The organism is Citrobacter sp. Cpo103 (genome assembly GCF_030332605.1).
Classification (GTDB): Bacteria; Pseudomonadota; Gammaproteobacteria; order Enterobacterales; family Enterobacteriaceae; genus Citrobacter; species Citrobacter portucalensis.
Genome location: NZ_JAOWHO010000035.1, coordinates 1,147,256 through 1,322,301, shown reverse-complemented (window position 1 = coordinate 1,322,301; position 175,046 = coordinate 1,147,256). Strand labels below are relative to the sequence as shown.

The window sequence follows — 175,046 nt, the reverse complement described above, 5'->3', positions numbered from 1 at the left end:
GCTGTGAGTTCAACGGGTCGATGCAACGCTATCCTTAATCAAGGGGGACGTTGCCATGAAACGAAGAACTCGGATTTACTACACGCCAGAGCAGAAGGCGATTATCTGGGACAGATATAAGCAAGGTGATTCCCTGCATGATATCGCCAGAATGTTCGACAGATATCATTCTTCTATTATGCCCACTATCCACCAGACTGGTGGATACCGTCCTCCTGTGAGAAAGCGGCACCGATTAGCGCTTACGCTTGATGAAAGAGAGGAGATATCCAGAGGATTGGTAGCAAAACTCAGTATCAGGGACATCGCTGCCAAATTATCAAGAGCGCCCTCAACGATTAGCCGCGAGGTCAGGAGGCACGGAGGTGCCAGGCAATACCGTGCAGCAAAAGCCGATACTTCTGCGTGGGAAAATGCTCTGAGACCAAAACCTTGCAAGCTAATTGAAAGCCCCACATTGTGTAAAATCATTGCAGAGAAGATGCATCAGGACTGGTCGCCGGAGCAGATCGCCGGTTGGCTGAAACGCTGTTATCCGGATAATCAGGAAATGCATGTGTCACACGAAACGATTTATAAAACGCTTTTTATACAAACCCGGGGCGCATTAAAAAAAGAGCTGCAACAATGCCTCAGAAGCGGAAGAGCGGTTCGTAGATCCCGAACGTCATCACTTAAAGGGAAAGGATTAGGGAAAATCCCGAATGCGCTATCTATCAGCGAAAGGCCACCGGAAGCCGCAGACAGAGCCATACCTGGTCACTGGGAAGGTGATCTGATCCAGGGCTCGAAAAACTCCTATATCGTCACCCTTGTAGAACGCCATTCCCGCTTTGTTATGTTGGCCAAAATCAGGGACAATAAGACCATAACGGTTATATCTGCACTCATCAGACAAGCCCGGGAATTACCTGTTGAGCTTTATAAAACATTAACCTGGGATCGGGGCGCTGAAATGACCAGCCACACCCGGTTTACTGTAGCAACAGACATCCAGATTTACTTCTGTGATCCTCAATCTCCCTGGCAACGTGGCTCAAATGAAAATACGAACAGATTGCTCAGACAATATTTTCCAAAGGGAACTGACTTATCGGTTCACAGTCAGCAGAGACTAAACAGCGTTGCGAGACAGCTCAACGAAAGACCGAGAAAAACGCTAGACTATGAATCACCCGCAGAACGGTTCAATAAGTGTGTTGCGTCCATCAGTTGAACTCACAGCTCAAAGCGGACCTTGCGACGCTTCACTAGATGCCATGAAACGGGCATTTCAGTAGTAGCTTGGGCTGTGTTCAAACTCACCCACCCCTTTGTGATACGATATTTGCTTTAGATTGTCACATGGGGTCAGATTTTGAATTCATACATTTTCCTTGCCGGGGCCATCGTAGCTGAAGTCATAGGTACAACCCTGATGAAGTTCTCTGACGGATTCACACGCCTATGGCCATCTGTAGCAACTATTGTGTGCTACTGCACAGCCTTTTATCTTCTCTCTCAGACCCTGTCGACTATTCCAACGGGTATTGCGTACGCAATTTGGTCAGGTGCTGGAATCGTATTAATCAGTCTTTTGGGCTGGTTGGTAAGTGGGCAAAAGCTAGATTTTCCGGCGATCGCAGGTATGCTTCTTATTTGTGCTGGGGTTCTGGTTATTAATATTTTTTCAAAATCCTCCCCACATTGATCCTCTTATCTTGATCGAGCAGGAAAAGTGCATATGAAAATACCAATACTCCATACAGAACGCTTGCTGTTAAAACCATTAGAAGCCGAAGATGCCTCGCAGATTCAGGTGCTTTATCCCCGCTGGGAGATAGTTCGCTATATGGTCTCCTCAGTACCCTGGCCCTATCCTGATAACGGTGCGGAGAATTACGTCAACAACGTTGCCCTGCCTGATATGGAAAAAGGGATTGCGTGGATCTGGACTATCAGACTCCGTGAGGCCCCTGACGCTCTCATAGGTTTAATTTGCCTTTATGACGTTGAGGATAATAACCGTGGATTTTGGTTAGCTCCGGAATATCAGGGTCAGGGTTTTATGCGTGAAGCCAGTAATGTCGCTACGGATTACTGGTTTAATACGTTAAATAAGACAGTATTGCGTGCGCCGAAAGCCTCTCTCAATATCCGTTCCATACGTATTTCAGACAGTAGCGGCATGCGGCTTATCAAAACGGAAAAGAAAGAGTATGTCAGCGGTTTGCTGGATTCTGAACTTTGGGAAATCACGCGCGACGAATGGAACGATCGTCAGGTTGGTTAAAATAAATTATGGAATGTCCATAACCGAACCGCAGAGAATTTCTATTTTTGCCCTGCACCAATGGCAAGTTTATTAAAACTGCAGTTGCGATCATAATAAATAGATACGCAGCGAAGCCTGTCACTCGCGGGCAACATGAGTAATGCTATCTTATTTGAGGATTCTGGCATGGCCCCCTTTCATCAACTGACTGCCACTAGTTTGCATGGCCAGCCCATCTGTATGGCCGACTACGCTGGCAAACTGGTTCTGGTGGTTAATACCGCCAGCCATTGTGGTTTCACTCCACAATATGCAGGCCTCGAAGCGCTCTACAAGAAGTACGCCGCGCAGGGTCTGGTGGTGCTTGGTTTTCCCTGCAACCAGTTCGGTAACCAGGAGCCCGGTGGAGCCGACGAAATCGCGCAAACCTGCCACATCAACTACGGTGTGAGCTTCCCGATGTTTGAGAAAGTGGAAGTCAACGGTGCTGCTACGCACCCGGTATTTCGTTACCTGAAAGACGAATTACCCGGCGTGCTGGGTGGGCGGATCAAGTGGAATTTTACTAAGTTCCTGATCGGGCGTGACGGCAAGCCGCTTAAGCGATTTGCACCCTTCACTACCCCAGAGAAAATAGAAACCACCATCCTTACAGTGCTTAAAGTCTGAGCGCCTCTGTAATTCAAACCGACCCTGGTATGATCCAGTTCGCTGTCTGAATAAAAAACACGCTGCAAAATCAACAAAATATAATCAACTTGCTTAATTACTCTGCAATCGCGTGAGATCGGGAAGAAAAATGCTATTTCCCTCTTGCCTCATTCGGTCTGTGCCGCTAATATTCGTCCCCGTTGTCACCTACAACGTTGCGTTCATAGCTCAGTTGGTTAGAGCACCACCTTGACATGGTGGGGGTCGTTGGTTCGAGTCCAATTGAACGCACCATCTTGCGTCCGTAGCTCAGTTGGTTAGAGCACCACCTTGACATGGTGGGGGTCGGTGGTTCGAGTCCACTCGGACGCACCAAATCATATCCCTTTGATTTGGTGCCATTTCACTTCAAAACTATCTTTTTATCTTCAGTTTGTATCCGTCAGTTTTGTCATTTCCCTTGATGATTCAATAGCACTGCGCTAAATCATTCTAAGTTCCATGCTCAACGCGTATCATTCATCTTCTTCGTATAATGTCTTTCGTCAGAGCCAGGATACTATGCCCTCTTCCATCTTCCTGTTAGCCGCAGGCAGTTTGCGCCCTGCATTTACGCCACTGATAAGCCAGTTCACGCGCATGAGTGGAATAGACGTTAAGGTTGAATATGGTCCGGCCGGTTTATTGCGTGAGCGTATTGAAGCGGGAGAACCGTGTGCGCTCTTTGCCTCGGCCAACAGGGACCATCCGCAAAACCTGTTAGCACGTAATAAAGCCGTCTCTACGCACACTTTTTGCTGGAACAAACTGAGCCTTGTCAGCAACCGAACCGGTGTCTGGCTGGATTTACTCCGCGACCCAACGCTGCGACCAGGTACATCAACGCCCGGCTGCGACCCTTCCGGAGACTATACCTGGGCATTTTTCGACAATATGGATGTACTGGAACCAGGACTCGGGCAACAGCTTCGGACGCGCGCAATCCCACTGGTGGGTGGTCGTGATACGGTAAAAATCCCGCAAGGAGAACTGGCGAGTACCTGGATCCTGCGCCAGGGACTGGCCGATCTGTTTATCGGTTACGCGCATTACGCACACGCGCTGCGCGCGATGCCCGACGTACATTACGTGGCTATTCCCGATGAGCACAATATTCGCTGCGAATACCAACTGGCGGTGCTTGATGCTTCCAATGAAGTCATGGCGCTGGTTGAATTCATACTCTCCCGCGCCGGACAGGAATTTCTTAGCGCCTCAGGATTCTTACCGCTTAACGACGAATAGAAAACAACGGTGCGATAAACGGCGTCTGATAGTTCTCCACGCTGAGTTTTCGCAGCGTTAAGCCATAAGCCAGGAATAAATTCTCCTCTGTCACAATGCTGTTCGTGGGCCCAGCCCGCCATTTCCCTTCAGGGAGTAGCAGCAAAGTATGGGAAGCAACCTGTAACGCATGAAGCGGATCGTGGGTCGAAAAGACAATGCTGCATCCCTGTTGATGGGCCAGATCGCTGATTAGCTGCAGCACCACCTGCTGATTGGCGAGATCCAGCGCGGAACACGGTTCATCCAGTAACAACGTTTGACACTCCGTCACCAGAGCCCGGGCAATCATCACCAACTGTTGCTGCCCGCCGGAAAGTGAGCCAAAAGAGCTGGAGGCGAGATGCGCGATATTCAACTGCTCTAACGCCTGCATTGATCTTTTTTGATCCTGCGGACTGGGTTGCGCAAACAGCTTCACGTGCTGTGCTCGCCCCATCAACACCACGTCGCTGACCGCGTACGGAAACGGCAGATGGCTATGCTGTGCCACAATCCCTATCCCACCGTTATTTTCAATACTCCCGCCTATAGCAGGCAGCGTGCCGGTTAACGTATCGAGCAGTGTACTTTTACCCAGGCCGTTGCGTCCCAGCACGGCCCAGATCTCACCTTTCTGGCAACAGAACGTTAGCGGCTCAAATAACGGAGCGCGATACCCATAAGTAAGCTGATGTACACGCAGTGCGGCAGGTATCATGATTTCTCCCGACGTCTGGTACGAATGAGTAAGAAAGCAAACAACGGCGCGCCGAACAATGCGGTAATGATCCCCAACGGTATCTCCGCGTGCATCAGGGTACGGGCAATATCATCCACCACAATCATAAAACCGCCCCCCAACCAGAAGGCGCACGGTAGTAAACGACGATGATCAACCCCCACCAGCAAACGCGCCAGATGAGGAATCACTAATCCAACCCAGGCAATACTGCCGCTGACCGCCACCTGAGCAGCGACTAAAAATGCGCAACATACCAAAACGCTGCGTCGCAGAGGAACCACCGCCACACCCAGTGCTCTGGCATCTTTGTCATTAAGCGACAACAGGTTTATCCGCCAGCGTAGCTGGTACAAAACCGTCGCGGCGATACCGACCGGAACCGCCAACAGCAGCACTTTATGCCAGTTGGCCGTCGCAAAGCTGCCAAGCAACCAGAACACAATATTAGGTAACGTCTCTTCGGTATCAGCCTGATACTGGATCAGGCTCACCAGCGCGGCAAAAAACCCACTCAAAATGATACCCGACAGGATCAATACCAGCGTATTCTCCAGCCCCTGTAACGCAGCAATGGCATACACCAGGATCAACGCTGTCAGACCAAAGAAAAACGTTGATCCCATCATCAGCCAGGGCGAAAGACCGAGCAGGATGGCCAGTGTTCCACCAAAGGCCGCCCCCGACGTCACGCCGATAATATGCGGGTCGACCAGAGGGTTATGAAATACCCCTTGCAGCGTCGCGCCGCATAACCCAAGCGCGCCCCCCGCCAGCAGTGCCATCAGAATACGCGGTAGCCTGACTGTCCAGATAACCTGGCTGCCTATTCCCTCAGCGTCGCTATAGTGCGTCAGGTGATAAAACACTTCGCTTAACGACAGTGGATACTGTCCGAGGCATAGCGAACTGACGCCCAGCAACAGGACCACAACGATTAAGAGCGGTTGCTGGGGCAAAATACGGTTACTTAGCTGCATCAGGCTGCCAGTTCACACGATAAAAACGTTGATAGTAGTCCTGGGCCTGCGCATCAACGTCCACGTTTTTATAGGCATCCGGATACAGTTTTTTGGCCATCCAAAGTTCACCGATCGCCAACGCTTCCGGCATCGGATAGCCCCAGGCTTTGGCATATTCAGGCATCAACCAGACGCGATGATTTTTCACCGCATCAATCCCCTGCCAGTTTGGATCGTTTTGGATCTGAGTTACCACCTGCGGATAGCGATCCTGGACAAAAATCACCTGCGGGTTCCACGCTAATACCTGCTCCAGCGCAACCTGATGGGCACCTTTCACACTGGCAGCCGCCACGTTTAATCCCCCCGCGTGCTGCATCATCAGTCCCGTGTACTTCCCGGAGCCGTAGGTCATCAGGTCGGGGTTAGCCATATAAATACGGACTTTTTGCGTATCCGGGATTGTTGCAACCGACGCATTGAATTTTGCCCGCGCGGCAAAAACGTAGTCAATTAACGTTTCGGCCTGCGGTTTGCGCCCAACCACGTCAGCGATCAGGCGAATACCCTGCTTCAACCCTTCGTTGTAGACCTGCTCTTCATCGGCCATGGTCGGGTTCATTTTATTCTGTTGCCCGGTGGCATCCTTACGTAACGAGATAGCCACGACCGGAATACCGGCGTTCTGAATCTGCTGGATCATCTCCGCGGGCGCATAGTTGGCGACAAAAACCACCTGCGGATGAATCGCCAACAGGCTTTCGATGTTCACGCTGGTGAGATCGCCTGGCGTCGGCAATGTAGTAATCGTCGGCATAAAGCGCGCAAATTCAGGCCCGAGCTGCTTTTTCCAGCTCGACATCACACCAACAATGTCCTGCTGGGCATTGAGCTGAACCAGAATATTCAACGTCTGGTGTTGCAGCACGACCACTTTGTCCACGTGGTCAGGAATCGTGACCTGTCGACCAAGCTGATCGGTGATCGTGCGGTCGGCCTGAGCAGAAAACGCAAACAACATGCTGGCGCAAACCAGCACAAAAGAGCGGAAAGTTAACATGGGATACCATCTGAATAGAGGAGTAAAAACGATATGCATTAAATTATATAACGAGAGGCCTGGCAAACCATTTTCATCATGAGCGCACCAAACCCCACATTTCAGAGGGGAAAAAATGGCGTGCAATCCTTATCACGCCTGTCTTTATACGTGAGCGCTACTCCTGTGGGGGTAACGCGTTTAAAACTCGCATCGCCTGCTCCTGAGTGAGCGAATAATCGAAGAACTGGCGATAAAAATCTCGCGTTACGCTGACCATATCCAGGCCGCTAAACAGCGCAGGATGCAGTTTTGATGCGGCCCACTGCAGCTGCAACGCGCTTTCAGTGCCGTAACGGTCCCAGGGGAACACGCCCGCCGGATTGCGCCAGACGTTACCCTGTTTCACTGCGTTAAGTTCTTTGAACAATGCCGCATATGGCGAACTGGCGATATCACCGCACCCCGCACCGAGAATAATGACCTGTGGTTGCCAGTAAAGCACCCTCTCGGGCGACACCTCTTTCATGTTGCCGTCAACTTCACCTGCCGCATTCCGTCCACCCGCCAGCGTAATCCAGGTATCGATCAACGTGTTCCTGCCGTCGACTTTAAGCGGATTTAGCGATTGAATATGAAGTACCCGAGGGCGCTGATTTTCCGTCAGCTCCGCAGTTTTAGCCTGCACATCCGCGAGCACACGGTTGAGATACTGATTGTAAGCCGTTGCCCGGACGCGAGCCTGCTCGGTACCCAGAACCTCTGCGGTCGTAGTGACCGATTTTTCCATCGAAGCATAGTCAGTAAATGCCATTTCAAGGACCGGAATACCCGCCTGACTGTAGCTTTGAGCATCCCCTTTTCCTTTTGCCACAAACACCACGTCGACGTGCCGGGCCAGCAAATCCTCACTATTAAATGATGTTCCCCGTATCTGTAAGGCTTGCCTCAGAGAAGGATTGATTTTAAACATCCATGGCTGGTTTTCCTCATGGTTGACCGTCGCAACAATGTTACGACCTGCGCCCAGCGTCATCAGCACCGAATGATGTGCAAACCAGCCATCCGCAATACGTTCAACATGCGTGGGAACGGTAACTGTGTGACCAGCATCATCCACAACCTGGCGTGTTGCCAGGGCAGGAAACGCCAGCCACACACAAAGCAGCCATGTGTGGCACGTTTTCATAAGCAACCTCTAAAAATCAACCTGAACAGAAAACTGAGCCTGGCGCGGTGCGCCAAGTTGAGCGCTGGCAGCCCCTGCACCCGTGTAACCAGTCAATGCGCCCGGAACAATATTGGTCCAATAGTGACGGTCGGTGAGATTGGTGATATCAAACCGGAAAGTGGTTGGCGTGTTCCACAGTCTGGTGGCATAACGCGTACCGATGTCCACCGTGGTGTAACTCCCGACCCAGCTGTCGTTGGCATTATCGGTAGCCCGACGTCCGACGTAATGCACGTTCGTGTCGACATCCAGTCCCGGAACCCGTTCGATGGTGTAGATTGCGAGGATATTCGAGGCGAAGCGCGGCAAACCAACTACTTGCTTACCATCCGCATTGCTGGCCGCGGTATTATGAAGTGTTGGATCAAGCCAGGCTCCCCCGCCTAACACGCGCAAATTACGGGTGATATGCCCATCAGCCATCAGTTCCAGCCCACGGTTCTTCTGCGTACCATCCTGAGCAAAATCGCCATTGTCGTTGGTATAGGCAAAGGGGCGTTTGGCTTCAAAAAGCGCAGCGGTAAGCAGCAGATCTTTTACTGGCGCATATTTTGCGCCCACCTCCAGTTGATGGCTACGGTAGGGATCTAACACCTGCCCGGCATTGCGCGCTCCGGCGGGCGCGGTATCGCCCTGCTGCAAACTGTCCGCCCAGGTGGTATACAGCGTGACGTTCTCCACCGGTTTATACATAAGGCTGGTAGAACCGCTCATGCCATTGTCCTGCTGACGGCTGCTTTCATGTCCAGCTTTGTTGTAGTTACTGACGGTAAAGAGGTTCTCACTGCCGGAAAGCAGCAAACTCCACTGCGGGGAAAAATGCAGCGTATCGCTGAGCAAAAATGCATGCTGAGTGGTGGTCGCTGAATGATAGCGATCGTTAAAATCTGGATACGGTGGTCGTGGATAGTCGGGATGTTGATCGAGAGAAGAATGCCCCAGAGTGAAAGTGCCGCCGTTTCTTGGATTATAGTTTTTCCACACAAATCCACGCATTCCGGTAGCAATATCCTGCGTCAGCCAGCCGGTATCAACGCTACCGGTCAGGTTCGCTAAATAACTGTTGATGGTAAAGCGACTGGCCGCCGAATTAGAGGTTGTGGTGGTGTAATCGCCCCGGTTATCCGTCAGGGTGTTGGTCACGGCAGTCGACTCGCGGTCTGCAACCTGGTGCAGCGCCCCCAGGTCCAGCATCCAGTTGCCGTCAAAATCATGCTTAATATGCATATCGACGGTAGTCGTTTCGTCATCATGACCCGCATAAGATTGACCATATTTACTGTCCGTAGGATCAAATGCCGCGGGAAAGTGAACGCCTTTCGCCAGGGCAAAGCTACCCGGCATGCCTTTTTCGTAATAATGGTAATAGCTGAAATTACTCTCCAGCACCGTTTGATCTGTCAGTTGAAAGTCCAGCCCCATGCCAGCGTACTGTCGACGGACATGGCTATCGGTGGTGTAGCTATGGCCCTCATCGTTCAGCAAGTTGAGGCGATATTTCACCCGGTCTCCCGCATCGATTGGGCCGCTGAAATCCATCGATGCCAACGTTCCCGACCCTGTACCTTGCCCTACTGTGACGCGATGCAACGGTGTATCGACAGGTCGTTTAGACACCAAATTAAACATCCCTGCTGGATTAGCAGGGCCATACAGCGATCCAGCGATGCCGCTCAACACCTCAATGTTCTGGAACTGTTCGGTCGAATATTCCGTCGTGGAGACGGCGTTCAGGCCATCAATCATATGGTTTTGTACCACGCTCCCCTGCATGCCGCGGGTTTGTGGGCGGACGCCGTCACCCTGAACGGACGGTAGGTAGCGATAGGCGTCTTTCACATCTTTGATTTGTTGCTGATCCAGCTCTTTTTTCGACAACGTCTGCACCGACCAGGGAACGTCTATCAACTCTCGCTCGCCGAGGCTACCTAACGTTGCTTTTTTTTCGCTCGCCGGAGGTTCATGTTCCGATAACGAGGATTGTGACGTGGCTGGCGCCGAAACGATGACGGTATCTTCAGCATGAGCCGTGACGGCAGTAGAAAAACAGGCAAAGGTTAACAACCCAGAGGCCACTGGGGTAAATTTGTTATTTAACATTCGTTAATTCAATTCGTTAGATAGAAAGACTGGAGGCCGCTAACGCAAGCGCCTTCTCTTGAAGAGTACAGTTATTATATTTGTATGATGAATAGGATAGACCCAATCGATATATATGTAAATATATAACGACGTATTGTTGATAAATCCACGACAACAAAAAAGCCGACGGTGATGACGACCGTCGGCTTTGGGTAAATAACAATTAACGAATTACTTGGTTGCTGCTTTGATAATATCGAGCGCTTTGGCGAACTGATCCTGCGGAATTGTCAGCGGGTAAAGGAAACGAATAACGTTGCCATACTGACCGCAGGTCAGCAGCAGTAATCCTTGCTCAAGGGCTTTCTTCTGCACGCGTTGCGCGGCTGCGGCGTTGGGTTCTCCTGTCGCTGCATCACAGAATTCAGCGGCAATCATAGAGCCTAAACCTCGCACTTCGGCCAGTTCAGGACACCCTGCTTGTGCATCTGTCAGAGCGGCGCGCAGCTGTTCACCGAGAGCCGCCGCACGCTGGCATAGCTGCTCATCACGAATGATATCCAGCACCGCATGGGCCGCTGCGATCGACAGCGGGTTTCCAGCGTAGGTTCCCCCCAGACCACCCGGCGCAGGCGCATCCATAATTTCGGCTTTGCCCACGACGCCTGACAGCGGCATGCCGCCCGCAAGGCTTTTCGCCATGGTCATCAGGTCCGCTTTATCGGCGTAATGATCCATCGCAAACAGCTGACCCGTACGGGCAAACCCGCTTTGTACTTCATCAGCAATCATCACGATGCCATGCTCGTCGCAAATACGGCGGATGGCAGCCACAAACTCTGGCGGTGCCACCACGAAGCCCCCTTCGCCCTGGACGGGTTCGAAGATAATCGCCGCAACCTGGGTTGGATCGATATCGGCTTTAAACAGGCGCTCAATCGCTTTTAGGGAATCCGCCGTGGAAATGCCCTGCAATTCAGAAGGATACGGCGCATGGTAAACAGAGCCTGGGAACGGGCCGAACCCTTTTTTATAGGGTGCCACCTTGCCGGTTAACGCCATCGTCATGTAAGTTCGCCCATGAAAACCACCGCCAAATGCGATAACGCCAGGACGGCCGGTATGCGCGCGCGCAATTTTCACCGCGTTTTCTACTGCTTCAGCCCCGGTAGTGAAGAATGTGGTTTTACGCTTGCCGTCGATTGGCGCAACGGCGTTGATTTTCTCAGCCAAAGACACATAGCTTTCGTACGGGACAATCTGATAAGCCGTATGGGTAAAAGCCTGAAGTTGCGCTTCGACTGCCTGCACCAGGCGAGGATGGCGGTGTCCGGTGTTCAGCACGGCGATCCCGGCGGCAAAATCGATGTACTGATTGCCTTCGATATCGGTAATTGTGCTGTTTTCTGCCGACTGGGCATAAAAATCACACATCACACCCACGCCACGCGGGGTGGCATCCAGACGACGTTGTTGCAGGTTTTTATTGTTCATTCTCTACACCTTGTCCATTAATACATTTCGGTTGAATTACCCTTTAAATTTAGACGCCGTCTGGTACTTTAATCGAGAGCCAAATCGTTTTATTTTAAGGATCCAAATGCGTTCACTTGCCGGAGATGTGATCAAGCATGCATTTAATCAGCAGACTGACGAAAAACTACATCGCCGCCTGTATGCCGCCATTTGTAGTTGCATCCTCGAAGGTAGCCTGAAACCGGCTACCCGAATGCCTCCGTCGCGTGACCTGGCAGGAGAGCTGACGCTATCGCGCAATACCGTCCTGCGGGTGTACGAACAGTTGCAAGCTGAAGGGTATATTTCCGCGCGCACCAGCAGCGGCACATTTGTGACCGACAGCGTGCTGGACAATCTCGACCTGCGTCCTGACAAAGAGCCTGTTGCTGCCGCTCTGGAAGATCACACCCGCTTATCCGCCCGCTGCCTTGAGCTACTGGGTCATGCCAGCGCCAGTCCCCGTCAGTGGGGGGCATTTATTCCAGGCGTACCTGATGTAGAGCATTTCCCGCACCGGGTGCTCAAGAAAATTCAGGACAGGCTGGCAAGACGACTGCGCCCGGAGTATCTCACTTACGATGCCACAGGCGGCGTGAATGAGCTAAAAGAAGCACTGGCAGACTATCTGCGCACCGCTCGCGGCGTACGGTGCTCACCGGAGCAAATTCTGATTACTGAAGGTATTCACCAGGCCCTGGATCTGGTGACCCGGACTTTATGCAACCCCGGCGATCACGCCTGGATTGAGGAACCGGGCTACTGGGGAATCAAAAATATTCTGCGCATCAATGCCGTTAATTTTTCGGCTATCCCGGTTGATGAACAAGGCATGGTCCCGCCGGATGCAGGTGAAACACCGCCAAAACTTATTTTTGTGACACCGTCACATCAATACCCGCTCGGTTCGGTAATGAGTCTGAGCCGCCGCCGGCAACTTCTCTTTCGCGCACGTGAAACGCGAAGTTGGATAGTGGAAGATGATTACGACAGTGAGTTCCGCTTTTCCGGCCAGCCGATTCCCTCTTTGCAGGGGCTGGAAGAAGAGACACCGGTCATTTACATCGGGACATTCAGTAAGACACTCTATCCCGCACTGCGACTCGGGTATGTCGTGCTACCTAAATCGTTAGCCGCTCCGCTGAAAAAGGTTCATAACGACCTCTATCGTGGTGGGCATCTGTTGATTCAGGCCGCACTGGCGGAGTTTATTCGCGAGGGTTATTACGCGGCACACATTCGGAAAATGCGTCAGCTATACAGTCGTCGTCGCCAGATGCTGGTAGAGCTTATCAGCCGCCAACTTGGTGAACATTTTCTTGGTTCTTTCAGCAGCAACGCCGGGCTGCATATGATCTTACAGTTACCCGCCGGGAGTGATGATGCGGTCATTGCCCAACAGGCGAATGCGCAAGGGTTGTTGGTGCGCCCACTGTCACGCTACTACGTGAATGAAGAGAAACGCAGCGGCCTGCTGCTGGGGTTTGCCAGTATTGAAGAGCATGAAATGACGGCGGCGTTTACCCGACTCGTGGATATTATCAGGGTAAACACCGTGTAAGCACTGCCGGATGAAGGTGCAAGCACCTTATCCGGCATACTGTTTAATGTGACGCTTTTTTAACGCCAGCCAGGTCTTCCTGGCTTACTTCGCGATTCCCTTCACCCCAACTTTTACGTACGTAGTTAATCACGTCGCGCATTTCGTTGTCGCTTAACAAGCCACCGTAGGCAGGCATCTTAAAGGAGACGCTGCCACGCGTTGTCGGTGTTTCTGCGCCGTGGGCAATCACTCTGAACAGCGGTGTCGGGTCATCAACCATCACCAGTGGATTGTTAACTAAAGAAGGCGCGTTATCATCCGTACCTTTCCCTTCCAGACCGTGACAAGTTGAACAGTAGCGGTTATAGGTCACTTTGCCCGCCTCAGGTGAATTCGACCAGGATGCTGTAGTCGCCGCAGCACGTACCGTTTCAGGCTTCCCACTTTTCAGGCTCAACAGATATTGGGCGATCGCCGTGGCATCTTCGTCGGTCAGATACTGTGTACTCTGCGTGACGACTTCAGCCATCGAACCTGAAACCGCGGCATGCTTGCTTTTACCGGTCAGCAACAGCGATTTTAACTCCTGCTCAGACATACCGGTGCCGCGCAGCGACGGTGCATACCAGCCGTCAATCATCGCGCCGCTCAGGTATTCGGCATCAGCATTAGTATACGCTTTTTCGTTCATCGCCATGCCTCTCGGGGTATGGCATGAACCGCAGTGTCCGGGGCCTTCCACCAGATAAGCGCCTCGTTTTACCAGGGCAGCATTATCATCCGTTTTCGCGCCCTCTACAGCCGTCACTGGCGCGTCGGTAAACAGCCAGTTCCAGATATGCAGCGGCCAGCGGGCGGAGAGTAGCCACGGAATGGCATTCTCTTTATTGGGCTGTGCTGACGGCGTGACGTCATGCATAAAATAGCTATACAGCGCCTTAACATCCTCGTCAGAAAGTTTTGCATACGAGGGATAAGGCATCGCCGGATAGAGCGGATGACCATCTTTGGCAATCCCCTGCCGTACGGCTTTTTCAAAATCCTCGTAAGAATAATTTCCAATACCCTGCGTTTTGTCTGGGGTAATGTTGGTCGAATAAATATCCCCCACCGGAGTAGGAAACTTTTTGCCCCCCGCCATCGCCGCACCACCTTCAGCGGTGTGACAGGCGACGCAGTCTGAAATTCGCGCGATGTATTCACCGTTAGATTCAGCAGCGCTTACCGAAGCGGTAAATAAACAGGCGGCGAGAATGGTTACGTTACGCATAGATCACCCCATATCCTTGAGTTCATTAACCGCACGCCATGCCTGATCGATTGCCGTATGGGCATAAGCACTCCAGTCAGAATCGGAGTTAGCGATGGCAATGCGACCGACTGGCTGACGCGCCCGCTCGATAATTTCTGGCATCTTATCCATATCATCGAACAGCGAGTTGGCGTAGTACGCATAGCCATGCGCCCAGCGGTTAACCGTAATGGCGGAAATATCGCGTTGATTATCAAAGCCTGTTGAGCCAAACATCTCCTGCAACTGGGAGCGAATCATCTCCTCATGCGCCGCAAAGGTGGTCCCCAGCAAATAGGCTCGTCCCAGACGGAACTGCTCTCTGGCCGACAGGTTACTGCCCGGATAGGTCGGCACATAGACCATATGAATGACCATCGGGTCGTCTGGGGAGGCCGGATGTTGATACCCACCAATACTGACCGGATAGTCGAGCTTAACCCTGCTATAAGGTGCCGCCGGAGAATAAAACTCATGCACGCCAAGCTGTTTGAACGCCTGCCAGTTTTTGACCACCACGTTGGTGTACACCAGCGGTGCCTTCACGTTCAGTTTAAGATCCGCCTGCTGCTGTTCCGGCATTTCAGGCACCAGATACGGGATCATCATGTTATAGCCTGCCATGATGGTGTTCTTACCGCGCACACGGTGCATTTTACCGTCACGCAGATAGGTCACCGCCACGCCATCCTGCACGTTGGCCGCATTAATCACCGTGCTGTTCAGGCGCAGGCGCGTAGTGTTTTCCGGCAGATCCAGCTTTTCGTAATGTAGTCTGGCGAGGACAGAGTCTTCCATCGTGTTGCCCGGTAGCGCATCCGGCAGCATATATCTGACTAACAGGCGGGCTAACCCGGCGTTACCGTCCGGGAAGTGGTAAACATACGGCTCTTCGAGGTCGGCCAGCGACTCTCCGTCCAGCGGCGGTAACCCCATCCCTTCCATGCCGGGTAAGGCGCACGCCCTGGCATCACTACAGGAAATACCTTCAATACCAATAGCAAAGAAGTCGTTGGAACGCTGCTGGAAATAGAGCAGCGCCATTTTGCTCAAACCGACTTTTGTTGCCAAAAATTCACTGTAGCTGTGGGTATCCAGCCATTCCATTTTCTCATCGACCGTCATTCCCGGCAGGTAATCACCGGGCCGGACGTGCAGGTCGATCAGCGCTTTTCTGTCATTCTCACTTAGCGGAAAATCATTGATAAAGTCTTCAATTTTACGCCCATTGAGCCTGTCCGGCGGAATATCATCAGATACCGCGCGGCCCGGATCGCCGCTGACGATTTTTGTTTCGCCAAAATTCTTCTTATCGAAGAAAACGCCGCGACTGAGCTGCCAGTCGGGGTAGAAGTTTACGTCAAAACTCTCTTTCAACCGCGTCACGCTGACGCCCACGGTTTCCATCAACTTTTGTACTTCAGGGCTGAAATTATGCGCAGGGGACTGGAATGCTTCGCTGCCACCATAACCGAGTAATTTCTTACCCGAGCTGGTAAATTCATTGCGTTTGGCGTGTCCACCAAAGTCGTCATGGTTATCGAGGATCAGGATCCGGCTATTTTGCCCGGCAACTTGACGCCAAAAACAACCGGCAGCTAACCCGCTAATACCGCCACCCACAATCACCAGATCGTACTCTTCCTCAACGGGCAGAGCGTTTAAATCAAAATGTTTATGCTCGCGACCTAGCGCATGCGCCATTTCAAACGATCCAGGATGATTGCCCCGCAGCCCCGTCAGCGCAGGAGGATAATAATTTCCATCTATAAATGCGTTTCCCTTTCCTGCCGCCCTGACCCACTCCAGCGGGGTAAGTCCCGCCGCAATAGTCACCGCGACGCCGTTGAGAAAATCACGTCTGGTAATTGCCATTAACTTTTTTCCTTATTGCTACACACTGCCTTTAATACGACACAAATAAGAGAGATACCCCTTCTTATTTATAAAGGGGTACAACCGACTACTTCACTGGCTTTAACTCTTCATCCAGTTTTTTAGAATCATAATAATCACCCTGCCAGGTGATTTTTCCTGCTTTAACATGAATATAGCTGACGCCTTCAAATTTGATCGGATTATTTGTCGGCGGACTCCCTGCCCATTCACCACTATTTTTACCTAAAAATTCCCAACGAAAGGCCACGGTGTCTTCGTCGTAGACGGGCTTGCCGACCATTTTCCAGCTAAGATCTGGAACCGCCTTAATAAAAGCGCCGATAACCTCTTTTTCTGCTTTTTCCCTGCCGTTTATCGGTTCTCCCGCGGCGGCATCATAATAGACCGCATCATCAGCAAGAAATTGAGCGGCTCGCGAAGCATCATGCGCATTCCACGCCGCCATATACTCTTTTACGGTATTCAGCGATGTACTTTCTGCCAGGCTATAGCCCGAGAACATCACTAATGAAAGCACCGCGAGTTTTAATGTTTTCATCGTAATCCTCTCTATTCAGAAATGTCACACATGATATGTTTCACCCGAGTGTATTCCTCGAGCGAATAGGATGAGAGATCTTTGCCATAACCCGATTTTTTGAACCCGCCGTGCGGCATTTCGGCGCACAGAGGAATGTGATTGTTAATCCACACTGTGCCAAAATCGAGGTCAATGCTGAAGCGTTGGGCGCGACCATGATTACTGGTCCAGACGCTGGCGGCAAGACCATACTCCACATCATTCGCTTTGTGTAGTACCTCTTCGTCAGTAGTAAACGACTGAATAGTCATCACTGGGCCAAATACTTCATGCTGAATAGCTTCATCATTTTGATGCACTCCGGAGACGATCGTCGGCTCAAAATAGAAGCCTGGACCAGATCCTGCGCGCCCACCGGTTTCAATTTTTGCATGTGCCGGTAAACGCTCAATAAAGCCTTTCACCTGCTCCAGCTGATTCCGGCTATTCAATGCACCGTACAGTGCATTTTGATCTTCTGGCGGCCCAAATTTGATTCTTTTTGTTTTCTGGATCAGTTTTTCCAGAAACTCAGCGTAGATAGATTGTTCTACCAGAATCCGCGTAGCCGCTGTGCAATCCTGCCCGGCATTGAAAAAGCCTGCCGTGGTGATCGTCGCAATCGCCTTGTCTATATCCGCATCGGCGAACACGATTGCGGGCGCTTTCCCGCCCAATTCCAGGTGTGCTCGGGTCAGGTTTGCCGCCGCCGAAGCCGCAACCTGCAAACCCGCACGGACCGAACCGGTAATAGAAACCAATGAAGCCTTCGGGTTTGAAACCACCAGCGAACCAGTGCTGGCTTTGCCCAACACAACGTTAAATGCCCCTCTCGGGAACAACGGTGCGGCCAGTTCAGCCAACAGCAGCGTACTAACTGGCGTGGTGTCGCTTGGTTTTAACACCACAGTGTTGCCTGCCGCCAGCGCTGGTGCAATCTTCCACACCGCCATCATGAACGGGTAGTTCCACGGCGTCACTTGCCCAACAATACCCAGCGGTTCACGACGAATGGTTGAAGTAAATCCTGCGGAATATTCTCCAGCCGCCTTTCCTTCAAGACAGCGCGCCGCACCAGCAAAAAAGCGGATGGCATCGCAAGATGCCGCGATCTCCTCTTTCTCAATAAAATGGCGAAGCTGACCGGTTTCCTGGCTCTGCGCGGTTACCAGTCGCTCAACGTTACGTTCAATCTCATCGGCCAGCCGCAACAATGCTTTTTGCCGCTGTGCCGGCGTCGATTTTCTCCAGATGCTAAACGCCGCCTCCGCTGCTGAGTAAGCCTGCTCTACCTCCGCCTCGTTAGCGTTGGGAGATATTGCGTACGTTTCACCGTCAACCGGACTCACCAGTTCGAAGCTATCTTCGCTACTGCCTGCTACATAGTGCCCATTAATAAAATGCTTCAGGGTTTTCATGTTTGTCTCCTGCCAATTAATACATAAAGAATCTTATGTAATATATATATTGTAAAATTTTTTCAAATGCGCAACATTGACACTATGATAAGCCTCGCATTTTTAACTTAATTTTTACATTTTCAGGATGAGGCTTTTTATTGCCAGCTGACGCGTTACGCCCAGCTCATCATAAGGTTATCGGGACACACATCCGCTTGTGCAGTGACGTTGCGCCCAGGCATGTAAAATAACTCGGCCATTCTTACCTTTCTTGCCCGACGGGCATGTGTTAAAAATGGTCGTTGTTTCAGGGAATTGAGTACAGAAAAGATTATGATTACTCACGCGGTCATATTTGCGCCTATCGGGCAGGTCAGTCGTTCAGACCAGATAGTCCAACGCCTTTCAAATGCCATTATCACGGGGTTGCTGGAGCCAAAAGAACAGCTCCCCAACGAAACTGATTTGGCAAAGATGATGGGTGTCTCACATATCACTATCAGAGAAGCGCTAAACACGCTTCGGGCTAATAATCTTATCCATACGGTTCGTGGTCGTAATGGCGGGAGTTTCGTTTGCGAAAATATTGATGGCAAAAATAGCGCCCTGCATCCGTTCAAGGCGATCAGTACGGATTATCTGTCTGATCTGGGTGAAATGCATTGCGCCATTATTAGCCATAGCGCGCGGCTGGCTTCCCGACGGATGACCGGTGCGGATATCGCCAAATTTCGCGAGTTTGTCGAGGTGCTCAGAAAGGCAAACTCACCTGAGTTGATGACCCAGGCCGATATGCGTTGTCTGCTGGCGATTGCCGCAAGTTCGCATTCAGCGCGACTGGCCAATCAGGAGCTGCAGGTTCAGGCTGAATGGGCATCGCTGGTGGCGATACTTTATCGCACAGACAGTATTCATGCAGAAATTACCGCGCTTTATTCGGCGCTGGCCGATGCGCTGGCTGCTCACAACGAGGCAGAGTCAGTACAGTTTGCCACGCGGATCATCGACACGTTTACCTACTACCTTATTGAAAAAAAGCTGAAATATAACTCGAACTGACAATCAGTGAAGGCAGGACAGACAATGAGCTCTTCGACATCCCTAAGCGCATTAATTCGTAAAATTGATGACATTACTGTTTCTACCGTAGATTCTACCGTTGCGCTGGCGAGGAGCATCCATGAGGCGATTTCAGGGGTACAAAAGGCCTCAGCCGAGGTCGTTCTCGACCCCTCAGTCAGATCCACCGTTCAACAGCACATCAAGCGCACGCTCAATAACAACCATTACTGCTCAGGGGCGGGATTCGCCAGCCATATTGAGAGCACCGCAACCACAAAAGAGTATTGGTTGCTGGAGTGGTGGTATAAGAAAGATAATGGTTTGAGCCAGGCGCATCTGGATTTGGATCAGGCCACGCAACAACGACTGGACTTCAGAACCTTTGAGTGGTTTAAGCATTCTCCTCCGGCTGGCAAAGCCTATATCCACGGTCCCTACGTCGACTATATTTGCAATATCTCCTATACCCTGACGTCAGCCGTCCCGGTCTACTACAACGATCAGTTTCTCGGTGTTGCCGCGGTCGATCTGCTGGTCAGTCAGATAGAAGCCGAACTGCTTTCCTGTGCCCATCCTGACTATGTGATTCTGACTAATCTGGAAAACAGGATCATTTTCTCCAGTTGGCCACGTTTTCGCGTGGGTGAATTGCTGTCACCTGCAAACAGTACAGTGGTGTATCAGAGCGACTACTTTATCCTTTATCACTATCAAAACTAAGGGCCCGAAGGCCCTGAGTTTTTAGTTATCCTGCCCCATATTGAGCTTATTGGCGTAGGCAATGGCGTCGTTTTCCGGCGCCGCTGAACGACCAAACGGACGGGTCAGGAACATATAAATAAGCCCCGAGCCAACAACAATCGCCAGGCCAAACAGGACCGTCCAACGGTCGATGAAGTCGCTGCTGTCTGCCGGTTGCGCCAGTAACCAGATCCCGCACAATCCGTAAGCTAACGCCAGCACATTCACGATTACGCCCCAACCGCCAATAGTCCACTCCCCCGCCGGTTTCCAGCCTTTCAGACGCTGACGCAGCGCGGCCAGCACAACCATCTGGAACGAGATGTATATCCCGATTACAGCAAACGCGGTGATACGCGACAGGTTATCTGGCTGGAAATAAACCCAAACGCAGATAATCACTGGCAGCAGGCAACTGACGACCATGGCATTATCCGGAACACCATTTTTAGAGATTTTGGCCATCCATTCACTTCCCGGCAGCATTCTGTCGCGGGAGAAAGAAAAGATAAGACGGCTTAACGCAGCCTGCAGAGACAAAATGCACGACAACATGGCGATAATTGCGACGACGATAAAGACAGTTGCGCCAGTTTCGCCCAGAGCTTCATTAAGGATTGCAGGGATAGGATCGGACGTTTTGCCATTCACGATGCTGACCAGATTCGGTGAAGCCAGCAAATAACCCATAACAGAAATAATGGCGGAAATCGCGCCGAATACGATGCTTAAAATCATCGCCACCGGGATCTTTTTACTCGGATTCTGCACCTCTTCCGCAACGTTACCGCAGGCCTCAAAGCCAAAGAACATAAACAGCCCCATCAGCGCAGCGGACATAAATGCAGTGGAGTAGCTGCCGTCATGCGCCAGCACGCCCATCGAGTCAAAAATCACAGAGAACGGCTGCGAACGGTGGAAAATCAGCAGATAAATCCCCAGCGCGATCACGCTGACAATTTCACACCAGAAACCAATTTTTGCCACCCGGGCCAGATTTTTAGTCCCGGACATATTAACGGCCATCATCAACAGCAGCAGCAGGACAGAAGTCACCAACATCGTGGCCGGCGTCTGACCATAGTGGAAGAGTGATTCAACAAACGTTGATGTATATTCCGCGATCGACGTAATGGTGACCACCAGCGCCCACAGGTAGATCCAGGCGGCGATCCACGCATACTTCTTGCCCCACAACCTTCTGGCCCAGGGGTAAAGCCCGCCGGTTATCGGATACTGGGAAGCAACCTCACCAAACACCAATGCCACCAAAAGTTGCCCACATGCGACGATTAAAATCCACCATACTGCGGGCGGCCCCGCCAGCGTTACGGCCAGCGCAAACAGCGAATAGACGGCAGTAAGCGGCGACAGGTAGGTAAAACCCAACGCAAAGTTTGAAATAAGACCTATCGATCTATTGAACTGTTCTTTGCCATCTTTTTGAAAATTATCGTTTTTCTTATCAGGTGTCTGTTCCATATAGCTTTCTCTTTTGTGGAATAGTCGCAAGGTTGAACGATTAATGTATAAAAGATATTAAGTTATATGTATAGTGATTTTGTCGCAGATTTGTTAAAAATGATCGCGCATCACGTTAATGAAAAAGTGGAGATAAAACGGTAGAGAGAGCGAGAATTTTGCGGTATTTACAACCAACGATTCTTTAGCAATTGCGAACCATAGGCTATTTTGGCGGATAAATACGCACAGCGGATTGCGTTCGATGCTAAGTAGCAAGAATCGCTGCTGTTAAGCAACATTTTTGCAATATAATAACGTGATGTTAAACGCTGAACCTGAGCAGGTGAATGATGGAAATTGATCTCGATAATCTGGTCTTTGATGGACTGGAAGAAGCGCAAGAGCGTAACGCTGAACGTCTGGAAGATGCAGACAAGAAAGCGCAGGAAATTATTGCTGATAATGACTGCGGCGACGCCTGCAAAATCTGATTTCCAAACCGGCGTAATGCCGGTTTTTATTGCCTGTTTAAGCCACCCGCTTCAGCCCGTATACCGCAACGCCTCAATCAGTTGCGCAAAAGCGGCGGTATGCTGTTTTCGGCTGGGATAGTACATATAATAGCCAGGAAAAGGTTCACACCAGTCCTCTAACACTTTTTCCAATGCCCCCTCAGCAACAGCCTGTTCGACGGTGTCTTCCGGCACAAAAGCCAGCCCCATTCCCGCCATCGCTGCACTAATTCGCGGAGGTAGATTGTTAAAAATAAGCTGCCCTTCCACCCGTACGCGCAAATCTTGCCCGTCTTTAGCAAACTCCCAGGCGTATAATCCGCCCAACGTCGGCATGCGCATGTTAATACAGCTGTGATTTTGCAGGTCGTGAGGGGTTTGCGGTTTGCCATGACGAGCAAAATACGCCGGTGAACCCACCACTACCATGCGCCAGTCCGGGCCAATTCTTATGGCGACCATGTCTTTTGCCACCTGCTCACCGAGCCGAATACCCGCGTCATAGCGGCCAGTCACAATATCCGTCAGACTATTGTCGATGGTCATTTCCACATTCACATCAGGGTAAGCCTGCAAAAACGGCTCCAGCGCGGGCCAGACGGTAGATTGCAATGCATGTTCGCCCAGCGTCAGGCGAATGTTACCGGCCACGCGCTGACGGACATCGGTTAATGCCAGCAGCTCTGTTTCAATGTCATCAAAACGCGGGCTGATACTGTTGATAAGCCGTTCTCCGGCTTCGGTCGGCGCAACGCTGCGCGTGGTGCGGGTCAGAAGCCGTACATCCAGCCTCTCTTCAAGCCCACGAATCGCATGGCTTAGCGCGGATTGCGAAACCCCAAGTTTTGCCGCTGCCCGGGTAAAACTACGCTCGCGGGCAACGATAATGAGATAATAGAGATCGTTAAAATTATCACGCAGCATGCTTATCCCCACTCCAGACCTGTTGTGACATATGGTACAGGTCCGGAGGGTATTCCAGTAGCATTTCTGGACATTAGCACAACTCAATCTTATTCAAGCGTGCTCTCTCACAAAAACAAAATGCGAATTATTACCAGGCTTATGCACGATTTTACCTTTCACTCATGCATTATTTTCACCCGCTATTAACACATCCTTCACTAATAACATTTTGTATATAGATAAGAATTTTTTCTTATTTTATCCCAACCGTAAGTTATGGGAGCGTAAAAAGCACAAACCAAAAACTACAGGGATTTCATACAATGATGGCAACGAAAACGTACCGCGCTAAAAAAACACTGCTGGCATTGGGCGTGCTGCTGGCCTCAGGACTTACCGTCTCGCAGGTTCAGGCTGACCAACTGGCCGATATCAAAGCCGCAGGCGTCGTAAAAGTCGCGACATTTGACGCGAATCCTCCGTTTGGCTCCGTCGATGCCAAAACCCATAAGATTGTCGGCTACGACGTTGATTTTGCCGAAGCGCTGGCCAAATCCCTTGGTGTAAAACTGGAACTGGTGGCGACCAATCCGGCAAACCGCATTCCGTTATTACAATCCGGTAAAGCTGATTTAATCGTCGCGGATATCACGATTACACCTGAACGGGCGCAGGTAATAAATTTCTCCGTCCCTTATTTTGTTACCGGCCAGCAGTTCCTTGTGCCAGCAAAATCTCCGGATAAGCTCGATGAATACAGCAAGGCACGCATCGGCGCGGTAAAAGGCACTACTGGTGAACAGGCACTGCATCAGCGCTTCCCGCAGTCGCGCGTGGTGGCCTACGACGACATCCCGCTGGCGTTAACCGCGCTACGCAACGGCAATGTTCAGGCCATTACCCAGGACAGTACAATTCTGGCCGGTTTATTAGGCGGTGCGCCGGATAAAGCCGATTTCAAAATTCTGCCGGACCTGCTGAGCAAAGAAGAGATCGGCGTGGGGGTGAAAAAAGGTGAGCCAGCGTTGTTAAAAGCCGTCAACGATGAACTTTTGAAGCTGGAATATACCGGGCAGGCGGCCAAAATTTATGATGTCTGGTTTGGTCCTGAAACCAAAAATCCGCAACCCCGCGCCTTTAAAATAGAAGCCAAGTAATATGCTCTCAGCCCTTTTTCATCGCTCCGCAGCTTCGGCTGCGGATTTTACCCATTTGCGCCAGGCGAGCGTCGAACTGCGCAATGTGATTAAACAGTATGACGCTCATTCTGTCCTTAACGGCGTTAGTTTGGCGGTTGAACCCGGTGAAGTGGTGACCATTCTGGGGCCTTCCGGCTCAGGAAAGTCCACTCTTATACGTCTTATCAACCAGCTTGAGTCGCTCAGCGGTGGCGAAATCTTCATTGATGGTAAACCGATTAGCCAGTTGCGTGGGGCGGCGTTACGCCAGCTACGTAGCCGTATCGGTTTCGTCTTTCAGCAATTCAATCTTTATTCGCACCTGACTGCGCTGCAGAACATCGCGCTGGCGCTGGAATATGTTCACGGCTGGAACAAGACGGAAGCGGAACGTCGGGCACTCGAGTTACTGGAAAAGGTAGGACTGGCGGAAAAAGCCAACGCCTATGCCGCGCAGTTGTCCGGAGGGCAGCAGCAGCGCGTGGCCATCGCCCGCGCACTGGCTTCATCACCGCAAATTATTCTGTTTGATGAGCCCACTTCCGCGCTGGATCCGGAAATGATCGGCGAGGTACTGCAGGTGATGAAAAATTTGGCCCACAGCGGTATCACCATGATCGTCGTGACCCACGAAATGCATTTTGCCCGCGAGATTGCCGATCGGGTGGTTTTCATCGATGGTGGCGATATTCTTGAAGTGGCCCCGCCGGAGGTTTTTTTCGTCCGACCACAGCACCCAAGAACCCAGCGTTTCCTGAAAAAAGTGCTCGACCCGTTACACCAGGAGCCATCATCATAATGCATGCAATGGACTGGCAGGGAGTGCTGAGCGGGCAACCCCTGCAATGGATAATTTCCGGTTTTCTCACCACGCTCTGGGTGACGCTGCCAGGTATCGTGCTCGCCACGCTCATTGCCATCTCACTGCTCGGCCTGCGCCTGACGGGCAATCGTCTCGCTAAAGCGATGGTCGGGGTGTGGGTCTCGGTGTTTCGTAATACACCTTTACTGGTGCAACTGATGTTCTGGTATTTTGCCGCCTGGAACTGGCTACCCCGTGACGTCATTAGCTTTATCAATGCCGATCATCCATGGTCAATTTTGCCGGGTGATGTCTGGTGGTTAACACCGGAGTTTATCTGTTCAGCATGGGGGCTTGGCGTATTTACCTCAGCATTTTTGGTTGAAGAGATCGCCTCTGGTTTACAAGCTGTTTCTGCCGGACAACGCGAGGCTGCCGTGGCGCAGGGGTTTTCATCCTGGGCGATATTTCGTCATATTCTGCTGCCTCAGGGGCTGGCAAACGCCTGGCAACCGATTGTTGGGCAATATCTCAACCTGATGAAGCTTTCCTCGCTTGCCAGCGGTATTGGATTTGCTGAGCTCACCTACCAGGTACGGCAAATTGAGAGCTACAACGCGCACGCGCTGGAAGCCTTTGCCGTTGGCACCGCACTTTATCTGTTTACCGGCATCGTTCTGGGTATGCTGCTTACCCGTCTTGGCCCGCAGTCTGCGTCGGATAAATCGTCAAAGATAAGAATGCGCATCTTCAGCGTCAGGAGCATACTGCATGATCGCTAATGTTTCGGTCATTACCGACAATCTTGACTATCTCCTGTGGGGACGTGTAGCTGAGGGGCAACCCGGCGGCGTCCTGCTCACTTTGCTGATGGCTATCGGTGCGGCTTTGCTGGCGCTGCCTGGCGGGATCGTTCTTGCCTGTTGTGCCTGGCGATTTCCGGGCGCGGTTCGCAACGGATTGTTTATCTGGGCGGAATTTATTCGCGGCATTCCGCTCATCTTTGTGATTTTCTGGATGTGGTATTTGCTACCCATGCTGACCGGAAGCGATCTGCCCGGTGCCGTTACCGTGACACTGGCGCTGGCATGGTTCACCGCCGCCTCGGTGATGCACTCGGTGTATGCTGGAATTAGCGCACTGCCTGGCGGGCAATATGAAGCGGCAGTTGTTCAGGGTTTTCGCCCGGATCAGGCCCTGTGGCTTATCTTGCTGCCGCAGGTGCTGCGTAACGTACTGCCGTCGCTGACAGGGATTTTTATTGGGCTACTGAAGGACACGTCACTGGCGTTTATTGTTAACGTGCCGGAACTCACGACGGTTGCCGGTCAGGTTAACAGCCGGGTGCAGATCTACCCCGCTGCCATTTTTATCTTTACCGGGCTGGTCTATTACCTGCTGTGCTTTAGCCTTGAAAAAATCACCCAGCGCCGATTCGCACTAAAATGACCTCTCGGCTCAACATTCCACGAACTGATGGTCTTCGTTGAGCCGATATTTCACGCCTGCCCGAATGTTATTTTCCCCTTCAACGGCAAGCGCAAAACGCATTCTTTCGCCATCGTGATAAGCCAGCGCCGCACATCCGCCGGGACCAAGAATTATCGAGTCGACAGCACCGGTACTGGCAACAACGGCGTTCTCTCCGCTGGCAATAATGTGGATATTGTCCGCGCAGTTAGCGATTTTCGCCTCTGCGCCAAAACAGGCCAGCTGGGTTAAATCACCGCTACTGGCAATCCGGTTTCGGTCGCCGAGCGAACTGATACGTACGCGCATGCCGGTACTGGCGATACGCGTTCCGTCGCCCACGCTGCTGATACGCGCCGAGTTTCCCGCAATCGCTATTCGCCCGCGATCGCCTGAACTGCCGATATGCGTGTTATAGCCTACACTGCCAATCCGTGCGCTGTAACCGGCACAGGCGATCTGCGCAGCATACCCGGCGCTGGCAATTTTAACGTTGTCACCCGCACTGCTAAACCGGGCATAATCTTCCGCACTCGCCAACGGACGGCTGGTTTCCCCCGCGGCTTGCTCACAGGAAATATTCCCCATTGCGTCAATATCCTGCTGAGCAAAACTCGCCTCTTCCCGCCATTTTGACCAGCCGTATTCCACCAGGCTATTTGCCCAATCGGTATACCCTTCCCGCTGGAGCGCGCGATGAACATCGGCATAGCTTCCTCCTGCGGGAAACGTGCGTAGAAACCAGCGGTACATGACGGGCCCAACACGCCAGGCCCGTAAGTCACTTCGCGAAATCATCATCGCTTAATGCCGGTGGTAGCCATCCACCATACACTTAAAGGTTTCGCCCGGCGTGCGGCCCGTAGTGCAGAGATAAAGATGCCCAAAAATGAAAAACAGACTGACTATTGCCAGCGCAAAGTGCGCCTGAAGTAGCCAGTAACGCACCCCGGGGAACAGATCGCCGACGGCCGTCGGGTAAAGCGATAACAATCCAGTGATCAGTAGCAGTGGCAACAAACCATACATCACGCCAACATAGGCCGCCTGCTGTAACGGATTAAACTTAGAGCGAGGTGAGGCCGGAAATGGGTGTGACTCGCCCTGCATAATGCCAAACAGGTAAAAACGAGTTTGTCTTTGCGCGCGTGCGATCCAGCCCTGACGTTGAATAATATAGTGATGTCCGTTGCCGCCAATCAGGTTGATCAGCACAAAACCAATCCAGCAGGCAAGTAGCAAAAAGCCACAAACCTCATGAACGGTAAGCAGGCTTTTCATTACCGGTGCGCTGACGGCAGAGAAGTGATTGACCAGGCCACTGACCAAAAGTAGCAGAAACAGCAGCGCATTCGACCAGTGCCACAAACGAACAGCCTTCGAATATAAATAGACCTTCTCACCGTGCCCTGCCGACGCTTTATGTGCCGCCCGAAAGCGCAGCATGGCGTGAAGCGCCAGCACCAGCCACATTCCCACCAGCATTAACCCGGCAACGACTAACCACGCAGGCCAGTAGTCCGGTGAAAACAGGGGAACATACTGTGCAAGCTGGGCGTGAAACTGTTCGGCATTCTGCGACGCGTTCATACATTTTCCTTTTTAATCAAATGTTGACCGAACCGACGATACAGATGGGGTTTCCCGGCGCCTGCAAGTTGATATTCGTAATACTTGTTTTCTCGCAACCAGGTCTGAATTTCCGGGCTATCTTCACGACCGAAAATCAGCGCATGTTCCGGGCAAGCGTTAACACAGATCGGAGGGAAACCTTTCGCCAGCCGAGATTCTGCACAGAAGTCGCATTTATCAGCCACTTTGGTTTGCGGGTTTAGATAGCGAACCTGATAAGGACACGCACCAATACAGTAACTGCAGCCAATACAGGAAGACGTATCTACTCGCACAATACCGTTCTCATCTCGCCAGGAGGCACCGGTCGGACACACGTCAATACAAGGCGCATCATCACAATGCTGGCAGGACTGACGGAAGTAGTGATACAACGTTTCGTTGTCGTTGTCCGAGACTGGAATATGCGCTATCGACAAACGGCTGCCCAGGGCAGGAACATGGTTGGTTTTCCTGCAAGCCCGGGCGCAGATATTACATCCGTTACACAGTGATTCATCGTGAATCATGACGTAACGAACGGCTTTAGGGCTCCTGGTACTCGCTAACAGATTTTGACCTGGACCGGTGAAAAAAATCACCGTCCCCATGCCAATGACAAATTTTCGTCGGGTGAAGGACATCGGGTTATCCTCTAATACTGTGACAGTGGTCGTCCACACGTTCCATGACATCAACCTGAATAATTCAGGGGTTCTGATACTGCTCAACCTCAAGCCATTCACACAGGCCGTACGCTTTGCCATAACTCATAAAACGTTCGCTAAACAGATAAGGCTCCGCATTTGACGATTCCACAGTACGTATATCCGCGTAATCGGGATGCGTTTCCATGGCCGTGAGCGCCGCTGTAATCTGTTGAGACTCAAAGCTGTACGGCGGTTGCGTCAACATGGCGACCTTATAGGGGCGAGGATACGTTCGACAGTCGAAGCGTACCGCCTCGGCAACCGCACGGCAGATGTCGTTTTCCACCACCTGCACGCACATGTCGGCGTAGTTTGCCGTCATGGTTTGCGTTGAGTAGAAATAGACATCTTCCGCGCCCTGCACACGGGTGATATCCGCGTTATTCGCGTCCTGGCACAGCACATCCAGCAGCGCGGAGAGATCGGCTTCAGGGACCGAATAAGGTGGCTGCAGAAACACGCTGCGCGCTACCAGGTGCCCCGATGCCGAATGCTGGCGGATAAAATCTGCCACAATCGACTCCGGGCTGGCGGCTTCCTGAACCTGCGGCGCAGTCACCTGCTCGACCGGCGGGTGAAACGCCTGTAGCCAGTGTCTCTTTTGGCTATCAACCTCGTCAGGAATCACCTCAACGGGTGCCTGAACGTTGCTCACGTTAGTCATCTCGCGTTCCTTACGCTGGCAACAGATCCTGCGCAGCCAAATCGGCTGCCACATCTTCAAGTCCGAGTCGGTTCAGGGTTTCGCGCGTTGGGCAACCCAACTCGGGATCCCAGCCCATTTCCTGATAGAACATCGTCAGTGACTGACGCATATCCTCCCTGTCCATCTTGTCGGTGCCTTCGGTGAAGACCGGAATTTTCGGATCTTTATCAAACACCCAGGAGCAGATGAGATCGTGTTCATTACGCATATCTTTGGTTTGCATCAGTTTGACCGTATAGGCACGATGCAGGGTAAAGATGCGTTCAGCGGCCAGGTCCAGACTCGCCTGCGTGGTTTCATCACCGGTGACTGCCTGGAAGAATTTCGCTTCCAGATCCAAATCTCCGCGATAGTTGCGGCTCTTAAGTGGTGAAACCGTCATCGGCCAAACCCAGTTACACAGCGTAACCGCGTTATGCAGGCAGACTTTCAGCAGCGTCCATTTGGCATATTTGATCTTGGCGGCATTGATTGGGGTATAGTTTTTGGTCTCGTCGTAGGCGTCCTGCGACCCAAATAACTCGCCCGCCACTTCGCGCTGTAATTTCAGCGGCAAACCGGAACCGATGAAGTTGATATGGGTGTGCGCCATACAGTCACGGTTAAACATACAGTTGGTGATCGCCCCCACCTGCGCCGAGGCTTCGTTTGCATGGTGGACCGGAAAACCAAACGGCGACCACAGTTTATTTTTGGCATAACCCCAGTACTCTTCGCCCAAATCCCAGCGTTCAGCAATGGCATACGAACCGTCTGCAAGATGACTGAGTTCCCCCACGCGATGCGCCAGTCGATAGTAAAAATCTTTGATAAAGTTAGGGTCGCCCGCCTCCAGTTGATCCCAACGGATCTCCGCGTACTCTTCGGTTGGCAGCACGCGTTTAAAGACACCTTTCGAATAGCAGTAGGTAAAGTCACGGTGCAGCTGGCCGTAGTTACACCAGATACCGTAATCGTCAAACAGGTTCAGTCCGATCAGGTTCCCTACGACTCGCCCATCGTCTTTATCGTCAAAATCTTTCGGGCCATTGGGGAAAATGGTGGTGTGAACAAAGTTCGCCACGCAGGTGTTGCCGCCGGTACTCGGCACGCCAAAATCCTTCACCCGCGGGACATTGAGCTGCGACATACAACGAATAGGGCATGAATGGCAGCCGCTCATTTTGACCGTGTATTTTTCTGCGGCTGGACCCAGATCGAACACCGATTTATAGGTACGGAAACCCACCGTATTTTGGTTTCCCGGCGGGATTTCACCGGTTTCGATTGGCCCCCCTTCTGCCGCGCCCCAGAAAAGTCCCTTACGGGCTGTCCAGCGCGAGTTTGGCGAAGAGTATTCTGCCCAGGCCTGCGGGGTGCTTGGCACAACGTGGTTGTTGTTGGCGCCGATAAGCTCGGTCATCATGTAGTCATTGAGCCGCTTCATCTCTTTACGATCGGCAATGTTGACGCCTTTAGTCCCTTCTACTGCAATGGCCTTCAGGTTTTTCGAACCCATCACCGCACCCGTACCGGCACCGCCGCTGTGGTTGCGGCTGTTGATCATGCAGGACAGTGGCACCAGATTCTCACCCGCCTGCCCAATAGCGGCAACGCAGGTTTCCGGGCTGGTAATCCGGCAAATCTCTTCGGTTGTGGCGCGAGTCCCCTTGCCCCACAAGAAATCGGCTTTTTCGATGCTGACTTTATCGTCTTTGATGTTGATCCAGACCGGTGATGCAGACTTGCCTTCAATAATAATGGCGTCGTAACCGGCGAATTTCATTTGTGCAGCAAAGAAACCGCCCATATGGGCATCTACGACTAAGTTACCTTTGGTAAACGTCGATAAGGAGGTGATATTGACGCGGGAGCTACAGGGAGCGCCAGACCCCGTCAATGGTCCGGTGGCAAAAACCAGTTTATTCCCTTCATCAAAAGGCATGGTGCCTGGCGGGACTTCGTCGTACATAATTTTATAACCAAAGCCCATCCCACCGACAAATTTTTTAAATTTACTGGAATCTTCAAGGGTGATATTACCCGTAGTGAGATTGACCCGTAAAATATTACCTGTCCAACCATTAGCCATCATGTTTTCCTTTGCAAGAAGGTTTAATAGATATACCCGCCATTCTTCAGGCAGCTTTCTTATCCAAAGCTGCGGTATTTTTGGCAATTAATGGCGCGAATCAGGCATGCCTGTTATCTATCAAACAGTAATATCTTTCCACTCGATAATTTTTAATGCTCCAGTCGGACAAGCATTGGCGCATTCCCCGCATAACACACATTTTGAGGACTTTTTCGTTTCGGTATTTACGGTCGCCATCATCCACGGGCAGGCTGTGGTACACGCGCTACAGCCAATACAGCGTTTGTGGTCCACCGCAATACAACCGTCTTCCTGTTTCCAGGTAATTGCACCAATTGGGCAGACCTTCATGCACTGCGGATCTTTGCATTGCCGGCAGGTATCAGCGGTATAGTTTAAATCGCCATACAGCCCACCACCGGACCCGACGCCATCATCGCCAAAGAAGAAATTGCGATGGATTTTTATCCGGGAAAAGAAGGTCCCTACGGCACCATCGTTATAATTGGTACAGGATATTTCACAGCGGTGACAGCCCGTACAGCGGGCTCGCTGGGTCACCAGAACCCCTTTCGGCGTATTGATAAGCCCCACGGTCCCACTATCGACATCTTCCTGCTTACAACCAAATAGGGATAACAGCGCGGGGGCAATCGTTAATCCCGCCAGTCCTTTCCCTGATATCCGCAGGAATTCTAGTCGCGTTAAACCACAATCTAAAAATGGACGATCAACCTGGTTCATTTATTTCGCATCCTCTTCGCAAATGCTGTGGTAGCAACACATCCAGGCTAATTTAAACCAGCGCAGCTCAAGCCATATCGGGCGGTTAATGTTGCCAACAACACGTAAATTTTTGCCCTAACCTGATCGCGTAAATGACGGTGGTTAAACTGAATAAATCTAATCCTTTAGGGTTAGGCGTAGAAATAATGTGGTTATTCAGCATGCATAGTCTTGATCGTCATCAATTAAAAAACGGAAGGGATATAATTAATGCGGAGTGAGATTTATTATCATTAAGAAATGGAGTGTAATAGCAGCCCATTTAAATTACAAATATTTGTGAAGCCTCTCACAAATATAATACTGCACGGCCATCGATATATAAATAAATATATATCGATTTATAATTCTCTACAAGAATTTATTAACGAAGATAAATTATATAGATTGATAGATTAACGTATCGAGAATAAGAGGACGGCAAAAAATTTCTGCGGTCCTCTTTTTATGAATTAACCGGCCAATGCTTTAATTACGGTCTCAATAGCCTGTTTTTCTAACTCACTGCGCTTCACGCGCTGGTTAGCAAGGGTGGTTCTCAGTACTCCCGCAATGACGATATGCTTAGGTTCTTGTCCCAGATCGCGCATTTCCAGCACTACTTTACCGACTACTCTGCACATTTCACGGTACAACTCGTCGTCTTTCGTCTGATTTCCCATTTTTGCCCGCTCGTCATTAACCCAAACCAACAGCATATATCACTCTGACGATTTAGACAAAATTCAATGAAAATCAAATAAATGTCATCATTCTACTGAATTCTCTGAAGTCGATTAACGAGCTCAGCAAGAGTTCCTGCCTGCATTTTTTCCATCACCCGCGCCCGGTGCACTTCAACCGTACGCACGGCAATATTCATGGCATCAGCAATTTCCCGATTCATTAACCCTTTTGCTACCAGATGCGCCAGTTCCCGTTCTTTTGGCGTAAGTTGTTGATAGCAACAGATGATCTCTTGTCGCGAGAACGCCGCTGCCGAGACCTGCAATGCATGTTCTAATGCCGCCTGCAGCGGCACGGCTGACACGGGTTTTTGCAAAAAATCGACCGCGCCACGTTTCATTTGCTCAACCGCCATCGGCACGTCGCCGTGCCCGGTGAGAAAGACCACCGCCAGCGTGCTTGCTTTCTGACGCATGATTTCATGCACAGCGTGCCCATCCAGTACCGGCATACGCATATCCAGCAGTAGTACGCCCACCTGGTGCAGATTTGCCTCGGCGAGGAATTTCTCGCCTTGCTCCCAGCAAGACACCTCATATCCCAGACTTTCCAATAAAAACGCACAGGCCTGCGTGACGGCAATGTCGTCATCCAGCAGATGAATTATCGCCACTACGGCCTCCTCCCTGATTTGGTTTAAAATACAATGTCACTCTCGCCCCCGCTTTGCCGTCCGGAGCCTGCTGATTTTTGATCTCAATATCCCCGTTTGCGTAGCGCACCAATCGCTGACAAATGGCCAGTCCTAGTCCCATACCTTCTTTGCGGGTGGTCATAAACGGCTGAAACGCCTGATACAACTGAGCCTCGTCAATGCCTCCGGCATTATCCTGCACCTGAATACGCACGCCACCATCCTTGTGCAGGGCGCTAAACCATACTGTCGTAGCGCCTGCCTGGGCGGCATTAAGTACCAGATTAGCCAGCACCTGCTCAAGAAGAACGCTTGGCAGCATCAACGTTAACGCCTTACTAACCTGCGTGTGCAGCGCTATCGCCGGGAATTGCTGGGGCATGCGCAGTAATTGCCAGACGTGATGGATAGCATCGTGAACGTTGATGGCTTGCCAGTCATCGGTGAGTACCGGATTGCCCTGTGCCTGGCTGACCCACTGCCGGAGATTGCGCAGCGTATCGGCTCCCCGTTGTGCCTGGGCGTCTATGTGCTCAAGCGCGGGCAGCAACGGATGCTGCTCATCCTGACCACGCAGGCGAATCAGACAGCCTTGGGCATAATGGCGGATAGCAGACAACGGCTGATTGAGCTCATGGGCAAAACCGGAGGTCATCTCCCCCAGCACACTCATTTGGCGGGCAGTCTCCAGCGCCTGTTCCTGTTTGTGCAACAACACGTTGTTCCGCTCCAGCTGCCTGCCACGTCGGCGAACCAACAGCATCACCCAGATGTAATTGAGCGTAAGCAACAGCAACACGATGGCCACGCCCCCCATCGCCAGTCGGTGTTGAATAAACCAGCTTTTGACATCCAGCCACAGCTGACGCTGCTGCGGATGCTGGCGGACGTCGCGCAGCAACGCTTCTACTTCACGGGTCGAGGCGGGCGCGCCCCAGCGAAACGCCGCGTTTTGCGGTGCATTGAACAGTACCCGCGTGACGCGATCGGCCAGCTCGTCACTCACTGCTGGTAGTGCGGCAAATGACCAGTCCGGATAGAGCGGCGTACTGGTTAAACAGGGAATTGAAGTCGGATGATTCAACACGGTCATAAAATCGGTTTTACGGATGAGGCCTTCTTCATCCATTTTTTCCAGCAGGCACACCGGCACGATCACCGCCTGCACGGCTTTTTCACGTAATAAATAGAGTAAGGCATCGGCGGGAAATCCGGTGAACGTCAGACGCAAATCGCGCTCCGGGCGCAGACCGGCATCGCTGAGCGCTTTATATCCCAGCAAATAGCCGCCAAACGCCTGTGCATCAATGGCACCAACCGTTTTGCCGATCAGATCGTGTGCGGAGGTTATACCGCTGTCGCGCCTGACGAGAATGGCGCTGCCAATCACGTTACTGGTGGCTTTCCCACCACGGGTGGAGCGTAACGACGCCAGCCAGCGTAGCGCTGAGCGGCTGTTAAGCTGGACAAACTGCGCCGGATTGGTGACAACAAAGTGTACCGTTCCACGATTCACCGCCTCCTGCATCTGTCGCAGGTCCAGCGGTTGAATATGAAACTGCTCACCGGGGATTTGCTGATTCAACAAGGTTTCCAGCGGCTGCCAGTGATTGCGTGTTGAAACCTCCCCGCGCATCGCCAAAACGCCAATGTTCCATGTCTGCGCCCTGACCGCGCCGCTTAGCACCCACAGCGACACCAGCACCGTCAGACATCTTACTACGTTACGTCCCACTCAATTATCCCTGTCAATTATGTTGTTTTAGATCAACAACAAGCCGGGTATGTGGTTAACCACAATAGAGTATACCCCGTCACGATTTTTACACTGTAAATCATTGAGATTCTTTATTCATCACACGCAAATCAACGGCGTGACCAATGTTTCGTTGTTGCATCGTGACGGGAGAAAATATGGACAGCAGTAAACGGCAGTTTCTCCAGCAACTGGGCGTCCTGACCGCTGGGGCATCACTGGTTCCGCTGGCTCAGGCGCAATTTCCCTATTCGCCTGAACGCCGGGAAGGCTCACAACAGCATCGCTACGCCATGCTGGTTGACCTGCGACGCTGTATCGGCTGCCAGGCCTGTACCGTCAGTTGCGCCATTGAAAACCAAACGCCACAGGGCGAATTTCGTACCCTCGTCAACCAGTATCAAGTACAGATTGAAGGTCAGCAAAGCGTCACCAACGTCCTGCTGCCGCGACTGTGCAACCATTGTGATAATCCCCCTTGCGTGCCCGTTTGCCCGGTGCAGGCCACTTTCCAACGCGAAGACGGCATTGTGGTGGTCGACAACACACGCTGCGTGGGCTGCGCCTATTGCGTGCAGGCCTGCCCTTATGATGCGCGATTCATCAATCATGAAACGCAAACCGCCGATAAATGTACCTTTTGCGTTCACCGCCTAGAAGCAGGGCTGCTCCCGGCCTGTGTGGAATCCTGCGTCGGCGGCGCGCGCATCATTGGCGATATTAAAGATCCGCACAGCCGCATTTCACAAATGCTGCATGAACACCATGACGCCATCAAAGTCCTGAAGCCGGAAAGCGGTACGTCTCCTCACGTGTTCTATCTGGGACTGGATGAGGCGTTTGTCACCCCATTGATGGGACGAGCTCAACCCGCTCTCTGGCAGGAGGTTTAAATGAGCCATTCACTGATTATCGACGAGGTTCTGGCCCATCCCCAGGACGTAAGCTGGTTACCCTGGGCCGTACAATATTTCTTTTTCATCGGCATTGCCGCCTGCGCCGCGCTGTTCGCCTGCGTTCTCCACTGGCGCAAAAAAGAAACGGCAAACCTGGAGAATCTGACGCTGTTAATCGCCCTGACCTGTGCGATTACCGCGCCGCTGGCGCTGACCGCTGATCTACACCAAACCGCCCGCGTCTGGCACTTCTATGCGTATCCGACGCCATGGTCCTGGATGCCGTGGGGCGCGCTGTTTTTACCGCTGTTTACCGGTTTTTTAGGTCTGTGGTTTCTGGCGCAGCATGTGAAACGACTAACGCTAAAAAGTTACAGCGTCACAAAATGGTTAGCACTTGGTAGCGCGCTGTCCGCCATCGGATTGCTGGTTTACACCGGCCGTGAAGTGTCGGTGGTACAGGCGCGTCCCATTTGGTTCAGTTACGCCTTTCCGGTTGCGATGTTCCTCAGCGCGCTGCAAACATTTCTTGCCCTGCTTATTGCCACGACAAATAGCAAGGACGCACTACCGCGTAAGCTAGCGTGGGGGCAAATGGTCACGTTGATCGCGCTGGCTATCGTGGTGGTGATCTGGGCGAGTGGTAATACGCTTTCCGGTTCGGCTATCCGTCAGTGGCTGGATGTTGCCTCTTCAGCACAACACTACGCTATCGGTTGGGTTGCGCTATGGCTTGTTTCGCTTGCTCTTTGCGGGTTGGTTGTACGTTACCCCTTGTCGCTACCGCTGCGCATATTACTCGCTTTTAGCGCTATGGCGCTGTGCTGGCTAATGCGCTGGACGTTACTCATCCAGGTGCAGACCGTACCGAAATTTAACGCGCAGTTTAATCCCTATACCCTGCCCGGCGGCACCGATGGCTGGCTGGCTATTGTGGGTACCTTCGGCCTGTGGATAGCACTGATTATTATTGTTCGTGAAGCCCTGAACGCGATCGCAAGGAGAATGCAACATGGCTAATTTAACCCGTCGTCAGTGGCTTAAAGTGGGCCTTGCCGTAGGTGGCATTGTGACTTTTGGCCTGAGTTATCGGGATGTGGCAAAGCGCGCAATAGACGGTTTGTTGGACGGAACCTCGGGCAAAATTACCCGTGACCGCATTTTTGCCAACGCGCTCATCCCCGAAGCCAACGCCCGGCCTCACTGGCAGCAAAACCCGCAGCAGGTGATCTCGATGACGCAGTGCTTTGGTTGCTGGACGCAGTGTGGTGTACGGGTTCGCGTTGACACTGAGCAAGGCAAAGTGCTGCGCATTGCGGGCAACCCTTATCATCCGTTGTCGCACGAGCACCATATAGACGCCTCTGTCCCCTTTGCCACTGCATTGGAACAGCTGGCCGGGGAGTCAGGTCTTGACGCACGTTCTACCGCCTGCGCCCGTGGCGCAACCTTACTCGAAGGTCTGTACAGCCCGCTACGTATACTGGAGCCCATGAAGCGCGTCGGTAAACGCGGTGAAGGAAAATGGCAGCGCATCAGCTTCGAACAGCTGATCAAAGAGGTGGTGGAAGGTGGCGATTTGTTTGGTGAAGGCCACGTTGATGGTCTGAGAGCCATCCACGATCCCACTACACCGCTTGATGCGAAACATCCCGGCTTTGGCCCAAAATCCAATCAACTGCTGGTCACCAATACCAGCGATGAAGGACGTGATACCTTTTTACGTCGCTTCGCGCTGAACAGTTTCGGCAGTAAAAATTTCGGTGCTCATGGCGCTTACTGCGGCCTGGCCTATCGGGCCGGTTCCGGCGCGTTAATGGGCGATCTGGATAAAAATACCCACGTGAAACCCGACTGGGATAACGTCGAATTCGCGCTGTTTATGGGTACCTCTCCGGCGCAATCCGGCAACCCGTTTAAGCGCCAGGCCCGTCAGCTGGCCAGCGCCCGTTTACGTGACGACTTCCGCTATGTTGTGGTGGCGCCAGCCCTGCCATTAACCACGGTGCTGGCTGACGATCGCGGCCACTGGCAGCCCGTACGACCGGGAAGCGATTCCGCGCTGGCTATGGGGATGATAAGCTGGATTATCGATAAACAACGCTATAACGCTGATTATCTCGCTATTCCCGGCGTGCAGGCCATGCAGCAGGCGGGAGAAAAAAGCTGGACTAACGCCACACATCTGGTGATTACCGATGAAATTCCAACGCTTGCCGGACAGCACCTGACCCTCGCCCATCTGAGTGCAAACGCCGCCCAGGAGCCGGTGGTCGTCAACGAGGCAGGTGAGATTGCCGCCGCCAGCAGTTGCCCGCGTGCGCAGCTGTTTGTTACCCGCAAGGTGAAGCTGGCTGACGGGCAGACGGTAACGGTAAAAAGCAGCTTCCAGTGTCTGCGTGAGTCCGCAGAGAAACTGTCGCTAACGCAGTACAGCCAGCAGTGTGGGGTGTCAGAAGCAGACATTGGCGCTCTGGCCGACGCATTCACCCGCCACGGGCGTAAAGCGGCGGTGATCACGCACGGCGGTATGATGGCAGGTAATGGATTTTATAACGCCTGGTCGGTGATGATGCTCAATGCGTTGATTGGCAACCTCAGCCTTGAAGGCGGCGTGTTTGTTGGTGGCGGAAAATTCAATGGTGCCACCGACGGTCCGCGCTACAACATGGACAGCTTCGCCGGGAAGGTAAAACCGAAAGGATTAAGCATCGCGCGCAGTAAAACCGCTTATGAGTCTTCCGAAGAGTACCGCAATAAGGTCGCAGCCGGACAATCCCCCTTCCCGGCTAAAGCCCCCTGGTATCCGTTTGTCGCCGGTCAGCTTACCGAACTCCTCGTCTCGGCGCTTGAAGGTTATCCTTATCCGCTGAAAGCCTGGATCTCCAACATGACCAATCCGTTTTACGGCATTGCGGGATTACGCGGCGTGGCGGAAGAAAAGCTCAAGGATCCTGCTCGCTTGCCGCTGTTTATTGCCATTGACGCCTTTATGAACGAAACCACGGCGCTGGCAGATTACATCGTGCCGGATACCCACAACTTCGAAAGCTGGGGATTCAGCGCTCCGTGGGCGGGCGTGGCCAGCAAAGCCACCACCGCGCGTTGGCCAGTTGTCAGATCGGCGACCAGCTTCACGGCTGACGGTCAACCGGCCTCAATGGAGTCTTTCTGTATCGCAGTGGCAAAACGCATCGGGCTACCCGGTTTCGGCGACAATGCGATTACCGACCCGCAAGGTAATCACTATCCGTTGAATCGTGCGGAAGATTACTACCTGCGCCTCGCCGCCAATATTGCGTTTATGGGCAAAGCCCCGGTTGCAGAGGCACAGCCGGAAGACATTGCGCTGACCGGAGTCCAACGGATCATGCCTGTGATGACCCAAACGCTGAAAGCCGATGAAATCAGCCGAGTGGCGTTTATCTACTCCCGCGGCGGACGCTTTGCGCCGGACAACAGTGGGCGAGTTGATAACCGCGTCGGCAATGCGTGGGAAAAACCGCTCCAAATCTGGAATGCGAACGTCGCCGCGCACCGCCATGCGATTACCGGCGAGCGCTACAGCGGCTGCCCGGCCTGGTATCCTTCACGTCTGTCTGATGGACGTGCGGTCGAGGAGTTGTTCCCGGAACAAGAGTGGCCGTTGAAACTGATTTCCTTCAAATCCAATACCATGTCCAGCGCCACGGCGGTGATCCCACGCCTTCATCATCTGAAGCCGGTTAATCTGGTGGCGCTCAATCCACAGGATGGTCAGCGGTATGGCTTAGCACACGGCGATATCGTGCGTATCACTACCCCAGGCGGTCAGGCGCAAGCGCAGATAAGCCTGCTCCATGGCGTCATGCCGGGTGTCATCGCCATTGAACATGGTTACGGACATAAAGAAATGGGCGCGGCACGGCATACCCTCGACGGTGAGCCGATGGCGTTTGATGAGCAGATTAAGTCGGGGATTAATCTCAACGAGTTGGGTTTTGCGGACCCAACCCGACAGGTAGCCAATACCTGGCTTGACTGGGTGTCGGGTGCGTCGGTGCGTCAGGGGTTGCCCGCGAGAATTGAGCGAGTGTAGCTCTGGTGCCGCATGGCATTGCGAACGCGTTTTACCCGGCCTACAGGACATCGTAGGCCAGGTAAAGCACTGCCGCCACCCGGCAAAAAGCGGATTAGTTGTTTACCGGGATCACCGCACCTTTATATTTAGTACGGATCCAGTCCTGGATCTCTTTTGAATGCAGGACATCAACCAGCGCTACGATATCCTTTTTCTTCTCGTCGCCACGATGCACGGTAATGATGTTGGCATACGGGTTGTTTTCACCACTTTCAACGGCAATAGGATCTTTCACTGGATCCAGCCCGGCGTCGATGGCGTAGTTGGCGTTAATCACCACCGCATCACCTTCGTCGTTGTTATACATCTGCGGTAACAGCGCGGCTTCCACGTTTGGCAGGAACTTCAGCTTTTTCGGGTTTTCGACGATATCGCTAATGCGCGCGGTTACTTTATCCACGCCCGGCTTCAGCTTGATCACTCCCTCTTTTTCGAAAATCGACAGAATTCGGCCTTCCTCAGATACCGCATCACGCATGATGACTTTGCCGCCTTCCGGTAGATCTTTAAGCGATTTCACTTTTTTCGAATAGATACCAATCGGCTCAATGTGAATCGCTCCGGCGCTGACGAAGTCATACGTTTTATCGCCTGCATGATCTTTAATCACGCTGTTCAGGTACGGAATATGCTGGAAGTAGTTGGCGTCAATCTCACGGCCAGCCAGCGCAGTGTTCGGCAGAATGTAATCCTGGAACGGTTTAATCTCCAGATCGATCCCCTGCTTCGCCAGAATCGGTTTGGCCTGTTCAAGGATCTCCGCATGCGGCACATTAGACGCGCCAACGGTCAGAGTATCAGCCCAGGAGGCAAAGCTCAGGGCGCTTAAGGTTGCTGCAGCGAGTAACGTCAGTGATTTTTTCATGATAATGGTTTCCGTATTTTATTAGCGTTTATCTAACAGAGAGGTGATCACATCGCCGCAAAGCTGGATGATGAAGACAATGAGCAAAATCGTCACCGTCGCCACCAGCGTGACGTCGCTGTGGTTGCGCTGGAATCCTTCCAGATAGGCCAAATTCCCTAAACCACCGGCACCAATTACCCCTGCCATCGCGCTGTAGCTCACCAGCGCAATTAGCGTCACGGTGATCCCGGACACCAGAGCAGGAGAGGATTCCGGCAGTAAAACTCGAAAAATAAGCGTGCTCAGCCGTGCGCCCATCGAACGCGTCGCTTCAATAACGCCTTTATCCACTTCACGCAGAGCGATTTCGACCAGACGCGCATAAAACGGCGCGGCCCCCACGATCAGCGCAGGCAACGCGGCATTGGCGCCGAGAATGGTGCCTACCATCGCTTTGGTAAACGGGATAAGCAGCACGATCAAAATGATGAATGGGATCGAACGAAAGATATTCACCACCAGTGAAATAGCGCTATATACCGCGCGATTAGGGAATAATCCGCCGCGCGCTGTCAGGAACAACGCCAGGCCAAGCGCGATGCCCAGGATAAAGGTCGCCGCCCCCGAAAGAGCTGTCATATACAGCGTTTCCTGGGTTGCCGCTAACAGTTGATCCCACTTCAGATGGGGAAACAGTTCTTCAGCCATGTTGAATCACCTCGCCTTCAATGTCGCTCTGGCGCAGGTCGGCCAAAATATTGTTCAATTGTTCCTCAGAGGCCACCACGTGCACCCAAAGTTGACCAAACACGCCGTGTGCGGTTTGCGTCATCTTGCCGTGCAAGATGTTGAACGGCAGGCCATAGCGCAGGGTCAATTCCCCAACCACAGGCCGATGGGTACGTTGCCCGGTAAAGGTTAATTTGATAACCACCCCACCCAACTCGCTTGCCAGTTGCGGATTAAACTCGTCTTCTTCGGTGTACTGGCTCACCTGACGAACAAACTGTCGGGTAATAGGCTGCTGAGGATGGGTAAAGACGCTGAGCACATCACCTTCCTCAACGACCTTGCCGTTTTCCATTACCGCGACGCGGTCGCAGATTTTGCGTACTACGTGCATTTCATGAGTGATCAGCACAATGGTCAATTTGAATCGACGGTTAATATCGAGGAGTAAATCGAGGATCTGATCGGTAGTTTGCGGATCCAGCGCCGAGGTGGCTTCGTCACACAGCAGGACATCCGGATTGTTCGCCAGCGCGCGGGCAATTCCTACACGCTGCTTTTGCCCACCGCTGAGCTGGGAAGGATACGCATTTTCACGACCGCTCAGCCCAACCAGCGTAATCAGTTCAGCAACCCGCGCTTTGATGGACGCTTTGGACGCACCGGCGATTTGCATAGAGAAAGCAATATTTTCGCTAACGGTCCGCGACCACAGCAAATTGAAGTGTTGAAACACCATGCTGATTTTCAGTCGCGCCTGGCGTAACGATTCCCCACTGGCGGCAGAGATATCGTGGCCGTTAATCGTCACGCTGCCGGAGGTCGGTTTTTCGAGACCATTGAGCAAACGAATTAAGGTGCTTTTACCTGCCCCGCTGTAACCAATAATTCCATAAATCTGCCCCCGTTCAACCGTCAGATTGACGTTATCGACAGCGGTGATGGCAAGCCTGCCTGGCGTAAACACTTTCGAAATATTTTTCAGGACAATCATGTCGTTTGGGTATCCGCTGCTTATTGTTCTTCTGCTATCGCTTTTAGCTGTTTAGCAGTATGGATGTCCAAACGAGTGTAATCAGTGGAATTGGCTTTTAGAATGAATTAAAACGAATTTGATATAACTTTTAGAAATATAGTACAAGATCAACGTCAACCGTATAAAACATAGTCATCAGGATGTTAAATGCAGTTTGTTGCGCAACAGAACGCAACGCCCGATAACCTCTTTATCCATACCGATGAACAAATTAATGAATATTTATTGTAAAACTGCACAGAAGTGTTTTGAAACGCTGTTTCCATTTTCCTTTTTGATAATTTTCAGCGTATAATGCGCGCCAATTGTCTCTTGAATGGTTTCAGCACATTGACCTGTAAAACTCAACGACTACAAAACTCACCATCCCGTTGGGCTGAAACACAAGCACACATTCCTCTGCACGCTCTTTCGATGTCACCTATCCTTAGAGCGAGGCATCACAACTTTCGTAACTCAGGTTTAGCTTCCCGTCCGTGCGCGGCGGGAGCCAGATTTCCATATCCTTCTCAACTTAAAGACTAAGACTGTCATGAAAAAGACGAAAATTGTTTGCACCATCGGTCCGAAAACCGAATCCGAAGAGATGTTAACCAAAATGCTGGACGCGGGCATGAACGTCATGCGTCTGAACTTCTCCCACGGCGACTACGCAGAACACGGTCAGCGCATCAAGAACTTGCGCAACGTCATGAGCAAAACCGGCAAGAAAGCCGCAATCCTGCTCGACACCAAAGGTCCGGAAATCCGTACCATCAAACTGGAAGGCGGTAACGACGTTTCCCTGAAAGCGGGCCAGACCTTCACCTTCACCACCGACAAATCTGTCGTAGGCAACAACGAAATCGTTGCTGTTACTTATGAAGGCTTCACTAAAGATCTGTCCGTCGGCAACACCGTTCTGGTTGACGATGGTCTGATCGGCATGGAAGTTACCGCTATCGAAGGTAACAAAGTTATCTGTAAAGTGCTGAACAACGGCGACCTGGGCGAAAACAAAGGCGTTAACCTGCCGGGCGTTTCCATCGCGCTGCCAGCACTGGCTGAAAAAGACAAACAAGACCTGATCTTCGGTTGCGAGCAAGGCGTTGACTTCGTTGCAGCGTCCTTTATCCGTAAACGTTCTGACGTCGTTGAAATCCGTGAGCACCTGAAAGCGCACGGCGGCGAAAACATCCAGATCATCTCCAAAATCGAAAACCAGGAAGGCCTGAACAACTTCGACGAAATCCTCGAAGCGTCTGACGGCATCATGGTTGCGCGTGGCGATATGGGCGTTGAGATCCCGGTTGAAGAAGTTATCTTCGCGCAGAAGATGATCATCGAAAAATGTATCCGTGCACGTAAAGTCGTTATCACTGCGACCCAGATGCTGGACTCCATGATCAAAAACCCGCGTCCGACCCGCGCTGAAGCCGGTGACGTAGCGAACGCCATCCTCGACGGTACCGACGCAGTAATGCTGTCTGGCGAGTCTGCAAAAGGTAAATACCCTCTGGAAGCCGTTACCATCATGGCGACCATCTGTGAGCGTACTGACCGTGTGATGACCAGCCGTCTGGACTTCAACAACGACAGCCGCAAACTGCGCATCACCGAAGCCGTTTGCCGTGGCGCGGTTGAAACTGCTGAAAAACTGGACGCGCCGCTGATCGTCGTCGCAACCCAGGGTGGTAAATCTGCTCGCGCAGTACGTAAATACTTCCCGGATGCCACCATCCTGGCGCTGACCACCAACGAAACTACCGCGCGTCAGCTGGTGCTGAGCAAAGGCGTTGTTGCACAGGTGGTTAAAGAAATCAGCTCTACCGATGATTTCTATCGTCTGGGTAAAGAAGTCGCTCTGGAAAGCGGTCTGGCTCAAAAAGGTGACGTTGTGGTTATGGTTTCTGGTGCACTGGTTCCGAGCGGCACCACCAACACCGCATCCGTTCACGTGCTGTAATAATTCCATCGCGAATTAATTTGCTTAAAAAAGCGCCCTGGTGGCGCTTTTTTTATTTTATCGATAGCCACAATTAATAAAAAATCAAATCGGATTTCACTATCTAATCCGTGATTATCTAAGATGAATCCGATGGAAGCTTTCTGTTTTCACTCGGGTTTTTAGCCGTTTTTGCACAATTCGATGCTTCTTTGAGCGAACGATCAAAAATAAGTGCATTCCCATCAAAAAAATATTCTCAACATAAAAAAGTTTGTGTAATACTTGTAACGCTACATGGAGATTAACTCAATCTAGAGGGTATTAATAATGAATCGTACTAAACTGGTACTGGGCGCGGTAATCCTGGGTTCTACTCTGCTGGCAGGTTGCTCCAGCAACGCTAAAATCGATCAGCTGTCTTCTGACGTTCAGACTCTGAACGCTAAAGTTGACCAGCTGAGCAACGACGTGAACGCAATGCGTTCCGACGTTCAGGCTGCTAAAGATGACGCAGCTCGCGCTAACCAGCGTCTGGACAACGCAGCTACTAAATACCGCAAGTAATAGTATCTGTGTAATAAAAATGGCGCACTTTGTGCGCCATTTTTTTTGCTCTGAATTCCCCTTCCCTGTTATTGCGTAGCGCGTACCTCAGCATCTCCTCCCGGCACGCCATTTTGCGCAGACTTCACTTCTGGCCCATTGCTCGCGACCGATGCTTGCCCGGCAGTGACGGTGACCGGATAACCTGCGCGACGATACAACGCCCTTTCCACCAGATTGTTATCCACCGCTTTATTGTCTTTAAACTGGGTAAATCCGGCTGGCAGCACATACGGCATGGTCTGGACGTTTTGTTCCTCTTCCGGCGACAGCGGTCGATGCACTTCGACATACCTCATGCCGTTCGGCTCAATCGAATATTTTATCGGCTCATTAATCACCCTGACCGGCGTGCCTGTGCGGACCTGAGCAAACAGTGCTTTAATGTCCGGCGCGTTCATGCGAATACAACCAGAACTCACACGCAGGCCCACGCTGTCCGGCGCGCTGGTGCCATGGATCAGATACTCACCGTTTCCATGCGCCAGACGCAGTGCAAAGCGTCCTAACGGGTTATTTGGCCCGGCAGGTACAACAGGCGGTAATGTGATGCCGCGCTCCAGAGAGCGTTTACGGATGCCTGGTGTAGGGGTCCAGGTAGGATTCGGGATTTTCTGCCCAACCCGGGTTTCCATTACCGGCGTTTCCAGCCCCTGCAAACCGATACCAATTGGGAATACCTGAACAATATTCTCTCCCGGCGGGAAGTAATACAGACGCAGTTCCGCCAGATTCACAATAATGCCTTCGCGTGGTGCATCCGGCAGCAGTAATTGTGAGGGAATAGTAATCAGGGTTCCGGGTTTAGGTACGGGGGCAATAGTATTGTTGGCTTCAAGGATCAGCATGGCAGCGGTATCAAACTTACGGGCTATCGCCTGTAGGTTTTTATCGCCTTCCTGCACGGTGTAGGTTTGGTTTTGCCCAACAAGGCGGCTATTCGCCTTGGGCAAAGGATAATCGACCGCCCATGCGGCCTGAATAGCGCTGTAAGCGCCGATTAGCATTAACGTAATAACAGACGCGCGTTTCATACTCACTCACCCCCCTGGCGTTCTTGCCGGACCGCGGCGAGCGCCCAATCCGGCTTACGAGTCACTGCGTTGCCTTACACGAACGCTTTCAAGTCGGTCTGAAAGTTAACGTGTTTTATCAGTTTAGCTAAGAGTTGCGGCTTTGGCGCGAATAGCCCGAATCATCGCCTCCAGCCCTTGTGAACGAGACGGTGTGAGGTGCTGTGCGAGCGCCATTTTTTCAAACCACGGACGCACATCAAAATTCACAATATCCTGGGCCGTCATGCGATCATACAAAATGAATACCACGGCAATAAGTCCTTTAACAATTGCCGCATCACTGTCGCCCTGTAATTCAATAATCCCTTCGCCATTCTGGTTCATAACAATCCATACCTGACTTTGACATCCCTGGATGCTATTTTCCGGGCAGCGTAGGTCGTCGTTTAATTCCGGCAAACGCTGACCCAGCTCAATAATGTACAGGTATTTCTCTTCCCAATTAGCGCAACGCAGAAAATTACGCAACAACTTTTCTTTATCCGGTAGCGCAGCCATAACGCCTCCCTGTTAGCCCAGTAAATGATGAATACGCTTGAGGCCCGTTACCAGGCGATCCACTTCTTCATGGGTGTTGTACATTGCAATCGACGCCCGGCACATAGCAGGAACGTTATAGTAGGCCATCAGCGGCATAGCGCAGTGATGTCCCGTCCGCACGGCTATTCCATAGTTATCAAGAAAACTGCCGACGTCAAAGGCGTGATGTTTACCAAGGTTAAATGCAATCACACCCAGGCGGTTATCCGGCCCGTAGAGCGTCAAATCAGGTACATCTGCCAGCTGCTCCAATGCATAGCGCATCATGAACTGTTCATATTCGCTGATTTCAGTAAGCCCCAGTGCTGAAACATACTCAATAGCCGCGCCGAGTCCGATAATACCTCCGGTGTTTGGCGTTCCGGCTTCAAAACGCCAGGGGGCTTTGGCCCACGTTGTTCCCTGACTCAAACTCACCGTCGCAATCATTGAACCACCGCCTTCCCAGGGTGGCATCTCCTGCAACAGCGACTCTCTGGCATACAGAACGCCAATACCGGTTGGTCCATAAAGTTTATGCCCGGAGAAAACATAAAAATCGCAATCCAGTGCCTGGACATCCACCTGATGATGCATCACCGCCTGCGCGCCATCCACCAACACTTTTGCGCCGTATTGATGCGCTAGCTCAATCATTTCCGATAACGGGTTCTCGGTACCCAACACGTTAGAAACGTGGGTAATCGCCAGCAGTTGCGTACGATCGTCAAACAGCGTCGGCAGCGTCTCCAGCTGCAACGTACCATCGGCATTGAGCGGAATAACACGCAGCTCTGCCCCTACGCGGGCACACAGCATCTGCCAGGGCACAATATTGGCGTGGTGCTCCATTTCGCTGATGATAATGTTATCGCCCGCTCGCACATTGCTGCTGCCCCAGCTGTTCGCCACCAGATTGATGCCTTCCGTCGTACCACGAACAAACACCAGCTCTTCCGCTGAGCGGGCGTTAATAAACAACGAGGCAAGCTTGCGCACATTTTCCATTTTTTCCGTGGCCTGGGCGCTCAGCGTATGAATACCGCGGTGGACCGCCGCATAGCCGTGACGATAAAACTCGGCCTCGGCATCAATCACCTGATTGGGTTTTTGCGCGCTGGCAGCGCTGTCCAGATACGCCAACGGTAAACCGTTCACTTCACGCGTCAGGACCGGAAAGTCTGCCCGTACTTTTTCAATGGGAAATGTCATGCTGCGCCTCCCGGCAAGCGTTGGGCGATCCGCGCCAGTACCTGTTGTTTCAGCGTTTCATCGCCCAGGGCTTCCGTCAGCTCAGCGGCAAACGCATAGAGAATCATGTGTTGAGCATCCTGCTGACCGATTCCGCGTGAACGCAGATAGAACATCTGCTCGTCGTCGATCCGTCCTACCGTCGCCCCGTGGCTGCATTTCACGTCGTCGGCGTAGATTTCGAGCTGTGGCTTGGTATCCACCTCCGCCAGCTTTCCGAGCAACAGATTATTGTTGGTCATCTGACCGTCGGTTTTGATAGCGTGCTGGGCGACGTTGATCAGACCATTGAATACCGCCCGCCCCTTATCGCTGACAATCGTTTTATGCAGCTGGCGACTGTTGCAATACCCTTTATTGTGCTCAAGCCAGGTCCGTGTATCACAGACTTCATTTTTCACCGGCATCGCCAGACTGTTCAGCCGAAGCGTGGTGTTTTCGCCGTTAAGCTGCGTACTGGTGTTATGGCGCAATACCGCATCACCAAGCAAGAAACTGTGGCTAACGGCAGTAGCATCCGCGCCCAATTGAATGTCATTATGCGCGAAGTGGTGGCTGAGGGGATTTTCGAACGCCAGTTTGATATGGCGCAAATGGGCGTTTGCCGCGACGTTCATCGTTAAGCGTGCGCCAGTGAAATGGCGACGCTCGCTGAGGCTGGCATAGTGTTCAATGACGGTGGCTTCTGCGCCTTCCGCTAGCTCCAGATGGTGGCGATAGTGCGCCGTATTCACCTCGTCGCCCGCCAGCCCCTGGGTTATATGCAGCAGCAGCAGCGGTTTCGCGGGGCGCTGGTTACGCTTCACCTGAATGTGCGTTACGCTACGGGACAGGCTTTCGGTAAGGTGCAAAAACACTTCCGGTTGGATAGCCGCTGGCAGCGCCTGGCGCGCATCGTCAATGGTAATGTCAAAACCGCTACCGTCTGTGCTGTCGCTGAGCGTTGGAAAGAATTGCCCGTCAACAAACACCAGTCGTACAGCATCAATTGTCGGCGACAACGCTGCACATTGGGCTGACGTTATCTCAGCGACATGACTGACAAACTGGCTGTTGGTTAATCCCTCCAGCGGCGTGTATTTCCAGTCCTCATGTTTACGCGTTGGCAGCCCCAGACGCAGCATCTGTTGCAAGTGCTGCTGCGCATGGTGTGAGCGTGTCTCCCCTTGCGTCTCAAACAGATGGTGCCACTGTTGCAGCACGTTACTGCTGTTCGCTAAGCCAGCCATAACCTTGCTCCTCCAGTTGTTTGACCAGCGTAAAATCGCCGGACTTCACAATTCGCCCCTGGTAGAGAACGTGAACAAAATCGGGTTTGATATAGTCCAGGATGCGCTGATAGTGAGTGACGATAATGAATGAGCGTTTCCCGTCACGCAGCGAGTTCACGCCATCCGCAACGATTTTCAGCGCATCAATATCCAGGCCGGAATCTGACTCATCAAGAATGCACAACTGAGGCTCCAGTACGGCCATTTGCAGAATGTCATTACGTTTTTTCTCACCGCCGGAGAAACCGACGTTTACCGAGCGCGTGAGCAAATCTTCCGGCATCTTCAGCAGCGCAATTTTCTCTTCCATCAGGTCCTGGAAGTCGAACCTGTCCAGCGACTCTTCGCCACGGTAACTTCGCACCGCATTCAGCGCCGTTTGCAGGAAAAACTGGTTACTGACGCCAGGGATTTCCACCGGATACTGGAATGCCATGAAGATCCCTTCACCGGCCCGGTCTTCCGGCGACAGTTCCAGTAAATCTTTGCCATTGAACTCTACCGTTCCGCCAGTGACGTCGTAGTCTTCCCGTCCAGCGAGAGTTGCAGAAAGCGTACTTTTCCCTGAACCGTTTGGTCCCATAATGGCGTGGACTTCTCCGGGGCGAACCTCAAGGCTCAACCCACGCAGGATCGCCTTATCTTCCACACTGACCTGTAAATCTTTGATGCTTAACATGTGCTTTCCTTAAAATTTAACCGACGCTGTGCTCAAGACTTATGGCGAGAAGTTTTTGCGCTTCCACGGCAAACTCCAGCGGCAGTTCAGAGAACACGTCTTTACAGAAACCATTCACGATCATAGAAATGGCATCCTCTTCACTGATGCCGCGCTGCAGGCAGTAAAACAACTGGTCTTCACCAATACGCGACGTGGTGGCTTCATGTTCAAGCTGGGCGCTATTGTTACGACACTCCACATACGGGAAGGTGTGTGCCCCGCAATCCGCACCGATCAACATCGAGTCGCATTGGGTAAAGTTGCGGGCGTTAGTAGCGGTCGGCATGATTTTCACTAAGCCGCGATAACTGTTCTGACTGTGTCCGGCGGAGATCCCTTTCGAGATAATGGTCGATTTGGTGTGTTTGCCAATGTGGATCATTTTGGTGCCGGTATCGGCCTGCTGATGTCCACTGGTCAGCGCGACTGAGTAGAATTCGCCGATCGAGTTGTCGCCACGCAAAATGCAGCTTGGGTATTTCCAGGTAATGGCCGAGCCGGTCTCCGACTGCGTCCACGACATTTTGCTGTTTTCGCCTTCGCAGAGTGCGCGCTTGGTGACGAAATTCAAAATACCGCCCGTATTGCCATCACCGGGAAACCAGTTTTGCACCGTGGAGTATTTCACTTCGGCATCTTTGTGGATGATGACTTCCACCACCGCCGCGTGTAGTTGGTAACTGTCGCGCACCGGGGCTGAACAACCTTCGATATAGCTGACGTAGCTGCCCTCATCCGCAACCAGAATGGTGCGTTCAAACTGCCCGGTTTTTTCCGCATTGATACGGAAATAGGTCGACAGCTCCATTGGGCAACGCACGCCTTTCGGTACATAAATAAACGTGCCGTCAGATGCCACCGCCGCATTCAGCGCGGCAAAGAAATTGTCATTGCCGGGGACAACCGTGCCCAGGTACTGTTTTACCAGCTCAGGATGATCGTGAATGGCCTCACCGAACGAACAGAAAATAATGCCCTGCTCCGCCAGTTTGTCGCGATAGGTGGTCGCTACCGATACCGAGTCGAAAATAGCATCAACCGCCACTTCTTTGCCTTCACGTACCGGCACGCCAAGCTGTTCGAATGCGTCCTCAACCTCTTTGCTTAAAAATGCATTCGCGCCCGTTTGCTGTACCGCTCCCGGTTCAGAAGCACAGGTTTCATCGCAGTTACCGCAGGAAGGTGCGGAGTAATAGCTGTACTCCTGATAATTCAGTTTGTCGTAATGCGCTTTAAGCCAGTGTGGTTCTTCCATGGTCAGCCACGCTTTAAAGGCATTCAGGCGAAATTCCAGCATCCAGTCGGGTTCATTTCGTTTTGCCGAAATCGCGCGCACGACATCTTCATTGATCCCTTTTGCCAGCTCATCGGTTTGCAGTTGGGTGAAGAAGCCCTCTTTGTAATTAAGGTGCCCGCCAGCCCAGGTGTTGACATCGTCAGTTGCTTCAGTATTACGAGACATAGTACCGCCTATACCCCAAAACTTTCGCCACAGCCGCATTCGTTCTGGGCTTTCGGGTTATGAAATTTAAATAACTGGTTTAATCCTTCGCGAACGAAATCGACTTCTGTGCCGTCAATGAACGGCATCGCCTGCAACGGCACATAAAGTCTGGCGCCCTCCGTTTCAAACAGCAGATCGTCTTTTTCAGGTTGGCGGACGGTATCCAGCACGTAGCCGAATCCCGCGCACCCTGTTTGCTTCACGCCTAACCGTACGCCCAACATGTCAGGTTGCTTTGCCACCAGCTCACGGATATGCGCCGCAGCCGCTGGCGTTAACGTCAGTCCACGCCAGGCAAAATCGTCCGGGTTAAATGTTCCTGAATGCAATTCCATAGGGTTACCTCGAGTCACTAGCTTTAAAGCTATAACATCATGTTAGTGATAATGATTATCACTTCAACCCCTCAACAGCAGGGGCATTCGGGTTAATCGCCCTTTTTGGCTACTTTTACTAAGCATAGACCCTGCAGCGAGGGTTTACAGGGATGGATTATTTTGTTCAATGCATTGATTAATAATGGATTATGGAAATCCAATCGTTCAGTCAGGTCAAATGACAAAAGATGTATAGAAAATGTCTATTTAAGGGATAGGTGGGGATGAAGGTAGGGAAAAACAATTCAAATAATAAACAAGCAACAAAAAACCCTTAAGTCTGCTTGTTGGCAGGCTTAAGGGTTCCGGCCCCATCCGGCGCTTATCTCCGGCACTCATATTGGCTTAGCTCTTGAAGGGGCGATAAGAAGAATCTCATACACTGATTAGTTTTTTTTAACACTAATTGCGGTTTGACTCTTTTATAAACGCGTTCAATCACATATTTAACACTGTGCCTCACTGAGCGTGTCCAGCAGCAGGCGTAGCCCTGCGGGTTGATGTTCACGTGAAAGGTATAAACCATAAATCGGCAGGCATTTAGGTTGAAGTTCTGGCAGTAATCGAATTAGCTTTCCCTGCGCCAGCCCTTCCTGCGCCTCCAGCTCTGGCACCAACGCGATCCCCATTCCTGACACCGCCGACTCGCAGAGCAGCGAAGAGATCCCTGCACTCAAATTCCCTTTGATTGCAACGGAGACAGACTGCCCCTGAGCATCCACAAAGTGCCAGGATTGTCCGGCAAAACCGCTGTAGTAAAGGCAATTGTGCCGTGTGAGATCGTCGATTGTCTCAGGCGTGCCATGTTGATGCAAATAATCTGCGGACGCGCAAAGTACCGATTTACAGTCGCCCAACCGACGGGCGATGGTTCCTGGCTCGGGATTTTCCGTTATGCGGATCGCCACATCGATGCGTTCCCCCACAAGGCTTACCGGTTGATTATTGATCTCCACCTCAATACGTAATTGCGGATATTGCTCCATAAACGACGGCAGAACCGGAGCAAGAATATGCATGGCAGTAAAATGGGCGCAGGCCACACGTAGCGTGCCGGAGGGAATTTGCGCTCCACTGGCGGCACCTATGTCCAGCGAAAGTTGCGCCAGAGAACGCGTCTTCAGTAATGCCTCTTCACCCGCTGGCGTGATCGTCAAGCGACGCGATGAGCGATGGATAAGCCTTGCACCTGCCCATTTTTCCATCTCGTCGAGGTAACGACTGACCATCGGACGGGAAAGCCCCAGCGCACGCGCGGCAGCGCTCAGACTGCCCAAATCACAGATATGGTTGAATACCGTTGCCGCCATCACTCTGTCCATTGCATCCCATCCGATCGTTTTATGAAACTCAGCATGTCCTAATGAGGGAATTCTAACAGATCCGAATTGCCTTAAAATACGGGAACTATCAAAAGACAATTTCCTGCACAAGGTTACCTGGTATGAAAATTAAAACTCTGGCTCTGCTGTTACCTCTGTTTGCGTCTTCAGCTTTCGCCGCGCCGCTACAGCTGGACGTCTATAATCCACAGGATAAGGCTATTTTCCCGGTTTCTTCGACGCTGGTGTCTGGCCCAAAAGAGGCGATTTTGTTTGACGCCCAGTTCAGCACCAAAGATGGCGAACAGTTGGTTCAGATGATTCGCGCCAGCGGTAAAACGCTGAAGGCTATCGTGATCACTTCCGGCGATCCGGATTTCTATTTTGGTCTGCAACCCATCGTCAAAGCCTTCCCACAGGTAAAAGTCCTGGCAACGCCGCAGGTGGTAGACCATATCCGCGCCACCAAAGAGGCCAAGCTGCAATTCTGGGGCCCACAAATGAAGGACGGCGCGCCAACATCGCTCACCGTTCCGCAGGCGACTACGCAAACACAGTTCACGGTTGATGGCGAAACGCTGGAACTGCGTCACTCCAACGAATATGCAGCGTATATCTGGATCCCGGCGAATCGAGCCATTATTGGCGGCACAGGCGTGGCTTCAGGTATTCACGTCTGGACGGCGGATACACAGTCTGAACAACAACGTAGTGCATGGCGTAGCGTGCTGAGCGAAATGCAGAGCTTACAGCCCACTCAGGTGGTCCCGGGTCATTACATTGGTGAACGCCCAACCGGCGATAAAGCGATCCGCTTCACTCAGGACTATTTGCAGTCGTTTGAGCAGGCGCTAGGGGCGAAGAAAGGATCGGACTATGTGATTAAAACCATGACGGCAGCATGGCCAGATCTGGCGGACGTAAGCTCGCTGGAACTAAGTGCGAAGGTTAACAGTGGCGAGATGAAGTGGTAATGAAGATTTAAGGCAAAAAATAACCCCGAACGCATGTCGGGGTTTCGTTACGATAAGCATACCGGAATCAATGAACGCCCATGCGCCAGGCAAAATAGATCTCTTCTTTCAGTTCAGTTGAAGAGAGTGCTAACAGATCTGCAAACTCCAGCTCAAGCTGTTTCAGCCTTTTCAGGTACTGAGCCGGTGAAAGATCGGTTTTATCACGACGTAAAAACTCTATTGCCAGTTGGGCCGGGTCTAATTGGGTAGACATATCATCCTCGCTTGTGTTCAAAACCTGCACAGTATAACACCATTCCCTGTGCAGATAATGACCAAAAGCAATATGCATCACAAAATTGCGGTCGTCAGACGCGACGTGCAGCACAATCGTCCCTGCTCATCGAATATTTCTATTTGCCACACCTGGTGACGAGAACCAGTATGTAACGCGCGACATACGCCCCTGACGTGCCCTTCCCGTGCAGAACGGATATGGTTGGCGTTGATCTCCAGGCCCACCACTTTCTGCTCACCCTGAGTACAAAGGTATCCCGCTACCGAACCAATACTTTCCGCCAGCACCACGGATGCGCCGCCGTGCAACAAACCAAAGGGTTGTTTGGTGCGATGGTCCACCGGCATCGTCGCTTCCAGCGTATCGTCGCCAATGTGCACAAAACGAATATCGAGCAACCCAACCATATTTCCTTGACCCATGGCATTAAGCGCCTCGAGTGTGACTTCACGTTTCCAGATCATCCTATAATCTCCAGCAGTGCCTGTAATGGGTGGCGAACGCCCGTACCTTCAACGCGTTTAACCTGGCTGCGACAGGAGTACCCTGTAGCCAGACAACGGTTACGTGGCAATCGTTGCATTGCCTGGTGCCATGATAACTCATAGATCCCCAATGAGTTTTGGTGATTTTTCACTTCGTGCCCGTAGGTGCCAGCCATACCACAGCATCCCACGCTGACGTTCTCCAGCTTTGCGCCAAAGCGAGCAAAAATAGTCGCCCACTGTGCAGGCGCGCCCGGCAAAGCCGTCACTTCGGTACAGTGGCCAAAGAAGTACCACGGTTCACCGCCAACAGCGACTGACTGCTGTGTTTCCACAGCTTTCGATAACCATTCGTTGGCCAGCAGCACATGGAAATCACCCCGCAGTTCTCCCAGCACCAGCTTGTATTCATCGCGATAACAAAGCACCAGCGCCGGATCAACTCCCACCATCGGAATATTCAGCTTCGCTACACGGTTAAGAAACTCGGATGTCTTTTTCGCCGTTTTGGCAAAACGGTTTAAAAAGCCTTTAATGTGCTGCGCCTTGCCATTTGGCGAAAACGGCAGCAGTACCGGCTGCATACCCAGTTTTTCTACCAGACGTATAAAATCAGCGACCACCTGCGCATCGTAATAGCTGGTGAAAGGGTCCTGCACCACCAGCACCGTACGGGCTTTTTGCTCGAGGCTGAGTAATTCGAGCTGTTCCAGCGTCATATTGGCGGAACGATGTCCCACCAGTTGGCGTTGCAGCGATGGCGCAGACAACAGCGGTAAATCAACCATTCCAATGTGCTTTTTAGCCAGATTTCGCACCAGCGGCTGATTGATGAAGAAGTTAAACGTTTTAGGCGCCCGCGCCATTAGCGGTGCATAGCTCTCAACGGTCGCCACCATATGATCGCGCAACGGGCGCAGATAACGCGTGTGGTACAGCTGCAGGAAGCGTGAGCGAAACTCCGGCACATCAATTTTAATCGGACACTGTGTGGAACAGGCTTTACACGCCAGGCACCCTGACATCGCCTCTTTTACTTCGTGCGAGAAATCGTATTCGCCCTTGCGTGCATGCCAGCTGTTGCGGGTACGGGTAATCAGCGTGCGTAAACTGGCGCGTTTCTCCGGTAGCTCTTTTTCCAGTTGCACAGGATCGATCCCGCGATCGGCCAACAGACGCAGCCATTCACGTACCAGCGTAGCTCGCCCTTTCGGAGAATGGATACGGTTAAGGCTGATTTTCATCGACGGACACATGGGGCTTTTCGCATCGAAGTTAAAGCATAACCCGTTGCCATTACACTCCATTGCCCCACGCCACTCCTGGCGTACGGCCAGCGGGATTTGACGGTCATACGTTCCGCGTTTCACCGCGTCCACTTTCATCATCGGCGCATCAACGTCTTCCGGTGGACAGATTTTGCCGGGATTGAGCCGGTTTTGCGGATCAAACACCGATTTCACTTTGCGCAGTTCACGATACAGTTCATCACCGAAAAATGCCGGACTGTATTCCGCACGGAAACCTTTCCCGTGCTCACCCCACAACAGACCGCCATATTTTGCCGTCAGCGCGACGACATCATCAGAAATGCGTTTCATCAGCACTTCCTGCTGCGGGTCGCACATATCCAACGCCGGTCTGACGTGCAGCACCCCAGCATCCACGTGGCCGAACATGCCGTAACTCAGACCATGGCTGTCGAGCAGCGCGCGAAACTCGGCAATATAGTCAGCCAGATGCTCCGGTGGAACGCAGGTATCCTCGGCAAATGGAATTGGCTTCGCTGAACCTTTTGCATTGCCCAGCAGACCGACGGCCTTTTTACGCATGGCGTAAATACGTTCGACACCCGCCAGCTCGGTACACAGCTGCCAGCCAATAACGCCCGCTTCCTGACGAGCGATTAACCCATCCAGGCGTTCGCAGAGTGCGCTGACTTGCGAATTAATCAAGGTTTCGTCGTCACCGGCAAACTCGACAATATTCAGGCCCAGCATCTCTTTATCCGCTACATCGGTAATCAGTTCGCTTACCGAGTGCCAGACGATGTCTTCACGCGCCAGATTGAGTACTTTGGAGTCGACGGTTTCTACCGACAGTGCGCGCGCTTCCACCATCACCGGCGCGTTACGCAACGCCGAATCAAACGAATCGTACTTAACGTTAACCAACTGTCTGACTTTGGGCAGTGGCGTGATATCAAGGCGGGCTTCGGTGATAAACGCCAGCGTACCTTCAGAGCCGGTAAGAATGCGGGTTAAATCAAATTCGGTCATCTCATCGTTAAAGACGTGCCGCAGATCGTAACCCGTCAGGAAGCGATTAAGTTTCGGGAATTTATCCATGATCAGCTGTCGGTTATCACGACAACGCTCATAAACGGTCTTATAGATACGGCCAATCGTGGTATTGCTTTTACCCAGCATTTCGGCAAGCTCGACCGGCATGGGCTGGGTATCCAGAATATCACCGCCCATCAGCACCGCACGGATGCCCAACACATGATCGGAAGTTTTACCGTAAACCAACGATCCTTGCCCGGACGCATCGGTGTTGATCATCCCGCCGAGCGTTGCCCGGTTACTGGTGGATAATTCGGGGGCAAAGAAATAGCCGTATGGCTTCAGAAACTGGTTGAGCTGGTCTTTTATCACCCCGGCTTCTACCCGCACCCAACCTTCTTGCGGGTTGATTTCAATAATGCGGCTCATATAGCGGGACATATCAACAATAATGCCCTGATTCAGCGCCTGACCGTTGGTCCCGGTGCCGCCGCCGCGTGGGGTAAAAATCAACGACGAGAAAAGCGGTTCTGCCGCCAGACGGGCGATTAGCGCCACATCTGCGGTTGAACGAGGGAAAACGACAGCATCAGGAAGCAGCTGATAAATACTGTTATCCGTCGACATTGTCAGACGATCGGCATAGCTCGTTGCCGTATCACCCGTGAATCCTTGCTGCTCCAGCGCCTGCAAAAAATTGAGCACCAGTTGAACGACACCTGGCGCCTGAGAAATTTGTGGAATCATTATAGTGACCCTTTCCTGCGGTCTGTGTTGTGAATTTAATCGTTTGCGTGTTGCTTTGTTTGTTGTATCACATTTTTTTCTAATACGCTCAGCAGATTTACAGGCAGAATCCGCCTGTTCAAAACCGCTGAAATTGCTCATCATTACAGGGTGTCATTTAAGTATTCACGTCGCGTCAACGTTCTGGCGCAAAGACAAAGGTGAAAAGTATTTATGGTAAATTTCCGTCAGCCCAGGGATATTGCACAAGTGCTGCTATCGGTGCTGTTTTTAGCCATCCTGATTGTGGCCTGTCTCTGGATTGTTCAGCCCTTTATCCTTGGTTTTGCCTGGGCAGGCACGATTGTCATTGCGACCTGGCCTATCCTGCTACGCTTACAAAAATTGCTCTGGGGACGCCGTTCACTTGCCGTACTGGTGATGACGCTGTTGTTAGTGCTGTTGTTCATCATCCCCATCGCGCTGCTGGTTAACAGTATCGTCGATGGCAGCGGGCCGCTAATCCATGCCGTAACCGCAGGTGATATGACGCTACCGGATCTGGCATGGTTGAACAGCATTCCACTGGTGGGTGCCAAAATGTATGGCGCATGGCACAGCTTACTGGATATGGGCGGCTCGGCCATTATGGCCAAGGTTCGTCCTTATATCGGTACCACCACCACCTGGTTCGTCGGTCAGGCCGCGCATATCGGCCGCTTTATGATGCACTGTGGTCTGATGCTGCTGTTCAGTGCCCTGTTGTACTGGCGCGGTGAACAGGTCGCATTAGGTATTCGTCACTTCGCTTGCCGTCTTGCCTCTAAACGTGGCGATGCTGCCATTTTGCTGGCCGCGCAAGCCATTCGCGCAGTCGCATTAGGCGTTGTGGTCACCGCTCTGGTGCAGGCAGTGCTCGGGGGAATTGGTCTGGCGGTAACCGGCGTGCCTTACGCCACGCTGCTGGCGGTATTGATGATCCTGTCTTGTCTGGTGCAGCTGGGGCCGTTGCCGGTGCTGATTCCGGCCATTATCTGGCTATACTGGACGGGGGATTCCACCTGGGGCACCGTGCTGTTGGTGTGGAGCGGCGTGGTCGGAACACTGGATAACGTGATTCGACCGATGCTGATTCGTATGGGTGCCGATTTGCCACTGATCCTGATTCTCTCCGGGGTCATCGGTGGACTGATTGCCTTCGGCATGATTGGTCTGTTTATCGGCCCAGTGGTACTGGCCGTTTCCTGGCGTCTGTTCTCCGCCTGGGTAAACGAAGCTCCTGCGCCAGGTACCAATCCGGATGAAATCCTCGAAGAAATTGCTGAAATCGAACGCAATAAGTAATCCAACATCAGGCGGCAGCGCCGCCTGATTGTTTAACAATACTAATCAATCCTCCCTCTTGCGGGATTAGACCTAACCTTGTCTTTCTTAAAATAATCATTTGTGTCGCAAATCCTTTACAGTTTTTAAACTATTGAGATGAATCTGATCGACGTAAAAAATCACTATGCCTACTATTAACCCATGGCTTTAGATCAACACATTGATTTATAAGCATGGAAATCCCCTGAGTGAAACAACGAATTGCTGTGTGTAGTCTTTGCCCATCTCCCACGATGGGCTTTTTTTTATCCTTCGCGCGCCACTCCACCAACCTTAACGCACCAACACATTATCTTCCCCGTCAAGGAACAAATAATATTGCACAAAATACTGTGACTCTCTTCAAGCCGAAATATCCACAGCAATGTTATTACTATTCTAACGTCTTTTATGAAGTGACCAAATAATGAACGCATTAGAGCTACAGGCGATCCGCCATATTTTTGCTATGACGGTGGAAGAAAGCGCGAGGTATATCGCGCGCGATGACAATGTTTCCGCCTGGCAACAATGGGAAAAGGGTGAAAGAGAAATTCCAGACGACATCATCCGCATTTGTTCAGAAATGAAAGCCAGGAGGAAGTTAAGAATTAATGCAATTATCGACAAAATAAATAACCGTATCGGTAATAACACCATGCGTTTTTTCCCCGATCTGAACGCTTTTCAGGCGGTTTATCACCACGATGGTTTTCTCGACTGGAAAATCTATCAGTCGGCTGCTGTTGAACTCTATGCTCACGATCTCGAGCGTATGTGTTAAGAGATTGCAACGCCATACCTATTTAGCCTCTTCGCTGAGTAACACATTATGAAAAACACCTATTTCTCCACTGCGATAGGGCTGTACCTAAATTACCTGGTTCACGGCATGGGGGTCATTCTGATGAGCCTCAATATGTCTTCGCTGGAACAACAGTGGCAAACCAATGCTGCGGGCGTCTCGATTGTTATTTCCTCACTCGGTATCGGCCGCTTAAGCGTTTTATTAGTGGCAGGGATGCTTTCCGATCGCTACGGTCGCAGACCATTTATTATCCTTGGTATGACCTGCTACCTGATTTTCTTTATTGGCATCATAAATACTCACAGTATTGTTCTTGCCTATGCTTTTGGTTTTTTAGCAGGAATGGCAAACAGTTTTCTCGATGCCGGAACCTATCCCAGCCTGATGGAGGCGTTCCCCCGCTCACCCAGCACGGCCAATATTTTGATAAAAGCCTTCGTCTCCAGCGGTCAATTCCTGCTGCCAATGATTATCAGTCTGCTGGTGTGGGCCGAACTTTGGTTTGGCTGGTCCTTCCTGCTGGCTGCAGCCGTTATGGTACTCAACGGCGTATTTTTGTTTCGCTGTCGGTTTCCGCCACACCCCGGGCCTCATACCGTCATCCGGGCTCAACCTGCAGAACGGGAAACCGCACAACCTGAACATCGTTGCTCCCTGCTCGACCTTGCCAGTTACACCCTGTACGGCTACATCGCAATGGCAACATTTTACCTGGTAAGCCAGTGGCTGGCGCAATACGGACAGTTTGTCGCCGGAATGTCCTATACGTTATCTATCAAACTGTTAAGCATTTATACCTGCGGCTCTCTACTGTGTGTGCTGATCACCGCTCCGCTGGCGCGAAAAGCAGAACGCGCGACATCGATGCTGATGCTGTATACGTTTATCTCATTTGTCGCACTGCTGATGGTTTGTCTGCATCCGACACCCTACGTGGTCATTATCTTTGCGTTTGTCATCGGTTTTTCTTCCGCCGGGGGCGTTGTGCAAATCGGTTTAACGCTTATGGCCGCACGCTTTCCGCATGCGAAGGGTAAAGCGACCGGGATTTACTATAGCGCGGGCAGCATTGCGACCTTCACCATTCCATTGATAACAGCAAAACTATCAGAAACCAGTATTGCTCACATCATGTGGTTTGATACTGGCATAGCTGCTGTCGGGTTCCTGTTGGCGTTGTTTATTGGTTATCGCAGCCACATCGCGTCAAAGCATCAGCTAAAAATGATACAAGCCGTAGAATAGCGTGGATGCAATATTGTTCCCCCCTTCTGCAAAATAATTGGCATATATTTTAAAACATCAGCAAAACACCGGCTGGCAGAGTTCAATTTCACAGTGTGTTATGCAATATACCTGGTAACTTAAACGCCATGCTATGTAGGTTCTGTGGCTGCCGCCCGGTATATTAATTGCAAGGTCGCCGCAATTTAAACAATATCGACGAGCACAGAACAATTTTAAAATCCGCAAGGAGTTGTGAAAATGTCTCAAAGCAAGACCTTTAATACGCCATTTCTTTTGGCGATAACCTGTATTTATTTAAGTTATTTCCTACACGGTATTAGCGTCATAACACTGGCGCAAAATATGACCTCTCTTGCAGAAAAGTTTTCCACCGACAATGCAGGAATTGCCTATTTGATTTCAGGCATTGGTCTGGGGCGACTGGTGAGCATCTTATTCTTTGGCGTGCTCTCAGATAAATTTGGTCGTCGGGCTATCATTCTGTTAGGGGCGATTCTTTATATACTGTTCTTCTTCGGTATTCCCGCCAGCCCTAATCTGATGATTGCCTTTATTCTGGCCGTTTGCGTTGGCGTGGCAAACTCGGCACTGGATACCGGTGGGTACCCGGCGTTAATGGAATGCTTCCCTAAAGCCTCTGGCTCAGCCGTTATCCTGGTAAAAGCTATGGTCTCGTTTGGGCAGATGATCTATCCCATCGTCGTCAGCACCATGCTGCTCAACCATATCTGGTACGGTTATGCGGTCATTATCCCGGGTGCGTTGTTTGTAGTCATTACCCTGATGCTGCTAAAAAGTCGTTTCCCCAGCCAGATGGTGGATGCTGGCATCGCGAAAGATCTGCCACAGATGAACAGTAAACCGTTGGTCTGGCTGGAAGGTGTGGCATCCGTCATGTTTGGTGTTGCTGCCTTTTCGACTTTTTACGTCATCGTAGTCTGGATGCCGAAATATGCGATGGCCTTTGCCGGTATGGCAGAATCCGACGCCCTGAAAACAATCTCTTACTACAGTATGGGTTCGTTGGTCTGCGTATTTATCTTTGCCGCACTGTTGAAAAAATGGGTACGGCCTATTTGGGCGAATGTATTTAACGCCGGACTGGCAACCATCACCGCAGCCGTCATCTATTTATACCCATCTCCGTTGGTATGTAACGCAGGTTCATTTCTCATTGGATTCTCTGCCGCTGGCGGTATTTTACAGCTCGGTGTCTCGGTGATGTCGGAGTTCTTTCCCAGGAGCAAAGCCAAAGTCACCAGTATTTATATGATGATGGGTGGCGTAGCTAACTTTATTATCCCATTAATCACCGGATACCTCTCTAACATTGGTCTGCAATACATTATTTTGCTGGACCTTGCATTTGCTCTGTTGGCTTTTGTCACCGCCATCATCGTCTTTATTCGTTACTACCGCGTATTTGATATCCCCAAAAATGATGTGCGGTTGGGCGAGCGTTATTTTCAATAAATTGTTTAGAAGGAGTATCAAATGGACGTAACTGCAAAATATGAACTGATTGGTTTGATGGCCTACCCTATCAGACACAGTCTGTCGCCTGAAATGCAAAATAAGGCATTAGAAAAAGCGGGATTGCCATTCACTTACATGGCGTTTGAAGTCGATAACTCAACGTTTGCTAATGCCATTGCCGGGCTGAAGGCCTTAAAGATGCGGGGTACCGGGGTCTCAATGCCGAACAAGCAGCTGGCATGTGAATATGTTGATGAATTAACACCTGCAGCCAAGCTGGTCGGCGCAATTAACACTATCGTCAATGATGATGGTTACCTGCGTGGTTACAATACCGATGGCACGGGCCATATTCGTGCAATTAAGGAAAGTGGTTTCGATATCAAAGGTAAAACCATGGTACTGTTGGGCGCAGGCGGTGCGTCGACGGCCATTGGTGCACAGGCAGCGATTGAAGGCATCAAAGAAATTAAACTCTTTAACCGCCAGGATGAATTTTTTACCAAAGCGCAGGAGTTTGCCAAACGCGTCAATGAAAACACCGACTGCGTGGTCACCGTTATCGATCTCGCCGATCGCCAAGCTTTTGCTGACGCACTTGCCAGCGCAGATATTTTGACCAACGGCACTAAAGTCGGCATGAAGCCGCTGGAAAATGAATCTCTCGTGACCGACGCTTCCCTGCTGCGTCCGGAACTGCTGGTAACCGAATGCGTCTACAACCCGCATATGACCAAATTATTGCAGCAGGCACAAAATGCTGGTTGCAAAACAATTGATGGTTACGGCATGTTGTTGTGGCAAGGGGCTGAACAGTTCAAGCTCTGGACCGGGAAAGATTTCCCACTGGATTATGTGAAACAGGTTATGGGTTTTGCCGCCTGACGGGCAAGCATTTGTACAATAGTTAAAGGGTAATCAATGAAAACCGTAACCGTAAGAAACCTCGTTATTGGCGAGGGTGCGCCGAAGATCATTGTCTCGCTGATGGGTAAAGACATCGCAACGGTAAAAAGCGAAGCGCTGGCCTATCGCGAAGCGGATTTCGACATTCTGGAATGGCGCGTAGACCATTTCACCGATGTCTCTTCCATTGAGGCGGTGTTGGAAGCTGCGCGCACCATCCGCGATGTGATGGCTGACAAACCACTGCTTTTCACCTTCCGTAGCGCCAAAGAAGGCGGTGAACAGGCTCTGTCTGTTGAGCACTATATTGCACTTAACCGCGCGGCAGTAGACAGCGGTCTGGTGGATATGATCGATCTGGAACTGTTTACCGGAGACGAACTGGTCAAAGCGACCGTCGAGCATGCGCACGCGAAAAATGTCTTTGTGATTATGTCCAATCACGATTTTCATAAGACACCAGCCGCGGAAGAGATTGTTCAGCGCTTGCGTAAAATGCAGGAACTGGGCGCAGATATCCCGAAAATTGCCTTGATGCCGCAAAATAAAGCGGATGTTCTGACGCTGCTTAGTGCCACGCTGGAAATGCAAGAACGCTATGCCGATCGCCCGATAATTACCATGTCGATGGCTAAAACAGGGGTGATTTCACGTCTGTCTGGTGAGATTTTCGGTTCAGCGGCAACCTTTGGGGCAGTAAAAAAAGCCTCCGCACCAGGACAAATTTCGGTCACCGACCTGCGTACTGTATTGACAATATTGCATCAGGCTTAATTACAGATATATCCATATAAATATCAGTAATGCCCTACCCCAGATATTCGTCTAACCACGGATATCTGGCCAGTAATTAAGCGTTATTATATAACTCACAATATTATTGTCGAATATAGCGACAGGTAGACGCACGCATATAATCTGGAGTTCACATGAAATTTTCAAGACCAAATCGTATAGATGGTCGGGTACCCGTATTATCCGCTGCAGATGCAGTCAATTATATTCCTGATGAAGCAACTCTTTGTGTATTAGGTGCAGGCGGGGGTATTCTCGAAGCAACAACATTAATTAATGCACTGGCTGAAAAATATAAAAACTCTCAGTCACCACGAAATTTAGCGTTGATTAGTCCTACAGGCTTGGGTGACCGTGCCGACCGGGGAATTAGCCCGCTGGCACAGGAAGGCTTAGTCAAATGGGCATTATGCGGACACTGGGGACAATCACCACGAATCTCCGACCTGGCGGAACAAAATAAAATTGCTGCCTATAACTATCCTCAGGGTGTATTAACCCAAACCCTGCGTGCATCGGCGGCTCACCAGCCAGGTATCCTCAGTGATATCGGCATCGGTACATTTGTTGATCCTCGCCAACAGGGCGGTAAGCTGAATGAAGTGACCACCGAAGATCTGATCAAATTGGTGGAAATTGATAACAAAGAGTACCTGTATTACAAAGCCATTGCGCCAAACATCGCCTTTATTCGCGCCACCACCTGTGACAGTGAAGGTTACGCCACCTTTGAAGATGAAGTTATGTATCTCGATGCGCTGGTGATTGCCCAGGCCGTACACAATAACGGCGGCATTGTTATGATGCAGGTGCAAAAAATGGTGAAGAAAGCCACGTTGCATCCGAAGTCGGTACGTATTCCAGGCTATCTGGTCGATATTGTGGTCATCGACCCCGACCAAACGCAACTGTACGGTGGCGCGCCGGTTAACCGCTTTATCTCTGGCGATTTTGTTCTTGATGACAACCAGCAAACTTCCCTGCCGCTCAATCAGCGTAAACTGGTGGCCCGACGCGCCCTGTTTGAAATGCGCAAAGGTGCGGTCGGCAACGTTGGTGTAGGCATTGCGGATGGCATTGGTCTCGTCGCGCGCGAAGAAGGCTGTGCTGACGATTTTATTCTGACAGTCGAAACGGGTCCGATTGGCGGCATCACCTCTCAAGGTATTGCTTTCGGTGCCAACGTCAACACCCGCGCCATTCTGGATATGACCTCCCAGTTTGACTTCTATCACGGTGGCGGGCTGGATGTGTGCTATTTAAGTTTTGCCGAAGTGGATCGCCACGGCAACGTCGGCGTACATAAATTCAATGGCAAAATCATGGGTACCGGCGGTTTTATCGATATTAGCGCCACCTCCAAAAAAATTATTTTCTGCGGCACGTTAACTGCCGGAAGTCTGAAAACGGAAGTTGCCGATGGCAAGTTAAATATTGTGCAGGAAGGTCGGGTGAAAAAATTCGTCAACGAATTACCTGAAGTGACTTTCAGCGGAAAAATTGCTCTCGAACGTGGACTTGATGTGCGTTACATCACTGAGCGCGCTGTATTTACGTTAAAAGCAGATGGTCTTCATTTAATCGAAATTGCACCGGGAGTCTCTTTACAGGAAGACATCCTGGACAAGATGGATTTCACGCCAATTATTTCGCCAAATCTGAAGTTGATGGACGAAAGATTATTTATCGATGCCTCGATGGGTTTTGTATTACCCGACGCCGCCAATTAAAAGGAGTACCATGATGGACTTTTCTTTAACTGAAGAACAAGAACTGCTACTTGCCAGTATTCGAGAACTGATTACCAGCAATTTCCCGGAAGAATATTTCCGTACCTGTGATCAGACGGCGACCTACCCGAAAGAGTTTATGCGTGCCCTGGCGGACAACGGTATTTCGATGCTGGGCGTTCCGGAAGAGTTTGGTGGCATCCCGGCGGATTACGTCACACAGATGCTGGCGCTGATGGAAGTTTCAAAATGCGGCGCACCCGCTTTTTTGATCACTAACGGTCAGTGCATTCACAGTATGCGTCGTTTTGGATCCGCCGAACAGCTGCGTAAGACCGCAGAAAGCACCATGGAAACTGGCGATCCAGCGTATGCGCTGGCATTAACCGAACCGGGAGCGGGTTCCGACAACAACAGCGCGACCACCAGTTACACTCGCAAAAACGGTAAGGTCTATCTCAACGGGCAGAAAACCTTTATCACCGGCGCGAAAGAGTATCCATATATGCTGGTACTGGCCCGCGATCCAGAACCAAAAGATCCGAAAAAAGCCTTTACGCTGTGGTGGGTCGATTCGAAGAAACCCGGCATTAAGGTTAATCCGCTGCACAAAATCGGTTGGCATATGCTCAGCACATGCGAAGTCTATCTTGATGACGTTGAAGTGGATGAAAGTGATATGGTCGGAGAGGAAGGCATGGGTTTCCTCAACGTCATGTACAACTTCGAGATGGAACGTTTGATCAACGCTGCGCGCAGTACCGGTTTTGCTGAATGCGCCTTCGAAGATGCCGCCCGTTACGCCAACCAGCGCATCGCATTCGGTAAGCCAATTGGTCACAATCAGATGATCCAGGAAAAACTGGCGCTGATGGCGATTAAAATCGATAACATGCGCAATATGGTGTTAAAAGTCGCCTGGCAGGCCGATCAGGAACAGTCTCTGCGCACCAGTGCAGCGCTGGCAAAACTGTATTGTGCACGTACTGCAATGGAAGTGATTGATGACGCCATTCAGATTATGGGTGGGCTGGGTTACACCGACGAAGCACGCGTTTCCCGCTTCTGGCGTGATGTCCGCTGTGAACGCATTGGCGGTGGTACAGATGAAATCATGATTTACGTCGCGGGTCGCCAAATCCTGAAAGATTATCAGAATAAGTAAGCAGTAATACTTGCCGGATAGCGCAAATGCGTTATCCGGCACGTGCCAGGTGAATCATATTTCTGGCATCAGACATTCCTGTTCTACAAGGTTATTTTTAAACTGCTTACGATAATCGCTGGGGGTACAACCCACATGCCGCTGAAAGAGTTTGGCAAAGTGATCGACGTTTTCATACCCTACCCGCCAGGAAATTTCTGCCAACGAGGACTCCGTATTCGTCAGGGCAAATTTTGCCTCTGTCATTCGCCGCTGAATCACATAATTAATCGGCGAAATACGATACTCCTTAGTAAACTCGTGACAGATATAGCTCACGCTGGCACGAAATTTCTTAGACAACTGTTCCAGCGTAATTTTCTCTCGGAAATTGTTATTTAAATAAACCAACACATCTTTAATTAAAATATCTTTTTTAATATATCCCTGCTCAGAACGATAAGCATTTTTAAAGTTTTCGTAATATAAAACGGTTAATGCATAAGCGAAGGCGTCATAAGCGGAAGACGTCAGGTTATTCTTGCTCTGCGGGAGCATAACACTCAGTTCATTAAAGATACTTTTAATAACCTCTTTGCCCTGGCTGACGCTAATAACCGGACACGAGTGCATCTGCAAGAGTTGGTTCTCCTGCCAGTCGTTGAAACGAAAGCCGTAGAGCGCACAGGTGTAAGTGGTTGCAGGTGCGCTGCTATCTGAAGCAACCGCATGTAACCGCCCTTGTTCTATCACCACGATATCACCCGCATGCGCGACATACAGCGAAGAGTCGATAATTAGTCTTGCGACACCCTTTTTTACATAGATAAGCTCTGTTTCATTGTCATGAACATGATGGCCCGACTCCCAGTTAGGATCATCACTGATGACGAATCGCGAAAATCTCGGGGTTTTCCCCTGTTCAAAAAGGGTCTCCATGGCATTATCAAAACAGCGTTGATACATGACAACCTCCACCGAAAGGCAGTTATTTTGCGGATAATTAATATCGAAAAGTAAAAACGATGATGACGTTATACAACGTTATTCTGTCAAGGCGAAACAAAATTATTTGCGTCGTCTGCAAGATGACACCTCCAACTCCAGCACGCTGCTCGTGCAAATTGTTTTTATTTTAAAATAATAGGAAAGTATAAATGTTATTAAGTCAGCAATAATAATTTACACACCAGAAACAAAGTGCGTGCAGAATCGCATAAAAATATGATCCATTTCTCAAAAAAGCGCCTCGATTTTATTTCCATGTTTATCACTTTAACACCCGACGTCTTCTTTACGTTCATAAACTCAGCATTCCTAAAGTCCTTTTTTTTGCAAGATTGTTGGGAATGAAAACAGATTGCCCCGTCGAAAACAGTCTCCCTCTGCCGCACACTATTTTCAGTCAATTTTCCCTACTGTTGATGATGGCACTCCCCGTCATCATCCACACGAGAATCACTGGAGATGCCATGAAACTAATAACCTGCTTTAAGTTGGTGCCTGAAGAACAGGACATTGTTGTTACCCCACAACGTTCGCTTAACTTTGACCGGGCCGATGCCAAAATCAGTCAGTTTGATTTGAATGCAATAGAGGCCGCGACGCAACTTAGTGCGGAAGGTGATGAAATTGTCGCCTTAACGGTTGGCGGCTCGCTACTGCAAAACTCCAAAGTGCGTAAAGACGTACTGTCCCGCGGGCCGGACAGTTTGTTTATGGTGCAGGATCCCCAACTGGAGCATTCATTACCGCGAGACACGGCTCAGGCGCTGGCCTGCGCGGCCAAAAACATTGAATTCGACCTGATGCTGTTCGGCGAAGGGTCTGGAGACATCTACGCCCAGCAGGTTGGCTTACTGGTTGGCGAACTCTTACAACTTCCGGTGATTAACGCCGTCAGCAACATCCAACGTAACGGCGATCGCATTGTGGTTGAACGTACGCTGGAAGACGAAGTTGAAGTGATTGAACTGTCGCTCCCCGCCGTGCTGTGCGTAACCTCGGATATCAACACGCCACGTATTCCCTCGATGAAAGCCATTCTGGGCGCAGGTAAAAAACCGGTCACACCGTGGCAAGCCAGCGATATTGGCTGGACACCTGCCTCACCGTTAGCAGAACTGGTGAGCCTCACCGTTCCGCCACAAACAGAACGTAAGCACATCATTCTGGAAAATGACTCAGCAGAAGCCATCGCCGAGCTGGCTGAACATCTGAAAAAAGCCCTGAACTAAGCCCAACGGAGAGAAATTATCATGAGTAAATTAGCTAACGTATGGGTGTTCAGCGATAACGTAGAACGCTATGCAGAATTAATGTCCGGCGCACGCCTGTGGGGTGAACAGGTACACCTTATTGTACAAGGCAACGAACAGGCCAATCAGGTTAAACCTCTGGGTGCCGATGAGATTGTCGTGCTTGAAACAACGTCTGGTTTACAGCGTGTTGAAAATTTTGCCGAGACCATCGCCGCCCTGATACAAGAAAATACCGGGCTATTGCTGATGCCAGCTACTAAACGCGCTAAATCCCTTGGTGCACGGTTAAGTATTCAACTCAATGCAGCGATGGTAAATGACGCCACGTCGGTAACGCTTGATGATGGCTCACTGTTCGCAGAACACCGTATGTACGGTGGCCTGGCATTCGGCAAAGAAAAAATCAAAACAACTCAGGCAATTATCACTCTTGCCCCAGGCGTACTTGAACCGGTAGAGGCTAATGCTTCACATACCTGCCCTGTTGTCTCTGCACCTTACATCGCACCGCACCATGAAATTATGTGCCAGGAACGTCGCGCCAAATCCGTGAGCAGTGTGGATCTCAGCAAAGCCAAACGTGTGGTGGGTGTGGGCCGCGGCCTGGTTGCGCAAAACGATCTGGAGATGGTGCACCAGTTGGCATCTGTACTGGGTGCAGAAGTGGGTTGTTCACGACCGATTGCCGAAGGCGAAAACTGGATGGAACGCGAACGCTACATCGGCGTTTCTGGCGTGTTACTGAAATCGGACCTTTACCTCACCCTCGGCATTTCAGGACAAATTCAGCATATGGTCGGCGGTAACGGCGCGAAAGTCATTGTCGCCATCAACAAAGATAAGAAAGCCCCTATTTTCAATTACGCCGATTACGGACTGGTCGGCGACATCTACAAAGTCGTTCCGGCTCTTATCGAGCATCTCAGCCGCTAACCCCACTTTTAACGCACATATCCCGCTGCCCTCGCAGCGGGAAGGGAGCATAAAGCATGTCAGATGAAAAATTTGATGCCATTGTGGTCGGTGCTGGCGTGGCGGGTACGGTTGCAGGCTACGTGATGGCTCAGGCCGGACTGGACGTGCTGGTCATCGAGCGCGGAAACAGTGCAGGTAGTAAAAATATGACCGGCGGAAGACTCTATGCACATAGTCTTGAGCGCATCATGCCGGGGTTCGCGCAGGAAGCGCCGCTCGAGCGTAAAGTCACCCGCGAAAAAATCTCCTTTCTGACCGAAGAAAGCGCCGTCACTCTCGACTTTCATCGTGAAAAGGCTGACGCACCAACGCAGGATTCGTATACCGTTTTGCGCAACAGACTTGACCCATGGCTAATGGAAAAAGCGGAACAAGCTGGCGTGCAGTTCATTCCCGGCGTGCGCGTCGATGCCCTGATCCGCGAAGGAAATAAGGTTACCGGAGTTCAGGCCGGCGACGATATCCTGGAAGCCAATATTGTCATCCTTGCCGATGGCGTCAACTCTATGCTGGGGCGTTCCCTGGGGATGGTTCCGCCCTCTTCTGCACATCACTATGCCGTTGGCGTAAAAGAGCTGATCGGCTTACCTCCAGCGGTCATTGCAGATCGCTTCAATCTTTCAGGTAATGAAGGCGCGGCCTGGCTGTTTGCAGGCTCACCGTCTGATGGGTTGATGGGAGGCGGATTTTTGTATACCAACCAGGACTCCATCTCTCTGGGTCTGGTGTGTGGTCTGGGGGATATTGCTCATGCCACAAAAAGTATTCCACAAATGCTGGAAGACTTTAAGCAACATCCAACTATTCGGCCATTGATTGCCGGTGGAGAACTACTGGAATATTCCGCGCATATGGTTCCGGAAGGCGGTCTGGCAATGGTTCCAAAGCTGGTCGATGACGGTGTGATGATCGTGGGCGATGCCGCCGGTTTCTGTTTGAACCTGGGTTTCACGGTGCGAGGTATGGATTTGGCCATCGCTTCCGCAGAAGCCGCTGCCCAAACAGCCATTGCAGCAAAAGAACGCCAGGATTTCTCTGCCAACAGCCTGATGGACTACAAGCGCGCGCTCGAACAGGGCTGTGTAATGCGTGATTTACAGCATTTTCGCAAGATCCCGGCGCTAATGGAAAACCCACGGCTGTTCACCCAGTATCCGCGTATGGTGGCCGACATCATGAGCGATATGTTCACCGTTGACGGACGTCCAAATCAACCGGTTCGCAAGATGATTATGTCCCACGCAAAACAAATCGGGCTGATGAACTTACTGAAAGACGGTATCAAGGGGGCAACTGCACTATGAATCAGGACAATACCGTTAACGTTGACGTCAAACTGGGCGTCAATAAATTCAATGTCGATGAAGGCCACCCGCACATTATCCTGGCCGAACATCCAGACCTTAATGAATTTCGCAAGCTGCTGAAAGCCTGCCCCGCCGGGCTGTATAAGCAGGATGAGAGTGGAAACATTCATTTTGATTCTGCTGGTTGCCTGGAGTGCGGAACGTGTCGAGTACTGTGCGGCGACACGATCCTCGACCAATGGGAATATCCGGTCGGAACATTTGGCGTTGATTTTCGCTACGGCTAATGGATTTTGCCTGTAGTACACCGGATCGGCCACGCCGGCCATCCGGTCAGATGTATGCCGAAATCATCCTGGGAATAACTTCATGAGTATCACACTAACGTTTAACGCCGAACGTCGCGAAGTCTGGCGGCAACAGGGTTTATGGGGAGATGCTTCGCTTGGCGATTACTGGAACCAAACTGCCAGAGCCATGCCAGATAAAATCGCCGTGGTTGATAACCATGGCGCTTCATACACCTATGCTGCACTCGACAGCGCGGCCAGCAGTCTGGCAACCTGGTTTTTAGCCTGCGGTATTCAACCCGGCGATCGCATTGCCTTCCAGTTACCGGGCTGGTGCGAGTTTACGATTATCTACCTGGCCTGCCTGAAAACCGGGGCCGTTTCCGTACCGCTGCTGCCAGCGTGGCGTGAAGCAGAGCTGGTATGGGTGCTGAATAAGTGTAAAGCGAAGATTTTTTTCGCACCGACACTGTTTAAACAGACCCGACCGGTCGATCTGATCCTCCCCTTACAAAACCAGTTGCCGCATCTGCAACAGATCGTTGCCGTGGATAAACTGGCTCCGGCAACTACCTCGCTGGCGCTCAGTCAACTGCTTTTAGCTCCGCCTTTAACCCAGACGATTAATGTTCACGCCGATGAATTGGCGGCGGTGTTGTTTACCTCCGGTACCGAGGGAATGCCAAAAGGCGTAATGCTGACCCACAACAACATCCTTGCCAGCGAGCGTGCCTACTGTGCCCGCCTCAATCTCACCTGGCAGGATGTGTTTTTGATGCCCGCACCACTGGGACATGCTACCGGTTTTCTGCATGGCGTTACCGCACCGTTTTTAATCGGCGCACGCAGCGTATTGTTAGATATTTTCACCCCAACCGCCTGTCTTGATCTGCTGGAGCAACAGCGCTGTACCTGTGTGCTCGGCGCAACACCCTTCGTCTACGACATGTTGTGTAGCATGGAAAAGCGGTCAAGCGATATCTCATCACTACGCTTTTTCTTATGTGGGGGCACAACCATTCCCCAGAAGATTGCCCATGACTGCCAGCAGCTCGGCATAAAATTATTAAGCATTTATGGCTCGACTGAGAGTTCACCACATGCGCTGGTCAATCTCGACGATTCGCTTTCTCGCATGATGAATACGGACGGATATGCCGCTGCAGGCGTTGAAATTAAAGTCGTCGATGAAGCGCGCAATACGTTGCCCGCGGGGGTAGAAGGTGAAGAAGCTTCGCGTGGTCCCAATGTGTTTATGGGCTACCTCGATGAACCCGAACTCACCGCCCGCGCGCTGGATCAAGACGGCTGGTATTACAGCGGCGACTTATGCCGAATGGACGATGCGGGGTACATCAAAATCACCGGGCGGAAAAAAGATATCATTGTCCGTGGTGGAGAAAACATCAGCAGCCGCGAAGTTGAGGATATTTTATTGCAGCATCCTCGCATTCACGATGCTTGTGTTGTCGCGATGCCGGACGAACGCTTAGGTGAAAGGTCGTGTGCTTACGTGGTCCTAAAACCTCCGCATCATTCGTTGTCGCTGGAATCAGTGGTGGCCTTTTTTAGCCGCAAGCGGGTGGCAAAGTACAAATACCCTGAGCACATTGTGATCGTGGAGAAATTACCGCGCACGGCGTCCGGTAAAGTACAAAAATACCAGCTTCGTCAGGATATTATTCAGCGTTTGAGCGTGGAGAGTATTACAGGATAAAGCGCCGGATGGCGATGCTAACGCATCTTATCCGGCCTACGTTGAATAGGCCGGATAAGGCATGATATTACTTGTTCAGTTCAGCCAGACTCAGCCAGGTTTGTACGACGGTGTCCGGGTTCAGCGACAGGCTGTCGATCCCCTCTTCCATCAGCCAGGCCGCGAAGTCTTCGTGGTCAGAAGGTCCCTGGCCGCAAATACCCACGTATTTACCCTGTTTCTTGGCTGCACGAATCGCCATCGACAGCAGTGCTTTCACCGCGTCGTTACGCTCATCAAACAGTTCAGAAACCACACCAGAGTCACGATCCAGACCCAGCGCTAACTGCGTCATGTCGTTTGAGCCGATGGAGAAGCCGTCGAAGTACTCGAGGAACTGCTCGGCCAGCAAGGCGTTAGACGGGATCTCACACATCATGATGATCTTCAGTCCGTTCTCGCCGCGTTTCAGCCCCTGGCGTGCCAGCTCTTCCACCACCGCTTTCGCCTGAGCAACGGTACGTACAAACGGTACCATCACTTCAACGTTAGTCAGGCCCATGTCGTTACGGACACGTTTTACTGCGTCGCATTCCAGCGCAAAGCAGTCGCGGAAGCTATCGGCAACATAACGGCCCGCCCCACGGAAGCCCAGCATCGGGTTCTCTTCATGCGGTTCATAACGCTCACCGCCGACCAGGTTGGCATATTCGTTGGACTTAAAGTCCGACATACGCACGATGACGCGTTTTGGATAAAACGCCGCACCCAGCGTCGCGATCCCTTCCGTCAGACGACCTACGTAGAATTCACGCGGAGAATCGAAACCTTTCATCATGGCGCGGATTTCATTTTGCAGCTCAGGCGTTTGGTCATCAAACTCCAGCAACGCACGCGGGTGCACGCCAATCATACGGTTGATGATAAATTCCAGACGCGCCAGGCCGACGCCTTCATTTGGCAGACAGGCGAAGTCGAAAGCCCGATCCGGGTTACCGACGTTCATCATCACCTTCAACGGCAGATCCGGCATGGTCTCCACGCTGGAACTCTTCACGCTAAAGTCGAGCATGTCAGCGTAGACATAACCGGTGTCACCTTCGGCACAGGAGACGGTTACCTTCTCACCGTCTTTCATGCGCTCGGTCGCATCACCACAGCCCACCACGGCCGGGATCCCCAGTTCACGGGCAATAATCGCCGCGTGACAGGTACGGCCGCCACGGTTAGTGACAATTGCTGCTGCTTTCTTCATGATCGGTTCCCAGTCCGGGTCGGTCATGTCGGTAACCAGTACGTCACCTGGTTCGATACGGTTCATTTCGCTGATGTCATGAATGACTTTGACCGGACCCGCGCCAATGCGGTGGCCGATGGCGCGACCTTCAGCAATAATTTTACCCTGAGCATGCAGCGTATAACGCTCCATCACCTGGCCGCGAGAACGCACGGTTTCCGGACGCGCCTGAACAATGAACAGCTTGCCGGTATGACCGTCTTTCGCCCATTCGATGTCCATTGGACGACCGTAGTGCTTCTCGATTTGTACCGCCTGCTTCGCCAGTTCCTGCACTTCTTCGTTAGTCAGGGAGAAAATGTCACGTTGTTCCTGCGGGACATCTTCAATGGTCACCTGCTTACCGTGTTCCTGGGTCGGCGCGTAAATCATGCGGATTTTTTTCGAACCCATTGTGCGACGGACGATCGCCGGACGGTTAGCCGCCAGGGTCGGTTTGTGCACGTAGAATTCATCCGGGTTAACGGCGCCCTGCACGACCATTTCGCCCAGACCCCAGGCAGACGTAATAAAGACGACCTGGTCGAAACCGGATTCGGTATCGATGGAGAACATTACGCCTGAGGATGCGAGGTCAGAACGCACCATCCGCTGAACGCCAGCAGAGAGCGCTACGCCACGGTGGTCATAGCCCTGGTGAACACGATAAGAGATCGCGCGGTCGTTAAACAGCGAGGCAAATACGTGTTTGATGGCAACCAGTACGGCATCAAATCCCTGGACGTTGAGGAAGGTTTCCTGCTGACCGGCAAATGACGCATCTGGCATATCTTCTGCGGTAGCGGAAGAACGCACGGCAAAAGAGGCATTGGCATCGTCCGCTGACAGCTGCGCGTAGGCATCGCGGACGGCATTTTCCAGCTCTGGCTGGAAAGGAGTGTCGATAATCCACTGGCGGATCTGCGCCCCGGCTTTCGCAAGCTCGGTGACATCGTCGATATCCGTTTTATCCAGCAGCTCATAAATGCGCTGGTTTACACCGCTCTGGTCCAGAAACTGGTTAAACGCATCGGCGGTCGTTGCAAAACCATTCGGTACGGAAACACCCATACCTGAAAGGTTAGTAATCATTTCACCCAGGGAGGCATTTTTGCCTCCAACTCTGTCTACATCATTCATGCCGAGTTGGTTATACCAAAGCACCAGCGGTGACGAGCCATTGTTGGACATCGAACAATCCTTATATATGAACGAGGTTAGGAAACTCAATTTTGCGTAATTATCTTGGCATATTTACTCCGTCGAAAAAAACGGTGAATCGTTCAAGCAACTTTATTTTTTATTTTTTCAGATTGTTTCCGCATTTGCGCAAACCCGCGAACCACACGGGATCACCACAAAAACGACCGGTATAAACATTTGTTCCGAAAAATGAAATGTACTTTTCAGTAAATATAAAAATACCGTTTCATTTTATAAAATAGATGCAGCAATATTCGCTTCTGGCAAATTTTAATTTATGCTTTCAGAGAATTATATCTGCCCCAGGATGAGCAAAATGGATAATGCTGTTGATCGTCACGTATTTTATATTTCTGATGGTACGGCCATCACCGCCGAGGTATTGGGTCACGCGGTGATGTCGCAATTTCCTGTCACGATCAGCAGTATTACGCTGCCGTTTGTGGAAAATGAGAGTCGTGCGCGCGCGGTTAAAGACCAGATTGACGCGATCTATCAACAAACTGGTGTGCGCCCTTTGGTGTTTTACTCCATCGTCCTGCCGGAAATTCGCTCGATCATTCTGCAAAGCGAAGGATTTTGTCAGGATATCGTGCAGGCGCTGGTTGCCCCACTGCAACACGAGATGAAACTCGACCCTACGCCTATCGCCCATCGCACGCACGGTCTGAATCCCGGTAACCTCAACAAGTACGACGCGCGCATCGCCGCCATTGACTACACCCTCGCCCACGACGACGGTATTTCGTTGCGCAACCTCGATCAGGCGCAGGTGATCCTGCTCGGCGTTTCCCGTTGCGGCAAAACGCCGACCAGTCTTTATCTGGCCATGCAGTTTGGTATCCGCGCGGCCAACTACCCCTTTATTGCCGATGATATGGATAATCTGGTGCTGCCAGCATCCCTTAAGCCGTTGCAGCATAAATTATTCGGCCTGACCATCGACCCTGAGCGCCTGGCAGCCATCCGCGAAGAGCGTCGTGAGAACAGTCGTTACGCCTCGCTGCGTCAGTGCCGTATGGAAGTCGCTGAGGTAGAAGCGCTGTACCGGAAAAACCAGATCCCCTGGCTGAACAGTACCAATTATTCGGTAGAAGAGATTGCTACCAAGATCCTCGATATCATGGGACTAAATCGCCGCATGTACTAGAATGCTAGTGCATTGGTTCGATTTTTTGTTATTATGCTCGCCACCAGGCAGGATGAGTGTGATATTGTGATGTACATCACTTCCCGGTAGTCCTGCCGTTGAAGCAACAAATTTCTGAGACAAGTAATGAACAGAACCGATGAACTCCGTACTGCGCGTATTGACAACTTGGTCACTCCAGCAGAGCTTGCGCAACGGCATCCTGTTTCGTCCTCCGTCGCCCGTCATGTTACGGACTCCCGACGTCGGATAGAAAAAATTTTAAATGGTGAAGACCCCCGTTTACTGGTGATCGTAGGTCCCTGCTCGATTCACGATCTTGATGCCGCGATGGAATACGCGACACGATTACAGGCGCTGCGCACTAAGCACCAGGCGCGTCTGGAAATCGTGATGCGTACCTATTTTGAAAAACCACGCACCGTCGTAGGCTGGAAAGGCCTGATTTCCGACCCGGATTTGAACGGCAGTTATCGTGTAAACCACGGTATTGAACTGGCGCGAAAACTGCTGTTGCAGGTCAACGAACTGGGCGTCCCCACGGCGACTGAATTCCTCGACATGGTGACCGGCCAGTTTATTGCCGATTTAATCAGTTGGGGAGCTATTGGCGCGCGCACCACCGAAAGTCAGATCCATCGTGAAATGGCCTCCGCGCTCTCCTGCCCGGTCGGCTTTAAGAACGGAACGGATGGCAACACGCGCATCGCCGTCGATGCGATTCGCGCCTCCCGCGCCAGTCACATGTTCCTCTCGCCGGATAAAACTGGCCAGATGACCATTTATCAGACCAGCGGTAACCCTTACGGGCATATCATCATGCGCGGCGGTAAAAAGCCGAATTATTATGCTGAAGATATTGCTGCCGCCTGCGATACCCTGCACGAATTTTCTCTGCCTGAGCATCTGGTGGTCGATTTTAGCCACGGTAATTGCCAGAAGCAGCATCGCCGTCAGTTGGAGGTTTGTGATGACGTGTGCCAGCAAATTCGTAACGGTTCAACGGCAATAGCCGGGATCATGGCGGAGAGTTTCCTGCGTGAAGGCACGCAAAAAATCGTTAGCGGCCAGCCGCTGGTTTACGGTCAGTCCATTACCGACCCATGCCTGAACTGGGAAGATACTGAACTGTTGGTTGAAAAACTCGCCTCTGCAGTTGATAGCCGTTTTTAATGCTGTTCGCCGGGCAATATCACTTTGCCCGGCGCTAATCCCTTGTTTTTCCCTTGATTGTTGTGCAAAAAACGTTCTCGTCACAATTATTTCACAAAAACGCTTGCCGCAAATTTGCAGTTTGATGATAATGATTATCATTGTTACATTGATTGTTATTTTTAAACACTATGTCACGTATGGATAACACAACGGCAACGCCAGCAAAAGACAAAACACCGCCTTCCGTCGCGCCACACGACCGACGAATTGACAGTAAAACCCTGCTGGGTAACGAAGGACGCGTGATCATAGAACATGATGGTCAGCACTACCTGCTGCGCCAGACCCAAGCCGGAAAACTCATTCTGACTAAATAAACAACACATTTCGCCAGCCACCCAGGTCATACCCAGGCAGCCAGCGCTTTTCGATTTCCTAATGGAGAGTTGCTATGCCTTACCTGCACACCGCTTCCCTGCGCCCATCGCTGTTGGCGCTTGCGATTGTCAGTAACCTGCCCGCCGTCGCCTATGCGGCGGCCGAGGATATGACCGTTACCGCCACCGGCAATGCCCGTAGCGCCTTTGAAGCACCGATGATGGTCAGCGTCATTGACGCCACCGCCCCAGAAAACCAAACCGCCAGCTCAGCTGCCGACCTGTTACGTAGGGTTCCAGGCCTGACCCTTGACGGTACGGGCCGTACCAACGGCCAGGACGTGAATCTGCGCGGGTACGATCGACGCGGCGTTCTGGTGCTGGTTGACGGCGTTCGCCAGGGAACCGACACCGGACACCTGAACAGTACCTTCCTCGACCCGGCGCTTATCAAACGCATCGAAGTCGTGCGTGGTCCTTCCGCACTACTGTACGGTAGCGGCGCGCTAGGCGGCGTGATCGCCTATGACACTGCAGATGCCAAAGATCTACTGGAAGTCGGGCAAAACAGCGGTTATCGCGTGTTCGGTACCGCGGCGACCGGCGATCACAGTCTCGGCATGGGCGCCAGCACGTATGGCCGTACCGATACGCTGGACGGACTGCTTGCCTGGTCCAGCCGCGATCGCGGTGATTTACGCCAGAGTGACGGTACTACTGCGCCGAATGACGAAGCAATTAACAATATGCTGGCGAAAGGTAGCTGGAAAATTAACAGCGCCCAGACGCTGGCCGGTTCGCTGCGTTACTACAACAATGACGCCCGGGAACCTAAAAACCCGCAGACCAGCACGGCGGATGCCAGCAACCCGATGACCAACCGTTCAACGATCCAGCGTGATGCGCAACTGACCTACTCGCTCGCTCCGGCGGACAATGACTGGCTGAACGCTGACGCCCGTATCTACTGGTCCGAAGCGCGCATTAATGCTCAGAATGCAGATAACACTAGCGAATTTCGCAAGCAAACCACCAAAGGCGGGAAGATCGACAACCGCAGCCGCCTGTTTACCGACTCTTTTGCATCTCACCTGTTGACCTACGGCGGTGAATACTATCGTCAGGAACAACAGCCTGGAGGAGCAACAACTGGCTTCCCGGAGGCAAAGATCGATTTCAGCTCCGGCTGGCTACAGGATGAAATCACCCTGCGCGACCTGCCGATTACGCTGCTGGGCGGTACCCGTTATGACTCTTATCGCGGCAGCAGCGACGGCTATGAAGATGTCGATGCCGACAAATGGTCATCCCGCGCCGGATTAACAGTTGCGCCAACTGACTGGCTGATGCTGTTCGGTTCATACGCTCAGGCTTTCCGTGCCCCGACTATGGGCGAGATGTATAACGATGCGAAACACTTCTCGATTGGTCGTTTTTACACCAACTACTGGGTACCTAACCCTAACCTGCGCCCGGAAACCAACGAAACACAGGAATCCGGATTTGGCCTGCGCTTTGACGATCTGCTGATGGCGAGCGACGCGCTCGAATTTAAAGCCAGCTATTTCGACACCAAAGCGAAAGATTACATCTCCACCAGCGTCGATTTCGCCGCTGCGACAACCACGTCCTATAACGTACCCAACGCCAAAATCTGGGGGTGGGACGTGATGGCGAAATATTCCACCGACCTGTTCAGCCTCGACATGGCCTATAACCGCACACGCGGAAAAGATACTGACACAGGTGAATACATTTCCAGCATTAACCCGGATACCGTCACCAGCAAACTGAATGTGCCGGTTGCGCACAGCGGTTTCTCTGTCGGCTGGATAGGGACATTTGCTGACCGTTCCACGCATATCAGCAACAGCTACACTAAACAGCCTGGCTATGCGGTAAACGATTTCTACGTGAGCTATCAGGGCCAACAAGCGCTGAAAGGCATGACCACCACGCTGGTACTGGGCAACGCCTTCGACAAAGAGTACTGGTCGCCGCAAGGCATTCCGCAGGATGGTCGTAATGGCAAAATTTTCGTGAGTTATCAGTGGTAATCACTTTTCCCCGGTTCGCCGGGGCCGCAATCTGGAAGGAAGAGACAATGAATCATTACACACGCTGGCTGGAACTGAAGAAAGAAAATCCTGGCAAATACGCACGTGATATTGCGGGGTTGATGAATATTAGCGAAGCCGAACTGACCTTTGCACGTGTCGGTCACGACGCCTGGCGCTTACGTGGCGAAGTGCGTGAAATTCTCAGCGCACTGGAAACAGTGGGCGAAACCAAATGTATTTGCCGCAATGAATACGCAGTACATGAGCAGGTGGGTGCTTTTACCAATCAGCACCTCAACGGCCATGCTGGGCTGGTTCTCAATCCGCGCGCCCTCGATCTGCGTCTGTTCCTGAATCAGTGGGCCAGCACCTTTCATATCAGCGAAACAACCGCCCATGGTGAGCGTCAGAGCATTCAGTTCTTCGACCATCAGGGAGATGCGCTGCTGAAGGTCTATACCACGCCAAATACCCTCGTTGAGGAATGGGCGGCGTTGCTGACCCGTTTCATCTTTGCAGAAAACCCGCCGCTGGTGCTGCAACCTGCCAACAATTCTGCGCCTGCCACCGTCACGGTCGACGCACAGACCGTTGATCAAGAGTGGCGAGCAATGACCGATGTCCACCAGTTCTTCGGTCTGCTGAAACGCCACGATCTCACCCGCCAACAGGCGTTTAATCTGGTTGGCGACGATCTGGCCTGTAAGGTTTCTAATAGTGCACTGGCGCAGTTACTCGATACCGCGCGTCAGGATGGCAACGAAATTATGGTTTTTGTGGGTAATCGCGGCTGTGTACAGATTTTTACCGGTGTGATTGAAAAACTGGTACCGATGAAAGGCTGGCTGAACATCTTCAACCCAACCTTTACCCTGCATCTGCTGGAAGAGAGCGTGGCCGAAACGTGGGTGACGCGCAAACCGACCGCCGATGGTCACGTCACCAGTCTGGAACTGTTTGCTGCCGACGGTACGCAAATCGCACAACTGTATGGTCAACGTACGGAAGGCGAGCCGGAACAGACGCAATGGCGCACACAGATTGACGCGCTAACGCCAAAAGGACTGGCCGCATGAAAAAACTGCTGGCCCTGATCGCGCTGCTGCCCTTCGCCGCACTTGCTGCGCCTGAGGAGCGAGTTGTTGCCCTCGGTGGCGATGTCACCGAGATCGTATACGCACTGGGAGCACAACCCTCCCTTGTGGCGAGAGACAGCACCAGCCAGTGGCCTGCTGCGGCAACCGCGTTACCTGATGTTGGTTATTTGCGCCAGCTCAACGCCGAAGGGATCCTTGCCACACGCCCTACGCTGGTCCTTGCCAGCGCGCAGGCGCAGCCTTCTCTGGTGTTAAAACAGATCGAGCAGAGCAATGTCAGGGTTGTCACGATCCCGGCAAGCAACGATCTTAACGCGATTGATGAAAAAGTTCGGGTTATCGCCGAGGCTACTCATCGGGAGGCCGACGGCGAAACGCTGCGCGCAACGTTACGTCAGGAACTGGCGACGCTCCCGTCATCTGAACTTAATAAACGTGTGCTGTTTATTCTCAATCATGGCGGGATGACAGCGATGGCGGCGGGCCAGCAAACCGGAGCCGATGCGGCGATTCGTGCCGCAGGTCTACGCAACGCGATGCAGGGCGTTAATCGCTATCAGCAGCTGTCACAAGAAGGCGTCATTGCCAGCCAGCCCGATCTGGTAGTGATTTCACAAGAAGGTGTTAAGGCGATGGGTGGCGAGGCAAACCTGTGGGCGCTACCGGGACTTGCGCAAACACCTGCCGGCAGGAATAAACAGGTATTGCAGGTTGACGATATGGCGCTGTTGGGCTTCAGCGTTCGCACGCCACAGGCTATTTTGCAGCTTCGAGCTAAAGCGGAGCAATTGCCCTGATGTCCCGGCGGATCACCTGTTCGTTGTGGATGTTGGCATTGATGCTGGTTGTAATGACGGTTCTGGCTACCGGTTTTGGCGCGTTGCGCCTGCCGGTAAGTCTGCTCTGGCGTGATGGCGATGAGGCACTGCGTCAAATCTGGCTCACGATTCGTCTGCCCCGCGTCCTGCTTGCGCTGGTGATTGGCGGCTCTCTGGCGCTCGCTGGCTGCGTGATGCAGGGGCTGTTTCGCAATCCACTTGCAGACCCTGGATTACTGGGAATAAGCAGTGGTGCCGCCTGCGCTGTGGCCCTGTGGGTGGTGCTGCCTGTCTCCTTGCCCGCGCTGCTGATGTTGTATGCTCCAATGCTGGCCGCTTTTTTTGGCGCGCTGGCGGCAACCGTAGTGATTTTTATCCTTAGCCAACAGCGCGACGGTTCACTATCACGCCTGCTGCTGGTCGGCATTGCCATTAACGCGCTCTGTGGGGCGGCGGTTGGCGTTTTGTCGTGGGTCAGTAATGATGCGCAACTGCGCCAGCTGTCGCTATGGGGAATGGGAAGTCTGGGGGCCGCGCAGTGGTCCACACTGTTGGCTGTCACTTCACTGACAATCCCGACAGTGCTGATCATCTGGCGACTTGCTCCGGCGCTGAATCTTCTGCAGCTGGGTGAGGAAGAGGCGCATTATCTCGGCGTTGATGTGCGTACAATCCAGCGTATTTTGCTGCTTTGTAGCGCATTACTGGTTGCCTCAGCCGTGGCGGTAAGCGGCGTGATTGGCTTTATCGGGTTGGTCATCCCACATTTAATACGTATGTGGCTCGGCTCAGACCATCGGGCCGTTATTCCGGGTTCCGTGCTGGCGGGCGCGTTTTTATTGCTGATTGCCGACACTCTGGCCCGTACGGCGGTTGCGCCTGCGGAGATGCCGGTCGGTCTGTTGACCAGTCTTCTCGGCGCACCGTGGTTTTTATGGCTTATTTTTCGTCAGCGAGGAGCGCATGGCTGAACATTTCATCGCTGAAGGGCTTCACTATCACGTAGCTGGCAGACCAGTGATTGACGACGTATCGCTCGCCCTTACAAAAGGTGAACTGGTGGCGCTGATCGGCCCAAACGGTGCGGGGAAATCCACTCTGCTACGCTTGCTGACCGGTTTTCTGAAACCGGCTACCGGGCGCTGCGTGCTGTCGGGCAAACCGCTGGAGGAGTGGCCTACCCAGAAGCTGTCACGACACCGGGCGGTGATGCGTCAGCAAACACAGTTGGGGTTTGACTGGCCGGTAGAGGCCGTCATCGCGATGGGGCGCGCGCCCTGGAGCCAACGACCGGAACCTGGGCTTATTGCACAGGTAATGGAGATGACCGGATGTACGCCTCTGGCAGGCCGGCAATACGCCGCGCTTTCCGGCGGCGAGCAACAGCGAGTGCAGTTAGCCCGTGCGCTGGCGCAACTCTGGTGCGACGGTGCGCCTCGCGGTTGGTTATTCCTTGATGAACCGACCTCCGCGCTGGATCTTTACCACCAGCAGCATTTGTTGCGCATGCTAAAAACGCTAACCGCTTCGGGTGGGCTGCATGTGTGCATTGTGCTTCACGATTTGAACCTCGCCGCACTGTGGGCAGACAGAATAGTGCTGCTGCACAACGGCAGGCTGGTGTCGCAGGGAACACCGGAAACTGTGTTACAGGCCGATGATCTGAAGCGCTGGTACGGTGCTCAGGTACACGTTGGCCAGCATCCGGCCAACGCCTCCCCGCAGGTATTTCTGGCCCCTTAGCTTGAACAACTCACTTCCAGCCGTTTGCCCCAGTCAGGTGGACGGCTGGCATAGTCATCATCACGATCGGCAAACGGGGTACGCAACGCCTGGTGCAACCGATGCAGTTCAGCGTAATCCCCCTGCTCTGCCTGACTAATCGCCCGTTGCGCCAGCCAGTTACGTAATACCATCGCCGGATTTGCCGCCTTCATCTGTGTTTGTCTGACTGCATCGGCAATATTGTCTTGCTGAAGGCGCGAGCGATACCGCGTGAACCAGTCGTCAAATGCTGCGCGGTCGATAAACTCATCGCGCAACGGAGATTGCGCACTGTGCTGCTCCGTTTCGCTGAGCATGCGAAACGTTCGCGTATAGTCGCTTCTTTCTCGCGCCATCAGGCTAAACAGTTCGCTAAGCAGTTCGTTATCGTCTTTCTGCTCGCTAAAGAAGCCGAGCTTTTGCCGCATCCGCTGACCGTAGCGAGTTAACAGCGCCAGCTGGTAACTGTCCAGCGCATCATTGAGCGCCTTGACCGGGATAAATGGCGACAGGGTTTGCGCCAGACGTTGCAGGTTCCACAACGCGGCGGCCGGTTGATTATCGAAACTGTATCGCCCCTGGTTGTCAGAGTGGTTGCAGATATAATCGGGCACGTAATCATCAAGAAAACCGAATGGACCGTAATCCATCGTCAGACCCAGAATCGACATGTTGTCCGTGTTCATAACACCATGTGCAAATCCTACCGCCTGCCAGTCAGCGATTAACGTCGCAGTACGCGTGACAACATCGTTAAACCACAGCTGATACTTATCGGCTTCTTCCTGCCATTGCGGCCAGTAATGGCGAATCGCAAAGTCAGCCAACTGGCGCACTTTTTCCGGCTCTCGGCGATAGTAAAAATGCTCAAAATGGCCAAACCGCATATGGCTTTGCGCCACGCGAATGAGCATCGCCCCCGCTTCGACCGTTTCGCGATAAACCGGCGTGTCGCTGGTGACAATCGACAATGCCCGCGTGGTCGGTATTCCCAGGTAATGCATCGCTTCACTGGCCAGGCTTTCACGAATGGTCGAGCGCAGCACGGCACGCCCATCACCCATGCGGGAATACGGCGTGAGTCCGGCGCCTTTCAGGTGCCAGTCAAACGTTGAACCATCCGCGAGCTGTTGTTCGCCCAGCAGGATCCCACGTCCGTCGCCAAGCTGACCAGCCCAGACGCCGAACTGATGCCCACTATAAACCTGGGCTAAAGGCGACATCCCGGGAAGCAACGATTCGCCTCCCCAAACGCCTGCACCAGTCGGAATATCAAATAGCGCCGCAGGAATTGCTAATTGCTCCGCCAGCGCATCGTTATGCCAGATAAGGCGCGCGTTTTTCAGAGGGGTGGGTGAAAGCGCGGTATAGGTTGCTGGTAGTTCATCACGCCAGCGAGTGGTAAAAGACAGGGTCATAGGGCCTCCTGCCTCTAGTGTAGACTGTTAATAGCCTGTTAAACACCAGCAAATAAAAGGGTTATATCTTAGCGAGCGAAATTATCTGCGCAGGAGGCACCGCAGGCCACAATCCTCCCTGCATGGCACTGAATCCCACAGGCAAGACGCGCTCCAGCATCTCTTGTGTATCAATTCCGCTAATGATTATTGACTCACAGCTGGGCGATAGTTGCGCCAGAATAGCCCGCATAAACGGTTCAAACGAAATATGTGCAATCCTTTGTTGAACAAAGTTTTTATCCAGCACGACGCGTTTGAACAGGCCGTCAAAAATTGCCCGGGTTGATATACCACCAGAACCATAGTTTGTCAGGACTAATGGAAATCGCGCAGCAAGTGCGGCCAATATTGGATTATCTTTACCTTTGTTTAACTCCGGATAGCTTTCATTAATAGTCAGCTCCAGAAATGAAAATCGTTCAACTTGTGAAGCAAGTTCAGTATCTGATAATAAAGTATTAGCAACTGCTGGCGTTAAATTAATCCAGGCGGATACTTTTCGCTGAATAAAGAAATGTTGGCACGTTTCGATTAATTCTAGTTTTTCTACAAATAAACGACATTGTTCGTCGTCTGACATCCGAGGTAGGACCAGCTCGGTGGGTATACGCACATCCCCATGCGCACTGGCGAAACTGGTGATGATATCGACGAATTCAAGATCGCCTTTTTCGCTTCTCGCAGGAAGAAAAGAGAACTCAGAATGGTAAAGATTATCCAGTGAAACAATCATCGTGCCAGCCCCGCTGCATGGGTGTTATCCGGCATCCTGTAGCAAAGGATGGAGAAATACGTTACTGCTGATGCAAGTAGAGGCCCTTTCATTTTTCCCTTTTTAGCCGGTAAATCGAATCCTTTTTTTTAGCTTATCCTGATTATAAGCGAATATCCAGCTTTGCACTTTTTAATATCTCGGAATAAATCATATTTTTAGCAAGATACGCTCTTAATGTTCAGGGGTATTGTCTAACCAAAAGCAGAAATAAAAGTTAACTTTCAAATGGTGATGTTAAGGCTGCGCACTCGATGGCAGCCTCGGAGTTACGGGGGATTAAATACGTCGTGCCTGCCAAAAGTTTTTACGCCAGTAAACGTTATCCAGAGACGAGCGCATCACGCCACGGCTGGTTGAAGCATGAATAAACTGATTATTGGTATCGTAAATACCAACATGCAGACCGCTTTCCCCAGACCCGGTTTTAAAGAAAACCAGATCGCCTGGCAGCAAATCATCTTTATCAATTTCGGTACCAATCTTTGATTGCGTACGCGTATCGCGCGGAAGTTGCAGGTCGAATTTATCGCGCATCGTCATCAAAACAAATCCAGAACAATCCACCCCACTACGACTCATACCGCCATAACGATAGGGTGTGCCATGCCAGGTTTGGAGCTGATCATTAAGACCGGCGATAACGGCAATAGAATCCGACAAGCGGGCATTTGGCGCAGGCGCACGATGGCTGCTGCAGCCCGCCAAAAACAATGCTGTGATGAAAAGGAGCCAAAAGCGCATTCAGTACGAATCCTCTGAATTTTATTTTTATGCCAATTTAGCGTGGAAATTATATGATTTTCAAGAACCCATTTCACTTAAGTGGTTGATATGAGCATTCTGTGCCCTTCAATATCCAAACGTCGGAAGTTGACGCCATAGGCCGCAGACAGATTGGCCGGCGTCAGTACCGCATCTCGTGAACCACTGGCAAGCAGTTTCCCGCGTTTGAGTAGCCAGGCTTTATGCGCATGGCGTAAGGTGTGATTAAGGTCATGGCTACTCATCACAATCGCTATGCCCTGCAAACACAGCTGACTCAACAGTCGGTCCAGTGCGTTTTGTTGCGCGACGTCCAGACTGTTCATCGGCTCATCCAGCAGTAAAAGCTGACCTAATGGATTCGCTTGTGGGCAAATCTGCAGGATAACCGCAGCCAGGCGCACACGCTGCCACTCACCGCCGGAGAGTTGGTTCACGCCGCGCCCCAGTTTATCTCCCAGACCGAGCGCATCAGCGATCTCCTGTAACAGATCGGTGCGTGCTTTGTCGGGTTGATGCAGCGTCAGAAAATGCCAGACCGGCATGGCAAACGGCGGATTTTGCTGTTGCGCAAGATAGGCGCGATATTGCGCCAGCCTGGCGGCCGGCCATTCCTCCAACGGCATATCACCAAAAGTGATACTGCCCTCTCCGTTTGTCAGACCCGCCATACGCGCCAACAGCGTACTTTTTCCGGCACCGTTTGGTCCCACTAAATGCAAGATCTCTCCTGCTTTTATCTCACCAGAAAGCGGGCCGAGACGGGTCGATTCCGCGACGTCCTGTAGCTGCATCAATCGAGACATTAGTTTGCCAGCGCCTGCTTGATGGTTTGCACCAGGATGGGATCCTCAGGCGTCATATCCGGTGAGAATCGTTGCAGCACTTTTCCATCGCGACCCACTAAAAACTTCTCGAAATTCCACAGGATATCGTCCGGGTAGAGCGGCGCACGACCTTTGCTCGCCATTCGCTCGTAGAACCCACTGTCCGCAGGCGCAACGGCCGTTGGCGCGGCATCAATCAGCTTCTGATACAGCGGATGGCGTCCCTCGCCGTTGACGTCAATTTTGCTGAACATCGGGAAAGTTACGCCCCATGTGGTACTGCAGTACGTTTTTATTTCCTCTTCGCTGCCCGGCTCCTGGCCCAGAAACTGATTGCAAGGGAAACCAAGAACGCTGAAGCCCTGTTGGTGCCAGGCTTTCTGCAGATTCTCCAGTTGCTCGTACTGCGGCGTCAGCCCACATTTTGAAGCAACGTTGACGATTAACAGCACATTCCCGGAATACGGCTGCAGTGAGGTAACCTCGCCGTCGATGGTCGTCACTTCTGTATCGAGGATAGTGTTTTGCATAGCATCTCCAGAACAACAGGTGGATTTTCAGTTTTTAATCATAGACCGAACCAACGCGTTCTAGCGCGCGGCTTTTAACAATAGCCAGATAAATACCGGCGCACCCATAGTGGCCGTTACCACGCCGATAGGTAACTCAGCCGAGGCCAGCACCAAACGCGCGACAACATCAGCAAACAATAATGCGATTGCGCCAGCCAACGCACAACCTGGCAGTAAAACACGGTGATCGGTGAGGCCGCACAGTCGCAAAATATGCGGGATCACAAGCCCAATAAAACCAATCGCCCCTGCCAGAGCCACGCTCACGCCAACCATCCAGCCTGTGGCAACCACCAGCAGGTTGCGCCAGAACCATAATGGCAGTCCCAGCTGACGCGCAGAAGTCTCTCCTAACGCCAGCATATTCATCGGCTGCGACTGACAGCAGATCCACACCAGTACCGGAATCAACGCCACCATGAGCCAAGCCTGATGCCAGTCTACGCCACCGAAGCCCCCCATCATCCAGTACATCAGCTGTCGTAAGTCAAACGAGGTAGAGAAGTAGATAGCCCATGTCATCAGCGCGCTACAGATTATCCCCAGCGCCACCCCCGCCAGCAGCAGACGGCTGGTAGACAGATGTCGACGGGCGAAACGTAGCAAAATAAGCGTGATAATCAGCGCCCCGGCAATGGCGCAAAGGCCCAACGCCCAGCCGGGGAGTTGCCCCTGCCCCAGCAGCACCGCCGCGATAAGCCCGACTCCCGCGCCGTTAGATACGCCCAGTAATCCAGGCTCTGCGAGCGGGTTTTCAAACAGAGCTTGCATCACTGCGCCAGATAAGGCCAATGCAGCGCCTACCAGCAAAACGGCAAGAGTACGGGGAAGTCGAATTTGCCAGACGAACAGATCGCCGCGGGCGCTGAACCAGTCGCCGGGAGCGATCCATTGTTCTCCTGCGCACAAGCTTAGAATCGTTGCCAGTAGCATAAGTACTGACAGTGACAGTATCCAGCGTACGTTTCGACGCTGCTGTTGATGGGCGAAAGTCAGCATGTTTTCCATTCTGCTGAAAAGAGATGGAGGTGATTCTACGGTGCTGATTCGGTAGTGAAAAGGAAAAAGGCCGCATAGCGGCCTTTTTAGTTATACGCGTCATACTCTGCGTATCGTTAAATCACTCTTCTTTGGGCGTTGCGTTTTCAACCCGGCTTTTTAACTTCTGTCCGGGTCTGAAGGTCACCACGCGCCGTGCTGTAATGGGAATATCTTCGCCCGTTTTCGGGTTACGGCCCGGACGTTGATTCTTATCACGCAGATCGAAGTTACCAAAACCAGAGAGTTTTACCTGCTCACCATTTTCCAGAGCACGACGGATCTCTTCGAAAAACAGCTCGACCAGTTCTTTGGCATCCCGCTTGCTAAGCCCAAGCTTATCAAACAGATATTCTGACATTTCAGCTTTTGTAAGCGCCATAGGTTCAATCCCTCAATGATGCCTGGAATCGCTCTTTTAATGCCTCTACACATTTGGCGACGGTAGCGGCAATCTCCTCTTCTTCAAGTGTACGGCTGGTATCCTGAAGGATCAGGCTGATAGCGAGGCTCTTATAGCCCTCCGCAACACCCTTACCGCGGTACACGTCAAATAAGTTTACGCCAACTACCTGATTTACGCCAACTTTCTTACACTCGGATAAAATATCCGCAGCGGGAACGTTTTCTGCCACAACGACTGCGATATCGCGACGGTTCGCTGGGAAGCGAGAAACTTCACGCGCCTGAGGCACCACGCGGTCTGCGAGCTTATTCCACTCCAGTTCAAACACCAAAGTGCGACCGTTCAGATCCAGTTTACGTTCCAGTTCAGGATGAACAACCCCAATGAAACCAATACGTTCACCTTTCAGATAAATCGCCGCAGACTGACCCGGATGCAGTGCTGGATTCGCTTCAGCTTTGAACTGAATGTCCCCCAGTTTTCCGGTCAGGTCGAGAACTGCTTCCAGATCGCCTTTCAGATCATAGAAATCAACGGTCTCTTTTGCCAGATTCCAGTGCTCATCATGACGGTTACCGCAGATCACGCCAGCCAGCATCAGATCCTGACGGATCCCGAGGTTGGCCTGCGTATCTGGCACGAAACGTAAACCCGTTTCGAAAATACGTACGCGGTTCTGCTGACGATTCTGGTTATACACTACCGTAGACAGCAAGCCGGTCCACAGGGACAAACGCATTGCCGACATATCAATAGAGATTGGGCTTGGCAGCAGCAGCGCTTCTTCACCCGGGTGCAGCAGCGACTGGACTTTCGGGTCGACGAAACTATAGGTAATGACTTCCTGATAGCCTTTGTCATTCAGCATGGTTTTTACACGTTTCAGCGACAAATCCGCTTCACGATGCGTACCCATGATAAGACCCGCCTGAATCGGCGTGTTCGGGATATTGTCATAACCGTATACGCGGGCGACTTCTTCGACCAGGTCTTCTTCGATTTCCATATCGAAACGCCAGCTCGGCGCGACCGCTTTCCACTCATCCTGCCCTTCCGACACGTCACAACCCAGACGACGCAGAATATCGCTCACCTGCTCATCGGCAATATGGTGTCCGATCAGACGATCCAGTTTGCTACGACGAAGCGTAATGGTTGCGCGTTTTGGCAGCGTGGCTTCGTTCGTCACGTCAATGACTGGGCCCGCTTCACCGCCGCAGATATCAATCAGCAGGCGCGTTGCACGTTCCATGGCCTTATGTTGCAGCGCAGGATCGACACCACGCTCATAGCGGTGAGATGCATCGGTGTGCAGGCCGTGACGACGCGCGCGACCGGTAATAGACAGCGGGCTGAAGAATGCACATTCCAGCAGGACGTTTTGTGTTTCATCGTTCACGCCGGAATGTTCGCCACCAAAGATGCCGCCCATCGCCAGCGCTTTGTTGTGGTCCGCAATCACCAGCGTATCTGCATTCAGCTTCGCTTCGCTTCCATCCAGCAATACCAGGGTCTCACCTTCTTTTGCCATACGGACAACAATTCCGCCTTCAATGCGGTCCTTGTCGAATGCGTGCATCGGCTGGCCCAGTTCGAGCAGCACATAGTTAGTCACGTCGACCACGGCATCGATAGAACGAATACCGCAACGGCGCAGTTTTTCTTTCATCCACAGCGGGGTCGGCGCTTTAACATTGATGCCTTTTACCACGCGCCCCAGATAGCGTGGGCAGGCTTCCACGGCTTCGACCTGAATCGGCAGGACGTCGCTAATAGTCGCGGCTACTGGCGCGATTTCCGGCTCAACCAGCGGGGCTTTGTTCAGTACAGCAACGTCACGCGCTACACCGATGATGCCTAAGCAGTCGGCGCGGTTCGGCGTGACGCTGATTTCGATGGTGTTGTCGTCAAGCTTCAGGTATTCACGGATATCGGTGCCAATTGGCGCATCGGCAGGCAGTTCGATAATCCCGTTATGATCGTCGGAAATACCCAGCTCGGAGAACGAACACAGCATGCCTTCAGATGGTTCACCGCGCAGTTTCGCGGCTTTAATTTTGAAATCGCCCGGCAGAACGGCACCAACGGTTGCCACAGCCACTTTCAACCCCTGACGGCAGTTTGGCGCACCGCAGACGATATCCAGCAGGCGGTCGCCGCCTACATTCACTTTGGTGACACGCAGTTTGTCAGCGTTAGGGTGTTGGCCGCATTCAACCACTTCACCTACCACAACGCCGTTAAACGCGCCGGAAACAGGTTCCACACCGTCAACTTCCAGACCCGCCATCGTGATTTGGTTTGACAGCGCATCGCTATCAATCGCCGGATTTACCCATTCGCGTAACCACAGTTCACTGAATTTCATTGTTTTATCCTGCCTTTATTTAAACTGTTTGAGGAAACGCAGATCGTTTTCGAAGAAAGAACGCAGATCGGTAACGCCGTAACGCAGCATGGTCAGACGCTCCATACCCATACCGAATGCAAAGCCGGAATAGATTTCCGGATCGATGCCAACATTACGCAACACGTTCGGGTGAACCATCCCGCAGCCCAGCACTTCCAGCCATTTGCCGTTTTTGCCCATCACGTCAACTTCCGCAGATGGTTCAGTAAACGGGAAGTAGGAAGGACGGAAACGTACCTGCAGGTCTTCTTCAAAGAAGTTGCGCAGGAAATCGTGCAGCGTGCCTTTCAGGTTGGTGAAGTTGATGTTGGTATCAACAATCAGCCCTTCCATCTGGTGGAACATTGGGGTGTGAGTCTGATCGTAATCGTTACGATATACGCGGCCCGGGGCGATAATACGGATCGGCGGCTGTTTTTCTTTCATGGTGCGGATCTGCACGCCGGAAGTCTGCGTGCGCAGCAGACGCGTCGCGTCAAACCAGAAAGTGTCGTGGTCAGCGCGCGCCGGGTGATGGCCAGGAATGTTGAGCGCATCGAAGTTATGATAGTCATCTTCGATTTCCGGACCGGTCGCCACGGTAAAGCCCAGCTCACCGAAGAAACTTTCAATCCTGTCGATTGTACGCGTTACAGGATGCAGACCGCCGTTTTCGATACGACGCCCAGGAAGGGAGATATCGATCGTTTCTTCAGCCAGACGAGCATTCAGTGCAGCGCTTTCTAATTCGGCCTTACGTGCGTTCAGCGCTTGCTGTACCTGCTCTTTAGCTTCGTTAATCACCGCACCTGCTGCCGGGCGCTCTTCTGGCGGCAGTTCGCGCAGGGTTGTCATCTGAAGGGTCAAGTGCCCTTTCTTGCCCAAATATTCGACGCGGACATTGTCTAACGCGGCAACATCTGAAGCCTGGTTAATGGCGGCCGTTGCACTGGCAACCAGCTCTGCGAGATGTGACATGGTTTTCCTCGTTATGTTGCGATATTCACTAGTCGCTCGTATATACGCAAAATCATTCAAGTTGTATCAACGCGGCCAAAGAGCGAATGCAGCCAATATAGAGACAACTTGAAGGATGACGCGTATAAAAAAAGCCTCCACCAGGGAGGCTTTTAGGCGCTGTTTTCCGTTTCTTCTTTCACGCGCAAGCCTCCTGAGTTCAGGTGCTAAAGTAAAAGAAGAAGCGGAAAATAGCAGCATTCATGCTTGCGTTACCTTGTGTGGTAAAAACCGGACAACCTTTATTGAAAAGGCTTACGGATAAATTGTCAACTAATTGATTGCTCTACAAATAAAAGAGAGGGAGCCAGGCTCCCTCTTTTCACCGGCTTATGCCAGAGCTGCTTTCGCTTTTTCGACCAGAGCGGTGAACGCTACTTTGTCGAATACTGCGATGTCAGCCAGGATCTTACGGTCGATTTCAACAGAGGCTTTTTTCAGGCCGTTGATGAATTTGCTGTAAGAAATACCGTTCTGACGTGCTGCTGCGTTGATACGCGCAATCCACAGTTGACGGAACTGACGCTTTTTCTGACGACGGTCACGATAAGCGTACTGACCAGCTTTGATAACAGCCTGGAAGGCAACGCGGTATACGCGAGAACGCGCACCGTAGTAGCCTTTAGCTTGTTTCAAAATTTTCTTGTGACGTGCACGGGCAACTACACCACGTTTTACGCGAGCCATATGTGCTCTCCTGTATCTATATTCTTAGTAAAAAAATGAATTAAACGTTAACGGCTTATGCGTACGGCAGGCACGCGATAACCAGACCCAGATCGCCTTTAGACACGAGGCCTTTTGGACGCAGGTGACGTTTACGCTTAGTAGATTTTTTGGTCAGAATATGACGCAGGTTTGCGTGCTTACGCTTAAATCCACCACCACCGGTTTTTTTGAAACGCTTAGCAGCACCGCGTACGGTCTTAATTTTTGGCATTTTAATAACTTCCACTTCGCATTGTTAATAAACGAAACGTAGGCGAACAACGGCTGTGGAACCCGTAGGCTCCACAGACATTGCTACTTGAAGGCCTTACTGTTTCTTCTTAGGAGCGAGCACCATGATCATCTGGCGGCCTTCGATCTTCGTAGGGAAGGATTCGACTACTGCCAGTTCACTCAGATCGTCACGGACGCGGTTGAGCACTTCCATACCGATCTGTTGGTGGGCCATCTCACGACCGCGAAAACGCAGCGTGATCTTAGCCTTATCGCCATCTTCCAGAAAGCGTACCAGGCTGCGGAGTTTTACCTGGTAATCGCCATCGTCGGTGCCAGGACGGAATTTAATTTCCTTAACCTGGATAACTTTTTGCTTTTTCTTCTGTTCCTTAGAAGACTTACTCTTTTCATAAAGGAACTTGCCGTAGTCCATAATACGACAAACTGGCGGTTCGGCGTTAGGGCTGATTTCAACTAAATCTACTCCAGCTTCTTCAGCTTTTTCGATCGCTTCTCTCAGACTCACAATACCCAAAGCTTCGCCTTCCAGACCTGTTAAGCGAACTTCCAGGGCGCGAATCTCGCCATTGATACGATTCGGACGTGCCGTTTGAACTCGTTTTCCGCCTTTAATACCTTATTCCTCCAGTTGTTGAAGACTGCGGCTGCGAATCTCTTGTTGCAGCTTCTCAATCACTTCATTTACGTCCAGGCTGCCCAAGTCTTTGCCACGACGGGTGCGCACGGCAACTTTGCCTGCTTCTACCTCTTTGTCGCCACAGACCAACATGTAAGGGACACGACGTAAAGTGTGCTCGCGGATTTTAAAGCCAATCTTCTCATTTCTCAAGTCTGCTTTTACACGAATACCCGCATTTTGTAGTTTCTGCGTTAATTCGTTAACGTATTCAGACTGAGAATCGGTGATGTTCATGACCACAACCTGAACCGGCGCGAGCCAGGTCGGGAAGAAGCCAGCGAACTCTTCGGTCAGGATACCGATGAAACGTTCCATCGACCCAAGAATTGCACGGTGAATCATAACCGGAACCTGACGCTCGTTGTTTTCGCCAACGTAAGAGGCGCTTAAACGGGACGGCAGGGAGAAGTCCAGCTGTACAGTACCGCACTGCCATGCACGATCGAGGCAGTCATACAGGGTAAATTCAATTTTCGGACCGTAGAACGCGCCCTCACCCAGTTGGAACTCAAACGGGATGTTGTTTTCTTCCAGCGCAACGGCCAGGTCAGCTTCAGCACGGTCCCACATTTCATCGCTACCGATACGTTTTTCGGGGCGAGTGGACAGTTTGACGACGATTTTCTCGAAGCCAAAGGTGCTGTACATATCGTAGACCATACGAATGCACGCGTTAACTTCATCACGAATCTGCTCTTCAGTACAGAAGATATGTGCATCATCTTGAGTGAAGCCACGAACACGCATCAGGCCATGCAGCGCACCTGACGGTTCATTACGGTGGCAGCTACCAAACTCAGCCATACGCAGCGGCAGATCGCGATAGGATTTCAGACCCTGATTAAAGATCTGCACGTGGCCTGGGCAGTTCATTGGCTTAATGCAGTATTCACGGTTCTCAGAAGAGGTGGTGAACATTGCATCTTTGTAGTTGTCCCAGTGACCTGTTTTTTCCCACAGCACACGGTCCATCATGAACGGACCTTTCACTTCCTGATACTGGTATTCTTTCAGTTTTGAGCGAACGAATACTTCCAGTTCACGGAAGATAGTCCAGCCATCGTTGTGCCAGAACACCATACCCGGTGCTTCTTCCTGCATATGATACAGGTCAAGCTGTTTACCGATTTTACGGTGATCGCGTTTGGCCGCTTCTTCCAGACGTTGCAGGTAGGCATTCAGGGCTTTTTTATCTGCCCATGCAGTACCATAAATACGCTGCAGCATCTTGTTATTGCTGTCGCCACGCCAGTATGCCCCTGCAGTCTTCATCAGTTTGAAATGATGGCAGAAACGCATGTTCGGCACGTGCGGGCCACGGCACATATCGACATATTCTTCATGATGGTACAAGCCAGGCTTGTCATCATGGGCAATGTTTTCATCAAGAATGGAGACTTTATAGGTCTCGCCACGCTTCACGAAGGTTTCACGCGCTTCGTACCAGCTGACTTTCTTCTTAATGACATCGTAGTTTTTCTCAGCGAGCTCGTGCATCCGCTTCTCGAGCGCGTCGACATCTTCCTGGGTTAACGTACGGTCAAGATCGATATCGTAGTAAAAACCGTTATCAACAACCGGTCCGATCGCCATTTTGGTGTGCGGCCAGAGTTGTTTGATCGCGTGCCCTAACAAGTGCGCACAGGAGTGACGAATGATCTCCAGACCTTCTTCATCCTTCGCGGTAATGATGGAGAGCTTCGCATCATGCTCAATCAGATCGGAAGCATCTACGAGCTCACCGTCAACACGGCCAGCAATAGTGGCTTTCGCCAGACCTGGACCGATGTCCAGCGCAACATCCATGGGGCTTACAGCGTGGTCGTAATGGCGTTGGCTGCCATCAGGAAGAGTAATAACAGGCATGTTATATCCTTATTTGCAGTGGTGACCCACACGTAAGATCACATACAAAGAGAAAATTTATTTGTTTACAATAAGTTGCGCAACCATCTAACCAACAATCGCTAAATTGGTACACAATCTGGTACACAAATGAAAAACTGACATCCTCAGTCCCTCACCCGGCAAAACGATGGTAACACTAAAAAAGTGGTGATTGCACCACTCTGTTTCACATTGATTCAAATTGTCTTGCAACAATGGATGCGATCGACTAAGTGAGAGCAGCACAAAGCCTTGCAAGCCGATGCAAAGCTTTGTGTGTCCCGTTTTTGTCTCATCAATCCCGATATAAGGTATCGATAGTTGCCAGTTCAGATGCTAAACTTTGCATGATCGCCACATATGGTTCGCTTAATTTGTGTTTTGTAGTTTTTTACCGAGAAAAACTTTTTATTAGAAATGGAAAAAAGATGCTACTTTCATCGTACCTAAAACGAGATAACAATAACCTTGACTTAGTTAGAATAATTGCTGCATGCATGGTTATTTATGGGCATGCATATGCAATTTCACCGCAAGTAGGTAAAGACGATATCATCCATCAACTCATTGGATTTGACTACTCAGGGTCATTGGCTGTTAAAATTTTCTTTTTTGTAAGCGGACTGGTAGTAACCAACTCTTTTTTCTCAAAAAGAAACATTAACGATTTTGTTTCTTCAAGATTTTTTAGAATATGGCCAGCATTTGCAACTGTAGTAATTATAGGATATTTGATTGGGATAAGTATTTCTACATTATCCGCATCTGAATTTATGATTCAGACTCCATTTATTCCATATCTTTTAAAATCCCTTACGTTAGATATTACATGGTCATTTCCTGGAGTTTTCAGCACAAACAACATTAACACATTCAATGGTTCACTTTGGACTATTATTTATGAGGTTGGGGCTTACATAGTTTTAATGGCAACCATGGTGCTATTTAAATACAATAAAACAGCCATTACACTATTTTGTTTATTTATCATTGCAGACCCGATCATTCTAGATGGTTTCATATTAAAACTGACAGCATTAAACGATGAAGTTAAATATTTACCAGTTTGTTTTTCAATTGGGGTTTTATTCGGAATAAATAAAGACAGTATAGAAATAAAGTCAACTACACTCCTTATGCTAGTGTTAATTACGGCTATCTTTTCTTCTCAGGATAGTGGTTTATCAAAACTACTTTTTTATATATCATTAATGTATGGTGTTTTATATTTATCATCAACACCATTGTTTCTTTCACTAAAAGTAAAAAATGATATATCTTACGGCATTTATTTATGGGGATTTCCAGTTCAGCAAATCGTTGCAAGTGCAATTGGAAATTATAACATTATTTACAATCAAGTGGCGTCTATTTTTATTTCTATTATTGCCGGAACGCTTAGTTGGATTTTAATTGAAAAAAGATTTATAGAATACGGGAAGAAATTCACAAAGATGAATGAAGTAATTCAATAAAGAGTAACTGGACTATTCATTATCTAAATGATTGAATTAAATAATAAATAATGTTATTATCTTAAAATCACTTATAACACATTGTTTATATGAATATGCTGAAAAAATACAGAGCTGATATTGATGGACTTAGGGCTATTGCTGTTCTTGCAGTTATAGTTTTTCATTTAAACCCTAACCTTCTACCTGGCGGGTTTGTTGGTGTGGATATATTCTTTGTCATATCAGGATACCTCATTACATCCATCATATATAATGATATTAAATCTAACTCATTTAGCTATAAAGGCTTCTACAATAGAAGAATAAAAAGGATTCTTCCTATATTTTTTGTTGTTCTTTTCGCAACTATAATAGCCTCAGCCTTGGTTATGATGCCTGAAGATTTTAAATTTATGATGCGCTCTGCGTTTTCTACTATAATCTTCTCTTCTAATATATTCTTTTCAACTAACGTTAATTACTTCGCACAAGACGTAAAGGAGTATCCTCTACTTCACACCTGGTCATTGTCCACTGAAGAACAATACTACTTTATATTCCCAATAATAATTTTCTTATTAGCAAAGCTTAGCGGATTTAATGTAAAGAGAATACTTGTTGGGCTTTCTGTTATAGCTTTACTGTCATTTTCTTTAGCAATCTATTCTAGATTTAATGCTGAATTATCAAAATTTAATTATTATTACTTGCCTTCCAGGGCATGGGAAATGATGATTGGTAGCTGCATTGCAGTATATAAGTCGAGAAACACAAATAGCTATAGCAATCGGCATATACCTTTGATTGGTGCCTTGGTAATTGCTATATCTTTATTTATATCAAAAGATGATTTTTATCCAAATTTTTATGCTTTGCTTCCTTGTTTTGGTGCGGCTTGTATATTAATTCATAGTGGAATTAATAATAATTTCACAACTAAAATATTATCATCAAGAGTTGCTTCAACTTTAGGGTTAATGTCATATTCAATGTATTTATGGCACTGGCCAATAATATCAATTCAAAAATATTATAATATTGTTGGGAATGTTCCAATTAAAAATGCTGTTTATTCTTTTATTGCTACAATTGTTCTATCTTATGCCTCGCTAAAATTCATAGAGACTCCAATAAGAAAATCAAAAATATCATTTAAATCGTCTGTGATATTTATATTTTTGTTGCCATCACTACTTATTACATCTATATTCATCGTCTCTGAAAAGACAAACGGAATACCTCAGAGATATGGTGATAAGTGGGGTAATATGTTTCTAGAAACGGCTTATCTATATACTCCATTCTGTCACAATACTGTTATAGGTGAGTGTGTATTTGGTGATACAACCAAGAAGCCCAGTTTCATTGTTATGGGAGACTCTCACGCAGGTCATTTTGTTCCTATGATTGATGAGTACTCAAAGAAGAAAGGGATGTCATTCGAGGAGCGAACAGCAGACGCATGTTATCCGTTGATAAACACAGAAAACAAAAAACCATCTGATTTTGGCGGGATTATTTCAGAAAACTGTAGTAATAACATAAAATACTTTTCAAAGCGCATCAAGGAATATAATGACGTCGTTTTAATTGGAGCGTGGAGCCTTTATTTTCACAATATTCCTGATTTTGATTCAATGCTGAAGGATACAATTTTAAAATTATCCTCTGAAGGGAAAAACATTTATATTTTTGAGCAGATACCAACTTTCAAAGATGGTTCTTACATACATTTATTTAGACAGCGATTTGCACCTTTTGGCAACACAATGGATTTATCATCAATTGACTTCTCAGCCATGATATCACCAAGAGATGGTGGTAACGTTGATTTTAAAGATGGTAATGACAAGGTGTTTAACATTATTAAAAATCTAAAGCTAGATAATGTTCATTACATTACACCAATATCAAACATACCTGAAGTTGCTAAAAAATTTCCTGTTTACAATGGAAGGCTTATATACAAGGATGACGCTCATTTTAATGAGGTTGGATCCAGAGATCTAATAACCAACAATCCTGGAATGCTTGGTGATTTCATAAAATAGAAAAGATATACATAAAGAATAAGATGGTGCTGAGAAGCACCATCTTATTCTTATGCGCAAGCTCCATAAATATTAACACCGCTAATATTAAATGCATCTTACCTAAAGATACCTAATGCACCCTGTAATAACGACATCATCAGGAGAAACAATACCAGTCCCTGTAATATTTACAGATGTATTACCATCAGAATCACCACCAATAACAAATGTATACCCATACTGTTTAATCAACTGATCTCCTATAAATAAAGCACCGCACTCATTATTATTGATATTTATTGTTATGGCTAATATATTATGTAAGTTGTTTTTTATCTTAGTTCTAAGTAAAACATCACCAGACACAACGGAGGCAACATTTTGCTTTGATATATTTTCAGCAACAGATCCCAATGAATTTGTAATGGCTTCGTTATTTATTACATTATTTATTTTTTCTTGTATTGGAAACTCAAAAGAAATAATACTAGCACTGTCATAGTTAATGCGATTTCCATAACCATTGCTGTTCGCAGTGTAAACTTTACATATTGAATCACTAAACAATAAAGAGGATGGTTTTGGTGGCGTATGATCGTTCTGTATTGCTTGATGGATTATACTTCTACCTTTTAGATTTTTAAATTCTCCCATATTTTCAACACCAATAACCCATGACGGCTCGCCAATACTTAAATCATACTGATCACCAGATAACACCCTAAACAGAGGTCCACTGACAACTTCAGCGTAAAAGTCTTCAATTCTTAGTGAGTATCCTTTAATATCAAGAGTCAAAGGAAAGTCAACATGTTCCCATGAACACTGCCTAAGCGTTACCATCTCATAGAAGACATTCTTTTTCCCTGGAAGCGGATCATTATCACCAAAATAAGTGCCATACTTTCTCTCGGATATTGTTACTTTAAACATATCAACCAAATTGGTTTGCCTACCCATGCTATAAGCATAGTAATCCTCGAAACCAGTTTTTGTTGTTCTTATAAAGATGTTATTGAAAAATGAATAAAATGGCATAACCATTTCCCATGCCACCCCACACCTTTCAAAATATAGATCTTGCAGGCCACATCTTTCATTGAAATTTCTAAACTTAATAACTTTTGCACAATCTACAAAAGTTATTCCAGTAATTGTGGTGCCTTTCAGTCTAGCTTTTGCGATCGCTTCATCGTCGGATAGGTACCAGTTTGAAACTAACTCACCATTTTCATCTACGTAAGCTGATTCAAAAATGAAATCATTCAAGCTAGATGTGATAGTGGCCCAATTACCTTTCAACCTCAGATCAGTAGGTATTAGTACTTTTTTGTCAATTCTGTATGACCCATCGATGATCACATCAGAACTAGTTCCCCAACCAAGGGAAGCCCTGTCTTTTATTGCTGCCTGCAATGCATCTGAACAATCTTCTCCCTCTACCGCTCCCCACCCCCTCATGTCACCAGTATCTCTCCATCTCGCAATTTGTAGCGCTGGGTATTTTGTAGAGCCATCAGGATCTGAAATTTGCGTACGTAATACTGCATCACCAACACTCAGCCATTTACCGGCCCCGATGCCGCCGGTGGATTCAGGGGTTGATTCCTCAGGAACAACTTTAGGAAATGCGCCATCCCATCGATAATAATCACCATCTCCATCAGGAAGTTTCCAGCGCAATACCTGATTGGGAAGTGTTAGTATGGCACCATCCTGAAATGAGTCCATTGGCACCCACCCAAAGGCTGAAATTGCCTGTTGAGCAAGTTGGCGTAGTCCTTCAATTGTGTAGTGCTCACCGCCGAAGCGATCTGAATATTTTAGATTAAGTGACGTGACAAACTCGTCAATCTTGCCTGCGTTAAACTTAAGATCGCGAGCTGATTCACTTGGTACTGGTAGGTTCGTAGGAGTAGTGGCCATAATTTTTCCATTAAAAAACCCGGCGCGATGGCCGGGTCTGGGTGATCGGGATGGGTATTATTGGTAAATAAGATCGCTATACTCAGCGAGGGTTAATGCGGTACTACCCTTTCCATCTGGTTGCTTGGCAGTGACAGTCCATCGCCCGGCGTCCAGATCCTCAGAGGTAGCAATTGCGTACCTTGAAGGAGACTGAACGTCGTAACCGTCATACAGGTTAAGAGAGATAGATGGGATTTCAGCAGTGAATCCGAACGGTGTATCTGTGCGCGGTGATGCTGGATAGCGCGCCGTAGTCGACCCCATCGAGTCAGTTATCTGAACGAACATCAATCCGGAGAAGGTGATCCTCTCACTGGTTTCAAAGTCATTACCGGTACGCGACACGATGTAGCCAGCCTGCTGGTTAGTATCGTAGGTGTCCGGCACCTGCACCATATCCCCGATATTCACCCATTCTCCGTCAGCGAGCGCTGTGACAGACATCGTCATGCGGGAGTAGATAAGCCGTCGGCACTCACGCAAGGCGCGTTCATTAGCCTGGAAGCGGTTCCTGATATACAGCAGTTCGAACTTTTTCGCCTTTGTCGGATTTCCTTCAACAATACTGTTTCCATCTACCCGGTACCGCACGTAGTCCTGCTTGTTGGTGTCCGGATTGCGAAACTGAACTTCCACGCCGTCAAATCCACCGGGAAGCGTCATGTCATAGGACAGTGAATATCCGTCTGCCTTCGTGTTTGACCGGTTGAAGATGGTGGTTGGCGATGTCTTTTTACTGTCACGCGTAAATGACAGCACGCCATTATCATCGTAAACCGACACGCTGGCCGCATCGCAAATGGACTCCATGCGTGCCCCCAAAGAAATATCCTCATCATCGAATGTGTAGTCGAAGTAACCCAGACGAGGGTCGATAGCATCAAGATCTGCCTGAATCTGGTACAACCCATAAATGTCTATCGTGTCTTCTGGCTGCTTACCCGTGACCAGCCAGTTGTGCAGTGCAATGTCTGCAAACTTACGCGACGGTCTGGTGGTGTAGTCAACCTGCTGCGTCGCGACGTTGTAGCTGATAACGTGCCTGGTGATAAGCGCGTTGTACTTACGCTCACGCCCGCTGGTCGCGTTTTCAGTGGCCCTGACTTTCACCATAACCAGGGTATCGTCAGGATATACAACATTACTGCGTATATTGACTGAGTGAATTTCTTCCAGCTGCAGCACGCTTCTGTCGTTACTGCCGTTTGTTCTTGTCAGGGAAATGGAATATCGACCAAACCCGGCTGTAGGAATGATTTTATCTGTCTGGTAAAAGGTATCTGACAGATCATCTCGCGGGTTCTGAACGTGGTAGACGAATTCCTGCATCGTACCGGGGATCTGATTATTATCATCATCAACTTTCCAGATAACCACCTTCCAGTCAGTGTAATCCTCCGGACCGAGCCTGGACTGCGTGTGTATCCATAGCTGTTCTGCCGGAAGCGGCGAGAAAAACGGACCGACGGTAACGCCAGAATTCTGCATCAGGATAAATTTGGTCGTGTTTATCGTCGCGGTATCAATAGGGACGCCCGGGCCATTCAGCTGGTCAAAGATGAACTCGTAATATTGAACTGGGTTTATCACCGCACCATCATCACTTTCAATGCAGTTGATGAGGTTGGCGCTGAGGGTCACATCCTGTGTAACCGCCCCCTCAGTAGTCGAATACGTGATGTTGATAATGAATTTAACTGGTGAAGGCCGCGGCAGGTCTTTGAAAAAATCAAATTCCGCCTGCTTGACGATCTTCATCGATATCTGACCACCAGCATAATTACCGCTGACTACTGTATTGGCGGTTGCCGTTTCAACCGGTAGCTCATCACTTTCGTTAGGGCCTGGCAATTCCTGACCATCAACGTCATCAAACTGATACCCTTCCTGAATTGTTGGGATGGTTTCTCCAGGCTGATAAATCGTGTAGCTGGCGCCAGCCATAGAGCCTAGATTCGACTCTGAAAAGCGAACTGACGTAACGTCATAATTACCCAGGCCAAAGCACATCAACTCGTTAACGTATTTCAGGTTGCTCACATACTCAAAAAGCGATTCCTGAATCAGGTCTGGGAATGCCCTCACCTGTCCGAAGTTATCCGGCTTCGCCTCTCCGTTACGCGCGATGTTCGTCTGCCCTTTCAGGCTGTTATTTGGTGATGTCTTGCTGTTGCCGGCGTAAGCTGACCCAACATTAGGCTTTGGCATCAGGCCGGAAAGAACCTTCTGCGTGAATTTAATCGGGTTAAGGTGCTCCAGTGGGTTCAGGATGGTCCCTATCAGGCCGCCGCCTTTTGGCTGGTCAAAGATGATGACCCGGTCAGACTCCTGGAGGCTGAACGCCAGCTCATCATCTGGCTGCAGCTCTCTGCCGTTCACGTTTATTCTGACGTCTTTATGCAGGCTTTCCTGCATCAGCCACTCAGAGAATACAGTACCGACCTCTACGACAGCCCGGTCCTTAGGCAGTCCTGGAACTCGCTGAATTTCGATTATCGGCATAAGAATAAAACTCGACTCTGGTGAATAGTTTTTGAATTGTTCTGATGGCGTCAGACCTGACGTGCCCGTTTTCCCCGCGGCTGTGTAGTGCGCGACCATCAACTATCAGCCCGACGTGAACCGGTTGACTCCCCACCCACGCCACGAATATGCCGTTCTCCGCAAACACGTCGTAGCGCTTCCAGAAAACAACATCAGCGTCATAGCAGGTCAGGAAGTCGTGTCCACACTCGTAGTCAGTGGACTGGTGTATTTCGATGCCAAGAACGTGACGGTAGTAAAGCACTACCAGCCCCCAGCAATCTGCCGCCTCGAAACTGCATGCCCGGTTTCGCCACGACATTCCCGTAACAAGGGACACAAACTCATCTTTAGACATTCTGCAGCCCCGGGAACTCTTCGACGGTATACAGGCGTCCAACGTTGCGGTTGAGTGGGTTTATTCGGGTGAGCGGACAGGTAACGTCCTTATCATCCATCGAGCAGTCGCTGACATACAGCGTCCACGACTTAATCGCCGTCCCCATGTCTGCAGCATCAAACAGTTGGTAAGTGGCAGATATTGGCGTGATGCGGTCGAAGGCCTTCCACTGTTTCAGCTTTTGCTTGAAATCCTGCGCCAGTCGGCTGAACTTTACGGTACTGTCGAGGATCGGCGTATTGCTTTGCTGGCTTTCAGTCAGCTCCATGCGGCATGGCGTATACACTTGGCCACCGAGCGTCTTCGGGAAGATTTGATTATTTACCAGCCTCACATAACCAAAAACCGGACTGTAGAACGTTATCGTTTCGTACAGTATCCGGTTTGGTCGCTGGCTTTGAAACTCTCTGAGTGTTGGCATTAAGGTACCCTGGGGATGCTTTCCGGATCCCGGTCATCAGGATATCCGGTGACAATAATATCCAGCCATGACGCCCACGGCGGTGGAAGCTCGACAATGATGTCGTCGTATTCGTCATCAGAGTTAACCAGTTTCCGCGCAACGACATCGCCGCTCCAGGTAAACACGGACCCTGACTGCGACCAGGTCGGCCATGCAAGGAAATGCAGCTCCTGTATCTCAATTCCGGTGTCTCCGGTCCCCGTTCCAATAGGCATCGTGAACCACTGGTTGCCGTTGTCGAGATAGTTTGGACTGCGCAACCATTGCATAAAGGCCCGGTGCTGGTCTCTGGTTTTGAAAATCCATGTTAACGAAAACGTCGTCTTCAGATCGTCGGTGAGTTTCTGGAATATCGGCGCACCGACCGTCGGCTGGTCAGTCCTGAACCCGGTATCTGTGGCTGGTGTTTTTCCTTTTTGCGCCAGCGGGAGCCAGTCAGGATATGGGATCGCCATTATTAGCTCCTTGCCTTGCGCGGCGCTGTGAAGTTTCTCTGTATTGCCTGACTTGCTATGCCGCCATTATCCATGTCGTAAATAAACGCATCGACAGACCAGCCGCCTTTTCCATCAGGTGTTGCCTGGGCATCAACTGTGGCACCGGTGTAGTTATTGATATTCACAACCACACCTCCTCCTGCAGACCCACTATTCAGGTCTTTGTTGCTGATGACTTTCCCGTTGTCCCCGGGAATCATGTACTGGCTACCATTCGATGCCTGGTAAATTTCAGGCATGCCGCCCTCACCTACCTGGTACATCGAACCGGCTGAAACCGGGCCGCCGTTCTTGCGTTTACCAGCAATTCCTCCGGCCATCGCCATTGCAGCTATGACAGCACCGATACCAATGGCCGCCGCGCCGCCAAAAGAACCAATAGATGCGACGATAGCCGCTGGAGTCCATGCTGCGGTGGTTGCCGCTGCTGAGGAAACGCTCGCTGCGGTAGTCGTTGCTGTACCTGCGACTGCAGCCGATGTCGTTGCTGTGGTGGCGGCGATTTGAGCAGCACTACCAGTGATCGCGGATTTAACCCACTCAACACCCATTTGCACAAAGCCATTGATGAGGCTATTCAGCGCGTTGCTTGCTAGAGATTGCATTGCCTCTTGAGCAGACATGCTTCCGGTCAGGATCCCGGTAAAGGCATTGGATGCATTGCCTGCGAGAGAATCAAAGCTCGCGGCAAGCAACTCATTGCCCATACTTTGGTTACGGAAAATCTCCCACTGGGCAGCAATACGCGCCTGCTCATACTGCGTGTCAGTTGCAGCACGCAATGCCATGGCGTTCTGGTGAGTAATGAGCCCCTGCTGCTCGTATGCCTGAATAAGCGCGAGCTTCCTGGAGTTCTCGTTAGCCAGTTGCTGAACTGGGTCAACTCCGCCGACCGCTTCCTGCTGTGGCGTTACGGCCTGATCAGCACGGATTTTCGCAAGGTTGGCCTGGTGGGTCGCTTCCAGCCGTTCAGATGTCTGATTGAACTGCTCCTGACTGATTTTCTTCGCAGCCAGTGCGGTTTTCAGATCCTCAACATCCTGCTTATAGCTGGCGTTTTCGCGCGCTTCTGGCAGCAGTTTCTCGGCTGCGGCCTGCGCTTTGAGTGCGTTGGCCGTATCCCATTTTGTAGCGGCGTACTGAGCAGCCAGCGCCAGTTGTTCTTTCGTTGCTCCTTTTCCGAGAGACTGCTGAGCATTCAGGATCGCCTGCTCGCGGCTCAACTTACTGGTTGAGTCGGCGGCAAGTTCTGATTGCTGTTTCAGATTCGCAAGCTTCTGCGCTATAGACTCAGCTTGGGAGGCTCCTTTCTTCTGTTCAGACTTGAGGGTCTTCTGCGCCTCTGTATTTTTGTACGTAGCGGCAGCATCATCTTCCATCTGCTTAGCGTGCGGATCATCCTTCGCAAACCCTGCATCTTCGGCTGCATATTGTGCCTGCAGCCGCGCGCGGGCCTCTCCCTGCAATTTCGAGAGAGCCAGGTTGCGCTCTGACTGCTTGATGAGGTTTTTCTGGCCAGAAGTAAGGTTGTCGACCTCTTTTTTCATCCCGGAGAGATTGATCTGAGCCTCTCCTGCCACCCTGACGAGTTCTGTTAACGGGCCAAGGAACGTCCTTATTGCCTCGGCACCATTTTTAGTTGAGCTCTCAGTATTCTGCAGCTCAAGAACAAGCTTCTGTAACGCCTCAGGTGTTGGGTTGCTTGCAACCTCAGAAAGTTGCTTGCTTAACTCGAAAGCCCGCTGCTCAGAAACACCGAACTTATCTGCAAGGGTGGTTACGGTGTTTTGAATAGCGTTAGCGTTTACCGTGAACTTCGCTCCGGCATTCCTTGCTTGCTCCATGGCGGCCGAGTAAGTGTCAGCTGTTGCACCGACGGTAGAAAGGTTTTTATTGAATTCATCGATGGACGCAATACCACCAACGAAAGAGGTCTTCAGTTTGTCGGTGAATCCAACAATAGAATTGGACGCATCGTTGATGGATTTAGGTATCTTAGCTATGGCAGCGTTGTACTCAATCATTGCCTGATTTCTCAGGATGGTTGCTGCCTCGGCGTTTGTTCTTGCCAGGTTCGCGTACTTGTCGGATAGAGCAGCCACGCCATTTTGAGAAATGGTGATCACCTTATCCATCGCTTCGGCTGCATCTTTCAGCGCGTCCATGGCGTTCTTACCACCATTTAGCGATGTGATCAGCGTGCCAGCGATGATTGACCCAAGAGCAATAATTGCACCAATTACTGCCCCGCCCGGGCCGAATGCACCAGCGAGTTGTGAGCCTTGCTGGGAGAAGGCAACTAGGGCCGACTGCCCGCCCTGCACCTGCACAATGAAATCGTTCACCTGGTATCCAGCCTGCTGCATGCTGGATTTCCAGTTCTTGCTTCCTCCAGCCGCCACGTCAGTAGTGCGCTTCATATCGAAGAGCTTACCCGTTAGCTCGGCTATCTTCTGTTTATCCGCGTCAGTGGCACTAGCACCGGCGCGGAGCTGGGAAGCAAGAATTGCAGCGCTGCGGGCACCATTAGTTTGCTGCTCGCTAAGTATGGCGATTTGATGAGATAGATCAGAAGTTATTCCGCTAATGCGATTGGCTTCGTTTGCTTGCTGAGCTAACTGCTTCGCTGCCTCTGCGGATGCCAATGATGCAGCCTTCTGAGCCTCCTTCATGTCAAAGAGAGAGCCAGCGAGCTGTGCAATTTTCGCCTTCTGGGCGTCAGATGCCCCTTCTCCAGCACTCAACTGAGCGGCAAGGATGGCCGCACTTCGAGATCCTGCCTGCATTTCTGTATTGAGAATTGATACTTCTTTCTCAAGCCCAGAGATTGATGATTCAGCTCGCTGAGTGGCTGCTGCAATTGACGCGGCTGACTTTGCGGCCTCGTCTGACGAGGCTTTCATGTCATAAAAAGCACCTGCCAACTCAGCAATAGTACGCTTTTCTTCCTCGGTGGCATTGGCTCCAGCCCTTAACTGCGATGCGAATACTGCGGCGCTTCTGGCTCCATTAACCTGCGCTTCTTCAAGGATCGCAACCTGGTTACCAAGTGCCTCAATAACAGCATTTGCTCGGTTAAACTCGCTCGTGGTGCTTCCGGTGCCAGTGCGAGCCTCCTCCATGGCGCGCGCAATACCGCTAACGCTCGTGTTCAGCTTGCGAAGCTGGTTGTCCATGGAGTTAGCATAACCGGCCAGCTCAGTAAACGCGGATCCTGTCTGGGAAGTGCTCTGGTCGAGGTTGTCCATTCCCTTTCCGGACTGCTGGGCCGCAGCATCCAGTTTATCCAGAGCATCAATGGCCTGTTTCCCGCCCTGCAGCAGCGGCTCAACGTCGGCGCTGATTTCATAAACGATGCTACCGGCGTTCTTCTCACCTGCCATGTCATTCTCCGGTTATTGCTTTGCTTTTGCCCTTCGCGCGGCCTGTTTAGCCAGGTATTCGTCGGCGATGCTGTCGTATTCATCGCGAGTGAAGCCTTTCTGGTCCGGGTATTTTGCCGCCAACAGCATCTGAAATTCGGTCATCGTTAACTGCGAGGCTTCGGCGCGATTCATGCCGAAGTGGCTGCGAGCTGCGCTGATGTAGTCGAATGCTTTAAACTCTGTTGTGCGCTCGCCTGTTTCATGGCGCTGCAACTGGCGAACCCTGGCTTTTCCGACGATGCCGTGCTGCATGAGGTGCTGCGCCAGCACGATAATGTCGTTCTTTGGCAATCTGCCCGGCCGGTATACGACGCAGTGCCGCCACCCCTTCCACTCGCCTATCATTGGCGTCAGGTCGTCATCGCAGCACGATTGCAGCACCAGCATGCACGTTGATAACAGCTTCTCAGCGGCGCGGTTGAATGATGGAGATAACCAGTCAGGAAAGCGCCCCAGCGTGCCAGCGCAAACCTCAATCAACTGAGCAACGTCATTGCCGTGGATGGTGGCGTATGCCTGCACAATCTCTTCCGGAGTGCCGATCCTGGTCATAGCCTCGAATGAAGGCCTGAGCAGGTAGTCTTTCCCGCCTTCGCGGCTGTCACTGATGGAGAGTTCGCCAATATCGGTTAAAGCGGTCATAAGCCTTCCAGTAAACGGTCATTATCAAGGGCAGCACGCCGCCCTTTGAAATGTCCGTTAGGTAATGGTAACCGTGTGCACGGCCACAAAGTTGCCGTCTTCGGTGTTAATGATGATCTGCGCGCTGCCGGTGGCGACACGCGTCACGGTAACGGTGTTGCCTGAGGCGGTTGCCTTTGCTTTGGTCGCGTCGGTAGTCGCCACAGTGAAATCTTTGTTGGTAGCGCCGGTTGGTGCGATGTTCACCGTGAAGGTGCTGGTGCCGCCTGCCGTGCCGGTGCTGGTAGCCGGAGTTACCGTTACACCAGTCACCGCAACCGCAGTCAGTTCGTTCACTTCGATGGTGGTTGCATCGCCGACTTTGAACTCGGTAGAGAACGTGACGATGTCGTTGGTGCCGCCGTCAGAGCTCAGCGCCGTGATGTTCATATAGCCGACGAATTCGACCGGGCCGTAGTCCATGCGCACCCAGATCCCAGGCTGGCGCTTGGCCTTCAGCTCGTCAGCGAAATACTTGATGAACTTGCCAACGCCGTACTGATCCAGCTTGTCCTTCTTGCGCACTTCGCCTTCAAAGCTCAGGGTGAAGTCACTGTTGGTGATGATGGTCTCGACATAGCCGCCGCCATCATCCGCATCAGAGGTAACCGAGTTCGGGTTGAAGTCGAAGCCCTTAGACGTACCGGCAGCCAGCGCCATCCACTCAGATTCAAGTGGCTTGACGTCAGGGCAGCCATCGGCGACTTCCAGCACGACCGCACCGCCGAACAGGCGCTCGTTCGAGTTCTGGCAATTAGCCATGTGAAACTCCTCTTTGACGTATAAAAGAAAACCCGCCGAAGCGGGTTATTTGGTTTGGATGGCTATTCGCCGTAAGTGCAGGCGAACTGGAGTCGGAAGACTATTCGCCCTTCTTCTGTGAGCACGGGCGCGGGAATTGCGCCCATGTTCTGGATGTAGCCGACGCACTCGTCAGCCATGGGGTTGGCCTGGACGTAATCGACGATGCGCTGCACGGCGCTAAGCGCGTCTTTGCGCTTATCTTTTGCGCCGACCACGTCGACCAGGACGTGATACTCAGAGCCGAGGTCAGTTCGAATATTCGAACCGCCGTTTGGCCTGAATACCATGACCGCCTTCGACAGGTCGTCCGGGTCGTCGTACATCAGCTGCTGCACCGTGAAACCGGTAGTTAGCCCTGCGTCGCCGAACATGTTGCGCACCCGCTCGTGCATCATGGGTGTCATAGCGAAAGCTCCTTGCGCATCACCGCATCAACGTTATCGCGCTCGTCATTTGCGCCTTTGGTCAGGAATTGCGGCTCACCATGCGGATCCCAGTAGTTGCCCGTCCCTGTCCCGCCGCCGAACTGCTGCCCGGCACGGGTCGTACCGAAGTGCACGCGCGGCTGGCCTTTCAGTTTTCTTGACGCCTCATGCACGTATGCGGCATAGTTGGCTGAGTAACCAATGCGGCCGGTGATGAGCACGCCGCCAGCATCGATTTCCCGAAACTGGCTGTTAATCAGCGTGGAGGTGTCGATCGGGGTGTAATAGGCTGCCCGTGCACCAATAAGAATCATCGCCGACTGCAACGCGCGAATAACTTTGCGCCCCTTTACGTCGTTGATGACATCGTTCAGATGTTTCTTGGCCTGGCTGATGCCCTTCACTTTGATACCCATGGCTACACCCCCGTCAGGATGGCGTAATCATCCGCCAGGCGTTCGAACGTGTCGGCGTAGCGGATAACCTGGCGCACTTCATCAGCTCCGGCCACAACAGGGTCGGCTTCGGTTGACACGCCAATCAGCAGGTAATCACCGGCGGACGCGAGAGCGAACTCTGTCCAGACGGTGTTCTTGACGACGATTTCAGCGCCCAGGCTGGCTAACTTCTTGCTGAGCCCTCCCTCGTAATCACAGAGGATTTGCTCCGGCTCGGCATAACCCAGCGGATCGCCGTATTCGTCATTGCCTTCCAGCTTGCGCCAGATGGTCGCAGTGGCTGTGTATGACCAGTTCGCAACGCTAGACATTGCTACCCCCTCAAAGCTCTGGTAGCGGCACCGTCATGCCTGCCATGCTATGTGTGCAGTCATTCAGATATTGAATCTGCCCATCCGTCACAAATGAATGGCAGGTAAACGGTTTGTCTTTCGTGGCGTCGTCAAACTCCTCTGGATCATCGCTGGGCAAGAAGCCAGTAACCAAAACGCTTGGAGTCAGCGTCGGCTTATCAACGCTGCCATTCCATCCCCATCGCGGACCATTGCCAATGCCAACCTGCACCACATGGCTACTTCCGCACCCGGGGCACATGAACGATAAACGGCTATCGCTCGCTTCCTTCACTCGCTCTGTCATTCTTTCCACCTCAGCACCTTCGCGCCTGTCGCCCGGATGCGCGGGCAGTTGATGAACCACTCGCCGTCCGTTTTGACATAGCCGGTCGTCTCCCGCCCGGTGTCTGTCAGCACCCAGACGCGGGTGAATGAGCGCGGCAGTCCGTGCTTAACTGATTTGTACGTCATCAGCAGCCCCCGACCACCAGGAACAGGCCAACGCTATTACCGGCGCTGATTGGCAACTCACTGGTGCATCCGCTGGTATCGAGTTTCGCCAGCGAGTCGCGCAGCCAGGTAATACTGTCGTCGCCATATTCAAAAGAACGGGACGCGCCAGACGGCGCACCCTGCGATTTGATTCGGCGGGCACCAGAAGATGTCGCCATGAGCGCAGCGGCATACATCAGGATGAGCTTTGCCGTGCAGTCGTCATATCCCGCACCATCAAGGCACGGGATAATCTTATTCACCACGCAGAGAATCGGATCGAGCAGCGATCCGGGGATGGAGTAACCCAACTCACCGAGGAACGCCTGCACGTCTGCCGCTGTGATTGGGTCAGCCATGGTTATTTCGCCTTTTTCGATTTAGCGGTGGTATCTGCCTGCTCTGCCTGCTCTGCAGCATCATTACCCGGCGTAGCCACTTCCAGCGCTTGCTCTTCCACTTCGCCCACCACCGACACACGACCAGCAAAAGCTGCAGGAACGTCCGCCGCGACGAATTCGTGGCCAACAGGAAGTTGCTGGAAGACGCCATCAATCATGCCCCAGCAGCCGGTTTTCTCGACCTTTAACGTTTTCATGCTTTCTCCCAAAGAAAGGGGCCGAAGCCCCTTAACCCTGTGCGTTGAAGACTTTAGAGCGACCGTTGAAATCACGCTTAATCTGCAGACCAACAGCACTCCAGACCAGAGTGTTGTAGTTGTCGAACGGATTCTGTCGCGGGATCATGAAGGTACCCACCGGCGCGGCGATGCGCGTCTTGATGTACTGCGAGTTGCGAACGTACGCAATGAAGTGGTTACCGGTCAGCTTAAAGGTCTGGTTCACCGACTCAATGCGGCCGTAGCGCAGGATGTATTCCAGCACGGTGCCTTCTTTGAAGCCCGCAGCGGAGGAGTACGGCTTGCTCATGTTGCGCATGATGTCAGGCGACACCCAAACCTTCACCTTCTCCTGCACGTAGTTATCGTCCAGAAGCTTCGCGAACGGTCCGGTGAAGAAAGCGACCATCTCGTCAGGAGTAGCAGTGGTCAGGTCGATGTTGAGGCCTGAAGCACTCAGGTCTACCTGGTTGGTGTTGGCGTGGTTGGTGATACCGGCGCCGACATACCCCTTCACCTTCACCTTCGAATCGCCTGAAAGCATGTAGTCAGCCATGTCTTCACGGATAGCCGCAACGTGCGCTTCCTGGTCATCGGCCATCGCGTCGAGGTTTTCGGACTGCATGCCGTTCCACTCACGCCATTCGCGGCTGTAGCCGGTGTTAAAGATCGGGATCGGGTCGCCGGCTTCGTCGTAGATGACTTTATCCAGCTCTTCCGGAACATGGCCAGTCAGTGTGCGATGAACCTTGCCAGCGTCACTGGAAACGCGGTACAGCGCAGCCGTCTTGCCGATAGAGATCGGCGTACCGAGACCGAGCAGGTCATCAAGTAGGCCGTTGCCTTCGTCGTTGCGGAAGACCCGGGTGGTGATGTTGTCCACTTCACGCCAGTAGTCTTTAGAGATCAGCGCAGCCTGGTTAACTTCCAGCGCGCCGCCGTACTGGGCGGAAATGTTGTTCTGGTTAACGTTGAAGGATTCGCGCTGCATCAGCAGCTGATTCCATGCCTTCTTGATCTGGTTATGTTCAGTAACCAGCTTTTTGTTAAATACGATCATGCTCATGCGGTAGCTTTCCCTGATTTGCGAACTTTCACGAGCTGGGCTTCAGCACCAACGGTGATTTTTTCGCGTGAAAAAAAGAGGACCTGGTCGGTGGCCGGAGTGGTCGACTTGGCCAGTGTGCCGTCACCGGCAGAAACCAGACCTTCGTTTTCCAGCAACACTTCGCCAGCCTTTACCAGCATGTGGTAATCGACATCGTCTTCGCACATGATGGCCGCCCCAGTATCCCCGGCCGGCACTGCATCGCGGATATCACCGCCGCCGATATAATTGTGCTGGAGCGCCAGGGCTACCCCTGCACCACCGGCCACATTGTGAACAGCCAGTTTCCCTGTGCTATCCAGCATTACCAGAGACCCGGGCTTCACTGCTGCCGCCATGATTGCTTCAATGACCTGCGGGTCATTCTTGCGGGCCGGGCCCGCGATTACGGTATGGAAACGAGGTGCGAGAGCCATTATTCAGGAGCCTCCATAGAAAGGATTTCACTCTGAGCGCCATTCCCCTGGAATGCCGGGTTCAGACCTGTGCTGGTCTGGCACTGCGAGTACAAGTCGTTCAACGCGTCACCGGACAGGGAGTTAACCGCTGCTTCGGTCATGAACGAGAATTTCGCTTTAACAGCGTCACGTTTGGTTTTCAGCTCGCTCTCAGCGTTCGCCTGCAGCTGAGTTTCCAGCTTGCTCAGCTTTTCGTTCAGCGGGGTGAGCGCAGCATTAACAGCAGCAGTAATCACATCAGAGTTGATCTGAGCCTTGCCCGGGTCGCCGCCGCCATCTTTCTTCTGCATCTGCTGGTTGTAGGCATCCCAGACCTGATCGTCGGTCAGCCCCTCGGTTTTAACGCCTGCGGCATTGGGCGCGGCGATCATCTTCTCTTTCATCGGGTTTGTTTCTCCGTTGGTTTTGACTTCGTACTCAGTTGGTTTGCGCACGACTTCTACTGGATCACCGACGAGTTCAGCCTTGCCATCGTCGTCAATGAGGTACTTTTGCTGGAGGTATTTGCCGTTTTCCTCGTAAATGAAGCGATCAGGCCAGACGGCTTCCGGCCAGAAGTAATATGTTTCAGGCTTACCCTCGCTCATCTTGTTTCGCAGCGCCGCGCAGATTTCATCGAATGAGTAATTCGAGGCGTTGCTCAAATAAAACTTGGTTTTGTTCCACCAGCCGTCTTTCATGCTGTTGGCGGCATCAATAAGGCTCGTCGATTCAACATCGGCCTCTTGCCCGTCAGCGTTGACGAACATGCCTACACCTTCATCCGGCGTACTGGCACCGGGTTCGTCGAGCAGGATCGCGATGTGGTCGAACTGCATGTTGTGAGCGACCCAGGAGTATTTCTTCTGCTTCGACTCACCTGCCTTTTGCTCTTTGTTCAGCAGAAGACCGGTAGAGACATGAATCGGGTCGGCGTTATTGCCGGAAATCATGTCGTCCAGGCGCTGAATAAGGCGCTTGCCGTCAGGCTTGGTATCTGCCACAGCCTTATTGACGTATACGTCCATCACGACCTTGTCATTGGCCTTGCTGACGTTCTGAGCCCATGCCCCGGCGTAGTAATCGTTGACCGCCTGCGGGTCGTTGGCGCTGACGTATTTGCCGTTCACCATCGGGTGGCCGATCGGCATTAACTTGCGCTCCATCGTCTGGTAGCTGTTGTTAATCTCCTCCGCCGGGTACAGGCCGCCATTCATCACGATGTCATCGACGATCGGGACCGCACCACGAATGACGTAGTGTTCCTGGCCGTTGATGGTTGTCGTTGAGATGTTGGAGGCGTTGATGGCGAGGGATTTAACGTGGATGCTGGATAGCTTCACGTTGCGTCCTCATTGGTGGATTTCAGGCAATAAAAAAGGCCGCCGTGGCGACCTTGTTATTATTTTTTATAGCTTACTAGTTCGATACCATCCTTGGGGTATCGTTTCTTTAATTCGGAAATTAATGCTGATTCGGTGTCACCGTTAATCGTCAGAAAAGCTATGTGCGTTCGGTGCTTAGCTTTAGTGACTGGCTGCACTCTATCAAAGCGAATATCTTTAAATTTTGATTGCATGTCATTTTCCATTTAATTAAGGAGTCGTTAATTAATAACGGCAAAAATAACATGAACTTTATTGATTATTTACCCCAGTCTTTTCTCTCTTTTGCAAGCTTATCCGCCAGCCCCTCGTTGAAGATGCTGCCGTCGTCGTTAAGCAGCACCGGAATCTGGCTGCAGTAACAGTTGTACCGGTTGCCGTTCTCGGCGTAGAAGTCCCGCACCTCTTCGGTGGTGTAGACCTTGCCGTGACGGCTGGCGTGCCAGGTGCGCGTTGTTGGTTTGAGTGCCGACAACCACAGCAGGCCGGTATTCAGCCCCAGCCGGTCAGCAGCCCAGTCCGTTTCATTCCATTGTGCCTGTCGTAGCGCGCCGACCTGTTCAGTTTGAGCGATAGTCTTTGCCTTCGACATGGACACATCGAGACGCTTGCTGATGATGCTGGCCGTCTCGCGAGGATTCACCCCACGCGCGACCGCATCGGTGATGATGTTGGTTAAATCGCCGCGGGCAGTGTCGCTGATGACCTTCCAGTCACTGAACGTTGTCAGCCTGGTCGCCGCCACCTGATTAAGGTGACCGGGGCTGCTTAAAAGCTGCTGTAGCGTCGTCTGGCTGGCGTACACCTGCGACTGCTGCGAGAGGTTGTTGAATGCCTCCAGTGTGCCGCGCTGAGCTTCTGCAACGACGTAATCCATCGCCCATAGGTTTTGCTCTCCACCATCCAGCAGGTAATCGTCCAGAATGACCTGCACCGCTTCCAGCAGGTCCGCCAGTTCCTGCGCCGACATGTCGTAGATAAACTTGCCGGCATTGACTTGATAGAGCCGCACATCCTCACCGTGGTCATGGCAGAGGAAGTGCCAGTTATGGCTGTTTACCTCACGCTCTCGCCCACTCAGTCGCTGGTCGAACAAAGCTTTTAGCGCTCGCTTAATGCCGAGATAACGATCCTCGATATCCCGGAATATCGCAGAGACCTGCTTTGCCGATCTGGTCGGGTCAACCTTGCTGCGCGGAACTACCGGTGTCCCGACTTTCGTCTTTTGCTCCGGTGTCATCGGAAAGAGGATCATCGGTCGTTACCTTTTTATTTGGGTCAGGTGGCTTAACATCCTCACGCGGCTCAAGTTCTCCAGCCTCCCTGACCTCGTTCTCATCAACAGCAGGTGTGCCATAGGCTTGCTGGGTATCCTTCGCGACCGCAGCCATTTCCTTCATGTTGGCAATCTTCTCTTTCTCGCTTGGCGCGAGTAGATCGGACCAGGTTAACGTGATTTCGCCAGATTTAGGTGGTTCGATAACCTCCACTGTCCACAGGCGTTCGATTACAGCGGTTACACGACCAGTTTGGAATCCACCACGACGTCCATTACAACGCTTCGCAAAGTCGTTCTTATCTTGATCGGAGGCCAGACGGCCCGTCTGCTGACCAAAAATAATGGTGAAAGGTATCTGGACAGAAGAAGAGAACTGGTTAGCCGAAACTGTCCAGGTTGGGCTCGGGTCAGCAGCGGCCACAGAAAGCACCTTAGCCTCACCGTCCTGCGTCACCAGCGCGGAATCTGTGCCTGAGTTGAGCTTCTGGATGGCGGCGTTCAGCGCCTCTGCCAGGCCTGAGTAACCAGCTTTCTTCGCCTCGTCGATGATTGTCTTTAGGTTTGTTTCCTTCGACATGTTAATGCCGAGCTGTCTGCTGGCATTTTTCAGGAAACCCTCAGCACTACCACCAGAGGTCTTTGCCATGTCGAGCAGGTCGTTGTAACCAGCTCGTAGGAAAGGGATACCCGCCAGAGAAGTCTCGTCTTCTGAGCCCTCACAGAACATGATGATGCGCTCAGGGTGGATCTTAATCGATCGCATCGGCCCTGCGATGTTTCCGTTATCGCCGACCTGCTGCTCCTGGAAATAGTAGAACTTCGGCATGCCATAGTCTGGCGACTTTTGGTCCTGCTCAAGCTCACCGGGTTTAACCTGCGCTTCCCATGCGGGGATCATCTTGACCAGACCGCGCTCACGTGTGTTTCGCATTACACTGCGGTCTACGGGCTCCCACCATTCCTTACTGTCTGCAAACTGAAGAATGAGCGCTGAGTAATGCCCAACCAGATTTCGCCGATCCGCATCCTTCACTTTCGCCCAGTGCTTCTTCATGAGCTTGGTGACTTTCTTTTCCCACGGCGTCGACTTCTTCGACTTCTTCGTCTCATCGCCGTCGACGATCACCGGGGTATCAGTCCAGCATGCATCGAGCAACTTATGCACCGCGCCGAACGCCGCGCCGTTACGCTCATACATGTTATAGAAGTGGTCAAAGTCGAGACGCTCAGGGTAGCCAAATTCACACCACAGATGGTGCCGCTTGGTGTTACCTGATTTGTTGAAGCCAGCCGCATAAAGCTGACGTGATCTCGAGACCTCGTTGAGGCTGTTCACAATGAGCCCAGCGAGGACTTGCATTTCTGTATCGTTACTCACTGAGTTGTCCTTATGTAAAGAATATCGCCCCTGAACGGCGAGGAGAGTGCAGTACACGGTATCGGGTGGCGTCCCAGTCGTGATCTTCCTGCTGGGTATCTACGTCATCCGGGTTTTTGCTGTCACGTACCAGAACTGGGATGCGGCTAACCCAGCCACGACAATGTTCGAACACGTAAAATGCAGGCTTCTCCGGGATGCCGGATTCCAGCTTTTTACCTTCAACGACTGCCTCAAGCATGTCTGCGAAAACCGAAGCGCCGTTAACTCGAGAGCCTGGTTTCTTATTGGCTTCAAGCCATTCCACACCCTGATTTTCCATTTTCTGTCCGATCGACAATTCATCGTCACCAGTGTTGAAAATGGCGCTATCCGCCGGGCCGGGGATAACTTCCGAGCATATGCCCGGCACTATGTTCAGTTGCCCCTGAGTGATGCCTTCGAGCTTGATCTCTTCCGGCTCGTCGACATCTTCACCTGTCAGTCGCTTATCAATCCACGCTACGCCCTTCGCGACGTTGGTGGACGACATATTCAGGCCTTTGTTCAGCTCGTCTGGCGGGCAGCCATACCACTCGCCAATCAGAATCAGAGACCCGGCAGGCGGGCAGAACTGGCGACCATCTGGCAGTTCTGCGGCGGTGCCATCAGCCTGGGCCCACCAGAGGTTAGAGAACGGCTTCGACTCGCCCCAGTCGTGAGAGCGGTCGACGGTCCAGCTATCAGGTATGCGGAACGGCTTGATGACGTGCAGCGCTTCATTCCACAGGTGGTCAAAGCGCCCACCGCTGGTTACATCCCAAGAACCCTCTACCCAGGCTTTGCGCCGGTTCGGGTCTTTGATCGCCATCAGCGTCGCGATGTACTGTGGATCGAGATACGGGTTCTCTTTGAACGAGCCGTGAATTGCCACCCGGGTTAACGTCACATCCTCTTCGCGCTCGGTCTGCGGGTTAAACACCTTTTGCGTTTCGCGAATGATGGTCCCACGTGGCGCGGGCTCAATGAAGCGCTTCTTCACCCAGGTATGGCCGATGCCAAACGGGTTGGTAGTACTGAATGTTTCGAGCGGGATTGGCTTCAACAGGCCGCCGTTAGCCAGCGGGTAGTTCTCTGGCCGGAACGACGAGCGTCGGCAGGAGAACATCATCTCGTAGAACTCAGCCGACTGCTGCTTGGTCAGTTCGTTGAAGCCGATAAACGGGAACTCCTGACCGTGATAGTCCCAGTAGTCGCCCTCTTCTTTCCCAAAGCGGAACAGCAGCTCTTCGCCAGTAGGCCATACCCAGCGCAGCTCAGATGCTGACGCCAGATAGCGCGCACCGTCGTTAAACAGGCGATACATACGCTTTGACTGGGTAATGATGTCGGTGAGGTTCTTATACTCGGTATCGAAAATGACGCCACGCCAGAACGAGCCATAACCAAGACCAACCAAGCGACGGAAGCGCGCCAGTTGCGCAGCGGTTTTACCCGGGCCGCGCGTTCCCTCGTAGAGGATTTCGTTACACGGGCAGCTCAGGGAGAGCGATTGCGATCCCGGCAGAGGTTTCCAGACGGCTTTGTAATTCATCCACCAAGAACCTCGCCCTGCTGCTGTTGTGCCGCCTTCTCCCACTCATCAACGCTCGTGCATGATGGGATCGGCATGATGTTGTGAGTAGCAGTAACCTTCTGCTCAATCTGCTCTTTGAATGCCTGGACAGAGATATGCTTTCCGAGCAGTTCTAGGTTCTTTACCTTGTCAGGCCACTTAATCTTCTTCAGTAGTGCAGCGGTGCCGCCTTCTGCTGCCATCTCCATGACCTCGAGGCCTGACAGCGTCGTACGCCAGACCTTCGGCCACTGAGAAACTGGCTTGAGTTCCCCGGTCGAGGTCAGGATGTCGAGCACATCCATCTGGTCTATCTCAACGAGCCGCGTTAAGACATAGGTCGCATTAATGCCAACCAGATCATTGCGTTGGGCCTTTAGTTCAGCAATCCTAGATTGAATGTCAGGTTTTGACATGTTTTCTGACGCGGTACGGTTTGCAGTCTTTTCGCTGTACCCCGCCCGAATAGCCGCTTGTGTGGCATTTAAATCGATGAGGTACTCGCGACAGAACATTTCTTGCTTGTCGGTGAGTGCCATTTTTATTCCAAAATGAAAGGTTTATTTATGTCTACAGAATCTCTTCTCGATACCATGCTCGAACATGATCGGTTCCATGACCAAGATACGATGGTGGCTGGAATAGCTCAGAGGGCTGTAAATATTGGTTACGAAAACTTAACTCCGCGACAAAAAGCGGTACTAGTGCCGTTTCTCACCCAACCTTGCGATGGCGTAACCGACCCTGGCGGGTATCACAATGACTGCCAGCATATTCTTGAAGGCGATGATCTTGAGAGCGCCATTCAAAACGATATGTACTACGGCGGATTACTTTGCCCTTCCTGTGTGGATGAGAAGGAGGAGCATCGACGCCAATGGGAAAACATTCAAAGGCAGTAGTTTTAATCCACCAATGATTCCCTGGCCTTCAGGTAATCAAATGTCATATCGAGGAGGAGAATGCGTAGCGCGTCCTCCTCTGAGATTCTAGGGCTAAGCTCACTCGCTCTACGCTGCAACTCGTCAAGAACTTCACGCGAACGTGCAACCTGCTCTCTCATATCAAGAGTAAAGGTGATAGGACCTATTGTCGTTGTCATGAGGTGGCTTCCCCTGATTCCCCCTCATCTGATACTGGCGTGAACTGTACGCGCTTCACATCGGCAGGGGCGAAATACAACCACTCACCCGTTTCGGTCGCAAGCGGCACAAAGCCATTAACCAGCTCAGGCTGACGTCGTGACATCTTGCCCGTGAAGGTTTCGCCTGTTTGGGTGGTTAGAGTGATTTGGTAGATATCGGACATTGAGAACCTCTTTATCCGCTTATGGGAGATTGCCATTACGATGAGCCGCCCCATGGTGATGGCAACAAAAAACCGCCCGGAGGCGGCTTTTAGATTTCACCACGTGATTTTTCAAGTTCATACAAGCCATGCCCATCACCAGCATCAAGCAATGCGTAAAACTCAGGATCTTTTAACCGCTCGAGTGTGTTTGACATTTCCTGCATCTCATCTCTTAGGAGGTTTATTTGCTCTGATAGTTCTTCGTTTTCATCCTTGAGCTCAGCCATTTCAGCCTGTAATTGCAAGAGACTTTTGTTTGTTGCTGGAAACCTATTTATCTCATGCCAGACAGCTATAGCCAACGCCATTACCGCAATCATTAAAACAGTCATGTTAATCCCTGCTGATTTGTTATTCCGAGCATTCTACTCAATTTGTCAACAGAGCGAGATACTAATTAACCATCGGTATCTTCAGCCAAACAGTGTTGGATATCCTGCGCATGCCTTTAGAAACTACAATAGAAGGAGGAATTCGCCTCCCTCGTTTCTATAGGAGGTAACATGTTCTCAGTATTAGATATTTCTTTATTTATTGCTTGCGCACCATCAATCAACCAGATCGTTAAAACCGTTTGTCTGGCTATGCAATTGGCGCTTTTGAAACGCTATGGCATTATCAAGCCCATCAAAAGATGATCTTTGTGATACCCAGAGTCAGCCAATCAGCAATTCTGGCTGCGTCACCTGCATGATGTGCTCATGCTCCAGTGCCAGGACGCGCTTCTCTTTCTTCCGTTCGTTCATCAACCGGCTGCCGATTGTGCCTTTCAACTTGGATCGAGTTTCTTTGATGGCGTAACGGTGCTGCATTTCCTCACCCAAGGCAACTCTTCTGCTAAGTTGCTCAGCCATCCAGTTAAAGGCATTGATGTAACACTCCTTAACTGCGGCGGCGGTTTTGCCAGTAAATCCCATCACGAGCATCATGCATCCATCGCGGGTGATGTTATACATCGGCTGAACATCGCCATTTTTATCAATGAAATCAATGGGCGCAAAATTGCGCTTGGTAAAATCATCGGAGCATTTAAGGTTTCTGATGGCTCGCAGAACGTCTTTGTGTCGTTTACCAAAATAGTTAGCCACTTTTAACGATGTGGTGATTATCTTGTTGTCGAGTGTCGTAACCATTTCGCGGAAGTCGAAGGCAGGAATAACTGACGGATTATTCATAGCGTTTTTACCTTTTAGAAAGATGAGCCTGTTCGCACAGAAAAGCCGCCCCGAGATGGTCGCCACCATATACGGCAGTTCTCAGGCTCAGCTTTCTGAAAGACTCGGGATTTTCATGCGCTGCGATGCGCGGTTTACTGCGGGCATAAAAAAGCCCCGCTATTGCGAGGCTTGATTAAATCATTCAAATTCAGATAGATATAATCACTCAATGAATAGATATTCGTTGAATTGAATAGCTATAAATAGACATGACCAACTGAAATATTTTTCAATTTTGCTTATTTAAGGCACTGCGTGTTGATGTATTCATGCAGCCCATGAATCATTTCTTTGGTAACTTCGATTCCGTCCCGGTGATCGAAATAATTCCGTCTAGCGTCTGGAGTAAGTTCGGGGGCTCCTGCATCATCCACGCCGGTGGCGGAGGTGGCTTTGGACACTCTAGGGCAGGTTGCGGAGATGCGCAGCCGCTTAGCGCCAGAATCGACATCCCGACGCAAATCGCTAATGGTTTTTTTCGCATCGGCTAGTTCCTTTGTGTATTTAGCATCAAGTGCAGCGACATCGCGCTGGCGAGTCTGCATGTCTTTGATGGCGGCGTTCGCCAGGCTGAGCTTTTCAATGGCTTTGTCACGCTGGTCTTTATAGGTGATGGCGTTGTCGCGGTAGTGATTAACAGCCCAACCCAGCGACACGATGATGCAGACAACCACGCCGATGATGATTGCAGTAAACCTGCTCATTTCTCACCCCATAGACACACTTCGCGCTCAATCTCGCGCCGGGTCACTAGTCCTTTCCAGACAACTCCACTAGCTTTATTCCAGCGCCTTAATTGCTCGCATGCGCCTTTGATATCGCCCTGGTTGATTTTGTACAGGAGCGTTGAAGTCTTGAAGTTTCCGGCGCCAACGTTGTAGACGAATGAGTAAAGCGCCCCGCGAGTAGTTTCGGGGATCGGCACTTTGATGTAAGGGTTAATCTGTCGGGCGACGGTGTTCAGGTCTTTATTCAGCAGCGCCTTACACTCAGCTTCCGTGTAAGTCTTGCCGAGCATGATGTCTTTACCGGTGTGACCGTAGCAAACAGTCTGGATGCCAACCACATCCCGATACGGCTTGTATCGCACGCCTTCAAGACCATCGTTACCGGTTGGTCCAGTGATCAAAGCCGAAGCTATCGCGATGGCTCCACCGCCCATGGCGGCAAGTACGCTATTTCGCAATGCAGGGGACATTATTCACCTCGCGCGGCCTTACGCCGATCCTCTTTGATTTTGAAATACAGATTCGTCAGGTATGTCAGCAAACCAAAAACAAGGCTGCCTAATACACCAATGGCAGCCCACTGGGATGGGGATACTTTATCGAGTAGTTGCAGCATCCAGAATCCCGCATTGCCCGCCGATGTGCCGTAGGCAATTCCTGTAGTGAGTTTGTCCATTCGATACATACTCTCACCTCCGATTTAGTCGGGGTGCTGTGTGTTGTAGGGTCAGGCCCTCGGGCTGGATTTAACAACGAGGCATGTCGATGATGATTCCCGGGGCCTGAAATAAAAAACCCGCTCGCGGCGGGAATGTGAGGGTGTGGCAATGTCAGCTCTGCGGCTGAAGATACCCTGGCTGGGTTTTGGTGGGCCGCGAAGGATTCGAACCTGTCTACCCTTCCCTTATGAGGGGACCGCTCATACCAAATGAGCTTCCGGCCCGGAAACGAAAAAGCCCCGTATTTAGCGAGGCTCTTAATTCTTTGTCGACCTACGAAGCTATAGCGACGATATCAGATTTACATAAAATGTATGCTGTTTAATTGACTTTTGCAATACCATGCTGCGAAAAAGTCGCCTTTTGTTGTGATCGTGTTCTCACAGTGCAAAGAAGAGAATCGCCATCAAGCCGCTTAAAGATGGTGCACATGGCCCGCCAGTAGTCGGCGTAGTTATGACACCAGTTATCAGGCTTAACGCCGCACAGAGCCGCCAGGTCCTGATGCTGATACACATCCTTTCCCGCCAGCTCAGCTTTGACGTCCTGTGCCGCCAGCCAGATAAGTTTCTTCAGCCTTTCCATCGTCTTGGCAGCCACCTTCTTCGCGCCGAGCTGCTCCCGGAACTCAGCCCACGCCCACTTGGTAATCGCCACCTGGTACTCGAAGCGGATGTTCTCACTGTAGTTCCACAACAGCCAGGCTTTCTGATGTTCCTCCAGCGATAGGACAGCGCGGCGCCACGATGCGGTCACGAACTCTACCGGGCACACCAGCGCGATTGACGAGCCCTTTGCGTGTGACTGGCTGCCGTTCATCGGCGGGCCATCTGGGTTAACCATGCGCTTTTTCTGCACGTCATAAATTTTCTTCCGGCCACGGCTGCGCGCCGTTGCTGTGAATTGCGCGTTCTCGGCGAAAGCTACCAGTTGCCCTTTCGTCGCCCCGCTAAGATCTGCGGTCGCCACAATGAGCTGCTGACGTACGTATTCCAGTTGCTGACTGTTCATTGTGCGGCTCCTGCTGGGTGATAGACGCGAACGAAGTTACGGAGGATGCGGTAATCCACCAGCACGGAGCCCGGGCGGCGGTAAATCCGTAGGCGCTGCCAGCGCGTGCGGAGTATCTCAAGCGTTTCTGGTTTCACACTCCATCCTCCATGACTTGTGCATAGTTCAGATACTTCCCCCAACAACTGACCAGAACCCGTGCTTTCACAACTGCTTTCTCTTCATTGCACCACCGGCAGAACCAGTTAACAGCACCTTCGACCTCTTGCTTAACCTTGTCGGCATTATCGAAGCGCACAGGGTAAACAACATCATCGAAAATAGCCGCCGTGGTCATTGGGTATTGGATTTTACTCATGCTGCCTCCTGCTGTTTTAGTGCGCGAAGATCTGCCCTGGCTTTGGCGCGGATGCCGTCCAGTTCTTCGTGGGTATATCGGTGGTTTTCGTTGTTGGATTCGAGGGCCAGTACGCGTTCTTCACCGATCAGCTCGACCAAGGCTGCACGATAGGCCTCGATATTCCCTGATTTATGAACGTTGCAGACTGGACACTGTAACCACACATTATCTGGGTTGAAGCGCAGCTGAGGTGCAGCCGCTGTGGTGCGGTAATGTCCGGCGTGCCATACAAAAGCGCTCTTAGTGCCGCATGAGATGCAGCCATAGCCGGCAGCAAGCAGCATTTCGCGACGCCAGTCGTTGAAGGCGCGCTGAGTCATCTGCACCCAGTGACGGATCGGCTTCAACTCGTTGCGACGTTCAGCACGACGCTTGCGCCCGGCCTTCTCTGCCTCTTTCTGCTCCTTGATCCGTTTAGCCGCGGCTTTCACCTTCTCCTTTTCGCGCTCTTCCATCGCGAGGATTGCTCCGTGCTCCGGGCAGCACCAGCGGATCCGGATGTCGTGGAATTTAGGCACGAAGTATTCACCGCACACTTTGCACTTACGGCGGGATGGTTTACGCATGGGCACCACCTTGAACCTGTACCAGCGTGAGGTTTCCGCAGAACACGGCACCGGTATCGATGTACATCTGGTTGGCATACTTCAGGGGCTGGCGCGCTGGGGTGTGCCCGAAGATAAAAAGATCAGCACCGGATATCGGCGAGACAATGCCGTCCTGAGCGTCGCTAACCCTCTCACGATTCCAGATGACCATATCTTTCGGGGCGGGCTTATCGAACACATATTCGTTATGCGGGTAGTCAGCGTGGCAGATAACGATTTTACGCTCAGCGGTAACCAGCTCGATGACGAGTGGCAGCTCAGCTGCTTTGTGAACCAGAGCCTTAGCCAGCACTTCTTTGTCATAGTCGAGATTGAAGAACCAGCCGCCACCATTTGCCAACCAGTGATTGACGTTCCCATACTCCGATAGCCCATCAATCATCATCTGCTCATGGTTTCCTCGCACAGCCCGGAACCAAGGCATAATAATCAGCTCCAGGCACTCGACGTTTTCCGCGCCGCGGTCAACAAGGTCTCCAACCGAAATCAGCAAATCACACGCAGGGTCGAACGAAACTTCTTCGAGCTCATTCATCAGCAGCGTGTAGCACCCATGCAGATCGCCGACGACAAAAATATTGCGCCAGTCAGCGCCATTAATGCGTTGATACATGCTCATGCGGATTTTCTCCTCGCCGCGAGACGCAGCCATTTCTGATCCACCAGGCGGGCGGTGTAGCCCTTCAGTGTCGGGATATCGGACGGCTTAACCGCGGGCTTGCGCTGGCGGCGCGCCGGAACGCGGAAGATTTCATTGGTGATGACGCGGGAAAGTGGAGTAGACATCAGGCCTCCTGCTTATCGCGCAGCTGCTGGTATTCACAGCTCTGCGGAATGGTCAGGTGGCATCCAATATTCATCGCCCAGGCTTCGACTTTGCACAGGAAGATGTACATCTCGCCGGTTTCAAGATCGGCGGTATGGCGGAGGGATTGGACGGTGGTGACCTCTCCGGACACGACATCTACCCGGTCTTTGTTTTCGTAGCCGAGATAGGTGTGCTTCATCGCGTCCTTGACCCACTCGGGTGTAGCGAAGGTCTTGCCGCGGGCGATGAGGTACTCGCTGATTTCCGTGTACCACATGTGGCTGAGCGCGTTCTGCGACAGGCTGCGCTTCTCCCGCCACGGCTTCACCTGCAGGCGGAAGCATTGCCCGGCATCCAGCAATGGCTGAATCTGCTGCCCGATGGCCGCGAAGTTACCGCGATGGAGTTTGATGCCGTCTACGGGCAGAGTCATACGGCCTCCTTAACGGAAACCGCAGAATGCAGAAAATCGCAGGTGCATTTCTGCATCTGTGACAAGGTGAGGAGTTCAGATTGTGATCGCATTTAAGTCCCCTTAAATGCGCAGAAGTCACCAGAGTTGTTCAGGCTCCGATGACATGATTATGGAGGGTTGATTCTGGAAAATCAATTTATGGCATGCTGAATCTAATTAATTCTTGGTATTCTTCTTCTGTTGCTTTACACCGTTGTTTATCTTTTACAATTTTAGCAGTACATGCCGCCTCTGAGTAACCAGCAAAGGCGGCATTCAACAGCATTGACTTAACTATTTTTTCACATAAATCTTGCTTTTCTTTATTGGATGGGTCAAAGCAAACTGACTCTGTTTTTCTTTTGTAATCAAATGAGTCATTGTTTTTTGCAATTGAAGTTGAAATTGGCATAACTAACGCCATTGCTAAAATCCATCTCATTTACTCGATTCCCATTATACGTGATAGTAAATTCTCTAAATAAATTGAGATGGATTATACATCATTCCCACAGAGGTGCTGCTGGAAGTGGCATCCAGTGTGTTACCTTTCGAACCGTTTCGTCATCTATGGTCCACCATTTGTTTCTAGTTGCGTCGTAGTAAGCTTCAAAGCCATCTGATTCCGTCCACCCAGAGACATATCCCCAACACCATACAAAGTCTTTATCATTTGGCATCCGCTCGCTTACCGGAATCCAACCATCCGGAGTTACCGGAGAGTTGCCAGTCTGAAGCATGGCGGAGCGGCAGGCGTTCCAACCGAACTTATAGGCGACGTTTATCGAATCGCATGGTTCGTGACTTTCCATTTTTGCTATAGCCTGGCGCGTGCTGATAGCATCAGGCACAGATACCGGCGCTGGCGGTGCGGTGTAGAGCGGTTGGCGCTCAAAACAATCTGAGGGGTTACACTCATCCTCGCTATCACAGAGTTTCCATTCCGTAGTGAATGGTGAACCATGCTCTTCTGTCTTTGGCGTATGCACATAGCGATATCGCCACGCCACAGGCTCAGCACCAAACGATGCAATAGCCCCATCAATCACCTTCACAGCATCAGCCATTGCGTAGCCGAGATTACCGCCGTCACTTTGTGCGGATGCTTTGCTGAGTATTTCGCTTATCTGGTGCAGGCGATCGAGTGATACAGGACCGTGCGCCGGGTGGTTGTTAGTTGTCATGCAGTAGCCCCTTCTTGATATTTTTCGAACCAGAACACCACTGGGTCAGATTTCATTTCAACCAATCCCATACGAACTAGCGCTTTGCCTTTCCCGGAAACAAGGAATTCACGACGACCATCACCGATAATTCGCCGATAATCTTCCAGGCTACTGCAATGCTTGTGCAGATTGCATGGGTGGCATGCTGGAACCATGTTGGATATATCGTCACGTTCCTGGTGAAGCATATTTCCATCAAAACGAATGACCGGTTTTACATGGTCAGCATGCCACTTATCTCCAAGTTCGCAGCCGCAATAAGCACAGCGACCGCCAAACTTCATGCGCAACTCTGCACGTTGTTTTTTCGTCAGAGCCATCTCACTCCCCCTTCACGCCAATGCCAGCGGCGGTCTCAAGTAATTCGTCAGCGGCCTGAATTTCAGGATGTTCGTCATAATCAGGCAGGTAGCGACGGGCTACAGCTGCCAGGCTATTTAGCACCTTGCGGTGTTCTGCTATGCGCTTCTCTGCGGCTTCCAGCTTATCCTCAGCCTCTCCTGCTCTCCGCCTCCAGATGGAGCGCCGTCTATGGGTGTGGTCTAAAGACTTCTGCATTTCATCTACCTCCCTAAACGCCTCTTCTCGACCAGCACAAGCTCGGGCAAGCTGCTCCTTCAGCTCGGTTGCGTATTTTATTGCTTCGTGGGCCTCCTCCTGATTTGCAATGAATCCCTGCTGTAATTCATCTTTTTCATGCTGCGCGGCTTCCAGCTCATCCAGCAGCGCCAGAACGGTGGCGGGGCTGGCAGCGGCGATGAATTTTGCTTTGCTTTCTGCATTGTCCTGACCATCGAAACCAGGCCATTTGATAATGTCTTCGCCACGTTCATGACCTAACGAACCTATGGCGTAAGTACCAGACGCCTTGTGAACGAAGGCAACCCACTCCTTACCGGATAATGCTTTTGCTAGCTTACGCAGCGCCTGTTTGTTGAGTGCTGTCATTGGGCTGCCTCCTGTTTCGATTTGCGCAGAGCTTCTTTGTAGCTGGCCTTCGCTGCTTTTTTGGTGTCGCACCACTCGCCTTCAACATCACGTCGTGGATAGCCATAAGCCGCGTCGTATGAGCAGCGAAACATTCGGCATTTTCCATCACGGCTGTATTCGACTTCAGGCAGTCGATATCCCAACAACCATTCACTGAACGGCTGGCAGCTATCAGCATCAAGATATTCTTCGTATCGAGTGCGTTTCTTTGGCTCTGGCAGTGCAGAAATTGCCGTTGCTTCACCTTTTTCTGTGACGTGATAAAGCATTCCGCCGCCTACGAAATCAGGTGCGGGACGGGAAGTAGCGAAACCATCAGATACCAGTTCTTCCCACTTCTCGTTATCCGTATGCCCTTCGCCAGCCAGGAAATAATTACGGTATGGCGTGCGGTTTCGCTCACTAATTCCCAGAGCATGCTGCATGAGTTCAATTCCTGTGCTCATAGCGCGGCTCCTTTGCGAAGTTGGGCGGCGAACTCCATGATGTAAGAGCGAGTTACGGAAACAGCAACCAACCCTTCGAGAGTTTGCGCTAAGGCATCTACTCCCTGCGCCCGCACTTCAGCCAGGAACGCGTCGGTTGCCGGGGTTTCGGCTTTCCACCAAAGCAAATGCATTTTCGGCCCATCGAAAGCACCATTAGACTCATAACCACGCAGTTCTTCAGACAGGCAATCGTTCATGACTTTGATTGCAGAATTATCAGCAGCCAGCTCCCTGCACTTGCTCTCGGCGTTAGCGAGCTGTACTGCCATGTCTGTGAGTTTCAGTTCAAGATTGTGAATAGTCGCGTCTGATGACCGGAACTCACGACGGGATTCTTCGAGTTGACGCTCTAATTCTTCGTAAGTTGGTTTCATGCTGATGCTCTCCCGTAAAACGCCAGTACACGCTGCATAGCCGCACTGTTACGACATTCGTTGAATATTCCATTAGTGCTGCAGCGCACTGTCCCAGCCTGCTCTTCTGGTGTAGCCAGGCGATAGGTAACCGTTCGCCAGACCTTGCTGATGCGCACCAACCTGTTGGCCCGTTCCAGTTCGATAGCGTTCTTTGTGATGCAGTTGATGGTCATGCCACACTCGGCAGCCACATCCTTCGCAGTGAAGGTACGATGCGTTTCGAGATAACGCAGAATTGCCTGTTTGCCTTTCATCTCACACCATCCCGTTCGACTTGTTACGGTTGTACTTTGCCTGTAGCAGCTGGATTGGAGTCGGTCCTCGATCGGCAGCAGGCGCTGCGATTGCCCGGCGTACCGGTGGCACTGGTTTGCCCTCAAAGACGCGCTTCTCCCACATGTCCAGCAGGTCACCCGCCTCACGTGCCAGTTCACCATGTGTCAACTGGCGCTCTGTGCTGCGGTGGCGCAGTTCGACGCAGATGTGGTACATGACCGGCTGCGACCAGGGGAATTGCTCGCTGGAAGTGAATTCAAACGAGCGGTTACGCCAGTCCCAGTATTCGGCGATCAGCTGGTCAACAGTGATGCCCAGCACCCCGCCGCTCTGTTTGCACCAGGCGACGAACTGGCCCGGTGATGGCAGGAATGGACGCTCCTGGCGACGTGCTATGCGCATACCGGCATCAACCTGGGCCATTGAGTGGATCCCGTTCTCCTGAAACGCCAGCAGCCACTGACGGCGGAATTCGTCCAAATCACGCTGTTCGCGGAAGTTCGACATGCTGGCCGGGAACGCGGCACGCAGTTGGTTAAACAGTCCGTTGAATACCTGAGCTACCTGCTCGACCGGCGCACGCTCCTGGTACTGCTCTGGCAGGTTATGGGCTATGCGACTCATCTGCTCGCGGTCGAAGTTGTGCATCTGCTCTGCAAGAGATTTCATCGCATCACCTCATAGGCCCAGTCAGTGTTGTTGAAGTCGAGATCTGGCTTGCCAGCACGTTGCTCAGTACCAGCGTTGCGTTGTACCACCAACTTGTCCCACTGCTTGCGCAGGCTTTCAGGGCTCAGGATGTTGGTCTGCCAGAAGTGGTGCTTGCTGGCCCAGTCATACAGCGCGCAAATGTCCTGGTGCGACCGGTTGTCAATCTGGCGCATCAGGCGAACGGTGTTAGACCAGGAGGTCATATCCGGCGCTTTGCAGGTTGGGTTAATCATCTTCACCCTGGTGGAAATCCACTGGGAGGTTTTGAGATCTTCAGCCGTCCCCCATTTCGCACCGGATGGTGTGTAAACCACTGCGTCAGGGTGAGCCGATAAAAATTTCTTGAGACGTCCGTCTGAGGATTCGCCAGAATTCTCGGACGATAAGTTATTTATATTCTTGTTATTACCTTCTTGTTCATGATGTGCGGGGAATTGTGCGGCCTTATGTGCGGCATACCCACCAGAACCCGCGCCATTACTGGCTTCGCCATGTGCGCTTGTATGTGCGGCCTTATGTGCGGGTAAATCGTCCATTTTTTGAGCATATTCAACGTAATTCGTGATGGTGATCACCCTGCCTTTTCTCTTCTCTCCTTCGATGGAAATCATCCCTTCGCGGACGAAAACAGACAGCATTCTCTCCACTGCATCACGGCTTGTCGGATTGCCCTGACGGTCACACAACTGAAGGCCAAGATCTGCAGCAGTGACGACCAGTTGACCGGGTTGCAGAGGCCATTGCTTGCCCTTGAAGAATGCCGTGTATGGCTGTCTGGCTGCGTCAATGAGCAGGTTCTCCCACAGCGCGCGCAGGAATACATCCTTAGCCCAGGACTTCTTCTTGATGCTCCGGTACAACGGGACGTAACCAGACTTCTGGTTCTCCATCCTGTTGCTCCTTGCGGCTGAGTGCGCCGCAAAATTTGCGTAAGCGACGTTCGACACAGTTAAACCTCCTGCGCCTGGCGTTTTGGATTAGCGTTTGTCATAATGACCTCGCAATTGACTCGCGTTTGTTGCACCAGAAAGTCGGTTCTGTTCGCGCAGACCGGCTTTCGCCATTTCTGTAGTCCTCACATGACCCCCAGCATCGATGTGACCATCGTCATCAGAGGCCCTACCTGTTCCGGCATGAGGCGGAACAGCGACGCTATACCCTCGCTTACTTCTTTCAGTTTCTGATGCTCTGGAGCGTCCAGCAGCACAGCTTGCTTTGCCTCTGAACATTCCTTCATGGCTGATGCAATCAGCGACATAGTGTCGTTCTGTGGCGCCAGACGAGCACGAAACTCAACAGGAAGGACCGCCATGATTGCGGGAGTCAGTTCACTGACGTTCTCGCGGTACTGATCGGAGTCGAAACGGTTATCTAGAAAGCGAAATAGCTTCTGGCGCGCCCGGCTGATATCGTCCGGAAAGCTGATGGCGGTCCCGCCCTGCTCCCGGTATTCGTTGATGATCAGCGCTGACACCACGTCCTGATTTTCCAGCGCCGACGACCATGCCCGGACCGCATCGCGGATTTTTTCGTGGTCAGGTGCCTCTTTGGGTTGAGCGCGGTTTATCATCGCTCCCGGATGTATTCCGGTATTGTGTTGATACGCAAGTGATTGCATTTGCTTTCCCTTTCGTGGTGAGAGCCGCCGTTAAGCGGCTGTGTTATTCGCCCCAAGTAGTTGGGCGAGATCTGGACGGATATCTGCTGGTTTGAGCTTGCCGTTGGTTGCAGACACAATTTTCATTACATAACGGGCATCTATTCCGCCGCCGTGCAACCAGCGCCATACCGTCGGCTGCGCCACACCGCAAAGGTCGGCTAATTTCTTCTGGCTACCAGCGATATCAATGGCGCGCTGGATGGTTTTGTTCATCATTTTCCAATTCCTATGAGTATTGGTGCAAAATTATAATAGCAATGCGTATTAATTTAAGCAATAGCAAAACGTGTTTTGACCATCAATACGCAAGCGTATAAATTTAAACTCATGAAAAAAGAAACTCTTGCAGAACGCCTGAATCAGGCAATGGAACTATCTGGCATGTCTCAGGGCGCTTTAGCTAAAGCGGCTGGCATTGCTCAGCCCACCATATGGAGGCTGACCAGTGGAAATGCGCGTGGCTCGACTAAAATCGTTGAGATCGCCAATGCGCTTGGCGTTCGCACTGAGTGGCTTTCAACCGGAGTTGGGCCGATGCGTGCAGATGGTCAAACTCCTGAAATTTCGCAGCCAAAAACAGAGCTTGCACCTACTGACACTTTTCGAATTGAAGCGCTAGACTTTTGCGTGAGCGCCGGACCAGGCGCCATCAATAGCGAGTTTGTAGAGGTGCTTAGATCCGTGGAATATTCAGTCGAAGATGCTCGCCGGATGTTCAATGGCAGGAAGGCAGAACAAATAAGGATTATCAACGTCCGCGGCGACAGCATGTCTGGCACTATTGAGCCAGGCGATCTGCTGTTTGTGGATATCAGCGTCCAGCACTTTGACGGTGACGGAATATACGCATTCATCTACGACGACACGTCACACGTTAAACGCTTGCAGAAGATGAAGGATAAGCTGCTGGTAATATCTGACAATAAGACATATCGCCCGTGGGAACCGATCGAAAAAGAAGAGATGAATAAAATCTTCGTGTTCGGCAAGGTGATTGGTAGTATGCCACAGACATACAGAAAGCACGGTTGAAATACATTTAGCTTCATCGTTAGAAGCTTTCACAGCAAAGGAAAAGGAATGAAAAAATACCTTTTGGCAGTCGCTTTGGCTTTTACTGTTGCAGGCTGCGCATCCTCTGGTAACCAGCAACTGAAGAACGAGACAGAAACTAGCGTTCAATCTAAAATTCAAGAAGGAAAGACAACAAAAGCAGACGTGAAATCTTATTTTGGATCACCAGACGCTGTTTCTTACACTGACGGCGGAAATGAGATCTGGAAATATGCTTTCGCAAAAGTGAAAGTGAACGGGACTACGTTCATCCCCTTCTATGGTCTTTTCCATAATGGAACAAATGGCACTAAGAAAGAGCTGACCATTCTGTTTAAAGACGATAAGGTGCAGAAATACACCATGGCCGAATCGGCAATCAATACAAAATCAGGCTGGGCTGATTAATAATCCGATGAGTTATACCCGGCTATCTGGCCGGGTTTCTTCACCTTAATGCTTTCCTGCCATTCCGAACGATCTCCGCAGCATCTCTGTTAATCCCCTTACCAATCACGTTACCGGTTTCCTTCCGGTACTGCTCCAGCTTGTCGATGATAGCTTGCTGAGTCACAGGCATGTCTGCTAGGCACAATTCCATCACTGCACGCCCAGCTGCGTGAGCCATCATATTTACTCTTTCATCATCCAGTTCCATAAAAAGCTTTCCTCTTGATGTTTTTATGAGCATAACACGCAACTTTTACAAAAATAAATTCCTTTAGCTATCAACGCATTAATACCATTTGCTATCAATTAATATCAATACGTATTGCTATAAATAATACTCATCGCTATTATCAACCCATCGAAACGAAACATCGACAGCTGAGCGAAGTTAGCCAGCGGCGGACAGCAAGTCGCCTGCTCATTAAGAATTCAGTCAAGCAGCAAATCACCCGGAGCGCTCCTGGCAAATTGAAATGGCGCCCAATGGGATTGAGGCAGGTGTGTAACGCGTGGCGGGTATAGCACACGAAGAGGACTCCGCACCGGAATGGTTTGCTGCTCAGTTCCCGAACATCGGGGAATCTTCAGTGGGAATGTTTTGGGATTGGATGAATGCGCAGGCTGATGCGCAGGGGGACGTGACTGACTCCCGAGGATAGCTAAGCAAATAAGTCAGCTCCAGCCGCCTAAAAAGCGCCTTATGCCGGAGATCAGCGCCGGCCATCCAATCGCCAAAGCATTTCGAAAGTTCCTGGCTAGCCGCTGCCACCCTTTTCGACGCGGCGCATCGTATCGGAGGAGTTATGTAACAGGTAACAGTGACGACTGAAAACCAACATTGAGCCCCGGATTATGCCGGGGCACACAGTGGAATGTTTTGGGGTGTGGTGGGCAGCTGATTCGTGATGCTCGCGGATCAATCCGGTCCACGAATCCACCACACCGACCAAAGCATTTCTCCCGCATCAGCGGGTAACGACAGAGGGTAAGGCGATGGACACAGATTTAACATTGAGCGCGTTGTTGACTCAGCGCTGCGTTGAGTTTTCGCATAGCAAAAAAGCAGTCGAAATAATTGATAACAGCATTGAAAAGATGTTCAAAGAGCTGGTTGATGATGCATTTCGCTCTTATGGTGATTTTGGCAAATCAGCTCGAGAAGCATTCAAAGCAGCGCTTCCAGCCAATATAGACAACCTAATCGAATTAAGCCGCTACAACGAAATGATTGCCAACGCGCTCCGCACTAAGTGGACAGAGAGCGGCATAGCTGACGACATGTTGCGAAAGGCTGATGAAGCGCTGGCTGAAGTGATGCAGGATAACTCTGTGCCTGAATACATAAAACTCAGCACTATCTTTGATGGTTTCATTGAAGATAACAGAGAGGAAGCATTCGAAAACCAATGGGAAGCTCCTGATTTCAGACTTGAAGAAGAACGTGGCTTTATCCACCTCTACTTCGACAAGCGCCCAGATAAGGATTTCGATTCACTCCGTTACAGTTCTCGTACAGAACGTAATAAATACGAACTTGAGCATAACCTTGCTGCTCGAATCGTTGATTGCGAGCAAGTCGATGGTCACCCGGTGTATGAAATTTACAGTGCAAAACTTGACGACACCGAAATCCGCAAAATCACATCGCTTGGACTCGTACGATCGAACTGGGAGCGAGCGTTAGTGGCGCTTTATTACGGGCAGTCAAAACTCGTTCTTGATTGCGATCCAGATGATTACGCCTATCCCGGCGCCGATTACTAACTTCCTTGAAGCCGCTTAACAAGCGGCTTTTTTCATACCTGGAGTCATTTACGAGTGGCTCAAGTTATGAATGGCGGCTATCCACCGCCCATTAGCGCAGAAGTCTTGTTTAACGTTCGGCGGCGCGGCCTTAAGCGCGGAGATGATTATGAGTAATCCAATCATGGTGAATCGCAGCGGACTTACCAACCGCATATACGCTGGAAGAGCAAAGCCAGCAAAGAACTTTGCTTTTAGCGCAATGAAATTTGTTGGCGAGAAGTTTGATGTTACTGACCAGGTCCTTCATGCCACAGCTCATTACCTCGCGAAGACCGACGACATAAAAGTTTTTTCACTTCCTGATGGTCGTGAAATTCACCTCCGAGCTGACATCAAAGAAAAGCAGGAGGCTGGGTCATGACAGTCACCCACAACGGCAAGCAGTACCACGCATCAAAACTCAACGACAACGAGTGGCAACTCTCATCAGTCGATAAACCTCGCGAGAAAATCACAATGAACAGCTGGCAGATGGCGTATGCCGGGTTGCTTAAGCAGGTGGAGAAACAATCATGACCATCAATCACCAGTTACTCCGTATGGCCCAGAAGAAAGCCCGTGACGCCAAAGCTCAACGCAACGGTGCCAAGTGGATGGAAGCCAACGAAGAGATGAAGAGAGCCGCTGGCATGCCGTGGTATCGCGGTAATTCGAATCAGTCTGTAGGAGATAGCAATGGAAGAATTTAAAGGTAGCGCTGGCCCATGGGTTGCTCATGATGACGAAGAGTCAATGGCAACATCAGTAATTATGAATGATTTCGGTGACATCCTTTGCGTAGTCGGCACGTACATGACCAGCGCGGAGGAAGACTTCGCAAACGCCGACTTGATCGCTGCCGCCCCAGAGCTTTTGGAAGCTTGTCTCCGCTTGAGGAATCAACTTTACGCAGCTGGTTACGAAAGCGAAGAGAAGTCGTTAAACCCGACAAAAGACCTCCTGTATCAGACAGAGCAGGCCATCGACAAAGCTCTCGGCAAGTAATAACTCCCACCCCACATTCCCCCTATTCGTCCGGCTATCGCAGACGGGAAGCGCACAACCAAATTTCAGGAGAGACCATGAGTGAAGTAACGGATTTAGTCGTTATCGAAAAATCGAACGCAATGGCTGTATTCACCAATAACGAGCAGCTCGATCCCATCATTGAAAAAATCGAGAAAGAGGCTCGCAGCCTGGTTCCGGATGTATCCACCAAGAAAGGTCGTGATGCTATCGCATCCATGGCGCACAAGGTTGCGCGTTCCAAAACGTATATCGACAACGCTGGTAAAGACCTTGTAGCAGAACTGAAAGCGCTACCAAAGCAGATTGATGAGAGTCGCCGCATTGTTCGTGAACGTCTTGACGCGCTGAAAGATGAAGTGCGCCGACCTCTAACAGAGTGGGAAGCAGAACAGGAACGAATTAAGGCAGAGGAGGCCGCCAAGATTAAAGCAGAGGAAGACCGTAAGCAGTTCGAGTCAGACCATGAAATTGCTTTGCTCATGAACGAAAAACATGACCGTGAAGCCAAAGAAAAAGCAGAAGAAGCAGAACGCCAGCGCATTGCTCACGAAGAGGAATTGAAGCGTCAAGCAGCAGAACAGGCAAAGCGCGAAGCCGAAGAGAAAGCAGCGGCTGAACTGGCAGCGGCGAAGAAGCGTGAAGAGGATGCGATTGCAGCAAGAGCACAGGCTGAATTACTGGCTAAGCAAGCACAAGAACGCGCAGAGCAGGAAGCTAAAGACGCCGCGGAGAAAGCTGAAGCAGAGAAGAAAGCAGCCATTGAAGCTGAACAACGCAAAGCTCAGGAAGAAGCAGATCGCATCAAGCGTGAGGCTGAAGCGAAAGAAGCCGCACGTCTGGCAGAAGAGAAGCGTATCTCTGACGAGAAGGCAAAGCGTGAAGCAGATGTTAAGCACCGCAAGGCGATTGGTGCAGACATCGTTAAGTCGCTCACCGAAAACTCCAGCATAACCCGCGAGCAAGCCATCGAAGTGCTGACGGCTCTAATGAATGGCCTAGTCCCACACACCAATATTAATTACTGAGGTTGATCATGGCAGCGTACCACGTTCAAGACCGTATCGAGGCGCAGAACTGGACGCGCCATTATCAGCAAATAGCCAGAGAAGAGCGTGAATCTGAACTGGCTGATGACCTTGAGAAAGGGTTACCACAGAGCAAATTGGAATCGTTGTGCGTTGACGAGCTGCAACGACGCGGGGCCAGCAAGAAGGCAATTTCACGCGCGTTCGATGACGACGTCGAGTTTCAGGAAAGGACCGCTGAATACTTTCGTTTTATGGCTGAGACAATTGCTCGCCACCAAATAGATATTGATGAGGAGTAGTAATGGCTAATCTGCTAATCAACCAGGTATTCGAACTGGTTAACCCGCTGAAGGCTGAATTTGAGCAGGTATGTGCAGAGCCTTCTATCAACTTCAAACGCGAGTCAGAATTCGCGATGCAGATATTCGCGAATAATGATTATCTGGCAAAAATTGCCGTCGCCAACCCGGTAAGCACCCGCAGCGCGGTGATGAACGTTGCAGGGATCGGTATATCACTTAATCCGGCTCAGAAACTGGCTTATCTGGTTCCTCGCAAAGGTTCTATCTGTCTAGACATTAGCTATATGGGATTGATGCACATCGCCCAACAGTCCGGTGCGATTAAGTGGTGTCAGTCGGCTATCGTGCGGAATAACGACACCTTTCTCCGGGAGTTCATCGATCAGGCTCCATGTCACAAATACAACGACTTCGACACCGCTGAACAACGCGGAGAGATTGTTGGCGCGTATGTCGTGGTAAAAACTGATGAAGGCGATTACCTGACCCATACCATGCGAATCGCAGATATCTATGCGATCCGTGACCGGTCAGAAGCTTGGAAGAAATACAAGCAGGACAGCAGCAAAAAGTGCCCATGGGTTACTGACGAAGAGCAGATGATCCTCAAGACAGTCGTGAAGCAAGCTGCCAAATACTGGCCTCGCCGTGAACGACTGGATGCCGCTATCGACCACGTTAATACCGAGGGAGAGGAAGGTATCAACTTTTCGGCAGAGCGCCAGCCTGAGCGAGATATTACGCCTCTTAGCGAAACCACTCAGAAAGAGATTAACGACCTGCTCGTCTCTCTGGATAAGACATGGGACGCCGATCTTCTACCTCTCTGCTCACGCATTTTCAAACGCCCTATCTCGCATCCAACCGACCTGACAGAGCGGGAAGGCGTTAAGGCTCTCGGGTTCCTCAGGCAAAAGGCGGCTGCATGACACCAGATATTATCCTTGCCCGGACCAGCATTGACGTAACCACTATACAACAGGGCGATGAGGCGTGGCACCGGCTGCGCCTCGGCGTCATCACCGCATCAGAAGTTCATAACGTCATTTCAAAACCAAGATCAGGTAAGAAGTGGACAGACATGAAAATGTCTTACTTTCACACCCTTCTAGCCGAGGTGTGCACCGGTGTATCGCCTGAGGTTAATGCAAAGGCTCTGGCGTGGGGTAAGCAGTTCGAGGAAGACGCACGCACACTCTTCGAGTTCACTACTGACGTGACAGTTACGGAGTCTCCGATCCTGTTCCGTGACGAAAGCATGCGCACCGCTTGTTCCCCTGACGGCCTGTGCAGTAACGGGTTCGGACTTGAACTTAAATGCCCGTTCACATCACGCGACTTTATGAAATTCAGACTTGGTGGCTTCGAAGCTATCAAGTCGGCTTACATGGCACAGGTGCAGTTCAGCATGTGGGTGACAGGTAAAGATGCCTGGTATTTCGCAAACTATGACCCGCGCATGAAGCGAGAGGGCATTCACCACGTCATCGTTGATCGGGATCCGCAGTACATGACAGATTTCAACGAAATGGTCCCGGAGTTCATCGAGAAGATGGACGAGGCGCTGGCGGAGATCGGCTTCACTTTCGGTGAGCAATGGAGGTAGCGATGAGCGAACTTTGGCAACCGTGGGAAAATCTGTTCCTGCATGAAGTTGGCAGAACAATGCCGGTTCATGTTATCGCAGAAAAACTCGAGCGTTCCGAATCGGCAGTCACTCGCCAGGCATCACGTATCGGCGCACCACTCATCAGCAAGATGACCGGCAGACCATGGACTGCCGCAGAGCTTCATCTCTTTGGTCGGTTCTCAGAGGAAGAGATAGCCACGGCAACCGGTCGCTCCATTTACTCAGTCAGAAGCAAGCGTAACGCACTGTCCCGCTCCAGAGGATTAACTATGCGTGAATGGTCAACGGAAGAGTTAGCGATTCTCATGCGCTACACCAACGCAGAAGTAGCAGAGATTACCGGTCGGAGTATCGAAGAGGTCGGAGATAAGAGGCTGTCTGTGAATATTGAGCGGAATGGATGGGATGTAAGAAATCCTGAACGGGAGGATTCATGACTGATTACACCGGAAGTAACACGCCAGCAGATCAGCGTGATTTATGGCGCACTCCACCGGCACTGTTCGCCGCGCTGGATGCTGAGTTCTGCTTTCAGCTGGACGCGGCAGCAGCACCGCACAATGCACTATGCCGCAAGTTCATCACCGCCGAGCAGAACACGCTGGAAACGCCGTGGAGCGATTTACTGACGATACCCGGTTACTGCTGGCTGAACCCACCGTATAGCGACATCACGCCATTCGTGAAGAAAGCCGCAGCGGAGAGCAAGAATCAGATTGGCACCGTCATGCTTGTTCCGGCTGATACTTCCGTCGGCTGGTTCCGCGAGGCTATCGAGACAGCAAGCGAGGTGCGATTCATAACCGCCGGGCGATTGGCATTTATCAACCCGGTCACCGGTAAGCCGGTATCGGGAAATAATAAAGGATCGATGCTCATCATCTGGCATCCGTACCCGCGTACACACTGCCACTTCGCAACTGTGGAACGGGACGAACTAATGACTTTCGGAGCGAAACTTCTCGCTCGACGGGAGGCTGCATGACACCAGAGCAAAACAACGTAGTGAGAGCACAGGGACGTAAATGCGTGGCAGAGATTCAGCAGGCACTGAAATGCAGGCCTAAGCCGAAATGGAATGCAGTCGTGCCGCCAATCATCAAGAAGCATCACCAGAAAATTGCGCCGCTGGGTATCAGCCTGGTGGCATTCGTTAGCAGCATCGGTCGGATGCAAGGCCGGTACGGAGTCGAATCATGACGCTAACCAAAATGAATCACAAGGTCGCTAATGCGGCCTTTTTATTTTCTCGCGTTCACCTTCAACCGAATTAACCGACAGTTCATGGAGCACTGATGAAAAGGTCATCACTCGCTATTGCTATCGCTCTTTCTTCAATAGCATCAGTCAGACAATGGAGCGCTGCTGAAATATCTCCTGCTTTACGTATGGATGCCAGTTATCCAGTTGGTGGTGGGAAGACTGGTATTGCAGCAGCACGCCGAGCAGCCAAAAAACGCAGGAGAAGTCGCAAATGACATCAGAAATAATCGATCAGGCCAGCGCTCTCGAAGAGATGATGCGCGAACAAGCAATACAGGCTCACCGGATTAACCGTGATGCGGTATCGGCAACGCACTGTAGTGATTGCGGCGAGGATATCCCGGAACTGCGACGGGTGAAGGTGCCCGGATGCCAGCGATGCGCCAGTTGCCAGCAGGATAGCGAACTTCGCCGAAAGCAAGGGAGGGGGTGATGGACAACAGGAAAGCCCGCCGCCTGGTTAGAGCTCACATCAACAACACCTATCGGATCAGCAATAGGCGCTGGCAGGTATGGGGCAGCAACTGGCCTTTTGTCTGGGAGCATGCGAAACCGTCACCTCGGCAGAAAAGAAAGGCTAAAGAGGTTGCCGCGTACCGAGAGGAATTAAAGCGCAAGCAGGAGTCAGCCAATGTTCAAGCTAATCCAGCGCGGCCAGATATTCGCTGATCGTCATGGGTGGCCCGTCATCATTGAAGGGGTCAGGAATGATGTCGTGCGCTACAGAAGAAACGGCAGAATTGGTTACGCATCAATCTACCGACTTAATACAGATTTCGAACCACTCGACCACCGGGAGGCGGAGCAGATCCGCGCCGAACTGGAAACGAGCGAGCACATTAAATCGCTTCGCGCTATGCGTGCGGCATGAGGAGAGATTATGTCAGACCAAAGCAAATTTTATGATTACTACATGGTTGAAGGCGATGAAGTGAAGTCGCTTATTGCAGGTTATGACGATATCAGAGAGCAGCGTAACTCTATTCTGCCTGAAGCGGCAGGCAAGGTCGGCGCTATTGCGTGGACAACGTCCAGTGGATGGGGTGGCGGAGGCGGTTTGCTAAATGGTTTTGTATGGGAGAAGGGATATCAATTCCCCTGCCCTATGACCATTAAGCGTGAAGAGATGTTTGATGGTAAGCGAGTGGTGCTGGGGAGAGGGAAAGGGAATACAAAAGAGGGCCGGGCTTACAACAAAGAGCTCGACTCTGTAATGGAGGAAGCCAACAAAAAGCTGAAATCTCTGCCTGAGTGGAAAGACTACATCGTTAACCACTACGGCATTATGCGAACCGGCATCGGCGGCCAGTCTGGACGTGGCTTCGGTTTCGCGATGCTCTCTACATATGGCGGTAAGCACCCGGGCCGTGATGACTGCCTGGTATTCGCTATCCCGAACAATAAAGAAGAGCGGCATGGCGAAGTAGAGATACCGGGAAACTTCCAGAAAATAACCTACGGGCAGTTTTACGACATCGCTAACCAGCCGAATGACTGAACGCAACTGATAGCCAGTTATGAGCTGGCTATTGGGTGCGAATGCACTGCCACGTTATCCCTCATTTGCCCTCCAGTGTGAGGGCATTCTTTTTGCCTGGAGAAAAGCATGCAAACAACAATCAGCATTCAACCGGTTCTGGTTAACCGTGAGCGCGTTCAGGAGATGCTTGGTGGTATCTCCAGAACCACGTTCTATCGTAAGCGCAAACAGTGGGAGGAATCTGGCACACCATTCCCGCAGGAAGTGGAAGAAATTCACCCTCCGAAAGGTGGCGCTCTCTTCCGCTACGTAGAGGTTATTCAGTTCTGTAAAGATAAAGGGCTATTGGCTGCACACGCCTGAATCTTCTCGGCCCACAATTCCGCTGCCGCCTGCTGCTCGGGGATGTAATCATACTGGTCATAAACAGCCAGCATCCCCGTTAGCTTATGCCCGAGTATCTTCTCTGATACGTGAGGCGCAACGCCAAGCTCAGCCATCTTTGTTTTGCACGTTCTGCGCAGGTCGTGCAGAGACCAGTGTTCCCCACCCATAACCTCTTCCACCTGCCCCGCGATGGAAATCAATGTACTGGCTGACATAGGCCTGTCCACCTGTAGTTTTGCCGGTGGAAACACGATTGTCTGATCGGGGTACACATCAAAAACCTTCTGCAGATAATCGGCTGCCAGTTGAGAAATCCCTCGTACAAAGCGCTTACGCGTTTTCGAGTTTTCTTTCGGTATAACCCATTCCCTCGCCTTCAGGTCAAAGTCACCCTTCCTTGCTAATCTCAATTCAACGCCTCGGCAGCCGGTAAGCGCCACAATGCGGATCAGCATTTTGTTTTGCCATGACATCTTGGTTTTATCGATAGCATTCCAGAACACGCCTATCTCATCATCATTCAGAAATCTTTCCCCGTCATCCGGGCGGCTACCGACATCATTAATTTCGAGTAACATTAGCGAATTTGAAGTTATACGTTTTCGGCGCAGCGCATAGCGGATCACCTGCTTCATCTTCACCAGAACATTACCAGCCTGAACCGGCGAGCCACCTTTCGTTATGCGCAGGAATATCTGCTCCCACTCAACGGGGCTCATCTCATCTGCTATCAGTCGGCCGTAATTGTCGGTAACGTGAAGCTTCAGCATCCGCTTCCAGTATTCGTACTTCACCATCTCTTTCACTGATGGTGTTTCAAGCCACTCATCAACGAGGGTGCTGATGCTCGGAGAACTGGATACGATGTCTCTGGCTTTCTTCCGCTGCATTGCTGGGTCACGTCCCTCTTCCAGCCAGCCCTTGCATTCCTCCATCGCGTCACGGGCTTCTTTGATCGACATCTTGCCGTAGGTGCCAAGTTTTAGCCGGGCCGGTTTCCCGTTGAAGCGATAGCGGTACTGAAAGGTGATTAGTCCCTTTGGGCTGATCCTGGCAGAAAGCCCACCACCGTCAGCTATCTCCTCTGGTCCATCATATGGCTTGCCAGCTATACGTCTGAGCTTGGTATCGTTGAGAGGCATGCTTGTCCCTGTTCAGCTTTGTCGGAATTGGTACACGATTTGGTACACAGATTCTACGACACGAACGCGGACAAGATGAACTAAATTGAAACGGGTAAATTGAATAAAGTTAGGAGTGGTGCGGAATTTATGAAACAGGTAGGAACAGACAGGAATGAGGTGAAATTCTGGATGGTACTTACACGTAAGATCACATACAAAGATTCAATATTTAAAATTATCAAAAAGGTGTGGGCTGATTCCCGCTTCACTCTGCGAAATATGTCACTGGTCGCCTTAAAGACCACACTGGACCTACACCCGCTTTTTGATAACACCGTTTAACAGTGTACACGGCATTACGGGTCGATCAAAGCAACAATCAACGTGCACTCTATGATGTAAATCAATTCACTGACACCCAACCGTCTTTGTTACACTTGCACAAAGTCATCTAACCTGAGCAGGAAAAAAACAATGCCCACAAATCGCTTTGCGAAGAAACACTGGAAGATGGTTGTGATTCTGCTCGTTATTTGTGCGGCCATGTTGATGCTGCGCTGGGCTGCGATGATCTGGGGCTAAATGACGCTCACCCACTGTTCCGGTTTCGTTTATTTATCGATTAATCGAATTTGTCTGAAAATAGCGTGTTATGGCCAGGTAAAAAATAAAACGCAAATTAAATATTAAATAACCTTAACTTTAATAGATAAAAACCGGGCCAATTATTTGACCCGATTTGTCATTACATCCGGTAGCCGAGTGAAACAGTAGTACGACGATCGGTATGCTCCGGCGCTGTTGCCGGCGGTTCAGAGTTCCAGGTCACGTTGTAAGCCACCTTTAACCCAAAGTGTTCGTTGATGGCAACGTTGAGGGCTGTTTCAGAGTTGAGTGTGGTATCGTCAGCGCCGAATACCGACACACCCTGAGTAAACTTGGTGTTGTCCGTCATCTGCCATGCATAGGCCCCGGACGCATAGCCCAACGGCTGCGTTTCGGTGGTGCCATCCGTGTGCTCGTCATAGCGCACGCCAGGACCGAATTCGAAACGGAAGCTGTGCACAGGTCCGTTGAGGAACTGGCGACCATAACCCGCGGTCAGCACGTCACGCTCGCGGTAGCCGTTGTAGCGGTCGGTCAACCAGCTTGCCTGTCCAAAGAGATAGTCATAGTCGGTCATGTTGTAACGACTACGGCCACCTACGGCATATTTCTCCGATGAACGCTCATCATTTGAGGAGGTATTGCTGGCATTTCCCCACAGAGACCATGCCGTCGTTTGGCCGTACCAGGTCATGGTGGTATCTGCGGTTAAAGAAGAACTTTTTGTGTTGCCTGACTGGGCGAGATATCCCGCGTTCAGGTTACCTTCAAAGGGTTTTTTCGCGCTGGAAGGGTCATCCATGACAGTAAAAACGGAATCATCGGCTACAGCATGCATTGACGCAAGCAGGCCTCCCGTCAGCAGTAGTGCTGCGGGCACTGTCTTCAAAAGCTTCATTTATTAAGAGTCCGTACAACAAAAAAAGAGACCATTACGGTCTCGGAAACTTTCATATGGATCAATGACAAAAGACCCCTGAAAGGTAACAAATTATAAAAAGACTCGAATAACATAGCAATAAATTCTTATTTCATTTTTTGAATAAGAGCGTTCCTAAACCTTTATTTTATTTATATATCTTTATGACGATAATTTTAAATAAAGATATGAAAAATCATGTTGTTAATTACTTCACTTTCGGGAGGTTAAGTGCCAGACTGAGTTCAGCCTAACAGGAGGTAAAGATGGTACGTATCTATACGTTAACACTTGCGCCCTCTCTCGATAGCGCAACAATCACCCCGCAAATTTACCCGGAAGGTAAGCTTCGTTGTACCTCGCCGGTTTTTGAACCCGGCGGCGGCGGTATCAACGTCGCTCGCGCAATTGCCCATCTTGGCGGAACCGCAACGGCGATTTTCCCCGCGGGGGGTGCAACCGGAGAGCATCTTGTTGCATTGCTCGCCGACGAAAATGTTCCCGTATCTACCGTCGAAGCCAAAGACTGGACCCGACAAAATCTTCATGTCCACGTGGAGTCCAGCGGTGAACAATATCGTTTTGTCATGCCAGGCGCTGCGCTGACCGATGACGAGTTCTACCAACTTCAGGATCAGGTGCTGGAAATTGAGTCTGGTGCGCTGCTGGTCATCAGCGGCAGTTTGCCGCCCGGCGTACAGCTTGAGAAGTTGACCCGGCTCATTACCACCGCACAAAAACAGGGGATCCGCTGTATTGTCGACAGCTCAGGCGAAGCACTGACGGCGGCGTTAGCCATCGGCAATATCGAACTGGTCAAACCCAACCTCAAAGAACTGAGTGCGCTGGTAAACCGCGAACTCACTCAACCCGATGATGTGCGCAAGGCCGCGCAGGAAATCGTACAGAGTGGGAAAGCGCACCGCGTTGTGGTCTCGCTTGGGCCGCAAGGGGCGCTGGGCGTAGATCGCGATACCTGCGTTCAGATGGTTCCGCCACCGGTGAAAAGTCAAAGTACCGTAGGTGCAGGCGACAGTATGGTCGGGGCCATGACGCTTAAACTGGCAGAGAACGCGCCTTTTGAGGATATTGTCCGTTACGGTGTCGCCGCGGGCAGTGCAGCAACGCTGAATCAGGGTACTCGCCTGTGCTCTTTGGACGACACGCAAAAAATATATTCGTATCTCGCTCAGTAATGACACCGTCCCTCTTTTGAAGAAAAAGGGGGATTCTCGCGTAAAACTGTCAGCATGGGTGTTATGCGACTATGATAAAAAATCACGTGATTACAAAGAAGTGAATCATGTGCAGTCAGGTGTCTCCACAACGGTGCGAGGTGAAGAAGAACGACAAACATTAAGTGCCTTTCCAGCGATGACGCGTCCGTGGTGTGCGTCAGTTCGTGTTTTTTAACCGCATTCTTGCGCTAACCTTATGATCTGGCAGACAACATGGGGAGAGACATCATGTGGCAGGCTATCAGTCGTCTTTTAAGCGAGCAATTAGGTGAAGGCGAAATCGAACTGCGTAATGAACTGCCCGGCGGAGAGATCCACGCCGCATGGCATTTACGCTATGCGGGGCGAGATTTTTTCGTCAAATGCGATGAAAGAGAGCTGTTAACCGGCTTTACGGCAGAAGCCGATCAGCTGGAGCTACTTTCCCGCAGTCAAACTGTATCGGTACCGAAAGTCTGGGCAGTAGGCGCAGACAGAGATTACAGCTTTCTGGTGATGGATTTCCTCCCTCCCCGTCCGCTTGATGCACATAACGCATTTATCCTCGGTCAACAGCTTGCGCATTTGCACGAATGGAGCGACCAGCCTCAGTTTGGTCTCGACTTCGATAACGCGCTCTCTACCACGCCGCAGCCAAATACCTGGCAACGTCGCTGGTCAACCTTTTTCGCCGAGCAGCGTATAGGCTGGCAGCTAGAACTCGCCGCTGAAAAAGGCATAGCGTTTGGCAATATTGACGCTATCGTCGAACATGTCCAGCAACGTCTCTCTTCTCATCAGCCGCAGCCGTCTCTCCTGCACGGTGATTTGTGGTCCGGGAACTGCGCCCTCGGTCCTAACGGTCCGTACATCTTTGACCCTGCCTGCTACTGGGGGGACAGAGAGTGTGACCTGGCAATGCTGCCGTTACATACCGATCAGCCGCCGCAAATTTATGACGGTTACCAGTCTGTCTCGCCACTGCCGCTGGACTTTCTCGACAGGCAGCCAATCTACCAGCTCTATACGCTGCTGAATCGGGCAATTCTGTTCGGGGGACAGCATTTAGTTGTGGCGCAGAAAGCGCTGGATAGATTACTGGCGGCTTAACGACGTACCGTGTTGCTTATCAGGCCTGCCGTTTCGCAACGTGGCAGGCCCGATAGAGTGGCACTTACAAAAAGCCCAGCAGTGAGAAGAAGAAGTAGCCGATCACGATAACGATCACCGGCAGAATATAAAGCGGGAAAATTTGTAAGAAGATCGTATGGTGCGGTACCACAATTCGCGACTCAAGTTGCTCGCGGGATAATCCTTCACTGCCCTTTGCTTGTTCCAGAATTAGCTGATCCTCAACGCCTTCGCGTAAGAAACGCGCCTGGCGGCTCATTCTGGCGCCTGAGTCCTGCAACGCCAGGCCGATAAAAATCAGAATGAATATCAGCCAAAAAACGAGATTCAGTCCACTTTGAAAATCAGGCGTTGGTGAGTTATACCAGAACACGTTAAGAAAAGGTGTGTTCACCCGCATCATGTCGATCATCACATGGGCAAAATCGAGCATGACCGCGTTAATCCCTTCCTGCTTTTCGCTGTGCGCGTACATAAACTTCAGTACTGAAACCAGCGTTGAAATCAGCGCGGGAATGAAAACCACCCATCCCACCAGCCTTTTCAAGATGGCAATGCGTCCAGCTTGTTGATACGTCATGAGTTCCCCTTGATTAAGACGTGTCATTTTGGCCTAAGTTTACCCGTTGATTACCGTTTTCGCCTGATCTTTAAAGGCGGTATACTGCTGAATTAGCCGTAATGAACGCTCAGAGTCCGTCCAGGCTGGCTCTAATCCCTTTTATCACCGTAAAGGAGAGGTTGTAATGTCAACCCCGCGTCAAATTCTTGCTGCAATTTTCGATATGGATGGGTTACTGGTCGATTCTGAACCGCTTTGGGATCAGGCTGAACTGGATGTGATAGCAAGTTTAGGCGTTGATATCTCCCGCCGCCATGAACTTCCCGATACCCTTGGCTTACGCATCGACATGGTGGTTGATTTGTGGTTTGCGCAGCAACCCTGGAACGGCCCCTCACGTCAGGAAGTCACCGAGCGCATCATTACCCGGGCCATTGCGTTGGTTGAAGAGACAAAACCGCTGCTGCCAGGCGTTCGTGAAGCTGTAGCACTGTGCAAATCTCAGGGAATCAAAGTAGGACTGGCATCCGCTTCTCCGCTGCATATGCTGGAAAAAGTGCTGACCATGTTTGATCTGCGCGATGACTTCGACGCACTGGCTTCTGCAGAAAAACTGCCTTACAGCAAACCGCACCCACAGGTTTACCTCGATTGTGCGGCAAAACTGGGCATTGACCCGTTAAACTGCGTAGCACTAGAAGACTCAGTGAACGGCATGATTGCCTCGAAAGCTGCTCGTATGCGTTCCATCGTCGTACCAGCGCATGAGAATCAGGACGATCCTCGCTTCGTGCTTGCCGACGTCAAACTAACCTCGCTCACCAAACTTACTGCCGCACATCTGCGCGGCTAATCCTGTAACGGGCAATGATCGTATTGCCCGCTTTTTCATTTTTCATCCTTGCATTTTTAAAACGCCGTTTCATTTTAAATTGTATTTCTGTTTAACCTCTCCTATCCTTGCCCTATAGCGCAAGCGTTAATGACATAAATAGTTGAGGTAAACATGATTCAGGAAGCTTTTCGTCTCGAAGGTAAAGTCGCCATCGTCACTGGATGTGACACCGGCCTCGGGCAGGGTATGGCAGTGGCGCTGGCTGAAGCGGGCTGCGATGTAGTCGGCGTGAATCGTAAAATACCGCATGAAACCTCAGAGAAAATTAACGCCCTCGGTCGACGCTTTATGGCCATTCAGGCCGACCTCAGTCACCAAGATGCCCTCACCAGCATCGTGACAAAAACGGTGTCGGCGTTTGGCCGGGTCGATATTCTGGTCAACAATGCAGGAACTATACGCCGTCAGGATGCGCTGGACTTCAGTGAAAAAGATTGGGATGACGTGATGAATCTGAATCTCAAATCCGTTTTCTTTCTGTCGCAGGCTGTGGCGCGTCAGTTTCTGGTTCAGGGCAATGGCGGAAAAATCATTAACATTGCATCGATGCTCTCTTTTCAGGGCGGTATCCGTGTACCTTCCTATACCGCATCAAAAAGCGGTGTTCTGGGCATCACCCGCCTGCTCACCAATGAATGGGCGGCCAAGGGAATTAATGTCAACGCCATCGCGCCCGGCTATATGGCGACCAACAACACCCAGCAACTGCGCGCGGACAGCGAGCGCAATCAGGAGATTATCGATCGTATTCCCGCAGGACGCTGGGGCACGCCAAATGACCTGAAAGGCCCGGTCGTTTTCCTTGCAAGTCCCGCCTCTGACTATATTCATGGCTATACGCTGGCCGTGGATGGCGGTTGGTTGGCACGCTAAACCCGCACTTGTGACATAGGGTTACAACGTCACCTCTTCCGCCTACTGTATAAAACCCCTATACTGTATGAATTGACAGTTTATTGGGTTTTATCATGACGGCGGAAGGCCACCTTCTTTTTTCTATTGCCTGTGCGGTATTTGCCAAGAATGCCGAACTAACGCCCGTTCTTGCCCAGGGTGACTGGTGGCATATTGTTCCTTCAGCCATTTTAACGTGCCTGCTGCCGGATATCGATCATCCCAAATCTCTGCTGGGACAGCGTCTGAAGTGGATATCAAAACCCATTGCCCGGGCATTTGGTCATCGCGGGTTTACACATAGCCTGCTGGCGGTTTTTGCCCTGCTGGCCACGTTCTACCTGAAAGTCCCGGATACCTGGATAATACCGGCCGATGCCTTACAAGGTATGGTACTCGGCTATCTTAGTCACATTCTGGCCGACATGCTGACCCCAGCAGGCGTTCCCCTGCTTTGGCCCTGCCGCTGGCGTTTTCGTCTGCCTATCCTCGTGCCGCAAAAAGGCAATCAACTGGAGCGGTTTCTGTGCATGGCGCTGTTCGCATGGGCAATCTGGATGCCGCAAACCATACAAGAGAACAGCGCGGTACGCTGGTCTTCGCAGATGATTAATACGCTACAAATGCAGTTTAATCGTTTCATAACGCATCAGATTGACTAATAAATCAGCCAAAAAGTCATTTTAGGTATAAACAATTCCATTTGAATATAAGAGGCAAGTCACAGTTCTGCTAATCTTGCGCCAACAGAATCACCTTTAAACGGTGATACGTATAATAAGATCAGGAGAACGGGGATGAACTTTCCATTAATCGCGAACATTATCGTGTTCGTAGTGCTGCTGTTCGTGCTGGCGCAAGCCCGTCACAAACAGTGGAGTCTGGCCAAAAAAGTACTGGTCGGTCTGGTCATGGGTGTCGTGTTCGGCCTTGCCCTGCACACCATTTATGGCTCCGACAGCCAGGTTCTTAAAGATTCCGTACAGTGGTTCAACATTGTCGGCAACGGTTATGTCCAACTGCTGCAGATGATTGTTATGCCGCTGGTATTTGCGTCTATTCTCAGCGCCGTTGCACGTCTGCATAACGCCTCTCAGTTAGGTAAAATCAGCTTCCTGACCATCGGAACGCTGCTGTTTACCACGCTGATTGCCGCGCTGGTAGGGGTTCTGGTGACCAACCTGTTCGGCCTGACCGCCGAAGGTCTGGTGCAAGGTGGTGCCGAAACCGCACGTCTGAACGCGATTGAAACCAACTATGTTGGCAAAGTGGCTGACCTCAGCGTTCCGCAACTGGTGCTGTCGTTTATTCCGAAAAACCCGTTTGCCGATCTGACTGGCGCGAACCCGACGTCGATTATCAGCGTGGTTATCTTCGCCGCATTCCTCGGTGTAGCCGCACTGAAACTGCTGAAAGATGATGCACCAAAAGGCGAGCGCGTTCTGGTCGCTATCGATACCCTGCAAAGCTGGGTGATGAAACTGGTTCGTCTGGTGATGCAGTTGACGCCGTACGGTGTTCTGGCGCTGATGACCAAAGTGGTTGCAGGTTCCAACCTGCAGGACATCATCAAGCTGGGTAGCTTCGTCGTGGCCTCTTATCTCGGTCTGGGCATTATGTTCGTGGTTCACGGGATCCTGCTGGGTATTAACGGCGTTAGCCCGCTGAAATACTTCCGCAAGGTATGGCCAGTGCTGACTTTCGCCTTCACCAGCCGCTCCAGCGCAGCCTCAATTCCGCTGAACGTTGAAGCGCAGACCCGTCGTCTGGGCGTGCCTGAATCCATCGCCTCATTTGCCGCCTCGTTTGGTGCCACGATTGGTCAGAACGGTTGTGCGGGCCTGTACCCGGCAATGCTGGCAGTAATGGTTGCACCGACCGTCGGTATCAACCCACTGGACCCAATGTGGATTGCCACGCTGGTTGGTATCGTGACCGTGAGCTCCGCAGGGGTTGCGGGTGTCGGTGGCGGTGCAACATTTGCCGCGCTGATCGTCCTGCCCGCTATGGGTCTGCCGGTCACGCTGGTTGCGCTGCTGATCTCCGTTGAGCCGCTGATCGATATGGGTCGTACCGCGCTGAACGTAAGCGGTTCCATGACTGCCGGTACGCTGACCAGCCAATGGCTCAAGCAAACTGATAAAACGATTCTGGACAGCGACGATAACGCCGAACTGGCGCATCGCTAAGTCTGTCAGCTAAAAAAAAACAAAAAACCGCCGGAGTGTCATGCTCCGGCGGTTTTTTTATATCCATTAATCGCTTAGTTCATTTTCCTGGCGAACCTGATTAGCCCAGCGTTGCGCTGATTCCGGGACCGTAAATGCAGGCGAACGTTGAAACGCCTCCCCCATTAAGACAAAAGCGACATATTTTCCGCGCAGTATCCATACGTCACGAAACGCATCCATTTTAACCGCATGCTCTGGTGGCGCGGGCTCCACGCGGGGAACATAGCTGATAACCGGACGATTTTGTTGGCGAAGAGGTTTCATAATCAGTTGCTTCACTAAAGACAAATTCTAAAAATCAGAAAACCGCTATCTTAGCCGATTTTGCCGCCTTGCGTCCTGCCTTGCGTGCGCTGTTTGCCTGGTTCATCGTGCTTTACGTCATCGGCCTGTACCTGCGCCGCTGAGTGAGTGGTCTATAGTTAAAGCTTTTGACAACAACAACGACCCTTTCAGCAATGAAACCAGGAGACGAGTTTAATGTCACAGAATGATAAGCATCCACTCCATCACTCAGCGCCGATTCATGATGCCAGCGAATCCCAGCCAGGACTTGACTCACTGGCACCCACAGACGGTTCACATCGGTCAACACCTGAACCCACACCGCCAAGTATGCAGCCCACTACGTCCGGCAGTTTAAAAGCGCCAGATATCAAAAGTGACAAACTCAATGCACTGGACAGTTTTCGTAAAGGAAGCGAAGATTTTGCTCTGACAACTAATCAGGGTGTGCGAATCGCAGACGATCAAAACTCTCTGCGCGCAGGTAATCGCGGGCCAACCCTGCTGGAAGACTTTATCCTGCGGGAAAAGATTACCCATTTTGATCATGAACGCATCCCGGAGCGGATTGTACATGCCCGAGGTTCTGCCGCTCATGGTTACTTTCAGTCCTATGCCAACCTGAGTGCGACGACGAAAGCGGACTTTCTAAGTGATGAAAATAAAATCACCCCGGTTTTTGTCCGATTCTCTACCGTTCAGGGCGGCGCAGGCTCTGCGGATACGGTCAGGGATATACGGGGATTTGCGACCAAGTTTTACACTGAAGAGGGCATTTTCGACCTGGTGGGAAACAATACTCCCATCTTCTTTATTCAGGATGCCCATAAATTTCGTCCATGCGGTTAAACCGGAGCCGCATTGGGCTATCCCGCAGGGCCAAAGCGCCCATGACACCTTCTGGGATTATGTCTCATTACAGCCTGAAACGTTGCACAACGTCATATGGGCAATGTCCGATCGGGCTATTCCGCGCAGCTATCGCACGATGGAAGGCTTCGGTATTCACACATTTCGGTTGATTAATGCGCAAGGGAAAGCCACCTTTGTCCGTTTCCACTGGAAACCGCTGGCAGGCAAAGCCTCGCTGGTATGGGATGAAGCGCAAAAACTTACCGGTCGGGATCCTGACTTTCATCGCCGCGATCTGTGGGAAGCTATCGAAGCGGGCGATTATCCGGAATATGAACTGGGACTACAGCTGATTCCCGAAGAAGATGAATTTAAGTTCGATTTTGACCTGCTCGACCCGACCAAGCTGATCCCGGAAGAGCTGGTTCCGGTGCAACGCGTCGGTAAAATGGTGCTGAACCGCAATCCTGATAATTTCTTCGCCGAAAATGAACAAGTCGCTTTTCATCCCGGACATATCGTCCCTGGCATCGATTTTACTAACGATCCCCTGCTGCAGGGTCGCTTGTTCTCCTATACCGATACCCAAATCAGTCGCCTGGGCGGGCCCAATTTCCATGAAATCCCGATTAATCGCCCGACCTGTCCGTACCATAATTTCCAGCGTGACGGCATGCATCGAATGGACATCGATACCAATCCAGCCAACTATGAACCGAATTCCATCAATGATAACTGGCCGCGTGAAACGCCGCCGGGGCCAAAACGCGGCGGATTTGAGTCGTATCAGGAACGGATTGAAGGAAACAAAATCCGCGAACGTAGCCCCTCTTTTGGCGAATACTATGCGCACCCTCGCCTGTTCTGGCTAAGTCAGACGCCAATTGAACAGCAGCATATTATCGGCGGATTCAGTTTCGAACTCAGTAAGGTTACGCGCCCCTATATTCGGGAAAGAGTGGTCGAACAGTTAGCTCATATTGATACTGCCCTCGCCGAGGCGGTTGCCGATAATCTCGGTTTTAAGCTAACCAAGGAACAGGCCAGCATTGCGCCACCGCCCAACGTTAACGGTTTGAAAAATGCACCGTCACTCAGTTTATATGCAGGTGCGCAAGGTGAGATTAAGGGCCGCGTGGTCGCCATCCTACTTAATGACCAGGTGAAATCGAGCGACCTGCTCGCCATCATGCAAGCCCTACAGGCCAAAGGCGTTCATGCCAAATTGCTCTATTCCCGAATGGGTAAGGTAGTTGCCGATGATGGATCTGCCCTGACGATCGCCGGTACTTTTGCGGGTTCGCCATCCCTGACAGTCGATGCGGTTATCGTTCCATGCGGTAATCTCGCGGACATCATTAAGAACGGTGATGCCCGATATTATTTACTCGAAGCGTATAAGCACTTAAAACCTATCGCCCTGGCCGGCGATGCTCGTCAGTTTAAAGCAACGTTGAATATCAAAAATGAAGGAGAAGAAGGTGTGGTGGAAGCGGACAGTGCAGACGCACAGTTTATGGATACCCTGTTGACGCTGATGACCGCACACCGCGTCTGGTCACGTGCCGGAAAAATAGAAACGATTCCCGCCTAAAAAAATGCGGCGCATTAAGCGCCGCAAACTCAGGAATTACACGTTCAGAAAACTGCCAAGACGATAACCGCGCTCCGCAATTGCATATTTCAGTGACGAAGACGTCAGCACGTCGAGCTCAGTTAAGCGGGGGTAACAGTAGGCACTTTGACGAATAATGTCATCGATAAAGGCCGGATGACACATCACTTCCAGCGAAGACTCTCCCCGGTCGACTGACGCATCCAGCGTCTGTAAAAACAGAGCCTCGGAAATCGCTTCGCCGTAAAACTCGCTGCTGAATCCCTGGGAGGTACGTAACGTTTCCGGAAAATCAGACGCCTGAAACACGGTCTGACGATCGATACGCAATGCAATCCCCTTCTGGGCAGCAAACCCGGCTACGATAGGGAAAATTTGCGGGAACATATGCACATGGTGATGGCTATCCAGATGCGTCGGCTCCCGCCCGAACAGGTCAATAAAACGCTGATACTGCGCGGCCAGTTCCAGAGAAATTTCATCCAGCGGCAAAGTATCCTCCTCTGCCATCTGCCAGATCCATTTCCCCAGTAATCCGTCACGGGTAAGGCCCGGCATTGCCGTCAACGGCCTACCCAGCGTCAGAACAAAATGCATTCCGACGGCGAGTGCAGGTATGTCGCGACTCAGCTGTACCGCATGGTCAATCGCCGCACCGTTAACCAATGCCGTTGTCGAGGTGACAACGCCATTACGACAGGCTTCAACAATGCCGTAGTTTTGTCCTTTACTCAGGCCAAAATCATCCGCATTCACAATCAGTACGCGTTCCATAGCCGACCTCAGTTAGTGTTGTTCGCTTTTGAGTTTCTCAATGCACCCGGCGAAGTTTGGCAACCATTTTTCATGCGCCAGGATTAGCTCACGCGCCAGAATCTCGGCATCGCTGTCAGAATGAACCAGCGGACTCAGGTTTAACGCCAGCAGCACATCATTCAGCTCGCCGCTCAATGCCGCATTGCTCGCCGCAACCTCAAAGCCTTTAATGGTGTAGATAAGGCCAAGCACTTTCTCATCAAAATGGGTAATACGCGGGTGCGGCGTAGCACCGTTACGTCCCAGCGTGCAGGTCATCTCAACCGCCCAGTCCGCAGGAATGTTATCAACGTGTCCATGATGTGGAATGTTGACGTAGTGCTCGGTCTGTTTGTCGTTGTAGATGGCGTTGATCACTTCACAGGCCGCATCGGAGTAATACGCACCACCGCGCTGCTCCAGCTCTTTCGGCTTAACGTTTAACTCAGGATTTTTGTAGAGGTCAAACAATTGTTTTTCTACTTTTTGTACTACCTGGGCACGTGCGCCGCCCTTATAGTACTCGCCCATTTCGATCGCCAGCATCTCTTTTGGCTTGAAGTAGTACAGCAAATACGAGCACGGCAGCAGCTTCAGCGAACGAATCAACCCTTCGCTGAACGGCAGGTCGAAAATGTTCTTCACGGTGGAAGCTTTCAGTTGTCCAGAAGCCACGCCGTCCAGCAGTTCATCAAAGCGCGATGTACCGTTCACCAGCACATCTTTAATAAAGACCATGTGGTTCAGACCGAACAGATCGATGGATAAGTCATCACTCTCTTTCAACGCCAGCACATCGCTAATGAACATTTTCATGCCGACAGGAATATTACACACACCGATGAATTTCTTGAAATTCGTGTGGCGATAGACCGCTTCAGTCACCATCCCTGCCGGGTTAGTAAAGTTAATCACCCAGGCATTCGGGCACAGTTCTTCCACATCTTTAATAATATCAAAGATAACTGGAATGGTACGCAGACCTTTGAACAGCCCACCCGCACCGTTGGTTTCCTGTCCCAGATAACCGTGGCTCAGCGGAATGCGTTCATCCTTTTCACGGGCTTTCAGCTGCCCTACGCGCAGTTGGGTGGTAACGAAATCAGCATCTTTCAGTGCTTCACGACGGTCCAGCGTTTTAAACAACTTCATCGGTACGCCGGCTTTGTCGATCATGCGCTGGCAAAGGTCAAAAATAATGTCCAGCTTCTCTTTTCCACCGTCGACATCAACCAGCCACAACTCAGAAACCGGTAATTCATGATAACGCTTAATAAAGCCTTCAAGTAATTCAGGGGTGTAGCTGCTCCCGCCACCGATAGTGACGACTTTTAATTTCTGGCTCATACTTTCTCCCTTCAGTGTAAAAACACTGACGTGTATTATGCTCAACCCGTTTGTCAGGTATAGCGTGGCTGTCCCGACGCTATTTTGGGCAAGCTATAAAAAATGGGTTATTGGCAAATAATATCTACTGATTAAATTCAGTTAATTTCTTACGGTAGCTATTCGGTGTAAACGACGTCAGCTTTTTAAACGTTTTAATAAACAGGCTTGGACTACTGTAGCCAGACTCGTAAGCAATATCCGTTACAGAATAGTTCGTCATTTCCAGCTGTTTTTTAGCAAAGTTAATGCGGATTTCATTAATAATCTGCATCGGCGTTTTGCTGTAATAACGCTGGGTAGCGCGGGTCAGATACTCCTGGGATTTCGCGGACAGGTGTACCATATTTTCCAGCGCATTCTCGCTAAACTGCCGTTTGTCGTGCATGGTCTCGACGGTGGTTTTAAGCCACTGCGGAATATCATCCAGCACCTGCTCTTCACGATGATGGCGTAACCGATTTATAATATAGAAGGTGACCACTTCTACAAATTCATCCAGCCCGCTCTCACGAAAGTTCAGTGATGCAATAACCGTTTCAATGTAGGTAAGAAACGAGTTATTTGCCCGGTAGACCTGCGATGCAACGAAACAAAATGGCAGCAGCGGGTGATAGTGCTGTTCAAAAAAACGTTTACTGATGCCGACGTTAAGGATCCTTGTCGCACCAAAATCATAAAAACTCTGGTGGTGCGATCCCAACGGGATAAAGACAAAGTCTCCACGTTCGAGCAGGACGCGTTTACCGTTGATTTCCTGATAATAGCGCCCGGTTAAAACCAGGGTAAATTCATAGTAGTCATGCTGATGCAGCCCGCTGATGCTCTCAGTTTTGTTATAGATGAACACATGGAAATTTTTGCCATTAAACAGCTGCTGTTCATAAACGGTTTTGATTTCCGGTGCGTTAATCTGTAGCTGCATTATGCACTCCTCGCTATTTCAACTTTTCGTGAAGCTCAATCAGTTCAGTCACCAGCTCACGCGCCAGCATTGATGTCATCAGGTGGTCCTGTGCGTGGACCAGCACCAGGCTAACTTTCATTTTACCTTCGCCCTGATCGCCTTCAATCAATTTCGTTTGCACGAGGTGCGCTTCGTTCAGCGCCAGACGAGACTGGTCCATCATGGTCTTAGCTGACTCGAAATCACCCTGCTTGGCCATTTTGAGTGCGCCGTACGCCAGGCTACGCGCCTGACCGGAGTTGATGATGAGGCCCATCACCACTTCTTCAAGTTCTTCTGCTTCTGACTGCGTGTCGACGATGTTCTCGATATCCAACATACTTTTTTCCTCTGGTTCAGTCCGGCATGACCGTAAAGCCATGCCGGATTAAATTTAGAATTTTAATGCGTTAGCGATATCTTCTTCGCTTTCTTCTTGGTCAATAACGTTCTGCGCTTTGTTGGCTACCACCACGAACGGCAGGTAAACCAGCGTTGCGATACCGAGGTTGAACAGCGCGACCAGCAGAGCAGCGACGCTACCGTTGGTGTTAAAGAACGCGCCCAAACCGGTTGGCATAGTCCACGGTGCAATGTTGGTAATCGGTGGAATAATGCCTGAGTAGTAAGCTGCCAGCGTAATCGCCGCCAGAATCGGTTGCACCAGAATGAACGGGATAAACATCACCGGGTTCATGATGATCGGCAGACCGAACAGGATAGGTTCGTTAATCTGGAACAGACCTGATGGCAGTGCCAGCTTAGCAACCTGACGATAGTCAGGACGACGCGATGCCAGGAAGATAGCGATAATCAGACCCAGCGTTGCCCCACTACCCCCAAGGAAAATATAGGAGTCGAGCATCGGCTTCGCCCAGACGTGGAACGTCTTACCGGCTTCCAGCGCGGCATCTACGGAACCAAACTGTTGGTAGATAGAGATGTTTTCCAGCGCCCATGGCGTCATGATACCGCTGTCCAGCGCAGTCAGCGCCAGTGAACCGTGAATACCGAAGAACCACAGCAGCGGAACAAAAATCACGTAGGCCCAGCCCACCACGCTACCCAACGACGCCAGCGGAGTTGAAATGGAATCCATAATGATCTGGTGGAAGTTCGTACCCCAGGTGTTCAATGCCCAGGCGATGATCCCCATAATGGAGAGGATAAGGAAGCCAGGAATCAGCGCAGAGAAAGAGCGCGATACGGATGTCGGTACGCTATCAGGTAATTTAATGACCCAATTGCGACGAACCACAAAGGTGAACATTTCCGCGACCGCAAGGCCGATAATAATACCGGAAATAATATTGGCACCGCCGAGCCAGTTTGCGCCAACGGCATAGGCTTCACCCACGCTATAAGGCGTTACGGTCATAAACGCGGCGACGGATAATAACCCGGCTGCCAGTGAGTCGACTTTACGTTCTTCTGCCAGCGCCATGCCGATAAAGAACGGTGCCATCAATGACATGATACCCAACGTACCGTTATAGACGTTTCCACCAATGCCTTTCAAGCTATTCAAAGTTTCAATAGTTGAAGCATCAAGTCGAATGCCCATTGAATAAAAAAACGACCCCTCCCCAAAGCTCAGGAAAACGTTATTGATTAATACAAACATGGCCCCTGCGAGGGTTAACGGCATTAAACGAATAAAACCGTTCTTGATTGCATTAACGTGTGGCTGCTTTCCAATTTTTACAGCAAAAGGAAGGAGTACCTTTTCAAGTGAAGCAATAGCGTTACTCATAGAAAAATACCCTTAAATACCGCAATTAATAATTGCGGTGAATGTTAATGAAATAACTCTTTGACGGGAAAAATTAAAATAAAATAATTAATTTGCTGCGGCTTTTTTAATTGCTGCAACAGCAGCCTTAAGCACGCCTAAACCATCGACTTTGCCATACAGCAGCGAGTCAATCACTTCCACAGGCTTGTTGGGTAACAAACGCTGAATTTCGGGCAACATATAAGCAATTTGTGGACCTAATAACACGACATCGGCGACAGGACCTTTTTCTCCGGCCAGCGTTTCAGGAAATGCTTCAATAATAACCGGTACTTCGTATTTTTCGGCCTGAGCACGCATCTTCGAAACCAACAATGAAGTCGACATGCCCGCAGAACAAAACAGATAAATGTGTTTCTTTTCCATTAAAACGATCCTCATGTGCGATTATCTGTCAACCAGACACTCCGCAAGCCATAACCTGCATCCATGCTCTGGGTAACTTGCGTCAGCTAAATTACTTTTTTAGGTGGCTGAAATGAGTATACGGGATTGCACCGGTGGATGGTATTTCCTTGACCAACTAAATTGTCTCTCCTTGACCTGTCGTTATGACCCCCCTCACATTTCGGGTAAATAATTCGCGGCAATAAATAAGATCGTTCGGCACAAAAAAACCGGCACAATGGCCGGTTCTTCTGAATGCTCAGGCAATAAGCAGTTGTTACTTCTTCGCCGCCTGCGGGTCAGTGTCGTACTCTGCGCAGGTCTGGTAACCGGAGTTAATCACATGTCCGGTGTCGTCTAAAGCAACAAAATAGGTTTCAGCTTTACCATCTCGTTGACCCAGGATGTAGGTCTGGCATGTCCCTCGCGCATGAATCATGCTGACTTCAGAAGAAGGTTTACCGGCAATCTGCGCCACCTGCGCCCGGCTCATCCCTTTCTTCACATCTTTCACCACGGGCTGAACAAATTGGTCTTTAGTACGATCGTAGGCCGTACACCCTGCCAGCATAGTCAAAACAGCCGCTGCACTCAGAATTCCTGTTAGGTTCTTGTTCATATTCCGTCCTCTTGTATTTCAGCGTGTTATATAAGCCTGGAGCACAACAACACATTTTTCAAGCAATCAGATGATACTTAGGTCGTTTCGGAAAATTCTATTAAAACAAAATGATGTTAGATCAGGCCTGCATCCCTTGTCGTTTGGGTCCCAACGCGTTAGCTTTAACACATCATTTTTTTGATCATTTCATTTTTCGGAGGGGGTTAAATGACTCTGCAGCAAGAGATAATCCAGGCGCTTGGCGCAAAACCGCAAATTAATGCAGAAGAGGAAATTCGCCGCAGCGTGGATTTCTTGAAATCCTACCTGCAAACGTACCCTTTTCTGAAATCACTGGTATTAGGGATAAGCGGCGGACAGGACTCAACGCTCGCGGGAAAACTTTGCCAGATGGCTATTTCCGAGCTTCGCGAAGAAACGGGGAATGACGCGTTGCAGTTTATTGCCGTACGTCTGCCGTATGGCGTTCAGGCTGATGAACAGGACTGCCAGGATGCCATCGCCTTTATCCAACCTGACCGAGTGCTCACAGTAAATATTAAGGGTGCGGTACTGGCCAGTGAACAGGCCCTGCGTGAAGCGGGTATTGAACTGAGCGATTTTGTCCGTGGCAATGAAAAAGCCCGTGAACGTATGAAGGCCCAGTACAGTATCGCCGGAATGACCAGCGGTGTTGTCGTGGGTACCGATCATGCAGCAGAAGCCATCACCGGATTTTTCACCAAATACGGCGATGGCGGTACTGACATTAACCCTATTTTCCGTCTGAACAAGCGTCAGGGTAAGCAGTTGCTTGCCGCGCTGGGTTGCCCGGAGCATTTATATAAGAAAGCGCCAACCGCCGACCTCGAAGACGATCGCCCTTCTCTGCCGGATGAAGCCGCATTAGGCGTCACCTATGACAACATCGACGATTACCTGGAAGGAAAAACGCTGGCTGCCGACGTCGCGAAAAAAATTGAAGGCTGGTATCTGAAGACCGAGCACAAACGTCGCACACCGATTACGGTGTTTGATGACTTCTGGAAAAAAGCGTAATTCTTTTAGTCGCATATTGCCGGATAGCACTGGGATCACCGCTGTCCGGCCCCTCCTCCAGGTCTGATGCCGCTTTTTTAATCGGTTTCAAACTGCTATACTGGATGAATAACCAGCATCCGGAGTGAGAAGTGGTACGGCGTCAATCAGCCCCACGCCTGACATTTGAGGCAGCGGCAATCTATGAATATCCTGAACACCTGCGTCCATTTTTGAGTGCGCTTCCCACCGCACCAGGCGTCTATCTGTTTCACAGTGAAAGCGACACTATGCCGCTCTACATTGGTAAAAGTGTCAATATTCGCAGCCGCGTGCTGGCACACCTGCGTACCGCGGACGAAGCGGCAATGCTGCGTCAGACCAAACGCATTAGCTGGATTTGTACGGCGGGAGAAATTGGTGCCCTGCTGCTGGAAGCGCGGTTGATCAAAGAACAACAGCCGTTGTTTAACAAACGACTGCGGCGCAATCGTCAGCTTTGCGCCTTGCAGCTTACCGACCGAACTGTTCAGGTTGTCTACGCACGAGATATTGATTTCTCCAATGCACCCAATCTGTTTGGCCTGTTTGCCAATCGTCGCGCAGCGCTACAAGCGTTGCAAAGCCTCGCGGATGAACAACAGCTGTGCTACGGCCTGTTGGGGCTGGAACCCCTGAGTCGCGGGCGCGCCTGTTTTCGCTCCGCGCTTAAACGCTGCGCCGGAGCGTGCTGCGGGAAAGAGAGTCATGAAGCGCATCATTTGCGTCTGTTAGCGGCGCTGGAAAGAGTGAGAGTGATTTGCTGGCCATGGAGCAATGCCATTGCACTGCAGGAAACCGGCGCTGAAATGACACAGTACCATATCATCAACAACTGGCTGTGGCTGGGAGCTGTTTCAACGCTGGATGAAGCGACTACCCTGGCGCGTATGCCAGCAGGGTTTGACCATGATGGCTACAAAATTCTCTGCCGGCCTGTTCTGTCTGGTCAATATGACATTATTGAACTGCATCCGGAGAATGCCCCGGCATCCAGTTAATCTCGCTGAACAGCAATTTTCCCTCGCGTTCCAGCAGTCGTAATGTGTGTTTGCCGTCATGCCAGCTCGCACCCTGGTCGGCCGTCAGCAGTTTATCGCCCAGTTGCCATGCACCACTGATAACAAACACCACGCCGCCGCGTGAACCAAAGGTCGTAAAGGTGCGATCGGCCACTCTGACTTTTGCCTGGCAAACATCTCGTCGGGTCATGATATTAAAATCCATCGACATCTGCCCTTCCGTCAGCTTTGCTTTTACCACCTTGTCACCGGCAAAGGTAAAAGGCTGATGCTGTTTCAGGGTATGCGTAAAGATGTTCGTTTCTTCCAGGGTCACTTCTCCACCTTCCAGCAGAGTAATCACACGTTCTACGCCGGGAAAAAGAGAAAACTCACCGTTTGCTGCAATGGAGGCGATACTCGCCCGCCAGTGAAAATCTCGTGTTGCTGGTGGAAAACAGCAAATCTCACGCGTTTCTCCCGCACCATTCCGCCAGAGGTTAATCGGCATTTTGCGGATATCAAAGTATTCCATCATCCCTCCAGAAAGGAGCAGCATGGCAGCCTGCCGTAAACAGACAGCCATAAATCATCATTATTATGTTCACCCTGCAGATTATTGTTATCGGCAGCAGAGTTGATTTGCCTTAGCGATGAACCCGGCATTTTGCAAAAAAGAATAACGCGCTGATCCAGGTAGAATTTTCGCGGGCTTCAGGAGAATAGCGTGTCGTGCGTCCGGTGCAATAGGCAGAAATGAAAAAACCGCCGATCCTGCCCACATCGTTATACGTGTTGTGGACAAGAGCGGCGGTCTTGAGTTTGGTTTCACACTGTGCGGCAATCAGCGCGACACAGTGTGAATGATTTAGTGTAGACGCTGATCGATTACTCGGCAGCTTCCGGCATTTTACCTTTCTGCGCTGCACGTTCTGTCAGACGCTTCTCAAAATTGGCATTAAACTGCTTTTTCTGTTCCGGGGTCAGAATGTTGTAAATTTTGTTCTGAGTTTCCATATGCGCCAGCATGTTGGCTTTGCGCTGTTCTTCCATCTTCGCAATCTGCGCTTCGGCTTTCGCTTTATCGAAGCTATCGCTGGCGATGATGTCGTGCATTGCACGGCGTTCTTCCAGCGGCGGACGTTTCATCTGATCGCGCTGGCCTTTCATGATTTCGCGGATCTGCTGTTTCTGTGCGTCAGTCAGGTTCAGGTCTTTAAACATCATGTCGTGATGCGGGGCAAATTTGCCGTTGTGATGCATCATCGGTTTAGCATCCGCTGGTGCAGCTGTTGTAGTGTCAGCAGCATGAGCCAGGTTCGCAGCACCCAGCGCCAGAGTAGAGGCAACAAACAGAGCAGTCAGTTTACGCATAATTTCTATCCTTTCTTTCAGTTATTTTTACGACACTCATGCGACTCTTATGCAATGTGATGTCGTGTTGACGAGATTAACTTTACCGGCTTAAGCGTCAATTAATCAGAGCAACGGTAAAACAGTGAAAGTGTAAAAAACAAACTTTCATCAATTATGAAGAAAAAAAGAATAAATTGCGGAGAGTTGCAATAAAAAATTACAACAGGATGATTTTGAACGGATTATGAAGAACTATACCTGAACCCTGTTTATTAAGAAAGCAATTCACCAGGAATAATCCGTAATAAATAAAAACAGCACGCAAAAATAAGCCCTAAAGGATAATCCTGCAGGGCGAATATATTGATCACAACTTTTCGAGCATCAATCCGGCACGTAAACCACAGGCCACGTTAGGGTTGGGAAAGAGAACGTATTCAACATCATGGGTGACGATAAAACGTTCATCTCCGTCCTGCGCCAGCAAGGTGCCTTCTTTAAAGGGGGTAAAGTTTAGCGTCTGGTTATCGATGTGGAGAATGAAATCATTGCTACGACGCGTGATTTGCGACACCACGCGATAACGCAGCGGGGATATTTCTCTCGTCGACACCCGTTCACCCCGCAGCAGTTTCTCCAGTGCGTCTGCCGTTTGTGCAAACTGGGTGAGATCGTTTTGTCCAAACGGCAGCGCTTTACCCAGTTCCAACGTACAGGCCAACGCACCAAAATGTTCCCCGCTAAAATGGGTGAACGTGCCGCCAGGCGTCTGATGGAAAACCAGCGCTTCCAGTCCCGCGTCTCCCAGCCATTCAAGGAAATCCTCGTCCCAGGCAACGTTGCGTTGTGGCAATACGCCAAAGCGCAGATGCTGTGAACCGCGAATCGCGGTGTGCAGATCCAGATGCCAGCGCACAGGCTCCTTTGCGCGCGAATAAAAATCTTCCAGACACAGCTCAAGCCCATGGGCTCGGTGCGTTTCTTCACTTGCGGTAAAAATCTGCCACCGACCGCCAAACATACGATTCAGGTCGCTATGACAATATCGTTTTCCCGCAGCCAGCGCCTGCGGGTTTCCCAGAATCACCAGCAGCCGCCATGTCAGTGTCAGCTCGCCGCTAAACAGCCTGGAAAGCAATGAATCGAGTATCTCTACCGGCGCGGTTTCATTGCCATGGATCCCCGCAGACAGCACCAGAGAATGTTCAACGGGTGCAAGCGGCGTCAGTTCCAGAATTCCGTGACCGATCCACTGCCAGTCAAAACCATGAGTGGTTCCTTGCGTTTTCTCTGGAGTGGCGCCTGCGAGCGTGATCGCCAGAAAGTTATCCATGGCGCATCCCCTCCTGCTGGAAAGGATACACTGAGCCGAGGTTGAGCAATTGCGTCAGCGTATCCAGCGCTTCACGCCCCTCGCGCAACAGTTGTGGGTCGGCAAGGTCGGCAGCGGTAAGACGATCGCGATAGTAACGGTCAACCCAGTTATTCAACGTGTTAAACAGCGTGTCGTTCATGATAACCGCCGGATTCACCGCCTGCTGTTCCTGCGGAGTGAGCACCACTCTCAGGCGCAAGCATGCCGGACCACCGCCGTTGGACATACTTTCACGCAGATCGAATACCCGCAGGTCATCGATCGGATTGTCTTCCTCGAGAAGCCGGTTCAAATACCGCCACACGCCAGCATGCTCCCGACACTCCTGCGGCAGGACCAGCATCATCGAACCGTCACTACGACTCAGCAACTGACTGTTAAACAGATAAGTGGTCACGGCATCCTGCACCGACACTTCCGCTGTCGGGACTTCCAGCGGGGTAAAACCTGCCACCTGGCTGCGCAACTGCTCTAACAATGCCTGCTGTCTGACAAACGCCTGCTGATGACAAAACAGCACCTGGCGATTCGACACCGCAATCACATCGTTATGGAACACACCAAGATCGATAACGTCCGGGTTTTGCTGAGCAAAAATGCGCTGATGTGGGTTGACCTGATTCAGTCGCGCGACCGCCTCGCTGGCCTCACGGGATTGCCTTGCCGGATAGCGCTTCGGTTGGGATGCATTGCCTTCTTCACGACCGTAAACAAACAGCTGTACGCCGGGGTCACCGTAATCTCCACCCAGGCGGTTATGGTTTGCCGCCCCTTCATCGCCAAATAGCGCAACCTGGGGTAACGCACCGTGGACCGCAAAGCTATTCTCATCACGGAAAATCGCCCGTAACAATGCTTCGGTAGTAGGCGCTTCCAGTGAACGGTGGAACTTATTATTCAGATTCGCCACCGTCAGATGCACTTTCCCGTCCAGCGAGTCTGCCGAAGGGCAAACCGTCGCCGCATTCGCTACCCACATAGGCGATGCGGAGCTGGCACTGGAGAGCCAGTGAGGCGCCTGACGCGACACTTTATCCAGCACCTGTTCGTCACTGCCGCTAAAACCCAACTGACGCAGAACCGGAATATAAGGCCGCTCGTGGGGCGGGATCACCGCCTGAGGAAATCCTGCATCCGCCAGTGCTTTCATCTTTAGCAGACCTTGCTTTGCCGCCAGACGCGGGTTCGACACCTGAAATCGATGTTTGGTTGAGGCCTCATTACCAAATGACAATCCAGCATAGTGGTGAGTCAGTCCCACCAGACCATCAAAATTTACCTCACGGGCTTTCATAGCTTATCCTCGCGAGAAAAATCCAGTCCGGGGCTAAGCGCCGTTGGCAGCGTTAAGGCCGGGGATTCCAGACTTGCCATCGGCCAGGCGCAATAATCTGCGGCATACCACGCGCTGGCGCGATGGTTCCCGGAAGCGCCTACACCGCCAAACGGTGCGGTACTCGCAGCGCCGGTTAACGGCTTATTCCAGTTGACGATCCCTGCCCGCGCCTCCAACAGTAGCTGTTCGAACTGGCCGCGATCGGGCGAAACTAACCCACACGACAATCCAAAGCGAGTGTTGTTCGCCATACGAATCGCATCATCAAAGCTGTCATAACGCCAGACGCCGAGCAGCGGACCGAAAACCTCTTCATCAGGTACGTTCCCCGCCCCGGTCAGTTCGATGATTCCAGGGGTCAGCAGTGACGTTCCGGCATTTACCAGACGTGGCGCTAACAGCGTACGGCCGCCCAACGACGCCAGACGCTGCCAGGCATCATAGACGTGTTGCGCTGCTTGTTCGGAAATTAGTCCACCCATAAATGGCTGCGGTTGTGCATCCCAGTTGCCGGGCATTAAACGCTGACTAACCTCCACCAGACGCGTCAGGAACGCATCACCCTGCGCGCCTTTTTTTACGAGCAGGCGGCGGGCACAGGTACAGCGCTGTCCGGCGGTGACAAATGCGGACTGAATGGTCAGATGCACTGCGGCATCAATATCTTCCGGATTCTCAATAATCAGCGGGTTGTTGCCCCCCATCTCCAGGGCAAGGATTTTTTCCGGCTGGCCGGATAACTGCTTATGCAGCTGATAACCGGTATTCGCACTGCCGGTAAACAGCAGGCCATCGAGGTCTTCCAGCGCACTCAGCGCCTGCCCCGTTTCACGTCCGCCCTGCACCAGATTCAGCACGCCCGGCGGCAACCCCGCCTGCTCCCACAGTTTTGTAACTGCTTCACCGGTCCACGGCGTCAACTCGCTGGGTTTGAAAATCAACGTATTGCCTGCCAGCAATGCCGGAACAATATGACCATTGGGTAAATGACCGGGGAAGTTATACGGACCAAAAACCGCCAGCACGCCGTGTGGGCGATGGCGCAACGTTGCCGCGCCATCCGGTAGTTCGCTGTGCTGCTCACCGGTACGAGCGTGATAAGCTTTGACGGAGATGGCGATTTTATTGATCATCGCCGTCAGTTCAGTCGCGGCTTCCCAATGAGGTTTTCCGGTTTCCTTGGCGATAATCTGAGTTAGCTCGGCTTTATTGCTTTCCAGCAATAAAGCAAACTTTTCAACAATAGTCTGGCGTGCGCTGAAAGGCTGTTTAGCCCAACCGGCAAAGGCTGCGCGTGCGGCCTGGCACGCTTGCGTCACCTGCGCTGCATCTGCATCATTACCGTGCCACAGCACATCACCGCTTACCGGGTTGGTTTTCACCCGACGCTCGCCCAGCCCCGTCACCCAGTCACCGTTTATCCATAGTGTCATGCTGTTTTCTCCTCTGCACAAAGACGTACAAAACGTACATGGTCGCCAGCGTGGCATTTCAGGGCGTCCAGTTGCGCCGCCGTCAGCACCAGACGTTGGGTATCCGGGTCTGCGCGAACCAGCATGACGCGGAAGTTTTGATAGTTTTCATTGGCAACCAGACAGGCCGGATATTCGCCGGTTGCTGGCTGACCTTCCGCCACTTCCACCAGCCTGCTTTTACGAATAGCCCGAACCCGGTCAATATCGCATTCCAGCGTTGGCCCGCCGTCGAAAATATCGACATAGTTGCGGTAGCGAAATCCTTCTTTCTCCAGCACCGCCCGCGCCGGGGCAGTTTGCGGATGCACCTGACCAATCACGCCTTGCGCTTCATCAGACAGAAAATGGGTATAAATAGGATGCTTGGGCATCAGTTCAGCAATAAAGGCTTTCTGTCCTGTCCCGCAGAGAAAATCCGCCCGGCTGAACTCCATTGAGAAAAAGCGTTTACCGAGGCTTTGCCAGAACGGCGAGTAACCGTGCTCATCAATCACGCCGCGCATTTCGGCCACGACTTTCTCATTAAATCGGTCGCGAAAGGCCGCCATAAACATAAAGCGCGATTTTGACAGCAAATAGCCGTTGCCTTCTTTTCGCCAGTCCGGATCGAGAAACAGAGTACAAAGCTCGCTGCTACCTGTGTGATCGTTACTCAGAAACAACGTCGGCAGCGCGTTATAGACATTCAGCTCTTTCGAGGCGTGGACCAGGGTACCAACCCGGTAGTTGTACCAGGGATCGTTAAGCCCTACCGCCACCTCAATGGCGCAAATCCCGGCCACGGTTCCGCTGGTACTGTCTTCAAGCACAAACACATATCCCTGCTCACTTTTTGGCAACTCACCGCGCCAGGTTTGGAGTGAACGTTCGATACGCGCCATCAGCGTAGCTTCATTCGCCGGTAGCGAGGTCAACCCGCCGCCGGTCTTACTGGCAAGCTGCATCAACGCGGTGATATCCGCGCGTTCAATGGGACGAATCACCATCATGATGAACCCCCTGCTTTAATGCGTTCGCAGGCCAGCGCAAAGCGATCCAGTCCGGTGGCGACTTCTTCTTCGCTGACGTTGAGCGCTGGCGCAAAACGCACCACGTTAGCGCCAGCGATCAGTACCATCACCCCGGCAACAGCCGCTTCTTGCGAGATGAGTTTCGCTTTCCCGGCAAATTCCGCGTTCAGCACGCAGCCGATCAGCAGTCCGAGTCCACGAATTTCACTAAACAGTCCAAAACGTTCGTTAATGGCGTTTATACGCTCCACAAACCAGTCGTGGCGCTGTTTTACTCCGTTGAGCACTTCTGGTGTATTCACAATTTCCAGCAATTTACCTGCCACCGCCGTCGCCAGCGGGTTTCCGCCGTACGTTGTACCATGTGTACCAACCGTCATCACACTGGCGCAACGCTCTGTCGCCAGCAGTGCGCCGATGGGGAAACCACCGCCCAGCGCTTTTGCTGTCGTCAGCAGATCCGGCGTCACGCCGTAGTGCATATAGGCATACAGCTCCCCGGTACGGCCAACGCCGGTCTGAACTTCATCAAAAATCAGCAGCGCATTATGGCGATCGCATAACTCACGTAGCCCCTGCAAAAAGGCTTTTGTTGCCGGTACCACACCGCCTTCACCCTGCACAGGCTCCACGATAACCGCACAAGTAGTGTCATCAATGAGTTGGCTGGCAGAATCGAGATCGTTGTATACGGCATGACGGATATCCGGCGGCAGCGGCGCGAAATCCTGTGAGTAGGCAGGTTGTCCTCCGGCGCTGACGGTAAACAGCGTGCGGCCATGGAAAGCATTTTTAAACGCTACAATCCCGCTCTTCTGGCTGCCAAAACGATCGTGGGCATATTTACGCGCCAGTTTTAGTGCCGCTTCGTTGGCTTCTGCGCCGGAGTTACAGAAGAAAATGCGCTCGGCGAAGGTGGCGTCAATCAGCTTTTTCGCCAGACGCAGTACCGGCTCGTTGGTGTAGCCATTTCCCGTATGCCAGAATTTGCTCGCCTGGTCGTTTAATGCCTCGCGCAATGCCGGGTGGGCGTGACCCAGCGCATTAACCGCAATGCCTCCCGCGAAATCGATATACTCTTTACCCTGTTGATCCCACAGACGTGAACCTTCACCCCGCACCGGAATAAAAGGGGCCGGAGCATATACGGGCATCATCCATTCATCAAAATTTTCACGCGTAATTGACAGAGACATAGCGACCTCAACGGTAAATAAAAGGTTATTTATATGTTAATAAATATAGTGTTTGCGGTGTAAATGTAGATTGCAGGGTTCGTGCCAGCCAGCGAAAAAAGTGCATAAACGGAGGTCGATGACGGAATATCAACAGGTTACAACGTGGCGATATTCACTGCATGTGCATATAAAGTGAATATGTTTGCGCATCAGGCGACTAAACAGAGGAAAAAACGCAGTTTTATTCAGTCGCCAAATATAATTCTGGAATTGTGATCGTATACGAAATTTTTCGGAAATTATTGCTCCATTCCGACGCGCTTCGCGCCAAAACGGTGCAGTTTTTGCTCCATCGTTAACACCATTAGCAATCATTGTTGGAATCAGGTGACAAGAAGCAGTCAGCCTGCAGAAATTCTGCTACCATCCTTGCACTATTCATCTTGCAAAGTGGCAGCGACTATGAAATTTGTCTCTTTTAATATCAACGGCCTGCGTGCCCGTCCCCATCAACTGGCAGCCATTGTCGAAAAACACCAACCGGATGTTATTGGCTTACAGGAGACAAAAGTCCACGACGATATGTTCCCTCTCGAAGAGGTAGCAAAGCTCGGTTACAACGTCTTTTATCACGGCCAGAAAGGTCATTACGGCGTGGCGTTGTTAACGAAAGAAACACCAATTGCGGTACGTCGTGGCTTCCCGGGCGATGACGAAGAAGCGCAGCGTCGTATCATCATGGCAGAAATTCCGTCCCCTCTGGGCAGCATCACGGTGATCAACGGCTATTTCCCGCAGGGCGAAAGCCGTGACCATGAAACCAAATTCCCGGCCAAAGCCGCGTTTTATCAGAACCTGCAAAACTATCTGGAGACTGAACTGAAGCGCGACAATCCGGTATTGATCATGGGCGATATGAATATTAGCCCAACCGATCTCGATATCGGCATTGGCGAAGAAAACCGTAAACGCTGGCTGCGTACCGGTAAATGTTCCTTCCTGCCGGAGGAGCGTGAGTGGATGGAACGCCTGCTGGGCTGGGGTCTGGTGGATACTTACCGTCACGCAAATCCTGAAAAGAATGACCAGTTCTCGTGGTTCGACTATCGCTCAAAAGGCTTTGACGATAACCGTGGCCTGCGTATCGATCTGCTGCTGGCGAGCAACCCATTGGCGGAACGCTGCGAAGAAACCGGCATCGACTATGAAATTCGCAGCATGGAAAAACCGTCCGACCATGCGCCTGTATGGGCTAAATTCCGCGTCTGACCTTCTGCATCTTTTTACTCTCCAGGCCCGGTCTGGAGAGTCTGTTTATTCTGTGCAAAATCAATAAAGTGACGGTAATACATTGTTACGGCCGGGAATTTATTATATCTTCGCGCGCGCTTTTCGCTGATGAAAATGCTCCATTGCACTCGGTTTTACAGGAGAACCCCCATGAAAAAGAAGTTCGCATAAAGCAGAATACCGGCTGCTGATTGTCGCGGTCCTGTTCTGCGTTCTGGCGGGAGTTTTCCATCATTATGGT

At 51.3% G+C, this 175,046-nt stretch carries 191 protein-coding genes, 3 tRNA genes, 1 other RNA gene, 1 pseudogene and 1 other annotated feature (1 of these 197 cut by a window edge); of the genes and pseudogenes, 79 read left to right on the top strand and 117 right to left on the bottom strand.

Annotated features, from left to right (window positions below):
• Positions 1–55 precede the first annotated feature (55 nt).
• The 7 genes from OGX89_RS22980 to OGX89_RS22950 all read left to right on the top strand — a co-directional run bounded on the left by OGX89_RS22980 (position 56) and on the right by OGX89_RS22950 (position 4,189).
• On the top strand, positions 56–1,216 hold the full coding sequence (locus OGX89_RS22980; RefSeq protein ID WP_049015173.1) for an IS30 family transposase: 1,161 nt from the start codon (positions 56–58) through the stop codon (positions 1,214–1,216).
• 141 nt (positions 1,217–1,357) lie between these two features.
• Positions 1,358–1,690, top strand: a complete 333-nt coding sequence (locus tag OGX89_RS22975; protein ID WP_063941528.1) for an EmrE family multidrug efflux SMR transporter — start codon at positions 1,358–1,360, stop codon at positions 1,688–1,690.
• Between the two features lie 33 nt (positions 1,691–1,723).
• A complete protein-coding gene (locus OGX89_RS22970; protein WP_126956273.1) occupies positions 1,724–2,272 on the top strand; it encodes a GNAT family N-acetyltransferase in 549 nt (182 codons plus the stop codon).
• 168 nt (positions 2,273–2,440) lie between these two features.
• Complete coding sequence (locus tag OGX89_RS22965; protein ID WP_003832718.1) at positions 2,441–2,923, top strand: glutathione peroxidase; 483 nt, start codon at positions 2,441–2,443, stop codon at positions 2,921–2,923.
• 199 nt (positions 2,924–3,122) lie between these two features.
• Positions 3,123–3,199, top strand: a tRNA-Val gene (locus tag OGX89_RS22960).
• A 4-nt stretch (positions 3,200–3,203) separates the two neighbouring features.
• Positions 3,204–3,280, top strand: a tRNA-Val gene (locus OGX89_RS22955).
• 186 nt (positions 3,281–3,466) lie between these two features.
• Positions 3,467–4,189 (top strand): substrate-binding domain-containing protein, encoded by a 723-nt coding sequence (locus OGX89_RS22950; protein WP_126956271.1) that lies wholly within the window; start codon positions 3,467–3,469, stop codon positions 4,187–4,189.
• Here OGX89_RS22950 and OGX89_RS22945 read toward each other — a convergent pair.
• From OGX89_RS22945 to puuE, 6 genes are all read right to left on the bottom strand, one after another.
• Positions 4,176–4,928: an ABC transporter ATP-binding protein gene (locus OGX89_RS22945; protein ID WP_126956269.1), complete on the bottom strand. Its 753-nt coding sequence runs from the start codon at positions 4,926–4,928 to the stop codon at positions 4,176–4,178. The two genes, OGX89_RS22950 and OGX89_RS22945, sit on opposite strands and share 14 nt — an antisense overlap.
• Positions 4,925–5,929 carry a FecCD family ABC transporter permease gene (locus OGX89_RS22940; RefSeq protein WP_126956267.1) on the bottom strand — a complete coding sequence of 335 codons (1,005 nt, stop codon included), beginning with the start codon at positions 5,927–5,929 and terminating at the stop codon, positions 4,925–4,927. The genes OGX89_RS22945 and OGX89_RS22940 overlap by 4 nt, the downstream gene beginning before the upstream one ends.
• Positions 5,916–6,971, bottom strand: coding sequence for an ABC transporter substrate-binding protein (locus OGX89_RS22935; protein ID WP_126956265.1), 1,056 nt, complete (start codon positions 6,969–6,971; stop codon positions 5,916–5,918). The genes OGX89_RS22940 and OGX89_RS22935 overlap by 14 nt, the downstream gene beginning before the upstream one ends.
• 157 nt (positions 6,972–7,128) lie before the next feature.
• Positions 7,129–8,139 (bottom strand): ABC transporter substrate-binding protein, encoded by a 1,011-nt coding sequence (locus OGX89_RS22930; RefSeq protein WP_003832713.1) that lies wholly within the window; start codon positions 8,137–8,139, stop codon positions 7,129–7,131.
• Positions 8,140–8,148: 9 nt separating this feature from the next.
• Positions 8,149–10,281 carry a TonB-dependent receptor gene (locus tag OGX89_RS22925; RefSeq protein WP_126956263.1) on the bottom strand — a complete coding sequence of 711 codons (2,133 nt, stop codon included), beginning with the start codon at positions 10,279–10,281 and terminating at the stop codon, positions 8,149–8,151.
• Positions 10,282–10,494: 213 nt separating this feature from the next.
• Complete coding sequence (gene puuE / locus OGX89_RS22920; RefSeq protein ID WP_003832711.1) at positions 10,495–11,757, bottom strand: 4-aminobutyrate transaminase; 1,263 nt, start codon at positions 11,755–11,757, stop codon at positions 10,495–10,497.
• A 106-nt stretch (positions 11,758–11,863) separates the two neighbouring features.
• Here puuE and pdxR point away from each other — a divergent pair, with 106 nt between their 5' ends.
• A complete protein-coding gene (pdxR, locus tag OGX89_RS22915) occupies positions 11,864–13,339 on the top strand; it encodes a MocR-like pyridoxine biosynthesis transcription factor PdxR (protein ID WP_126956261.1) in 1,476 nt (491 codons plus the stop codon).
• Positions 13,340–13,382: 43 nt separating this feature from the next.
• On the opposite strand, the gene OGX89_RS22910 is transcribed toward pdxR, so the two are convergent.
• The 4 genes from OGX89_RS22910 to OGX89_RS22895 form a co-directional block, all read right to left on the bottom strand.
• Entirely contained in the window at positions 13,383–14,591 is a 1,209-nt protein-coding gene (locus OGX89_RS22910) for a c-type cytochrome (RefSeq protein ID WP_126956259.1), read from the bottom strand.
• A gap of 3 nt (positions 14,592–14,594) precedes the next feature.
• Positions 14,595–16,487: an NAD(P)-binding protein gene (locus tag OGX89_RS22905; protein WP_063941525.1), complete on the bottom strand. Its 1,893-nt coding sequence runs from the start codon at positions 16,485–16,487 to the stop codon at positions 14,595–14,597.
• 88 nt (positions 16,488–16,575) lie between these two features.
• On the bottom strand, positions 16,576–17,049 hold the full coding sequence (locus OGX89_RS22900) for an ester cyclase (protein WP_126956257.1): 474 nt from the start codon (positions 17,047–17,049) through the stop codon (positions 16,576–16,578).
• Between the two features lie 11 nt (positions 17,050–17,060).
• Positions 17,061–18,488: a gamma-aminobutyraldehyde dehydrogenase gene (locus OGX89_RS22895; protein ID WP_126956255.1), complete on the bottom strand. Its 1,428-nt coding sequence runs from the start codon at positions 18,486–18,488 to the stop codon at positions 17,061–17,063.
• Between the two features lie 315 nt (positions 18,489–18,803).
• Here OGX89_RS22895 and OGX89_RS22890 point away from each other — a divergent pair, with 315 nt between their 5' ends.
• Together OGX89_RS22890 and OGX89_RS22885 are read left to right on the top strand one after the other, a co-directional pair.
• Complete coding sequence (locus OGX89_RS22890) at positions 18,804–19,529, top strand: FadR/GntR family transcriptional regulator (RefSeq protein WP_003832701.1); 726 nt, start codon at positions 18,804–18,806, stop codon at positions 19,527–19,529.
• A gap of 24 nt (positions 19,530–19,553) precedes the next feature.
• On the top strand, positions 19,554–20,252 hold the full coding sequence (locus OGX89_RS22885) for a cache domain-containing protein (protein WP_003832700.1): 699 nt from the start codon (positions 19,554–19,556) through the stop codon (positions 20,250–20,252).
• A gap of 21 nt (positions 20,253–20,273) precedes the next feature.
• Here OGX89_RS22885 and OGX89_RS22880 read toward each other — a convergent pair whose 3' ends face one another.
• The gene (locus OGX89_RS22880) at positions 20,274–21,755 is read right to left on the bottom strand and encodes an APC family permease (protein ID WP_003832697.1); all 1,482 of its coding nucleotides are present in this window, start codon (positions 21,753–21,755) and stop codon (positions 20,274–20,276) included.
• A 332-nt stretch (positions 21,756–22,087) separates the two neighbouring features.
• On the opposite strand from OGX89_RS22880, the gene OGX89_RS22875 reads away from it, so the two are divergent.
• Positions 22,088–22,228, top strand: coding sequence for a hypothetical protein (locus tag OGX89_RS22875; RefSeq protein ID WP_003832695.1), 141 nt, complete (start codon positions 22,088–22,090; stop codon positions 22,226–22,228).
• Between the two features lie 51 nt (positions 22,229–22,279).
• Here OGX89_RS22875 and OGX89_RS22870 read toward each other — a convergent pair whose 3' ends face one another.
• Complete coding sequence (locus tag OGX89_RS22870) at positions 22,280–23,173, bottom strand: LysR family transcriptional regulator (protein WP_003832693.1); 894 nt, start codon at positions 23,171–23,173, stop codon at positions 22,280–22,282.
• Positions 23,174–23,478: 305 nt separating this feature from the next.
• Between OGX89_RS22870 and OGX89_RS22865 the strand changes: the two genes are divergently transcribed.
• From OGX89_RS22865 to OGX89_RS22850, 4 genes are read left to right on the top strand one after another with little or no spacing between them, the layout of a single operon-like run.
• A complete protein-coding gene (locus OGX89_RS22865; protein WP_126956253.1) occupies positions 23,479–24,312 on the top strand; it encodes an ABC transporter substrate-binding protein in 834 nt (277 codons plus the stop codon).
• Between the two features lies 1 nt (position 24,313).
• On the top strand, positions 24,314–25,132 hold the full coding sequence (locus OGX89_RS22860; protein WP_126956251.1) for an amino acid ABC transporter ATP-binding protein: 819 nt from the start codon (positions 24,314–24,316) through the stop codon (positions 25,130–25,132).
• Entirely contained in the window at positions 25,132–25,917 is a 786-nt protein-coding gene (locus tag OGX89_RS22855) for an amino acid ABC transporter permease (RefSeq protein ID WP_126956249.1), read from the top strand. The genes OGX89_RS22860 and OGX89_RS22855 overlap by 1 nt, the downstream gene beginning before the upstream one ends.
• The gene (locus tag OGX89_RS22850; RefSeq protein WP_003832686.1) at positions 25,907–26,584 is read left to right on the top strand and encodes an amino acid ABC transporter permease; all 678 of its coding nucleotides are present in this window, start codon (positions 25,907–25,909) and stop codon (positions 26,582–26,584) included. Before OGX89_RS22855 ends, OGX89_RS22850 begins: the two co-directional genes overlap by 11 nt.
• Positions 26,585–26,593: 9 nt before the next feature.
• Here OGX89_RS22850 and ydhT read toward each other — a convergent pair whose 3' ends face one another.
• The 9 genes from ydhT to ttrS all read right to left on the bottom strand — a co-directional run bounded on the left by ydhT (position 26,594) and on the right by ttrS (position 35,587).
• A complete protein-coding gene (gene ydhT, locus OGX89_RS22845) occupies positions 26,594–27,358 on the bottom strand; it encodes a protein YdhT (protein ID WP_376765441.1) in 765 nt (254 codons plus the stop codon).
• Between the two features lie 51 nt (positions 27,359–27,409).
• Complete coding sequence (phsC, locus tag OGX89_RS22840; RefSeq protein ID WP_126956245.1) at positions 27,410–28,195, bottom strand: thiosulfate reductase cytochrome B subunit; 786 nt, start codon at positions 28,193–28,195, stop codon at positions 27,410–27,412.
• Entirely contained in the window at positions 28,192–28,860 is a 669-nt protein-coding gene (locus tag OGX89_RS22835; RefSeq protein ID WP_126956243.1) for a 4Fe-4S dicluster domain-containing protein, read from the bottom strand. Before OGX89_RS22835 ends, phsC begins: the two co-directional genes overlap by 4 nt.
• Before the next feature lie 64 nt (positions 28,861–28,924).
• The gene (locus tag OGX89_RS22830; protein ID WP_126956241.1) at positions 28,925–29,590 is read right to left on the bottom strand and encodes a YdhW family putative oxidoreductase system protein; all 666 of its coding nucleotides are present in this window, start codon (positions 29,588–29,590) and stop codon (positions 28,925–28,927) included.
• 10 nt (positions 29,591–29,600) lie between these two features.
• Positions 29,601–31,703, bottom strand: a complete 2,103-nt coding sequence (locus OGX89_RS22825) for an aldehyde ferredoxin oxidoreductase (RefSeq protein WP_063941520.1) — start codon at positions 31,701–31,703, stop codon at positions 29,601–29,603.
• Between the two features lie 120 nt (positions 31,704–31,823).
• Positions 31,824–32,450 (bottom strand): ferredoxin-like protein, encoded by a 627-nt coding sequence (locus tag OGX89_RS22820; RefSeq protein WP_003029338.1) that lies wholly within the window; start codon positions 32,448–32,450, stop codon positions 31,824–31,826.
• Between the two features lie 494 nt (positions 32,451–32,944).
• On the bottom strand, positions 32,945–33,154 hold the full coding sequence (gene fumD, locus OGX89_RS22815) for a fumarate hydratase FumD (RefSeq protein WP_003029345.1): 210 nt from the start codon (positions 33,152–33,154) through the stop codon (positions 32,945–32,947).
• A gap of 92 nt (positions 33,155–33,246) precedes the next feature.
• Positions 33,247–33,831 carry a tetrathionate respiration response regulator TtrR gene (gene ttrR / locus OGX89_RS22810; protein WP_126956240.1) on the bottom strand — a complete coding sequence of 195 codons (585 nt, stop codon included), beginning with the start codon at positions 33,829–33,831 and terminating at the stop codon, positions 33,247–33,249.
• Positions 33,806–35,587, bottom strand: a complete 1,782-nt coding sequence (gene ttrS, locus OGX89_RS22805) for a tetrathionate respiration histidine kinase TtrS (RefSeq protein WP_126956238.1) — start codon at positions 35,585–35,587, stop codon at positions 33,806–33,808. Before ttrS ends, ttrR begins: the two co-directional genes overlap by 26 nt.
• A 179-nt stretch (positions 35,588–35,766) precedes the next feature.
• Between ttrS and ttrB the strand changes: the two genes are divergently transcribed.
• The 3 genes from ttrB to ttrA are packed head-to-tail and all read left to right on the top strand — an operon-like array spanning position 35,767 to position 40,582.
• A complete protein-coding gene (gene ttrB, locus OGX89_RS22800) occupies positions 35,767–36,501 on the top strand; it encodes a tetrathionate reductase subunit TtrB (RefSeq protein ID WP_226804182.1) in 735 nt (244 codons plus the stop codon).
• On the top strand, positions 36,502–37,524 hold the full coding sequence (ttrC, locus tag OGX89_RS22795; RefSeq protein WP_003832669.1) for a tetrathionate reductase subunit TtrC: 1,023 nt from the start codon (positions 36,502–36,504) through the stop codon (positions 37,522–37,524).
• Entirely contained in the window at positions 37,517–40,582 is a 3,066-nt protein-coding gene (gene ttrA / locus OGX89_RS22790; protein WP_232397857.1) for a tetrathionate reductase subunit TtrA, read from the top strand. Before ttrC ends, ttrA begins: the two co-directional genes overlap by 8 nt.
• A 94-nt stretch (positions 40,583–40,676) precedes the next feature.
• On the opposite strand, the gene OGX89_RS22785 is transcribed toward ttrA, so the two are convergent.
• From OGX89_RS22785 to OGX89_RS22775, 3 genes are read right to left on the bottom strand one after another with little or no spacing between them, the layout of a single operon-like run.
• The gene (locus OGX89_RS22785) at positions 40,677–41,489 is read right to left on the bottom strand and encodes a MetQ/NlpA family ABC transporter substrate-binding protein (RefSeq protein ID WP_003029358.1); all 813 of its coding nucleotides are present in this window, start codon (positions 41,487–41,489) and stop codon (positions 40,677–40,679) included.
• Positions 41,490–41,510: 21 nt separating this feature from the next.
• On the bottom strand, positions 41,511–42,179 hold the full coding sequence (locus OGX89_RS22780) for a methionine ABC transporter permease (RefSeq protein ID WP_048214308.1): 669 nt from the start codon (positions 42,177–42,179) through the stop codon (positions 41,511–41,513).
• On the bottom strand, positions 42,172–43,194 hold the full coding sequence (locus OGX89_RS22775; protein ID WP_126956234.1) for a methionine ABC transporter ATP-binding protein: 1,023 nt from the start codon (positions 43,192–43,194) through the stop codon (positions 42,172–42,174). The genes OGX89_RS22780 and OGX89_RS22775 overlap by 8 nt, the downstream gene beginning before the upstream one ends.
• Before the next feature lie 372 nt (positions 43,195–43,566).
• On the opposite strand from OGX89_RS22775, the gene ynhH reads away from it, so the two are divergent.
• The 3 genes from ynhH (at position 43,567) to lpp (ending at position 45,727) form a co-directional block, all read left to right on the top strand.
• Entirely contained in the window at positions 43,567–43,761 is a 195-nt protein-coding gene (gene ynhH, locus OGX89_RS22770; RefSeq protein WP_242637968.1) for a protein YnhH, read from the top strand.
• A gap of 7 nt (positions 43,762–43,768) precedes the next feature.
• Complete coding sequence (gene pykF / locus OGX89_RS22765; protein WP_003029366.1) at positions 43,769–45,181, top strand: pyruvate kinase PykF; 1,413 nt, start codon at positions 43,769–43,771, stop codon at positions 45,179–45,181.
• A 309-nt stretch (positions 45,182–45,490) separates the two neighbouring features.
• Entirely contained in the window at positions 45,491–45,727 is a 237-nt protein-coding gene (gene lpp, locus OGX89_RS22760) for a murein lipoprotein Lpp (protein ID WP_003029373.1), read from the top strand.
• 68 nt (positions 45,728–45,795) lie between these two features.
• On the opposite strand, the gene ldtE is transcribed toward lpp, so the two are convergent.
• The 8 genes from ldtE to OGX89_RS22720 all read right to left on the bottom strand — a co-directional run bounded on the left by ldtE (position 45,796) and on the right by OGX89_RS22720 (position 53,807).
• Complete coding sequence (gene ldtE, locus OGX89_RS22755; RefSeq protein WP_126956344.1) at positions 45,796–46,800, bottom strand: L,D-transpeptidase LdtE; 1,005 nt, start codon at positions 46,798–46,800, stop codon at positions 45,796–45,798.
• Between the two features lie 123 nt (positions 46,801–46,923).
• Positions 46,924–47,340 (bottom strand): cysteine desulfuration protein SufE, encoded by a 417-nt coding sequence (gene sufE, locus OGX89_RS22750; protein WP_003832654.1) that lies wholly within the window; start codon positions 47,338–47,340, stop codon positions 46,924–46,926.
• Between the two features lie 12 nt (positions 47,341–47,352).
• Complete coding sequence (gene sufS, locus OGX89_RS22745) at positions 47,353–48,573, bottom strand: cysteine desulfurase SufS (protein WP_008784609.1); 1,221 nt, start codon at positions 48,571–48,573, stop codon at positions 47,353–47,355.
• Positions 48,570–49,841: a Fe-S cluster assembly protein SufD gene (sufD, locus tag OGX89_RS22740; protein WP_003832650.1), complete on the bottom strand. Its 1,272-nt coding sequence runs from the start codon at positions 49,839–49,841 to the stop codon at positions 48,570–48,572. Before sufD ends, sufS begins: the two co-directional genes overlap by 4 nt.
• Positions 49,816–50,562, bottom strand: a complete 747-nt coding sequence (gene sufC, locus OGX89_RS22735) for a Fe-S cluster assembly ATPase SufC (RefSeq protein ID WP_003832649.1) — start codon at positions 50,560–50,562, stop codon at positions 49,816–49,818. Before sufC ends, sufD begins: the two co-directional genes overlap by 26 nt.
• Before the next feature lie 16 nt (positions 50,563–50,578).
• On the bottom strand, positions 50,579–52,066 hold the full coding sequence (gene sufB, locus OGX89_RS22730; RefSeq protein WP_286561172.1) for a Fe-S cluster assembly protein SufB: 1,488 nt from the start codon (positions 52,064–52,066) through the stop codon (positions 50,579–50,581).
• 8 nt (positions 52,067–52,074) lie between these two features.
• A complete protein-coding gene (gene sufA / locus OGX89_RS22725) occupies positions 52,075–52,443 on the bottom strand; it encodes a Fe-S cluster assembly scaffold SufA (protein ID WP_003832645.1) in 369 nt (122 codons plus the stop codon).
• Between the two features lie 488 nt (positions 52,444–52,931).
• A complete protein-coding gene (locus OGX89_RS22720; protein WP_126318289.1) occupies positions 52,932–53,807 on the bottom strand; it encodes a LysR family transcriptional regulator in 876 nt (291 codons plus the stop codon).
• Positions 53,808–53,929: 122 nt separating this feature from the next.
• On the opposite strand from OGX89_RS22720, the gene OGX89_RS22715 reads away from it, so the two are divergent.
• Positions 53,930–54,781: a Vmh family MBL fold metallo-hydrolase gene (locus OGX89_RS22715; protein WP_126956232.1), complete on the top strand. Its 852-nt coding sequence runs from the start codon at positions 53,930–53,932 to the stop codon at positions 54,779–54,781.
• 67 nt (positions 54,782–54,848) lie between these two features.
• Here OGX89_RS22715 and OGX89_RS22710 read toward each other — a convergent pair whose 3' ends face one another.
• From OGX89_RS22710 to ydiJ, 3 genes are all read right to left on the bottom strand, one after another.
• Positions 54,849–55,037 (bottom strand): YdiH family protein, encoded by a 189-nt coding sequence (locus tag OGX89_RS22710; protein ID WP_003030540.1) that lies wholly within the window; start codon positions 55,035–55,037, stop codon positions 54,849–54,851.
• A 77-nt stretch (positions 55,038–55,114) separates the two neighbouring features.
• Positions 55,115–55,525, bottom strand: a complete 411-nt coding sequence (gene menI, locus OGX89_RS22705) for a 1,4-dihydroxy-2-naphthoyl-CoA hydrolase (protein WP_003832637.1) — start codon at positions 55,523–55,525, stop codon at positions 55,115–55,117.
• A complete protein-coding gene (gene ydiJ, locus OGX89_RS22700; RefSeq protein ID WP_063941510.1) occupies positions 55,522–58,578 on the bottom strand; it encodes a D-2-hydroxyglutarate dehydrogenase YdiJ in 3,057 nt (1,018 codons plus the stop codon). The genes menI and ydiJ overlap by 4 nt, the downstream gene beginning before the upstream one ends.
• Before the next feature lie 213 nt (positions 58,579–58,791).
• Here ydiJ and ydiK point away from each other — a divergent pair, with 213 nt between their 5' ends.
• The 9 genes from ydiK (at position 58,792) to OGX89_RS22655 (ending at position 68,050) form a co-directional block, all read left to right on the top strand.
• On the top strand, positions 58,792–59,901 hold the full coding sequence (gene ydiK / locus OGX89_RS22695) for an AI-2E family transporter YdiK (protein ID WP_003832632.1): 1,110 nt from the start codon (positions 58,792–58,794) through the stop codon (positions 59,899–59,901).
• Between the two features lie 183 nt (positions 59,902–60,084).
• An RNA gene (gene rprA / locus OGX89_RS22690) (antisense sRNA RprA) lies at positions 60,085–60,192 on the top strand.
• Between the two features lie 157 nt (positions 60,193–60,349).
• Complete coding sequence (locus tag OGX89_RS22685) at positions 60,350–60,706, top strand: YdiL family protein (RefSeq protein ID WP_126956230.1); 357 nt, start codon at positions 60,350–60,352, stop codon at positions 60,704–60,706.
• A gap of 48 nt (positions 60,707–60,754) precedes the next feature.
• Positions 60,755–61,975, top strand: coding sequence for an MFS transporter (locus tag OGX89_RS22680; RefSeq protein WP_003832629.1), 1,221 nt, complete (start codon positions 60,755–60,757; stop codon positions 61,973–61,975).
• A 240-nt stretch (positions 61,976–62,215) separates the two neighbouring features.
• Positions 62,216–63,451: an MFS transporter gene (locus OGX89_RS22675; protein ID WP_003832627.1), complete on the top strand. Its 1,236-nt coding sequence runs from the start codon at positions 62,216–62,218 to the stop codon at positions 63,449–63,451.
• 21 nt (positions 63,452–63,472) lie between these two features.
• On the top strand, positions 63,473–64,339 hold the full coding sequence (ydiB, locus tag OGX89_RS22670) for a quinate/shikimate dehydrogenase (RefSeq protein ID WP_063941508.1): 867 nt from the start codon (positions 63,473–63,475) through the stop codon (positions 64,337–64,339).
• Between the two features lie 36 nt (positions 64,340–64,375).
• Positions 64,376–65,134, top strand: coding sequence for a type I 3-dehydroquinate dehydratase (aroD, locus tag OGX89_RS22665; protein ID WP_003832623.1), 759 nt, complete (start codon positions 64,376–64,378; stop codon positions 65,132–65,134).
• Between the two features lie 155 nt (positions 65,135–65,289).
• Positions 65,290–66,885, top strand: a complete 1,596-nt coding sequence (locus tag OGX89_RS22660; protein ID WP_003832621.1) for an acyl CoA:acetate/3-ketoacid CoA transferase — start codon at positions 65,290–65,292, stop codon at positions 66,883–66,885.
• Positions 66,886–66,898: 13 nt separating this feature from the next.
• Positions 66,899–68,050 carry an acyl-CoA dehydrogenase gene (locus tag OGX89_RS22655; RefSeq protein ID WP_003832619.1) on the top strand — a complete coding sequence of 384 codons (1,152 nt, stop codon included), beginning with the start codon at positions 66,899–66,901 and terminating at the stop codon, positions 68,048–68,050.
• A gap of 54 nt (positions 68,051–68,104) precedes the next feature.
• Here the strand turns inward: OGX89_RS22655 and OGX89_RS22650 are convergent, their stop codons facing one another.
• Positions 68,105–68,995 carry an AraC family transcriptional regulator gene (locus OGX89_RS22650; RefSeq protein ID WP_126956229.1) on the bottom strand — a complete coding sequence of 297 codons (891 nt, stop codon included), beginning with the start codon at positions 68,993–68,995 and terminating at the stop codon, positions 68,105–68,107.
• A 506-nt stretch (positions 68,996–69,501) separates the two neighbouring features.
• Between OGX89_RS22650 and OGX89_RS22645 the strand changes: the two genes are divergently transcribed.
• The 5 genes from OGX89_RS22645 to fadK all read left to right on the top strand — a co-directional run bounded on the left by OGX89_RS22645 (position 69,502) and on the right by fadK (position 74,579).
• The gene (locus OGX89_RS22645) at positions 69,502–70,266 is read left to right on the top strand and encodes an electron transfer flavoprotein (protein ID WP_003832614.1); all 765 of its coding nucleotides are present in this window, start codon (positions 69,502–69,504) and stop codon (positions 70,264–70,266) included.
• Between the two features lie 21 nt (positions 70,267–70,287).
• Positions 70,288–71,223, top strand: a complete 936-nt coding sequence (locus OGX89_RS22640) for an electron transfer flavoprotein subunit alpha (RefSeq protein WP_003832612.1) — start codon at positions 70,288–70,290, stop codon at positions 71,221–71,223.
• A 56-nt stretch (positions 71,224–71,279) separates the two neighbouring features.
• Complete coding sequence (locus OGX89_RS22635; RefSeq protein ID WP_003832610.1) at positions 71,280–72,569, top strand: FAD-dependent oxidoreductase; 1,290 nt, start codon at positions 71,280–71,282, stop codon at positions 72,567–72,569.
• The gene (locus OGX89_RS22630; RefSeq protein ID WP_003832609.1) at positions 72,566–72,859 is read left to right on the top strand and encodes a ferredoxin family protein; all 294 of its coding nucleotides are present in this window, start codon (positions 72,566–72,568) and stop codon (positions 72,857–72,859) included. The genes OGX89_RS22635 and OGX89_RS22630 overlap by 4 nt, the downstream gene beginning before the upstream one ends.
• Positions 72,860–72,941: 82 nt before the next feature.
• Positions 72,942–74,579 (top strand): medium-chain fatty-acid--CoA ligase, encoded by a 1,638-nt coding sequence (gene fadK / locus OGX89_RS22625; protein ID WP_003832607.1) that lies wholly within the window; start codon positions 72,942–72,944, stop codon positions 74,577–74,579.
• Positions 74,580–74,646: 67 nt separating this feature from the next.
• Here the strand turns inward: fadK and ppsA are convergent, their stop codons facing one another.
• Positions 74,647–77,025, bottom strand: a complete 2,379-nt coding sequence (ppsA, locus tag OGX89_RS22620; RefSeq protein WP_003832604.1) for a phosphoenolpyruvate synthase — start codon at positions 77,023–77,025, stop codon at positions 74,647–74,649.
• A gap of 328 nt (positions 77,026–77,353) precedes the next feature.
• On the opposite strand from ppsA, the gene ppsR reads away from it, so the two are divergent.
• The 8 genes from ppsR (at position 77,354) to OGX89_RS22580 (ending at position 85,437) form a co-directional block, all read left to right on the top strand.
• Positions 77,354–78,187: a posphoenolpyruvate synthetase regulatory kinase/phosphorylase PpsR gene (gene ppsR / locus OGX89_RS22615; protein ID WP_003030553.1), complete on the top strand. Its 834-nt coding sequence runs from the start codon at positions 77,354–77,356 to the stop codon at positions 78,185–78,187.
• A gap of 126 nt (positions 78,188–78,313) precedes the next feature.
• Entirely contained in the window at positions 78,314–79,360 is a 1,047-nt protein-coding gene (aroH, locus tag OGX89_RS22610) for a 3-deoxy-7-phosphoheptulonate synthase AroH (protein ID WP_003832600.1), read from the top strand.
• 170 nt (positions 79,361–79,530) lie between these two features.
• A complete protein-coding gene (hemP, locus tag OGX89_RS22605) occupies positions 79,531–79,719 on the top strand; it encodes a hemin uptake protein HemP (RefSeq protein WP_063941503.1) in 189 nt (62 codons plus the stop codon).
• Positions 79,720–79,793: 74 nt separating this feature from the next.
• Entirely contained in the window at positions 79,794–81,776 is a 1,983-nt protein-coding gene (locus tag OGX89_RS22600; protein WP_126956227.1) for a TonB-dependent hemoglobin/transferrin/lactoferrin family receptor, read from the top strand.
• Between the two features lie 47 nt (positions 81,777–81,823).
• Entirely contained in the window at positions 81,824–82,855 is a 1,032-nt protein-coding gene (gene chuS / locus OGX89_RS22595) for a hematinate-forming heme oxygenase ChuS (protein WP_126956225.1), read from the top strand.
• Positions 82,852–83,673, top strand: a complete 822-nt coding sequence (locus OGX89_RS22590) for a heme/hemin ABC transporter substrate-binding protein (RefSeq protein WP_126956223.1) — start codon at positions 82,852–82,854, stop codon at positions 83,671–83,673. The genes chuS and OGX89_RS22590 overlap by 4 nt, the downstream gene beginning before the upstream one ends.
• Positions 83,673–84,665 carry a FecCD family ABC transporter permease gene (locus OGX89_RS22585; protein ID WP_126956221.1) on the top strand — a complete coding sequence of 331 codons (993 nt, stop codon included), beginning with the start codon at positions 83,673–83,675 and terminating at the stop codon, positions 84,663–84,665. The genes OGX89_RS22590 and OGX89_RS22585 overlap by 1 nt, the downstream gene beginning before the upstream one ends.
• Entirely contained in the window at positions 84,658–85,437 is a 780-nt protein-coding gene (locus OGX89_RS22580) for a heme ABC transporter ATP-binding protein (RefSeq protein ID WP_126956219.1), read from the top strand. Before OGX89_RS22585 ends, OGX89_RS22580 begins: the two co-directional genes overlap by 8 nt.
• Here OGX89_RS22580 and selO read toward each other — a convergent pair.
• The 14 genes from selO to thrS form a co-directional block, all read right to left on the bottom strand.
• Positions 85,434–86,876, bottom strand: a complete 1,443-nt coding sequence (gene selO, locus OGX89_RS22575) for a protein adenylyltransferase SelO (protein WP_126956217.1) — start codon at positions 86,874–86,876, stop codon at positions 85,434–85,436. The genes OGX89_RS22580 and selO overlap by 4 nt on opposite strands.
• Before the next feature lie 61 nt (positions 86,877–86,937).
• Positions 86,938–87,651 (bottom strand): EAL domain-containing protein, encoded by a 714-nt coding sequence (locus OGX89_RS22570; protein ID WP_063941497.1) that lies wholly within the window; start codon positions 87,649–87,651, stop codon positions 86,938–86,940.
• A 318-nt stretch (positions 87,652–87,969) separates the two neighbouring features.
• The gene (locus OGX89_RS22565; protein ID WP_003832591.1) at positions 87,970–88,434 is read right to left on the bottom strand and encodes an NlpC/P60 family protein; all 465 of its coding nucleotides are present in this window, start codon (positions 88,432–88,434) and stop codon (positions 87,970–87,972) included.
• A 77-nt stretch (positions 88,435–88,511) separates the two neighbouring features.
• Complete coding sequence (gene btuD / locus OGX89_RS22560) at positions 88,512–89,261, bottom strand: vitamin B12 ABC transporter ATP-binding protein BtuD (RefSeq protein WP_008784579.1); 750 nt, start codon at positions 89,259–89,261, stop codon at positions 88,512–88,514.
• Complete coding sequence (locus OGX89_RS22555) at positions 89,261–89,812, bottom strand: glutathione peroxidase (protein ID WP_003832585.1); 552 nt, start codon at positions 89,810–89,812, stop codon at positions 89,261–89,263. The genes btuD and OGX89_RS22555 overlap by 1 nt, the downstream gene beginning before the upstream one ends.
• A gap of 60 nt (positions 89,813–89,872) precedes the next feature.
• A complete protein-coding gene (btuC, locus tag OGX89_RS22550; RefSeq protein WP_003832584.1) occupies positions 89,873–90,853 on the bottom strand; it encodes a vitamin B12 ABC transporter permease BtuC in 981 nt (326 codons plus the stop codon).
• A gap of 121 nt (positions 90,854–90,974) precedes the next feature.
• A complete protein-coding gene (gene ihfA, locus OGX89_RS22545) occupies positions 90,975–91,274 on the bottom strand; it encodes an integration host factor subunit alpha (protein WP_003030571.1) in 300 nt (99 codons plus the stop codon).
• Positions 91,275–91,278: 4 nt separating this feature from the next.
• Entirely contained in the window at positions 91,279–93,666 is a 2,388-nt protein-coding gene (pheT, locus tag OGX89_RS22540) for a phenylalanine--tRNA ligase subunit beta (RefSeq protein WP_126956215.1), read from the bottom strand.
• A gap of 15 nt (positions 93,667–93,681) precedes the next feature.
• A complete protein-coding gene (gene pheS, locus OGX89_RS22535; RefSeq protein ID WP_003832580.1) occupies positions 93,682–94,665 on the bottom strand; it encodes a phenylalanine--tRNA ligase subunit alpha in 984 nt (327 codons plus the stop codon).
• 124 nt (positions 94,666–94,789) lie between these two features.
• Positions 94,790–94,914 (bottom strand) — a sequence feature (Phe leader region).
• Positions 94,865–94,909, bottom strand: a complete 45-nt coding sequence (pheM, locus tag OGX89_RS22530; protein ID WP_001386830.1) for a pheST operon leader peptide PheM — start codon at positions 94,907–94,909, stop codon at positions 94,865–94,867. Its footprint overlaps the feature before it by 45 nt.
• Before the next feature lie 120 nt (positions 94,915–95,034).
• On the bottom strand, positions 95,035–95,391 hold the full coding sequence (rplT, locus tag OGX89_RS22525) for a 50S ribosomal protein L20 (protein ID WP_003030578.1): 357 nt from the start codon (positions 95,389–95,391) through the stop codon (positions 95,035–95,037).
• Between the two features lie 55 nt (positions 95,392–95,446).
• On the bottom strand, positions 95,447–95,644 hold the full coding sequence (rpmI, locus tag OGX89_RS22520; RefSeq protein WP_003030583.1) for a 50S ribosomal protein L35: 198 nt from the start codon (positions 95,642–95,644) through the stop codon (positions 95,447–95,449).
• A 96-nt stretch (positions 95,645–95,740) separates the two neighbouring features.
• Positions 95,741–96,283 carry a translation initiation factor IF-3 gene (infC, locus tag OGX89_RS22515; RefSeq protein WP_048997935.1) on the bottom strand — a complete coding sequence of 181 codons (543 nt, stop codon included), beginning with the start codon at positions 96,281–96,283 and terminating at the stop codon, positions 95,741–95,743.
• A gap of 3 nt (positions 96,284–96,286) precedes the next feature.
• Positions 96,287–98,215, bottom strand: coding sequence for a threonine--tRNA ligase (gene thrS, locus OGX89_RS22510; RefSeq protein WP_003832572.1), 1,929 nt, complete (start codon positions 98,213–98,215; stop codon positions 96,287–96,289).
• Positions 98,216–98,469: 254 nt separating this feature from the next.
• On the opposite strand from thrS, the gene OGX89_RS22505 reads away from it, so the two are divergent.
• Positions 98,470–99,711 carry an acyltransferase family protein gene (locus tag OGX89_RS22505; RefSeq protein WP_126956211.1) on the top strand — a complete coding sequence of 414 codons (1,242 nt, stop codon included), beginning with the start codon at positions 98,470–98,472 and terminating at the stop codon, positions 99,709–99,711.
• Positions 99,712–99,806: 95 nt separating this feature from the next.
• Entirely contained in the window at positions 99,807–101,744 is a 1,938-nt protein-coding gene (locus OGX89_RS22500) for an acyltransferase family protein (protein WP_185879278.1), read from the top strand.
• Between the two features lie 102 nt (positions 101,745–101,846).
• Here OGX89_RS22500 and OGX89_RS22495 read toward each other — a convergent pair whose 3' ends face one another.
• The 22 genes from OGX89_RS22495 to OGX89_RS22390 all read right to left on the bottom strand — a co-directional run bounded on the left by OGX89_RS22495 (position 101,847) and on the right by OGX89_RS22390 (position 122,536).
• Positions 101,847–103,652 carry a tail fiber/spike domain-containing protein gene (locus OGX89_RS22495; RefSeq protein ID WP_185879277.1) on the bottom strand — a complete coding sequence of 602 codons (1,806 nt, stop codon included), beginning with the start codon at positions 103,650–103,652 and terminating at the stop codon, positions 101,847–101,849.
• A 57-nt stretch (positions 103,653–103,709) separates the two neighbouring features.
• Positions 103,710–106,196 (bottom strand): host specificity factor TipJ family phage tail protein, encoded by a 2,487-nt coding sequence (locus OGX89_RS22490; protein WP_126956207.1) that lies wholly within the window; start codon positions 106,194–106,196, stop codon positions 103,710–103,712.
• Positions 106,156–106,575, bottom strand: a complete 420-nt coding sequence (locus tag OGX89_RS22485; protein ID WP_126956205.1) for an NlpC/P60 family protein — start codon at positions 106,573–106,575, stop codon at positions 106,156–106,158. Before OGX89_RS22485 ends, OGX89_RS22490 begins: the two co-directional genes overlap by 41 nt.
• Positions 106,568–107,038, bottom strand: a complete 471-nt coding sequence (locus tag OGX89_RS22480; RefSeq protein ID WP_109174257.1) for a hypothetical protein — start codon at positions 107,036–107,038, stop codon at positions 106,568–106,570. The genes OGX89_RS22485 and OGX89_RS22480 overlap by 8 nt, the downstream gene beginning before the upstream one ends.
• Positions 107,038–107,538, bottom strand: a complete 501-nt coding sequence (locus OGX89_RS22475) for a hypothetical protein (RefSeq protein WP_126956203.1) — start codon at positions 107,536–107,538, stop codon at positions 107,038–107,040. Before OGX89_RS22475 ends, OGX89_RS22480 begins: the two co-directional genes overlap by 1 nt.
• A complete protein-coding gene (locus OGX89_RS22470) occupies positions 107,538–110,960 on the bottom strand; it encodes a tail protein (tape measure) (protein ID WP_312845114.1) in 3,423 nt (1,140 codons plus the stop codon). The genes OGX89_RS22475 and OGX89_RS22470 overlap by 1 nt, the downstream gene beginning before the upstream one ends.
• Positions 110,961–110,972: 12 nt before the next feature.
• On the bottom strand, positions 110,973–111,644 hold the full coding sequence (locus OGX89_RS22465) for a DUF6246 family protein (protein WP_126956201.1): 672 nt from the start codon (positions 111,642–111,644) through the stop codon (positions 110,973–110,975).
• Between the two features lie 57 nt (positions 111,645–111,701).
• Complete coding sequence (locus tag OGX89_RS22460; protein WP_126956199.1) at positions 111,702–112,445, bottom strand: phage tail tube protein; 744 nt, start codon at positions 112,443–112,445, stop codon at positions 111,702–111,704.
• A gap of 62 nt (positions 112,446–112,507) precedes the next feature.
• Positions 112,508–112,891: a phage tail termination protein gene (locus OGX89_RS22455; protein ID WP_126956197.1), complete on the bottom strand. Its 384-nt coding sequence runs from the start codon at positions 112,889–112,891 to the stop codon at positions 112,508–112,510.
• Positions 112,888–113,328, bottom strand: a complete 441-nt coding sequence (locus OGX89_RS22450; RefSeq protein ID WP_126956195.1) for an HK97 gp10 family phage protein — start codon at positions 113,326–113,328, stop codon at positions 112,888–112,890. The genes OGX89_RS22455 and OGX89_RS22450 overlap by 4 nt, the downstream gene beginning before the upstream one ends.
• A 2-nt stretch (positions 113,329–113,330) precedes the next feature.
• Positions 113,331–113,681, bottom strand: a complete 351-nt coding sequence (locus tag OGX89_RS22445; protein ID WP_126956193.1) for a hypothetical protein — start codon at positions 113,679–113,681, stop codon at positions 113,331–113,333.
• Positions 113,682–113,691: 10 nt separating this feature from the next.
• Positions 113,692–114,009 carry a ubiquitination-like system serine protease family protein gene (locus OGX89_RS22440; protein WP_126956191.1) on the bottom strand — a complete coding sequence of 106 codons (318 nt, stop codon included), beginning with the start codon at positions 114,007–114,009 and terminating at the stop codon, positions 113,692–113,694.
• Entirely contained in the window at positions 114,006–114,176 is a 171-nt protein-coding gene (locus OGX89_RS22435; protein ID WP_126956189.1) for a 50S ribosomal protein L13, read from the bottom strand. Before OGX89_RS22435 ends, OGX89_RS22440 begins: the two co-directional genes overlap by 4 nt.
• Positions 114,176–114,556, bottom strand: coding sequence for a DUF7370 family protein (locus OGX89_RS22430; RefSeq protein WP_126956187.1), 381 nt, complete (start codon positions 114,554–114,556; stop codon positions 114,176–114,178). The genes OGX89_RS22435 and OGX89_RS22430 overlap by 1 nt, the downstream gene beginning before the upstream one ends.
• 2 nt (positions 114,557–114,558) lie before the next feature.
• Positions 114,559–114,795, bottom strand: a complete 237-nt coding sequence (locus OGX89_RS22425) for a hypothetical protein (RefSeq protein WP_126956185.1) — start codon at positions 114,793–114,795, stop codon at positions 114,559–114,561.
• 31 nt (positions 114,796–114,826) lie between these two features.
• Positions 114,827–115,882 carry a major capsid protein gene (locus OGX89_RS22420; protein WP_126956183.1) on the bottom strand — a complete coding sequence of 352 codons (1,056 nt, stop codon included), beginning with the start codon at positions 115,880–115,882 and terminating at the stop codon, positions 114,827–114,829.
• Complete coding sequence (locus OGX89_RS22415; protein WP_016529582.1) at positions 115,879–116,340, bottom strand: hypothetical protein; 462 nt, start codon at positions 116,338–116,340, stop codon at positions 115,879–115,881. Before OGX89_RS22415 ends, OGX89_RS22420 begins: the two co-directional genes overlap by 4 nt.
• The gene (locus tag OGX89_RS22410; protein ID WP_286561140.1) at positions 116,340–117,704 is read right to left on the bottom strand and encodes a DUF2213 domain-containing protein; all 1,365 of its coding nucleotides are present in this window, start codon (positions 117,702–117,704) and stop codon (positions 116,340–116,342) included. The genes OGX89_RS22415 and OGX89_RS22410 overlap by 1 nt, the downstream gene beginning before the upstream one ends.
• Before the next feature lie 301 nt (positions 117,705–118,005).
• Positions 118,006–119,001 carry a phage minor head protein gene (locus OGX89_RS22405; protein WP_286561138.1) on the bottom strand — a complete coding sequence of 332 codons (996 nt, stop codon included), beginning with the start codon at positions 118,999–119,001 and terminating at the stop codon, positions 118,006–118,008.
• Positions 118,928–120,385: a DUF1073 domain-containing protein gene (locus OGX89_RS22400; protein ID WP_185879279.1), complete on the bottom strand. Its 1,458-nt coding sequence runs from the start codon at positions 120,383–120,385 to the stop codon at positions 118,928–118,930. The genes OGX89_RS22405 and OGX89_RS22400 overlap by 74 nt, the downstream gene beginning before the upstream one ends.
• A 28-nt stretch (positions 120,386–120,413) precedes the next feature.
• Positions 120,414–121,976: a terminase large subunit domain-containing protein gene (locus OGX89_RS22395; RefSeq protein ID WP_126956175.1), complete on the bottom strand. Its 1,563-nt coding sequence runs from the start codon at positions 121,974–121,976 to the stop codon at positions 120,414–120,416.
• Complete coding sequence (locus OGX89_RS22390; protein ID WP_126956173.1) at positions 121,973–122,536, bottom strand: terminase small subunit; 564 nt, start codon at positions 122,534–122,536, stop codon at positions 121,973–121,975. Before OGX89_RS22390 ends, OGX89_RS22395 begins: the two co-directional genes overlap by 4 nt.
• A 27-nt stretch (positions 122,537–122,563) precedes the next feature.
• Between OGX89_RS22390 and OGX89_RS22385 the strand changes: the two genes are divergently transcribed.
• Positions 122,564–122,899, top strand: a complete 336-nt coding sequence (locus OGX89_RS22385) for a hypothetical protein (protein WP_126956171.1) — start codon at positions 122,564–122,566, stop codon at positions 122,897–122,899.
• Positions 122,900–123,095: 196 nt separating this feature from the next.
• Here OGX89_RS22385 and OGX89_RS22380 read toward each other — a convergent pair whose 3' ends face one another.
• From OGX89_RS22380 to OGX89_RS22260, 25 genes are all read right to left on the bottom strand, one after another.
• On the bottom strand, positions 123,096–123,305 hold the full coding sequence (locus OGX89_RS22380; protein WP_126956167.1) for a hypothetical protein: 210 nt from the start codon (positions 123,303–123,305) through the stop codon (positions 123,096–123,098).
• A gap of 89 nt (positions 123,306–123,394) precedes the next feature.
• Positions 123,395–123,679 (bottom strand): hypothetical protein, encoded by a 285-nt coding sequence (locus OGX89_RS22375; protein ID WP_126956165.1) that lies wholly within the window; start codon positions 123,677–123,679, stop codon positions 123,395–123,397.
• Positions 123,680–124,003: 324 nt separating this feature from the next.
• Entirely contained in the window at positions 124,004–124,522 is a 519-nt protein-coding gene (locus OGX89_RS22370; RefSeq protein WP_126956163.1) for a Rha family transcriptional regulator, read from the bottom strand.
• A 281-nt stretch (positions 124,523–124,803) separates the two neighbouring features.
• Positions 124,804–125,268: a lysis protein gene (locus OGX89_RS22365; protein WP_126956161.1), complete on the bottom strand. Its 465-nt coding sequence runs from the start codon at positions 125,266–125,268 to the stop codon at positions 124,804–124,806.
• Entirely contained in the window at positions 125,265–125,762 is a 498-nt protein-coding gene (locus tag OGX89_RS22360; protein ID WP_126956159.1) for a lysozyme, read from the bottom strand. The genes OGX89_RS22365 and OGX89_RS22360 overlap by 4 nt, the downstream gene beginning before the upstream one ends.
• Positions 125,762–125,977 (bottom strand): class II holin family protein, encoded by a 216-nt coding sequence (locus tag OGX89_RS22355; RefSeq protein ID WP_016160648.1) that lies wholly within the window; start codon positions 125,975–125,977, stop codon positions 125,762–125,764. The genes OGX89_RS22360 and OGX89_RS22355 overlap by 1 nt, the downstream gene beginning before the upstream one ends.
• Before the next feature lie 180 nt (positions 125,978–126,157).
• A tRNA-Met gene (locus tag OGX89_RS22350) sits at positions 126,158–126,235 on the bottom strand.
• Positions 126,236–126,332: 97 nt separating this feature from the next.
• A complete protein-coding gene (locus OGX89_RS22345) occupies positions 126,333–127,022 on the bottom strand; it encodes a bacteriophage antitermination protein Q (RefSeq protein ID WP_126956157.1) in 690 nt (229 codons plus the stop codon).
• Positions 127,019–127,159, bottom strand: coding sequence for a YlcG family protein (locus OGX89_RS22340; protein WP_126956155.1), 141 nt, complete (start codon positions 127,157–127,159; stop codon positions 127,019–127,021). Before OGX89_RS22340 ends, OGX89_RS22345 begins: the two co-directional genes overlap by 4 nt.
• The gene (locus OGX89_RS22335; protein WP_063452511.1) at positions 127,156–127,380 is read right to left on the bottom strand and encodes a hypothetical protein; all 225 of its coding nucleotides are present in this window, start codon (positions 127,378–127,380) and stop codon (positions 127,156–127,158) included. The genes OGX89_RS22340 and OGX89_RS22335 overlap by 4 nt, the downstream gene beginning before the upstream one ends.
• The gene (locus OGX89_RS22330; protein WP_126956153.1) at positions 127,377–127,988 is read right to left on the bottom strand and encodes a recombination protein NinG; all 612 of its coding nucleotides are present in this window, start codon (positions 127,986–127,988) and stop codon (positions 127,377–127,379) included. Before OGX89_RS22330 ends, OGX89_RS22335 begins: the two co-directional genes overlap by 4 nt.
• Positions 127,981–128,649 carry a metallophosphoesterase gene (locus OGX89_RS22325; protein WP_126956340.1) on the bottom strand — a complete coding sequence of 223 codons (669 nt, stop codon included), beginning with the start codon at positions 128,647–128,649 and terminating at the stop codon, positions 127,981–127,983. Before OGX89_RS22325 ends, OGX89_RS22330 begins: the two co-directional genes overlap by 8 nt.
• Complete coding sequence (locus tag OGX89_RS22320; protein WP_063929273.1) at positions 128,646–128,816, bottom strand: NinE family protein; 171 nt, start codon at positions 128,814–128,816, stop codon at positions 128,646–128,648. Before OGX89_RS22320 ends, OGX89_RS22325 begins: the two co-directional genes overlap by 4 nt.
• Positions 128,816–129,271: a YbcN family protein gene (locus OGX89_RS22315; protein WP_126956151.1), complete on the bottom strand. Its 456-nt coding sequence runs from the start codon at positions 129,269–129,271 to the stop codon at positions 128,816–128,818. Before OGX89_RS22315 ends, OGX89_RS22320 begins: the two co-directional genes overlap by 1 nt.
• Before the next feature lie 178 nt (positions 129,272–129,449).
• Positions 129,450–129,734 (bottom strand): hypothetical protein, encoded by a 285-nt coding sequence (locus tag OGX89_RS22310; protein ID WP_126956149.1) that lies wholly within the window; start codon positions 129,732–129,734, stop codon positions 129,450–129,452.
• 61 nt (positions 129,735–129,795) lie between these two features.
• On the bottom strand, positions 129,796–130,476 hold the full coding sequence (locus OGX89_RS22305) for a DUF551 domain-containing protein (protein ID WP_232397853.1): 681 nt from the start codon (positions 130,474–130,476) through the stop codon (positions 129,796–129,798).
• Positions 130,473–130,838 (bottom strand): HNH endonuclease, encoded by a 366-nt coding sequence (locus OGX89_RS22300; RefSeq protein WP_001229290.1) that lies wholly within the window; start codon positions 130,836–130,838, stop codon positions 130,473–130,475. The genes OGX89_RS22305 and OGX89_RS22300 overlap by 4 nt, the downstream gene beginning before the upstream one ends.
• 1 nt (position 130,839) lies before the next feature.
• Complete coding sequence (locus tag OGX89_RS22295) at positions 130,840–131,466, bottom strand: ead/Ea22-like family protein (protein ID WP_126956147.1); 627 nt, start codon at positions 131,464–131,466, stop codon at positions 130,840–130,842.
• A complete protein-coding gene (locus tag OGX89_RS22290) occupies positions 131,463–131,954 on the bottom strand; it encodes a hypothetical protein (protein ID WP_048216077.1) in 492 nt (163 codons plus the stop codon). The genes OGX89_RS22295 and OGX89_RS22290 overlap by 4 nt, the downstream gene beginning before the upstream one ends.
• Entirely contained in the window at positions 131,951–132,370 is a 420-nt protein-coding gene (locus tag OGX89_RS22285) for a hypothetical protein (RefSeq protein ID WP_126956145.1), read from the bottom strand. Before OGX89_RS22285 ends, OGX89_RS22290 begins: the two co-directional genes overlap by 4 nt.
• A complete protein-coding gene (locus OGX89_RS22280; protein ID WP_126956143.1) occupies positions 132,367–132,666 on the bottom strand; it encodes a protein ren in 300 nt (99 codons plus the stop codon). Before OGX89_RS22280 ends, OGX89_RS22285 begins: the two co-directional genes overlap by 4 nt.
• A gap of 1 nt (position 132,667) precedes the next feature.
• Positions 132,668–133,357, bottom strand: coding sequence for a replication protein P (locus OGX89_RS22275; RefSeq protein ID WP_126956141.1), 690 nt, complete (start codon positions 133,355–133,357; stop codon positions 132,668–132,670).
• Complete coding sequence (locus tag OGX89_RS22270) at positions 133,354–134,289, bottom strand: phage replication protein O (protein ID WP_126956139.1); 936 nt, start codon at positions 134,287–134,289, stop codon at positions 133,354–133,356. The genes OGX89_RS22275 and OGX89_RS22270 overlap by 4 nt, the downstream gene beginning before the upstream one ends.
• Positions 134,290–134,474: 185 nt before the next feature.
• Entirely contained in the window at positions 134,475–135,017 is a 543-nt protein-coding gene (locus OGX89_RS22265; RefSeq protein ID WP_126956137.1) for a toxin YdaT domain-containing protein, read from the bottom strand.
• Positions 135,018–135,047: 30 nt separating this feature from the next.
• Complete coding sequence (locus OGX89_RS22260; RefSeq protein ID WP_006820549.1) at positions 135,048–135,275, bottom strand: helix-turn-helix domain-containing protein; 228 nt, start codon at positions 135,273–135,275, stop codon at positions 135,048–135,050.
• 111 nt (positions 135,276–135,386) lie between these two features.
• On the opposite strand from OGX89_RS22260, the gene OGX89_RS22255 reads away from it, so the two are divergent.
• Both OGX89_RS22255 and OGX89_RS22250 read left to right on the top strand, forming a co-directional pair.
• On the top strand, positions 135,387–136,091 hold the full coding sequence (locus tag OGX89_RS22255; RefSeq protein ID WP_126956135.1) for an XRE family transcriptional regulator: 705 nt from the start codon (positions 135,387–135,389) through the stop codon (positions 136,089–136,091).
• A 48-nt stretch (positions 136,092–136,139) separates the two neighbouring features.
• Positions 136,140–136,520: an SEN1984 family lipoprotein gene (locus OGX89_RS22250; protein ID WP_126956133.1), complete on the top strand. Its 381-nt coding sequence runs from the start codon at positions 136,140–136,142 to the stop codon at positions 136,518–136,520.
• 40 nt (positions 136,521–136,560) lie between these two features.
• Here OGX89_RS22250 and OGX89_RS22245 read toward each other — a convergent pair whose 3' ends face one another.
• Positions 136,561–136,770 carry a hypothetical protein gene (locus OGX89_RS22245; protein ID WP_126956131.1) on the bottom strand — a complete coding sequence of 70 codons (210 nt, stop codon included), beginning with the start codon at positions 136,768–136,770 and terminating at the stop codon, positions 136,561–136,563.
• 301 nt (positions 136,771–137,071) lie between these two features.
• Here OGX89_RS22245 and OGX89_RS22240 point away from each other — a divergent pair, with 301 nt between their 5' ends.
• From OGX89_RS22240 to OGX89_RS22155, 18 genes are all read left to right on the top strand, one after another.
• Positions 137,072–137,221: a hypothetical protein gene (locus OGX89_RS22240; RefSeq protein WP_185879276.1), complete on the top strand. Its 150-nt coding sequence runs from the start codon at positions 137,072–137,074 to the stop codon at positions 137,219–137,221.
• Positions 137,222–137,555: 334 nt separating this feature from the next.
• On the top strand, positions 137,556–138,326 hold the full coding sequence (locus tag OGX89_RS22235; RefSeq protein ID WP_126956129.1) for a hypothetical protein: 771 nt from the start codon (positions 137,556–137,558) through the stop codon (positions 138,324–138,326).
• A 148-nt stretch (positions 138,327–138,474) separates the two neighbouring features.
• Positions 138,475–138,729 (top strand): DUF7446 family protein, encoded by a 255-nt coding sequence (locus tag OGX89_RS22230; protein ID WP_126956127.1) that lies wholly within the window; start codon positions 138,475–138,477, stop codon positions 138,727–138,729.
• Entirely contained in the window at positions 138,726–138,884 is a 159-nt protein-coding gene (locus OGX89_RS22225) for a hypothetical protein (RefSeq protein ID WP_185879275.1), read from the top strand. Before OGX89_RS22230 ends, OGX89_RS22225 begins: the two co-directional genes overlap by 4 nt.
• Positions 138,881–139,057 (top strand): host cell division inhibitory peptide Kil, encoded by a 177-nt coding sequence (locus OGX89_RS22220; RefSeq protein WP_126956125.1) that lies wholly within the window; start codon positions 138,881–138,883, stop codon positions 139,055–139,057. The genes OGX89_RS22225 and OGX89_RS22220 overlap by 4 nt, the downstream gene beginning before the upstream one ends.
• Positions 139,044–139,352, top strand: a complete 309-nt coding sequence (locus OGX89_RS22215; protein WP_126956123.1) for an XkdD/Y8K6 family phage-associated protein — start codon at positions 139,044–139,046, stop codon at positions 139,350–139,352. The genes OGX89_RS22220 and OGX89_RS22215 overlap by 14 nt, the downstream gene beginning before the upstream one ends.
• Positions 139,353–139,429: 77 nt before the next feature.
• On the top strand, positions 139,430–140,401 hold the full coding sequence (locus OGX89_RS22210) for a coiled-coil domain-containing protein (protein WP_126956121.1): 972 nt from the start codon (positions 139,430–139,432) through the stop codon (positions 140,399–140,401).
• Positions 140,402–140,409: 8 nt separating this feature from the next.
• Entirely contained in the window at positions 140,410–140,703 is a 294-nt protein-coding gene (locus tag OGX89_RS22205; RefSeq protein WP_126956119.1) for a host-nuclease inhibitor Gam family protein, read from the top strand.
• A 2-nt stretch (positions 140,704–140,705) separates the two neighbouring features.
• Positions 140,706–141,635 carry a recombinase RecT gene (locus tag OGX89_RS22200; protein WP_126956117.1) on the top strand — a complete coding sequence of 310 codons (930 nt, stop codon included), beginning with the start codon at positions 140,706–140,708 and terminating at the stop codon, positions 141,633–141,635.
• Complete coding sequence (locus OGX89_RS22195) at positions 141,632–142,312, top strand: lambda exonuclease family protein (RefSeq protein WP_126956115.1); 681 nt, start codon at positions 141,632–141,634, stop codon at positions 142,310–142,312. Before OGX89_RS22200 ends, OGX89_RS22195 begins: the two co-directional genes overlap by 4 nt.
• Positions 142,313–142,314: 2 nt before the next feature.
• Positions 142,315–142,773 carry a hypothetical protein gene (locus tag OGX89_RS22190; protein WP_232397939.1) on the top strand — a complete coding sequence of 153 codons (459 nt, stop codon included), beginning with the start codon at positions 142,315–142,317 and terminating at the stop codon, positions 142,771–142,773.
• Entirely contained in the window at positions 142,770–143,321 is a 552-nt protein-coding gene (locus OGX89_RS22185; RefSeq protein WP_126956113.1) for a phage N-6-adenine-methyltransferase, read from the top strand. The genes OGX89_RS22190 and OGX89_RS22185 overlap by 4 nt, the downstream gene beginning before the upstream one ends.
• The gene (locus OGX89_RS22180) at positions 143,318–143,536 is read left to right on the top strand and encodes a hypothetical protein (RefSeq protein ID WP_057101640.1); all 219 of its coding nucleotides are present in this window, start codon (positions 143,318–143,320) and stop codon (positions 143,534–143,536) included. The genes OGX89_RS22185 and OGX89_RS22180 overlap by 4 nt, the downstream gene beginning before the upstream one ends.
• Positions 143,537–143,631: 95 nt before the next feature.
• Positions 143,632–143,814, top strand: coding sequence for a hypothetical protein (locus OGX89_RS22175; protein ID WP_126956111.1), 183 nt, complete (start codon positions 143,632–143,634; stop codon positions 143,812–143,814).
• A complete protein-coding gene (locus OGX89_RS22170) occupies positions 143,811–144,032 on the top strand; it encodes a TraR/DksA family transcriptional regulator (protein ID WP_126956109.1) in 222 nt (73 codons plus the stop codon). Before OGX89_RS22175 ends, OGX89_RS22170 begins: the two co-directional genes overlap by 4 nt.
• Positions 144,033–144,230: 198 nt before the next feature.
• Positions 144,231–144,470 carry a DUF4222 domain-containing protein gene (locus OGX89_RS22165; RefSeq protein WP_126956107.1) on the top strand — a complete coding sequence of 80 codons (240 nt, stop codon included), beginning with the start codon at positions 144,231–144,233 and terminating at the stop codon, positions 144,468–144,470.
• A gap of 9 nt (positions 144,471–144,479) precedes the next feature.
• Entirely contained in the window at positions 144,480–145,097 is a 618-nt protein-coding gene (locus tag OGX89_RS22160; RefSeq protein ID WP_103142882.1) for an Eac protein, read from the top strand.
• A 108-nt stretch (positions 145,098–145,205) separates the two neighbouring features.
• Positions 145,206–145,442: a hypothetical protein gene (locus tag OGX89_RS22155; protein ID WP_032936075.1), complete on the top strand. Its 237-nt coding sequence runs from the start codon at positions 145,206–145,208 to the stop codon at positions 145,440–145,442.
• On the opposite strand, the gene OGX89_RS22150 is transcribed toward OGX89_RS22155, so the two are convergent.
• Positions 145,400–146,608 carry a tyrosine-type recombinase/integrase gene (locus tag OGX89_RS22150; protein ID WP_101699999.1) on the bottom strand — a complete coding sequence of 403 codons (1,209 nt, stop codon included), beginning with the start codon at positions 146,606–146,608 and terminating at the stop codon, positions 145,400–145,402. The genes OGX89_RS22155 and OGX89_RS22150 overlap by 43 nt on opposite strands.
• A gap of 456 nt (positions 146,609–147,064) precedes the next feature.
• Here OGX89_RS22150 and yniD point away from each other — a divergent pair, with 456 nt between their 5' ends.
• Positions 147,065–147,172 (top strand): small membrane protein YniD, encoded by a 108-nt coding sequence (gene yniD / locus OGX89_RS22145; protein WP_003030590.1) that lies wholly within the window; start codon positions 147,065–147,067, stop codon positions 147,170–147,172.
• A gap of 163 nt (positions 147,173–147,335) precedes the next feature.
• On the opposite strand, the gene OGX89_RS22140 is transcribed toward yniD, so the two are convergent.
• Positions 147,336–148,094, bottom strand: coding sequence for a DUF481 domain-containing protein (locus OGX89_RS22140; protein ID WP_003832568.1), 759 nt, complete (start codon positions 148,092–148,094; stop codon positions 147,336–147,338).
• A gap of 287 nt (positions 148,095–148,381) precedes the next feature.
• On the opposite strand from OGX89_RS22140, the gene pfkB reads away from it, so the two are divergent.
• Complete coding sequence (gene pfkB, locus OGX89_RS22135) at positions 148,382–149,311, top strand: 6-phosphofructokinase II (protein WP_003832567.1); 930 nt, start codon at positions 148,382–148,384, stop codon at positions 149,309–149,311.
• Positions 149,312–149,581: 270 nt separating this feature from the next.
• Positions 149,582–150,442, top strand: a complete 861-nt coding sequence (locus OGX89_RS22130) for a fructosamine kinase family protein (protein WP_003030598.1) — start codon at positions 149,582–149,584, stop codon at positions 150,440–150,442.
• Positions 150,443–150,506: 64 nt separating this feature from the next.
• Here the strand turns inward: OGX89_RS22130 and OGX89_RS22125 are convergent, their stop codons facing one another.
• A complete protein-coding gene (locus OGX89_RS22125; protein WP_008784573.1) occupies positions 150,507–151,043 on the bottom strand; it encodes a YniB family protein in 537 nt (178 codons plus the stop codon).
• 166 nt (positions 151,044–151,209) lie between these two features.
• On the opposite strand from OGX89_RS22125, the gene hxpB reads away from it, so the two are divergent.
• The 4 genes from hxpB (at position 151,210) to tcyP (ending at position 155,003) form a co-directional block, all read left to right on the top strand.
• Positions 151,210–151,878, top strand: a complete 669-nt coding sequence (hxpB, locus tag OGX89_RS22120; RefSeq protein WP_126956105.1) for a hexitol phosphatase HxpB — start codon at positions 151,210–151,212, stop codon at positions 151,876–151,878.
• Between the two features lie 153 nt (positions 151,879–152,031).
• Positions 152,032–152,793: a 2-dehydro-3-deoxy-D-gluconate 5-dehydrogenase KduD gene (gene kduD / locus OGX89_RS22115; protein ID WP_126956103.1), complete on the top strand. Its 762-nt coding sequence runs from the start codon at positions 152,032–152,034 to the stop codon at positions 152,791–152,793.
• A gap of 83 nt (positions 152,794–152,876) precedes the next feature.
• The gene (locus tag OGX89_RS22110) at positions 152,877–153,476 is read left to right on the top strand and encodes a metal-dependent hydrolase (protein WP_122973937.1); all 600 of its coding nucleotides are present in this window, start codon (positions 152,877–152,879) and stop codon (positions 153,474–153,476) included.
• A gap of 135 nt (positions 153,477–153,611) precedes the next feature.
• Positions 153,612–155,003, top strand: a complete 1,392-nt coding sequence (gene tcyP, locus OGX89_RS22105) for a cystine/sulfocysteine:cation symporter (RefSeq protein WP_003832558.1) — start codon at positions 153,612–153,614, stop codon at positions 155,001–155,003.
• 66 nt (positions 155,004–155,069) lie between these two features.
• On the opposite strand, the gene cedA is transcribed toward tcyP, so the two are convergent.
• Positions 155,070–155,333, bottom strand: a complete 264-nt coding sequence (cedA, locus tag OGX89_RS22100) for a cell division activator CedA (RefSeq protein ID WP_072025560.1) — start codon at positions 155,331–155,333, stop codon at positions 155,070–155,072.
• A 192-nt stretch (positions 155,334–155,525) separates the two neighbouring features.
• Between cedA and katE the strand changes: the two are divergent.
• A pseudogene (katE, locus tag OGX89_RS22095) lies at positions 155,526–157,776 on the top strand (catalase HPII).
• Between the two features lie 36 nt (positions 157,777–157,812).
• On the opposite strand, the gene chbG reads toward katE, so the two are convergent.
• From chbG to osmE, 7 genes are all read right to left on the bottom strand, one after another.
• Positions 157,813–158,571, bottom strand: a complete 759-nt coding sequence (gene chbG, locus OGX89_RS22090) for a chitin disaccharide deacetylase (RefSeq protein WP_003832554.1) — start codon at positions 158,569–158,571, stop codon at positions 157,813–157,815.
• A gap of 12 nt (positions 158,572–158,583) precedes the next feature.
• Positions 158,584–159,939, bottom strand: coding sequence for a 6-phospho-beta-glucosidase (locus OGX89_RS22085; RefSeq protein ID WP_032943151.1), 1,356 nt, complete (start codon positions 159,937–159,939; stop codon positions 158,584–158,586).
• A gap of 124 nt (positions 159,940–160,063) precedes the next feature.
• Positions 160,064–160,906: a transcriptional regulator ChbR gene (gene chbR, locus OGX89_RS22080; protein ID WP_085951046.1), complete on the bottom strand. Its 843-nt coding sequence runs from the start codon at positions 160,904–160,906 to the stop codon at positions 160,064–160,066.
• Positions 160,907–160,916: 10 nt separating this feature from the next.
• On the bottom strand, positions 160,917–161,264 hold the full coding sequence (gene chbA, locus OGX89_RS22075) for a PTS N,N'-diacetylchitobiose transporter subunit IIA (protein WP_003832549.1): 348 nt from the start codon (positions 161,262–161,264) through the stop codon (positions 160,917–160,919).
• 54 nt (positions 161,265–161,318) lie between these two features.
• Positions 161,319–162,677: a PTS N,N'-diacetylchitobiose transporter subunit IIC gene (gene chbC / locus OGX89_RS22070; protein WP_003030619.1), complete on the bottom strand. Its 1,359-nt coding sequence runs from the start codon at positions 162,675–162,677 to the stop codon at positions 161,319–161,321.
• Between the two features lie 87 nt (positions 162,678–162,764).
• The gene (gene chbB / locus OGX89_RS22065) at positions 162,765–163,085 is read right to left on the bottom strand and encodes a PTS N,N'-diacetylchitobiose transporter subunit IIB (RefSeq protein WP_003832547.1); all 321 of its coding nucleotides are present in this window, start codon (positions 163,083–163,085) and stop codon (positions 162,765–162,767) included.
• Between the two features lie 298 nt (positions 163,086–163,383).
• Positions 163,384–163,725: an osmotically-inducible lipoprotein OsmE gene (gene osmE / locus OGX89_RS22060; RefSeq protein ID WP_003030621.1), complete on the bottom strand. Its 342-nt coding sequence runs from the start codon at positions 163,723–163,725 to the stop codon at positions 163,384–163,386.
• Positions 163,726–163,935: 210 nt separating this feature from the next.
• On the opposite strand from osmE, the gene nadE reads away from it, so the two are divergent.
• Entirely contained in the window at positions 163,936–164,766 is an 831-nt protein-coding gene (gene nadE, locus OGX89_RS22055; protein WP_003832544.1) for an NAD(+) synthase, read from the top strand.
• 131 nt (positions 164,767–164,897) lie between these two features.
• Complete coding sequence (cho, locus tag OGX89_RS22050) at positions 164,898–165,785, top strand: excinuclease Cho (RefSeq protein WP_126956101.1); 888 nt, start codon at positions 164,898–164,900, stop codon at positions 165,783–165,785.
• On the opposite strand, the gene ves is transcribed toward cho, so the two are convergent.
• The 7 genes from ves to astC form a co-directional block, all read right to left on the bottom strand.
• Positions 165,745–166,320 carry an environmental stress-induced protein Ves gene (ves, locus tag OGX89_RS22045; protein WP_126956336.1) on the bottom strand — a complete coding sequence of 192 codons (576 nt, stop codon included), beginning with the start codon at positions 166,318–166,320 and terminating at the stop codon, positions 165,745–165,747. The two genes, cho and ves, sit on opposite strands and share 41 nt — an antisense overlap.
• 353 nt (positions 166,321–166,673) lie before the next feature.
• Positions 166,674–167,159: an ATP-independent periplasmic protein-refolding chaperone Spy gene (gene spy / locus OGX89_RS22040; protein WP_003832537.1), complete on the bottom strand. Its 486-nt coding sequence runs from the start codon at positions 167,157–167,159 to the stop codon at positions 166,674–166,676.
• 349 nt (positions 167,160–167,508) lie between these two features.
• On the bottom strand, positions 167,509–168,474 hold the full coding sequence (gene astE / locus OGX89_RS22035; RefSeq protein ID WP_126956099.1) for a succinylglutamate desuccinylase: 966 nt from the start codon (positions 168,472–168,474) through the stop codon (positions 167,509–167,511).
• Positions 168,467–169,810 (bottom strand): N-succinylarginine dihydrolase, encoded by a 1,344-nt coding sequence (gene astB, locus OGX89_RS22030; protein ID WP_003832532.1) that lies wholly within the window; start codon positions 169,808–169,810, stop codon positions 168,467–168,469. Before astB ends, astE begins: the two co-directional genes overlap by 8 nt.
• Entirely contained in the window at positions 169,807–171,285 is a 1,479-nt protein-coding gene (gene astD, locus OGX89_RS22025) for a succinylglutamate-semialdehyde dehydrogenase (protein ID WP_126956097.1), read from the bottom strand. The genes astB and astD overlap by 4 nt, the downstream gene beginning before the upstream one ends.
• Complete coding sequence (astA, locus tag OGX89_RS22020) at positions 171,282–172,316, bottom strand: arginine N-succinyltransferase (RefSeq protein WP_003832529.1); 1,035 nt, start codon at positions 172,314–172,316, stop codon at positions 171,282–171,284. The genes astD and astA overlap by 4 nt, the downstream gene beginning before the upstream one ends.
• Positions 172,313–173,533: a succinylornithine/acetylornithine transaminase gene (gene astC / locus OGX89_RS22015; protein ID WP_048214345.1), complete on the bottom strand. Its 1,221-nt coding sequence runs from the start codon at positions 173,531–173,533 to the stop codon at positions 172,313–172,315. Before astC ends, astA begins: the two co-directional genes overlap by 4 nt.
• Positions 173,534–173,977: 444 nt before the next feature.
• Here astC and xthA point away from each other — a divergent pair, with 444 nt between their 5' ends.
• Positions 173,978–174,784, top strand: coding sequence for an exodeoxyribonuclease III (gene xthA, locus OGX89_RS22010; RefSeq protein ID WP_003030642.1), 807 nt, complete (start codon positions 173,978–173,980; stop codon positions 174,782–174,784).
• Between the two features lie 223 nt (positions 174,785–175,007).
• Positions 175,008–175,046 carry the beginning of a TVP38/TMEM64 family protein gene (locus OGX89_RS22005; RefSeq protein ID WP_170974252.1) on the top strand. 618 nt of this gene lie beyond the right edge of the window, so 39 of the gene's 657 nt are visible here — the first part of the coding sequence; it begins with the start codon at positions 175,008–175,010; its stop codon lies beyond the right edge, outside the window.

What these genes read in the sequence shown, in the direction of transcription:
- OGX89_RS22980 (WP_049015173.1), top strand. Translation starts at nt 56, where the DNA reads ATGAAACGAAGAACTCGGATTTACTACACGCCAGAGCAGAAGGCGATT.
- OGX89_RS22970 (WP_126956273.1), top strand. Translation starts at nt 1,724, where the DNA reads ATGAAAATACCAATACTCCATACAGAACGCTTGCTGTTAAAACCATTA.
- OGX89_RS22965 (WP_003832718.1), top strand. Translation starts at nt 2,441, where the DNA reads ATGGCCCCCTTTCATCAACTGACTGCCACTAGTTTGCATGGCCAGCCC.
- OGX89_RS22950 (WP_126956271.1), top strand. Translation starts at nt 3,467, where the DNA reads ATGCCCTCTTCCATCTTCCTGTTAGCCGCAGGCAGTTTGCGCCCTGCA.
- OGX89_RS22945 (WP_126956269.1), bottom strand. Translation starts at nt 4,928, where the DNA reads ATGATACCTGCCGCACTGCGTGTACATCAGCTTACTTATGGGTATCGC.
- OGX89_RS22940 (WP_126956267.1), bottom strand. Translation starts at nt 5,929, where the DNA reads ATGCAGCTAAGTAACCGTATTTTGCCCCAGCAACCGCTCTTAATCGTT.
- OGX89_RS22935 (WP_126956265.1), bottom strand. Translation starts at nt 6,971, where the DNA reads ATGTTAACTTTCCGCTCTTTTGTGCTGGTTTGCGCCAGCATGTTGTTT.
- OGX89_RS22930 (WP_003832713.1), bottom strand. Translation starts at nt 8,139, where the DNA reads ATGAAAACGTGCCACACATGGCTGCTTTGTGTGTGGCTGGCGTTTCCT.
- OGX89_RS22925 (WP_126956263.1), bottom strand. Translation starts at nt 10,281, where the DNA reads ATGTTAAATAACAAATTTACCCCAGTGGCCTCTGGGTTGTTAACCTTT.
- puuE (WP_003832711.1), bottom strand. Translation starts at nt 11,757, where the DNA reads ATGAACAATAAAAACCTGCAACAACGTCGTCTGGATGCCACCCCGCGT.
- pdxR (WP_126956261.1), top strand. Translation starts at nt 11,864, where the DNA reads ATGCGTTCACTTGCCGGAGATGTGATCAAGCATGCATTTAATCAGCAG.
- OGX89_RS22910 (WP_126956259.1), bottom strand. Translation starts at nt 14,591, where the DNA reads ATGCGTAACGTAACCATTCTCGCCGCCTGTTTATTTACCGCTTCGGTA.
- OGX89_RS22905 (WP_063941525.1), bottom strand. Translation starts at nt 16,487, where the DNA reads ATGGCAATTACCAGACGTGATTTTCTCAACGGCGTCGCGGTGACTATT.
- OGX89_RS22900 (WP_126956257.1), bottom strand. Translation starts at nt 17,049, where the DNA reads ATGAAAACATTAAAACTCGCGGTGCTTTCATTAGTGATGTTCTCGGGC.
- OGX89_RS22895 (WP_126956255.1), bottom strand. Translation starts at nt 18,488, where the DNA reads ATGAAAACCCTGAAGCATTTTATTAATGGGCACTATGTAGCAGGCAGT.
- OGX89_RS22890 (WP_003832701.1), top strand. Translation starts at nt 18,804, where the DNA reads ATGATTACTCACGCGGTCATATTTGCGCCTATCGGGCAGGTCAGTCGT.
- OGX89_RS22885 (WP_003832700.1), top strand. Translation starts at nt 19,554, where the DNA reads ATGAGCTCTTCGACATCCCTAAGCGCATTAATTCGTAAAATTGATGAC.
- OGX89_RS22880 (WP_003832697.1), bottom strand. Translation starts at nt 21,755, where the DNA reads ATGGAACAGACACCTGATAAGAAAAACGATAATTTTCAAAAAGATGGC.
- OGX89_RS22875 (WP_003832695.1), top strand. Translation starts at nt 22,088, where the DNA reads ATGGAAATTGATCTCGATAATCTGGTCTTTGATGGACTGGAAGAAGCG.
- OGX89_RS22870 (WP_003832693.1), bottom strand. Translation starts at nt 23,173, where the DNA reads ATGCTGCGTGATAATTTTAACGATCTCTATTATCTCATTATCGTTGCC.
- OGX89_RS22865 (WP_126956253.1), top strand. Translation starts at nt 23,479, where the DNA reads ATGATGGCAACGAAAACGTACCGCGCTAAAAAAACACTGCTGGCATTG.
- OGX89_RS22860 (WP_126956251.1), top strand. Translation starts at nt 24,314, where the DNA reads ATGCTCTCAGCCCTTTTTCATCGCTCCGCAGCTTCGGCTGCGGATTTT.
- OGX89_RS22855 (WP_126956249.1), top strand. Translation starts at nt 25,132, where the DNA reads ATGCATGCAATGGACTGGCAGGGAGTGCTGAGCGGGCAACCCCTGCAA.
- OGX89_RS22850 (WP_003832686.1), top strand. Translation starts at nt 25,907, where the DNA reads ATGATCGCTAATGTTTCGGTCATTACCGACAATCTTGACTATCTCCTG.
- ydhT (WP_376765441.1), bottom strand. Translation starts at nt 27,358, where the DNA reads ATGTACCGCTGGTTTCTACGCACGTTTCCCGCAGGAGGAAGCTATGCC.
- phsC (WP_126956245.1), bottom strand. Translation starts at nt 28,195, where the DNA reads ATGAACGCGTCGCAGAATGCCGAACAGTTTCACGCCCAGCTTGCACAG.
- OGX89_RS22835 (WP_126956243.1), bottom strand. Translation starts at nt 28,860, where the DNA reads ATGTCCTTCACCCGACGAAAATTTGTCATTGGCATGGGGACGGTGATT.
- OGX89_RS22830 (WP_126956241.1), bottom strand. Translation starts at nt 29,590, where the DNA reads ATGACTAACGTGAGCAACGTTCAGGCACCCGTTGAGGTGATTCCTGAC.
- OGX89_RS22825 (WP_063941520.1), bottom strand. Translation starts at nt 31,703, where the DNA reads ATGGCTAATGGTTGGACAGGTAATATTTTACGGGTCAATCTCACTACG.
- OGX89_RS22820 (WP_003029338.1), bottom strand. Translation starts at nt 32,450, where the DNA reads ATGAACCAGGTTGATCGTCCATTTTTAGATTGTGGTTTAACGCGACTA.
- fumD (WP_003029345.1), bottom strand. Translation starts at nt 33,154, where the DNA reads ATGGGAAATCAGACGAAAGACGACGAGTTGTACCGTGAAATGTGCAGA.
- ttrB (WP_226804182.1), top strand. Translation starts at nt 35,767, where the DNA reads ATGGACAGCAGTAAACGGCAGTTTCTCCAGCAACTGGGCGTCCTGACC.
- ttrC (WP_003832669.1), top strand. Translation starts at nt 36,502, where the DNA reads ATGAGCCATTCACTGATTATCGACGAGGTTCTGGCCCATCCCCAGGAC.
- ttrA (WP_232397857.1), top strand. Translation starts at nt 37,517, where the DNA reads ATGGCTAATTTAACCCGTCGTCAGTGGCTTAAAGTGGGCCTTGCCGTA.
- OGX89_RS22785 (WP_003029358.1), bottom strand. Translation starts at nt 41,489, where the DNA reads ATGAAAAAATCACTGACGTTACTCGCTGCAGCAACCTTAAGCGCCCTG.
- OGX89_RS22780 (WP_048214308.1), bottom strand. Translation starts at nt 42,179, where the DNA reads ATGGCTGAAGAACTGTTTCCCCATCTGAAGTGGGATCAACTGTTAGCG.
- OGX89_RS22775 (WP_126956234.1), bottom strand. Translation starts at nt 43,194, where the DNA reads ATGATTGTCCTGAAAAATATTTCGAAAGTGTTTACGCCAGGCAGGCTT.
- pykF (WP_003029366.1), top strand. Translation starts at nt 43,769, where the DNA reads ATGAAAAAGACGAAAATTGTTTGCACCATCGGTCCGAAAACCGAATCC.
- lpp (WP_003029373.1), top strand. Translation starts at nt 45,491, where the DNA reads ATGAATCGTACTAAACTGGTACTGGGCGCGGTAATCCTGGGTTCTACT.
- ldtE (WP_126956344.1), bottom strand. Translation starts at nt 46,800, where the DNA reads ATGAAACGCGCGTCTGTTATTACGTTAATGCTAATCGGCGCTTACAGC.
- sufE (WP_003832654.1), bottom strand. Translation starts at nt 47,340, where the DNA reads ATGGCTGCGCTACCGGATAAAGAAAAGTTGTTGCGTAATTTTCTGCGT.
- sufS (WP_008784609.1), bottom strand. Translation starts at nt 48,573, where the DNA reads ATGACATTTCCCATTGAAAAAGTACGGGCAGACTTTCCGGTCCTGACG.
- sufD (WP_003832650.1), bottom strand. Translation starts at nt 49,841, where the DNA reads ATGGCTGGCTTAGCGAACAGCAGTAACGTGCTGCAACAGTGGCACCAT.
- sufC (WP_003832649.1), bottom strand. Translation starts at nt 50,562, where the DNA reads ATGTTAAGCATCAAAGATTTACAGGTCAGTGTGGAAGATAAGGCGATC.
- sufB (WP_286561172.1), bottom strand. Translation starts at nt 52,066, where the DNA reads ATGTCTCGTAATACTGAAGCAACTGACGATGTCAACACCTGGGCTGGC.
- sufA (WP_003832645.1), bottom strand. Translation starts at nt 52,443, where the DNA reads ATGGAATTGCATTCAGGAACATTTAACCCGGACGATTTTGCCTGGCGT.
- OGX89_RS22720 (WP_126318289.1), bottom strand. Translation starts at nt 53,807, where the DNA reads ATGGACAGAGTGATGGCGGCAACGGTATTCAACCATATCTGTGATTTG.
- OGX89_RS22715 (WP_126956232.1), top strand. Translation starts at nt 53,930, where the DNA reads ATGAAAATTAAAACTCTGGCTCTGCTGTTACCTCTGTTTGCGTCTTCA.
- OGX89_RS22710 (WP_003030540.1), bottom strand. Translation starts at nt 55,037, where the DNA reads ATGTCTACCCAATTAGACCCGGCCCAACTGGCAATAGAGTTTTTACGT.
- menI (WP_003832637.1), bottom strand. Translation starts at nt 55,525, where the DNA reads ATGATCTGGAAACGTGAAGTCACACTCGAGGCGCTTAATGCCATGGGT.
- ydiJ (WP_063941510.1), bottom strand. Translation starts at nt 58,578, where the DNA reads ATGATTCCACAAATTTCTCAGGCGCCAGGTGTCGTTCAACTGGTGCTC.
- ydiK (WP_003832632.1), top strand. Translation starts at nt 58,792, where the DNA reads ATGGTAAATTTCCGTCAGCCCAGGGATATTGCACAAGTGCTGCTATCG.
- OGX89_RS22685 (WP_126956230.1), top strand. Translation starts at nt 60,350, where the DNA reads ATGAACGCATTAGAGCTACAGGCGATCCGCCATATTTTTGCTATGACG.
- OGX89_RS22680 (WP_003832629.1), top strand. Translation starts at nt 60,755, where the DNA reads ATGAAAAACACCTATTTCTCCACTGCGATAGGGCTGTACCTAAATTAC.
- OGX89_RS22675 (WP_003832627.1), top strand. Translation starts at nt 62,216, where the DNA reads ATGTCTCAAAGCAAGACCTTTAATACGCCATTTCTTTTGGCGATAACC.
- ydiB (WP_063941508.1), top strand. Translation starts at nt 63,473, where the DNA reads ATGGACGTAACTGCAAAATATGAACTGATTGGTTTGATGGCCTACCCT.
- aroD (WP_003832623.1), top strand. Translation starts at nt 64,376, where the DNA reads ATGAAAACCGTAACCGTAAGAAACCTCGTTATTGGCGAGGGTGCGCCG.
- OGX89_RS22660 (WP_003832621.1), top strand. Translation starts at nt 65,290, where the DNA reads ATGAAATTTTCAAGACCAAATCGTATAGATGGTCGGGTACCCGTATTA.
- OGX89_RS22655 (WP_003832619.1), top strand. Translation starts at nt 66,899, where the DNA reads ATGGACTTTTCTTTAACTGAAGAACAAGAACTGCTACTTGCCAGTATT.
- OGX89_RS22650 (WP_126956229.1), bottom strand. Translation starts at nt 68,995, where the DNA reads ATGTATCAACGCTGTTTTGATAATGCCATGGAGACCCTTTTTGAACAG.
- OGX89_RS22645 (WP_003832614.1), top strand. Translation starts at nt 69,502, where the DNA reads ATGAAACTAATAACCTGCTTTAAGTTGGTGCCTGAAGAACAGGACATT.
- OGX89_RS22640 (WP_003832612.1), top strand. Translation starts at nt 70,288, where the DNA reads ATGAGTAAATTAGCTAACGTATGGGTGTTCAGCGATAACGTAGAACGC.
- OGX89_RS22635 (WP_003832610.1), top strand. Translation starts at nt 71,280, where the DNA reads ATGTCAGATGAAAAATTTGATGCCATTGTGGTCGGTGCTGGCGTGGCG.
- OGX89_RS22630 (WP_003832609.1), top strand. Translation starts at nt 72,566, where the DNA reads ATGAATCAGGACAATACCGTTAACGTTGACGTCAAACTGGGCGTCAAT.
- fadK (WP_003832607.1), top strand. Translation starts at nt 72,942, where the DNA reads ATGAGTATCACACTAACGTTTAACGCCGAACGTCGCGAAGTCTGGCGG.
- ppsA (WP_003832604.1), bottom strand. Translation starts at nt 77,025, where the DNA reads ATGTCCAACAATGGCTCGTCACCGCTGGTGCTTTGGTATAACCAACTC.
- ppsR (WP_003030553.1), top strand. Translation starts at nt 77,354, where the DNA reads ATGGATAATGCTGTTGATCGTCACGTATTTTATATTTCTGATGGTACG.
- aroH (WP_003832600.1), top strand. Translation starts at nt 78,314, where the DNA reads ATGAACAGAACCGATGAACTCCGTACTGCGCGTATTGACAACTTGGTC.
- hemP (WP_063941503.1), top strand. Translation starts at nt 79,531, where the DNA reads ATGTCACGTATGGATAACACAACGGCAACGCCAGCAAAAGACAAAACA.
- OGX89_RS22600 (WP_126956227.1), top strand. Translation starts at nt 79,794, where the DNA reads ATGCCTTACCTGCACACCGCTTCCCTGCGCCCATCGCTGTTGGCGCTT.
- chuS (WP_126956225.1), top strand. Translation starts at nt 81,824, where the DNA reads ATGAATCATTACACACGCTGGCTGGAACTGAAGAAAGAAAATCCTGGC.
- OGX89_RS22590 (WP_126956223.1), top strand. Translation starts at nt 82,852, where the DNA reads ATGAAAAAACTGCTGGCCCTGATCGCGCTGCTGCCCTTCGCCGCACTT.
- OGX89_RS22585 (WP_126956221.1), top strand. Translation starts at nt 83,673, where the DNA reads ATGTCCCGGCGGATCACCTGTTCGTTGTGGATGTTGGCATTGATGCTG.
- OGX89_RS22580 (WP_126956219.1), top strand. Translation starts at nt 84,658, where the DNA reads ATGGCTGAACATTTCATCGCTGAAGGGCTTCACTATCACGTAGCTGGC.
- selO (WP_126956217.1), bottom strand. Translation starts at nt 86,876, where the DNA reads ATGACCCTGTCTTTTACCACTCGCTGGCGTGATGAACTACCAGCAACC.
- OGX89_RS22570 (WP_063941497.1), bottom strand. Translation starts at nt 87,651, where the DNA reads ATGATTGTTTCACTGGATAATCTTTACCATTCTGAGTTCTCTTTTCTT.
- OGX89_RS22565 (WP_003832591.1), bottom strand. Translation starts at nt 88,434, where the DNA reads ATGCGCTTTTGGCTCCTTTTCATCACAGCATTGTTTTTGGCGGGCTGC.
- btuD (WP_008784579.1), bottom strand. Translation starts at nt 89,261, where the DNA reads ATGTCTCGATTGATGCAGCTACAGGACGTCGCGGAATCGACCCGTCTC.
- OGX89_RS22555 (WP_003832585.1), bottom strand. Translation starts at nt 89,812, where the DNA reads ATGCAAAACACTATCCTCGATACAGAAGTGACGACCATCGACGGCGAG.
- btuC (WP_003832584.1), bottom strand. Translation starts at nt 90,853, where the DNA reads ATGCTGACTTTCGCCCATCAACAGCAGCGTCGAAACGTACGCTGGATA.
- ihfA (WP_003030571.1), bottom strand. Translation starts at nt 91,274, where the DNA reads ATGGCGCTTACAAAAGCTGAAATGTCAGAATATCTGTTTGATAAGCTT.
- pheT (WP_126956215.1), bottom strand. Translation starts at nt 93,666, where the DNA reads ATGAAATTCAGTGAACTGTGGTTACGCGAATGGGTAAATCCGGCGATT.
- pheS (WP_003832580.1), bottom strand. Translation starts at nt 94,665, where the DNA reads ATGTCACATCTCGCAGAGCTGGTTGCCAGTGCAACGGCCGCCATTAAC.
- rplT (WP_003030578.1), bottom strand. Translation starts at nt 95,391, where the DNA reads ATGGCTCGCGTAAAACGTGGTGTAGTTGCCCGTGCACGTCACAAGAAA.
- rpmI (WP_003030583.1), bottom strand. Translation starts at nt 95,644, where the DNA reads ATGCCAAAAATTAAGACCGTACGCGGTGCTGCTAAGCGTTTCAAAAAA.
- thrS (WP_003832572.1), bottom strand. Translation starts at nt 98,215, where the DNA reads ATGCCTGTTATTACTCTTCCTGATGGCAGCCAACGCCATTACGACCAC.
- OGX89_RS22500 (WP_185879278.1), top strand. Translation starts at nt 99,807, where the DNA reads ATGCTGAAAAAATACAGAGCTGATATTGATGGACTTAGGGCTATTGCT.
- OGX89_RS22495 (WP_185879277.1), bottom strand. Translation starts at nt 103,652, where the DNA reads ATGGCCACTACTCCTACGAACCTACCAGTACCAAGTGAATCAGCTCGC.
- OGX89_RS22490 (WP_126956207.1), bottom strand. Translation starts at nt 106,196, where the DNA reads ATGCCGATAATCGAAATTCAGCGAGTTCCAGGACTGCCTAAGGACCGG.
- OGX89_RS22485 (WP_126956205.1), bottom strand. Translation starts at nt 106,575, where the DNA reads ATGTCTAAAGATGAGTTTGTGTCCCTTGTTACGGGAATGTCGTGGCGA.
- OGX89_RS22480 (WP_109174257.1), bottom strand. Translation starts at nt 107,038, where the DNA reads ATGCCAACACTCAGAGAGTTTCAAAGCCAGCGACCAAACCGGATACTG.
- OGX89_RS22470 (WP_312845114.1), bottom strand. Translation starts at nt 110,960, where the DNA reads ATGGCAGGTGAGAAGAACGCCGGTAGCATCGTTTATGAAATCAGCGCC.
- OGX89_RS22465 (WP_126956201.1), bottom strand. Translation starts at nt 111,644, where the DNA reads ATGACCGCTTTAACCGATATTGGCGAACTCTCCATCAGTGACAGCCGC.
- OGX89_RS22460 (WP_126956199.1), bottom strand. Translation starts at nt 112,445, where the DNA reads ATGGCTAATTGCCAGAACTCGAACGAGCGCCTGTTCGGCGGTGCGGTC.
- OGX89_RS22455 (WP_126956197.1), bottom strand. Translation starts at nt 112,891, where the DNA reads ATGACACCCATGATGCACGAGCGGGTGCGCAACATGTTCGGCGACGCA.
- OGX89_RS22450 (WP_126956195.1), bottom strand. Translation starts at nt 113,328, where the DNA reads ATGGGTATCAAAGTGAAGGGCATCAGCCAGGCCAAGAAACATCTGAAC.
- OGX89_RS22445 (WP_126956193.1), bottom strand. Translation starts at nt 113,681, where the DNA reads ATGTCTAGCGTTGCGAACTGGTCATACACAGCCACTGCGACCATCTGG.
- OGX89_RS22440 (WP_126956191.1), bottom strand. Translation starts at nt 114,009, where the DNA reads ATGACAGAGCGAGTGAAGGAAGCGAGCGATAGCCGTTTATCGTTCATG.
- OGX89_RS22435 (WP_126956189.1), bottom strand. Translation starts at nt 114,176, where the DNA reads ATGACGTACAAATCAGTTAAGCACGGACTGCCGCGCTCATTCACCCGC.
- OGX89_RS22430 (WP_126956187.1), bottom strand. Translation starts at nt 114,556, where the DNA reads ATGGCTGACCCAATCACAGCGGCAGACGTGCAGGCGTTCCTCGGTGAG.
- OGX89_RS22425 (WP_126956185.1), bottom strand. Translation starts at nt 114,795, where the DNA reads ATGAAAACGTTAAAGGTCGAGAAAACCGGCTGCTGGGGCATGATTGAT.
- OGX89_RS22420 (WP_126956183.1), bottom strand. Translation starts at nt 115,882, where the DNA reads ATGAGCATGATCGTATTTAACAAAAAGCTGGTTACTGAACATAACCAG.
- OGX89_RS22415 (WP_016529582.1), bottom strand. Translation starts at nt 116,340, where the DNA reads ATGGCTCTCGCACCTCGTTTCCATACCGTAATCGCGGGCCCGGCCCGC.
- OGX89_RS22405 (WP_286561138.1), bottom strand. Translation starts at nt 119,001, where the DNA reads ATGATCCTCTTTCCGATGACACCGGAGCAAAAGACGAAAGTCGGGACA.
- OGX89_RS22400 (WP_185879279.1), bottom strand. Translation starts at nt 120,385, where the DNA reads ATGCAAGTCCTCGCTGGGCTCATTGTGAACAGCCTCAACGAGGTCTCG.
- OGX89_RS22395 (WP_126956175.1), bottom strand. Translation starts at nt 121,976, where the DNA reads ATGAATTACAAAGCCGTCTGGAAACCTCTGCCGGGATCGCAATCGCTC.
- OGX89_RS22390 (WP_126956173.1), bottom strand. Translation starts at nt 122,536, where the DNA reads ATGGCACTCACCGACAAGCAAGAAATGTTCTGTCGCGAGTACCTCATC.
- OGX89_RS22385 (WP_126956171.1), top strand. Translation starts at nt 122,564, where the DNA reads ATGTCTACAGAATCTCTTCTCGATACCATGCTCGAACATGATCGGTTC.
- OGX89_RS22380 (WP_126956167.1), bottom strand. Translation starts at nt 123,305, where the DNA reads ATGTCCGATATCTACCAAATCACTCTAACCACCCAAACAGGCGAAACC.
- OGX89_RS22375 (WP_126956165.1), bottom strand. Translation starts at nt 123,679, where the DNA reads ATGACTGTTTTAATGATTGCGGTAATGGCGTTGGCTATAGCTGTCTGG.
- OGX89_RS22370 (WP_126956163.1), bottom strand. Translation starts at nt 124,522, where the DNA reads ATGAATAATCCGTCAGTTATTCCTGCCTTCGACTTCCGCGAAATGGTT.
- OGX89_RS22365 (WP_126956161.1), bottom strand. Translation starts at nt 125,268, where the DNA reads ATGAGCAGGTTTACTGCAATCATCATCGGCGTGGTTGTCTGCATCATC.
- OGX89_RS22360 (WP_126956159.1), bottom strand. Translation starts at nt 125,762, where the DNA reads ATGTCCCCTGCATTGCGAAATAGCGTACTTGCCGCCATGGGCGGTGGA.
- OGX89_RS22355 (WP_016160648.1), bottom strand. Translation starts at nt 125,977, where the DNA reads ATGTATCGAATGGACAAACTCACTACAGGAATTGCCTACGGCACATCG.
- OGX89_RS22345 (WP_126956157.1), bottom strand. Translation starts at nt 127,022, where the DNA reads ATGAACAGTCAGCAACTGGAATACGTACGTCAGCAGCTCATTGTGGCG.
- OGX89_RS22335 (WP_063452511.1), bottom strand. Translation starts at nt 127,380, where the DNA reads ATGAGTAAAATCCAATACCCAATGACCACGGCGGCTATTTTCGATGAT.
- OGX89_RS22330 (WP_126956153.1), bottom strand. Translation starts at nt 127,988, where the DNA reads ATGCGTAAACCATCCCGCCGTAAGTGCAAAGTGTGCGGTGAATACTTC.
- OGX89_RS22325 (WP_126956340.1), bottom strand. Translation starts at nt 128,649, where the DNA reads ATGAGCATGTATCAACGCATTAATGGCGCTGACTGGCGCAATATTTTT.
- OGX89_RS22320 (WP_063929273.1), bottom strand. Translation starts at nt 128,816, where the DNA reads ATGTCTACTCCACTTTCCCGCGTCATCACCAATGAAATCTTCCGCGTT.
- OGX89_RS22315 (WP_126956151.1), bottom strand. Translation starts at nt 129,271, where the DNA reads ATGACTCTGCCCGTAGACGGCATCAAACTCCATCGCGGTAACTTCGCG.
- OGX89_RS22310 (WP_126956149.1), bottom strand. Translation starts at nt 129,734, where the DNA reads ATGAGATGGATTTTAGCAATGGCGTTAGTTATGCCAATTTCAACTTCA.
- OGX89_RS22305 (WP_232397853.1), bottom strand. Translation starts at nt 130,476, where the DNA reads ATGACAACTAACAACCACCCGGCGCACGGTCCTGTATCACTCGATCGC.
- OGX89_RS22300 (WP_001229290.1), bottom strand. Translation starts at nt 130,838, where the DNA reads ATGGCTCTGACGAAAAAACAACGTGCAGAGTTGCGCATGAAGTTTGGC.
- OGX89_RS22295 (WP_126956147.1), bottom strand. Translation starts at nt 131,466, where the DNA reads ATGACAGCACTCAACAAACAGGCGCTGCGTAAGCTAGCAAAAGCATTA.
- OGX89_RS22290 (WP_048216077.1), bottom strand. Translation starts at nt 131,954, where the DNA reads ATGAGCACAGGAATTGAACTCATGCAGCATGCTCTGGGAATTAGTGAG.
- OGX89_RS22285 (WP_126956145.1), bottom strand. Translation starts at nt 132,370, where the DNA reads ATGAAACCAACTTACGAAGAATTAGAGCGTCAACTCGAAGAATCCCGT.
- OGX89_RS22280 (WP_126956143.1), bottom strand. Translation starts at nt 132,666, where the DNA reads ATGAAAGGCAAACAGGCAATTCTGCGTTATCTCGAAACGCATCGTACC.
- OGX89_RS22275 (WP_126956141.1), bottom strand. Translation starts at nt 133,357, where the DNA reads ATGAAATCTCTTGCAGAGCAGATGCACAACTTCGACCGCGAGCAGATG.
- OGX89_RS22270 (WP_126956139.1), bottom strand. Translation starts at nt 134,289, where the DNA reads ATGGAGAACCAGAAGTCTGGTTACGTCCCGTTGTACCGGAGCATCAAG.
- OGX89_RS22265 (WP_126956137.1), bottom strand. Translation starts at nt 135,017, where the DNA reads ATGCAATCACTTGCGTATCAACACAATACCGGAATACATCCGGGAGCG.
- OGX89_RS22260 (WP_006820549.1), bottom strand. Translation starts at nt 135,275, where the DNA reads ATGATGAACAAAACCATCCAGCGCGCCATTGATATCGCTGGTAGCCAG.
- OGX89_RS22255 (WP_126956135.1), top strand. Translation starts at nt 135,387, where the DNA reads ATGAAAAAAGAAACTCTTGCAGAACGCCTGAATCAGGCAATGGAACTA.
- OGX89_RS22250 (WP_126956133.1), top strand. Translation starts at nt 136,140, where the DNA reads ATGAAAAAATACCTTTTGGCAGTCGCTTTGGCTTTTACTGTTGCAGGC.
- OGX89_RS22245 (WP_126956131.1), bottom strand. Translation starts at nt 136,770, where the DNA reads ATGGAACTGGATGATGAAAGAGTAAATATGATGGCTCACGCAGCTGGG.
- OGX89_RS22235 (WP_126956129.1), top strand. Translation starts at nt 137,556, where the DNA reads ATGGACACAGATTTAACATTGAGCGCGTTGTTGACTCAGCGCTGCGTT.
- OGX89_RS22230 (WP_126956127.1), top strand. Translation starts at nt 138,475, where the DNA reads ATGAGTAATCCAATCATGGTGAATCGCAGCGGACTTACCAACCGCATA.
- OGX89_RS22225 (WP_185879275.1), top strand. Translation starts at nt 138,726, where the DNA reads ATGACAGTCACCCACAACGGCAAGCAGTACCACGCATCAAAACTCAAC.
- OGX89_RS22220 (WP_126956125.1), top strand. Translation starts at nt 138,881, where the DNA reads ATGACCATCAATCACCAGTTACTCCGTATGGCCCAGAAGAAAGCCCGT.
- OGX89_RS22215 (WP_126956123.1), top strand. Translation starts at nt 139,044, where the DNA reads ATGGAAGAATTTAAAGGTAGCGCTGGCCCATGGGTTGCTCATGATGAC.
- OGX89_RS22210 (WP_126956121.1), top strand. Translation starts at nt 139,430, where the DNA reads ATGAGTGAAGTAACGGATTTAGTCGTTATCGAAAAATCGAACGCAATG.
- OGX89_RS22205 (WP_126956119.1), top strand. Translation starts at nt 140,410, where the DNA reads ATGGCAGCGTACCACGTTCAAGACCGTATCGAGGCGCAGAACTGGACG.
- OGX89_RS22200 (WP_126956117.1), top strand. Translation starts at nt 140,706, where the DNA reads ATGGCTAATCTGCTAATCAACCAGGTATTCGAACTGGTTAACCCGCTG.
- OGX89_RS22195 (WP_126956115.1), top strand. Translation starts at nt 141,632, where the DNA reads ATGACACCAGATATTATCCTTGCCCGGACCAGCATTGACGTAACCACT.
- OGX89_RS22190 (WP_232397939.1), top strand. Translation starts at nt 142,315, where the DNA reads ATGAGCGAACTTTGGCAACCGTGGGAAAATCTGTTCCTGCATGAAGTT.
- OGX89_RS22185 (WP_126956113.1), top strand. Translation starts at nt 142,770, where the DNA reads ATGACTGATTACACCGGAAGTAACACGCCAGCAGATCAGCGTGATTTA.
- OGX89_RS22180 (WP_057101640.1), top strand. Translation starts at nt 143,318, where the DNA reads ATGACACCAGAGCAAAACAACGTAGTGAGAGCACAGGGACGTAAATGC.
- OGX89_RS22175 (WP_126956111.1), top strand. Translation starts at nt 143,632, where the DNA reads ATGAAAAGGTCATCACTCGCTATTGCTATCGCTCTTTCTTCAATAGCA.
- OGX89_RS22170 (WP_126956109.1), top strand. Translation starts at nt 143,811, where the DNA reads ATGACATCAGAAATAATCGATCAGGCCAGCGCTCTCGAAGAGATGATG.
- OGX89_RS22165 (WP_126956107.1), top strand. Translation starts at nt 144,231, where the DNA reads ATGTTCAAGCTAATCCAGCGCGGCCAGATATTCGCTGATCGTCATGGG.
- OGX89_RS22160 (WP_103142882.1), top strand. Translation starts at nt 144,480, where the DNA reads ATGTCAGACCAAAGCAAATTTTATGATTACTACATGGTTGAAGGCGAT.
- OGX89_RS22155 (WP_032936075.1), top strand. Translation starts at nt 145,206, where the DNA reads ATGCAAACAACAATCAGCATTCAACCGGTTCTGGTTAACCGTGAGCGC.
- OGX89_RS22150 (WP_101699999.1), bottom strand. Translation starts at nt 146,608, where the DNA reads ATGCCTCTCAACGATACCAAGCTCAGACGTATAGCTGGCAAGCCATAT.
- yniD (WP_003030590.1), top strand. Translation starts at nt 147,065, where the DNA reads ATGCCCACAAATCGCTTTGCGAAGAAACACTGGAAGATGGTTGTGATT.
- OGX89_RS22140 (WP_003832568.1), bottom strand. Translation starts at nt 148,094, where the DNA reads ATGAAGCTTTTGAAGACAGTGCCCGCAGCACTACTGCTGACGGGAGGC.
- pfkB (WP_003832567.1), top strand. Translation starts at nt 148,382, where the DNA reads ATGGTACGTATCTATACGTTAACACTTGCGCCCTCTCTCGATAGCGCA.
- OGX89_RS22130 (WP_003030598.1), top strand. Translation starts at nt 149,582, where the DNA reads ATGTGGCAGGCTATCAGTCGTCTTTTAAGCGAGCAATTAGGTGAAGGC.
- OGX89_RS22125 (WP_008784573.1), bottom strand. Translation starts at nt 151,043, where the DNA reads ATGACGTATCAACAAGCTGGACGCATTGCCATCTTGAAAAGGCTGGTG.
- hxpB (WP_126956105.1), top strand. Translation starts at nt 151,210, where the DNA reads ATGTCAACCCCGCGTCAAATTCTTGCTGCAATTTTCGATATGGATGGG.
- kduD (WP_126956103.1), top strand. Translation starts at nt 152,032, where the DNA reads ATGATTCAGGAAGCTTTTCGTCTCGAAGGTAAAGTCGCCATCGTCACT.
- tcyP (WP_003832558.1), top strand. Translation starts at nt 153,612, where the DNA reads ATGAACTTTCCATTAATCGCGAACATTATCGTGTTCGTAGTGCTGCTG.
- chbG (WP_003832554.1), bottom strand. Translation starts at nt 158,571, where the DNA reads ATGGAACGCGTACTGATTGTGAATGCGGATGATTTTGGCCTGAGTAAA.
- OGX89_RS22085 (WP_032943151.1), bottom strand. Translation starts at nt 159,939, where the DNA reads ATGAGCCAGAAATTAAAAGTCGTCACTATCGGTGGCGGGAGCAGCTAC.
- chbA (WP_003832549.1), bottom strand. Translation starts at nt 161,264, where the DNA reads ATGTTGGATATCGAGAACATCGTCGACACGCAGTCAGAAGCAGAAGAA.
- chbC (WP_003030619.1), bottom strand. Translation starts at nt 162,677, where the DNA reads ATGAGTAACGCTATTGCTTCACTTGAAAAGGTACTCCTTCCTTTTGCT.
- chbB (WP_003832547.1), bottom strand. Translation starts at nt 163,085, where the DNA reads ATGGAAAAGAAACACATTTATCTGTTTTGTTCTGCGGGCATGTCGACT.
- osmE (WP_003030621.1), bottom strand. Translation starts at nt 163,725, where the DNA reads ATGAACAAGAACCTAACAGGAATTCTGAGTGCAGCGGCTGTTTTGACT.
- nadE (WP_003832544.1), top strand. Translation starts at nt 163,936, where the DNA reads ATGACTCTGCAGCAAGAGATAATCCAGGCGCTTGGCGCAAAACCGCAA.
- ves (WP_126956336.1), bottom strand. Translation starts at nt 166,320, where the DNA reads ATGGAATACTTTGATATCCGCAAAATGCCGATTAACCTCTGGCGGAAT.
- spy (WP_003832537.1), bottom strand. Translation starts at nt 167,159, where the DNA reads ATGCGTAAACTGACTGCTCTGTTTGTTGCCTCTACTCTGGCGCTGGGT.
- astE (WP_126956099.1), bottom strand. Translation starts at nt 168,474, where the DNA reads ATGGATAACTTTCTGGCGATCACGCTCGCAGGCGCCACTCCAGAGAAA.
- astB (WP_003832532.1), bottom strand. Translation starts at nt 169,810, where the DNA reads ATGAAAGCCCGTGAGGTAAATTTTGATGGTCTGGTGGGACTGACTCAC.
- astD (WP_126956097.1), bottom strand. Translation starts at nt 171,285, where the DNA reads ATGACACTATGGATAAACGGTGACTGGGTGACGGGGCTGGGCGAGCGT.
- astA (WP_003832529.1), bottom strand. Translation starts at nt 172,316, where the DNA reads ATGATGGTGATTCGTCCCATTGAACGCGCGGATATCACCGCGTTGATG.
- astC (WP_048214345.1), bottom strand. Translation starts at nt 173,533, where the DNA reads ATGTCTCTGTCAATTACGCGTGAAAATTTTGATGAATGGATGATGCCC.
- xthA (WP_003030642.1), top strand. Translation starts at nt 173,978, where the DNA reads ATGAAATTTGTCTCTTTTAATATCAACGGCCTGCGTGCCCGTCCCCAT.